General features: G+C 36.2%; 204 protein-coding genes, 2 tRNA genes and 4 pseudogenes (2 of these 210 cut by a window edge). 78 read left to right on the top strand and 132 right to left on the bottom strand.

The window, feature by feature from the left end; all coding sequences use genetic code 11:
• The 22 genes and pseudogenes from SIB89_RS11340 to SIB89_RS11235 all read right to left on the bottom strand — a co-directional run.
• Positions 1–1,635, bottom strand: partial view of a ParB/RepB/Spo0J family partition protein gene (locus SIB89_RS11340; RefSeq protein ID WP_412559859.1) — the 5' portion only. It extends 153 nt beyond the left edge of the window; 1,635 of the gene's 1,788 nt are visible here — the first part of the coding sequence; it begins with the start codon at positions 1,633–1,635; the stop codon falls past the left edge of the window.
• Between the two features lie 264 nt (positions 1,636–1,899).
• Positions 1,900–3,639: an efflux RND transporter periplasmic adaptor subunit gene (locus tag SIB89_RS11335; RefSeq protein WP_412559858.1), complete on the bottom strand. Its 1,740-nt coding sequence runs from the start codon at positions 3,637–3,639 to the stop codon at positions 1,900–1,902.
• A 101-nt stretch (positions 3,640–3,740) separates the two neighbouring features.
• Positions 3,741–4,238: a DUF305 domain-containing protein gene (locus SIB89_RS11330; protein WP_115122589.1), complete on the bottom strand. Its 498-nt coding sequence runs from the start codon at positions 4,236–4,238 to the stop codon at positions 3,741–3,743.
• Positions 4,239–4,262: 24 nt separating this feature from the next.
• Positions 4,263–4,970, bottom strand: a complete 708-nt coding sequence (locus SIB89_RS11325) for a PepSY domain-containing protein (RefSeq protein ID WP_412559857.1) — start codon at positions 4,968–4,970, stop codon at positions 4,263–4,265.
• Position 4,971: 1 nt separating this feature from the next.
• On the bottom strand, positions 4,972–5,556 hold the full coding sequence (locus SIB89_RS11320; protein WP_412559856.1) for a DUF2911 domain-containing protein: 585 nt from the start codon (positions 5,554–5,556) through the stop codon (positions 4,972–4,974).
• An 8-nt stretch (positions 5,557–5,564) separates the two neighbouring features.
• Positions 5,565–8,068 (bottom strand): annotated as a pseudogene (locus SIB89_RS11315) (heavy metal translocating P-type ATPase).
• 2 nt (positions 8,069–8,070) lie between these two features.
• The gene (locus tag SIB89_RS11310; protein ID WP_412559855.1) at positions 8,071–9,297 is read right to left on the bottom strand and encodes a permease; all 1,227 of its coding nucleotides are present in this window, start codon (positions 9,295–9,297) and stop codon (positions 8,071–8,073) included.
• Between the two features lie 10 nt (positions 9,298–9,307).
• The gene (locus SIB89_RS11305; protein ID WP_412559854.1) at positions 9,308–9,790 is read right to left on the bottom strand and encodes a DUF4440 domain-containing protein; all 483 of its coding nucleotides are present in this window, start codon (positions 9,788–9,790) and stop codon (positions 9,308–9,310) included.
• An 18-nt stretch (positions 9,791–9,808) separates the two neighbouring features.
• Complete coding sequence (locus tag SIB89_RS11300; RefSeq protein WP_412559853.1) at positions 9,809–10,357, bottom strand: ion channel; 549 nt, start codon at positions 10,355–10,357, stop codon at positions 9,809–9,811.
• The gene (locus SIB89_RS11295) at positions 10,354–11,859 is read right to left on the bottom strand and encodes an FMN-binding glutamate synthase family protein (RefSeq protein WP_412559852.1); all 1,506 of its coding nucleotides are present in this window, start codon (positions 11,857–11,859) and stop codon (positions 10,354–10,356) included. Before SIB89_RS11295 ends, SIB89_RS11300 begins: the two co-directional genes overlap by 4 nt.
• 9 nt (positions 11,860–11,868) lie before the next feature.
• Positions 11,869–12,516: a DUF2231 domain-containing protein gene (locus SIB89_RS11290; RefSeq protein ID WP_412559851.1), complete on the bottom strand. Its 648-nt coding sequence runs from the start codon at positions 12,514–12,516 to the stop codon at positions 11,869–11,871.
• 643 nt (positions 12,517–13,159) lie between these two features.
• Positions 13,160–13,711, bottom strand: a complete 552-nt coding sequence (locus SIB89_RS11285) for a DUF3347 domain-containing protein (protein ID WP_412559850.1) — start codon at positions 13,709–13,711, stop codon at positions 13,160–13,162.
• 19 nt (positions 13,712–13,730) lie between these two features.
• A complete protein-coding gene (locus tag SIB89_RS11280) occupies positions 13,731–14,183 on the bottom strand; it encodes a heme-binding domain-containing protein (protein WP_412559849.1) in 453 nt (150 codons plus the stop codon).
• Complete coding sequence (locus tag SIB89_RS11275) at positions 14,184–14,774, bottom strand: DUF3347 domain-containing protein (protein ID WP_412559848.1); 591 nt, start codon at positions 14,772–14,774, stop codon at positions 14,184–14,186.
• Positions 14,775–14,791: 17 nt separating this feature from the next.
• Positions 14,792–15,328: a DUF3347 domain-containing protein gene (locus SIB89_RS11270; RefSeq protein WP_412559847.1), complete on the bottom strand. Its 537-nt coding sequence runs from the start codon at positions 15,326–15,328 to the stop codon at positions 14,792–14,794.
• A 23-nt stretch (positions 15,329–15,351) separates the two neighbouring features.
• The gene (locus tag SIB89_RS11265) at positions 15,352–15,825 is read right to left on the bottom strand and encodes a DUF302 domain-containing protein (RefSeq protein WP_412559846.1); all 474 of its coding nucleotides are present in this window, start codon (positions 15,823–15,825) and stop codon (positions 15,352–15,354) included.
• A 252-nt stretch (positions 15,826–16,077) separates the two neighbouring features.
• A complete protein-coding gene (locus tag SIB89_RS11260; protein WP_412559845.1) occupies positions 16,078–17,403 on the bottom strand; it encodes an APC family permease in 1,326 nt (441 codons plus the stop codon).
• A gap of 3 nt (positions 17,404–17,406) precedes the next feature.
• Entirely contained in the window at positions 17,407–19,800 is a 2,394-nt protein-coding gene (locus SIB89_RS11255; RefSeq protein ID WP_412559844.1) for a multicopper oxidase domain-containing protein, read from the bottom strand.
• A gap of 70 nt (positions 19,801–19,870) precedes the next feature.
• Positions 19,871–20,437: a helix-turn-helix domain-containing protein gene (locus SIB89_RS11250; RefSeq protein ID WP_412559843.1), complete on the bottom strand. Its 567-nt coding sequence runs from the start codon at positions 20,435–20,437 to the stop codon at positions 19,871–19,873.
• A gap of 2 nt (positions 20,438–20,439) precedes the next feature.
• Positions 20,440–21,657, bottom strand: coding sequence for a TolC family protein (locus SIB89_RS11245; protein ID WP_412559842.1), 1,218 nt, complete (start codon positions 21,655–21,657; stop codon positions 20,440–20,442).
• Entirely contained in the window at positions 21,654–25,406 is a 3,753-nt protein-coding gene (locus SIB89_RS11240) for an efflux RND transporter permease subunit (protein WP_412559841.1), read from the bottom strand. Before SIB89_RS11240 ends, SIB89_RS11245 begins: the two co-directional genes overlap by 4 nt.
• Positions 25,407–25,514: 108 nt before the next feature.
• Entirely contained in the window at positions 25,515–25,934 is a 420-nt protein-coding gene (locus SIB89_RS11235; RefSeq protein WP_412559840.1) for an HYC_CC_PP family protein, read from the bottom strand.
• A 231-nt stretch (positions 25,935–26,165) separates the two neighbouring features.
• Here SIB89_RS11235 and SIB89_RS11230 point away from each other — a divergent pair, with 231 nt between their 5' ends.
• A complete protein-coding gene (locus SIB89_RS11230) occupies positions 26,166–28,394 on the top strand; it encodes a TonB-dependent receptor family protein (RefSeq protein ID WP_412559839.1) in 2,229 nt (742 codons plus the stop codon).
• A 44-nt stretch (positions 28,395–28,438) separates the two neighbouring features.
• Here SIB89_RS11230 and SIB89_RS11225 read toward each other — a convergent pair whose 3' ends face one another.
• The 6 genes from SIB89_RS11225 to SIB89_RS11200 form a co-directional block, all read right to left on the bottom strand.
• Positions 28,439–28,645: a GDCCVxC domain-containing (seleno)protein gene (locus SIB89_RS11225; protein WP_412561904.1), complete on the bottom strand. Its 207-nt coding sequence runs from the start codon at positions 28,643–28,645 to the stop codon at positions 28,439–28,441.
• Positions 28,645–29,028, bottom strand: coding sequence for a YHS domain-containing protein (locus SIB89_RS11220; protein WP_412559838.1), 384 nt, complete (start codon positions 29,026–29,028; stop codon positions 28,645–28,647). Before SIB89_RS11220 ends, SIB89_RS11225 begins: the two co-directional genes overlap by 1 nt.
• Positions 29,029–29,071: 43 nt before the next feature.
• Positions 29,072–30,418, bottom strand: a complete 1,347-nt coding sequence (locus tag SIB89_RS11215) for a dihydrolipoyl dehydrogenase family protein (protein WP_412559837.1) — start codon at positions 30,416–30,418, stop codon at positions 29,072–29,074.
• A complete protein-coding gene (gene merTP, locus SIB89_RS11210; RefSeq protein WP_412559836.1) occupies positions 30,419–31,042 on the bottom strand; it encodes a mercuric transport protein MerTP in 624 nt (207 codons plus the stop codon).
• Positions 31,043–31,054: 12 nt separating this feature from the next.
• Positions 31,055–31,426, bottom strand: coding sequence for an ArsR/SmtB family transcription factor (locus tag SIB89_RS11205; protein WP_412559835.1), 372 nt, complete (start codon positions 31,424–31,426; stop codon positions 31,055–31,057).
• A gap of 272 nt (positions 31,427–31,698) precedes the next feature.
• Positions 31,699–31,780 (bottom strand) — tRNA-Leu (locus tag SIB89_RS11200).
• Positions 31,781–31,975: 195 nt separating this feature from the next.
• On the opposite strand from SIB89_RS11200, the gene SIB89_RS11195 reads away from it, so the two are divergent.
• Positions 31,976–33,364 carry a dipeptidase gene (locus SIB89_RS11195; protein ID WP_412559834.1) on the top strand — a complete coding sequence of 463 codons (1,389 nt, stop codon included), beginning with the start codon at positions 31,976–31,978 and terminating at the stop codon, positions 33,362–33,364.
• A gap of 3 nt (positions 33,365–33,367) precedes the next feature.
• Here SIB89_RS11195 and SIB89_RS11190 read toward each other — a convergent pair whose 3' ends face one another.
• Positions 33,368–34,756 (bottom strand): M28 family peptidase, encoded by a 1,389-nt coding sequence (locus SIB89_RS11190; RefSeq protein ID WP_412559833.1) that lies wholly within the window; start codon positions 34,754–34,756, stop codon positions 33,368–33,370.
• 122 nt (positions 34,757–34,878) lie between these two features.
• On the opposite strand from SIB89_RS11190, the gene SIB89_RS11185 reads away from it, so the two are divergent.
• The 4 genes from SIB89_RS11185 (at position 34,879) to SIB89_RS11170 (ending at position 38,891) form a co-directional block, all read left to right on the top strand.
• Positions 34,879–35,244, top strand: coding sequence for a BlaI/MecI/CopY family transcriptional regulator (locus SIB89_RS11185; RefSeq protein WP_155088203.1), 366 nt, complete (start codon positions 34,879–34,881; stop codon positions 35,242–35,244).
• A gap of 2 nt (positions 35,245–35,246) precedes the next feature.
• A complete protein-coding gene (locus SIB89_RS11180) occupies positions 35,247–37,103 on the top strand; it encodes a M56 family metallopeptidase (RefSeq protein ID WP_412559832.1) in 1,857 nt (618 codons plus the stop codon).
• Between the two features lie 112 nt (positions 37,104–37,215).
• Complete coding sequence (locus SIB89_RS11175; protein ID WP_412559831.1) at positions 37,216–38,316, top strand: DUF4407 domain-containing protein; 1,101 nt, start codon at positions 37,216–37,218, stop codon at positions 38,314–38,316.
• Positions 38,317–38,447: 131 nt separating this feature from the next.
• Positions 38,448–38,891 (top strand): YybH family protein, encoded by a 444-nt coding sequence (locus SIB89_RS11170; RefSeq protein WP_412559830.1) that lies wholly within the window; start codon positions 38,448–38,450, stop codon positions 38,889–38,891.
• 94 nt (positions 38,892–38,985) lie between these two features.
• Here SIB89_RS11170 and SIB89_RS11165 read toward each other — a convergent pair whose 3' ends face one another.
• The 9 genes and pseudogenes from SIB89_RS11165 to SIB89_RS11125 form a co-directional block, all read right to left on the bottom strand.
• Positions 38,986–39,276 (bottom strand): STAS domain-containing protein, encoded by a 291-nt coding sequence (locus SIB89_RS11165; RefSeq protein WP_155088199.1) that lies wholly within the window; start codon positions 39,274–39,276, stop codon positions 38,986–38,988.
• 213 nt (positions 39,277–39,489) lie between these two features.
• Positions 39,490–39,753 carry a DUF1272 domain-containing protein gene (locus SIB89_RS11160; RefSeq protein ID WP_412559829.1) on the bottom strand — a complete coding sequence of 88 codons (264 nt, stop codon included), beginning with the start codon at positions 39,751–39,753 and terminating at the stop codon, positions 39,490–39,492.
• 181 nt (positions 39,754–39,934) lie between these two features.
• Positions 39,935–40,509: pseudogene (locus SIB89_RS11155) on the bottom strand (PhnA domain-containing protein).
• Between the two features lie 27 nt (positions 40,510–40,536).
• The gene (locus SIB89_RS11150; protein ID WP_412559828.1) at positions 40,537–40,899 is read right to left on the bottom strand and encodes an MmcQ/YjbR family DNA-binding protein; all 363 of its coding nucleotides are present in this window, start codon (positions 40,897–40,899) and stop codon (positions 40,537–40,539) included.
• 101 nt (positions 40,900–41,000) lie between these two features.
• A complete protein-coding gene (locus SIB89_RS11145; protein WP_412559827.1) occupies positions 41,001–41,612 on the bottom strand; it encodes a DUF4230 domain-containing protein in 612 nt (203 codons plus the stop codon).
• A gap of 108 nt (positions 41,613–41,720) precedes the next feature.
• On the bottom strand, positions 41,721–42,470 hold the full coding sequence (locus SIB89_RS11140) for a cyclase family protein (protein WP_155088194.1): 750 nt from the start codon (positions 42,468–42,470) through the stop codon (positions 41,721–41,723).
• A complete protein-coding gene (gene hemW / locus SIB89_RS11135; RefSeq protein ID WP_412559826.1) occupies positions 42,467–43,663 on the bottom strand; it encodes a radical SAM family heme chaperone HemW in 1,197 nt (398 codons plus the stop codon). The genes SIB89_RS11140 and hemW overlap by 4 nt, the downstream gene beginning before the upstream one ends.
• A 6-nt stretch (positions 43,664–43,669) precedes the next feature.
• Positions 43,670–44,248: a crossover junction endodeoxyribonuclease RuvC gene (ruvC, locus tag SIB89_RS11130; protein WP_412559825.1), complete on the bottom strand. Its 579-nt coding sequence runs from the start codon at positions 44,246–44,248 to the stop codon at positions 43,670–43,672.
• A 4-nt stretch (positions 44,249–44,252) separates the two neighbouring features.
• Complete coding sequence (locus tag SIB89_RS11125; RefSeq protein WP_412559824.1) at positions 44,253–44,891, bottom strand: cell envelope biogenesis protein OmpA; 639 nt, start codon at positions 44,889–44,891, stop codon at positions 44,253–44,255.
• 27 nt (positions 44,892–44,918) lie between these two features.
• Here SIB89_RS11125 and SIB89_RS11120 point away from each other — a divergent pair, with 27 nt between their 5' ends.
• From SIB89_RS11120 to SIB89_RS11105, 4 genes are read left to right on the top strand one after another with little or no spacing between them, the layout of a single operon-like run.
• On the top strand, positions 44,919–45,887 hold the full coding sequence (locus tag SIB89_RS11120; protein ID WP_412559823.1) for a lysylphosphatidylglycerol synthase domain-containing protein: 969 nt from the start codon (positions 44,919–44,921) through the stop codon (positions 45,885–45,887).
• Complete coding sequence (locus tag SIB89_RS11115; protein WP_412559822.1) at positions 45,884–47,023, top strand: glycosyltransferase family 2 protein; 1,140 nt, start codon at positions 45,884–45,886, stop codon at positions 47,021–47,023. Before SIB89_RS11120 ends, SIB89_RS11115 begins: the two co-directional genes overlap by 4 nt.
• Before the next feature lie 51 nt (positions 47,024–47,074).
• Positions 47,075–47,935, top strand: a complete 861-nt coding sequence (locus SIB89_RS11110; protein ID WP_412559821.1) for a hypothetical protein — start codon at positions 47,075–47,077, stop codon at positions 47,933–47,935.
• 2 nt (positions 47,936–47,937) lie between these two features.
• On the top strand, positions 47,938–48,675 hold the full coding sequence (locus SIB89_RS11105) for a Bax inhibitor-1/YccA family membrane protein (protein ID WP_412559820.1): 738 nt from the start codon (positions 47,938–47,940) through the stop codon (positions 48,673–48,675).
• A 62-nt stretch (positions 48,676–48,737) separates the two neighbouring features.
• Here SIB89_RS11105 and SIB89_RS11100 read toward each other — a convergent pair whose 3' ends face one another.
• Positions 48,738–49,268, bottom strand: a complete 531-nt coding sequence (locus SIB89_RS11100) for a hypothetical protein (protein ID WP_412559819.1) — start codon at positions 49,266–49,268, stop codon at positions 48,738–48,740.
• A gap of 59 nt (positions 49,269–49,327) precedes the next feature.
• Here SIB89_RS11100 and SIB89_RS11095 point away from each other — a divergent pair, with 59 nt between their 5' ends.
• Positions 49,328–49,825 (top strand): DUF456 domain-containing protein, encoded by a 498-nt coding sequence (locus SIB89_RS11095; protein ID WP_412559818.1) that lies wholly within the window; start codon positions 49,328–49,330, stop codon positions 49,823–49,825.
• 229 nt (positions 49,826–50,054) lie between these two features.
• Here the strand turns inward: SIB89_RS11095 and SIB89_RS11090 are convergent, their stop codons facing one another.
• The 17 genes from SIB89_RS11090 to SIB89_RS11010 form a co-directional block, all read right to left on the bottom strand.
• On the bottom strand, positions 50,055–50,723 hold the full coding sequence (locus SIB89_RS11090) for a response regulator (protein ID WP_155088183.1): 669 nt from the start codon (positions 50,721–50,723) through the stop codon (positions 50,055–50,057).
• Positions 50,720–52,702 carry a sensor histidine kinase gene (locus SIB89_RS11085; protein ID WP_412559817.1) on the bottom strand — a complete coding sequence of 661 codons (1,983 nt, stop codon included), beginning with the start codon at positions 52,700–52,702 and terminating at the stop codon, positions 50,720–50,722. Before SIB89_RS11085 ends, SIB89_RS11090 begins: the two co-directional genes overlap by 4 nt.
• Positions 52,703–52,875: 173 nt before the next feature.
• The gene (locus SIB89_RS11080; protein ID WP_412559816.1) at positions 52,876–53,049 is read right to left on the bottom strand and encodes a hypothetical protein; all 174 of its coding nucleotides are present in this window, start codon (positions 53,047–53,049) and stop codon (positions 52,876–52,878) included.
• Between the two features lie 405 nt (positions 53,050–53,454).
• Complete coding sequence (locus tag SIB89_RS11075; RefSeq protein WP_412559815.1) at positions 53,455–54,915, bottom strand: hypothetical protein; 1,461 nt, start codon at positions 54,913–54,915, stop codon at positions 53,455–53,457.
• A 2-nt stretch (positions 54,916–54,917) separates the two neighbouring features.
• Positions 54,918–56,870 (bottom strand): T9SS type A sorting domain-containing protein, encoded by a 1,953-nt coding sequence (locus SIB89_RS11070; protein ID WP_412559814.1) that lies wholly within the window; start codon positions 56,868–56,870, stop codon positions 54,918–54,920.
• Positions 56,871–56,892: 22 nt separating this feature from the next.
• Positions 56,893–57,342, bottom strand: a complete 450-nt coding sequence (locus SIB89_RS11065; RefSeq protein WP_412559813.1) for a response regulator — start codon at positions 57,340–57,342, stop codon at positions 56,893–56,895.
• Between the two features lies 1 nt (position 57,343).
• On the bottom strand, positions 57,344–59,203 hold the full coding sequence (locus SIB89_RS11060) for a PAS domain S-box protein (RefSeq protein ID WP_412559812.1): 1,860 nt from the start codon (positions 59,201–59,203) through the stop codon (positions 57,344–57,346).
• The gene (locus SIB89_RS11055; protein WP_412559811.1) at positions 59,170–59,607 is read right to left on the bottom strand and encodes a hypothetical protein; all 438 of its coding nucleotides are present in this window, start codon (positions 59,605–59,607) and stop codon (positions 59,170–59,172) included. Before SIB89_RS11055 ends, SIB89_RS11060 begins: the two co-directional genes overlap by 34 nt.
• Before the next feature lie 176 nt (positions 59,608–59,783).
• Entirely contained in the window at positions 59,784–62,159 is a 2,376-nt protein-coding gene (locus tag SIB89_RS11050; RefSeq protein ID WP_412559810.1) for a sigma 54-interacting transcriptional regulator, read from the bottom strand.
• 322 nt (positions 62,160–62,481) lie between these two features.
• A tRNA-Asp gene (locus SIB89_RS11045) sits at positions 62,482–62,555 on the bottom strand.
• 76 nt (positions 62,556–62,631) lie between these two features.
• Entirely contained in the window at positions 62,632–63,561 is a 930-nt protein-coding gene (locus SIB89_RS11040) for a DUF58 domain-containing protein (RefSeq protein ID WP_412559809.1), read from the bottom strand.
• Positions 63,562–63,755: 194 nt separating this feature from the next.
• On the bottom strand, positions 63,756–64,073 hold the full coding sequence (trxA, locus tag SIB89_RS11035) for a thioredoxin (protein WP_155088173.1): 318 nt from the start codon (positions 64,071–64,073) through the stop codon (positions 63,756–63,758).
• Between the two features lie 128 nt (positions 64,074–64,201).
• Positions 64,202–64,375, bottom strand: a complete 174-nt coding sequence (locus SIB89_RS11030) for a hypothetical protein (RefSeq protein WP_412559808.1) — start codon at positions 64,373–64,375, stop codon at positions 64,202–64,204.
• Between the two features lie 57 nt (positions 64,376–64,432).
• Entirely contained in the window at positions 64,433–68,818 is a 4,386-nt protein-coding gene (gene dnaE, locus SIB89_RS11025; RefSeq protein WP_412559807.1) for a DNA polymerase III subunit alpha, read from the bottom strand.
• Between the two features lie 233 nt (positions 68,819–69,051).
• Positions 69,052–69,501 carry a ferritin-like domain-containing protein gene (locus SIB89_RS11020; protein WP_273291560.1) on the bottom strand — a complete coding sequence of 150 codons (450 nt, stop codon included), beginning with the start codon at positions 69,499–69,501 and terminating at the stop codon, positions 69,052–69,054.
• Positions 69,502–69,620: 119 nt separating this feature from the next.
• Positions 69,621–70,070 carry a ferritin-like domain-containing protein gene (locus SIB89_RS11015; protein WP_412559806.1) on the bottom strand — a complete coding sequence of 150 codons (450 nt, stop codon included), beginning with the start codon at positions 70,068–70,070 and terminating at the stop codon, positions 69,621–69,623.
• Between the two features lie 196 nt (positions 70,071–70,266).
• Positions 70,267–71,556: a DUF6252 family protein gene (locus SIB89_RS11010; RefSeq protein WP_412559805.1), complete on the bottom strand. Its 1,290-nt coding sequence runs from the start codon at positions 71,554–71,556 to the stop codon at positions 70,267–70,269.
• Positions 71,557–71,770: 214 nt separating this feature from the next.
• On the opposite strand from SIB89_RS11010, the gene SIB89_RS11005 reads away from it, so the two are divergent.
• The 6 genes from SIB89_RS11005 (at position 71,771) to SIB89_RS10980 (ending at position 76,657) form a co-directional block, all read left to right on the top strand.
• Positions 71,771–72,292 (top strand): 30S ribosomal protein S16, encoded by a 522-nt coding sequence (locus tag SIB89_RS11005; protein ID WP_273291556.1) that lies wholly within the window; start codon positions 71,771–71,773, stop codon positions 72,290–72,292.
• Between the two features lie 140 nt (positions 72,293–72,432).
• Positions 72,433–72,966 carry a ribosome maturation factor RimM gene (rimM, locus tag SIB89_RS11000; RefSeq protein WP_412559804.1) on the top strand — a complete coding sequence of 178 codons (534 nt, stop codon included), beginning with the start codon at positions 72,433–72,435 and terminating at the stop codon, positions 72,964–72,966.
• Between the two features lie 31 nt (positions 72,967–72,997).
• Positions 72,998–73,711: a tRNA1(Val) (adenine(37)-N6)-methyltransferase gene (locus SIB89_RS10995; protein WP_412559803.1), complete on the top strand. Its 714-nt coding sequence runs from the start codon at positions 72,998–73,000 to the stop codon at positions 73,709–73,711.
• Positions 73,712–73,779: 68 nt separating this feature from the next.
• On the top strand, positions 73,780–74,958 hold the full coding sequence (locus tag SIB89_RS10990) for an acyl-CoA dehydrogenase family protein (protein WP_412559802.1): 1,179 nt from the start codon (positions 73,780–73,782) through the stop codon (positions 74,956–74,958).
• A 76-nt stretch (positions 74,959–75,034) separates the two neighbouring features.
• Positions 75,035–75,727 (top strand): SGNH/GDSL hydrolase family protein, encoded by a 693-nt coding sequence (locus SIB89_RS10985; protein ID WP_412559801.1) that lies wholly within the window; start codon positions 75,035–75,037, stop codon positions 75,725–75,727.
• A gap of 33 nt (positions 75,728–75,760) precedes the next feature.
• On the top strand, positions 75,761–76,657 hold the full coding sequence (locus tag SIB89_RS10980) for a metallophosphoesterase family protein (protein ID WP_273291540.1): 897 nt from the start codon (positions 75,761–75,763) through the stop codon (positions 76,655–76,657).
• A 73-nt stretch (positions 76,658–76,730) separates the two neighbouring features.
• Here SIB89_RS10980 and SIB89_RS10975 read toward each other — a convergent pair whose 3' ends face one another.
• The 7 genes and pseudogenes from SIB89_RS10975 to trmB all read right to left on the bottom strand — a co-directional run bounded on the left by SIB89_RS10975 (position 76,731) and on the right by trmB (position 81,369).
• Positions 76,731–77,066, bottom strand: coding sequence for a ferredoxin (locus SIB89_RS10975; RefSeq protein WP_412559800.1), 336 nt, complete (start codon positions 77,064–77,066; stop codon positions 76,731–76,733).
• Positions 77,067–78,128, bottom strand: coding sequence for an NAD(P)/FAD-dependent oxidoreductase (locus SIB89_RS10970; RefSeq protein WP_412559799.1), 1,062 nt, complete (start codon positions 78,126–78,128; stop codon positions 77,067–77,069).
• A gap of 66 nt (positions 78,129–78,194) precedes the next feature.
• Entirely contained in the window at positions 78,195–78,434 is a 240-nt protein-coding gene (locus tag SIB89_RS10965) for a NifU family protein (protein WP_155088154.1), read from the bottom strand.
• Between the two features lie 55 nt (positions 78,435–78,489).
• The gene (locus SIB89_RS10960; RefSeq protein WP_412559798.1) at positions 78,490–79,626 is read right to left on the bottom strand and encodes a P-loop NTPase; all 1,137 of its coding nucleotides are present in this window, start codon (positions 79,624–79,626) and stop codon (positions 78,490–78,492) included.
• A 102-nt stretch (positions 79,627–79,728) separates the two neighbouring features.
• Positions 79,729–80,061, bottom strand: a complete 333-nt coding sequence (locus tag SIB89_RS10955) for an MGMT family protein (protein WP_412559797.1) — start codon at positions 80,059–80,061, stop codon at positions 79,729–79,731.
• Positions 80,061–80,690 carry a LysE family transporter gene (locus SIB89_RS10950; protein ID WP_412559796.1) on the bottom strand — a complete coding sequence of 210 codons (630 nt, stop codon included), beginning with the start codon at positions 80,688–80,690 and terminating at the stop codon, positions 80,061–80,063. Before SIB89_RS10950 ends, SIB89_RS10955 begins: the two co-directional genes overlap by 1 nt.
• A 3-nt stretch (positions 80,691–80,693) precedes the next feature.
• Positions 80,694–81,369: pseudogene (gene trmB, locus SIB89_RS10945) on the bottom strand (tRNA (guanosine(46)-N7)-methyltransferase TrmB).
• A gap of 74 nt (positions 81,370–81,443) precedes the next feature.
• On the opposite strand from trmB, the gene SIB89_RS10940 reads away from it, so the two are divergent.
• On the top strand, positions 81,444–82,487 hold the full coding sequence (locus SIB89_RS10940) for a glycosyltransferase (RefSeq protein ID WP_412559795.1): 1,044 nt from the start codon (positions 81,444–81,446) through the stop codon (positions 82,485–82,487).
• Here SIB89_RS10940 and SIB89_RS10935 read toward each other — a convergent pair.
• Positions 82,470–83,513 (bottom strand): sensor histidine kinase, encoded by a 1,044-nt coding sequence (locus tag SIB89_RS10935; RefSeq protein ID WP_412559794.1) that lies wholly within the window; start codon positions 83,511–83,513, stop codon positions 82,470–82,472. The genes SIB89_RS10940 and SIB89_RS10935 overlap by 18 nt on opposite strands.
• Positions 83,513–84,196 carry a response regulator transcription factor gene (locus SIB89_RS10930; RefSeq protein ID WP_412559793.1) on the bottom strand — a complete coding sequence of 228 codons (684 nt, stop codon included), beginning with the start codon at positions 84,194–84,196 and terminating at the stop codon, positions 83,513–83,515. The genes SIB89_RS10935 and SIB89_RS10930 overlap by 1 nt, the downstream gene beginning before the upstream one ends.
• Positions 84,197–84,425: 229 nt before the next feature.
• On the opposite strand from SIB89_RS10930, the gene SIB89_RS10925 reads away from it, so the two are divergent.
• The 3 genes from SIB89_RS10925 to SIB89_RS10915 all read left to right on the top strand — a co-directional run bounded on the left by SIB89_RS10925 (position 84,426) and on the right by SIB89_RS10915 (position 89,891).
• Positions 84,426–86,951 (top strand): T9SS type A sorting domain-containing protein, encoded by a 2,526-nt coding sequence (locus SIB89_RS10925; protein ID WP_412559792.1) that lies wholly within the window; start codon positions 84,426–84,428, stop codon positions 86,949–86,951.
• Between the two features lie 141 nt (positions 86,952–87,092).
• Positions 87,093–88,769 (top strand): lamin tail domain-containing protein, encoded by a 1,677-nt coding sequence (locus tag SIB89_RS10920; protein WP_412559791.1) that lies wholly within the window; start codon positions 87,093–87,095, stop codon positions 88,767–88,769.
• Between the two features lie 141 nt (positions 88,770–88,910).
• Positions 88,911–89,891, top strand: a complete 981-nt coding sequence (locus SIB89_RS10915) for an acyl transferase (protein ID WP_412559790.1) — start codon at positions 88,911–88,913, stop codon at positions 89,889–89,891.
• Positions 89,892–89,995: 104 nt separating this feature from the next.
• Here SIB89_RS10915 and tyrS read toward each other — a convergent pair whose 3' ends face one another.
• On the bottom strand, positions 89,996–91,294 hold the full coding sequence (gene tyrS / locus SIB89_RS10910) for a tyrosine--tRNA ligase (RefSeq protein ID WP_412559789.1): 1,299 nt from the start codon (positions 91,292–91,294) through the stop codon (positions 89,996–89,998).
• A gap of 83 nt (positions 91,295–91,377) precedes the next feature.
• On the opposite strand from tyrS, the gene SIB89_RS10905 reads away from it, so the two are divergent.
• Positions 91,378–92,406: an NAD-dependent epimerase/dehydratase family protein gene (locus tag SIB89_RS10905; RefSeq protein ID WP_412559788.1), complete on the top strand. Its 1,029-nt coding sequence runs from the start codon at positions 91,378–91,380 to the stop codon at positions 92,404–92,406.
• Here SIB89_RS10905 and SIB89_RS10900 read toward each other — a convergent pair.
• Genes SIB89_RS10900 through SIB89_RS10890 form a run of 3 tightly spaced genes read right to left on the bottom strand, consistent with a single transcriptional unit; the run spans position 92,403 to position 94,921 of the window.
• Positions 92,403–92,849, bottom strand: a complete 447-nt coding sequence (locus tag SIB89_RS10900) for a DUF4296 domain-containing protein (RefSeq protein ID WP_155088142.1) — start codon at positions 92,847–92,849, stop codon at positions 92,403–92,405. The two genes, SIB89_RS10905 and SIB89_RS10900, sit on opposite strands and share 4 nt — an antisense overlap.
• A 1-nt stretch (position 92,850) precedes the next feature.
• Positions 92,851–94,194: a dihydroorotase gene (locus SIB89_RS10895; protein WP_412559787.1), complete on the bottom strand. Its 1,344-nt coding sequence runs from the start codon at positions 94,192–94,194 to the stop codon at positions 92,851–92,853.
• Between the two features lie 4 nt (positions 94,195–94,198).
• Positions 94,199–94,921, bottom strand: coding sequence for a polyprenol monophosphomannose synthase (locus tag SIB89_RS10890; RefSeq protein WP_155088140.1), 723 nt, complete (start codon positions 94,919–94,921; stop codon positions 94,199–94,201).
• 160 nt (positions 94,922–95,081) lie between these two features.
• On the opposite strand from SIB89_RS10890, the gene SIB89_RS10885 reads away from it, so the two are divergent.
• Positions 95,082–95,732, top strand: a complete 651-nt coding sequence (locus SIB89_RS10885; protein WP_155088139.1) for a DUF4271 domain-containing protein — start codon at positions 95,082–95,084, stop codon at positions 95,730–95,732.
• 17 nt (positions 95,733–95,749) lie between these two features.
• Entirely contained in the window at positions 95,750–96,499 is a 750-nt protein-coding gene (locus SIB89_RS10880; protein ID WP_273292009.1) for a uroporphyrinogen-III synthase, read from the top strand.
• A 51-nt stretch (positions 96,500–96,550) separates the two neighbouring features.
• Here SIB89_RS10880 and SIB89_RS10875 read toward each other — a convergent pair whose 3' ends face one another.
• From SIB89_RS10875 to SIB89_RS10865, 3 genes are all read right to left on the bottom strand, one after another.
• Positions 96,551–97,030 (bottom strand): hypothetical protein, encoded by a 480-nt coding sequence (locus SIB89_RS10875; RefSeq protein WP_412559786.1) that lies wholly within the window; start codon positions 97,028–97,030, stop codon positions 96,551–96,553.
• A 148-nt stretch (positions 97,031–97,178) separates the two neighbouring features.
• Positions 97,179–98,795, bottom strand: coding sequence for a phosphoenolpyruvate carboxykinase (ATP) (gene pckA, locus SIB89_RS10870; RefSeq protein ID WP_412559785.1), 1,617 nt, complete (start codon positions 98,793–98,795; stop codon positions 97,179–97,181).
• 64 nt (positions 98,796–98,859) lie between these two features.
• Positions 98,860–99,249: a DUF423 domain-containing protein gene (locus SIB89_RS10865; RefSeq protein WP_412559784.1), complete on the bottom strand. Its 390-nt coding sequence runs from the start codon at positions 99,247–99,249 to the stop codon at positions 98,860–98,862.
• An 82-nt stretch (positions 99,250–99,331) separates the two neighbouring features.
• On the opposite strand from SIB89_RS10865, the gene SIB89_RS10860 reads away from it, so the two are divergent.
• Positions 99,332–100,696 (top strand): saccharopine dehydrogenase family protein, encoded by a 1,365-nt coding sequence (locus SIB89_RS10860; protein WP_412559783.1) that lies wholly within the window; start codon positions 99,332–99,334, stop codon positions 100,694–100,696.
• A gap of 94 nt (positions 100,697–100,790) precedes the next feature.
• Complete coding sequence (locus SIB89_RS10855; protein WP_155088133.1) at positions 100,791–101,261, top strand: Lrp/AsnC ligand binding domain-containing protein; 471 nt, start codon at positions 100,791–100,793, stop codon at positions 101,259–101,261.
• A gap of 47 nt (positions 101,262–101,308) precedes the next feature.
• On the opposite strand, the gene SIB89_RS10850 is transcribed toward SIB89_RS10855, so the two are convergent.
• The 4 genes from SIB89_RS10850 to SIB89_RS10835 form a co-directional block, all read right to left on the bottom strand.
• On the bottom strand, positions 101,309–102,016 hold the full coding sequence (locus tag SIB89_RS10850; protein ID WP_155088132.1) for a zinc metallopeptidase: 708 nt from the start codon (positions 102,014–102,016) through the stop codon (positions 101,309–101,311).
• A gap of 91 nt (positions 102,017–102,107) precedes the next feature.
• Positions 102,108–103,208 carry an alanine dehydrogenase gene (ald, locus tag SIB89_RS10845; RefSeq protein WP_412559782.1) on the bottom strand — a complete coding sequence of 367 codons (1,101 nt, stop codon included), beginning with the start codon at positions 103,206–103,208 and terminating at the stop codon, positions 102,108–102,110.
• A 235-nt stretch (positions 103,209–103,443) separates the two neighbouring features.
• The gene (locus SIB89_RS10840; protein WP_412559781.1) at positions 103,444–106,485 is read right to left on the bottom strand and encodes a leucine--tRNA ligase; all 3,042 of its coding nucleotides are present in this window, start codon (positions 106,483–106,485) and stop codon (positions 103,444–103,446) included.
• 130 nt (positions 106,486–106,615) lie between these two features.
• On the bottom strand, positions 106,616–107,173 hold the full coding sequence (locus tag SIB89_RS10835) for a porin family protein (protein ID WP_412559780.1): 558 nt from the start codon (positions 107,171–107,173) through the stop codon (positions 106,616–106,618).
• A gap of 246 nt (positions 107,174–107,419) precedes the next feature.
• Between SIB89_RS10835 and SIB89_RS10830 the strand changes: the two genes are divergently transcribed.
• The 6 genes and pseudogenes from SIB89_RS10830 (at position 107,420) to SIB89_RS10805 (ending at position 111,364) form a co-directional block, all read left to right on the top strand.
• On the top strand, positions 107,420–108,298 hold the full coding sequence (locus SIB89_RS10830; RefSeq protein ID WP_412559779.1) for a cell division protein FtsX: 879 nt from the start codon (positions 107,420–107,422) through the stop codon (positions 108,296–108,298).
• A 52-nt stretch (positions 108,299–108,350) separates the two neighbouring features.
• Positions 108,351–108,710, top strand: a complete 360-nt coding sequence (locus tag SIB89_RS10825; RefSeq protein ID WP_412559778.1) for a hypothetical protein — start codon at positions 108,351–108,353, stop codon at positions 108,708–108,710.
• On the top strand, positions 108,710–108,973 hold the full coding sequence (locus SIB89_RS10820; RefSeq protein WP_273292040.1) for a DUF3098 domain-containing protein: 264 nt from the start codon (positions 108,710–108,712) through the stop codon (positions 108,971–108,973). The genes SIB89_RS10825 and SIB89_RS10820 overlap by 1 nt, the downstream gene beginning before the upstream one ends.
• Positions 108,974–109,029: 56 nt before the next feature.
• Entirely contained in the window at positions 109,030–109,839 is an 810-nt protein-coding gene (locus SIB89_RS10815; RefSeq protein WP_412559777.1) for an undecaprenyl-diphosphate phosphatase, read from the top strand.
• Positions 109,836–110,533, top strand: a pseudogene (truB, locus tag SIB89_RS10810) (tRNA pseudouridine(55) synthase TruB). The gene SIB89_RS10815 and the pseudogene truB overlap by 4 nt, the downstream one beginning before the upstream one ends.
• A gap of 81 nt (positions 110,534–110,614) precedes the next feature.
• Positions 110,615–111,364, top strand: a complete 750-nt coding sequence (locus tag SIB89_RS10805; protein WP_412559776.1) for an energy transducer TonB — start codon at positions 110,615–110,617, stop codon at positions 111,362–111,364.
• A gap of 45 nt (positions 111,365–111,409) precedes the next feature.
• On the opposite strand, the gene SIB89_RS10800 is transcribed toward SIB89_RS10805, so the two are convergent.
• On the bottom strand, positions 111,410–112,027 hold the full coding sequence (locus SIB89_RS10800) for a thioredoxin family protein (RefSeq protein WP_412559775.1): 618 nt from the start codon (positions 112,025–112,027) through the stop codon (positions 111,410–111,412).
• A 328-nt stretch (positions 112,028–112,355) separates the two neighbouring features.
• Between SIB89_RS10800 and SIB89_RS10795 the strand changes: the two genes are divergently transcribed.
• Complete coding sequence (locus tag SIB89_RS10795) at positions 112,356–112,919, top strand: DNA-3-methyladenine glycosylase I (protein ID WP_412561903.1); 564 nt, start codon at positions 112,356–112,358, stop codon at positions 112,917–112,919.
• Here the strand turns inward: SIB89_RS10795 and aat are convergent.
• The 3 genes from aat to SIB89_RS10780 form a co-directional block, all read right to left on the bottom strand.
• A complete protein-coding gene (aat, locus tag SIB89_RS10790) occupies positions 112,916–113,539 on the bottom strand; it encodes a leucyl/phenylalanyl-tRNA--protein transferase (protein ID WP_412559774.1) in 624 nt (207 codons plus the stop codon). The genes SIB89_RS10795 and aat overlap by 4 nt on opposite strands.
• A 261-nt stretch (positions 113,540–113,800) precedes the next feature.
• Positions 113,801–114,178 (bottom strand): DUF3127 domain-containing protein, encoded by a 378-nt coding sequence (locus tag SIB89_RS10785; protein WP_155088120.1) that lies wholly within the window; start codon positions 114,176–114,178, stop codon positions 113,801–113,803.
• Positions 114,179–114,221: 43 nt separating this feature from the next.
• Positions 114,222–115,091, bottom strand: coding sequence for a flavin reductase family protein (locus SIB89_RS10780; protein ID WP_412559773.1), 870 nt, complete (start codon positions 115,089–115,091; stop codon positions 114,222–114,224).
• 122 nt (positions 115,092–115,213) lie between these two features.
• On the opposite strand from SIB89_RS10780, the gene SIB89_RS10775 reads away from it, so the two are divergent.
• The gene (locus SIB89_RS10775; RefSeq protein ID WP_273292055.1) at positions 115,214–116,377 is read left to right on the top strand and encodes a sensor histidine kinase; all 1,164 of its coding nucleotides are present in this window, start codon (positions 115,214–115,216) and stop codon (positions 116,375–116,377) included.
• An 8-nt stretch (positions 116,378–116,385) separates the two neighbouring features.
• Positions 116,386–116,742, top strand: a complete 357-nt coding sequence (locus tag SIB89_RS10770; protein ID WP_412559772.1) for a hypothetical protein — start codon at positions 116,386–116,388, stop codon at positions 116,740–116,742.
• A gap of 1 nt (position 116,743) precedes the next feature.
• Here the strand turns inward: SIB89_RS10770 and SIB89_RS10765 are convergent, their stop codons facing one another.
• Together SIB89_RS10765 and greA are read right to left on the bottom strand one after the other, a co-directional pair.
• A complete protein-coding gene (locus SIB89_RS10765) occupies positions 116,744–117,133 on the bottom strand; it encodes an HIT family protein (protein WP_273292059.1) in 390 nt (129 codons plus the stop codon).
• Between the two features lie 82 nt (positions 117,134–117,215).
• Positions 117,216–117,689 carry a transcription elongation factor GreA gene (gene greA, locus SIB89_RS10760; RefSeq protein ID WP_155088115.1) on the bottom strand — a complete coding sequence of 158 codons (474 nt, stop codon included), beginning with the start codon at positions 117,687–117,689 and terminating at the stop codon, positions 117,216–117,218.
• Positions 117,690–117,856: 167 nt separating this feature from the next.
• Here greA and SIB89_RS10755 point away from each other — a divergent pair, with 167 nt between their 5' ends.
• On the top strand, positions 117,857–118,294 hold the full coding sequence (locus SIB89_RS10755; protein ID WP_155088114.1) for a hypothetical protein: 438 nt from the start codon (positions 117,857–117,859) through the stop codon (positions 118,292–118,294).
• Here the strand turns inward: SIB89_RS10755 and SIB89_RS10750 are convergent.
• The 8 genes from SIB89_RS10750 to SIB89_RS10715 all read right to left on the bottom strand — a co-directional run bounded on the left by SIB89_RS10750 (position 118,291) and on the right by SIB89_RS10715 (position 125,747).
• Complete coding sequence (locus SIB89_RS10750; protein ID WP_412559771.1) at positions 118,291–120,519, bottom strand: TonB-dependent receptor; 2,229 nt, start codon at positions 120,517–120,519, stop codon at positions 118,291–118,293. The genes SIB89_RS10755 and SIB89_RS10750 overlap by 4 nt on opposite strands.
• Before the next feature lie 431 nt (positions 120,520–120,950).
• Positions 120,951–121,355: an alternative ribosome rescue aminoacyl-tRNA hydrolase ArfB gene (gene arfB, locus SIB89_RS10745; protein ID WP_412559770.1), complete on the bottom strand. Its 405-nt coding sequence runs from the start codon at positions 121,353–121,355 to the stop codon at positions 120,951–120,953.
• Entirely contained in the window at positions 121,355–122,914 is a 1,560-nt protein-coding gene (locus tag SIB89_RS10740) for a DUF4301 family protein (RefSeq protein ID WP_412559769.1), read from the bottom strand. The genes arfB and SIB89_RS10740 overlap by 1 nt, the downstream gene beginning before the upstream one ends.
• Positions 122,911–123,480 (bottom strand): AAA family ATPase, encoded by a 570-nt coding sequence (locus SIB89_RS10735; protein WP_412559768.1) that lies wholly within the window; start codon positions 123,478–123,480, stop codon positions 122,911–122,913. The genes SIB89_RS10740 and SIB89_RS10735 overlap by 4 nt, the downstream gene beginning before the upstream one ends.
• On the bottom strand, positions 123,441–124,073 hold the full coding sequence (gene pnuC / locus SIB89_RS10730; RefSeq protein WP_412559767.1) for a nicotinamide riboside transporter PnuC: 633 nt from the start codon (positions 124,071–124,073) through the stop codon (positions 123,441–123,443). The genes SIB89_RS10735 and pnuC overlap by 40 nt, the downstream gene beginning before the upstream one ends.
• Positions 124,057–124,317, bottom strand: coding sequence for a hypothetical protein (locus SIB89_RS10725; protein ID WP_412559766.1), 261 nt, complete (start codon positions 124,315–124,317; stop codon positions 124,057–124,059). Before SIB89_RS10725 ends, pnuC begins: the two co-directional genes overlap by 17 nt.
• Before the next feature lie 78 nt (positions 124,318–124,395).
• Positions 124,396–125,121 carry a geranylgeranylglyceryl/heptaprenylglyceryl phosphate synthase gene (locus SIB89_RS10720; protein WP_412559765.1) on the bottom strand — a complete coding sequence of 242 codons (726 nt, stop codon included), beginning with the start codon at positions 125,119–125,121 and terminating at the stop codon, positions 124,396–124,398.
• A complete protein-coding gene (locus SIB89_RS10715; protein WP_412559764.1) occupies positions 125,121–125,747 on the bottom strand; it encodes a 4'-phosphopantetheinyl transferase family protein in 627 nt (208 codons plus the stop codon). Before SIB89_RS10715 ends, SIB89_RS10720 begins: the two co-directional genes overlap by 1 nt.
• A gap of 133 nt (positions 125,748–125,880) precedes the next feature.
• On the opposite strand from SIB89_RS10715, the gene ahcY reads away from it, so the two are divergent.
• The 3 genes from ahcY to dcm all read left to right on the top strand — a co-directional run bounded on the left by ahcY (position 125,881) and on the right by dcm (position 129,146).
• The gene (gene ahcY, locus SIB89_RS10710; protein ID WP_155088107.1) at positions 125,881–127,197 is read left to right on the top strand and encodes an adenosylhomocysteinase; all 1,317 of its coding nucleotides are present in this window, start codon (positions 125,881–125,883) and stop codon (positions 127,195–127,197) included.
• A 96-nt stretch (positions 127,198–127,293) separates the two neighbouring features.
• Entirely contained in the window at positions 127,294–127,764 is a 471-nt protein-coding gene (locus tag SIB89_RS10705; RefSeq protein WP_412559763.1) for a DUF1569 domain-containing protein, read from the top strand.
• A gap of 101 nt (positions 127,765–127,865) precedes the next feature.
• Entirely contained in the window at positions 127,866–129,146 is a 1,281-nt protein-coding gene (gene dcm / locus SIB89_RS10700; protein WP_412559762.1) for a DNA (cytosine-5-)-methyltransferase, read from the top strand.
• On the opposite strand, the gene SIB89_RS10695 is transcribed toward dcm, so the two are convergent.
• Entirely contained in the window at positions 129,135–129,911 is a 777-nt protein-coding gene (locus SIB89_RS10695) for an Eco47II family restriction endonuclease (RefSeq protein WP_412559761.1), read from the bottom strand. The genes dcm and SIB89_RS10695 overlap by 12 nt on opposite strands.
• Positions 129,912–129,937: 26 nt before the next feature.
• Here SIB89_RS10695 and SIB89_RS10690 point away from each other — a divergent pair, with 26 nt between their 5' ends.
• The 4 genes from SIB89_RS10690 to SIB89_RS10675 all read left to right on the top strand — a co-directional run bounded on the left by SIB89_RS10690 (position 129,938) and on the right by SIB89_RS10675 (position 132,932).
• A complete protein-coding gene (locus SIB89_RS10690) occupies positions 129,938–130,414 on the top strand; it encodes a very short patch repair endonuclease (protein ID WP_412559760.1) in 477 nt (158 codons plus the stop codon).
• 41 nt (positions 130,415–130,455) lie between these two features.
• Positions 130,456–131,598: a methionine aminotransferase gene (locus tag SIB89_RS10685; RefSeq protein ID WP_412559759.1), complete on the top strand. Its 1,143-nt coding sequence runs from the start codon at positions 130,456–130,458 to the stop codon at positions 131,596–131,598.
• Between the two features lie 63 nt (positions 131,599–131,661).
• Positions 131,662–132,150, top strand: a complete 489-nt coding sequence (locus SIB89_RS10680) for a hypothetical protein (RefSeq protein WP_412559758.1) — start codon at positions 131,662–131,664, stop codon at positions 132,148–132,150.
• 2 nt (positions 132,151–132,152) lie between these two features.
• Positions 132,153–132,932 carry an amidohydrolase gene (locus SIB89_RS10675; RefSeq protein WP_412559757.1) on the top strand — a complete coding sequence of 260 codons (780 nt, stop codon included), beginning with the start codon at positions 132,153–132,155 and terminating at the stop codon, positions 132,930–132,932.
• Here SIB89_RS10675 and SIB89_RS10670 read toward each other — a convergent pair.
• Positions 132,916–134,526 (bottom strand): Ig-like domain-containing protein, encoded by a 1,611-nt coding sequence (locus tag SIB89_RS10670; RefSeq protein WP_412559756.1) that lies wholly within the window; start codon positions 134,524–134,526, stop codon positions 132,916–132,918. The two genes, SIB89_RS10675 and SIB89_RS10670, sit on opposite strands and share 17 nt — an antisense overlap.
• Before the next feature lie 64 nt (positions 134,527–134,590).
• Positions 134,591–135,256, bottom strand: a complete 666-nt coding sequence (locus tag SIB89_RS10665; RefSeq protein WP_412559755.1) for a ComF family protein — start codon at positions 135,254–135,256, stop codon at positions 134,591–134,593.
• 78 nt (positions 135,257–135,334) lie between these two features.
• Here SIB89_RS10665 and SIB89_RS10660 point away from each other — a divergent pair, with 78 nt between their 5' ends.
• Complete coding sequence (locus tag SIB89_RS10660; protein WP_412559754.1) at positions 135,335–136,222, top strand: hypothetical protein; 888 nt, start codon at positions 135,335–135,337, stop codon at positions 136,220–136,222.
• 62 nt (positions 136,223–136,284) lie between these two features.
• Positions 136,285–137,826, top strand: coding sequence for a glycine--tRNA ligase (locus SIB89_RS10655; protein ID WP_155088097.1), 1,542 nt, complete (start codon positions 136,285–136,287; stop codon positions 137,824–137,826).
• A gap of 99 nt (positions 137,827–137,925) precedes the next feature.
• Here SIB89_RS10655 and SIB89_RS10650 read toward each other — a convergent pair whose 3' ends face one another.
• Entirely contained in the window at positions 137,926–138,459 is a 534-nt protein-coding gene (locus SIB89_RS10650) for a DUF3575 domain-containing protein (RefSeq protein WP_412559753.1), read from the bottom strand.
• Positions 138,460–138,559: 100 nt separating this feature from the next.
• Positions 138,560–141,991 (bottom strand): hypothetical protein, encoded by a 3,432-nt coding sequence (locus SIB89_RS10645; RefSeq protein ID WP_412559752.1) that lies wholly within the window; start codon positions 141,989–141,991, stop codon positions 138,560–138,562.
• Positions 141,992–142,181: 190 nt separating this feature from the next.
• On the opposite strand from SIB89_RS10645, the gene SIB89_RS10640 reads away from it, so the two are divergent.
• From SIB89_RS10640 to SIB89_RS10625, 4 genes are all read left to right on the top strand, one after another.
• Positions 142,182–142,943 (top strand): exodeoxyribonuclease III, encoded by a 762-nt coding sequence (locus SIB89_RS10640; protein ID WP_273291389.1) that lies wholly within the window; start codon positions 142,182–142,184, stop codon positions 142,941–142,943.
• A gap of 30 nt (positions 142,944–142,973) precedes the next feature.
• Entirely contained in the window at positions 142,974–143,933 is a 960-nt protein-coding gene (locus SIB89_RS10635) for an OmpA family protein (protein WP_273291391.1), read from the top strand.
• A 306-nt stretch (positions 143,934–144,239) separates the two neighbouring features.
• A complete protein-coding gene (locus tag SIB89_RS10630; protein WP_273291393.1) occupies positions 144,240–145,277 on the top strand; it encodes an aldo/keto reductase in 1,038 nt (345 codons plus the stop codon).
• Positions 145,278–145,283: 6 nt separating this feature from the next.
• Complete coding sequence (locus SIB89_RS10625; RefSeq protein ID WP_273291395.1) at positions 145,284–145,802, top strand: hypothetical protein; 519 nt, start codon at positions 145,284–145,286, stop codon at positions 145,800–145,802.
• Between the two features lie 32 nt (positions 145,803–145,834).
• Here the strand turns inward: SIB89_RS10625 and SIB89_RS10620 are convergent, their stop codons facing one another.
• A complete protein-coding gene (locus tag SIB89_RS10620) occupies positions 145,835–147,379 on the bottom strand; it encodes a ribonuclease E/G (protein ID WP_155088090.1) in 1,545 nt (514 codons plus the stop codon).
• 323 nt (positions 147,380–147,702) lie between these two features.
• Complete coding sequence (locus SIB89_RS10615; RefSeq protein WP_155088089.1) at positions 147,703–147,993, bottom strand: HU family DNA-binding protein; 291 nt, start codon at positions 147,991–147,993, stop codon at positions 147,703–147,705.
• A 133-nt stretch (positions 147,994–148,126) separates the two neighbouring features.
• On the opposite strand from SIB89_RS10615, the gene mutY reads away from it, so the two are divergent.
• The 4 genes from mutY (at position 148,127) to gldD (ending at position 151,614) form a co-directional block, all read left to right on the top strand.
• Positions 148,127–149,176, top strand: a complete 1,050-nt coding sequence (gene mutY, locus SIB89_RS10610) for an A/G-specific adenine glycosylase (protein ID WP_273291397.1) — start codon at positions 148,127–148,129, stop codon at positions 149,174–149,176.
• Positions 149,177–149,250: 74 nt separating this feature from the next.
• Complete coding sequence (locus SIB89_RS10605; protein ID WP_273291399.1) at positions 149,251–149,706, top strand: single-stranded DNA-binding protein; 456 nt, start codon at positions 149,251–149,253, stop codon at positions 149,704–149,706.
• 22 nt (positions 149,707–149,728) lie between these two features.
• A complete protein-coding gene (locus SIB89_RS10600) occupies positions 149,729–151,048 on the top strand; it encodes a gliding motility-associated protein GldE (RefSeq protein ID WP_155088086.1) in 1,320 nt (439 codons plus the stop codon).
• Positions 151,045–151,614 (top strand): gliding motility lipoprotein GldD, encoded by a 570-nt coding sequence (gldD, locus tag SIB89_RS10595; protein WP_273291401.1) that lies wholly within the window; start codon positions 151,045–151,047, stop codon positions 151,612–151,614. The genes SIB89_RS10600 and gldD overlap by 4 nt, the downstream gene beginning before the upstream one ends.
• A 69-nt stretch (positions 151,615–151,683) precedes the next feature.
• Here the strand turns inward: gldD and SIB89_RS10590 are convergent, their stop codons facing one another.
• The 11 genes from SIB89_RS10590 to uvrC form a co-directional block, all read right to left on the bottom strand.
• Positions 151,684–153,363, bottom strand: a complete 1,680-nt coding sequence (locus tag SIB89_RS10590) for a choice-of-anchor J domain-containing protein (RefSeq protein ID WP_273291403.1) — start codon at positions 153,361–153,363, stop codon at positions 151,684–151,686.
• 12 nt (positions 153,364–153,375) lie between these two features.
• Entirely contained in the window at positions 153,376–155,949 is a 2,574-nt protein-coding gene (locus SIB89_RS10585) for a TonB-dependent receptor (RefSeq protein WP_273291404.1), read from the bottom strand.
• Between the two features lie 162 nt (positions 155,950–156,111).
• Positions 156,112–157,758, bottom strand: coding sequence for a glucose-6-phosphate isomerase (pgi, locus tag SIB89_RS10580; protein ID WP_273291406.1), 1,647 nt, complete (start codon positions 157,756–157,758; stop codon positions 156,112–156,114).
• The gene (locus SIB89_RS10575; protein ID WP_273291408.1) at positions 157,758–159,077 is read right to left on the bottom strand and encodes a M23 family metallopeptidase; all 1,320 of its coding nucleotides are present in this window, start codon (positions 159,075–159,077) and stop codon (positions 157,758–157,760) included. Before SIB89_RS10575 ends, pgi begins: the two co-directional genes overlap by 1 nt.
• A gap of 12 nt (positions 159,078–159,089) precedes the next feature.
• The gene (locus SIB89_RS10570) at positions 159,090–160,022 is read right to left on the bottom strand and encodes a tryptophan 2,3-dioxygenase family protein (protein ID WP_412559751.1); all 933 of its coding nucleotides are present in this window, start codon (positions 160,020–160,022) and stop codon (positions 159,090–159,092) included.
• Positions 160,023–160,025: 3 nt separating this feature from the next.
• Positions 160,026–160,820, bottom strand: coding sequence for a DUF3108 domain-containing protein (locus tag SIB89_RS10565; protein ID WP_155088080.1), 795 nt, complete (start codon positions 160,818–160,820; stop codon positions 160,026–160,028).
• A 369-nt stretch (positions 160,821–161,189) separates the two neighbouring features.
• Positions 161,190–162,350: a 4-hydroxyphenylpyruvate dioxygenase gene (hppD, locus tag SIB89_RS10560; RefSeq protein WP_155088079.1), complete on the bottom strand. Its 1,161-nt coding sequence runs from the start codon at positions 162,348–162,350 to the stop codon at positions 161,190–161,192.
• Positions 162,351–162,396: 46 nt separating this feature from the next.
• Positions 162,397–162,747, bottom strand: a complete 351-nt coding sequence (locus SIB89_RS10555; protein ID WP_412559750.1) for a four helix bundle protein — start codon at positions 162,745–162,747, stop codon at positions 162,397–162,399.
• Between the two features lie 39 nt (positions 162,748–162,786).
• Positions 162,787–163,944 carry a homogentisate 1,2-dioxygenase gene (locus tag SIB89_RS10550; RefSeq protein WP_412559749.1) on the bottom strand — a complete coding sequence of 386 codons (1,158 nt, stop codon included), beginning with the start codon at positions 163,942–163,944 and terminating at the stop codon, positions 162,787–162,789.
• Positions 163,945–164,217: 273 nt separating this feature from the next.
• Positions 164,218–166,413 (bottom strand): patatin-like phospholipase family protein, encoded by a 2,196-nt coding sequence (locus SIB89_RS10545; protein WP_412559748.1) that lies wholly within the window; start codon positions 166,411–166,413, stop codon positions 164,218–164,220.
• Between the two features lie 76 nt (positions 166,414–166,489).
• Positions 166,490–168,283, bottom strand: a complete 1,794-nt coding sequence (gene uvrC / locus SIB89_RS10540; RefSeq protein WP_412559747.1) for an excinuclease ABC subunit UvrC — start codon at positions 168,281–168,283, stop codon at positions 166,490–166,492.
• A gap of 91 nt (positions 168,284–168,374) precedes the next feature.
• Between uvrC and SIB89_RS10535 the strand changes: the two genes are divergently transcribed.
• From SIB89_RS10535 to SIB89_RS10520, 4 genes are all read left to right on the top strand, one after another.
• A complete protein-coding gene (locus tag SIB89_RS10535; RefSeq protein WP_412559746.1) occupies positions 168,375–168,815 on the top strand; it encodes an ATP-dependent zinc protease in 441 nt (146 codons plus the stop codon).
• Entirely contained in the window at positions 168,790–169,665 is an 876-nt protein-coding gene (gene rimK, locus SIB89_RS10530) for a 30S ribosomal protein S6--L-glutamate ligase (protein ID WP_155088074.1), read from the top strand. Before SIB89_RS10535 ends, rimK begins: the two co-directional genes overlap by 26 nt.
• 84 nt (positions 169,666–169,749) lie before the next feature.
• Positions 169,750–170,718: a succinylglutamate desuccinylase/aspartoacylase family protein gene (locus SIB89_RS10525; RefSeq protein WP_412559745.1), complete on the top strand. Its 969-nt coding sequence runs from the start codon at positions 169,750–169,752 to the stop codon at positions 170,716–170,718.
• Positions 170,715–171,278, top strand: coding sequence for a 5-formyltetrahydrofolate cyclo-ligase (locus SIB89_RS10520; protein ID WP_412559744.1), 564 nt, complete (start codon positions 170,715–170,717; stop codon positions 171,276–171,278). The genes SIB89_RS10525 and SIB89_RS10520 overlap by 4 nt, the downstream gene beginning before the upstream one ends.
• Here the strand turns inward: SIB89_RS10520 and SIB89_RS10515 are convergent.
• The 13 genes from SIB89_RS10515 to panC form a co-directional block, all read right to left on the bottom strand.
• Positions 171,232–171,897: a lipoprotein signal peptidase gene (locus SIB89_RS10515; RefSeq protein ID WP_412559743.1), complete on the bottom strand. Its 666-nt coding sequence runs from the start codon at positions 171,895–171,897 to the stop codon at positions 171,232–171,234. The two genes, SIB89_RS10520 and SIB89_RS10515, sit on opposite strands and share 47 nt — an antisense overlap.
• 27 nt (positions 171,898–171,924) lie before the next feature.
• Positions 171,925–172,602: a hypothetical protein gene (locus tag SIB89_RS10510; RefSeq protein ID WP_412559742.1), complete on the bottom strand. Its 678-nt coding sequence runs from the start codon at positions 172,600–172,602 to the stop codon at positions 171,925–171,927.
• Positions 172,603–172,628: 26 nt separating this feature from the next.
• Positions 172,629–173,012, bottom strand: a complete 384-nt coding sequence (locus tag SIB89_RS10505; protein ID WP_155088070.1) for a TraR/DksA family transcriptional regulator — start codon at positions 173,010–173,012, stop codon at positions 172,629–172,631.
• A 4-nt stretch (positions 173,013–173,016) separates the two neighbouring features.
• A complete protein-coding gene (gene ileS, locus SIB89_RS10500) occupies positions 173,017–176,421 on the bottom strand; it encodes an isoleucine--tRNA ligase (RefSeq protein ID WP_412559741.1) in 3,405 nt (1,134 codons plus the stop codon).
• Between the two features lie 131 nt (positions 176,422–176,552).
• Complete coding sequence (locus tag SIB89_RS10495; RefSeq protein WP_412559740.1) at positions 176,553–181,124, bottom strand: LamG-like jellyroll fold domain-containing protein; 4,572 nt, start codon at positions 181,122–181,124, stop codon at positions 176,553–176,555.
• A gap of 338 nt (positions 181,125–181,462) precedes the next feature.
• Entirely contained in the window at positions 181,463–182,257 is a 795-nt protein-coding gene (locus tag SIB89_RS10490) for a T9SS type A sorting domain-containing protein (protein WP_412559739.1), read from the bottom strand.
• Between the two features lie 385 nt (positions 182,258–182,642).
• The gene (locus SIB89_RS10485; protein ID WP_412559738.1) at positions 182,643–186,878 is read right to left on the bottom strand and encodes a LamG-like jellyroll fold domain-containing protein; all 4,236 of its coding nucleotides are present in this window, start codon (positions 186,876–186,878) and stop codon (positions 182,643–182,645) included.
• A 274-nt stretch (positions 186,879–187,152) separates the two neighbouring features.
• Positions 187,153–188,511: a DNA repair protein RadA gene (gene radA / locus SIB89_RS10480; protein ID WP_273292576.1), complete on the bottom strand. Its 1,359-nt coding sequence runs from the start codon at positions 188,509–188,511 to the stop codon at positions 187,153–187,155.
• Between the two features lie 201 nt (positions 188,512–188,712).
• On the bottom strand, positions 188,713–189,900 hold the full coding sequence (locus SIB89_RS10475; protein ID WP_412559737.1) for an alpha/beta hydrolase: 1,188 nt from the start codon (positions 189,898–189,900) through the stop codon (positions 188,713–188,715).
• 78 nt (positions 189,901–189,978) lie between these two features.
• A complete protein-coding gene (locus SIB89_RS10470) occupies positions 189,979–191,127 on the bottom strand; it encodes an alpha/beta hydrolase (RefSeq protein ID WP_412559736.1) in 1,149 nt (382 codons plus the stop codon).
• Between the two features lie 42 nt (positions 191,128–191,169).
• The gene (locus SIB89_RS10465; RefSeq protein WP_412559735.1) at positions 191,170–192,129 is read right to left on the bottom strand and encodes a lysylphosphatidylglycerol synthase transmembrane domain-containing protein; all 960 of its coding nucleotides are present in this window, start codon (positions 192,127–192,129) and stop codon (positions 191,170–191,172) included.
• Positions 192,130–192,133: 4 nt separating this feature from the next.
• Positions 192,134–192,484, bottom strand: a complete 351-nt coding sequence (gene panD / locus SIB89_RS10460) for an aspartate 1-decarboxylase (protein WP_273292569.1) — start codon at positions 192,482–192,484, stop codon at positions 192,134–192,136.
• Positions 192,485–192,497: 13 nt separating this feature from the next.
• Positions 192,498–193,349 (bottom strand): pantoate--beta-alanine ligase, encoded by an 852-nt coding sequence (gene panC / locus SIB89_RS10455; protein ID WP_155088060.1) that lies wholly within the window; start codon positions 193,347–193,349, stop codon positions 192,498–192,500.
• 110 nt (positions 193,350–193,459) lie between these two features.
• Here panC and SIB89_RS10450 point away from each other — a divergent pair, with 110 nt between their 5' ends.
• The 7 genes from SIB89_RS10450 to SIB89_RS10420 all read left to right on the top strand — a co-directional run bounded on the left by SIB89_RS10450 (position 193,460) and on the right by SIB89_RS10420 (position 204,505).
• Complete coding sequence (locus tag SIB89_RS10450; RefSeq protein ID WP_155088059.1) at positions 193,460–194,272, top strand: glycogen/starch synthase; 813 nt, start codon at positions 193,460–193,462, stop codon at positions 194,270–194,272.
• A gap of 8 nt (positions 194,273–194,280) precedes the next feature.
• Positions 194,281–195,963 (top strand): DUF4270 domain-containing protein, encoded by a 1,683-nt coding sequence (locus tag SIB89_RS10445; RefSeq protein WP_155088058.1) that lies wholly within the window; start codon positions 194,281–194,283, stop codon positions 195,961–195,963.
• Positions 195,964–195,974: 11 nt separating this feature from the next.
• Positions 195,975–197,822 (top strand): glutamine--fructose-6-phosphate transaminase (isomerizing), encoded by a 1,848-nt coding sequence (gene glmS / locus SIB89_RS10440; protein ID WP_273292567.1) that lies wholly within the window; start codon positions 195,975–195,977, stop codon positions 197,820–197,822.
• Positions 197,823–197,987: 165 nt separating this feature from the next.
• Positions 197,988–200,789: a TonB-dependent receptor gene (locus tag SIB89_RS10435; protein WP_273292565.1), complete on the top strand. Its 2,802-nt coding sequence runs from the start codon at positions 197,988–197,990 to the stop codon at positions 200,787–200,789.
• Positions 200,790–200,813: 24 nt separating this feature from the next.
• Complete coding sequence (locus tag SIB89_RS10430) at positions 200,814–202,460, top strand: G-D-S-L family lipolytic protein (protein ID WP_273292563.1); 1,647 nt, start codon at positions 200,814–200,816, stop codon at positions 202,458–202,460.
• Positions 202,461–202,639: 179 nt separating this feature from the next.
• Positions 202,640–204,148 (top strand): F0F1 ATP synthase subunit beta, encoded by a 1,509-nt coding sequence (atpD, locus tag SIB89_RS10425; protein WP_273292561.1) that lies wholly within the window; start codon positions 202,640–202,642, stop codon positions 204,146–204,148.
• A 78-nt stretch (positions 204,149–204,226) separates the two neighbouring features.
• A complete protein-coding gene (locus SIB89_RS10420) occupies positions 204,227–204,505 on the top strand; it encodes a F0F1 ATP synthase subunit epsilon (RefSeq protein ID WP_412559734.1) in 279 nt (92 codons plus the stop codon).
• Between the two features lie 61 nt (positions 204,506–204,566).
• Here the strand turns inward: SIB89_RS10420 and SIB89_RS10415 are convergent, their stop codons facing one another.
• From SIB89_RS10415 to SIB89_RS10395, 5 genes are all read right to left on the bottom strand, one after another.
• Entirely contained in the window at positions 204,567–205,547 is a 981-nt protein-coding gene (locus SIB89_RS10415; protein WP_412559733.1) for a Gfo/Idh/MocA family oxidoreductase, read from the bottom strand.
• 25 nt (positions 205,548–205,572) lie between these two features.
• The gene (locus SIB89_RS10410; RefSeq protein WP_273292557.1) at positions 205,573–206,013 is read right to left on the bottom strand and encodes a LexA family protein; all 441 of its coding nucleotides are present in this window, start codon (positions 206,011–206,013) and stop codon (positions 205,573–205,575) included.
• A 99-nt stretch (positions 206,014–206,112) separates the two neighbouring features.
• Positions 206,113–207,369, bottom strand: coding sequence for a Y-family DNA polymerase (locus tag SIB89_RS10405; RefSeq protein WP_412559732.1), 1,257 nt, complete (start codon positions 207,367–207,369; stop codon positions 206,113–206,115).
• An 81-nt stretch (positions 207,370–207,450) separates the two neighbouring features.
• Positions 207,451–207,657 (bottom strand): helix-turn-helix domain-containing protein, encoded by a 207-nt coding sequence (locus SIB89_RS10400; protein ID WP_412559731.1) that lies wholly within the window; start codon positions 207,655–207,657, stop codon positions 207,451–207,453.
• 2 nt (positions 207,658–207,659) lie between these two features.
• Positions 207,660–208,181 carry a DUF2975 domain-containing protein gene (locus SIB89_RS10395; RefSeq protein ID WP_412559730.1) on the bottom strand — a complete coding sequence of 174 codons (522 nt, stop codon included), beginning with the start codon at positions 208,179–208,181 and terminating at the stop codon, positions 207,660–207,662.
• A 134-nt stretch (positions 208,182–208,315) separates the two neighbouring features.
• Between SIB89_RS10395 and SIB89_RS10390 the strand changes: the two genes are divergently transcribed.
• The 5 genes from SIB89_RS10390 to bioA are packed head-to-tail and all read left to right on the top strand — an operon-like array spanning position 208,316 to position 212,085.
• Entirely contained in the window at positions 208,316–209,455 is a 1,140-nt protein-coding gene (locus tag SIB89_RS10390) for an aminotransferase class I/II-fold pyridoxal phosphate-dependent enzyme (protein WP_412559729.1), read from the top strand.
• Positions 209,452–209,865, top strand: coding sequence for a DUF2007 domain-containing protein (locus SIB89_RS10385; protein WP_412559728.1), 414 nt, complete (start codon positions 209,452–209,454; stop codon positions 209,863–209,865). The genes SIB89_RS10390 and SIB89_RS10385 overlap by 4 nt, the downstream gene beginning before the upstream one ends.
• On the top strand, positions 209,862–210,479 hold the full coding sequence (gene bioD, locus SIB89_RS10380; RefSeq protein ID WP_412559727.1) for a dethiobiotin synthase: 618 nt from the start codon (positions 209,862–209,864) through the stop codon (positions 210,477–210,479). The genes SIB89_RS10385 and bioD overlap by 4 nt, the downstream gene beginning before the upstream one ends.
• Before the next feature lie 23 nt (positions 210,480–210,502).
• Complete coding sequence (locus tag SIB89_RS10375) at positions 210,503–210,781, top strand: GIY-YIG nuclease family protein (RefSeq protein WP_412559726.1); 279 nt, start codon at positions 210,503–210,505, stop codon at positions 210,779–210,781.
• A 38-nt stretch (positions 210,782–210,819) separates the two neighbouring features.
• Positions 210,820–212,085 carry an adenosylmethionine--8-amino-7-oxononanoate transaminase gene (bioA, locus tag SIB89_RS10370; protein ID WP_412561902.1) on the top strand — a complete coding sequence of 422 codons (1,266 nt, stop codon included), beginning with the start codon at positions 210,820–210,822 and terminating at the stop codon, positions 212,083–212,085.
• Here bioA and SIB89_RS10365 read toward each other — a convergent pair.
• Positions 212,071–212,499: a cytochrome c oxidase assembly factor Coa1 family protein gene (locus SIB89_RS10365; protein ID WP_412559725.1), complete on the bottom strand. Its 429-nt coding sequence runs from the start codon at positions 212,497–212,499 to the stop codon at positions 212,071–212,073. The two genes, bioA and SIB89_RS10365, sit on opposite strands and share 15 nt — an antisense overlap.
• A 131-nt stretch (positions 212,500–212,630) precedes the next feature.
• Here SIB89_RS10365 and SIB89_RS10360 point away from each other — a divergent pair, with 131 nt between their 5' ends.
• From SIB89_RS10360 to SIB89_RS10325, 8 genes are all read left to right on the top strand, one after another.
• Positions 212,631–213,779 carry a beta-ketoacyl synthase N-terminal-like domain-containing protein gene (locus SIB89_RS10360; RefSeq protein ID WP_412559724.1) on the top strand — a complete coding sequence of 383 codons (1,149 nt, stop codon included), beginning with the start codon at positions 212,631–212,633 and terminating at the stop codon, positions 213,777–213,779.
• A 48-nt stretch (positions 213,780–213,827) separates the two neighbouring features.
• Complete coding sequence (locus SIB89_RS10355) at positions 213,828–214,472, top strand: hypothetical protein (protein ID WP_412559723.1); 645 nt, start codon at positions 213,828–213,830, stop codon at positions 214,470–214,472.
• Between the two features lie 33 nt (positions 214,473–214,505).
• A complete protein-coding gene (locus tag SIB89_RS10350; RefSeq protein ID WP_412559722.1) occupies positions 214,506–215,936 on the top strand; it encodes a flotillin family protein in 1,431 nt (476 codons plus the stop codon).
• Positions 215,937–216,065: 129 nt separating this feature from the next.
• The gene (locus SIB89_RS10345) at positions 216,066–216,461 is read left to right on the top strand and encodes a hypothetical protein (protein ID WP_412559721.1); all 396 of its coding nucleotides are present in this window, start codon (positions 216,066–216,068) and stop codon (positions 216,459–216,461) included.
• Positions 216,451–216,924 (top strand): hypothetical protein, encoded by a 474-nt coding sequence (locus SIB89_RS10340; protein ID WP_412559720.1) that lies wholly within the window; start codon positions 216,451–216,453, stop codon positions 216,922–216,924. The genes SIB89_RS10345 and SIB89_RS10340 overlap by 11 nt, the downstream gene beginning before the upstream one ends.
• A 31-nt stretch (positions 216,925–216,955) precedes the next feature.
• Complete coding sequence (bioB, locus tag SIB89_RS10335; protein WP_412559719.1) at positions 216,956–218,050, top strand: biotin synthase BioB; 1,095 nt, start codon at positions 216,956–216,958, stop codon at positions 218,048–218,050.
• A 66-nt stretch (positions 218,051–218,116) separates the two neighbouring features.
• Complete coding sequence (locus tag SIB89_RS10330; RefSeq protein WP_412559718.1) at positions 218,117–218,977, top strand: cupin-like domain-containing protein; 861 nt, start codon at positions 218,117–218,119, stop codon at positions 218,975–218,977.
• A 75-nt stretch (positions 218,978–219,052) separates the two neighbouring features.
• Entirely contained in the window at positions 219,053–219,544 is a 492-nt protein-coding gene (locus SIB89_RS10325; RefSeq protein WP_412559717.1) for a DUF6646 family protein, read from the top strand.
• Positions 219,545–219,691: 147 nt separating this feature from the next.
• Here SIB89_RS10325 and SIB89_RS10320 read toward each other — a convergent pair whose 3' ends face one another.
• Entirely contained in the window at positions 219,692–220,198 is a 507-nt protein-coding gene (locus SIB89_RS10320) for a regulatory protein RecX (protein WP_412559716.1), read from the bottom strand.
• Positions 220,199–220,268: 70 nt separating this feature from the next.
• Between SIB89_RS10320 and SIB89_RS10315 the strand changes: the two genes are divergently transcribed.
• Positions 220,269–224,933: a carbohydrate binding domain-containing protein gene (locus SIB89_RS10315; RefSeq protein ID WP_412559715.1), complete on the top strand. Its 4,665-nt coding sequence runs from the start codon at positions 220,269–220,271 to the stop codon at positions 224,931–224,933.
• A 53-nt stretch (positions 224,934–224,986) separates the two neighbouring features.
• Here SIB89_RS10315 and SIB89_RS10310 read toward each other — a convergent pair whose 3' ends face one another.
• The 4 genes from SIB89_RS10310 to gdhA form a co-directional block, all read right to left on the bottom strand.
• Positions 224,987–227,422 (bottom strand): TonB-dependent receptor domain-containing protein, encoded by a 2,436-nt coding sequence (locus tag SIB89_RS10310; protein WP_412559714.1) that lies wholly within the window; start codon positions 227,420–227,422, stop codon positions 224,987–224,989.
• Positions 227,423–227,445: 23 nt separating this feature from the next.
• Positions 227,446–228,165 carry a DNA repair protein RecO gene (gene recO, locus SIB89_RS10305; protein ID WP_412559713.1) on the bottom strand — a complete coding sequence of 240 codons (720 nt, stop codon included), beginning with the start codon at positions 228,163–228,165 and terminating at the stop codon, positions 227,446–227,448.
• A 2-nt stretch (positions 228,166–228,167) separates the two neighbouring features.
• Complete coding sequence (locus SIB89_RS10300) at positions 228,168–230,528, bottom strand: ABC transporter substrate-binding protein (RefSeq protein WP_412559712.1); 2,361 nt, start codon at positions 230,526–230,528, stop codon at positions 228,168–228,170.
• Between the two features lie 147 nt (positions 230,529–230,675).
• On the bottom strand, positions 230,676–230,686 hold the 3' end of the coding sequence (gene gdhA, locus SIB89_RS10295) for an NADP-specific glutamate dehydrogenase (protein WP_273289704.1). It continues 1,333 nt past the right edge of the window; 11 of the gene's 1,344 nt are visible here — the last part of the coding sequence; its start codon lies beyond the right edge, outside the window; it ends in the stop codon at positions 230,676–230,678.

Raw genomic sequence — 230,686 nt, 5'->3', positions numbered from 1 at the left:
CGTCAAGTTGTTGACGTGATTGCTTTCGCCAAAATGCACTTGCCTCGTGAGCATATACCGTATCAATTTATGGAAGGTTTCCTTTTTGAACTTCTTCTTGAAATTCTCTACCATTTCAACTCTGGTCATCTTTGAAGTGTCGCCCAAGAACTTTGAGAAATACTTTTGTTGACTCATATAGTCCACATTATTTTCAAAAAGCGATATTGAAAATGCCACCATTTCGTCTTTTGAAAGTGTTTTCTTCGTATCGATGTATTTCGTTTCTCGAATCATCTGCACAACTTCTTCAAACTGCTTGTTGTTCTCTATTTGCTTCTTCCGGATTTCCCTTTCGTTGATTTTTACGATTTGTTCTTCAGGCGTACAATCTGCCATTTTTCTGTTGGCCAATGGTGCCGAATATTCCGTAGAATCGTTCTTGGATTTTTCAACAATTTTCAAAAAGATTTCCTTGTGTTGGAATGAATCTGGATGGAACACGATGCCGTTTTTAAATCCATCTTCTTTTGCTGAATTGAATTTTTCCAATGCTTCTTTATAAGTCTGCATTGCTTCATCCAATTCTGCCTTTAACTCATCTTCAGAATAATCGTAATGCTGATACTCTTTCTGAACAGCTACGATTGTTGGCTCAATTGGATTTTCTATGATTTCAACATCGTCCAGTAAATAGACTTTCAATCCGTTCTTTTCCAATTGTGATATAATGAGTTGATTGTTTTCGTCATCTGCCCAGTATTGTTGTATTTCAGGAATCAATAGGATGTTCTCTTTCTTGGACTTTTCAATCAGGTTCAAGAACGATTTGTTTTTCTTTGTTTCGAAACAGGCTGATTTTGTGCAGACCATTTGACCTTCGCCGAACAGATTGCCTTGATTGGCTGCATTGAAAGGACATTCTACACAAGACCCAGCTTTCGACACCAATTTTTTATCGGTAACATCGAACGATGCTTTTTCCAAATCATAGGTCTGGTCTTTAATCATCCTGTTAATCTGATGTGCATTAAAATCTTTGCCCATCGTTTCCAACATCATCTGTTGTTCTTCCGGCTCGAAGAGTGCTACACCAACACCCAATGAAATCGTCATTTCGCCATTTCGGACAAAGTGCTTGAAACCGTCAATCAATCCAGCCAGTTTTAGTCGCTGTCTGATGAAATTATCTGTTCTTCCCAATCGCTTCGCAATTTCGGTAGGCGCATATTTCTCATTTAGGTAAGCAATCGCCTCAGCTTCTTCGGTCGGTTCTACATTCTGTCTTTGCAGATTCTCTATAATCTGAACTTCCAAAACATCATTGCTCTCATAAGTTCTGACGATACAGGGTACAGTTTTCTTTCCTGCCAATTTACTTGCACGATATCGGCGTTCGCCCATTACAATGACGTAATGGCCATTTAGTTGTCTTACCGTGATTGGTTGCAACACACCGTGCTTTTCGATACTCTCAGAAAGCTGCTTTAACGCATCCTCGTTAAAGGTCTTTCTCGGCTGTTCAAGGTCAGGCCTGATTTTACCCAATGGTAAGTTCTGAATTTGAAGTGGGGCTGTTTTCTTCCCGTTTACTTCTTTCTTGGCAGTAGATTTCGCTCTACTGCGCTTCTTTCTGGTACTCGCTTTTGTTGTCATAATTCTCAAATTTTTGATTAAACAATATTTGAGCAGAAACCAAACGGAAGATAAAATCTTGGCTCAAAAGGAAACGGAATAAATGAGTAGGGGAAGAAGCGCTGGCTTTATGCCGTAGTCTTTTGATGGAAGTATTTTACGAGTTTACCTTGCGTGTATATTGTATGATAATACACTCTATATTTTATTAAAATAATTTACTGGAAAAGCACAAAAGTTATAAAGTTTGAATTAACATATTAAGTTTAGTTTATTAATGGTCTATTACTTATTGGAATCAATCACACTACCACAGGTTAACATTGCATCACCATAGTATGGATTTCTAATTTCTTCTTCAGCACTCAACCAAACTGCACCTTTATTGTTGTTTGCCATCGGGCATTTTTGGACATAGTAATTTGTTGAGTTTTCTATGTTCATAGCAATAGGTACTATATTCTTGTTTAGAATGACAAAGTGAGCACGCTGGTTTTCCAGATTGTCGTTTGTGGCGATAGCATCCAGCATCTCAATACTTTTGGTAAGATGTTGCTTTTCCATCTTGCCTAAATCTGATGTAGAAATTTCCTTTAATTTCTTTGATGTCGCTTTCGCGAAAGTAGAAACCTGACCAGCATCGCTTTCTACCAATGCATCTTTCATTTTGAGATACGACGGTAATGCTTCATTAAATGCAGAACTAAAACTGTTACTGAAACTCATTTCCATATCGCCCATCATAGCTGATTCGTCCTGCATCATTTGCTGATTCATCATTGATTTTTTACCCTGTAATTGTGCTGCTGCATCTACCGTGAACGTTCCATTGGTTACTATTTCATCGCCATTATTTAATCCGGAAGATACTTGGTAAGTTTCGCCAGAGCGATTGCCCAAGGTTACTTCGCGCATTTCAAATACAGGTTCATTAGGATTGGTTTTCACATATACCAATGAGCGCTCGCCCGTCCACAGCACAGCACTTGCAGGCACGGTAAGTGTATTTTCCAGAGTTTGTGTTGCCCCTTCAATCTTACCCGTCACAAACATTCCTGGCTTAAATAGGTTGTCTCTATTTTGAAGGGTTGCACGTACCGTTACCGTGCGTGTCGCATTATTTAGAATAGGGTCGATGAATGAAATAGTTCCTTCAAATTCCTTATTGGGATAGGCATTGGTCGTGATGTTGATTTTTTGCCTAACGTTGAATTGCGCTATCTGATTTTCATAAGCATCAAATTCTGCCCAAACCGAATTGAGGTTGCTCAACTTCACAATAGGCTGTCCTTGATTTACATAATCGCCCTGTGCTGCCATTACTTCTGAAACCGTTCCGGAAACCGTTGCATAAATCGGGAAGTTCTCGCGCACTGTTCCGCTTTCTTCTATAGCATTGATTTGTGCTTCTGAAAGTTTCCAATTTTTGAGTTTGTTGCGCACGGCTTTGTATAAAGCAGGTTGCGATTCTTTCAACGATGCCGCGGTAATCAATTCCTGTTGTGCCGCTACAAGGTCTGGTGCGTAAATGGTTGCGAGTAGCTGACCACGGTTTACTTGCTGTCCTTCATAGTTAACGTTGAGTTGTTCTATCCTTCCTTTAAAATAGCTGGATTGTACGGTATTGTTTTCTTCGTTAGCAGCTATTTTTCCCGAAAGGGATATCATCCCATCATCATCGCTTGTTTCTGCATTACCCACAATGGTAGTTTGAATATTTGCTAATGCCATAGCATTTTCGGTCATTTTTATCTCGTTTGCTGCGAGACCTTCTGCACCAGTTTCAGCAGGGATTAAGTCCATCCCACATATAGGACAATCGCCAGCTTCGGGTTGCATAATCTGTGGATGCATTGAGCAGGTCCACATTTGTTCAACGGTTTCCCCAGAATGATCGTGTTGATCAGACATATCCGATAAGTCTTTTACAGGACTCCTGTCATTCGTTGAGCCTCCAAATATAAGCCACCCTCCTAATAAGCCTACTATAAGAGCAAGACCTATGAATATTACATTCTTTTTCATATCACCTAATTTATTATATGTTCTTAAGACTAACTAAATAATTATTTAGTCTTAAGTATTGTTGCGAACAAGCTTTAATTATAAAAGAATAAGTACAATTACTATTCCTCTTTTTGGTTTTCTAATCTATATATTATCTTTTTCATTTGAGCAATCTCACGCAACTGTGCCTCTATAATTTCCTCAGCAAGTTTTTTGGCTTCCGGATCTTTTATATCGGCTCTTTTACTCGTTAAGATAGCGATAGAGTGGTGTGGAATCATTGCTTTCATCCAGAGAACGTCACCTACAGTTGATTTTTGTTCGCGTACCAGACCCAATGCACTCACAAAAAGTATTAAACTCCCCAAATAAATAGCTATGTTCTTTTTTTTGTTCTTATACATATTTAGCATTAATGACAACATAATTACTGCCATTGCAGCTATACCGAGGCAAACCATATAAAATCTTGTAAGGCTGAACCAAACGTGGTCCCATTCGTAGGTATTTAGGTACATTGTGATGTACATTGCTATAAATGAAAGCCCAAGCATAGCCATAAACTTTCCGTAAGTATTTTTCTTCATTCCGTCTTTTGTGTTTTCTTTTGAATCCATTGTTTTTGGTTTTTAAATTATTATTTATTTGAACTTCTTCTTTAATTTTCTGATCGATGGCGAACTGATATACCATAATACGAAACCGCTCAATACGGTTATCAATCCCAAAAGTGAAAATGCCCTTAACAACAACGTGTTGAAATTATCCCTTCCCTGGTAATCCATTGTATGTGTCATCCAAAGGAAATCGAACCAACGCCAATCCCTGTGTCTCACCGTTTGAAATGCACCATTTTCAACTGCCACATAGGCTTTTAAATTTTGTGGTGTCTCATACGAAATTTCATAGGCTGGAAGTGGGCGACCGCGATATTCGTGATGTGGGCTTACAGAATCGACTAATTGAATTTTTGCTATTTCTAAATCGTCCAACATATATCTACTTGCAACTTGTTGAGCCTCTTTTTTAGAAATCCCATTTTTCCTTTGTCCTGTTCTGGCATTATAAAGCTGTGCTTCATTAATCCAATAATAAGGTTCATTTGCTATTTCCAGTAGTTCCAAAGAATGTACAGGCTCATTTATAGCAAGTTGGGATGTGCTGAGCAAATCATTAAATGAGGTCTGCACAGGTGCTTCTTTCTTAAATTGGTCACCGTGTATATCGTCGATATCCGTCCAGCTGAAATACATCCCACTAATCGTCCACATCAAGAACTGAATACCTAAAAAGATACCCAAATAGCGGTGCGCTTTTCTAATCCATTTCGCTGTTTTTCTGTTCACCATATTACTTTATTTCCAAAGGAAACTCAATCGTTACTTTTTCCCAACTCATTGAGATTGTTCCTGAAGTCTCAGTTGTTTTGTTTATTTTGTACTCTAAATGTTCCTTGATTTCTTCGGAAATTTTAGGCGTTGCTTTAAATCGTAATACATCATCGCTCGCATCATAGTCATCCTTTCCGTGTTGGTTCCAATTCCTGTTGAAAATGACTGTCCATTCTTCTTGATTCGGAATTACAAAAAATCCATATTTCCCAGCTTTTAATTCCTTGCCATCAATTTCTAAATCCTTATTTGTTTCCAACCAAGTAGCCATATGGGCACCAGCCTGCCAGACTTGGTCGTAAGCCAACAGTCCACCAAAAATTATTCTATTCCTTACGCCTGGGGAAGAGTAATCGATATGAATATGAGCATCGCCAACCATTGCCCTTGTTTCGGTATGCGGACTTAATGGTTTTTTCTTGTCGGTTTTAGCGGTTTGAGAAACCGTTTCTATTTCTTTGGTCACAACTTCATTGGTCTCTTTACTTTCTTGTTTACAGGAAGAAAGTATTATTAGGGCTAATATGTAATACTGTATTTTCATAGGTTATATTATTTAATTGTTTTGGTTCTTAATCGCAGGGCATTTAAAATTACCGATACCGAACTGAAGCTCATCGCCAAGGCAGCAATCATAGGTGATAGCAGCAACCCGAAAACAGGATAGAGTACGCCTGCTGCAATAGGCACACCTAGGGTGTTGTATATAAATGCAAAAAACAGGTTTTGTTTGATATTGCGCATTACTTTATGGCTTAAGTTTCTCGCTTTAACAATTCCCTGTAAATCGCCTTTAACCAATGTTATCATCGCACTTTCAATCGCGACATCCGTTCCCGTTCCCATAGCAATTCCTACATCACTTTTGGCCAATGCAGGGGCATCGTTGATTCCATCACCTGCCATAGCGACTACTTTTCCGTTTTCTTGTAGTTTTTCTACTTCTTTGAGCTTGTCTTCTGGTAACATACTGGCTTTAAAATCTGCCAAGTTTAATTCTGATGCTACGGCTTGTGCTGTTTCGTGGTTATCGCCAGTTAGCATTATCACATCGATCCCTTTATCTTGAAGTGCTTTAATAGCATTGGTACTTGTTTCCTTTATCTTATCGCCAATGACTACGTAGCCAGCAACTATTTTATCTATTGCCAAATAAGAAACTGTCTTACCTTGTTTTTGATACGTCTGTGCTTCGGTAATCATTTCTTTTGAAAGCCTAGCATCTGCGTACTCCATCATTTTTGCATTTCCCAATGCTAGACTGCTTCCATTCACCTTACCTTCCACACCTTTTCCGGTAACTGCACTAAAGCCTTCAGTTTTTAAAAGTTCAGTTTTATTTTCCTTTCCATATTTTACGGTAGCTTCAGCCAAAGGATGCTCACTTGAACTGTTCAAGGAAGCGATAAGTTGAAGTATTTCGCTTTCGCGAAAGCGGTCCCAAAAGCATCCATTTTTTCAACGGTTGGTTTTCCCTCTGTAATCGTTCCTGTTTTATCTACAATAAGGGTATCTACCTTATCCATTTTCTCCAAAGCTTCAGCATTTTTGATAAGCACCCCATTTTGAGCACCCTTACCGACACCCACCATCACCGACATAGGTGTAGCCAAACCTAAAGCGCATGGACAAGCGATAATTAATACGGCAATAGCATTGACCAAAGCATATACATAAGTTGGTTCTGGACCCCATATTGCCCATACCACAAAAGTTATGAGTGAAATAATGACCACTATAGGCACAAAATAGCCAGAAACTGTATCGGCTAATTTTTGAATGGGTGCACGACTTCTACTCGCGTCGTTCACCATATGAATGATTTGCGATAGCAAAGTCTCACTACCTACCTTTTCAGCTTTCATTAAAAAGGATTGATTGCCATTAATAGTGCCGCTGCTTACTTTATCATCTATTGCTTTATTTACAGGAATAGGTTCGCCCGTAATCATCGATTCATCTACCGTAGTGCTACCTTCTGTAATCATACCATCCACAGGAATTTTATCCCCTGGCTTCACACGTAAAATGTCACCTTTTTCTATCTGGTCGATACTGACTTCTTCTTCATTGCCATCTACAACTTTTATGGCTTTATTAGGTGCTAATTTCAACAGCTCTTTTATTGCGCTGTTGGTTTTGCTATGGGCTCGAGCTTCTAGTACTTGACCCAGTAATACTAACGTTAAGATTACGGTGGTAGCTTCATAGTAAACAAATACGGTTCCGGAATTGGTTTTGAACTGGGACGGGAAAATATCAGGAAACAACATACCAAATACACTGAATAGCCAAGCTACCCCTGTACCAATTCCAATAAGGGTAAACATATTAAGATTCCACGTCTTGATGCTACGGTACGCTCGCTCATAAAACATCCAAGTGGCATAAAAAACAACTGGTAGAGATAAACCGAATTGAATCCAATTCCAATATTCTATCTCTAATAAATTTTCCAATGGGTTACTGGTCAACATTTCGGACATTGCAATGATAAAAATGGGCAATGTGAAAGCAACCGCTACCCAAAACTTTTTTAATAGTTTTTTATAGGTTTTTTCCTCTGCGGACAAATCGGGTTCCATAGGCACCAAATCCATTCCACAGATAGGGCAATCGCCCGGTTGATCACGAACGATTTCTGGATGCATTGGGCAAGTATATTGCGTTTCAGAAGTCGCCGTTAGGTTTACTTCTTCGACCAAGTCCATTCCGCAAACGGGACAGTCGCCTGGTTGGTCGTAAGTTTTATCACCTTCGCAATGCATTGGGCAATAGAATGTCCCCGTTCCTTTACCCTTAGGTTTCTCAACTTTCTGTTTATCGTGGGTATGCTGATGTTCGCCATTCTGATGGATGCTGTATTGACCACCCTTAGCTTTAAGCGCCTCTTGAAATTTTTCGATTGGAATATGGGATTCCATTTCAATGGTCGCTTCAGCTTTTTCTAAATTTACAGTTGCATTGGTAACACCTTCTACTTTAGAAAGCGTTTCTTCAACGTGTTTTCTACAACCATTGCAGGTCATACCGTGTATGTGATATTTGTGTTTCATAGTTATTGTATAAAGAATTTTACAATCAATCCACCTGCTAACCACACATAGCAAATGAAGGCCGCATATTTTAATATTGTTTCCAGTAATGGACTTTTTGGTGCCATTTCACTCATTGAATGCTCAACATCCTTTTTCTTGTAAAATCCTAAATAAATCAGGTATCCTGAAATCATAAGAAAAGCAATATTTAAGTAGAATGTATAATCAATCTTGAAATGGTCTTTATCCTGAATCTTGACTTGCGAAGGGTCTGGTAACATACTCAGCAAGTCGAATGAATAGTGCAGGGCCAAAGATGTTCCAATTAGAGCCGTAAAGAGTAGAAACAAAATGAAAAACGACATTTTCCAACCATAATATTTAGCGTTAATTCGTAATACTGGGAAAACAACCAAATCGCTAAAAATAAATGCCATAACACCTGCAAAACTTACGCCCTTACCAAATAGTAGGGCTGCTAAGGGTATGTTGCCCATAGAACCGATAAAGGTCAAAAATGCAGCAACTGGCCCCACGACAATATGCTCCAGAACTTCGAGAAAGGTAAAATCAGTTTTGCCTTGACCACTGTTGATAAACAGGGTTTGGAAAAATGAATCAGGGACAAAGGCCGCTACGATTCCGGCAATGGTAAAACCTACAGTTACATCCTTCCAGACCATCTGCCATTCCATTTTATACTTCTTGGCGACCCGTGACCAGCTATCTTCCTGTTGTATCTGCTTTTTCCAGTCTTTGGAATCATCTATTTCATCATCGTCCTGCCCTTCAAGGTTTTTTTTCGCTTTTTCAATGAGTTTTTTGGGATTGATAATGCGGATAAGAATCCAGCAGATGAGTATGAGCAGTATGCCACCTACATATTCCCCAACCACGAACTGCCATCCCAAAAAGATGGAAATGATAATTCCCAATTCGATAACCAAATTTGTCGATGCCAGTAGAAAGGCAATAGAGGATACAAAACTCGCCCCTTTTTTGAAGAGAGATTTTGCACTTGCCAATGCAGCAAAACTGCACGAGCTACTGATAAATCCAAAGAATGTACCCAACAGCACACTTTTGGATTCGTCTTTCCCCATCGTTTTCTGCATACGTTTTTCCGTCACAAAAATCTGTATCATACTACTGATTATGTAGCCCAAGATGAATGCCCACAAAGCCATCCAGAAAAATCCGGTTGTGGTATAGGCAGCTTCGCCCCATTGTTTTAAAAACTCGCTCACAGGTTAAATTTTATTTTGCATTCCTTGATGATGAATGGGTTTTAACTATCTGCCATTTATCATCTATCTTCTTAAGGATAGAAGTTGCCACCCCTTTTTTCTTTATCGTTCTACTCTTGCCTTCATCATCTGGGTTGAGAACGATAGTGTAGATATAGGTTTCGGTAGTAAAAGCGTAGGGCAAGTCTACTTCTGCATCAATCACATAATCTGAAAATTCAAACTTTTTGAAATGACCTAATTCTGGTCCTAAGTGATGTTCTATATAGTGTGCATAAGAACCCTCAACACCGCCAGATTCAAAAACTTCCGAGTCCTTTGTAAACAACTCAAAGGTACCTTCAGTCGTCAGGTTTTGTAGTGCATCTTTATAGGTTTTCATTACTTTGAGAACAGCTTCTTTCTCGGTGCCTAAATCTACATTTTGGCTAAACATTTGGCCTGTGGCAAACGTAAGTAGCATTAGGATTGTTGTTAATTTTAGAGTTTTCATAATTTTAGTTATTAAGGGTTATTTATTTACTCGAATTCTATTCACGTTTGCGATACCAAATACAAGGACAAAAAACCTGAGGGCCACCTCAAGTGCCACCAAGGCTTTAGCTGTAGCAGTTATTGGGACTATATCACCATAGCCTACAGATGAGAATGTAATTAGACTGAAATAGGACATATCGAAAAATGCCATCAGCCCGTTATTTCCCGAACTATTATTTATCTTGAAATGAGTAGAATCAAAAAAATGTAATGCTGTATAGTCTATAGTGAATGAAAGTACAATCAGGACAATTAAAAATCCGAATAACACTAAAACGTGGCTCAGCAAATGGCTCTGTCCGATAATTTTCATTAATTGATTAAAGGATAGGGCTATGATAAATCCTATCTTTGTTAGTGTTATGGCCAATAGTATAATCACTGCGTAAGTAGCATTAATATTAGGCAAGACATACAGCCCGATAGCTGAAGCAATAAGCACTACCAATAGTACGTACTTTGAACTATTAAAAAGTTGCCCATAAAAGGCAGCCGTGGTTTCTATGTCCTTTTCTTCACTCATTCTTTTGAGAGTTTTATAAAAATTTCTTGATATGTCTTTGTTTCGGTTTCGCTTATACGTCTAACAATGTATTTTCTATGTATGCCAATTCTATTTTGAAGTCCCATTGAACCCAGCAACTCTTTAAAGGCTTCCATTGTGTTTTTATGGTAATTGGCTACTTTGGCCTTCTTGTCTTCCACAACTAATGACGCTACCCTTGACGGTACCATTGTGGTTATGCCGGTAGGACAAGTATCTAAATTGCATTTTAAGGACTGCACACACCCCAAGGCAAACATCATTCCTCTGGCACTATAACAGGTATCTGCGCCGAGTGCCAACATTCTATAGATATCAAAAGCCGAAATGATTTTACCAGCTGCCATTAATTTTATCTCATCTCGCAAGTCATAATTTTTAAGAATCCGGTTTGCGAAATGAATAGCTTCAACTATCGGCAGCCCTGCCCAATGAAGTGATTCCATATGGGCAGCGCCCGTGCCCCCTTCGGCACCGTCAATGGCAATGAAGTCTGGATAATTTTGCGTTTCAGCGAAAGATTGAACCATTCTTTCAAATTCATCTTTTTGTCCAATACATAGTTTAATGCCAATTGGTTTGCCATTGGAAAGCTCTCTCAATTTTTCAATGAAAGAAATCATCTCTTCATCGTTTCCAAATGCCGAATGATGCGGTGGCGATAGTATTTCGGTACCCTTTTCAACATCCCTGAATTTTGCGATTTCTTCTGTGTTTTTCTTTGCAGGCAGTATAGCTCCAAATCCTGGTTTGGCTCCTTGCGAGATTTTAATTTCAATCATTTTGACCACCTCGTACAAGGCAATTTCCTGAAACTTTTCGGGGTCGAAATTACCTTCTTCAGTACGGCATCCGAAGTAACCGGTTCCGATTTGAAATATGATATCAGCCCCATACTCCTGATGATAGGGTGTAAAGCCACCTTCACCCGTATTCTGGGCAAAACCAGCTATTTTAGCACCGCCATTAAGGGCTAAGGTCGCATTTTTGCTTATTGAGCCATAGCTCATTCCCGCAAGATTCAGAATACTTGCAGAATAGGGCTTATCACATTTGGAACTTCCAAATGTTACTCTAAAATCATCGTTGACTTCTTTTGCCGGATAGGTGGAATGTGTAAACCATTCACGACCAACTTTATCATACGGTATTTGTGTGCCAAAAGGTTGACTTTTATTAGTATTCGCAGCACGTTTATAGACTATTTCTTTTTGTATCCAGTTAAAGGGCTTTCCTTCCGTCCTGTTAAGCAAAACGGTTTCTTGGACAACGTGTCGTTGTTTTTCCAGAAAATTGGTAATTCTACCAAATAATGGAAAGGTACGTCTAATGTTATCTGATTTATGAAAATAATCGATTAGTCCTAAAATCAAGAAAGGAAGTAATACCAATGCAAGCCACCACAACAAGGGGTACATAATGATTATGGTTGCTACCGCCAAAACCAATATGATGCTCGTTATGATAAATCCTTTTCTCATAATCTTTGTTTAATGGGAATGCCCATCACTTTCCTCGTGACCTTCTTCACTTTCGGTTTCAATATAATTTCCTTGTGGGCCCACTCCCTCTATATATACCAACTGTGAACCATAATGTCCTGCTTCGGAAACTGAATATGCCGAAAAGGCCATAACTACAAAAACTGCTATTTCAAAACCACGCTTTAGTTTGACCCAAAACAGGCTTACTATTTTCAGAATAGCTGCAATAGCACTCGACCAAAGTGTCCAGTCGGCATATTTGTCGTGTTGTTCCAGTACGCTTTTTGCCATTTCGGTAAGTCCTTCTGTGTGCGGGTGCACAAATGTTCCAGCGACATACGCCCCAATAAACCCAGAACCAACCATTAAAAGGATTACCCAGTCCATTGTCCGGTTCAAGGTAAACAACTGTATCAATTGTAAAACCACCGCTAACAGCAATAGTACAATGGGAAAATGTACGACCATAGGGTGTAGGTTGGGAAAAGCATCAAAATCTGCTTTCACGGAATCTGATTGTACAGCTGATGCTATGCTCACCGATAATTCAGTTGCATCAAGGCTATTTCGTTCTTCATTTAAGGCAAATGTTTTGGTCAAACTACTTAAGAAGGTAATGACCAAAATGATTGAAAAAAAATGTTTTGTATTCATCTTTTATGGTTTTTAATTAGTCCCTATCAGCTGTAGTGCCATAGCCCCAAGAACTACGACGGCTATAACAGTATATATTATATAATTGAACCACTTTTTTAACGGGTTCTTATTCTGCGTTTTGCTATTACCTGTATTGCAACAATCTTTCATTACCTATTTATTTTTCAGCTTTCTTTAATGAAGCTGAAACCCTAAATTTATACTTGAAAGTGAGAGGCGAAGTGGTATTGACCAATAAACCATTTCAAATGTTCACCTCCCAAAATCAAGTACTCTTCACTAAACTTCTCTTTTTCAAAAGTTTTAAATTGCCTGACATAGAAAGAGAGATGTTATTACTTTAGGGATTTAATCCCTCTCTCTTGTGCAGGCTGCTACTAACCAAATCAACTTTTCTTTTTCACATTATCTATTGTGCCTAATTAAGAGAAAGGGCTTCACTAACCAACCAAAAAGTATATGCCCTCTCTCTTATTAGGACTTAAATTTTTGCCTGACTTGGGAAGAAACTAACACTAACCATCATCTATTTTTCCTTCCCACGACAGGACTTAATGACTACTCAAGATATTCCGGACATTTTATGTATTCCGTTAACTAATAAAGCAGAACAACAAAAAATGCTTAGGGAAGGGATTACCTACTGAATAGTCTTTTGTACTTTGCCGCATTTAAGCATTCTACTGCCGTAATATGGGTTTCTTATCTCGTTGTTTGTACTTAACCAAGCACTACCCTTATCGTACATAGGGCAAAATTGTTGGTAAAGTGTGTTCTTTGTTCCTGTAATCGCCACCATATCCGTTATATCTTTGCTCAATGTTTTAAAATGCTCTCTTTGATGGTCAATAGCACTTTCAGCAATATGTTCTGCGTGTTCTGTAGCATCTTCTATAATATCGGCCAATTCTTCTTGCTGTTCTTTGGTATAGCTACTGGTATCAAAGGCTTTAAGAGAAGCCACCAATTTTGTCCCTTCTTGGGCTGCCTTTTTGGTATCGTCTGCCACCAAGGCATCCTTTAGACTGAAATAATCATTTAAAATTGCTTCTGCTTTTGCATCACTGTTCATATCCATCATTTTACCGTGGTCCATTTTATGGTCCATCTTCATTTTTTCCTTTTCCTGTGCATTGGTAAAAGAAACTGCCAACAATAACATAGTGGCTATACTCATTTTTAACTTTTTCATCTTTATACTTTTTAATTATTTATAAACTGTCTTTTAATTGTGTTACCCAGTTGATTATTTCTTCTGCCTCCGCTTCTGAAAACTTTGCATCTCTATGAATCAAGGTATAAGAATCTAAAGGCATTTCGCCATTTTCAATCTGTTTGATGATAGACCTTAACTTACTGGTCTTTCTTCGGCTTGATAGTGAATCCCATTCATTGAAATTTAGTTCGGCCTTGCCTTCTTTAATATGGTCTTCCAAAAACCAAGCAACAGGCTGAACTTTATTATACCAAGGGTATTGCGTATTATTACTGTGACAATCATAGCAGGATACCTGTAACTTGTTTTGAATGTTCTCTGGAACATTGTTGACCAACATAAAATCAGTTTCGGGTACCGTATCACTTTGGTTGCGTGTTGTGGGTATAAATTGAATCCCCACAAACGCTACCAATAACACTACCGCTATGATTTTTACAATCTTCATTTAGTTGATTTCTCGCTGCACTTTGCCGCATTTTAACATTGGGCTGCCATAGTATGGATTGCGTACTTCCTCTTTAGTACTAAGCCAAGCTGTACCGCCATCATACATAGGGCAAAACTGCTCGTAGAGTTTCATCTCTGTTCCTGTTATAGCAACCATATCTATAACATCTTTACTTAAAACTTTAAAGTGCTCTCGCTGATGTGCTATATCACTTTCTGAAATGTGTTCTGCGTGTTCAACTGCATCTTCCATAATATCCTTGAGATCCTGTTGCTCACTATCTGAATAGCTGGATGCATCAAAACTTCCTAAAGTATTGGCAAGTGTTGCGCCCATTTCTTTTGCCTTATCATTGTCATCGCCTACAAGAGCATCTTTCAAGTTGAAGTAATCTTTCAGGATTGCTTCTGCTTTTGCATCTTGATTGTCACTCATTGACATATCGTCTTTGTCATCCATAGGCTCTTGGTACATCTCGTTGCTCATTGGTGCTGCAGGTTCATTTTTACTTCCGTCTTTACAAGCAGTAACACTAACTAAAGCTATTGCAATTGTGGGTATAATTAATTTTTGTCTAATCGTTTTCATCTTTGTTTATTTAAGGGTTATTTATTAATAGTTTTCTTTACCGATCCACATTTCAACATTTTATCGCCGAAATAGGGATTGGTTATTTCTTTAACATCTGCATACCAATAGGCACCTTCATTGTTAAATGCCATTGGACAGAATTTTTTGTATATGGTTCCTTCAGATAGTGCTTCTTCAAACATTGGCCCTGCCTTTTCGGTAAATTGTGCGAACAATTCTCTCAGGGTTTCAATGTCCTCAGTATTGGCCATATCTTGCGCTAAGTTTTTCATCTCCATTCTTTCTTCGCCAAAAGAGGCAGCCATATCCTCACTTATGGATCTTGCCTTTTCTGCATCGTCTCTTACAAGTGCCATCTTGATTTCAAGATAATTATGCCATACTTTTCCCGTCATCCCGTCAATAAAACCTTGGTCTGCGATATCTGCGGTTTTTTTCTTGGCCGCCTTCACCTCTTCAGGGGTGTTAATTTCTACGGTTTGTTTTTCCTTGCAGCTTACAATTGCAATGAGTGCAAGGGTTAGAATTGAAGTTTTTAATAGTGTTTTCATTGTTTTTGAATTAAATTATTAATCTATAGTTTAAAATGTTTTGGACCTAAATGGTCTAAGATTTCTTTTAAATCTTGTCCTACGCTTTTTGCTATTTCTTCTATTTCGGATTTGTCAGAGATGGCCCAAGTTGTCTCAACGTCTTCAATAGAAACCTCGATTAAAGAAGCATCATCGAGTGCTTTGATGCTAATTTTACAAGGCACGAGTGAGGTCATTTGGATATCGTTGGACAGTAAGTCGGCAGCCGTTTCTTTATGACAAACCATAATAATTATTAGGTGAGACATATCGATGTCAAAGTCCTTCAGATAGTCCTTAACATCCATTTCTCCAATGATGTCAAATCCTTTGTCCTTTAAAACATCTCTTAACTGTGTTAGTGCCTCATCAAAAGTTATGGAACCGTAGCGTCTAACAATACTGTAAGATGTGTTTCGGCTCTCAGTATAATTCTGACTATGCAATCTTTGTTTTTTGTCCTCGCTATTTTCCATAACTCTTCTGTTTTATTAGCTGTATTTGTTTTTTTAATTCTTTATTCAATTTCTTTGAACTTTCAGTTGGTATATTTCACAATTCAAGTAAGATTTTTAAAAACTTTAACTACCAAAGTTTTACTTTTTTCTTCTTCCAGAAATAAGAAAAATCACCCATACAAGAATGGCTATACCAATTATCCAATACAATAGCATCATAATTTTATTCTTTTTTTGTTAAACATTTATTTTTTTATTCTTTGATATCAATCATAATTTCTCATTCATTTTCATTTGATTTTCTTCATTTTTATTTTTCAGAAACCATTTTTCGCCTAAAAAAATCAATACCATCAGTATTGCGGCTACAATTACGACTAATAGGTCACTAGAAGCCTTTATCCATAAGAATGCGGCCAAAACAATACAATCCAATAATATTGCAGTATATAGAATAGAGGCACGGGCGTTTATGTCTTTTCTCATATTTTTAAGTACGCCCCAGTGAATTCCTATATCCATAATTAGATAGAAAATAGCACCTAATGATGCAATTCTTGTAAGGTCAAAAAGAATGGTCATTGTGAGCGCCAATACCACAGTATAAATGAGCATATGTTTTTGCAACTTACCAGGTAACCCAAAATGTTTATGGGGAATTAGATTCATCTGAGTTAGCATTGTAGTCATCCTTGACACTGCAAAAATGCTTGCTACCACACCTGAAATAGTAGCTATGATTGCAATACCCACAGTGAACCATAATCCGTACTTTCCGAAAGCAGGCCTTGATGCCTCGGCCAATGAATAGTCCTTAGCTTTGATTATCTCTTCAATAGTAAGATTAGAAGAAACAGCGAATGCAACAAGTAGATATACCACGGTACAGATAACAAGTGAAATTATTATAGCACGTCCTACATTTTTATTGGGATTGGTGATTTCCTCACCGCTATTAGTGATTGTAGTAAAGCCCTTATAAGCTAAAATTGAAAGAGCCAAGGCTCCTAAATAATTGGTAATAGGGTATTCTGTCAAACTTTCTGAAGGGACAACTTCAGAAAATGAAAATCCTGCCGCCCATAATCCACCAATGGCAAAAATTGCAATACCTCCAATTTTTAAAATAGCCATTGCAAAGGAAGATTTGCCAATGATATTGTTTCCAGAAATATTGATTAAAAACGCAACGATTAACAGTACTACCCCAAGGATAGGCACCCAAACACTATTGTCATTTATATCGAATAATTGAAGCGTGTACGAACCAAAAGTACGTGCTACCAAACTTTCATTAATCACCATTGAAAATGCCATTAGCAAGGCTCCAGAAGCTGTTACCGCACCCTTACCATATATCTTTTTTAGATAGGTAGCAATACCGCCAGCAGATGGATACGCATTGGAAAGTTTCACATACGTATATGCACTAAATCCTGAAATGATAGCACCTACAAGAAAAGCATACGGAAACCATTGCCCTGATAACTCAGCTACCTGTCCTAACAAGGCAAATATTCCTGCACCTATCATAACACCTGTACCAAGCGACACCGCTCCGGTTAAACTCAAACTATTTTTCTTGTATTGTGCCATTTCTTAAAATCTAACTAACAGACCGCCACCCCAGCCATAACGATTATTGTAATTTCCTTGTATTGAAAAGTTTCTGGAAACGATGTATGCCAGCCCTACAAGCCATTGGGTTTCGCTTTCAAAAGATTTATTGTTTTCCAAATCATTGACCCAACCAAAATCCGCTCTGTACTCATACTCTCCTTCTAAAAATATTCTTGGAAAAATCAACAACTCTCTGTCCAGCCGTATCCTTGGGCGTAATTGATGGTCCATACTCACATCTACATTAAACCTGTAAGGCGTAAAGTATTTAACCCCGACCAGTCCAACGGTATTAAATGTATCGTAAGAATCTGGTGTAGAAGTTTCGGTATTTACCCCTGCATATACGCGTACCCAATCATTGAGGTATCGATTATAATTTACTTCTATCTCGGCATTTTGGTCATAATCAAACTCGGCGCGCAGTCCAAATTCGTTACGGATGTTGCTCGACATCAAAAACAGCTCGTTAAAGTTTGATCCTACGCGTGCAGCCCCCCAAGAATAATAGAGGTCAGTCTCGTGTATAAGCTTTTCAACCGGAAATTCCTCCATCCGTTCATCTCGTGGTGTATCATAACTAAATATACGGTTCATACCACTCATTAAATGATACAATATGTGACAGTGAAAGAACCAATCACCATACTCTTCGTTATAGAATTCAATGACCACTTTTTGCATCGGTGGCACATTGACCGTATGTTTTAAGGGCGAACGCTCCCCGTTTTCATTGATTACCCTAAAGAAATGCCCGTGCAAATGCATTGGGTGGTGCATCATTGTTATGTTATTTAGTGTGATTCTTGTTACTTCTCCTCCTTTTATTTTGATTTTATCGGTTTCAGAAAGTGGTACGCCATTCATACTCCATACATAGCGCTGCATATTTCCTGTTAGGTTGAGCAGAATATCATTTACCGGTATGTCTTCTTTATAAGTGGTTTCTTCCTTTGCCTTTAAGAAATCATAGTTAAAATAGGTTTTACGAGTACTGTAATCAAAAGTGGCACTGTCTTTTTGCATCTTGGACATATCGTGATTCATATGGTCTTTCATTTTGCTCGATGCTTCGGTATGGCTCATTGGCATAGAGTCCTTTTTCATCTCCATTGTATTGTCCATATACATTTTGTCATCTTTCATTTCCATTTGCTTCTTCATTGTACCTTCATCCATTGACATATTATTGTTCATTTTCATCTGCCCATCTTTCATATCCATCTTCATTCCATATTTCTGCATCAAAAACTCCGGTGTTTTTTTCTTTCTGTTTCCCACCAATGCAGGTGCACCCATTTTCATATCCATTTTTGCCATTTGCTTCATCATTGCTACTTTGTCTGGCCTATCTATTACCGTTGCCGGAAAAAATTTTCCATTTCCCAAACGGATTGAAGTATTGCCAGAACCATCCTGTGCCGTGGCGGTAATTTCTAAAGTCCCTTCTGGAATAGTAACAATAACATCATAGGTCTCTGCCACTGCAAAAAGAAATCGGCTTTTATGTACGGGCTCTACATCCACACCATCACCTGAAACTATCATTGGATTACCCCCTCCAAAATCTACCCAATAATAGGATGAAGCCGATGCATTTATAAAGCGAAGCCTGATTTTTTCTCCTGCTTTAAAATTTGGGTATTCTGCTACTCTTTTTCCATTGGATAAAAAAGCAGGGTAGTAAATATCTGTTATGTCTGCTCCCTCCATACGGTCTCGCCAGAATTTGAATTGGGCTCCCAATGCGCCCTCTTTGATGACTCTACTTAAGGGCACTGATGTACCCTTTTTTACCTGATACCATTCGTTAGCCCTTTTGAGGTTGCGTAGCACATTCATCGGTTTTTCATTGGTCCAATCAGAAAGTACCACAACCAAATCTTTATCATAATCCAATGTCTTTTCTTTTGGATGAATGATAATAGAGCCATAAACCCCCTTTTGTTCCTGTAATAAAGTATGTGAATGATACCAATAGGTGCCGGATTGATTAATAGGAATTCTATACTGAAAAGTTGTGCCAGGTTCAATTGGCGGCGTAGTTAAATAAGGCACACCGTCATAGAAATTTGGAAGGATTAAACCGTGCCAATGCACTGAAGTTTCTTCGTCCATTTTATTGGTCACATTGATTATGGCAAGGTCTCCTTCATTAAATTCTAATGTAGGGCCAGGAATGCTGCCATTTATAGTCATTCCATTGGCCGTTACGCCTCCAAGGGTCATTTCCTTTTGTTCCAAGGTAAGATTGTACTCTTTTACAGGTCGTCCTTCTTCTTTACGGTCATCACCGTTTGTTCCGACTTGGCCAAATGTAACCGAGGTAAGGAACAATAGAAGTGTTGTATTGATTATGTTTGTTATTTTCATAGTTCTTAATTTTATTTTAATAAAATTACTGCTGTAAATCAACAGCTTGTGTCATAATTATGGTTATTATCTATATAATTTTGTCCAATGAATTTCTATAGTTTTTCTGTTGTGATTTATATGCGCTTAGGCACATACCAGTTTCACTCTTGAACTGACCACTTAAATGATTTATGTGACTATAATCGAGTAAATGTGCTATTTCAGTAAAGTTGAGTTCGTTGCCCTGTATCAATTCTTTTACCTTCTCGATTTTGAGTTTGATGAAATACTTTTCTATCGTTATACCCTCAGTAAACGAGAAAACCTTACTAATTTTTGAATATTCGTGCCCTAATGCTTCTGCCAAATGCACGGATAATTTCTCATTTAGTTTCAAAGGCAATTTTTGTAATTCCTTTATGAGTTCTACCTTGACCTGCTCTGTAAGTTTCTCTTTTATATTATCAATAAGCTCAAAACCATTTTTATTAAGTATTTCTTTCAATTTTGTGATTTCATCATCGCTCTCGATGTCGAGGCGCAAACGGCCCAATTCGATTTGCAACAACTCGATATTTTGACCATCCAGTTCATCTTTTAAGACCTTGATACATCTATCGCAAACCATATTCTTTATGTAAAAATCCTTGACCATAATTAGTTGATTAAATAGTTAATAATGGCCGATTGTACATAGTACATTTGCACCGAATCGATTTGATTCATTTGAAACTTCAACTGCAACTCTTGAATATCCAACACATCGTTAAAATCGATAGTGCCAGTTTCATAGTTCTTAACCAGAATTTCTTCGGCATCTTGCGCTTGCTTCAGGTTGCGGTCTTGGGTGCTATAAGCGATGCGTGCTTGGTTGCGTTGTGATTGTGCTTTCGCGAAAGCGGATTCCAGCACATTCAATCGCTGTTCCCGTTGGGTTTCTATTTCTTGCTGTCGCAGTTCGTTTTGCTTTGAAATGGATTTGTAACGGTTGTTGAAAATGGGGATTGAAACCGAAACCATAGGCATCAACACATCTTTCCCATTATCGCTGAAGTTGACATCGCTACGTTCCGTTACGGGCAAGTAGTCCAAACCAAAACCAATCATAGGCAAACTCTCACGCTGGTTGAGCAGTTCGGATTGTGCTACCGATTCATAGAGTTTGTCATATTTGAGCAGTTCAGGATTGAGTGATAGCGCATCATTAGAATAAAATGGGTCTTCCTGCGGGATTTCCATTTCTGAAACGACGTCAACCGTCATCATTGATTCGCGGTTGAGCAAATTGTTGAAAGCCGTTTGTTCTGCTGTAAATTCTTCTTCCAGCACTTCCTTTTGTTGTTGTAATTCATTTTGTCTAATCTGAAGTCGCAATACATCTACGGCACTCGCTTTGCCCACTTCTACAGATGTGAGTGCAAGTTGCTTGTAGGTTTCCAGAAGCTGTATATTTTCATCCAGCACAGCTTGCTTGGCACGTATAGAATACAGGCTATAATAGGATTGTGCGACCGAAAGTGCGAGCTTGCGCTTTGCAATCGTGATGTCCACATATTCGGCATCTGCCATTGCGGTGGCATAATTTTCACGAGCTGTAATAGTACCAAACCACGGCAACATCTGTTTTACACCTATCCGTGCACGTTGTGCGCCCACTCTGGTTTCTGGCTCGCTCACAAAGTAGCCGGCACTTACTTCGGTATTGGGAATCCAGTTGGCTTCGTTTACCTTTTCTTCGGCGATATTATAGCGCAGTTCAAAAGCTTGAATTTCTGGATTGTTCGCTTCGGCTTCCTGAATGTAGGATTGTAATTGTTGCGCTTTCGCGAAAGCTGAAACAAACAAGAACACGAGTATATATTTCAATTTTTTCATCTGTTTGCTCTTTTAAGTTGGTATTCCTTTTTCCAGCTGTACAGGACTGGTAGCAGGAAATAGGACGTAACGTCGATTATCATTCCGCCAAAAATGGGAATCGCCATCGGTATCATTATATCGCTTCCCTTTCCTGTGGATGTAAGGACGGGAAGTAGTGCCAACACCGTCGTTACGGTAGTCATCAAACACGGACGAATGCGTTTACCTGCGGCTTCCAAAGTGGCGAGACGAATGCCCTTTTTATTGTCTGGTTCGTTGCTTTTGAAAGATTGGTCTAAATAAGTGGCCATTACCACACCATCATCCGTAGCAATACCGAAAAGGGCAATAAAACCTACCCAAACGGCCACACTTAAATTGATGGTTTTCATATTGAACAAGTCCCTTAAATTTTCGCCAAAAAAGCCAAAGTTGAAAAACCAATCTTGACCGTATAGCCATATCATTATAAAGCCACCTGCAAAGGCCACGGCGATTGCGGTAAAAACCATAAGAGACGTAGAAACCGACCTAAATTGGAAATACAGAATCAAGAAAATGACGAGCAAACAAAGCGGTACGACTACCGATAGCGTTTTTTCTGCTCGCAACTGATTTTCATACGTTCCCGTAAATCGATAGCTCACGCCCTGTGGTACGACCAGCGAACCGTTATCAATATTTTCTTGAATCAAGGCTTGGGCGTTTTCTACCACATCTACTTCGGCAAAGCCGTCGAGTTTATCAAACAGCACGTAACCAATAAGAAAAGTGTCTTCACTTTTAATGACCTGTGGTCCTTGCTCGTAGCGAATTTCAACCAATTCGCCCAGCGGTACAGGACTTCCTTTTTCAACGGGAACATAGATATTACGTAAGTCATCTGGATTTGCCCGTAATTCTCGTGGATAACGTACACGCACGGCGTAGCGTTCTCGACCTTCAACCGTTTGTGTGAGTGGCATACCGCCCACGGCCACTTGAAGGATTTCCTGAACATCCATAATGGATATGCCATATCGAGCCAATTGGTCTCGCTTAATGTCTATGAGCAGGTACGGTTTGCCCACGATACGGTCTGCAAAAACAGCTTGTTCCTTAACACCTTCGGCTTGTTTCAAGATGTCTTCCAGTTGCAGTCCAAAATTTTCTATGGACTTTAAATCGGGTCCTTTTACCTTGATGCCCATAGGTGCGCGCATTCCCGTTTGTAGCATTACGAGTCGTGTTTCAATGGGCTGCAACTTGGGTGCAGATGTCACGCCGGGTAATTTGGTCACTCGTACAATCTCGTTCCAAATATCATCTGGACTTTCGATGTCCGGTCGCCAGTTTCGGTAGTACTCGCCATCGTCATCTTCTATCAACTCTTCGCGTGTGGCAGTCGTTTTTAGCGATGCTTCCTCATAGTTGGCATCTTCATCAATCTCATTATTCGGGTTGATAATGAATTTGTCGTTCGTCAGTACAAACAATCCATCGTCATTGACCCTATAGCGTTGTCGCTCGCCAGAACTATTCCGCATATATTCAGATTTATACTGAATGACATTCTCATACATCGAGAGTGGTGCTGGGTCGAGTGCGCTTTCCGTTCTTCCAGCTTTTCCCACCACGGTTTCGATTTCAGGGATGCTTGCCACAGCCATATCCAGCTGTTGCAGCACACGCTTGTTTTCTTCAACACCTGCGTGTGGTAGGGATGTAGGCATCAATAGAAATGAACCTTCATTGAGTGCTGGCATAAATTCCTTGCCCGTATTGCGCATAATGATGATACCCAACGTGAGCACCGTAGCAGGAATGATTAAGAACAGATAGCGGTTTTGAAGTGCCCATTTCAAAATACGTTCGTAGTATATCCTGAAAATTGAGAATACACCGAGCAGTCCAAAACAGATGATGGAAACAAATATCAGGTTCATCACGATACTTCGGTCAAAGCCCAATGGTCGCCAGTATTCTGCTAATAAAACTACGATGGCAACCGATGAAATGATGATATCCAGTAGATTTTTCCGCTTTCGCGAAAGCGTACCGCGCATCTTTAAAAGTGATGTTATGGCAAAGGCAATTAGAATTAGCCCCAACCAAAAGCCGTAAACGATGGCGAGAATTCCAGATAGAGCAAGCAAACCATTGATAGCATACTGTGTACGTTCGCGCACACTCGTTTTGCGAAAAAGAAATGCCGCAATGGGCGGAATGAGAAATAATGCAATGATAAGCGATGCCGTTAGTGCCATTGTTTTGGTAAAGGCAAGCGGACGGAACAGTTTTCCTTCGGCACCTATCATTGTGAATACGGGTAGGAAGCTGATTATGGTCGTCAGGACAGCCGTCAGAATAGCACCAGAAACTTCGGCAGTTGCGTTGTAGATGATTTCGTTCGTGGTGTACTCGTTACCGTTTTCATTAAGGCGTAGCTTTTTATCTTCCAAGTGCCGAATCATATTTTCGGCGAGTATGACGCCCACATCCACCATCGTACCGATGGCAATGGCGATACCGGAAAGTGCGACGATGTTTGCATCTACATTAAAGAGCTTCATCGTGATAAAAACCATCAAAACGGCTACGGGTAACAATCCTGAAATAAGGATGGATGCACGTAGGTTGAACACCATTATGATGATGACCAAAATGGTAATCAAAATTTCTAAAGTAAGGGCTTCATTGAGCGTGCCCAGCGTTTCCTGAATGAGTTCTGTACGGTCGTAAAACGGCACGATGGTCACTTGCGAAGTGCGACCATCTGATAAAGTTTTTGTTGGAAGTCCCGAGCTTATTTCGGCAATTTGAGCCTTGACATTATTGATGACTTCCAGCGGATTTGCACCGTAGCGAGCGACTACGACACCGCCTACGACTTCGGCACCTTCCTTATCGAGAATACCTCGTCTTGCCGCTGGTCCCAAATGGACGTTTGCCACGTCTTTAATACGTATGGAAGTGAAATTTTCAGAATCTACTACCGCACTTTCAATGTCTGCGATTGACTTTACGTAACCCAATCCGCGCACGAGATATTCCGCTTGATTGATTTCGAGTGTTTGCGCACCTATATCTTGATTGCTCTGTTTGACGGCTTTAACCACATCGCCCATACTCACATTGTACTGGCGCATTTTTTCTGGTTCGATATCCACTTGATATTCCTGAACATAGCCACCTATGGAAGCTACTTCAGAAACACCACTTGCAGAGGATAATCCGTATTTCACATAGTAATCCTGTATGCTACGCAATTCCTGTAAATCCCATCCGCCAGTTACGTTGCCGTCTTTATCACGACCTTCCAGCGTGTACCAAAATATCTGTCCGAGACCCGTGGCATCTGGTCCTAATGATGGATTGACACCATCAGGTAATAGGTTTGCAGGAAGTGAGTTCAGTTTTTCAAGTATGCGACTGCGTGACCAGTAGAACTCGATGTCTTCTTCAAAAATGATATAGATGCTTGAAAATCCAAACATAGACGAACTACGAATGGTTTTCACACCTGGAATACCGAGAAGCGAAGTGGTAAGAGGATATGTGATTTGGTCTTCAATGTCCTGTGGCGAGCGACCTTGCCACTTGGTAAAAACAATTTGCTGGTTCTCGCCAATATCAGGTATGGCATCAACGGCAACTGGGTCTGTAGGTAAAAAGCCCGTTTCCCAATTAAAGGGTGCGTTGACCACGCCCCAACCCACAAATAGGGCGAGTAGTAGAACGGCAACAAGTTTGTTTTCTATGAGAAATTTAATGCTCTTATTCAGCATAGCATTTGATTATTAGATAATTGGAAATACGTGTAGCAGAAAATGGCAAACACGAGTTTTAGCCCATTACAGCGCAGCTGTTGGGCTTCATTCAAAAAATCTAACAAATCAAATTAAGAAAGTCTGGTGCAGCACTTGCACATCCCGTTTGACAAAGGGTCGCGGGTAATCTTCAAAAGGAACTTCTTCAGATTCGGTTCCTTCAAATAGGTTTATATAAGAATATGTAAAAGCAGCGATGAACGTTTGCTGCTCAAAAGAAAGCGTGTCAAAAGATATTTTAAGGTCGTCTTTGCCTTCCTTAACAATTTGCTGGTCAATACAACAATCTTTTTCGGAAAGCATCAGTTTTTCGCATCCCTTATTTGCCTGTGATTTTTCCATTCCGCAGGTATCAGCTTTTGAGAACAAACTGAAATCGACCAAAGAGTCCCCACAATAATGCATATCCACAGTAAATGACATTGTAGAGAACATCACTACAAAAGCCATCGAAATGGATAATATTTTATGGAAAACTTGTTTCATTGTTGCAAAATTACAAAATTTTAACAGTTTTTATTGTGATTAACAGAAATTTAATTAAGTAATCCATTATTAGACACTTTAATAAATTTAAAATTCTTATAAGATATAAACTACTGAATATAAAATACTTCAAAAATATTATTAAGAATAATTCTAAATAATATTGGTTTTTTGAAATCAGCACATTACATTTGCCTTCTATTTAAAATCATTCTAAATAATTTATTACCAATGAGAATTCTATTTTTTCTACTATTTATCCTACAGTTTACGTATATATGGGGGCAAACAAATCCTCAAAAAGAAGATACCATCCAACAAAAAACGGAACGTCTAAAAGAGGTTATTATATCTGCCAACACCATACTGGGCAGTAAATTTGAGATTAAAAACAAAACGGGATCTGCGAGTTATATTTCTGAAGAGGATTTAAAAAAATTCTCTTACACCAATATCAACAGGGTTTTACAAACAGTTCCAGGAATTAATATTTACGAAGAGGATGGGTTTGGACTACGCCCAAATATAAGTTTACGAGGCACATCACCTGAACGTAGTGCAAAAATAAATTTGATGGAAGATGGTGTTCTCATAGCCCCTGCACCCTACAGCGCACCTGCCGCCTATTATTTCCCAACCATTGGGCGTATGCAGGCCATCGAAATCTTAAAAGGAAGCAGTCAAATTCAATATGGACCCAACACCACTGGTGGTGCCATTAATATGATTTCTTCCCGAATTCCTGACGAATTTTCTGGACGAGCTTCCATTGCCGCAGGGAATTATGGTTCAAGAAACACGCAATTAGTTATTGGCGACAGCTATAAAAACTTTGGATTTGTAACGGATTATTTCAATTACAGCTCAGACGGTTTTAAGGATTTAGATGGTGGTGGCAATACAGGATTTGATAAATCTGATTATTTGGCAAAGTTTAGGGTCAACTCAAATTTAGATGCAGAAATGTATCAGTCACTAACATTTAAAATCCAATATTCTGAAGAAGAGGCAAACGAAACTTACTTGGGATTGACCGATGAAGACTTTGAAGCAAACCCCTTTAGAAGATACAGGGCGTCGTCCGAAGATGTAATGAACGCCGAACATCAACAATACCAACTTACCCATTTTATACAAGTATCCCCATCGTTAAATATAAGTACCACTGGTTACTTGAATAAATTTAAACGGAATTGGTATAAGTTAACCGATGTAAACCTTGGCGAAAGAGTGAGCATAAACAGCATCCTATCATCACCACAGGATTACCCCTTAGAATACCAAACCATTTTAGGAAACGAAGACACCCAAGACGATGTTATGGGCATAAAGGCAAACAACAGAACATACACCTCTAATGGTGTTCAATCCATTGCCAAATTACGATGGGGTTCGGATTGGCTGCAAACTCTGGAAGCTGGAATACGTTACCACGAAGATGACGAGGACAGATTTCAATGGGTAGACAGGTATGCTTTTGAAAACCAAGAATTGATAAGAACTACAGTAGGCGAAAAGGGTGCAGATGCCAATCGTATAAGTAGTGCAAAAGCATTGGCGGCACACCTCTTGTACACCCTTAAAATAGAGAACCTTACTTTAACACCTGGCTTACGCTATGAAAATATAACCCTTACCCGAACGGATTATGGCACCAGCGACCCAAACAGAACTGGTCAGGATTTAGCTATTCGTGAGAACAATGTAGATGTGTGGATTCCAGGCATAGGTGCAAATTACAGATTCAATAACCATATATCGGTCTTCGGTGGGGTACATAAAGGATTTTCGCCACCAAGTAATACACCGGGGCAAAATGCAGAAGAAAGTATTAATTATGAGTTGGGTTCCCGATTTGGCTTTAAAGGTTTTTCAGGGGAACTTGTTGGGTTCTACAATGATTATCAAAATCTACTGGGAAGTGATTTGGCCGCGACAGGTGGTACAGGAAGCCTTGACCAGTTTAATGCTGGTGAAGTGCGTGTAAGTGGCATTGAACTTTTGCTAAATTACAATTTACTATACAATACATCAGGGAAATTTAAACTTCCTATATCGATTTCCTACACCCTTACCGATACCGAATTCCTGACCAGTTTTGACAGTAACGAAGACATTTACGGTGTGGTGACCAAAGGGGATGAAATACCATACATCGCAAAAAACCAATTAAATGCTACTTTAGGGCTACAGCATAAGAAATTTGAAGTAAACCTAAATTCACGTTATACTGGTGCATTTAGAACCAAGGCTGGTTCTGGACCGATTCCAGAAAATTTTAAAGTAGATTCTAATTTTATAGTTGACTTATCTGCGCATTATTTTCTTAATGAAAATTTTACGCTATCAACAAACATAATAAACTTATTTGATTCAGAATATGCCGTATCACGTGTCCCAGCAGGTTTGCGTCCCGGACATCCTTTTGGATTGAATGCAGGGTTACAATTTAGTTTTTAAAGATATTTTGTGGAAACAATAATATCAACTATAATTAAAAGTTATTAGCAACATTTTGAACCTTCCTGAATCGGTGGACAGGCGACAGTACCGTAAGAACAGAACACACAGCAATCGCCTTGTTTTGGTTTGAGGACCTTTTTGCAATTATCACATTTGTAAAAGAATTGACAGGCATCTGTAGGCATTTGCTCTTTTTTTTTGTGACTGCAGTATGGGCACGAAATTTCTGATGTTAATATCATATTTATTATTTTTTTACTGAATCATTACAACAAGAAATCTCAAAAACACCTTTATAAGGTATCTTTTCGTTTAATCTATCGATAAAATATCCTGGATTTTTCTTGAACTCTAAAACACATTGCGGACATCTACAAAATAAGAAGTTCCGTTCGTTGTATAGAATACTTACTACTTGGTTTTCTGGTTTTTCAGCAAGACAGACTGGACAAATAATTAGATTTTTTATTTCTGCAATATATTTTTCCTCATTGTTTTGGAATTGCTCAATACATCCTTGACAACAAAAAAAGTAATCTTGATCTTTATATTTTATTGATAAGCGCGGTGTGCTTTTTATTCCCAATCGAACTAAAGAGCAACCACAAGTTGGGCAAATTTTTAATTTCATTTTTTTTTATTTAAATCAATAATCTGTTTCATTGTAATGAATACTAAAGCATATAGGTTTGGTCGGATGCCATTGTAGGGTATGAAAATATCATTGTCCGCAAATCGCTTATGGTCATCTTGGTCTTTATCGCCATTGCAAAAAGATTTACTGTTTCTTCACAATGAGGCCCGATCAGATGCGCGCCCAAAATGGTATTATTATTTTTATCGATGATTGTTTTAAAAGCATATTCATCCACGTTCAGGCGTCTCGCATTGAACCAATTATCAACTTTTTCAAAATTGATATTGATGTCGTATCCTTTTTCTTTGGCTTCATCTTCCAATAGGCCAACGGTTGCCATAGTGGGCAAAGTGAAAACTACGGAAGGCATTGGGGGATAACTGACTTTTTTCTGGTTCCCTTTGATGATATTAGAAGCCACGATATGCCCTTCCAAAACAGCTACGGGTGTTAGGGGCAGTCCTCTTGAGTCCGCTGCATCGCCAGCTGCATAAACATTCGCGTTCGATGTGCTCTGAAGGTATTCGTTGACCTCTATGCCCTTTTTTGAGAAGGATATACCTGCTTTTTCCAATTCTAAATCAAAAATGGCTGGGGGACGACCAGCGGAATTAAATACTGCTGCCGATTTGTGGTTAGTTTCCTTTCCGTTTGAAATTCCTGTGGTTATGTAGTAGCCATCTTTACTTTCAATTTTAGAAACTTCAGTTTCCAGAACAATCTTAATCCCTAAATTCCGTGTAGCATCGACCAAATGTTTTACAATATCTTGGTCAAAGTTTTCCAACGGACTTTTACGTCGATGTACTATTGTTACCTCGGCACCGGAACGTGCGGCAATATGAGCAAATTCAAAAGCAATATATCCACCACCTATGAAAAGCAGGGATTCTGGTAAATCCTTAAGGTTTAGAAAATCCGTACTCGTTTGCGCAAGTTGTCCGCCTTCAAAGTCTAAAACTTTTGGTTTTGAACCGGACGCAATTACAATTTTATCAGCTTGGATGGTCTCGTTACCTACGCTTAGTGTATTTTTATTTATAAACGTAGCGGAACTGTGAAAGGTATCGATGCCGTTCTTCTTATACCCCTTTTCTATTTTCTTTGGCATTTCATCGACAAAGCTCTGTTTGAACGCAATTAAATCCTTCCAGTTGATATCAGGGATGGTATCAATGCCTTTCCCTTTAAGTCTTTTAGCGAAGTCGCGTACTTCCGTGGCACCGATAATCACTTTTTTTGGGTCACAGCCTCGTAGGGCACAAGTGCCACCATAAGGCAGTTCATCAGTAATGCCCACCGAAAGACCTTTTGAAGCGCATTTATTGGCGATTGTCATACCGGCCATACCCGAACCTATTATAAATACATCATATTTTTTCATCTACTTATTTTCTTTAGGGGTTTTCTTGACAACTTTATAGCCAGTGCTTTCTATAGCTTCTCGAATTGCGGGCAAATCGGTTTTGGTCTTGTCAAATTCCACTATAGTATTCGCATTTTCGTAGCTGGCTTTAACCGAAATAATTCCATCCAAATTATTGACTTCGCTTTCTACGTGTGCCTCACAGCCTGCGCAGGTCATTCCTTCAACCTCAAAGGTTTGTGTTTCGATATTGGATTGAGAGACATAGACGATATCCTTTGTAGGCTGGGCATAAAATAGGTTGGAATAGTACGGGAAGGCCAGCATCAATCCAGCAAATAAGGTTACGATGAACAGAAATTGTTTGGATTGCCAAAACGTAGGTTTTGCATCATCCTCACAAGCGCAATCTAACTCTTCCTGAGTTTTCGGCCGTAGTTTCTGAAACCAGGCAAAGACCAAAACAATAATGGTCAAGGCGATAAGATAGGGCCTAAATGGCTCGACCCAAGAGAATGTTGATGCGATTCCACTTGTTCCGGCAATTAGTGCCAAGACAGGTGTAATACAACATATTGATGCTACAACTGCGGTAAAAATGCCAGTATAGGCCGCGGTGTTTGAGGTTTTGTTCGGTGTCATAATATAAACTTTCTAAGCTGTTTTCTTTTTTGTCGAAATTGAATTGAAAATTCCATTCAAAACATTGTCCTCTCTCTTTACCAGCGAATAATATAATGTTTGCCCTTCACGTCTCGATAAAATAATTCCTGCATCCTTCATTTTACGGATATGTTGAGATACGGCAGGAACACTCATTTCAAGAATGTCCGCAATATCGCAAGGACACAATTCATTCTCTATGTTCAATAGGAATAGAATTTTCAGTCGTACCTCGCTTCCCGCGAGAGACAAAACTTTGCTTATTGCTTCTAAGCTGCCCAAAGAATTCTCTATGGTTTCCTTGCATCTCGATATTTGCTTCTTGTCTGCTTCGTTCCGTGTACAGGTAATTTCCAAGCTCATCTTTTCTGATTTAAAGTGGTTGCAAATATATCATTATTATATTATTTAAGCAAACACTTAAATAATAGCAATGAATACTGAAATATTAATTATTTAATAACTAAAAAGATATAAATCTTAGAGTTTATTAATAAAACATTTTATTTGACATCAATTAAAATGACACACTTAAAATAACAAAATGTTGTACCTATGTTGTACCCAAGGTCAAAAATCGTGAAGAAAACACGTTTTTTTAAATGAAAAAGCCGAAGATTTCTCTTCGGCTTTTGTGCGGATGACAGGAATCGAACCTGCACACCTCGCGGCATCAGATCCTAAGTCTGACGTGTCTACCAGTTCCACCACATCCGCATTTCAAATATTTTAACACTTTTTCTTAGGTTAAATCCTAAGTCTAGCGTGTCTACCAATTCCACCACGCCTGCTTACAATCCCGAAAATAACGGGATGCAAATATAAACAATACTTTCAATATTCAAATAGCATTTAAACTAGAATATTTTCGGTTTTGTTTTTGTTATTTTTGTTTGAAACCAAACAATTATTATGCAAAATATAGATTCTTACATCAAAGAACATAAACAACGATTCATAGACGAACTTATAGAACTTCTAAAAATACCATCCATTAGTGCTGATTCAGCCTATAAGAAAGATGTTCTAAACACAGCCGATGCCATTAAAGAAAGTTTAGAAAATGCTGGTTGTGACCATGTGGAAATCTGTGAAACTGAAGGCTACCCAATTGTTTATGGTGAAAAAATTATTGACAAGAGCCTGCCCACTGTTTTGGTTTACGGTCATTATGATGTACAACCACCAGATCCATTAGATTTATGGAATTCTCCACCTTTTGATCCAATTATTCAAAAAACGGAATTACATCCTGAAGGTGCCATTTTTGCCAGAGGAGCTTGCGATGATAAAGGACAAATGTACATGCACGTCAAAGCATTGGAATACATGACCAAAAACAACGAACTGCCATGCAACGTTAAATTTATGATTGAGGGCGAAGAAGAAGTTGGCAGTGAAAATCTAGGTGTTTTTGTCGCTAACAACAGAGAAAATCTTAAAAATGATGTCATTTTAATTTCTGACACAGGTATGATAGCCAAAGACGTACCTTCCATTACAACTGGCTTAAGAGGACTTAGTTATGTTGAAGTTGAAGTAACGGGTCCGAATCGTGATTTACATTCGGGATTGTACGGTGGTGCAGTAGCAAATCCTATTAATGTCTTGGCTAAAATGATTGCATCTTTACATGATGAAAACAATCATATTACAATTCCTGGTTTTTATGATAAAGTCGAAAACCTTTCTGAAGCTGAACGTGCCGAAATGGCGAAAGCTCCTTTCTCATTAGAGGCTTATAAAAAAGCTTTGGATATTGATGCTGTTTATGGCGAAGAAGGTTACACAACCAATGAACGTAACTCTATTAGACCAACTTTAGACGTCAACGGCATTTGGGGAGGCTATACTGGTGAGGGAGCCAAAACTGTTATTGCCAGCAAAGCGTATGCAAAAATTTCCATGCGATTGGTACCACATCAAGATTGGGAAGAGATTACAGAATTGTTCAAAACACATTTTGAAAGCATAGCGCCAAAAGGCGTTAAAGTAAAAGTAACTCCGCATCATGGTGGACAAGGCTACGTGACTCCAATTGATAGTATTGGTTACCAAGCCGCATCAAAAGCTTATGAGCAGACTTTTGGCAAAACACCGATACCTCAACGTAGCGGTGGAAGTATTCCTATTGTATCGCTTTTTGAACAAGAATTGAAGAGTAAGACCATTTTAATGGGCTTTGGTTTAGATAGCGACGCTATTCATTCACCAAACGAACATTTCGGAATTTGGAATTACCTAAAAGGTATTGAGACCATTCCTTGGTTCTATAAGTATTTTACTGAGTTGAAAAAGTAAGGATTACTCCTTTACAATTTTATAAGTTGAAGATTTAGTATCTGAGTTTATACTAACAAAATAAACACCAGTTGCCATTGTATTGAGTTCAATCACTGTGAGCTCTTTTTGTGAGACTTGTGTTCTAACGACTTTACCTGAAATATCATTGATGGTTATCTTTAACTCTGAGCCTGTAAAGTTTTCAATATTCAGTTTTGAAGTTACCGGATTTGGGAATATCTTGATTTCATTGGGTGAAAATTCTTCTGTGGATAAAACCGAAAAACTAATGCACAAACTCATTTCCGAACAACTACCATTACTGACTTCAACAGCATAATTTCCAGTGGTTGTCGGTGTAAATGTTTGACTGGTTTCTCCTGATATTGCAGCATCAGTATCACAATTAAACCATTGATATGAGCCTGTAGATTGGTTGGCTGTCAATTCTGTTGCTGATTGTGTTACTGTATTATCAAGGTTAATCAATCCAGATTTTGTGGCCAAATAAGCAGTAACTAATTTGGTCAGTTCTGTCATATATTGAAAATCAATATCCTCTACTCTATCATTTGATGTATGATAATCTGGTGTTTCATCGTCGGTTTCCCAAGATTCACCAACCAAAACCGCAGAATACCCTTCATTCCAAAAACGTGAGTGATCGCTTGCCGTAGTTCCTGGGTTAACGACTATTTCATTCAAATCAAAAGTGTAGGTACTAAGAATGCTTATTAAATCGTCTTTAATGGCAATGGAATTCGCAATGTTACGCACATCAATATCAAAATCATTATCGCCTGCGGTTCCTGGAGCATCACCATCGTACCCAATCATATCCATATTTACAACAGCAAGTATGTTATCTCTTGTATTTCCGTTAGTGTCGTCAGCAGCTTGTTGTGCATAATAATTAGCTCCTCGTAAACCTATTTCTTCCTCGTCCCAAAGTGCATAAATAATGGTATTATCAGTACATTGTGTGGATAAAATTCTTGCGATTTCTATAACAGCAGAAACACCAGTAGCATTGTCATCTGCACAATAGGTCGTCACCGAATCATAATGTGCACAAACGATGTAAATATCATCAGGATTATTCTGTCCCAATTGTGTGGCAATAATATTTTTTCCGATAGTATTAAAGTTCTGATAGTTCACCGTGAGATTAGGTAAAGCCTCTAACTGTTCTTTTATGTATTCTGCAGCCAAATCGTTATTGCTGTGTACTCGGCTGGTAATGGTCTGCGTTGTTCCATCAATATTGGCAGATTGTTCACCAGACAGCACGGCTACTTTAGTTTCTAAGTTTATAGTGCTGACCTGATTCATTAAATCTTCTACAGATTGCCCTTTAGAAACACCTAAAACAGTAAAACTAAATATCATAGACAGAAGCACGTTCTTCATCACTTAATATTTTCTTTTTTAATTGTAACAAATATACGGATTTGAAGCATTTTATAAATTTTAGTTTTGATTATTGAATATTTTACTCTACATTTGTAGAGTTAATTCTAATATTGTAGAACATGCAACTCTCAAAAACCGAAGAACAGTTAATGCAATATCTCTGGAAGCTAGAAAAAGCTTTTATGAAAGATTTGTTGGATATCTATCCTGAACCCAAACCAGCAACCACGACCGTTGCCACTTTATTAAAACGTATGATCGGCAAGGGTTTTGTAGATTATAAAACCTACGGAAAGTCACGAGAGTATTTCCCTCTCGTTAAAAAAGAAGATTACTTTTCCAAACATGTCAATGGGCTCATAAAAACATTCTTTAATGATAGTGCTACTCAGTTTGCATCGTTCTTTACAAGAAAAACAGACTTAACTAAAGAAGAGTTAGAAGAATTAAAGTCTATTATAGACCAAGAAATTAAAAACAAGTAGTTATGGACACATACCTATTAAAATTTTCGGCTTGTTTGTTGGCTTTTTGGCTCATCTATATATTGATGTTAGAGCGTCAAAAAATGCATTATTTTAAACGCATTTATCTACTGGGTTCACTAGTATTGGCTCTAATGATACCACTGTTTACCATAACATATTATGTTGATCCTATAGTGCAGAATTTTGAATCATCAACAATTCACATACCAGTTGATTCTGCCATTACCGAAGCTCCAATTGAAGCATCCAGTATTTTCACCTTAGAAACTTTTCTTTTGCTTATCTATGGTATTGGTGCACTACTATTTACCTTTCGGTTTGTGGTTAATCTTACAAAATTGTATCGTCTAATCTCCAAGAATGAGCGCATACCTCAACGTTCATTTATATATGTGTTGTTGAAAAACTATCGCATTCCGCATTCATTTTTTAAGTACATCTTCTTGAATAAATCAAAGTTTGAAAACAACGACATTCCGAAAGAGGTTTTACTGCACGAAGAAACCCATGCCAAGCAATGGCACAGTTTAGATATTATACTTATTGAATTGCTTCAAATTGTGTTTTGGTTTCATCCATTAATTTATGTTCTTAAACACCATGTAAAGCTTAATCACGAATTTTTGGCTGACGATGCCGTTTTACAAGAAGGTTCGGATACCAAAACGTATCAAAACATATTACTACAATTTTCATCAAGCACTCAAGAGCATCAGCTGGCGAGTGCCATCAATTATTCATCCATTAAAAAACGATTTACGGTTATGAAAACAGACACTTCAAAAACCAGAATTTGGTTGAGCAGCTTATTATTGCTCCCTATTATTGCTATTCTTTTTTACAGTTTTGCTGAAAGAGAGTATGTTGAGAAAGCATCTAAACTACGCAGCGATACAGTAGATAAAATTGAGACTCAACAAGTAGTCACAAAAACAGAAATAGAAGAATACAATGCTTGGGCTAAGAAAATACATAGTGAAAGTAAAGTACTTTCAGAAGATGCTACATGGTATCCTCCTATTGACGAACAAGACTTAATTAAATTCTCAAAGATCTATAAAAGAATGTCAGCTCATCAGAAAAAACAAGCTCTTGAGTATCCTTTTCCAGGTCTTGATGTAAAATATAGCGAACAACAAAAAGCCACAAAAAAACAAATTGCAGCTTATAACGCTTGGGCTAAGAAAATTAATATAGCAATGGCTAAGGCAGAAAAAAATAAAGGAAGTGAAAAGTGGTCAGCATATCCAATAGTAAAAGTAAAAGAGGTCAATAAATACAAAGCTATTTACAATATTATGACAGAAGCTCAGAAAAAAGTAGCAGAGCCATGGCCAAGTTTTCCGCCTCCACCACCACCTGCACCACCTGCGCCAGAAAGAGCTACAGTTATTGAAATTGCAGAATACGATGTTTGGGCAAAAAAAATGAATGCAGCCATTAAAAAAGCAGAGTCTAGCAATAACAAAAGTTACTATCCAAGAATTAAGAAAGAAGATTACGATAAATACTATAACATATTCAGTAACTTAATGACTGAAGCGCAACGCGAGACTGCCGAACCATGGCCAAATATTCCGCCACCTCCTCCGCCTCCTCCGCCAGCGCCAGAACCAACAAAGGTTAAAAAAGGAGGTGAGGACATTCCACCACCTCCTCCTCCGCCAGCACCAGAATCACCTTTAGAGTTTGTAATAAGAATGGCAAAAGCTGATGCAATATTCTTTAGTGAGGGGAAACCCATTTCTTCAGATCAGGCAATTAAACTCATGAAGACAAAAAAAATGTTTAATATTAAAGCTACAGAAAAATCTAAAGATGGTCGGCCATTAGTTTATATTATGGAAAAGAAATAAAAATTACTAAATCTTAAAAAAGCCTCGATAATCGAGGCTTTTTTTGATATAGAGTGTAACAAATCATAGGTTTTAGCGTTCTAATAGTCAATCAATCAAAAAACAATCAATCATGTTAAAACAATTCTTCATTTTATGTTCGGGAGCCGATACGGATATTCTAGACGAATGTTCTATTGGCGAACAAAATAAATATGCTGGTATTGGCGCCACAGTTTTCTTTACGGCTCTAATGGCGACAATCGCATCGAGTTATGCACTTTACACCGTTTTTGACAACTTGCATACCTCCATTTTCTTCGGAATTATTTGGGGTTTGCTAATTTTTAATCTAGATCGTTATATCGTCTCTACAATAAAGAAACGCGAGAATGTTTTGGACGAAATCCTTCAAGCCACTCCACGGATTTTCTTGGCAGTAATTATTGCTATTGTCATTTCAAAACCATTAGAACTAAAGATTTTTGAAAAGGAAATCAATCAAGTGCTATTGGAGCAGAAAAATGATTTAACCTTAGCCAATCAAAACCAGATTGCTCAACAGTTTAATCCTAAAATTGCGGATTTAGAAAATCAGATCATAGGCTTACAATCGCAGATTGACACCAAAGAAACAGAAGTCAATGTGCTTTACGACACCTATATTACAGAAGCAGAAGGCACATCTGGAACTATGAAATTGGGCAAAGGTCCTGTCTATAAAGAAAAACGCGAAAAACATGATGCTGCTTTAGCAGAATTACAACAACTTAAGACAGATAACAACGCAAAGATAGATGCTATAGAAAATGAAATTATAGCCTTACAAGGAGATTATAAAGCCAATGTTGCAGAATCGCAACCTGTGATCGATAATTTTGATGGCTTAATGGCACGTGTTAATGCTTTGGGAGCACTGCCTTGGTTACCTTCATTTTTTATTTTTCTTTTGTTTTTGGCTATAGAGACCTCTCCTATAATTGTAAAACTATTATCTCCAAAAGGTGAATATGACTTTAAGTTAGAAGACCAAGAAACGGTAGTAAAATCTTGGGTAAATCAACAGGTTGCCGAACGCAAATTACTGGTAGCTACCGACAACGAAATCAATAACAGAGTTTACATAGAAATTGCTGACGAGGAAGAAGTAATGAACTACAAGCGTAAAAAAGCACGCGAATTGATGCAGCACCAAGCAGATGCGTTTTTAAAGAAACAGAAAGGTGTACTTTAGATAAAATAATTAATCTTAGTGCTCGTTTGAGCTCAGTCGAAAACCTTCAACAGTAATAATTTAATGCACTTCGACTACGCTCAGTGTGACATATTTATTATTACTTTTAGGAAATCTAAAACCTAATAGTAATGAAATCTTTTTATCTTTTTCTCCTAGTTATACTTTTAAGTTGTGGTTCACAACCCAAAACCAATCAAGACACATTTGAAGCTGATAAAGCTGCAATACTAAAAGTAATGAGCGACCAAGAAATCGCTTGGAACAACCATGATCTAGAGGGTTTTATGGAAGGCTATTGGAAAAGTGAAGAGTTAAAATTTTATGGATCTAATGGACTTACCTTAGGTTGGGAAAACACATTAGCTAGATATAAAAAAGCGTACCCAACAAAAGCAGAAAGTGGCACGTTAAAGTTCGTTATCAATGATATTTCTAAAATTGAAGGCGACAATTATTGGGTAATGGGCGAATATCATCTCAAACGCGACGTTGGCGATGCTAATGGAGTCTTTATCATTATCTTTAAAAAGATTGCAGGCGAATGGAAAATTGTTGCTGATATGTCTTGCTAAAAGTCTCTAAAAGAAAAGTGTTTCCAAGAGCATTAATCTGTCACGAAAAACACTAGTCGGAAACACTTTATTTTAAATCTTTATCTAAAACTGCTTATGCAGCTACAGTAGTTTCTTCTTGACTTTTAAAGTGGTCGTATAAGTCTTTGCAGCCCAAACCGACTATAGATAATCGTTTTGATTTTGTTATCGATTCATTGTGTAATCTTGCCAAAGCCATTACACCTGCCCTGTCAATACTTTCAACACTTTCAATATCTAATAAAACATCATCTAACTTATCAAAAATATTAGAGAAATGTGCGTGAAACGTTTTTAAGTTCAACTTGTTTAAAGTCCCCTTAATTTGAAAACGATTGTTGTAGTTGGTAATCTGTAAGTCCATAATAAATAATGTTAGTTCATTAATAATAATCTAGGGCTATTAATCTGTAAACTTGGTGCTATTAATTCAGAGGGATACCTCAATATCCGATATATAATCCTTAGTTAATTAGAAAATCGATAAATGGTAATATTGACTAGTTAATTTGAAATTGGTGGTTTATTTTTTCGATAAACAACACATTTGCAAACAGATAGAATGTAAGAAAATTAACTACTTAGAATTTAGTTTTTTGATATGTGCCTCAATATTTACAGGCTTGTACACTTGTGTAGTTGAAACTGGATATTTTTTTAATAAATGCTTAGATCTTATCGGTCGTTTTTCAAATCCACCACCACAGTTAGGGCAAACTTCTTTTAAAAGTGCTACACAGTCTGTACAATAGGTACATTCAAACGTGCAAATCATGGCTTCGTTAGAGTTATATGGTAATGCTTTATTACAGTTTTCGCAGGTTGGCCTAATCTCTAACACTTTTGATCTTTTAAAAATTGAATCCTTATAATTATTTTTGCAGCATGAAATACAGTTACAAACTTATCCTAATGGCCATATTAGCCGCAATAACCATTTACGGCTTGGTAACCGGTAAATATCTGTTTCTTGTTTTTATGATTCCCCTTAGTTTTAGTTTCTTCAACAAAAAAAACTCGGATTAAATCTTTTTAACGTATTCTGTAATAATCACAATCTGCTGGCTATCGACCTTACCTTCAATATACGTCTCATTGTCGTGGTCTAATCTTATATTTCTAACTGCGGTACCTTGCTTGGCTATCATGCTAGAGCCTTTTACTTTAAGGTCTTTGATCAGCACTACTGAATCACCAGTTTCCAAAATAACACCATTAACATCTCTATGGGTGATTTTATTTTCATCCTCTTCACCGTCTCCCGATGCCTTTGCCAATTCAAGGGTTTCATCTTCCAAATATATCAAAGCCAATAAATCGTGTGACCAATCGGCTTCAATTCTATTAAGCATTCTCCAAGCCATAATCTAACAGCATCATGCTCACTCCACATACTGTCGTTAAGACAACGCCAATGGTTAGCATCAATTTTTTCAGAATCGTCCATCTGTTCAATACAGGTTTTACAGGCGTAAAGCGAGGTGTTTAATCCATTTTCTTTAATGTCTGGCACTGTATAAGTTGAAAGGTTTTCTGAATTACCACAGAGTTCGCATTGACTGTTACTGCGCTGTTGAAGTTCTTTTTCCAAGGACATATCTTATTGTTTGAAGCAAATGTAGAGTTAATTCAAGGTTTCCCTTACTTTTTTTGGCAATCCTTTTACGATCATATCATAAGAATGGTCAATGAGCTCAAAAATAAATTTGGTTGTCAATTCTCCTGTATGAAAATAAACACTGTTCCATGATTTTTTGTGCATGTGGTAACCTGGTTTTATACTGTTGTATTCTGCACGTAATTCTTCAGCATAGTCAGGATCGCATTTAAGATTAATAAAACCTTCTCCTTTTTCCCATTTAGAAAGTGATGCCAACGCAAACATTTTATTCCACACCTTAAACACCAACACATCATCATCAAAAGGGAAGTGTTCTGTGACTTCTTTTTTGCTCATGCAATAATTTCTGTAGTCTTCTATGTTCATCTTACTTTCTGTTAAAGCGGGAACTATATTCAATTAATAGGAATGCTTTTAAAATGAGATTGCCACGTCCTTACGTCCTCGCAATGACAAAACCTCTATGTTTATTTCAATAACTTTTTATCCTCTTCTCCTTCAATTTTTAAAGCAGAATAATCTAAAGTCCAACCGATAGTTTCAACTAAATTCTCAATAAGCTGAATCGCCTCCAAGGCTTCTTGTTTTGCTATATTATATAAACCACTCTCAGGAACTTTATCCAATATATGTGCTTTAGCTTTAGTGTGCAAATCAGTTAAATCTGATGCTTCAAATCTATTGAACATGCCATCGCGCTTATCGTAATAATTAATATCACTTTCAATAGACAACACTTCTGGCTGTGGAAAATGTGATAGTACTACAGTCTTTGATCTTGGGTTGGAATCCATTTGTATTTTACTCAAATCGAACCCAACATGTGCCTTCGCGTTAATGACAACCAAGGCCTTCTTTCGACTAGAAATTAGTTTTAAGAATTTTTCCTTTACGTCTTCGTAATGATAAATCTCGGCAAAGTCGCCTTCGACCGTAATAAATTTACAAACACGTTTTATTTTGTCCAGTAACACAATGGATTGCTCGTTGGTCTTCTTTTTGGTTTTCCATTGCTTGTATATGGTAACCAAACCCAAGGTTACCAATATGCTTATAATGATTATAAAAAATGTTTCCATTTATGTTATTTCTTTATTCATAGGACACTTTTAATCTGTTCCGTCACATACTAAACGTCCACATGGGTTTAGATACTGAAACAAGTTCAGCACGACAAATCAAATGCGTTAATCTATAACCTTATACAAAATCGGTTTACTTGGTGTGGCATCATTTTCAAAAGGTGCAATTTGAAGATTGAGCATATACATACCGTCTTCAATTTTATTAGATACATAGATCAACTCAGTTATTGTGGCGTCTTTTCTAATTTTGCCTTTGGTGTTCCAAAATGTGTTATGCCCTTTTAGTTCACCACCATCTTCTTCCCTATCTACACTTGGCAAATCAATCAATAGGTGCTTAATGCCTTTTTTTACTAGCAGTTTTATAGCATCTTCTTGAAAGTACGTCCAATTGGTATTGGAATACTGTCTTGATTTTTTGTCTCTGGTATTTGGCATAGTGCGCACCACTAAGGCCTCTCTTTTTTTGTTACCTAAAGCAAATTGCAGTTGCTTTGCCGAAATTACATAATCATCACCTAGCTTTTCTGGTGCCACAGTAACCACTTCTGCCAAAAAGAAAAACTGTTTTAAGTACTTATTAACTGAATATTTTTCTTTTGTAATATGACCAACGGTTTCTGTATGGGTTCCGTGGGAATGTGGATTAAAGGTTATAGTGTTAAAATTAACAGATGCTCCTTTTTCTACACTGATAGTATCACCATCAAAAACTTCTGGTTCTATTTTTGGTTCACCAATATACCAAGCATTTACATTGGATTTGCTGCCTTTTATTGGTATAGAGATATCTAAGGGCTGTGATAAATCTATTTTTAGTTTTCTGGAATTGTATTGAATTGTAGTTATCAAGATAAATTAAGTTTAAATAATTCTGAAGCAATACCATCACTCAAAAATTGTCCTTTTTCAGTAACACGTAAATGCTCATCATCAATATACAATAAATGTTGATTTATAAAAACATTGGCTTGCTCAATTAGATAATCTTTATATACCATCCCAAAATCTTGTTCAACTTTGGTTAAAGACACTCCCCAAATGGTGCGCAAACCTGTCATTATATATTCATTGTATTGATCTGTTTTAGTGAGCGTCTCTATCTCAATTGGCAATTCATTGTGTTGAATGGCTTTTATATATTTCGAATTGTTTCTCACGTTCCATCCACGTTGTGTGCCATTAAACGAATGTGCTGAAGGACCAACACCTATGTACGGTTTTCCCTGCCAATAGGCCGAATTGTTTTTACTAAAATAACCTTCCTTACCAAAGTTGGACAACTCATAATGAATAAAACCTTCTTCTTCTAATCGATCTTTTAATATGTGGAATTGCTCATGGGCTTGCTCATCATCCACATCTTCAATAATACCTTTATTTATAAATGATGCTAGTGCCGTTTTCGGTTCAACCGTTAGGGCGTAGCTTGAGATATGAGGTACATTATAGCTTAAAGCAATTTCAATATTTCTTTGCCATTGCTCGTTTGACGCACCTGGAATACCATAAATTAAATCGAGGGAAATATTATCGAAGTAGCGAGTCGCCACAGACAGGCATTTTTTTGCTTCTTCTTCGTTGTGCGCACGATTCATAAGTTTTAAATCGGATTCGAAGAAGGATTGGATACCGATGCTCAATCTGTTGATTGGTGAATTTGCTAAATCTTCTATTCGCTGAGCTGAAAGATCATCTGGATTGGCTTCTAGGGTGATCTCTGGGTTTTCTGAAACCTGATAATTTTTATAAACCGAATCCATCAGAAGTTGTAATTCGTCATTTGTCAATAGACTTGGTGTGCCGCCGCCGAAGTAGATGGTTTCTACCGTTACATCTTTAAATTCGTCTTTACGAAGTTCTAGTTCTTTAGCTAGGGCTTCGATTAGTTCGTCCTTTTTCTTTAAAGATGTAGAAAAATGAAAATCGCAATAATGGCAAGCTTGTTTGCAGAATGGTATGTGGATGTAGATGCCAGCAGCCCCATCTAACTTCCCCAGAGGGGAAGAACTCTTACTTATTCCCTTTGATAATTTTTTTTTCATCAAGTTTCACTTTCCCCTCTGGGGATTAAGGGGCTTTTCTACACGTTTCTCATTCTGCTTCACAAAAGCAGCCCAACCTGTGTAACTCTTACCAACCTCTACTCTACCTTGGTTGTAAAAATGACAGACCGCTGCCGCTAACCCGTCGGTTGAATCGAGGTTTTTAGGAAGTGATTTTAGGTTTAATGTACTTTGTAGCATTTTGGCGACTTGCTCTTTGCTGGCATTACCATTGCCCGTAATCGCCATCTTAATTTTCTTTGGTGAATATTCGGTGATAGGAACCTCTCTAGATAAACCTGCTGCCATAGCCACACCTTGTGCTCTTCCCAATTTCAACATACTTTGTACGTTCTTACCGAAGAAGGGAGCTTCAATGGCTATTTCATCTGGATGATAGGTGTCAATGAGTTCTACAGTGCGTTCAAAAATGAGTTTGAGTTTCAGGTAATGGTCGTCATATTTTTTGAGCTGCAATTCATTGAGTTGCATAAACTGCATCTGTTTTCCAACCACTTTTATAAGTCCAAAACCCATAATGGTAGTACCTGGATCAATTCCTAATATTATTTTTTCTTTACTCATTTAATCAATCACAATATTGACAACCGCTTAACGAAACGGCCAAACCAACAGTTACATTAAACACACTGCCATTAAACGCGCCTAATCCACTTAGGGTTGGGTCATAATCATCTAAGGATGTTAAACCATATATATAAGCTGTATCTACATAAATAGAGACCTTTTCGTTAATAGCATAGTGTATTTCTAAACCACCTAAGAGATTAAGGTAAGACTGCTTGTTATCTCCTAAATTCCCTAAAGGTTTTGCAAAACTAAAACCTGGTCCTGCATGAAAAATAGTACGCAATCTCATTGGTAAAAAACCGATATATTCAGTAGGGTCAAATACAAACTGCGCATTAATACGTGAGTAGTTGATTTTAAACTCTGGAGAGCCATCATCATTCTTAAACCGGTTAAATCCATAGTCCAACTTTACTCCATAAGTGCGTTTAAACATATGCTGAATACCAAGGTTCACAGTCGGGAAATTCACAGATTGTGCATAAGTGCCATCAACAAACCCATCAGTTGTAGGATAGTTAAAACCTACTGCAAAAAGCGCTTTCCACTTAGACGTGTCCTTAAGTTGTGCATATCCATTCAAAGTCGCAAAGAAGACGATAAAAAAGAAAATGTAATGTTTTAAATATTGCCGCATCTATAAGTTTTTGGTTTAATTTGTAATATGCTTTATAACGTGCCTTACAAAACTAAGCAATTCTTCTTTGTACTTATTAAGTTAAGCATTGTAGTTGGCGCATTTTATTTTATTTACACGAAACTTGCTGAAAATGAAAATCTACAATTCAATGAATTTTTAGCTTTTTTGAAGGAAAATGACACATTTTCAGCCAAAAACATCAGTTTTTTACTCATTTTAAGCGTTTTTAACTGGTTTTTTGAAATTGTGAAATGGCAGTCTTTGGTTAGGACGGTGAAAAAAATTTCTTTTAGAGATGCTTTAGAGCAAAGTTTAGGAGGATTAACCGCTTCTTTGATTACACCAAATCGTATTGGTGATTATGGAGCGAAAGCAGTTTACTTTACCAAGCAATTTAGAAAGCGAATTGTTTTATTAAATCTTTTGGGCAATATGGCGCAAATGACCATTACAACCATTTTTGGTGTTGTTGGGTTAATTGTTTTTGTTAATCGTTATCAAATTGAAGTGGACTATTATAGAGTTGCCAGATTTGGTTTTATTTTACTGCTCATAAGTCTTTTCGCCGTTTTTGGGATTAAACATAAACGATTTAGCATTAAAGGTTATTCCATTGAGCGCATTTTAGAATACATTAAAAATATCGCCTTTAAAGTCCATGTTACTAATATATTTTTTGCACTGATTCGCTATTTAATTTTTTCATTTCAATTTTACTATTTGCTTACCATTTTTGGAGTTGAAGTCGATTATACCAAAGCTATGGTATTAATCACTAGCATGTACTTTTTAGCGTCCATTGTACCTTCAATTTCAATTTTTGATGTTGTTATAAAAGGAAGTGTTGCCGTATTCCTGTTTGGATATGTACAAGTCAACGAGCTCACTATATTGTCAATAATTACCCTAATGTGGCTATTGAACTTTGCCATTCCGGGTTTGTTTGGCAGTTATTTTGTATTGAACTTTAAGCTGCCTAAAATCGAAGAATGATCGCAACTATTATAATCGTTATTATAATTGCCTATTTGATTGTTATCGGAAGTCTGACCTATGGTTTTGATAAAGTTGAAGAGTTTCAACTTCAGGATTTAAAGCCTAAGACTAAATTTTCGATTGTTATTCCATTTCGGAATGAAGCCGAGAATCTAACTAAATTATTGAATTCGATTTCTAAATTAAATTATCCAAAAGATTTATTTGAAGTCATTTTTGTTGATGATGAGTCTGATGATGGATCGGCTGATATCATAAATAACCTTCTCAACACAAAAGATTTCACACGAACTGACAACATTAAAATTATTCAGAACAATCGTGTTTCCAATTCACCAAAAAAAGATGCGATTACCTCAGCTATAGAAATTGCAAATAATGAATGGATCATAACTACAGATGCCGATTGTATTTTGCCAAAATATTGGTTAGATACTTTTGATGAGTTGATTCAAACACAACAACCCAATTGCATTGTGGCACCTGTGTCCTATTATGGACAAACGTCTTTTTTTAATCGTTTTCAAACTTTAGATGTTTTAAGTCTTCAAGGTGCTACTATTGGCGGTTTCGGTTTGCAGAAACCTTTTCTATGTAATGGTGCCAACTTTGCATATCGAAAATCCATTTTTAGAGAGTTAAAAGGTTTTGAAGGTAATGCCAAAATTGCAAGTGGTGATGATATTTTTTTATTGGAAAAGCTTAAAAAGCATAATTCAAAAAAAATCAGTTATTTAAAAAACCCAAAAGCTATTGTTCATACGCAACCCGTTTCAAGCTTAAAACAATTAATTAATCAGCGATTACGCTGGGCCTCTAAAACCAGCCGTAACCCCAATTGGTTTTCTAAACTATTAGGACTTGTTGTTTTCTTGGCAAATTTAGTTTGTCTGTCATTGGTCCCTCTATTGGTTTTTAACCTTATCAGCGCAAGAATGACGGTTTCCTTATTAGTTATAAAATTTGGGATAGACTTTTTGTTGTTATTTAAAACGGCTCGGTTTTTTAAACAGGAAACCTTATTGTTATCGTTCCTGTTTTCAAGCTTTTTATATCCTTTTTTTAGTGTTTATATTGTAGTTCTATCTTTGTTTAAACCTTATCTATGGAAAGGTAGAACGTTCAAAAAATAATAACATCTCATATATTTTTGGTAGCTTTACTAAAACCAAGTCATACAACAAATGAAAAAATCACTATTAATCCTAATTCTTTGTCTTGCGTTTCAGCTAAACCATAGCCAAGAAACCTACACCATCAATGGCGAGACGCTTGAGCTCAAAGCTGAAATTGATGGTAAATTAGACCTTCTGTGGAATATTATCGATGGTGAATATCGCTATTTTGTCCGTACCGAAAATGGTACAATTACAGAATTAAAGAACACAAAGGACGAAAACAATGACTATAAAGAAGAGTACAAATCAACATTGAGTGAACTCACGGGAATGTCCACAGACAAACTTAAGTTAACGCTCTACAGTCTTAGAAACTATCTAGACACCTATAACGCCTCCGCAGATAGCACCTACACTTCTACCAAAACCAAGCGTAATGCTCAGTTAAGGCTGGGATTTTCTGGAGGTATAACTAATAATCCTTTTGTTGGTAATCCTGAAAATAAAAAAACGCCAATGATTGGTGCAGAACTAGAAGTCTTAGAAGGCCATGATATGCCAAGACATTCTGGCTTTTTACAAGCAAGACATACGTTTGACAGTGACGATTTTCCTTATAGCACCACCGAATTTTCATTAGGTTACCGCTTTAGATTTGTTAATACGGAAACGTTTTCAGTCTATGGACAAGTAAAATTTGCAACGCTGAACCTTTCTAATGCCACATTCATTAATGAAAGCGACATGGAAGTTGATGTCAATGAGACTTCATTTGACATCCCTTTTATTTTCGGAGTAGGTTCTGATATTAAGGTTGGTGAGAACAGCTATATCACAGTGATTTATGGAGAATTATTTGCCGCATTTTTAGATAACCAAGGTAATTTTTCCACAGATATTGCTATAGGCTATAAATTCAACTTGTAATAATGAGTCTAAGGAATTTTAAGACTTCAAACCCTGTATTTAATGGTTATTTTTGGGAGGATGGTCGGTCTTCGTCAAAAACCATGTCCGTTGCTGGCATTTTTTTTAAATCCATGCTTGGCATTATTGTTATTGCAGCCATTACAGGTTATTTGTGGAAACTCAATGAAGCTGGCACACCCATGCGATGGTTTACCCTAGGTGGTATGCTGGGAGCTATAGTTATGAGTATTTTAATTTCCGTGAGACAACATTGGGCTCACATTTTGGTACCACTCTATATAATAGCTAAGGGTTTCTTTTTGGGTGGTTTTTCGTCTTATGCCCATCGTAATTTTCCTGAGCTACCATATCAGGCAATTGGTGTTACCATTGTTACCTTTTTTGTAATGCTCATTTTGTATCAGCTTAGGATTATTGTAGTAACAAAAAAATTACGAAGCGTTATTATAACCGCCACAATTAGTATAATGGTTGTGTATTTAATTTCTTGGATACTAAGTTTTTTCGGGATAAAAACCTATATCTGGGGAACATCTTGGTTTGCTATTGTATTTAATGTTTTGGCAGCAATTGTGGCATCGTTTGCCTTGTTGTTGGACTTTGATTATATAGAGCGTTATAAAAATAGAGCGCCAAAACACAAAGAGTGGCTCGCAACTTGGGGACTTTTGGCAACGCTAATTTGGTTGTATATAGAAGTACTGAGATTGATGCAGAAATTAGCTATACGCTTTTAGTGTTTCTTGCAGAGGCGCGAAGTAGTTAGAAAAACAAAGTAACAGCTTACTGTTTACTAAACCTATTCAATCTTAACTATCACAGGCAACTCAAAAGCTGTGGTAACTTGTTGCCCACGTTTAATCGCTGGATAGATTTTAGGAATATTTGTTAAGCTTTGACGTAGTAGGCTATCTATTTCTGGAATTTGAAATTGTGTTTCTGGTTTTATTACCATACTATCAACTTCTAAAAGACCTTTATTATCTATAATAAGTTTTAAACGAATAGTATCGTTGACATCATCTGAAACTACAATGTTTTGATCTGCCAGATATTGATTAACATGAGATAATAGTGTGTTCTGAAAACAAACCTTACTCTCATCTTTGGCAGTAATGGAATCGCAACTACTAAACGTAGGATAGGTATCAACATCGTTCCAATTGAAGGTTTGCAATTCTTCCTCAAGCAAATCTTCTGAATTCACTTTTTGCTTTTCAAAATAATCGCAAGATGTAAAGAGAATAATTAAAAAGAGACAAGCAATTCGGTTCATTGGCACATTTTGATACCGAAATGTACGTTTTTTTTTGCGATTTTCAGTTGGCATTCGTTCACTGTAACTTTGGCTTGCTTCTTGCGTCTTATAATTGAATTTAAATTAATTATATGGAAATATTTTTAGTGCTTGTCGCACTACTTTTAATGATATTAGGAATATTAGGTAGTTTTTTACCTGTATTGCCTGGTCCGCTCACTAGTTGGGTTGGTCTTTTGGTTTTACATTTTACAGAAGGTGTACAAATGAGTCAGACGTTTTTAATAGTTACGCTTTTGGTCGCCATTTTTATATATGTATTGGATTATATAATTCCGGCGTTGGGAACCAAGCGCTTTGGTGGTAGTAGAGCTGGTATGATTGGTACAACTCTGGGCTTAATTATAGGGATACTGTCTCCAATTCCCTTTGGAATCATTATCGGTCCATTTGTTGGAGCTCTTATCGGAGAGATGATTCACAGAAACGATATGGAAAAAGCAATTAAAGCAGCTTTTGGATCGTTCTTAGGATTTATAGCGTCTACTTTTTTAAAGTTTATTGTGGCCATAATATTCTTAGGCTTCTTTATAGTAAAACTTTCTGAGCATAATGCCAGTTGGTTCTAAAAAGTAAAAAACCTAGTTACAACGTGTGTAACTAGGTTTAGTTTTCTTGCTATTAACTCAACAATTACTTAAGAGGGATTAATTAATTCTTGTTGACTTGGGATAAATATAAGTAAGCACTTTAAATTTTTGTTGTGGAAAAACCATAGACTTGATGCGGAAAAACCGTAGTTTTCAGTATTGGCGAGCCTTTGGGAAGTTTTATTTAGCAGTAGAAAACGCTGTTTTTTTACAAATATCCTTTTTCTCGTGCTTCTTGCAACAAACTTTCATCCTTACCATCTGTTACTGAAAATAATAGCTTAAGTTGCTTTTTTCGTTTTTCTATGGCACTTGTTGATAATGGGATATACTCACTAAGGCTTTTGGTTTTTATCCCTTGAGATAATAAATGTAGAATTTTTCTATTAACATCATCCACGTATATTTCGCTAGTAATGGTCTTTTTTACATAATTACTTACAGTACTACTGTAATATGGTGGATACTTTAAAATTTGCTGAAATGCATCTGCCAGTTCCATGGATGTTAAATCACTTTTTATAAGAAAACCGTCTGGGTTTATTTCTTTTATGATATTATGAATCCTAAACGATTCGTTGAACATGGTCAGAATAATAATTTTGGCCTCTGGTAAAACTTTTTTTGCCAATAGGGCAAGATCTTCGCCCGAAGCGTATTTGCCATCCTCTGATGGTGGTAAGCTAATATCAAAAAAACAAACATCGTAAGGTGTATCTTTTGATGCTCTATTGATCATTAATTGTGCTGTGTCACAGTTATTGGCAGTGTCAATAAGCAAGGTTTGGTCGTCTTCTTTTGTTGCCATTAACACATTTTGGTAGCCCTCGATAATTATAGGGTGATCATCTACCATAAGGATATTAATATGTTTCATGTCGATTGGTTTGAGTAGGGAATCTTAACATTAACAATTGTACCATCACCAGATTGAGAGGTAAAGGTGATTTTTCCATTAATGTCTTCTACACGAGAAGTCATATTTTTTAAGCCAATTCCTTTTTTGTTCTTTGATGTGTCAAATCCCTCTCCATCGTCAATGATGTCTAGGCAAATTACATTTTTTTCTAACGAAATGCTAATTTTAATGGCTTTAGCATTAGCATGTTTGTAGATATTCTGCATGGACTCTTGAATAATTCTGTAGATATTAATTTTGGTTTTATTGGATACAGAATCCCAGCTAATATCGTCCGTATAATCAAAATCATATGTTAAACCATAAGCTTGAGTCTGATTCTCAATAAGCTCTGAAACAATATCCATGAACCCAGTACCCGAAACAAAATCCGTATTTAACTCATGGGATATTTTTCGGATATCTTCTTCTATACTTTTAAGCTGACCAATGTAATTGGCTCTGGTCATCATCGCTTCTTTACCATCTTTGAAATTAATGCTGTCTAAACTAAGTCGCGTACCGAACAGACGCCCAAGCACACCATCATGTAATTCTTCTGAAATTCTTTTTTTCTCTTGAGTTCTGGCTTCGTCTACCTTATCCTGTTGCCCAAGCATAAGGTTATAAATATCTTCATTTGCCTTTTGTTGAACCTGTATGAGTTTTAATTTTCTGTTTTTAGCGCGTTGGGATATCACAATGAAAACGAGTACCGCTGTTAACAAAAGTCCAATTGACAAAAAGACTAGGTACAGGTTTTCTTTAGATATTTGCTCGTTTTCGGCTTCTAGTTGGTCGGTTTCAAACTCAATTCTGGCGTATTTATTTCTAACATTTCTTTCTTCCTTTAACAAGCTGTCCGTAAGCTTAATATGTTCTTCTAAATAATTCTTACTTTCTTCTCCCTTGGTTAAAGTTGCCAAAAGCAACATAGACTCTAAATAAAGATCGTTAATGGATATGTCTTTTGAAATCTTGTAACTCTGTTTAGAATAGATAAGCGAAGAATCCAAACGGTTATTGGCTTTATAAAATTTCGCCAAATCTATAGATACTGCTAATTTTGTATAAGGATCTCCTAAACTGTCTGCGATTTTTAGAGCGCTTTTAAAATCTTTTTCTAATGTAGAATAATTATAATTTCCTGATAAAAATTTTGTAAAAGCATAGTTATCCAAAATTAAAGCGTGAAATACTAGATCGTTTTTTTTTAGATTTTCATTATTTGCTAAATCCTCATAAATTTCTAAAGCCTTATCATAATCTCCTTTTGCACGATATGGTAGTGCCAAATCGTTTTGTGAATCCAACAACAAGTCATTACCTCCATCTATTTTTCTTGTAAGTTCAATGGCTTGGTTATGATAATCAATTGACTTATCGTAATTCTCTAACTTATAAGATAAACTACCCAGAAGACTAAGAACCAGATACCTGTCTAAAGCCTTATCTATGTTGTTTAATTTATTGAAAATTTTTAATGCTTCAACAGCATTCTGTTCACTCCCTAGATAATCCTTTTCTTGATTTTGAATTGCTGCAATTGCATATAAAACTTCAGCTTTTTTCTGTAAATTACCTAAATTGTCAAAATATCTTAGTGCTTCAACTAAATAAGCATAAGCGGTAGTGTTATCACCTCCTATTTGATAATAATACCAGCCTAAATTTTGAGCCGAAAATGCAATGGCTGAGGAATCAATTATTTTTCTAGCTAATTTTAGATTATTTGTGGTCTGATCTTTAAATTTTACGTAATCACCATTAATTAAATGCGCATAGCTCAAGTTTCTGTTAGAACGTAAAATAAGTGAATCAATATTAGATCGCTTTGAAAGTTCACTGGCCTTTTTTGCAAAATTAAGTCTTTCTTTTGCTGATAAAGAATTATCATTAAATGATTTATTGTATTCTCTTATCGAATCAAGTAGAGCAAAACTTTCCTGGGCTGCCAAAGGCAATGTTAAAAATAGAAAACAAAAAAAGAAAAGTTTAGATTTCAAGAATTTTATGGCGTTGGTATAGAATCAAATTTAGAGTTTTTTAATGAAGAAATAAAAAAATTACATACATATAAAAAGCCCATAACAAATTGCTATGGGCTTGTATCATTTTAAAACTTAAAATATTATCCTTGACTAGGCATTTTTAATTTTTTTACTTTACCATGAGCGATCAAGTTAATTTTAGTTTCTTGCTTTATGGTCTTAGTATCTACATAGTCATTTTGATCTGATTGTACACCAGACACAGTTAACATAGCAATTGCAACTAAGGCTAAAGTAATTTTTAGGGTTTTCATAAGTATCAATTTAGGGTTTATTAAATAGTCAATATTAAAATTGCGTAACGACTGTCGTTACATTGAGGGAGGGAATGGATAATTAACTATTCTTTAGGTTTAAGCCTAAAATTGTACTAAAATAAAAACGAGGGATGTTTTCTATACAGAAAGTCTATAAGTAAAATGGATTAAATTAAAGCTGAAACAACTTTAACGAGGGAGAACGAATATATAATTATTTGAAAGATTAACAACTAAATCATCGATAAAATGTATTTTTTCATCGATTAAATACTAAATTTATTACTTTTATTACTATAAAAACAAAGCCCCAACTCAATTGGGGCTTCATAACTAACACTAAAAAAACAAATTGTTATGCACAATTATTCTGTTAAGGGTTTTGATGAGTTATAATTCGTTCTAATTTATACTTAAGTTTAATGAAAAAACAGTAATTGAGGTTGTTCCAGAACCTGTTAATCTTTGTCCCCAGATTTCAATATAATCATTGGGCGCAAGTTCTACAGTACCAGAAATAGCGTTACTTGATATATCTGAAGTATTATTTACTCTCATTAAGGTATTTGTTTCAGTAAGTGTTGTTGTACCATTTTTTCTTATAAAAAAGGCATAATAGTCTCCTACACCCGAGTTGCCTCTAATGGACAGCGCAGCACTAAGCTGAAATGTCCTTGTTTTATCACCAGTGTAGGTAATTCTATTGTCTTGGGTAGACATGGTCCGCAATTCATTAACCAGTGTTGTACTATTACTATTTCCATTACCCCTAAGGTTAAATGGGTTGTTGTCAGTAGTCGATTGAACAAATCCAGTGGTTATAGTTCCGTCATAATAAATATTACCACTACTTACCTCATCAGATTCTACTGGTATGCCAGGACAATTAACCGTCCAAGAATTATCAAAATTATATCCAGAATATGACCCTACACTATAGCCATCTATGTACTGACTACTCGTACCAGAGAAACTGACACCGGTTAATACTGCATTGTTAACTGTTGGGTTACTGCTAACATCTATACCAACATCAGTACCATCAATTAACATGTAGCCACCTTGTTTTTGAATAAAAGCAAAAGTCCCAGAATAAGTTTCAAAAACGCCAGAATTAGTAGATTGCCACGCTGTATTACTTATTAAAAGATCATCGATATCCGTATAAGTAATACCTCCTGAATTACCAGCAAATTGCACAATGCTCATAAACACCAATTGAAAGCCAGATATAGTACCTACCGCATTAGAATTAGCAATAACAGCATCCCTTATTATAAGATTATCGGTAGTTGTGCCCGAGAGATTAAATACAGTACCACCAGCAGCAACTAGGGTTGTATTTTTAATAAGACCGCCTTTTGTACTAACAAACATTGTACCTCCGGTTTTTAACAAAACATCTTCGTAGGTATCCCTTCCAGATATAAAAGCGTTATTAATATCTATAGGATACGCCAAATTTATTGTACCATTGATTTCATAAAAAGTGTTTTCTGAGAGTAGGTATTTTGAGCCACCTCCTGCTGTTAGTTCCTCACTTAAGTCAGCAACCGATTTTATTAATTTGTAATTGTCTCGCGTTTTAGATTTGAGATTTACCCACTGGCTAGAACTATAATAGTAAAACGAATTTTCTGTTGTGTCGAACACCAGTAGCCCGTTGGCAGGGTTTGAAATAGCAATTCTTTGGGCACTAGTCATTCTTGGTGCCAACATTCCTTTTGAGGTAGAGCTCACATCTAGCATGGAAGATTCATCTGGAGTGAGCGTGCCTATACCCACTTGGGCAAAGCTATTAAAGCTAATGAATAAAGCGATAAGGCATTTAGTGAAGATTACTTTTTGGTTAAGATTTTTCATAATTAATATTTTAAGATTTTAGTAGATTTTTGGGTATTGTCACTTTTTACGTCCACTATATAGATTCCGTTTGGATGAGCAAATGGTATGGTAATAGTGCTATTGTTATTTAGATTATCTTGTTTTGTTATGATTAATTGACCTAAGGTGTTATAGATTTCAATACGGTCTATGTGAATGTTCTTGTTGTTTTTAACTATTATAGACTCTAAACCGTTATAAAAAACTTGTAACTCTTTTAGGCTATTATCCTCAACTTGTAGAACATCTAAAGCCTCAAAGGCTATAATAAACCTGTTGTTGTAAACACCTATTGGCAAACTAAATTCATAGTCAGACGCTGTTAAGTCAATTTCCGTATTGGTATAGGTATCTCGTAGATAAACCGAATGGTTGAAATTCTCCAGAGCATCTATAGTGATTTTATGATTACCCAGTTCTGAAATTTTTACCCCTAGCGGAAACTCCATTTGCGTAGCAAATTCTCCAACACCTTGTATTACATATTGTAGATCATCATTGTCTTCAATAATGAAATAAGCATCATTATCCCTTAGATCAAACATTTTGGCATCGTAGCCCATGTTATAATCGAGATTTGCTCCAGAGTTGGGTAAGAATCCTAGCAACAACTGCCTATGAAACCCTCCAGGATTTTCGTAACCTATTCTTATGTATTTATTTAAGTCATTAGCGTTGCTATTTAATCGATAGAAAGTAGTTTCCGTTGAAGACTCTGTTTTATACGCCCGTTGTGCATTATTGAATTGAATTGTACCATTGGAAGACGCCTGTACAAAAAATCCTTGACCTACAGAAACATATTGTGTTGGCGAGGTCACTGAGCCAGAAGTTCCTATTCCGTAAATTAATGGTGATGCTACTGAAGGCGGTGTTCCACCTGTTAGGTTCTTTACACCATAACCGCCCAGATAATCTGTTAAATAATGAGACGTAGAGCCTCCATCAACCCAAAAATATAGCGCATCAACAACGCTAGCGTTGTCGGTTAAAAATTGATCCGCATCCAAAGCGGAAGGATACGGATTGCCTAAAAGGGCATGCTCACCAGAATTTATGGTAAAAGTATAATCACCGTTATTGGGTTCACCATAAAACACATAATTTTGATACGAAGATGATGTACCTGTGCCTTTCATGGTGTATCCTTGCCCGGGATTTAACGTTGTGTTTTCATCTATATGCAACCAATCTGCATAAGAACCATTGCCAGCCATATAGGTATATAGCCAATATTTATTTATGGTAAGCGCATTAGTGACATTTCCGCTCACATCAGTTACAGAAGGGAGACCGTTATAAGGCGCACCGTTATTTAAATTAATAGCCTGTGGGCTAAAAGGGTTTAAGTCAGCGTCAGAACCATCAAACAAACAACTGGCTATTGAAAAAACAGCGCTTCGGTTTACTGGTGAAGACCAATAATTATATTTATAAACCGAGCTCTCACCTTGCTGATCCTTTAGCAATTTTCCAGCACCAAATGTATTTGTGTTTGAACCAGAATGCATTTGTATAAGTTGTGACTCGCCCATCAACCTCAAATCTCCGTTTTTTAAGTACAGTGAATTTTGCAGGTTAAGAACCCTGTTGTCCTCTACGCGGACACCTTTAGTATTTGCCGCTGTTACATCTAGCTCTAAATTGTAAAAATTAACCGTATCAGCAGTGCCTGAAATTTGAATTAAATTGTTGGTAGCACTTTTAAAAAATGTTGTTCCGGAATTTGCGACTGTACTACCATTATTAATAAAATTGTTGTTTAATTGCAAATTGCCATCAGAGTTATGGTTGCCATTGTTTACATACTCGTCTATAAACTTAACGTCGGTACCACTAACGATTTTTAAGTCGCCATGATTACTGATTTGGGCATTTAATGACGTTACACAAACCGTTAATATTGTGGTGATTAGATAGTAGTGTATTTTCATAGTACATTTGGGTTAGGTTATTTTAGATTAATTTCAGATAAGAAGAACCTCTAAGTCTCTTGCTATTTGAGGCCGTGTTGCAAATACTAGAAAAACCTTCAACAGTGAGCGGTTTATTTAAATATCCCGAACAATAAGGATTGTTATCTGAATTTAGGATGTCCTCAGGGTATAGTGACGATGAGAGCATGTAGATTTTAGGCAATTGAGCAAGATATAGTTCTTGTTTCTTTAACTCCTCTATAAACTGAAAGCCGTTCATTTGAGGCATATTAATATCGAGCAATATCAGATCTGGAGGCACCAAGGTTTTGGACTTGCTGCTTAAACGACATAGCTTTAAATAATTGAGCGCTGAAATTCCATTGGTAAAATTTCTGGTTTTAATCTCCGGATCATACTTCTCAATTATTTTTTTACATATAAACAAATCTATTTTGTTATCGTCTATAAGCATTACATTAGAAATCATACTACTTTTTTTTAGGTAAATTGGGGATTGTTATTTTAAAAGTTGTGCCATTGGCAACATTACTATCTAAACTTATGGTTCCGTTTAGATCTTCTATGATACATTTAACTATGTAAAGACCTAAGCCAGTACCTTGTACACCTTCGTTGCTAACTCTATAATAAAGGTCAAACACTTTATCTTGGTTCTCTTTTCGTATACCCAGCCCGTTATCTGAGATGACTATATCTATAGTGTTTGCGTGTTGTTCTACATTTATTTTAATAAGGGGTTTATAGTTCGTAGACAAAGTTTTTTTATAATTGATGGCATTCTGAATTAAATTTTGAAATACAGAGTTCAGCAGCTCTTTACTCGAATAAAAGCGTTTGGTTTGCTTTACATTTATTTTGAAACCAATTTCATCAAAACCATCAAGCCCGCTAAGCGATTCAATAGACTTTTCAATTTCTTTCTTAAAGTTGATGGCACTTACGTCTAATTTTTTCTGTGATATGGATGAGGCAAAAGCAAGATTATCAAAAAGTAATTTTCCTTTTTGAAGACTCATGCTCAATAAATCTACTAATTCTGCAGTGCTACTATCAATATTCTCCTCTTTTATTAATGCCAGCAAACCTTCTGCCGAGGTTAATGGTGCTTTGAGAGCGTGTGCAGATCTATACAAAAAAAGCTCAAGATCCCTGGTTTTTTGTCGTAGGCGATTTTCAAGGCTTTTTCGTTCGGTGACGTCTATCATAAATGCTGATAAGAAATGCTCCTTTCCGCAGAACCATCCGTTTACAGCAAATTCTACAGGAAACGCTCTCCCATCTTTTTTAAGCGCATTCATTTCTAAAGTATCGCCTTCTCTAACATTACCTACGTCATTTTTAATCTTAAGCAACTCTCTTACACCTGTCTCTATCTGCGGTATGGAAATGAGCATAGAAAAGCATCTTCCTAGAACTTCATCTTCTTTATAGCCAAATGCAACTTCAGCGCCTTTGTTCCATTCTTTTATAATACCATTACTATCTGTTACAACAACGATTCCTAAGTTATGTGACTTTAGTATATTTTTATACTTAGTTTGGATATCGTTTAGCTCTCTTAAAATATTTACATTCTTAGTTTTAAGCTCAGTAGTGATTTTAGCATAAGACACCTCATCGTATTTATCTAAAATAGGCTGTACTTCTGATAAATAAAGTTCTTTATTATAGCTGTCTTGGCATCTAGCAAATTGAAAATCACTAGATTTTTTCTCATTAAATACCTCAGCGATTTTAGATTTTATGGCATCGTGATAAGCTATATCAATAAAATCGTAGATATAAGAGCCAACCAGTTCGTCGTAGTCCTTATTTAAGGATGTGCTCTGTGCCCTAATTATCTTAGCTCTTTTATTAACAGAAAGGATAACTTTCTCTAAATTTTTGAACTCAACTTTTTCTCCTAGCGCAACAGTAGTATCTATGTTTTGATTTTGGTAATAATCGGTAATATCATTATAGACGGCAAGATATTTAGTAATACAATCTTTTTTATCTTTTATTGGATATACTGTGGTTTGCAACCAATAGTGCCTAGATTCTGATATTTTATGAAACAATACACCTTTCCACACGTCCCCTTTTTTTAAGGTTTTCCACAATTTTTTGTATACTTTATTGGTGTGTAAATGCGATTTTAAAATTTCATTTTCTTCTCCAAGAATAAGATTTCTAGATGTGCCAACAAGATCACAAAAGTTATCATTGACATAAATAACACGACCAAATCTATCGTTTACAGATATTACGAGGTGATCATCTAGAGTATTTAAAATACTAGCGTTTTGTCCTTTTAGGTTGAACTTTTCAAGTTTTGGGGCTTGCATACATTCTTTTTTTCTTCCGTACAATATTGTACAGCTTTTTCTACGTCATCAAATATTGTAAAAGGTTTTTTAGGCTCAAAGATTCTTTTATAAGCGAGAACCAAGAGTTTTCCTTTTATTGAGTTTGTAACAAAGGCTTCAAAAGTTATGCGTTGGCAAAAACTTTCATTTATTGCCAATAATTTAAAAGCCTCTACAGTAAAATTACAAACCACATTTCTCAGATCTACCACTAATGGCATACACTTTTCCTTAGTTAAATCTTCAATTGCTTTTAAAAAACGCTCCATATCTCTATCCGTTAACTTGTAATTGAGATTGGTATCTAAAAACTGACAGAAAAGTATATTGCTTTCTGTCCAAAATCTAACTATATTAAAGTTATGTGATAATGTAATTGGCATATAATTTTTTAAACTCGCTTTATATATTGCCAAAGACGTGCCAAATACAAAATTTAAGTACAATAAAGTTCTAAATCGTTGATTTGAAAAGATTTAAATATTTTCCTATAAATTAACCTACCCACGATATACCGTGGGACTACTTTACGGAAAACGCAATCCGCGGAACACCGTGACTACGGTTTTTTAATTCCAAGCTTTTTCATTCTATCTCTTAATGTGCTTGGTTTAATGTCTAAAATTTGAGCAGCGCCTTGGGATCCGTCGATTTTCCAGTTACACTGCTCTAAAGTCTGTACTATATGCATTCTTTGTACGTCGTCCAAGCTAAGTGTTGCAGAATGTATAGGAGTAGGTTTTTCTGAAGACTTGAATCCTGGTACAAACAGGGTTTCTGTATTAGTCAATATAACAGCGCGCTCCACCAAGTTTTCCAATTCTCTAACATTACCAGGCCAATCATAGTTGTATAAGGCATGTCTTGTATCTTGAGGAATGTACTTGATTTTCTTATTGTATTTTTTACAAAACTTGTCCACAAAATGCTCTATTAAAATAGGTATATCTTCTGGTCTTTGTCTAAGCGGTGGTATATTTATTGGGAATACATTGAGCCTAAAATAAAGGTCTTCCCTAAATTTTTTCTTTTTAACCTCCTTGTCTAAATTTCTATTGGTAGCTGCAACTATTCTTAAGTTTACTTTTTGTACTTTAGAACTACCTATCGGTTCTATTTCGTGCTCTTGTATTGCGCGTAGTAGTTTAGGCTGCATGTCTAAAGGCAATTCCCCAATTTCATCTAAGAACAATGTGCCACCGTCTGCTAGTTTAAATTTACCTTCTTTATCATTTAATGCACCCGTAAACGATCCTTTTTTATGACCAAACAACTCACTCTCAATCAACTCTTTGGGTATTGCAGCGCAATTAACTTTAATTAGTGGTTTTGAACTTCTCCCACTAATGTTATGGATTGCTCTGGCTATAAGTTCTTTCCCTGTACCAGACTCACCCAATAGCAGCACCGTAGCATCTGTTTCAGCCACTTTTTCTACATCGGTAAGCACCTGGCTAAAGGCCGCACTGCTATAAACCATTTCTTCATAATTAAATACCAGGTTTATTTGCTCTCTAAGGTAAACGTTCTGTTGCTCTAATTCTTTTCTCAGGTGGTTTAAATCAGTATTCGCTACAGACAGTTTTTTGTTTGTCTCAATTAGCTTTTTCTGAATTTTTGTTCTTTCGGCATTCTCAATGGCCAATGACACCAAACCCGCAACAGTTGTAGCAAATTGTTCTTCTTCTGGTGTCCACTCCCTTATGTCATCTAAATGCTCAAAACAGAGTACACCAAAAGGTTTCTTAAGGCCTTTAACAAAAACATCGAGCATGGAAGTGATACCAAACTTGTCTAAGTAACTATTTTTGTAATCATTATCAAATTCACTATTTGCACAATCATTGATTTTTACAATTTTTTTATCGTACAGTTTTTTAAAATAGTTAGGATAGTTCTTTGTTTCGAGCTCTTCACTATTTTTAAATTCATCTCCTTGCAAATGATAAGCACTTAGACAGTGTATTTGGGTCTCATCCTCATTAAATTTCCAAATACTAACTCGGTTTACTTCTAATGCTTGAGCGGCACTTGAGATTATGTTTTTTAAGACCTTATCAAAATCTTCACCTATTAGATTTACTAGTTTGAGAATGACATTTTTTCTATTTAAAGCTCTCTCTGATTTATCCTTTAACTCATTCTGAAATTTTAGCCGCTCTGATATATCTACAAAAGTTGACACATAACCAATGGTTTCTTCTTGGCTATTGGTAATTTTTGCATTTGCTACCGCTGCCTCAAAACGGTCACCATTTGCCTTCTTAAATGTGAGTTGACTTTTATTGAAAACACCTTGCAGACCTAAACTTACGTATTTTCTGAAGGTTTTATAGTGCTCAGGTGGCCAATGAGGAAAAGGCTGTTTTGTACCCACAATTTCAGACTCTTTATACCCAGTCATATCAAGATAAGCCTTATTTACGCGGATACAAGTGAGGTCTGCATTTAATACTATAAGCCCTTCATGCATACTATCTAATACAGACTCAGAAAAGTTTTTGGACACCTGAAGCTGGTTCTCGGTATGCTTTAGTGCACTAATATCTAAAATTGAGGACTGCACAAAATCATCCCCTCCCAAATTGACTAATTGAAAGGTTGCCAATCCATAGGTGGTGTCACCATTTTTTTTAATCACTTCTAGCTCGTATGATTTGAGGATTTCCTGATCCGCTAAAAACGCCCTAATAGAATTGGCCTCACTTAAACAAATAAGCTCTAAATCCTCAACAGTATGCCCTAAAACCTCTTCTTTTTTATAGCCTGTAAATTTTTCCCATGCTTCGTTAACGTCAACTAAGGTTCTATCGCTCTTTTTTGCGAGGGTATGAGGTGTTGGGTTGTTATGAAAAATTTTTGAGTATATACTATTTCGATTAAAAACAGTATTAGAAGGGTTAGGGTTTTTGCCTGGGGCTTTATCTTTTTTCATAGGACACAATACAAATATTCCGCCTTTAGGGTGGGCAGTTAAGAGATTTCTTTAAAGTTGAGTCACACAAGAATACACCTAATATACAAAAAAAAGATACCTGTATCGTTATTAAACTAAGATAGTACAATATATTTTTTTTAAAAATTGTATAAAAACAAAAAAGCATCCCGATTTTCTTATTCAGAAAAAAGGAAAGCCTTTCATTGGTAAATATCCAATAAATTGGATTTCTACTAATACTCAGATGTTACTCTGAGCGCAACACAACGTCTTTATATTGAAAAAGCTCCAATTTCTCAGAGCTTTTAAGCAATTTTTGCGGTCTGGACGGGACTCGAACCCGCGACCCCCTGCGTGACAGGCAGATATTCTAACCAGCTGAACTACCAGACCGTTGCATAATTGCGAGGGCAAATATACATTGCATTTTTAATTCCGCAAACAAAAAATTAAAAAAATAGAGATTTATTTACACAAATTTTTGCCGCTCTATCATATATGTGGTGAGTATCTGGTTAAAGCCCTTATTAATGTCCGCCTCAACATACTTTATTCTGTACTGTCCGCATTTCAATTTTAGGTTGTCAAAGTAATCTTTTACAGCCTTTTCATAATTTTCCTTGATGTTATCCGGATACAAATTGATAAAATCACCTGTTTCCACATCTATAAAACGTTTAGGCCTATTATCAAACTGAAAAGTCAATTCTTTAGCTTTATCATATATATGAAATAAAACCACTTCGTGCTTATTGTGTTTTAGATGTCTTAAAGCCTCAAACAACTTCTCATCGTCTTCAGAGGTCTGAAACATGTCCGTAAACAAAAATATCAAAGACCTGCGATGAATCTTCTCTGCTATCTGGTGCAAATAGGTATAGGTTTCAGTGGTTTTGGACTTTGGCTTAGCAATTACAGCTTCACCTAATTTGCTCAGCAACATTCTATGGTGCCGCTCGCTCCCTTTTTCAGGTGCGTAAAAATCATAAGTATCACTATAAATACTCAACCCAACCGCATCACGCTGTTTTTTTAGAATATGCATTAAGGATGCGCTTGCCAATGCCGAAAATGCAATTTTATTGAGATTATCAATTGTTGTACCTGCCGATTCTGGATAGTGCATCGAAGTACTATTATCCACGATCAAATGACAACGTAGATTGGTTTCCTCATCATAGCGCTTGGTGTACAAACGATCGGTTTTGGCATAGAGTTTCCAATCGATGTGTTTGGTACTTTCACCTTGATTGTAAATCTTATGTTCAGCAAATTCTGCCGAAAATCCATGAAACGGACTTTTATGCATGCCAGCAATAAAACCCTCTACTACTTGCTTGGCGAGTAATTCTAGGTTTTTAAAACCGCCTGCTTTATTTAATTCTAATTGTAAATCCATTCCTATCCTAGCCTTCCCAACGGGAAGGAATTTTTTTCGCTTCGTGCTTCGTGCTTCGTGCTTCGTGCTTCGTGCTTCGTGCTTCGTGCTTCGTGCTTCGTGCTTCGTGCTTCGTGCTATACGCCTAAACTAAAAAAGGTTCGCCGCAATGGCAAACCTTTTATCATTTCTTTTAGAACTTATTTGAATATCGACTATAAAAGTGCATCGATAGCTTCTGAATAAGCGTTCTTTGGTGCAACACCTACTTGTCGTCCTACGACTTCACCATCTTTAAAAACCAATACTGTTGGTATGTTTCTTACTCCGTATTTAGCAGCAAATTCTTGATTTGCATCAACATCTACCTTACCAACTACAGCTTTTCCTTCGTACTCTGTGCTAATTTCGTCAATGATTGGTCCAACCATACGGCAAGGTCCGCACCACGCTGCCCAAAAATCTACCATTACCGGTTTATCACTCTTTAATACTGTTTCTTCAAACGTTGCATCTGTTATTTCTAATGCCATAATATTTATTTTAATTGTATTCTACTTCGTTTACACAAAATTAGTCAAAAATTTTGCCAAACCTTACAATGGCAGTATTTCATTTGATTATTGCCATATTGACGGACTTAATACAAGCTGAAACAACTTCAACAACTTTGAGACTTGTGCTTCTTGAAATCAAAATAACCCAAGATTAAACTCGAACTACATATAAAACCGATAAGATATTCTGTAACGGAACTACCTGTTGCAAATCCATAAATTGAAGCCAATATACCAAGCGTACCTATAAACAATAAAATATTTCTTGTGGATTTCATAACATTTGAATTTTGATGTATTGTATTAGTAATTAAAACTTAGGAAATGTTACATCCTTAATTCAACTTATACCTAACATCCAACTCATGCAGCTCATTCAACAGCTCTTGTGAAATCTTTACCTTCTGTTTTCGGCTTGGCATGTTCAACTTTAATTTTTCAGATTGGTCATACACCACAAAATTGAGGTTATGATTGCCTATATGCATACCAAGTAAGTCTTGTAAGTTTGAAACCGTGTCTTTTTCCAAATCATCTATATTCAATTGTATGGACAACTTTTTGGCATAGGCATCCATAACATCGTGCAGCAACTGAAAATTATTAAACTGAATCCTTGGCTCTCCTTTTTGACCCGTTTCTCTGTTCATCCAACCTTCCTTTACATAGGCGCGTACATAAACAAAGGAATTCTGTACCAAGAAATGCCTGAACTTTAAATAGTCCTCACCAAAAATCCTAAAGTCGTGACTATCCGTATAATCTTCAATCGTAAAAATCGCCCAACCCTTGCCTTGCTTACTCACACGATGCTGTACTTCGGTAACCACACCACCAAAGGTAATTTCTCGATTTACAACCGCATTTAAATCGTTGAAAACTGAAATACTACCATTGCAAAAGGTTTTCATTTCAATTTTAAAATCATCCAACGGATGACCAGAAATATAAATACCAACTACTTCCTTTTCGCGCGATAGTTTTTCCATTGTTCCCCAATCTTCACAAGGCGGTACTTGTGGTTCTGCAATCTGTACATCACTAGCTTCCCCAAACAAACTCACTTGTGCCGAATTTTCATTTTCCTGATGTTTGGCACCATACTTCACCGCTTTTTCTAAAAAGGTAATGCCATCTCCATCATGGGCAAAATATTGTGCTCTATGTGTATCTTCAAAACAATCAAATCCGCCTGCATTTGCCAATCCTTCAAAGGCTTTTTTGTTGGCAGCTCGCAAATCGATACGCTTTGCCAAATCGAAAATAGATTTATAATTTCCGTCTTTTTTACGGTTTTCCACAATAGTTTTTACAGCTCCATGACCTACACCTTTTATGGCTCCCATACCGAACCGTACCGCATTGTCCTTATTTACCGAAAATTTATAGAAACTCTCGTTGACACTTGGCCCAAGAACTGGTAGTCGCATCCGCTTACATTCTTCCATAAAGAAGGTTACGGATTTAATATCGTTCATATTATTAGAAAGCACCGCAGCCATATATTCCGCTGGATAATGAGCTTTCAGATAAGCCGTTTGGTAGGCAATCCAAGCGTAACATGTACTATGCGATTTGTTGAAGGCATAACTTGCAAAGGCTTCCCAATCCTTCCAGATTTTTTCGAGCTTGTCCTTATCCATCCCCTTAGCAGCAGCTTGCTCGATGAATTTTGGTTTCATCTTATCAAGTACCGCTTTCTGCTTTTTACCCATCGCTTTTCTCAAAACATCGGCTTCACCTTTGGTAAAGTCCGCCAATTTTTGGGACAACAACATCACTTGCTCTTGATACACCGTAATACCGTAAGTTTCCTTTAGGTATTCTTCCATTTCAGGCAAATCGTAAATAATTTCCTCTTTACCGTGTTTACGATTAATAAAACTCGGAATATATTCCATCGGACCGGGACGATACAGCGCGTTCATGGCAATTAAATCATCAAAAACCGTAGGCTTTAAATGCTTCATGTGTTTTTGCATACCTGGCGATTCATACTGAAAAATCCCAACCGTTTCTCCACGTTGGAAAAGTTCGTATGTTTTTTCGTCATCCAACGGAAAGCTATCTGGATCAAGGTCTATATTATGCTTTGCTTTTACAATTTTAACCGTATCTTTTATTAAGGTCAGTGTTTTTAGACCCAAGAAATCCATCTTCAGCAACCCAGCACTTTCAACCACAGAGTTATCAAACTGCGTGACGTACAAATCGGAATCTTTGGCCACCGAAACAGGTACATAATTGGTAATATCACCAGGTGTAATGATGACTCCACAAGCGTGAATTCCCGTATTTCTAACCGAACCCTCTAAGATACGAGCTTGATTTACAGTTTCGGCCTGTAAATCTTCACCATCTGAAATGTTGAGCAACTGATTGACTTTCTCTAAATCTTCTGAACGGAATTTGCTAGCCAATTCCTTTTCACTTTTGCCGAAAATCTTACCGAGTTTGGACATATTCGGAATCAGTTTCGCTATATGGTCGGCTTCATTCAAAGGTAAATCCAGTACACGCGCTGTATCTCTAATGGACGACTTTGCAGCCATGGTACCATAGGTGATAATCTGTGCCACCTGATTGGCACCATATTTATCAATCACATATTGCATCACTCTACCACGACCTTCATCATCAAAATCGATATCGATATCTGGCATGCTTACACGATCTGGATTAAGGAAACGCTCAAAAAGTAAATCGTACTTTATTGGGTCAATATTGGTAATCCAAAGGCAATAAGCAACCACCGAACCTGCTGCCGAACCACGTCCTGGCCCAACGGAAACGTCCATTTTTCGAGCTTCGCGAATAAAGTCTTCAACAATCAAGAAGTAACCTGGATAGCCTGTGTTTTCGATAACGCTTAACTCAAAATCGAGTCGTTCTTTGATTTCTGGTGTAATCTCTCCGTAGCGTTTTTTTGCACCTTCATAAGTGAGGTGTTTTAGATAGGCATTTTCACCTCGTTTGCCACCATCGGCTTTATCTTCTTCAAACTTGAATTCATCCGGAATATCAAAAGCAGGCAATAACACATCGCGCGCCAATTCATAAGGCTCAATCTTATCCACCACCTCTTGGATATTAACAATCGCTTCAGGAACATCCCGAAATAAGGCCTTCATTTCTTCGGACGACTTAAAATAATATTCTTGATTTGGCAGTCCGTAACGATAACCACGACCACGACCGATTGGTGTCGCTTGTTTTTCGCCATCTTTTACGCACAATAGAATGTCGTGTGCATTGGCATTTTCTTGCTCAACATAATAGGTATTGTTGGTGGCTACCAATTTTACATCGTGCTTTTGTGCAAATTGAATCAAAACCGGATTCACACGATTTTCATCTTCTTGATTATGGCGCATCAATTCGATATACAAATCATCTTGAAACGTGTCTTTCCACCACAGCAAGGCTTCTTCAGCTTGGTTTTCGCCAATATTCAACACCTTACTAGGCACTTCACCATAAAGGTTTCCAGTAAGACAGATTAAATCTTCTTTGTATTGTTCAATAAGTTTCTTGTCGATTCGTGGCACATAGTAGAAGCCATCCGTAAATGCGGCTGACGATAATTTCGCCAAATTATGATATCCTTTTTTAGATTTGGCCAACAACACGATCTGGTAACCGTTGTCTTTTCGGGTTTTATCTAAATGATTCTCACATACAAAAAACTCACAGCCAATAATTGGTTTGATAATATTCCCTTTTTTCTCTTCTCCCGCCTCTTCAGCTTCAGCATGTTGTGCTTTTATTGCTCTATTATGATTGGAAACTGCACTCACAAAATGAAATGCGCCCATCATATTTCCGTGGTCGGTCAATGCCACGGCTGGCATACTTTCCTTTGCTGCAGCATCCACCAAATCCTTAATGCTTATGGTGGATTGCAATATTGAAAACTGTGAATGGTTATGCAGATGCACAAAATCCACATCTGCCAATTGTTTCGCAGCTTCTTTATTGGTTTGGATTGGGACAACTTCAGATTGCTCTTTTTGAAGCCTTGCGTTGATTTTAGCACTTTCTTTTTTAAGGTTGATGTGCTTTAAACCAATCAGCTGAATTTCATTTGGGTTTTCTTCAGAAAACTTTTCGAAATAATCTGGTTGAACGTCGAGCTGTTCTTTTGTGTATTGCTTCAATCGAATAAGTTCCAAAAAGCAACGTGTGGTTGCCTCAACATCGGCTGTGGCGTTGTGCGCTTCAGCAAATGGTTTGTTGAATAGGAATTCATGCAATTCCGTCAAGGTTGGTAATTTGAATTTCCCGTAACGACCACCAGGAATTTTACACAGCTCGGCTGTGTGCTCTGTACACGTGTCCAAAACCGGAAGCTCTTGTAACTGATTTGCCACATCTTCTCTGACAAACTCCGCACCCATAATATTCAAATCGAATCCAACATTTTGCCCGACCACAAATTTGGTTTTAGCTAAAGCGGTATTGAATTTTTCCAGAACCTCAGCCAATGGCACACCTTTTTCTGCTGCCAATTCAGTGGAAATACCGTGGATTTTTTCGGCATCATATGGAATATTGAAACCCTCAGGTTTTATCAAATAATCCTGATGCTCAATACAATTCCCCATCGCGTCATGTAACTGCCATGCAATCTGGATGGCTCTTGGCCAATTGTCCGTATCAGTGATTGGCGCGTCCCAGCGTTTTGGTAATCCTGTGGTTTCGGTATCGAATATTAAGTACATAAATAAGCCCCTTTTAATTTCCCCAGAGGGGAAAAACGAATATCATGCTGAGCGCAGTCGGAGCCATAGCAACCTAAAACTCAAAAGCGTATCGACTGTGCTCAACGTGACAGAAAGTTAGTCCATAAAATTACATAGAATTTGTACTTTTTTAAAGTGAAGTTATTATGAGTTTTGAACATTAAAAAACCACACCAAATGGTGTGGTTTTTTAATTCAGTTAATCTTTAATTTTAGGACAATACGACCTCAAAATTTTTCGCTTTAGCAACAGTTGCTTCAATAGCATTTCGCTGCTCTCTTAGAATATTAGTTATAGGCATTGGCATAGTTCCTTCATTTAGAATTTCATTATATTCTTCTAAACTAGATTTTTCACCTCTTATGGTTTCTTCTAAGATGGCATCTTCATTATTTGTTGAAAATGCTGTCTTTAAAGACATCCATGTTCTATGTAATTCGCCAGTAATGTTCCCTGAGTTCTCTGGAATCTCTCCATTGTCCCAAACTTCACTTCTTAATTCTTTTACAAATCTGGCACGTTCCTCTGCTCTATTCTTGAAAAAATTTTTCACTTCGCTATTTTCTACTTTATCGATAGCCATTTCATAACCATCTTTAGCGTTCATATTTTTTTCAATTAACTCGTTTAATTTATCTGTAATTTCTGTTTCGTACTTCATAATCTTTCTCATTTTAAAATTTTCGATACTTAATTTTTTTAGATGCGCATCGTTTAACATCTTATAATAAAAAAAGAGCTGTTAATTATAACAACCCTTTTGTTGTGGTTGATCTTTTATTAGGATACCATTTCTTCATGAACCTTCTCTGTATTGATAGCTGCTTGAATAGCATTTTTATGCTTAATCAATAAACTATCTATCGAAGGCGGTAGGTTACGTTCTTCTAACAAGTCGTTATACGACTTCAAACTTTCCTTTTCGCCTTTTATGGCTTCTTCTAGTATAGCTTCTTCGTTGTTAGAACTGAAGAGTGATTTTAGGCTCATCCAGTTTCTATGGACTGTACCTTTAAAACTACCTGAATCTTTAGGGTCTTCACCATATCTTAAGATTTCGGTTCTCAATTCTTTGGCAAATTCACTTCGCTCAGATGCTCTTCTTTTAAAGAACATTTTAAGCCTATCGCTATCAACATTATCGATAGCGTTGAGATAGCCTTTCTCGGCATCATAATTCTTTACTAATAATTCATTTAATTTATTTGAAATTTCTTCTGAAAATGTCATAATTGGTTTGTTGTTTTTAAGTTTCAATACCTTCTTTTAGGATGCGTATTGTTAACATCTCAACACTATATAGTATAAACAAAAAAGTAGGAAAAATCCAACAATTTAACATCTTTAACAAAGACTTAGCTTTATTTAACAAAAAAAGCATCACTCTCTCGAGTAATGCTTCCTGTTATTAGGTTTTTTTGGCTACCTAAGCTTGTAAATAATCTGGTGTGCCGTCCGCATCAGAATCTAAAGCATCCACAGGATTGCCGTCAGAATTAGGGTCAGCGTTCTCATTAATCGTTAATATGGTATCTCCATCATCATCATCGTCTAAATAATCCTCAACACCATTACCATCGGTATCGCCTGTTTCAAAATTGGTAAATATGCCATCTCCATCGTCATCATTGTCTAAATAATTCACATCACCATCACCATCAGTATCTATTGGATTACCATTTGCATCTACTGCTTCGTCTATGGTTAAAACTCCATCTCCATCATCGTCATTATCCAAGTAGTTTGGTGTACCGTCACCATCGATATCATCATTTTCTAAATCACCATCACCATTAAAGTCTTCGAAAGCATTTGGCACTCCATCTGAGTCATCATCAGCACAGTCTAGATTGTCGATTTCCGCCTGAATAGATCCATCTGCATCCCCACAAAATTGAATCTGCTCCTGAAGGTAAAATATATATTGAGCACACTTCTCATCAAAATTACCAATTGTTGCGGTATTGTATTGGTTTTCGGCTTCTATCCTATTATCAGTTGCCTGCGAACAACTAATTTGACAACTTCCTAAAGCATCGATCATTGCTTGTATAGACCCATCTGCATCTCCGCAAAAGTTGCGTTGAGTTGTTAAAGCCTCACTATAGGCATTACAAGCCGCTTCAAAATCTGCGCTGCTCACAAACTCTAAACTAGAATCGAATGTCGCCTGGTAAGCCAATAAAGCCGTATCAGCTGCCATTTCAGTATCTGTACACGTCATAGGGTTTGCAGGTATTGTGCCAGATATTAAAGGAACTTTATAAAAAATTCCATTGGTGTAACCTACAGAGTTTAAACCTGAAGCATCAAAAGCCAAAAATCTAAATGTCCCAGTAAATGTTGCGTTTGCGATATCTATTTCTTCTATTACAATTTCACCTAATTCCGGATATATAGAAACGCTAGGGTCTGGTCTATTGTTAGTAGAAAATATTGTGCCAAAACCATCAATATATTCAGCCTCTATAGCATTAACATTTCCAACGACATAGGTTCCTTCTGAAACAGAAGGCGTCCTGAGATTTACCGTTTCAATATTATTAGTGCCTGTAATCGTTAAGAAACCATTAGCATCAATACTAGCTGAGAATGCCTTAGCTCTCCAAAGCTCATTTGCACGATCACCTTGAAAAGCAGGTGTATTGAATTGTACTTCGTCACCACAGCTTAATACCGTTAAGAAAATAAGAGATAAGAGGATTAGTTTTTTCATTGTTTAAATACTAATTTATCTTTGTTTCAAATATAACGAAACAAGAGTTTCAAAAGTATAATATTTTTTTATTCTGAGCTCATCTTGGATTGGTCTTTAGGTCAAAGTAATAATCTTTCAGTTAAAGTGGTTAAAAGCCTTGTAAATTAAAAAAATACACTATCTTTGCGCCCTCATTAATAACAGAGGTCGAGAACCTCACTAATTAATTATTATGCCTGTAAAAATTAGATTACAAAGACACGGTAAGAAAGGAAAACCTTATTACTGGATCGTAGCTGCGGATTCTCGCGCTAAAAGAGATGGTAAATACCTAGAAAAATTAGGTGCTTACAACCCAAACACAAATCCTGCAACTATAGAATTAGATGTTGACGGAGCTGTAAAATGGTTACAGAATGGTGCACAACCAACTGACACTGCAAAAGCAATTTTGTCTTACAAAGGTGCGATGCTTAAAAAGCATTTAGCTGTTGGTGTTAGAAAAGGAGCACTTACCGAAGAGCAAGCTGAAGAAAAATTCAACGCTTGGTTGGAAGAAAAAACTGCTAAAATTGAAGCTAAAGCTGAAGGATTGTCTAAAGCAGAAGCTGATGCGAGAGCTAAAGCACTTGAAGCAGAAAAAGCTGTAAACGAAGCACGTATTGCAGCAGCTGAACCAGTTGTTGAAGAAGAAGTAGCTGAAGAAACTGAAGCTGCAACAGAAGAAGCAACGGCTTCTAACGAAGAAGAATAAAGAATTTATTTTTTATACTTTTAAACCCAGATCATTATGGTCTGGGTTTTTTGTGCAAAGAACTTTCTTATGCATAATCTAAAATTTTAATAAAAAAAAGACCCTGAAATAAATTCAGGGTGACAAATCAATACTTGGTCTTGAAAAAAGAAGATTGTTTTTATTTAGGTAAGATTGTAAAGAAGTACAGCTTTAAAGGGGAGCTATTGGCTAAACTAGATACGGATGAACCTGACCTTTACGATAATTTAGATGCCATTTTTATTGACTTAAGAGGAAACCTAGTGCCTTTTTTTATCGAATCTTCCCAATTACACAAGTCGGATTTGCTTCGACTTAAATTTGAGGAAGTAGACACTGAAGCTGATGCCGATGCCTTGCTTAAGTCTGAGCTTTACTTACCTTTGGATTTACTCCCTAAACTCGAAGGTGATAAATTTTACTTTCATGAGGTTATTGGTTTTACAATAAAGGAAAAAAACTTTGGTGAAGTGGGTATTATTAAAGCCATTAACGATTCTACGGCTCAAGCGCTTTTTGAAATTGATAGAGATGGTGTTGAAATCCTAATTCCGATGAATGATGAATTTATAGTTAAAGTTGACAGGAAAAATAAAACCATTGAAGTTGATACACCTGAGGGGTTGATTGAATTGTATATAAGCCCATCCTAAATCCTCCCCTGAGGGAAGGACTTTCACTCCTATGAATAAGCCATTTCAGTTCAAACAATTTACAGTCAATCAAGACCGTTGTGCCATGAAAATTGGTACCGATGGAGTATTACTTGGTGCTTGGACATCTGTTGACCATAATCCATTTAACGTATTGGATATTGGTGCTGGCACAGGAATCCTTAGCCTAATGATTGCTCAACGCAGTCATGCTGAACAAATTGAAGCGATTGAAATTGATGATGACGCATTTGAGCAATGCGCAGAGAATTTTGAAAACTCACCTTGGAACGACCGTCTGTTTTGTTTCCACGCTTCATTATTAGAATATATTGAAGCCGTAGATGAAAAATTTGACCTTATCATCTGTAATCCACCTTTCTACTCGGAAGATTACAAAACCGAAGACAAAGCAAGGAACTTAGCTCGATTTAGTGACGCTATGCCTATGGAACATATCATCTTTGCTGTAATAAATTTTTTATCGGAAAACGGTATATTTTCAATTGTTATTCCTCATAAAATGGAAAACACGTTTATTGAAGAAGCTAGCCTTATTGGCCTTTCACCTAATCGCATTTTAAGGGTAAAGGGCAATCCAAACTCAGAAATTAAACGAAGTTTGATTGAGTTTAGCTATACAGAAACTGAAACTCATACTTCAGAATTAATCATAGAAACTTCACGACATCAATATACGGATGACTATATAAATTTAACTAAAGATTTTTATCTGAAAATGTAGTTCTCTTATTGGGCAATGAAAACGATTTCGTTACATTTGACCTTCAATAGATTTTAAAAAATTACATAATGAAGCCAGATTTATTTGAAGCTCCAGATTATTATAACATAGACGAATTACTTTCAGACGAGCATAAATTAGTGCGAGATGCCGCAAGAGAATGGGTAAAACGTGAAGTTTCTCCTATAATAGAAGAAGCTGCCCAAAAGGCAGAATTTCCTAAATCAATAATTGGGGGATTAGCGGAAATTGGTGCTTTTGGACCTTACATTCCAGAAGAATATGGAGGCGCAGGATTGGATCAAATTTCTTATGGTTTAATAATGCAAGAGATTGAGCGTGGAGACTCAGGAGTTCGAAGTACGGCTTCTGTTCAGTCCTCATTAGTCATGTATCCTATCTGGAAATATGGAAACGAAGAACAGCGTCAAAAATACTTACCAAAACTAGCCTCTGGTGAATGGATGGGCTCTTTTGGTTTAACTGAACCAGACCATGGTAGTAATCCTGGTGGTATGACCACAAACTTTAAGGATATGGGAGACCATTACTTATTGAATGGTGCTAAAATGTGGATTTCTAATGCTCCATTTTGCCAAATTGCAGTCGTTTGGGCAAAAGATGAAAATGGACGAATTCACGGATTGATCGTAGAACGTGGCATGGAAGGTTTTTCAACTCCAGAGACACATAACAAATGGTCATTGAGAGCTTCAGCTACTGGAGAATTGATTTTTGACAACGTAAAAGTTCCTAAAGAAAACTTATTGCCAAACAAATCTGGATTGGGAGCACCTCTTGGATGCTTGGATTCTGCACGTTACGGTATTGCTTGGGGAGCGATTGGAGCAGCCATGGATTGTTATGATACAGCTCTAAGATATAGTAAAGAACGTATTCAGTTTGGTAAACCTATAGGTCAGTTTCAACTACAACAAAAGAAATTAGCTGAGATGATTACCGAAATCACCAAAGCCCAGTTATTGGCTTGGAGACTTGGTGTAATGCGCGAAAATGGTACGGCAACCTCAGCACAAATCTCAATGGCAAAGCGTAACAATGTAGATATGGCCATCAATATTGCACGAGAGGCCAGACAGATGTTAGGAGGTATGGGAATTACTGGCGAATACAGCATTATGCGTCATTCCATGAATCTTGAAAGTGTGATCACTTATGAAGGTACCCATGATATTCATTTATTGATTACAGGATTGGATGTTACAGGACTCAATGCTTTTAAATAGATTTAAACCTTAAATATAGATATTGAAAATGCTTCTCTTTATGGGAAGCATTTTTTTAAGTCGTATCTTTAAGTTTATGAAAAAGATATTTTTAGTATTACTACTAGGCACCATGAGTGTGGCTTGCCAATCAAATGATGATGAAAATTCCCAGCAAACTGCAACATATAAAATTTTATCTTTAGGAGACAGTTACACCATTGGAGAAAGTGTTTGCGATTCTTGTCGGTTTCCTGAACAATTAAAAGATAGTTTAATTCAAAACCTAACCGAAGAAGCTACCATAGAATTAGATGTGGTTGCACAAACAGGTTGGACAACTACCAATTTAAAATCGGCAATTGAAACGGTGGACTTAGCTTCAGAATATGATTTGGCAACCTTGCTTATTGGTGTTAACAATCAATATCAAGGCAAACCCTTTTCATTATATGAAGAAGAATTTCCTGAGCTGGTGAACAAGGCTTTGGAATTTGCCAACGACGATAAATCTAGGATTATTGTGGTATCCATTCCCGATTATGCCTTTACTCCTTTTGGGCAAAATTCCGGAAATCCTGAAACCACTTCAGAAGAAATTGATATGTATAATGCTTTTGCTGAAGATTACTGTAACAATAACAACATTACTTTTATAAACATCACAGACATTACCAGAGAAGGGCTTAATAATCCTGATTTAGTGGCTTCGGATGGCCTACATCCTTCAGAATTGGCTTATGCTCAATTTGTGCAGCGGCTTTTACCCGTGGCATTAGAGAAATTATAATAACTTTTCTTACTTTAGTTTCAAACCAAATAAATGTCATCAAGAACACGATTTAATAAAGCCTACAAAAATGCCAAACGCGTTTTGTTCAATGACAGTTCCAAATTCATCCTCTTTAGCGATTGCCATCGTGGTGATAATAGCTTTGCGGATGATTTTGCCAATAACCGTAATATTTACTTTCATGCATTGAAAACTTATTATGCTGAAGGGTTTAATTATTGTGAATTGGGTGATGGTGACGAGTTATGGGAAAATCTTTCTTTTGAATCCATTTTGAGTGCCCATAAAAACGTGTATATGTTGATGAAGCTATTCCACGACGAAGGACGACTGCATATGATTTGGGGCAACCACGATATGGTGTACAGAAACGAGGATTATGTTAGCAAGCACCTCAACACCTATTTTGATCCTAAAACAGGTAAAGACGAAGATCTTTTCTGTGATATTAAATACCATGAAGGCATTATTTTAGAACACTCCGAAACTGGGCAGGAAATTTTCTTATGTCATGGACATCAAGCGGATTGGTGGAATTATCTCTTTTGGAAATGGAGCCGTTTTATGGTTCGTATTCTTTGGAAACCTTTAAATGTTATGGGTATTGCGGACCCAACAAGTCCGGCAAAAAACTATAAGGAACTCATTAAAGTAGAGCGGAGAACCAAAAGATGGATTATAGAAAACAACAACCTTATCACTATAACTGGTCATACACATAGACCAAGATTTCCAGAACCTGGCGATATTGCCTATTTTAATGATGGTAGTTGTGTTCATCCGCGAAGTATTACTGGTCTTGAAATTGAAGCCGGTAAAATTTCCCTGATTAAATGGCAGATAGTGACGACGGAAGATGGTACTTTAAAAATTGATCGCTTCTTGCTGGAAGGCCCTACACCTTTGATTGATTATAAGACTGAGTAATCTTTTAAAACAGAACTAAAAAAATAAACAGATTGCTTCTCCCGAAGTTTCGGGATCGCAATGACGTTTCAATTTATGATTCTGGTGCTAATTCTACTTCCAAGCCTTCCATATCAGGTGTCATTTGAATTTGGCAACCCAATCTGGAATTATCTTTTACGTAAAAGGCTTCAGAAAGCATGGCTTCTTCATCGTCTTGCATTTCTGGTAATTCATGGTCTGAATTTACATAACATTGACATGAAGCACACATCGCCATACCACCACAAACACCAATGGTACCTTCTGGCGCCAATTCAAAAGAACGCACTACTTCCATAAGGTTCATAGCCATATCGGTTGGAGCTTCAATTTTATGGGTTACTCCTTCTCTATCTATAATTGTTATGCTAATATCTTTATTTTCCAATTAATGAATCTTTTTTACAACTGCCTTAGGCGCTTCTTTTCGTGTGCCATCAAAGCCGTCAACACCTGAAACCGTAGTATATTTCATAACATAACGTTTGCCTGGGTTTATAATTTTATAGGCTGCTTGACACATTAATGTCGCTTCATGAAACCCACAAAGTATCAACTTTAGTTTTCCTGGATAGGTGTTTACATCACCAATGGCAAAAATGCCTGTAATATTGGTTTGATAGTCCAATGCATTGTTCACTTTAATGGCATTTTTCTCTATTTCAAGTCCCCAATTTGCAATTGGACCAAGTTTTGGAGATAGGCCGAATAAGGGCACAAAATGATCGCACTCCAACTCAAATTCTCTCTCAATATGTTGCGCTTGTTTTACAACGACAGCGTTAACTTTTTCATCACCCACAATACCAAATACCTCCGCAGGTGTAATTAGGTTTATCTTTCCTTTATTTTTTAGTTCTTGCACCTTTTCTACAGAATCTAAATGCCCACGGAATTCATTTCTTCTATGAACTAAAGTGACTTCACTAGCGACATCACTTAAAAAGATACTCCAGTCTAATGCAGAATCACCACCACCTGCAATCACCACTTTTTTATCGCGATACATTTCTGGGTCTTTAATAATGTACTCTACACCTTTATCTTCAAAATCCTTAATGTTATGGATTAAAGGTTTTCGAGGTTCAAAACTTCCTAATCCACCAGCTATAGCAACAACTGGTGCTTGGTGCTTTGTACCCTTATTTGTAGTTACTATAAAAGAACCATCTTCTTGTTTTTCAATGGTGTCTGCACGTTCACCTAAGGTAAAACCAGGCTCAAACTGCTTGCATTGCTCTAATAACTTATCGGTTAAGTCACCTGCTAAAATTTCAGGGTAAGCAGGAATATCGTAAATAGGCTTTTTTGGATAAATCTCTGAGCATTGTCCACCAGGTTGCGGCAAAGCATCAATTAAATGGCACTTTAATTTTAGGAGACCAGCTTCAAAAACCGTGAACAATCCTGTTGGTCCAGCACCAATGATAAGTATATCTGTTTTAATCATGAATTGAAAATTGGATACAAAACTATCAATGTAATTTGAAGTAAAATGTGATAAATGTCACATTCATTATTCTACATTAATAACTTTTTCTATTTGAGGAGCGTATTTCTTAATCGTCATTTCTACACCCGATTTTAACGTCATCTGATTAACGTTACAAGAGGTGCAGGCACCAACAAGCTGTACTTTAACCAGCTTATTGTCATCTATGGACAATAGATTAATATCACCACCATCACTCTGCAAAAACGGACGGATTTCGTCTAATGCTTTTTCTACGTTTAATTTAAGTTCTTCTGAGCTCATTTACTTTTTATTTCCTATCCCTAGCCCTTTCCTGAGAAAAGGGGAAATTTGGTTATTATTTCTTTATTGCAGAGCAACCTGCCATTGTTGTAATTTTTATTGCTTCTGTAGCTGGTAAATTATCATTTCTATCCACAACTTGCTGAACGACATTTCGTGTCAACGCTTCAAAAGCTTCTTCTGTCGGAGTTGCTGTTTGCATTGCTGCAGGTCTACCAACATCACCTGCTTCTCTAATACTTTGTACCAATGGCACTTCACCTAAAAACGGAACTTCTAAATCTTCAGCTAAGTTTTTAGCTCCTTCTTTTCCGAATATATAATATTTATTTTCTGGTAATTCCGCTGGAGTAAAATACGCCATGTTTTCAATGATTCCTAAAACAGGAACATTAATGCTTTCTTGCTGAAACATTGCCACTCCCTTTTTAGCATCTGCCAAGGCAACATTTTGCGGAGTACTAACTACTACAGCACCTGTGATTGGTAGCGCTTGCATAATGCTTAAATGAATATCTCCTGTACCAGGAGGTAGGTCTAACAACAGAAAATCCAGTTCTCCCCAAGCGGCATCAAAAATCATTTGGTTTAGCGCTTTTGAAGCCATAGGCCCACGCCAAATTACGGCTTGGTCTGGTCTAGTAAAAAATCCTATGGATAATACCTTGACTCCATAATTTTCTATGGGTTTCATTTTTGATTTGCCATCAACATTAACGGATAGTGGTCGCTCGTTGGCCACATCGAACATAATTGGAATTGATGGTCCGTAAATATCGGCATCCAATATCCCAACTTTAAATCCCATTTTGGCCAAAGTCACAGCTAAATTCGCCGTTACAGTTGACTTCCCTACTCCACCTTTACCTGAAGCTACTGCAATAATATTTTGAATTCCAGGAATTGGTTTTCCTTTGATTTCGTTTTTTGATGGAGCTGCTGGAGCATCCACCTTTAAATTCACTTTTATCTTTGCCTTTTCATAAACCTCTTTATGAATCGTTTGAAGGATTTCGACTTCGGTCTTTTTCTTGGCCTGTAGACTTGGATTCTTTATAGTGATATCGACAATAACTTCATCTGCAAAAGTTACTACATTGGTCACTGCACCACTATCTACCATATTCTCACCTTCACCAGGCACTGTTATGGTTTTGAGGGCTTTAAGTATATCTTGTTTGTTAAGCTTCACTGTGTTTATTAAGATTAATTCTAAATGCAAAGATAGGCATTAATGAAAGAAGAATAAAGCCGTGAGTTAGAAGATATTTATTGGTAGATTGATGAAATCAATTTACTTAAGTTCTTTTGCAGGATCCCAAAACACCGCTTCAAGATTCTGTATTTGATTATCTATAACTTCAATGTCCTCATTTTCGAGCAATTGTTGCATTAAGTTAGTACCATCAAAATGATGTTTACCTGTCAATAAACCTTTTCTATTGACCACGCGATGTGCTGGTACATCTTTCCCTCCAGAACCATTCATAGCATAACCAACAATTCTTGCACTTTTTGCGGCTCCCAAATATTTGGCAATGGCTCCATAACTCGTTACTCTTCCGTAAGGGACTAGCCTGGCCACTTCATACACTTTTTCAAAAAAACCTAAGGTTTCAGGTTTCATCACAATTCCTTTAAAATATTGATAAAAGTAATTAATGCTACAAGACCTGTTATTGCTCCTATGCTATAATTCATATTCTTTTGGGAGGTGAATTTTTTATCTTTTATCTTATCAAAAAAGAAAATGTAGAAATACAGCATCACAAAAGTTCCCATTGCTGCACCAGTAACATAGGTAATTATACTTGTTCGTTCAAAATCCATCCAACCAAAAGACGCCATAGTGATAGTCATATAGGCTTGATAAGGAATTGGGAAAACATTAAGTGCAGATAAAAACATACCATGAAAAAAGCGACTTTTTTTACTTCTTACGTCCGTTTCTACCTTGGTCTCTTTTTGATTTCTGGCAATAATCAAAAAATAAATAGTAATCAGAACAAAGATGACAAAAGCTACACGTTGCAAAATCTCTACGATATCTGGCCTGTTGGATAAATACCTCGCAAAAATAGCAGCAACATAGGTTTGAATAAAGACGACCAAACAAACACCTGACGAAAAGGTAATGCCTCTACCAGGACCTTCTTTAAGACTAATTCTGGCAGCCGTCATATTAAGTAAACCTGGTGGAATTACACCTATAAGTGCCACAAAAAGCCCGAGGAAGAAGACAACTGTTATGCTCAAATTTTAGTTGATTTTGAATCTAATATACGTAATTGCTTTGTCTTTCTCTAAATACTGATTTTCGTAAAAGGTCTGTATCTCGGTGACTTCTTCAGGACTTCCTTCCAGTTTATATACATTATGGTTGGCATAAAGCACCTCGTAACCCTTACCATGCAGTAAGCCAAGCGTATAACCATGCATAAATTCGCTATCGGTTTTTAAGTGCATAAGTCCATTTGGTTTAAGCACTTTACGATAACGCTCTAAAAACTGAAGATTAGTTAAGCGGTGTTTTGTACGCTTATATTTTATTTGTGGATCTGGAAATGTTATCCAGATTTCATCCACTTCATTTTCTTCAAAAACGTATTCAAGGAGTTCTATTTGTGTCCTTATAAAAGCAGCATTGGGAATGTTATCCTCTAAAGCAGTTTTTTGCACCTCTCCAAAAACGTGCACCTTTAATATCAACACCTATAAAGTTTTTATTGGGATAACGTTTCGCTAAACCAACGGTGTATTCACCTTTTCCACAACCCAATTCTAAAACTACAGGATTGTCATTCTTAAAAAATTCTTTCCTCCAATTGCCTTTTAATGAATAGTTTCCCTCAGTTAACTCTTCTCGCGTTGGTTGAAACACATTTGCAAAGGTTTCATTTTCTTTAAATCGTTTGAGCTTATTTTTACTTCCCACGTTATTCTTTCGTTTTCGATTTCGTAATAATTCGGTAAAATTAAGGAAACATTTTAGCTTTATCTTTGTATTTGATGAAACGAATTTTAATTGCGCCTTTAAATTGGGGATTAGGACATGCCACAAGATGCATTCCTCTTGTAAACGCCCTGATTGCCAACAATTTTGAACCTGTTATTGCCAGTGATGGACAGGCTTTAGAATTGTTGAAAAAAGAATTCCCTAAGCTTCAAGCTTTTGAGCTACCGTCTTACAACATTACTTATGCAAAAAAAGCCAATAGCTTTAAACTAAAATTACTGAAAGATTCACCACACCTTTTAAAAACCATTAAAAGGGAAAAAAAAGTTGTTGAAAGTTTAATTGCATCTGGAGACATTTCGGGTATCATTTCAGATAATCGTTTTGGAGTACGGAGTAAGAAGATTCCATCTGTTTTTGTAACACATCAATTGCAAGTGCTAAGCGGCAGCACAACTTGGTTAAGTAGTAAGTTGCATCAGAAAATAATTTCCAAATTTGATGAATGCTGGGTACCTGATCATATAGGAACAAAAAACCTAAGTGGTGACCTAGGACATCCTGATGGTTACCAATCGGCATTAAAATATATTGGTCCCTTAAGTAGATTTAACAAGCAGGATTTACCCATAAAATACAATCTACTTGTGGTATTATCTGGCCCAGAACCTCAACGTACTTTACTAGAAGAGAAACTTTTGGAGGAATTAAAAGCCTACCGTGGAAACGTATGTTTAGTAAAAGGTATCATAGAACCTGAACAAACTAAAGTTACAAAAGGAAACCTCACCTTATATAATTTTATGACGAGTGTTGAGCTAGAAAAAGCCTTAAATGAAAGTGAATTGGTTTTAAGCCGATCTGGTTACACCTCGATTATGGATTATGCCAAGCTAGAGAAGCAAGCTTTTTTCATCCCTACTCCCGGCCAATTCGAACAAGAGTATTTAGCCCAAAAATTTAATGTTGAAGGTATAGCACCATGCTGCAAACAGAAAGATTTTAAAATAAAATTATTGTCTGAAGTTGAAAATTACTCAGGCTTAAAGTTCTTAAACTACGAGGTTAACTACAAAAAGTTATTCAGCCTTTTCTAACGTAAAGGAAAACTCACTTCCTACGCTCAGTTCACTTTCTACATACATTTTCTCTTCGTGAGCTTCAATAATATGTTTAACAATAGAAAGTCCTAAGCCCGATCCGCCCTCCTTACGAGAACCACTTTTGTCCACTCTGTAGAACCTTTCGAACAAACGTGGTAGATGCTCTTCTTTAATACCTTCACCATTGTCAGTTACTCTTACTATAACTTTACTTTTAATGAGGTTTTCTATACTGATTTCCGTTGTGCCTTTTCTTCTACCATATTTAATGGAGTTGACAATTAAATTAGTAAGAACCTGTTGGATACGTTCTATATCTGCATATACCAAAACCGGCTCAGTATAATCGATATCAAAAGTGAGTGTTATACTTTTCTTTGCGGCTTTCATCTCAAAGAGGTCAAAAACATTCTGAACTAGCTTTACAATATCAAAACGTTCCTTTTTTAAACTAAGGTCACCGACCTCTAATTTGGTGATCATATCTAAATCCTTAATGATATAGGTTAACCGCTCTACTCCTTTACTGGCTCTAGTTAAGTATTTTTTTCTAATCTTTTCGTCGTCAATGCCACCATCTAAAAGTGTATCAATATAACCCTGAACAGTAAATAAAGGAGTCTTTAATTCGTGGGACACATTACCAATAAATTCCTTACGGTATTCTTCCCTAACTTTTAACGTTTCAATCTCTATTTTCTTATCCTTGGCATACTTGTCTATTTCTTTGGTAAGTGTGCCCATATCAGTAGTAATGGGCTGTTGTCTTAAATCTACGGATTCCAATAAGGTAAGGTCATCATAAATTTTCTTTACACGTTTGTAAATGAAACGTTCAACCCTAAATTGTATGATAACAAAGGATAATGAAAAACAAATGAAAGGGAAAAATATAATCTCCCAGTTAAGTGCATTATTATAGTATAAAAAAACACTCACAAGGAGTGTTACAAATAAAGTAACATACAAAGATGTTTTTATGGCAAACTTGTACGTTTTTTTAAGGTTTTTTTTCTGCATTAGTCTACAAACTTGTAACCAACACCCTTAACCGTCTTAAAAGATTTATCCCCTATTTTTTCGCGAAGTTTTCTAATGTGTACATCAATGGTTCTGCCTCCAACAACGACTTCATTTCCCCAGACTTTGTCTAAAATCTCTTCGCGCTTAAATACTTTTCCGGGCTTGGTTGCTAACAAAGATAACAATTCAAACTCTTTTCTTGGCAGTATAATCTCTTCCCCTTTTTTGGTAATTTTATATTCCTCTCTATTAATGACTAAATCACCGATTTTTAGAGATTCGTTTGTGGTTTCACTTTCCTTAAACCTTCTTAGTAGCGCTTTAACTTTACTAATGAGCACTTTGGGCTTTATCGGCTTTGTAATGTAATCATCCGCACCAGCATCAAAACCCGCAACTTGAGAATAGTCCTCACCTCTGGCGGTTAAAAATGTAATTATAGTATTATTGAGCTTAGAATCTTGACGTATGCGCTCACAAGCTTCAATGCCATCCATCTCTGGCATCATAACGTCCAATATAATTAAATGAGGTTTATGTTTTTTGGCTTTTTCAATGGCTTCAAGTCCATTTTCACCAGTTATAACCTGATAACCTTCTGATGATAAATTATACCCTACTATTTCTAAAATGTCTGGTTCGTCATCAACCAATAATATCTTAATATCCTTTTTCTTCACTGTTAAGGTAATTTTAAGCTTCTGTAAAGATAAAATATATCTGTGTTATGATAGCAAAATTTTTAAATTGATAACAATTCGCTAACATTGAAAATCTAATTCACTGTAAATTAAAACACTCTGACCCTTATTATGTTAACATATTGTAAAAAACGGAAATGTTGGTAAAACCATTATAGAAACTCACTATTTGTTAGTATATTTATGAACTAATTTTTAAAAATCAATTATGAAAAAACTTTACATTTTATTATTTGCATTGATTGTTTCTTCAATTTCTTTTGCCCAAGTTTTGGCTGAAGATTTTGATTATGGCAATACAAGTGGAGATTTAACAGCTACCAGTGGTGGTTTATGGAGTAATCATTCTGGGACTACAGCTGTTGCATACGTAGGAGCTCCTACAAGTTTATCTATGACTGATTATCCTTCTTCAGGTGTTGGAGGCCATGTGTCTCTAACAGGTTCAAACTCTGAAGATGTAAACAGAGCATTCACAGATATAACAACAGGTACAGTATATGGAAGTGCATTAGTGAATCTATCGTCGGTTGGGACCGGCAATTATTTCATTCATTTTAATGCTAGTGGATTTAGAGCCAGGGTTGGTGCTCAAGATGATGGAAACGGAGATGTTTTATTTGGTATTGGAACCAGTAGTAGCACTTTAACGTATGGCACAACTGCATATAGCTTAAATACTACTTACTTATTAGTCTTTTCTTATGAAATAGCTACTGGTGTTACTAATTTACACGTGCTTACAGCTGTTACGCCAACTGAGCCAATGACACCCGAGGCAACAAACACAGGTACATCAGGTACAGCTATTAATGCAATTTCTTTTAGACAATCCTCGAATATCCCAGATGTTCTTGTAGATGGCATTCGTGTGGCAACATCTTGGAATGAAATTATGAACGACTCTGCTTGTGATGTCTCCTTGCAGCCTGCGACTTACTCTTGTAATACAAATACACTTGGTGATAATAACGATGGTGTAGTAATTAATATACCTTATACAAATTCTAATGCCGGTATAATGAATGTGACTACAACTTCTGGAGGTACAGTTGGTGGAGATGACCCATCTGGGACTCCTAATGGTACAATTACAATTTCTGGTTTATCTGAAGGTGATGCTTGGGACGTAACCTTAGAAGGTGGTGATTGTGATGGGGTATCGTTATCTGGAATGGTTCCTGCTGCTGAATGTGATCCTGCACCAAATACATGTTTTGATTTGAGTGGTGGAACTGAATTTTTTGAATCAGTTTCTGTAGCAACAAATTCTGACACCGATGAGTGGACTGAAACTTCAGGTACATACAGTATGAATGGTTTCTGTGGAGGTGGATGCATGGAAGAGTCTAACACGTGGCTAATTTTTGGACCACTAGATATGACAAGTGTATCAGATCTTTCTTTAATTTTTGAAGCTACTGAAGGATTTGACGGAACTGAATTAAATATTCAATATACGAATGATTATTCTAGTCTTTGCCCAGATGGTGCCACTTGGACATCTGTTCAAACTATTGCTGATAGTGGTAATTATTCTATTGATATTTCGGGAGCATCAGGTACAGACGCTTTTATTGGAATCCAATATTTAGATTCTGATGGATCTTTCTCTTCCTGGGATCTATCTAACGTAAGCATTGGTGCATTTGGTACATGTCCTACTTTAGGCTCTAGGCCTACTTCTGATTGTGCAGTATGTGATGTTTCATTACAAAGTGAAATATACGTTTGTGCTACTAACACTGCTGGTGATAATAATGATAATGTGACTATAAATATTCCTTACACAGGAGTTGACAATACCATAACATCAGTTACTACTACATCTGCAGGTATTGTTGGTGGTGACGATCCGTCTGGCACTCCAGATGGCACAATTACCATTACAGGATTAAGCGAAGGTGATTTATGGGATATTACTATAAATGGAGGAGACTGTGATGGCACAACCATGTCGGGAGCCGTACCAGCAGCACAATGTGACCCTGTTACTATGGACTTAGTAATTAATGAAATTTTAGCTGATCCTGCAGGAGATATTACTGGTGACGCCAATGGAGATGGAACAAGAGATGGCTCCGATGATGAGTTTGTAGAACTATATAACATTGGCTCAAGTAGTTTAGACATTTCTGGCTTCACTATTGAAGATGGGTTTGGATTAAGACATACCTTCCCTGCGAGTACAGTTGTTCCTGCAAATAGTTTTATCACCGTATTTGGTGGTGGGACACCAACTGGAATTTCTGGTATGGTACAAGTTGCCTCAGAAGGTCAATTAGGATTAAATAACGGTGGTGACGATGTTGTAGTGAAAAATGATTCTGGTGTTGTTGTAGTAACTTACACCTATACTGGTGCCACAGACCAATCTGTTGGTCGTAACCCAGATTTTACTGGTGCTTTTGTTGACCATTCTACAATTGCAGGAAATGGAGGTGCTTTATTCTCACCTGGCCAAGAAAATGATGACCCATCACTTTCTACAAGTGAATTTGACTCAACTTCATTCTCTGTTTACCCTAACCCAACAAACACAGGTTTTGTAACCATAACTTCATCAAATAGTGATGTAATGAGCGTACAAGTGTTTGATATTTTAGGAAAGCAGGTAAAAAGTGAAACTTTAACTGATAACACACTAAATGTATCTAATTTAAATACTGGTGTTTATATTTTGAAGATTACTCAAAACAATGCTTCTACAACTAAAAAATTAGTGATTAGATAAGCTTCTTATTTTCAAGATGATAAAAGCACAGTTATTCCATAACTGTGCTTTTTTTTATCTATTGTTTTATTTATACCCCTTTTAAACGAGCATTGTGATATAATTGTAGTATTTTATCAACCAAATAATCCCTATACTATCATGAAAAAATTCTACACTTTATTTTTATTTCTTTTAACATTTTTTATTTGTTTTGCTCAAAGTCCCGGTGATATCGTAATTACAGAAATTATGAAAGATCCTAGCGCAGTTATTGACGAAAATGGCGAGTGGTTCGAAATTTATAATTCAACAGCATCAGATATAAATATTGATGGCTGGACACTGAAAGACGATGGCACCAATAATTATGTCATAGATGCCACAATAGACCCTATGACTGGTACTGGAGGTCAAACCATTGTACCTGCTGGAGGTTATTTGGTACTTGGTAGAACCTTAGACCTAGTGGTCAATGGAGGTGCTCCAATTGATTATGCTTATCAAAGCAATTTTAATATGGGTAATGGTGCTGATGAGATTGTCCTTGTAACACCAGGTAATATTGAGATTTCTCGAGTTAATTATGATGGAGGTCCAAATTTCCCTGATATGGCTGGCGAAAGTATGCAGTTAAACCCATCATTTTTAAACGAAACAGACAATGATAATGGAGATAATTGGTGTCCATCACTTTCTCCTTACGGAGATGGTGACCTAGGAACACCTGGTGCTGCAAATGAAGTGTGTGCACCTGAGTGTACAATAGATTTTACATCGTTAGATGTAACTTGTGACTCCTTAAATCCAGGGTCAACAGACGACACTTACACTGTTAATTTATCTTATTCCGGAGGTAATGTATCTACAACGTTTATTGTGTCTTCGACAGCAGGAGACGTAAGTGGTGATGATCCTTCTACCGTAGAGTCTGGAACCATTATTGTCTCTAACGTTCCTGAAGGGACAAACATTGACATTACATTAGATGATACTGCTAGTGGAGGTATATGCTTTACTACCGTTAATGTTTCTAGCCCAAGTTGCATACCTGTAGGTAGCATTGATCTTGAGTTTGTAGGTATAATGGACTTTACAGTTCCATCTGGCGGTAGTGACGGTAAAGCAATACATGTCGTTGCAACAGCAGACATTGCAGATTTGAGTGTTTATGGCATTGGAACTGCAGCTAATGGTGGTGGTTCTGACGGCCAAGAATACACATTTGACGCCATAAGTGTTAACAATGGTGATCATATTTTAGTAGCACGAACACCTAGTTCAATGCAACAATATTTAACCCCTAGTGGTTACAGTTTATTTAATGTTGTGCTAATTGCATCAACAGATATAAACATGAATGGCAATGATGGTATTGAATTATTTAAGAATGGAACACTTATAGAAACTTTTGGAGATGTTAACGTGGATGGAACAGGCCAGAGCTGGGAGTATTTAAACTCTTGGGCCTATAAAGAAACTCTAGGATCTGTATGGCCTTCTGGTTGGATGTATGGAACAGTGAATTGTACCGATGGCAGTCAAACAACATTTAGTAGTACTTGTGTTTACCCTTTTGTAGCTTCACTATCAAATGATGAATTTTCCACTAATAAATTTTCAATTTATCCCAATCCTTCAACCACTGGATTTATTAATATTTCATCATACAACAACGATGTAATGAGTGTCCAAGTATTTGATATTTTAGGGAAGCAGGTAAAAAGTGAAACTTTAACGGATAACACACTAAATGTATCTGATTTAAATACTGGTGTTTATATTTTAAGGATTACTCAAAATAATGCCTCTACTACTAAAAAATTAGTGATTAGATAAGCATATTAAATTTTTCGAAAAAGCGTTGTTCACAATTTTGAACAGCGCTTTTTTTATTTTATCTACTTTTGTATTTCGACTACACTCAATAACCAAATCAAATTTTGTTTACAAACTGACTATTTAAGTTTGGTGAAAATTATGATAGATCCTAAAGCCATTTTCAGTATTAAATCAGATGCTCAATTTGAAGCTTTGGCATTGGAAGTTTTTAGATTTCAGTTTGAAAATAATTCTGTTTACCGCTCATTTTGCGACTTACTTTATAAACATCCTTCTGATGTAAAAACCATTGAAGGTATTCCTTTTTTACCCATTCAGTTTTTTAAAAGTCATGATATCTTAAGTTCTAATGATGCTATTGAAAAAACCTTTACAAGTTCTGGCACCACAGGAAGTGTAACAAGTAAGCATTTAGTCACTGACCTCAACCAGTATAAAGCAAGCTATACAAATGGCTTCCAAAGTTTTTACGGAAACGTTGAGGACTATGTAATTTTAGCTTTATTACCTTCTTATCTTGAACGTGATGGGTCCTCGCTAATTTATATGGTAAACGATTTAATACAGCAATCCAATCATCCTGAAAGCGGGTTTTATCTCAACAACCTTGACGAATTAGCACAAAAATTACATCAACTTGAAACTAAAAAACAAAAAACACTTTTAATTGGTGTTTCCTTTGCCTTATTGGATTTAGTGGAACGGTTTAAATTCCATTTAAAACATACAACTATCATGGAAACTGGTGGTATGAAAGGTAGGAGAAAGGAAATCATTAGACAAGAGCTTCATCATATTCTTAAAACTGGTTTTGGTGTTGACAAAATCCATAGCGAATATGGCATGACCGAGCTCTTGAGCCAAGCCTACTCTAAAGGCGATGGTATTTTTGAATGTCCTCCATGGATGAAAGTTTTAACACGAGATACGGAAGACGCACTTTCACTTCAGAAGCCAAACAAAACAGGTGGCATTAACGTTATTGACTTAGCAAATGTGAATTCATGTGCTTTTATTGCCACACAAGATTTAGGTAAAGTTTACGACAACGGTGAATTTGAAATTATTGGCAGATTCGATAATTCTGATATTCGCGGATGTAATTTAATGGCACTGTAAGGAATCCATAAAATTTACGACTAAATATATGCTATCGAAAAGAGAAATTTTCAATAGTTGATTGATTGGTTAGATGTGCCCAAAAGAGATTTTGGGCACTTTTTTTATACTATCTTAATAATATAGGTATTCTTCTTACCTTTATTAATGATAATGTATTTATCATTTATTAAATCTTCAGCAGATAACTGATAATCTTCTTTTACCTTTTCTTTATTAACGGCTATTGAATTTTCCTTTAATGCTCTACGCGCTTCACCATTAGAATTTAAAAAATTCGTTTTTGCTGCTAAAGCTCCAATCATGTCTAACCCTTCCTTAAAATCTGATTGTGACATCTCAGCTTGAGGAACGCCTTCAAACACATCTAAAAAGGTTTTTTCATCCAAAGTTTTAATGTCTTCTTTAAATGATTTACTGAATAAAATGTTTGAGGCTTTCTCGGCATTTTCAAAATCCGCTTTAGAATGTACCATTGTGGTAATTTCTTCTGCCAAACGCTTTTGTAGTACTCTAAAGTGTGGTGCCTTTGAATGTTCAGAAATCAACTCATTTACTTCTGCTTCCGTTAAAAATGTAAATATCTTAATGTATTTTTCAGCGTCTTCATCACTAGAGTTTAGCCAATACTGATAAAATTTATAAGGAGACGTTCTGTTGGCATCTAGCCAAACATTTCCACCTTCAGACTTTCCGAATTTAGAGCCATCGCTTTTTGTAATCAGCGGACATGTAATGGCAAAACCTTTTCCGTTACCGATACGTCTTATCAGTTCGGTACCTGTGGTAATATTTCCCCATTGGTCACTTCCACCCATTTGAATAGTGCAATCATTCGCTCTGTACAAATGCAGAAAATCGTAGCCTTGTACCAATTGGTAAGTAAACTCCGTAAAGCTCATACCATCGCTAGTTGATTCACCAGAAATTCTATTCTTCACAGAATCCTTAGCCATCATATAATTTACCGTGATATGCTTCCCTACGTCTCTAATGAATTCTAAAAATGAGAATTCCTTCATCCAATCGTAATTATTCACTAAAACAGCAGCATTGGCTTCATTGCTTTCAAAATCGAGGAAATGGGACAATTGCTTTTTTATAGCCTCTTGATTATGACGTAAGGTCTTTTCGTCCAAAAGATTACGCTCACTAGATTTACCAGACGGATCACCTATCATGCCTGTTGCACCACCAACCAAAGCTACAGGTTTGTGCCCACAACGTTGGTAATGCGCTAACAACATAATTGGCACCAAATTACCTATATGTAAAGAATCTGCGGTTGGGTCAAAACCAACATACGCACCTCTCATAGCTTCAGCTAAATGCTCTTCTACTCCAGGCATACTTTGGTGCAACATACCTCTCCACTGTAATTCTTCAACAAAATTCTTTCCCATTATAAGATGATTGTAATTCGGTTTTGGCAAAGATATGTTTCCGTACCAAAAGACAAAAGACAATTTTAACGTAATTTTACCTTATGATATTAGTTACAGGCGGAACAGGTTTAGTAGGCTCTCATTTACTTTTTAAGTTAGTGAGCAGTGGAGAAAGTGTGCGTGCCATTTACAGAAGAGAGAAAACCTTAAAACGTGTGAAGCATGTGTTCTCTTATTTTTCTGATGATTATGAATCACTTTTTAATACCATTGATTGGGTAGAAACCGACATTAATGATATTCCAAGATTACAAAAAGCATTTATAAACATTACCCACGTTTACCATTGTGCTGCATTTGTTTCTTTTGAACCTGATAAGTATCACAAATTGCGAAAAATAAACATTGAAGGCACTGCCAATATTGTCAACCTATCGATTAGTAATTCGGTTAAAAAACTGTGCTATGTGAGTTCTATAGCTGCTATTGGCCATCATGAAGATTCTGAAAAACTAATAAATGAAAAAACCGAGTGGAACCCTGAAGACGATAACAGCGTTTATGCGATAACTAAATACGGAGCTGAGCTAGAAGTTTGGAGAGGTACACAAGAAGGTTTGGATGCCGTTATTGTAAACCCTGGGATAATCTTAGGAGCAGGCTATTGGAAAGGTGGTAGTAGCGGCAACCTTTTTAGAAGAATATATAATGGCATGCGCTATTACACTGGTGGTATCGTTGGCTACGTGGATGTTTTTGATGTTGTTAATGCCATGATTAAATTGATGAAAAGTGATATAAAAAATGAGAACTTTATTTTAGTATCAGAGAACCTTAGCTTTAAAAGTTTTCAATATAACGTAGCAGAAACACTAAATGTGGATCCGCCTAAAAAAGAAGCTAAAGCCTTGTTGTTGAATTTAGCCTGGCGTTTGGATTGGTTAAAGCATATATTATTTGGCACAAGACGTAGTCTGTCTAAACAAGCAGCGAAATCAGCCATGAGCATCACAAAGTATGACAATTCTAAACTAAAAAATACTCTAGGTTTTGATTTTAAACCGATTGACAAATCGATTGAGGAAATATGTGAACTTTACCTAAAAGATTTAAAAGCAGAGGAAAATTAATTATTTGGGTTTTTTAACCCTTTTGTCTTTGGGTCTTTCTTTTTTCTGTTGGCTTTTGTTATTGAGTCTCTTCTTCGTTTGGCAGCCTGGCCTTCAATTCTTTCCTGTTCTTCAAACTCTAATTTTTCCTTTTCCAATCTTTCTTTAACTTTTTCAACTATGCCTCTATATTCATCTGCATTAAAGGCATAATATGCATTGCTATTGGCAAATTGTGCACTATCAATGTTGTGTTTGGTCAGCAAATAGGTTTCTGGCACCACTCCATTTTCCTCCAATATTTTTCTGTTAACACCTTTAGCAGCATTCATAATATACAAATCGTATAAAATGTGCTCCATTTTATCCATAGAAATAAGATTATCTGGTTTTTTGGGTTTTTCCTTGCTATTGCAAGCCAAGACCAAAAGACCTAAAATGAATAAAACACCTATCTTTTTCATATTATCGATTAAAAGTTAAACGACGCCCTGCTTTAACGTCTAAAACCTTAAAGTTGTTATATGCCAGTTCCCCATTTACAAAGGTATGGGTTATTCTACTTTTAAATGTATTGCCTTCAAAAGGAGACCAACCACATTTATAAAGTATGTTACTTTTATTTACTGTCCAAGGGCTTTTGAGGTCTACAATTACCAAATCTGCATAATACCCTTCCCTTATGTAACCTCTTTTTTCAACATCGAATAATATAGCAGGATTATGACATGCTTTTTCTACAATTTTTTCTATTGAAATTTTACCTTGATGATGCATTTCCAAAAGAGCTACCAAAGCATGCTGTACTAATGGCCCACCAGAAGGAGCACTTGTATAAGGATTATCTTTTTCTTCTAAAGTATGTGGTGCGTGATCTGTTGCAATAACATCTATTCTATCATCCAACAATGCTTTTAAAAGCTGTTCTCTATCTTTTGAAGTTTTTACTGCCGGATTCCATTTGATATGGCTTCCTTTTCTCGCATAGTCTTCATCAGAAAACCACAAATGATGTATACAAACCTCTGCTGTTATTTTTTTATCTTTTAGTGGTATTTTATTTGAAAACAAGCTCGTCTCCTTTCCTGTAGAAAGATGAAATACATGTAATCTTGCGCCAGTTTTCTTTGCGAGTTCAATAGCTTTTGATGATGAAATGTAACAAGCCTCTTCGCTCCTAATAATTGGATGCTTTTCCATAGGAATATCATCTCCATACTCAGCGATATGCGCTTCAAGATTCTTTTTTATCGTTGCTTCATCTTCACAGTGTACGGAAATCACCATATCTGTACTTGAGAATATCTTTTCGATGACTGCAGGATCATCAACCAACATATTCCCTGTGGAAGAACCTAAAAACAATTTTAAACCTGCGACGGTTTTAGAATCTACCTTTAAAATCTCATCCAAGTTATCATTGGTTCCGCCAAACATAAACGAATAATTGGCATGCGATGATTTAGATGCAATTTCAAACTTCTCCTCTAGCTTTTCTACAGTTGTGGTTTGTGGTTTGGTATTCGGCATTTCTATAAAAGATGTAATCCCACCTGCTAAAGCCGCCTTTGATTCCGTTTCTATATTTGCCTTGTGTGTAAGTCCTGGTTCTCTAAAATGAACCTGGTCGTCTATCATACCAGGTAAAACATAGTTGCCTTCTGCATCAATAACAGTTATTTCAGAGGACTTTACGCTTATTGAGGAAGCTATTTCCTTTATAATATCATTTTCAATAAGTATATCGCCTTCAATAGTTTGCCCTTCATTGACAATTTTAGCGTTCTTAATTATAGTGTGTTTCCTCATTGTACTATTTAGAAAATAAACTTTTTAACTTTAAACTAATAACTCCAAAGACAGCCTCCGAAATTATACTTCCGCTCATTTTAGACTTGCCCTTAACCCTATCTTTAAATATAACAGGAATTTCAGTGATTTTGAAACCTTTTTCGTGAGCTTTAAATTTCATTTCAATTTGAAACGCATATCCCACAAATCTCACTTTATTCAAATTTATAGCTTCTAGCACGGCTCTTTTATAACAAATAAAGCCTGCTGTAGAATCCTTAACTTTCATTCTTGTTATAAACCGTACATATCTCGATGCTCCATAGGACAAGAGAATTCTGGTCAACGGCCAATTAACAACCGTGATACCTTTAACGTATCTAGAGCCAACAGCAATATCTGCACCGTCAACATCACAAGCCTTATAGAGTTTTATTAAATCATTTGGATTATGTGAAAAATCAGCATCCATCTCAAAAATATACTCGTAATGCTGTTTTAAGGCCCATTCAAATCCGGCAATGTACGCACGTCCTAAACCATTTTTCTTATCGCGTTCTAGTAAAAAAAGTTGGTCTGGAAATTCGATTTGTAAAGTTTTGACTTGCTCAGCTGTTCCATCTGGGGAATTATCATCCACTACCAGGACATGAAAAACCTTCTCTTGTGAAAACACTGCACGGATAATGGCTTCGATGTTTTCAATCTCATTATATGTTGGAATGATGACAAGTGCGTCAGACATTTGCATACTTTTAAACACGTTTAGGTGCTAACTTTAGAGTTAGGACAAAAGTAAAGTTTTTAATGGATTATAAACTGTTATAACTTTCATAAGATTTTGTTGAACCAAGAAATACCTCAATTGCTTTTTTATGCCTAATAATTCTTTATAATTTAGCAACATGCGAAATTTTATTACCTACGAGTGGTTTACAATCTTTACAGTTTTAGGGCTGGTGTTTATTGTCGCAGCTAAATATGTCAATACCTTTAGGTTTAATGATTTCCTTTCGGTGATAGGTAATTCTAAATATTTAAAGATTTATAGCAAGGACCAGAAGTTTGTTGATTTATTTGATGGCCTTCTGTTTTTAAACTTCTCAATGTCTGTGGGCGTTTTTTTGTTTTTTTGCTATTCAACTTTTATTTCTCCATTAACTTTTGAATTGGTTTGGTTCTTAAAATTGCTTTTGGCAATTGCTACAATAGTTATTATTAAAACCTTGTTAGAGCGGCTTATTGGAAGTCTTTTTGAAATAGACGCGTTAGTTGATGATTACTTATTTCAAAAAACAACCTTTATCAACTATTCTGGGCTATTATTTTTGGTTGCAAATCTTTTTCTTCTATACACAAAAAATTATGCAGATGTTATTATAATAGCAACGTTTTCTTTGATTTGTTTTATAAACCTCATCGGATTTATAACTTCTTTAAAAAACAATCAAAAAATAATTAATCTCAATATTTTCTATTTTTTATTGTATCTTTGCGCTCTCGAAATTGCGCCTTATGTGCTTTTATATAAGGTAATTAGAGAGTATAACGTTTAAAACAAAGGGGTTTCCGTATGAAAGTGAAAACAATTTTAGTATCGCAACCAGAACCTAAAATAGAGAACTCTCCATATTTTGACTTGCAAGAAAAGCAAAAAGTTAAAGTTGACTTCAGACCTTTTATTCATGTAGAAGGTGTTTCTGCAAAAGAAATTAGACAGCAAAAAATAGACCTTACCAAGTTTACTGCCATTATATTAACCAGTAGAAATTCAGTAGATCATTTCTTTAGAGTAGCAGAAGAAATGCGCTTTAAAGTGCCTGATACATTAAAGTATTTCTGCCAATCTGAGGCTGTCGCTTATTATCTTCAGAAGTATGTTGTTTACAGAAAGCGTAAGATATATGTAGGTAAGCGTAATTTTGCGGATTTAATTCCTTTGATTAAAAAATACAAGGACGAAACATTTTTGTTGCCGACTACAGATAAAGTAAAGCCTGTAATTCCTGAAACCTTAAATGATTTAAAGGTAAACTGGACACAGGCAACTTTTTATAAAACTGTTATTAGTGATTTATCGGATTTGGCCAATGTATACTACGATATTTTAGTGTTCTTTAGTCCTTCTGGTATAGAATCTTTATTCCATAATTTCCCTGACTTTAAACAGAACGATACGCGTATCGCAGTGTTTGGAAATACAACAGTACAAGCGGTTAAAGAAAAAGGATTGCGTGTGGATATTGCAGCACCAACGCCCGAAACACCTTCTATGACAATGGCTTTACAGAAGTACATTGATGCTGTTAACAAAGGCAAATAAAAAATATGATTTTATTAAAAAGCCCAATTGAGAATTCAATTGGGCTTTTTTTTATAGCTTAACTTCATAAGCTCTATAAATAGTTTGGTCTTTATCCTTTAAATCTACCATATAGATTTTAGATGCACTATTTAAAATTTTGCTAAAGCTCTTAAATTCTGAATTTATAAAGTCTTCATAGTTAATAATGTTGCCGTCTGATAAATTATCCAACGATTCTTCTTCATGCATATAGGAAAAATGATAGAGAGTTATTTTTCCTTTTTTTGCCACTGGTATCTTCTCAAGATTCCTATTAATTTCTCCATCATCATCAACTAACAATTCATACTTAAAGTTCTCAGAAGCTAGGTCTTTAGATAGTTTGAACGTTTTTATTAGTACTGAGTCATTCACCTTTTTATCAATAACGTGCATTTCGTTATTTTCAGAATTGAACACTAAGTAAAGATTGTATTTAGTCTTGGATTGAGCATTACTTATTTGATTGAAAACCAAAAGAAGCAAAATAGCGAGGGAAAATCTTTTCATTTTATGAAAATTAAAAATCCAATATATAAAATGTTTGCCTCTTTCTATTGTATAGCTCTTAAATATTTTACTTTCAACTAGTTATAATAAATAAAAAAGCGACTCTGAATCAGAGTCGCTTTTTTTAATTGTCTATTTAAGATGAGCGTTAAAACGCATAGCGTTGTGGTCCTCCACGTCTTATTTCCTCAGAAGCATAAGACTCAAATTTCTTAAAGTTCTCTCTAAACGCGTTGGTTAATTTAAATGCCATGGTATAGTATGCTTTATCATCATTCCATGTTTTTCTAGGACTCAACACTTCAGTTGGCACTCCTGGACATGTTCTTGGTTGGGCAACTCCAAACACAGAGTGGATATGATAATCTTCGTATGTATAATCACCAAGGTCTCCATTAAGAGCCGCATTGATCATAGCACGCGTATATTTTAGTTTCATACGTGTACCTACTCCATAAGGACCACCTGTCCAACCCGTATTTACCAACCATACATTTACACCTGCATCTTTCATCTTTTTACTTAGCATATCTGCATATTCTGTTGGATGCAATGGCATAAAAGGTGCTCCAAAGCAAGCCGAGAAACTTGGTACAGGCTCTACAACACCAGCTTCTGTACCAGCAACTTTAGCTGTATAACCAGAAATAAAATGGTAAGCCGCTTGTGCAGGTGTCAGTTTAGAAATTGGAGGCAGTACGCCAAATGCATCAGCCGTTAAGAAAAATATATTCTTCGGGTTTTTCCCTATAGAAGGGGTTTTAATATTTTCAATATGGTAAATAGGATAGCTTACTCTGGTATTCTGAGTTATTGACGTATCAGCAAAATCTACATTGCCCTTATCATCCATAATAACATTTTCGAGAATAGCACCCTTTTTAATGGCTCCGTAAATTTCTGGTTCTTGTTCTTGCGATAGGTTAATTACTTTAGCATAGCAACCACCTTCAAAATTAAACACCGTATTCTCGTTGGTCCAACCGTGCTCGTCATCACCAATTAAACTACGATTGGCATCTGTTGATAAGGTTGTTTTTCCTGTACCTGATAAACCAAAGAAAATAGCCGTATCACCATCCTTACCAACATTTGCACTACAGTGCATTGGTAACGTATTCTTAAATACAGGCAATTCAAAATTTAAAGCAGAAAAGATTCCCTTTTTAATTTCACCTGTATATCCTGTACCTCCAATGATAGCAGTCTTTTTGGTAAAATTAAGAATGGCAAAATTGTGCTGACGCGTACCATCCTCCTCAGGTACGGCCATAAAACCTGGAGCGTTAATTACGGTCCATTCTGGAGAAAAATCCTGTAATTCTTCTTCCGTTGGGCGCAAAAACATATTATATGCAAACATATTGCTCCAAGGATACTCATTGATCACTCGGATATTTGTTTTATACATTGGGTCTGCACAGGCATAACTATCTCTAACATAAACCTCTTTACCAGACAAGTAATCAGTAATTTTATCGTAAAGTTTATCAAACTTCTCACTTTCAAAAGGGATATTGATATTTCCCCACCAAACTTTATCCTTGGTAATATCATCCTTTACTATAAAACGATCTTGAGGCGAACGTCCTGTAAATTCACCTGTATTTACAGCTAGTGCACCAGAAGAGGCTTCAACACCTTGGCCTTTCGCTATAGTTTCGGCATGAAGTTGATCTGGAGTTAATTGGTAGTTAATTTTGGCATTTTTGATACCGTAATTGTCTAACGAAATCGTTTTCGTTTTTTGTGTATGGTTTACCATAATTTTTGTGTTGTTTAGGGTGCAAAATTATAACTTTATTTTAAAACTACACCTTAGATTACCATTAATCGGCCTTATTTCTTATAATACCGATTAACATCACAATCCAAGCCAATATTAGCAATAACCCACCAATAGGAGTTATCATCGCAATTCTCTTAAAATCAAAGCTTGAGAGTTCGTTTGTAGCCAATCCGTAAATAGATCCTGAGAAGAAAATTACACCAATTATGACTAAATAAAATATCGTTTTTTTGCTTTTTAAACTCACAAAAGAAGTACCACCTAAAATCAGAAATAAAAATGCATGATACAATTGGTAACGCACACCTGTTTCAAAAGATTTAATGGCATCAGCATCAATCATTTTTTCTAAACCGTGGGCATCAAAGGCTCCTAGTATTATCCCTAAAATTCCTAAAATTGAACCCGCAATTAATATCTTTTTGTTCATAAGTAAAATATCTTTTTGGTTTCTTTTTGCCTTCTGTATTTGTTACTTTCGTGCTTTACAAAATTAGTCATATAAACCCACTATGCGAAAGATTTTAATTATTGGTGCCGGAAAATCCTCATCATATCTCATAAAATATTTGTTAGACAAATCAGAAACGGAAAATCTTCAGATTACAGTTGGTGATCTTAATGTAGACAATGCTAAAAAACTTGTTGGTGACCACCAGAATGCCAATGTCATTCATTTAGATGTGTTTAATTCTGAATCTAGAATTGATGCCGTTAAGAACTCAGATATTGTGGTCTCCATGCTACCTGCACGTTTTCATATTGAAGTCGCTAAAGAATGTGTCACCTATAAAAAACACATGGTTACTGCTTCTTACGTTAGCAAGGAAATGCAGGAATTAGATGATGCCGTAAAAGCGAATAATCTCATTTTTATCAACGAAATAGGTGTTGATCCTGGTATTGACCACATGAGTGCCATGCAGGTCATTGATAAAATTAGGGATAAAGGCGGAAAAATGATTCTGTTTGAATCCTTTACTGGCGGATTGGTCGCTCCAGAAAGTGATAACAATCTTTGGAACTATAAATTTACCTGGAATCCTAGAAACGTTGTTGTTGCAGGACAAGGTGGTGCAGCGAAATTTTTGCAAGAAGACCAGTTTAAGTACATCCCTTACCACAGATTGTTTAGGCGAACAGAATTTCTCGAAGTTGATGGTTATGGTCGTTTTGAAGCTTATGCCAATAGAGATTCTCTAAAATATCAGAAAGTATATGGCTTAGACCATATTAAAACGCTATATCGTGGCACTATGCGACGTGTTGGTTTTAGTAGGGCTTGGAACGTGTTTGTGCAATTAGGTATGACAGATGACAGCTATACGATTGATGATAGTGCCAATATGAGTTATCGTGATTTTGTAAACTCATTTTTACCTTACAGCCCAACGGATTCTGTGGAATTAAAATTTAGACATGCTCTAAAGATTGACCAGGATGATATTGTTTGGGATAAATTTTTGGAACTCGATATTTTCAACTCTAAAAAGATGGTGGAACTCGATAAAGCCACACCTGCCCAAATTCTTCAAAAGATTTTGATGGATAGTTGGTCGCTTGATGCTGATGATAAAGATATGATTGTGATGTACCATAAATTTGGTTATGAACTCAATGGAGAAAAGCATCAAATTGATTCTACTATGGTAGCTCTTGGTGAGGACCAAACCTATACAGCGATGTCTAAAACCGTAGGTTTACCAGTAGCTATGGCAACAATGGCTGTTTTAAATGGAAAGATAACCACGCCTGGTGTTCAAATTCCGATTTCTAAAGAAGTTTATTCTCCAATTCTTGAAGAATTAGAACCTTATGGTATAAAGTTTAATGAAAAAGAAGTGCCTTACTTAGGTTATAATCCTTTAAATGTTTGAACTGAAGTTTTAATCTGAAATCGTTTTCTTATTTTTAACTTTTAAATTATAAGAATAAGATTTCCGTTTTCTCGGAAATGAGAACAAGTTTTAAATGAAGATTAACGACAAAGGCATTTACATTGATGGTATTGACAAAAAGATACTTAGAGCATTAATGCAAGATGCCAGAACTCCAATTCTCGAAATTGCGCGCCAAGTTGGTATTTCGGGTGCTGCCATACATCAACGACTTAAAAAACTTGAGAAGTCTGGCCTTTTGGCTGGTTCTAAGTTTATAATCAACCCAAAAGTTCTGGGTTATACGACCATGGCTTTTGTAGGTGTATATCTAGATAAAGCCGTCAGTAATCCTGAAGCAGTAAAGCAATTACAAAAAATCCCTGAAGTTATTGAATGCCACTACACGACTGGGCATTGGAGTATTTTCTTAAAAATCCTATCAAAGGATAATGAACATTTAATGCATGTTTTAAATTCAGATATTCAGAGTATTAAAGGAGTTTCCAGAACTGAGACCTTTATCTCCTTGCAGCAACAGATAAACCGACAAATAAAAATATAAAAAAAGCCCTGATTTCTCAGAGCTTAAATTTTAAAGAGCTTTTAATCTTAATCTCTTCCACCAAACACTTGAAGTGCCCAGTACAATAGCGAAGCTAATGCACCTATAGCTGCAACCAGATAGGTTCTAGCTGCCCATTTTAAAGCGTCTTCTGAGCCTTTATACTCTTCTGGTGTTACCATGTTTTTTGCCTTTAACCAAGCTAATGCTCTATTACTCGCATCGTACTCCACTGGTAAGGTGATAAAGCTAAACAGCGTTGCGAAGGCCATAAAAACCAAGCCTGCAACAGCTACCCAATAGCCTAATCCAACACCAGCTGCGGCACCCAAAACAAGTCCACCAATAACTAACCACTGAGACATGCCAGAAGTAACACTCACAATTGGCACAAGCGCAGATCGCATACCTAATGCACTATAAGCTTGTGCATGCTGTACGGCATGCCCAACTTCATGTGCAGCAACTGCAGCAGCAGCCGCGTTACGTTGATTATAAACAGGTTCACTTAGGTTTACCGTTTTATTTTTTGGGTTGTAATGATCTGTTAATTGCCCTGCGGTAGAAATTACCTCAACATCATAAATACCATTATCTGCCAACATCTTTTCAGCAATTTCTCTTCCGCTCATGCCATTGCGTAATTGCACTTTAGAATATTTGGCAAACTTTCTTTTTAATTGATTACTAACAAGCCAACTTACAAGTGTAATGCCGCCAATTAGTATCCAATACCCTATTCCTATTCCTCCCATAGTTTTATATTTTTTTAAAATGTAAATTTAGTGAATGAATAGCAAATAGTGCGCCAAAATAAAGTTAAGAAATTATGTCAGTTTTATTGGTTTACATGGCATCAACTGTCCAGTTGAAGGCTTCAGCAATTTCTTCGTAAACAATCTTGCCTTTTACAATGTTTAGTCCTTTTCTAAGGGATGCATCCTTGGCACAAGCGACTTCCCAACCTTGATTTGCCAATCTTAATACGTATGGTAACGTAACATTGGTTAATGCCAATGTTGACGTGTAAGGCACTGCACCTGGCATATTGGCAACACAATAGTGTACAACATCGTCTATAATGTAAGTCGGGTTTTCATGTGTTGTTGGTTTGGATGTTTCAATACAACCACCTTGGTCCACAGCAACATCAACTAAAACGGTTCCAGGTCGCATCTCTTTTAACATGTCTTTTGAGATTAACTTTGGAGCTTTTGCGCCTTTTAGTAAAACACCTCCAATAATTAAATCGTGATCTTTAATACGCTTTCTAATATTATATTCGCTAGAAAATTCAGTAACGACATGACTTGGCATCACATCATTAACATAGCGCAATTGTTTCATATTAATATCCATAATGGTAACATGTGCACCTAAACCAGCTGCCATCTTCGCAGCTTGGATTCCAACCACACCTGCACCTAATACTAATACTTTTCCAGGTGGTACTCCTGGTACTCCGCCTAACAGAACTCCACGACCTTTAATAGGTTTTTCAAGATATTTTGCACCTTGTTGAATGGCCATACGACCAGCTACTTCAGACATTGGTGTTAATAATGGTAAGCTGTCATCTTCGTCTTCTACAGTTTCGTAAGCGATACATACCGCTTCACTTTTTAGCATGGCTTTTGTCAATGGCTCGCTTGATGCAAAATGGAAATAGGTAAATACCACGTGGTGTGACTTAATCAAAGGATATTCCTCTGCAATGGGCTCCTTCACTTTTACAATCATTTCCGCGGCGTCGTAAACATCTTCAATAGTATCTAAAACTATAGCTCCAACCTCTTTATAGTCCTCATCAAAAAAGCCGCTTCCGAAGCCAGCATCTTTTTGTACATAAACTGTGTGATTGTTTTTGATAAGTTCGTAAACTCCAGCTGGTGTCATACCAACACGGCTTTCATTGTTCTTGATTTCTTTTGGGACTCCAATTTTCATGATAATTGATTTTGAGGTTAATAGCGTTATGAAATACTATTAAAAATTTCAACTATCCAAATTTGAGTGGAATTCTGAACGTATTTTTATGGAATTATTATTTTGAAGTCCTTATTTTAAAGAATTAACAATAACTAACACGTTTTCAAATAAATACAGCAATAGACGAATGCATTAAAGTTTCGATGAAGTGAAAATCGGAAAGTCATTTGTATTTGGTTTCCAAAGTATAACGCTATCCCACAATATTTACAATCTTACCAGGCACAACAATCACCTTTTTAGGTGTACGACCATCTAATTGGGCTTTGGTTTTGTCATTTGCCATTACTGCAGCTTCAATTTCGTCCTTAGATAAATCCAACGGTAAATCCATAGTAAAACGCATTTTACCGTTAAATGATATCGGATATTCTTTACTACTCTCTACCAAGTACTTTTCCTCAAATTTTGGGAATGGTGCTGTAGAAATCGATTCTGAATGCCCTAATTTTTCCCATAATTCTTCTGCAATATGAGGAGCGTAAGGTGAAATTAAAACCAATAAAGGCTCTAGTATTTCCTTACTTGTACACTTCTGCGCGGTTAACTCATTAACAGCAATCATAAAGGTTGAAACTGATGTATTGAAAGAGAAATTCTCAATATCTTCCTCAACTTTTTTAATGGTTTTATGTAGTGTTTTTAAGTTGTCTTTTGTAGGCTCTGTGTCATTAACAATTAAGCCGTCTTGACCAACGTACAACTTCCATAATTTTTTAAGGAAACCATGTACTCCTGTAATACCAGCAGTATTCCATGGTTTATATTGTTCTAATGGCCCAAGGAACATTTCATAAAGTCTTAAACTGTCTGCTCCGTACTGCTCACAGATCTCATCTGGATTGACGACATTGTACTTGGATTTAGACATTTTTTCTGCTTCTCGCTTTACTTTAAAAGTTCCATCCTCTTCAAAAATAAATTCTGAATCATTAAAATGAGACTGCCAATTTGTAAATGCATCCGTATCCAACTCATTTGAAGCATTAACAAATGAAACATCAGCATGAATAGGCTGAACACCAAAATAAATATTTGATAAATCTATATCTACTTCATCATGGCTGTTCAGTTTTTCTTTTACGTAATTATAAATTTCCTTATGTGGGTATGCTTCAATTGAAATTAATTCCGTAAAATCCAATTTCAATGACTTTTCAATTTTACCTGCAGTAATAAATAAATTTGGCAATGGATCAATGAAGTTCAAATATTTGTCTTCACTGCCACAATCTTTATGATTTGAAGGGATTATTGCATTAAATATTATGGCATAAGTAAAAGCACTAGTCCCAAGTATCATCCCTTGGTTAATCAATTTTTTAGCAAACTCATCAACTGGGACTAAACCTTTATCGAACATAAATTTTTGCCAAAAACGAGAGTAGAGTAAGTGTCCTGTGGCATGTTCGCTTCCACCGATGTATAAATCTACTTGCTCCCAATAGTTAATGGCTTCTTGAGAAAAGATTTCCTCATCATTATGCGGATCCATATAACGGTTAAAATACTGTGAGCTCCCTGCCCAACCTGGCATGGTATTCAACTCTAATGGAAACACGGTTTTGTGGTCTATTCTGTCGTTATCTACAACGGTGTTAGATGCAGTATCCCAAGCCCATTTTGTAGCGTTACCTAAAGGTGGCTCGCCTGTTTCGGTTGGTAAGTATTTTTCAACTTCTGGAAGAGTTAATGGCAGATGTTCTGCGTCTATCATCTGTGGCATGCCATCCACATAATATACAGGGAATGGTTCTCCCCAATATCGCTGACGAGAAAACACTGCATCACGCAAACGGTAATTGGTTTTACCTTCTCCTTGGCCTATTTGTTCCAGTTCGTAAATGGCGCGTTTGGTCGCTTTTTTATAGGTCATTCCGTTAAGGAAATCGCTATTGGTAATGATGGTTTTTTCTTTATCTGCAAAAGCTTCTTCAGAAATATCCACACCTTCAAAAATATTTGGAATCGGAATACCAAAATGCTTAGCAAAATCATAATCACGTTGGTCTCCACAAGGTACTGACATTACAGCTCCTGTGCCGTAGCTTGCCAAAACATAATCACCAATCCAAATCGGAATCGGTTCTTTGGTAAAAGGATGCTCAGCATAAGCTCCTGTAAATACACCAGAAATAGTTTTTACATCTGCCATTCGGTCGCGCTCACTGCGTTTTGCAGTAGCTTCAACATAGGCTTCGACCTCAGCTTTTTGCTCTGGAGTTGTGATTTGTGATACGAGTTCGTGTTCTGGTGCAAGAGTCATAAAAGACACTCCGAAGATGGTGTCAGGACGTGTAGTGAAAACATCAATAACCGCATTTTCATAAGTGGCAGATTGCCGCGCTTCGCTCGCAATGACGTTAAACGAGACACTTGCTCCAACCGATTTCCCAATCCAGTTGCGTTGGATGTCCTTTAAGGCATCTGTCCAATCAATGGTTTCCAAGCCTTGTAGCAAACGTTCTGCATAGGCAGAAATTCGCATACTCCATTGGGTCATCTTTTTTCTAATGACAGGATGACCTCCACGTTCTGAAACACCGTTCACAATTTCATCATTTGCCAATACCGTTCCCAATGCTGGGCACCAGTTCACTTCGGTTTCGGCTAAATAGGTGAGCCTGTATTTTAAAAGGATGTCTTGTTTTTCAACATCTGAATAGGCTTTCCATGCTTCTGCAGAAAACGTTTCAACATCATCATCACAAGCTGCATTTACGTTTGTATTTCCTTCAGCATTAAACTTTTCTATTAAGGTATCAATAGATTCTGCTTTATTGGAATCATAGTTGTACCACGACTCAAACAACTGAATAAAAATCCACTGTGTCCACTTGTAATAATTGGGGTCTGAGGTACGTACTTCTCTACTCCAATCAAAAGAAAACCCAATTTGGTCTAATTGACGACGGTAGGTTTTTATGTTTTCTTCTGTTGTAATACGAGGATGCTGACCCGTTTGTATGGCGTATTGCTCAGCAGGCAACCCAAAAGAATCGTAACCTTGAGGATGCAACACATTGAATCCTTTATGGCGTTTATAGCGCGCATAAATATCACTGGCAATGTAACCTAGCGGATGCCCAACGTGCAAACCTGCTCCACTTGGGTAAGGGAACATATCTAAAACATAATATTTTGGCTTGTCTGAATGGTTTTCAGCCTTAAAGGTTTGGTTTTTTGCCCAGTAGTCTTGCCACTTTTTTTCAATGTCGTTGAAATTGTATCGCATCACAGTTTTTCCTTGAAATAAGGTGCAAATTTAAACTTTACTTGTCAAATAGCCTATAAGTTACAGAAGTTATTAAATTGAAAAAGCACCTAAAATAAAGGTGCTTTTCCGTATATATGAGATAATTGATTTAGAATTTGTATCCTAAAGACAATTGAAATACGCTGTTCTTAATATCTGGATTTTCTGCTACCGTAGAAATACCAAAATTATAACGTGCCTGCACAAAAATATCTGAGCTGATGTTATAGCCTAAGCCTACATTGGCACCGATATCAAAACTTTCGGCATCTGTATCTTCATCTGGCAAATCGCTGTCTATATACTCGCCTTTGTCATTCACCAAAAAAGAGAATTGTGGGCCAACTTCTATACTAAAGTCATCAGCCAAATAGTATTTTGCCATTATAGGAATAGCCAAATAATCTAATTTTATCTTAACAACATCTTGAGCTTCTGACCCTTGTCTAGAATATAAAAGTTCTGGCTGAAGTGAAAATCGTTCGCTTAAGGAAATTTCGGAAACGGCACCAACATGAAAGCCTATTAAGCTATTTCTGTCGGCATCTCCACCAGAGAAATTTGAAACGTTGAGTCCTGCTTTAGCTCCAAAAGTAACGTCTTGGGCATTGGTGTGTTGGGTAAATCCGATAGCGGTAAATGCTATGGCAAAAAGTAGTTTTTTCATAATTGATTTGATTTTAAATTTATAGGTCAGGATTTTTCAACAACTATGCCATTAATCAATTGAAAACGCTAAAATTTTTCAGAAAAACAAAATCAATATTATACTTATTTGACTACAAAATAGTTACAGAATAAATTTATTTTTTAGACCAATTTCCATTATTCTACAACACAATAAAAAACTAAACGTTGTAATAGTCTGCGTAAGCAAATTCTTTTTTATTTTTACGCAATTAATCCTTTTTATATGGCAACATCTTTTGACAAGTACCAAAAGCGAAAATTAATTTCATCCTACATCTCCGTAGTGATAAGTATTGCTTTGGTTTTGTTTCTTTTAGGTTGCTTGGGTTTATTGGTGATAAACTCCAAGAAAGTGGCCGATCATTTTAAGGAACAGGTAGTCATGACCATCTATCTCAACGATACTGCCAAGGAGGTTGAAGTCAACCAACTAAAGAAAAGTCTAGCCATGGCAGATTATACCAAGGAAGCAAAATATGTTTCTAAGGAAGAAGCTGCAGAACTGATGAAAGCTGAAACTGGTGAGGACTTTATGGATTTTGTGGGTTACAATCCCTTAAAAAATTCTATTGATGTTTACCTAAAAGCTGATTTTGTCACTACTGAACAATTGACAGAAATTACCGAAAGCCTTTCTAACAAAACCTTTATAGAAGAAATAAGATACGATAACGACTTGGTGGAACTGATGAACGATAACGTAAAGAAAATATCGTTTTGGGTTTTGGTCGTCAGTGGGCTATTTACGCTCATTGCCGTGTTGTTGATTAACAGCTCTATTAGATTAGCCGTTTACTCTAAGCGTTTTATCATTAAAACGATGCAAATGGTTGGAGCTACCAAGAGTTTTATCCGTAGGCCTTTTGTTTGGAAGAGTGTTCAACTTGGAATCATCGGAGCCATTGTAGCGTTGATAGGCATGGCAGTAGTATTGTATTATTTAGATCTTACTTTCCCAGAATTAGAGCTATTAAGAAACACCGTAATGATTGTTGCACTGTTTGTTGGTGTTTTCTTGTTGGGTGTCATTATTACCTGGATCAGTACTTTTATAGCTACACAACGCTTTTTGAATTTGAAGACGGATCAGTTGTATTATTAGGTGTTAGGAAATAAATTATTTTTAATCTCGTTAAGATTATAAACCATCCTTTATGAGCCGTCCAGTTAGAAACCTTCTTATTATTTTGGTTATAGTAGTATTCTTACCGCTATTATTTTTCAAGTCTTGTGTGATTTACAATCCAAAAGCCAAAAATTGTGAAATAGTGACTGTAAAAATCACTGCACTCAGAGCCGGACCAACCTATGACATTCAATTTAAAACCGATAAAGGCAAAACGTATTACATCAACCGAGGGATAGAATCTGGTCTAAATTTAGATTCCCTTAACGCAAAAGTTTTAAATAAAACCGTTACTTTGCACTTACCAAAAATGATTTATGGGCCTTCTAAGCACATAGCACAATTGGCTATTGAAGACCATATCCTTTATACAGAATTTGATAACTGATGGGAGAAAAAAAACGTAAAGAACAGTCTAAAACTGAATTCATCTTCGGGAAGAAAAACTACAAGTTTATGCTTATAGGATTGGCATGTATTGTTATCGGCTTTATCCTTATGGCTGGTGGTGGCAGTGATGACCCAAATGTTTTTGACCCATCAATCTTTAGCTGGAGACGTATTCGTCTGGCACCAACCCTTGTTTTAATCGGTTTTGGCATTCAGGTATATGCTATACTTTTAAACCCGAATAAAGGTTCAAAAAAATAACATTCTTTTTACTTACTTTTGACGCACATCAAAACACGATGTGATACTTTTACCTCATGGAGATTTTAGATGCGGTCATTTTAGGAATTATTCAAGGCCTTACAGAGTTTTTGCCAGTATCGTCCAGTGGACACTTAGAACTTGGTAAAGCTATTCTAGGCAGCAAATCCTTACCTCAAGAAAGTTTATTGTTTACCGTTATACTGCATTTTGCAACCGCACTAAGCACCATGGTTATCTTTAGAAAGGACGTTGTCGAAATATTGAGTGGCCTTTTTAAAGGTATCACTACATTAACTTGGACTGAAGAGACGAAATTTTCTGCTAAAATCATTATTTCAATGCTACCTGCTGTTATCATTGGTTACAGATACGAACGTGTTTTTGAAGAACTTTTTGGGAATAATATCCTTTTGGTAGGATGTATGCTAATTGTTACAGCTGTACTTTTATTCCTAGCGGATAGAGCCAAGCGAACACACAAAAAAGTTGGATTACTCGATGCTTTAATCATTGGTATTGCACAAGGTATAGCAATGTTGCCAGGGATTTCGCGCTCTGGTGCAACAATTTCTACTTCGGTTTTACTAGGAATTGATAAAACCAAAGCAGCACGGTTTTCATTCTTAATGGTTATTCCATTGATCTTTGGTAAAATTGCCAAGGATGTTTTAGAAGGCCAGATTGATTATACCAGTACTAATTTCACTTATTTAAGTGTTGGTTTTATTGCGGCATTTATATCTGGTTTATTTGCTTGTACTTGGATGATAAAGCTCGTTAAGCAAAGTAAATTGACCTACTTTGCTATTTACTGTGTTATTGTTGGTATTATTGCGATAATCTGGACGATATTCTTTAAATGAAAACATTAGACGATTTTAAAAACGGTCAAATCCTACTGATTGATAAGCCACTAACCTGGACGTCTTTTCAGGCTGTTAACAAGTTGCGTTGGGCCATAAAACAAGCTTTTTCCATTAAAAAATTAAAGTTGGGCATGCTGGGACATTAGACCCCTTGGCAACGGGATTATTGGTAATCTGTACAGGTAAAATGACCAAGCAAATCAATACTTTTCAAGGTCAGGAAAAAGAATATACTGGGACTTTTGTATTAGGGAGCACTACTCCATCCTATGATTTGGAAACTGAAATAGATGCAACCTTTCCTACGGAACATATTTCTGAAGACCTCATCCACGAGACCACCAAGCAGTTTATTGGTAAAATTGAGCAGTTTCCTCCAGTTTTTTCGGCCATTAAGAAAGATGGGAAACGTTTGTACGAATTTGCCAGAGCAGGAGAAGCGGTAGAAATTAAATCACGGCAAGTCGAAATCACTGAGTTTGAAATCACTGAAATTAAAGCTTCAGAACTAAATTTTAGAGTGGTTTGTAGCAAAGGCACCTACATTCGTTCTTTGGCGCACGACTTTGGAAAAGCATTAAATTCTGGCGCACATTTATCTGAATTACGACGTACGCGTATAGGTGAATTTAAGGTTGAAAATGCCTTGAGTCCAGAGGATTTTATTGCCTCACTTCCCAGGAAAATATGATTTAACAAGGGTTTATGATACCTATCTAAACTTTTTCATTGTTATATTCGTATATCTAAATACTAGAAATTTAAACCACATTTGAAGCTAATTGAACAATATAAAGCCGCTATAATCACGTTTCTTATTACAGGAACTGTGGTTCTCGCTATGTTCAGTATTCAACTAAAACAACAAGGAGATCTCATTACCGAAAGCTATTATGAGTTAGAACCAGAGCCAGAACTACCTGAGGAAAAGCTAACTGAACAAGAACTTGAAAATTTTGAAGATCCTAACGTACCTTCTACCAATAAAGCGTTTAACGAAGACCAGGAATACAAGGACATGATGCGTAACTTTAAAACCGTCAGTTCCAATGATTTTGAACGCACCACGAAAGCTTTGGAAGAAGCTAAAGCCAATGAAGTATTAGAAGAAAATAGTGTAAACAAGTCTTATGCTAACAGTAACGCTTATGCTCTAAACTCGGATGAAACCGAATCTTACAAAAAGCTACAGGAAGAGCTTAATAAACGTTTAGAAAACAAAAAAACAGCTGATGAACATGCCAAAAGCAAAAGTACACTAACCTACTCTTTAATTGGCAGAGTGATGCAAGCCTATGACATTCCACGCTACTTGTGCGAAAAAGGCGGTAGAATAGTGGTTAATATTGAGGTAAATGGAAAAGGTAAAGTAACAGATGCATCAATTAACGGATCTTCTAGCTCCAGAAATCAATGTTTAATAGAACGTGCTTTGGAGTATGCTAAGGATGTTAGATTTGACTCCTCCAGTAAAACGAAGCAAATTGGTACTATTACGTTTCGCTTTAGAGGGAAGCGTTGACTTCGACTACGCTCAGTCACCAAACTATTTTAAATAGCAAAGAAATTAAACTAACTGTTTCAACAAATCTTCAATTGTTGATTGTCCTTTGTCTTTATTGTACCAACGCTGTAAATCTTCTTTAAATTCTGGTGTTAACATGCCATGTTCTTCTATATAGGCTTTTACCATTGCAGTTGCCACTGACGGCCTTGCACCAAAGGTATCAAGCACTTCTTTAGATTCATTATCAATCATGATAAGTTTAGGAATTGCTCGCGCACCATTGGTTAAGAATAGATCCATCAATTCCGCATTATCATCACGCAATACAATTCTGTAATCAATATTGTTATTTAGCTCTGCTACTTTATGGATTACTGGCATAATATGCGCTGCATCACCACACCAGCTCTCAGTAATGACCAGCCACGTTACTTTCTTATCAAAGTTTTGAATTATGGTTTTTGCTGCATCAGAAATCTTAACTGTTTTATCCCAGCGTTTCATGCGCCTGTCGTTTAGCATGGTATAGTTGATTAGGGCTTCTGTTTTTTCGTTTCCAGTAGTAGAATGTTTCTGTACTAATTCAGCAACGAGTGCTCTATATTGAGGATAAGAAATACTTTTTTTAAGGCTTTTTGAAATAATTTCGTTGACCACTGATAATTCATTTACTTTCATATTGCAAATTTAAGGCTGACTTGCCATATTTTATGTGACAGTTGTTACCTTAGTAGAACAAAATCTAAAACCTTACAATTTATGAATTGGATATCAACTTTGAGTAGTTTAAGAATTGTCTTGCTTATAGTTTTTGTGTTAACCTCATTAGGCCAAAGACTAAATTGGTTTGAGAGTATTGAATTGATGACTGCCGAGACGTTGACAATGATTAGGTATCTATTAATTTTAATCTACGGTGTTATTTACATAATAGAACTAAAGATTTCTTTAAAACATAAGAATAATGAAATTAAAGAACTTAAGGTAAAATTAAATCGAAATGAAAATTAACAAAAATAGATGCGGTTGGTGCGTTGGTGATTCACTTTATGAAGCTTATCATGATGAAGAATGGGGAGTGCCAGTTTATGATGACGATACGCTATTTGAGTTTTTAACCTTAGAGACCTTTCAAGCAGGTTTAAGCTGGATTACCGTTTTAAGAAAGCGTGAAAATTTCAGGAAGGCTTTTGATAATTTTAATTACAAGAAAATAGCCAAGTACCAACAGCCTAAGGTTGATGCTTTGCTTCAAGATAAAGGTATTATAAGAAATAAACTGAAAGTAAACGCTACGGTTACCAATGCGCAGGCATTTATGAAAATTCAAGATGAATTTGGTTCATTTTCAAAATACATATGGGACTTTGTAGATGGTAAACCCATTAAAAATAGTTTTAAGGACTACAAAAAAGCTCCAGCCAATACACCTCTAAGTGATAAAATAAGTAAGGATTTAAAAAAGCGTGGCTTCAAGTTTGTGGGCACTACAGTTGTTTATGCGCACATGCAAGCTACAGGCATGGTGAATGACCATGAAGTATCTTGTTTTAGATATAATGAGGTCTAAAGGTATTTCAGAAATTCTTGCCTCGAAATATGCTTTCCTCCTAAACTTTCTAGATGTTTGGTGTGCAATTGGCAATCGATTAATTTATAGTCAGAATTCTGAACAAAGGTTATAAATCCGACCTTACTGGCATTACTCACTTTAGCGAACATGCTTTCTCCACAGAAGACATCATTTCCTAAGTCCACACCATACAAACCACCAACCAATTCATCGTTTTGCCACACTTCTACAGACTTTGCATAACCCAATTGGTGCAATTTTTCATAAGCCTCTATCATATCCTTGGTTATCCAAGTCCCTAACTGTCCTTTTCTTTTTGTATTGGAACATTGAGCGATTACAGCATTGAAATCTTTGTTCACTGTAACACTAAAAAGATTCTTTTTAAGTACTTGTCGCGTACTCTTTGACACTCTTAAATCTTTGGGAAAAAGCACGAATCTTGGGTCTGGTGACCACCAAAGCAGTGGTTCTTCAGCTTCAAACCAAGGGAAGATACCATGGGAATATGCATGTATCAATCGTTCTGTAGATAAATCACCACCAATGGCCAATAACCCATCTGCAGAGGCTTTTGAAACATCGGGAAATTCTATTTTTTGTGTCAAAAAGTGCATAAAATATGCTTTTAAGCGATTTTTTACTGTTAAATAAGGATTTGTGTTTTGATAGTATAAGAATTTTATAGATATTTGGCTCGACCTTTATGTAATAAATTTTTGTTCATCATTGCTTTTTTTTAAGTTTGTTTGTAAAGGTCAAAACCTAAAACCACAATACTAAGTCCCAACTAACCATTGGGACTTTTTCATTTTAAAACAAAAAAGACTCGTTTCAAGAGAAACAAGTCTTTTTTTATAATCATTGCGTTTTTTTAATTAAAACGGTAAATCATCATGATCGTCTTCATTTAAATCACTCACTGGCTCAAAAGCTTCAGTTGGTGGTACTGGTGGCATATCACCACTTGCCGCTTCTGGCTGTAAAGCTTCAATTCTCCACCCTTGTATAGAGTTAAAATATTTTGTTTCTCCTTGAGGATTTACCCACTCACGTCCTCTTAGGTTAATGTTAATTTTAACCTGTTGTCCTACTTGGAAATTGTTCAATAAGTCCGTCTTATCCTGGACAAATTCCACCATAATATGTTGTGGATATTGCTCTTCTGTTGTTACTACAACTTCTCTTTTTCTAAATCCGTTACTTCCAAAAGTTTGGGTCTCTCCAATCATCTTAATACGTCCTTGTACTTCCATTTTTGCTTAATCTATAATTATTTTATGTTTATTTTCTTTGAGTTTACGAAAGTAATAACTTCCATGCACTTTCTACGTCTCCATAACTCAAATAATTTTGAGCTAATTTATGTTTTCTTCTATGTGAGGCTGTTTTAATTTCGGGATAGCGCTCACTTATATTTGCAATAAATTTTGCTACTTCCTCTTTGTTTGGCAAAGTTTCTACATTAGCCAACATGCCTAGGTTATTCCCTGTTAAAATCATACTATTTCTAACATCTTCTGGTAATGCATCAACACCAATTCCCATAGTTCTCAATGGTTTTGGAATTTCGAAAAAGCCTCGTTTTGCCCTGCTATAATAACTGCCACCAGCTCTCGCTACTAAATCCAATGCTTCTTGATTTATGGTACTATCGGCATTCATAACTTCATCGGATATATGAAGCTTCACCACTTCGCATATTATCAAATTTCCTGCTCCACCTTCAGTACCTAAATTAACAATCTCATTGACCTTACATTCAAACTGTACCGGAGATTCTGCCACTCTAAAAGGTTTCACTTTATCGGAAGGCAACATAGTTAATCCTGCTTTATCAAACTCATTGATATCCTTAGGATACTCGGTACTGCTCAATGACATTTGATGTACAATATCATAGTTAACAACATTTATGACCACTTCTTTTACCGCTTCAACATTTTCCAAGGTATGTTTTGTGGTATTATCCCTAACACGTCGCGCAGGAGAAAATATCATTATTGGTGGATTGGCACTAAAGACATTAAAGAAACTAAATGGCGATAAATTTGGGTTACCATCAGCATCAATAGTACTTGCAAACGCAATAGGTCTTGGCGCTACAGCACTCAACAAATAACCGTGTAATCTGCCTGTAGAAAGGTCTTTGGGATCAAAAGATAGCATGCAGTCAACTGATTTTCAACAAATATAATTATATTGGTTCGCTGATGAAAGTGTTTGGCATGTATATCAGTACAATATTATCAACAGTTTTACATTATATTAAAAAGAAATTGCACTAGCCAATGAACCTAAGCTTAGAAAGAAATGTAGCTCGCTGGATTATTATATTGTCTTCGTTTATCATTATTTCCCTTATTCTCTGGAATACCTATTCCTTTTTTCAAAAATTTAAGGCCGAAGAGCGAATAAAAATAAAAACCTGGTCGGTTGCCCAAATTGACTTATTGAAAAATATTGATGACCTCACTGAAGATGTAAATGAAGTCACTTCCCACGTCCTCACCGAGACCACAACCAGCACACCAATGTTGGTCTTAGACGAAGAAGGTAAAGTAAGTACCTCTATTAATATTGATGAGGAAAAACTTCAAGATTCTCTTCAAATACAAAACTTGGTTAATAAATTCACAAGCGAGAATGAACCTATTAAAGTTATTGTTAATAACAAAGTGTTTCAAACCATATATTATGGCAATTCACCACTACTTAACAAATTGAAATACTATCCACTGGCTTTATTGCTCATTATACTTCTTTTTGCTGCTGTGGTCTATTTCTTTTATCGAAGTTCTAAAAACGCGGAGCAGAATAAATTGTGGACAGGAATGGCCAAGGAAACGGCACATCAAATAGGAACTCCATTGTCATCGCTTGTGGGTTGGACAGAAATTTTGAAAACAGAAAATGTAAAAGCAGAGTATATTTCGGAAATAGAAAAAGACATCGATCGCTTACAGACCATTACAGAGCGTTTTAGCAAGATCGGTTCCGCTCCTACTTTAGAAAGGTTGGATATTGTTAAGCTCACAGAATCTTCGTATGATTATTTAAAATCAAGATCTTCAAAACTCATTAACTTTTATATTGAGAGCCCAGATAATGAAATTATCGTGAACGTAAATCCACAACTCTACAGTTGGACTATAGAGAATTTGGTGAAAAATGCCATTGATGCTATGAAGGGCAAAGGGGATTTAAAGCTGAAAATTTCACAAACTGATAAAAACGTTTTAATTGATATTTCCGATACAGGAAAAGGTATTGCCAAACATCAGTTTACTAAAATTTTTGAGCCTGGTTATACTACAAAAAAACGTGGTTGGGGACTTGGGCTATCGTTAGCCAAAAGGATTGTTGAAGATTATCATAACGGAAAGATAAAAGTTCTTCATTCTGAAATTGGTAAAGGCACCACCATTCAGATTAGTTTAAAATTATTGTCTTAACTTTAGGTATGGCTACGACAAAATTCTTTACGCTAAAAGAGGCTAGACTCAATAACAATTGTCCAGAGTGTTATTCTAATGATGGCTTAGAAATTACTTTTAAGCAAAAGTTTAAAGAAAATGCGTTTTACAAAGCTATAACTGCTGAAACTTCACACGAAATGCACTGTAATAATTGCAATACGGCAATTTTTCCTGTGCGATGGACAGATGATATAGAACGTGTTGTTGAATATCAACAACGTGCAGTGCAGCCCAAATCAAAATCAATAAAACTAAAGCCTTTAGCTTGGGTTATTATCTTATTGGATATACTTATTTTAGCACTGATTGTATTGGTGATGACTGATGTAATTTCTTTTTAAATTACAAGAAGGAAGCTATTTTATTGGCTATAGTTTCAAACTCTTCCGAAGTTAATTTTTCCTTATGTGTAAAGCGTGCATTTTCCATGGTATGTAGTGGAATTAAGTGGACATGTACATGCGGAACCTCTAACCCAATAACCGACATACCTACACGTTGACATGGTATAGCTTTTTCAATAGCTATAGCCACTCGTCTCGAAAATTGCATTAAACCAGTGTAAGTCTCTTCATCTAAATCAAAAATTTTGTCGATCTCTTTTTTTGGAATACAAAGTGTATGACCTTTTGAATTTGGATTTATATCTAAAAAAGCATAGAAATCTTGTGTCTCTGCTACTTTGTAAGATGGAATTTCGCCATTTATGATTTTTGTGAAAAGTGTAGCCATAGGTTGAAGAATATCTTATAAAGATAAAAAGATTCCTTGAGAAAGGAATCTTTTTACTATAAGCATTTAAATTCTCTTTAGTTTATCTCGAAATTTCTAAAATATCAAATTTCATAATTCCGTTAGGCACTTGTATTTCTGCGGTGTCACCAACAGATTTACCCAATAAACCTTTACCAATTGGCGAATTTACCGAAATCTTACCTGCAGCTAAATCCGCTTCGCTTTCTGCAACTAAAGTATAAGTCATTTCCATACCATTGGTTTGGTTCTTTATCTTAACTTTTGAAAGCGCTAACACCTTAGAAGTGTCTAACTGAGATTCGTCAATAACACGAGCATTTGCCAGAGTTTCTTCCATCTTAGAAATTTTCATTTCTAACATCCCCTGTGCTTCTTTGGCAGCATCGTATTCTGCATTTTCACTCAAATCGCCTTTATCTCTTGCCTCGGCAATCGCCTGTGATGCTTTAGGACGTTCTACATCTTTAAGATGATTTAGTTCTTCTCTTAATTTTTTTAGTCCTTCAGCTGTGTAATAAGATACTTTACTCATAATTCATTCGTTTAACTATTGTAATCTCTTGCGCTATATCTAAAAAAGATCCCGAAACAAGTTCGGGACTAACGAAAAAATCCCGCGCCAACGAGATTACTATGCAAATATATAAAATATTTACGGTATAGCTGAAATAATCGTAAATTGAGCCACAAAATTTTGTAATGAAAAAACTACTTATTATCCTTTCTATACTCTTATTTACATGCAATAGCGATGACAGCGCAAGAAGCAATTGTAACTTCTTATTTGATGCTGGAGTTAACCTCACTGTTAATACTAATTTACCACAGTTTAATCAATTACAGTTTCCTGGTAATGGTGTTTACGTTTCCGGACAAGGCAACAATGGTATATGGCTTTGGCGCTTAAACTCATCTACACTTTATGCTTGGGAAGCAGCTGACCCAAGTCATGCTCCTGCCGCATGTTCAACACTTACAGATTCTGGGGTTGGTGATATTGTGGTTTGTGGTTGTGATGATGAGAATCAATATAGTTTAGCAACTGGTTTAGGTCTTGAGGGAAATACACAACCCTGTACGTTAGTGCCATACAGGGTTGATGATGTTGGTAATAATACCTATGTAGTTTCTAACTAAAAATTCAATGTTACTCCCATTAAAAAATTGGTTGTGGCCTGTGGGTAAAATCCAGAGAAAAAACCAGTTGAAATACCTGTCGGGCTACTAGGATCTTCAAAATCAAAAGAACCAAAGTAACCGTTTGACACATACTTTTCGTTAAAAATATTATTTACCAAACCGGTAAACACAATAGATTCAAAAATTGAATTTGTTTTAAGTGTGTAGTTGATGTTAAAGTCATTCACAAAGAAACTATCTAATTTTGAATCAGGATTTTCTGTATTTCCCATAAACTGCTCTCCCACATACTTACTCAATAATGACATTTGAAGGTTGTCTATAGGTCGAAATACTATAGCATTCGCTGCAACTATATCTGGCGAGAATGAAATATCTGTCTTTCCTAAATTCTGTAGTTCTCCATTTAAGGACACAATGGTTTCTTTAGTTTTATTAGAGCTAATCGTCATGTTTGGTTGTAACGTTAGCTTAGGTGTTACAGGAATAATTGCCTCTAACTCTAATCCCAGGCGATAGCTTTCACCACTATTGGTTCTAATTGGGTTACCAACATCATCTAACCGCCCTGAAAGTACCAACTGTTGGTTATACAGCATATAATAGGCGTTGGCATTAAACGTAAAGTTGCCTTTTTTGTGTCTCCAACCGAGCTCAAAGTCATTGAGTTGTTCAGGTTTTATATTGGGATTGCTTTCAAAATCCGTTCTGTTGGGTTCTCTATTTGCTCTGGCATAAGAAAAATAGAGGCTATTAGACGTATTTAAGTCGTAAGTAATACCAGCCTTTGGATTGAAAAACGTAAAATCTTTATCTACTTCAAAATCTACTAAATCAGATGTATTTCCGAAGGTTTTATACGTTACATTCCTAACCTGTAAATCTCCGTACAAACTCACATTTTCGTTAAACTGGTAATTGGCTTTTGTAAAAACCGACAAATCATTCTTTAGGCTATTACCATCGTAATAACGATCTCGTATTTCACTTTGGCTTGCAAACTCTGCCCAAATCACTTCGCCAAAATGGTCGCCATCGTAATGACTGAATGATCCACCGAAGATCATATCGAGTTTATCATTTTTATAGTTGGCACTTGCATTAATAACATAAAAGTCATTATCTAACCAACGACGACGAATTAAATCTGTAGTATTAACCGTCTCTCCATCAACAGTCAATTCTTCAAAACCATAAGTTGAAAAATCATCGTCCTCTCTAAACTGCTCAAAATAGCCACGACCATAGGTGTAATTTAAGCCCAAGGTTGTTGACCAATTGTTGTTGTATTTCTGATTCCAGTGTAATTGGTAATGGTCTTGGCTGTAATTATCTACCTCATTATCGTAGAACTGTGTGTTTCCATCATCATCTGTATAGATTCCGGCAAAATTGAAAGTTCGGTCATTAGCTAAAGTCTCTGCATCAATACCATACCAAGCTTGGTAGGTGACTTCATTACCACCAAAAGCAATAGCTTTAATTAAGGTATTAGTATCAATGTATGACGCTTGCAAGAAATATGATTTTAAATCTGCTGAAGCTCTATCGATATAACCGTCTGATGAAATATTAGATAATCGACCAGCTATCTCAATGTGGTCATTAAGTAATCCCGTACTAAACTTTACGGTATGCTTTCTGGTATTATAACTTCCGAAGGAATTAGAAATTTCACCTGAAGCTTCTTTAGAAACAGCGTCAGTCAATACATTGATACTCGCACCAAATGCTCCTGATCCGTTAGTTGATGTCCCAACACCACGTTGCAACTGTAAACTTTCAACCGAAGATGCAAAGTCACCCAGATTCACCCAAAACGTACCCAAAGATTCGGCATCGTTATACGGAATCCCATTTATGGTAACATTGGTTGATTGCGGGCTCACACCTCTCACTCTAATACCTGTATAACCAATACCTGCACCAGCATCTGTTGTTGTAACTACTGAAGGTAAAAAGTTTAACAAAACCGGAATATCTTGCCCTAGATTACGCTTTGCGATTTCCTTTTTGGTGACATTAGAATGTGTAATTGGTGCTTTTTCCGTTACACGAACGGCTTTTACAAGAACTTCGTCTAGTTTTTCAACTTTTGTGGTGTCTTGTTGTTTTTCTTGTCCGTAAGCTGAACAAAGGCTCATTAAAAATAATAAAATAAAAATGTGGAATGTGGATTCCTGCCTTCGCAGGAATAACAAATTTGTGAATAAATTTTTCATCACGACTATAAGTTTATAATCGAATAAAAAGAGGTCATTATTCTTGGTTAATATTGATTTTATTGAGCGTTTTACTAGTTTAATAAGGTATGTCAGTTTTATTTTGAACCTTATATGAATAATTCTAGGTCATATCTGATTCAGAAGTAAAACCAACATTGATGACCTAATCGCACTCGCTAAAAATGTCCAATGGACATTTTTTTAACACTCGCTTCCTAAACAGCATTACCTGTTCTAGGTTCAATGGGTATGATCTCAGCCAAATGGATTTACGATTTTAGATTTTAGATTTTAGATTTTAGAATCTTGTAATTCATCAATCGTCAATCTCAAATCGTCATTCGTCAATCAATCAAGCACCCCTTTTTTGAGAACGCTGCAAAGATAGTAACAAATGATAATTTGCAAATGATTATTGACTAATTATTTTAATCAATTTTTGGCGGTTTACGATTTGCTTTCTTTTCGGAATTCTTACGTTTGTTTTCTAAACGTTTTCGTTTTACAGCTTTTGGGATTTTGGTTGGTTTTCTTTCTTTATCTTCTTTTAGACCTTCCTCAACTAGTTCTAAAAAACGTTGGGTTACTAAAGCTTTATTTCTAAACTGGCTTCGACTCTCATCAGAGCTTAAGATGAGTACTCCCTTTTTATTTAATCGGTTACTGAAAAATGCTCTTAAAAGTTCTTTTTCTTCTTCGTTGAAGACCGAAGATGCTTCTAAGTCAAAATACAGTACAACTTTAGATGCTACTTTGTTGACGTTTTGCCCACCGCTTCCTGAGCTTCTGACGGCTTTATACGTTAATTCAGATTTTAAAGCTTCTGCATCCACTACGACTTTATTTGATGTGGTGCTTTTAGCAAATCATTTACGGTTTTCACTGGATTGAATGAAATGATAGGTACCTCAACAAAAATAGTGTTCCAGAATGCCATACTACCATTCCACAATCCAGGCAGCTCCAGTGCTTTTAGGTCCTTGCCAACTTTGGTTTTCATAGTTATAAAAGCCGCATTATGATCGACGAAGTTTTCGAGATTAAATTTTTCGCCTTTATAGTTCTTAACTCCACAAACCAAATCCACTGGATTAAAATGTGTGGCATTGGTTAAAATATCTTTCTGTGATTTATTCTTTAAATTAATCTGTGCCGACTCCACAATCTGTAAGGATAGGTTACCATACATATCTCTTACCCAAAATGGACCTCCACCTGGTTCTCCCTCATTTTTTACCATACCGCAAATTCGGATAGGTCTGTTGAGCTTTTCCCGTAAATACTCTATCTTATATTCATCCTGATATTTTTGGTATTCACTAGAGATTTTAATCATCATGTCTTGTGAAAGAAATTCCTCAATTTCGGCAAAATCACCACCCGAAATTGTTTGCTTATCTAACAATTGCAAATACTCAAATGTTTTGGATTGTAGTTTTAATAGAATTCCCGCAAGTACTTTTTTGTATTTTGCTACTTCATGTTTGTAATCCTTTACTACTACATTATCAATATTCTTAATAAAGATAATATCTGCTTCAATGGCATTAAGATTCCTTAATAAAGCCCCATGACCAGAGGGTCTAAATAACAGACTATCATCATCTTCTCTAAACGGTTCATTATCTAAAGTCACCGCAATGGTGTCCGTTGATTCGTGTTGATAAGAAAATGAAATATTGAAAGAAACTCCAGTGCTATTTTCCACGTATTCCTCGATACGCTTAAATTCCTTATCAAACTTATCCTTGTAACGTTCTGAAATGGTAAAGTGTAGCTCAGCTGTATTGTCTGTTGAAGCATAAAGTGCCGCTTCATACAAGTGTTCTTCAAATGCTGTAGAAATGTGACTACTACGATATTTGTGAAATGGCAATAATCCTTTTGGTTGATTTCCAAAATTTAACTGCTTCTCATCGAGCATGGCATGAACAAAATGCCAGGTTTTTTTACTATCTGATAGGTTTTCAAAATCCACTCCTTTTGATTCCAATCGCTCTATAACTTGAGCATAAAATGGGAACTTTTCTAACCCAACCATAAACAATGACATTTCTTTCAGCTTACTTTTGTTGATGTAAGAATTAATGGATTGTTCTTCCGGGTTGTATTCCTTTAAAAATTTATACAAAAATTTGAACATCCGTGTGGCTGCACCTGAAGCTGGCACAAATTTCACAAGATCTAAGCTATCCTTTTGTGCATCAAATCTTGCCACATTGTCCTCAATGCTATTCTCGGACAAGCCAATAATACCGTTATCTATGGTTGCGGCTTTAGCAATATTTGCAAAAGGAATTTCGGTTTTAAAAAGTTCAATCTGGGATTCAACTTGCTTCACTGTTAATCCTTTAGCTTCAATTTGTTTTATATCTTTTTCTGTAAAGCTCATTTTTTATTCTGTAGTAGGTTATCTATATGCTTAACAGCTAATTTAAGTCGTTCCTCTTTAGTTCCTTTTAACAAAACGTAAGGTCTATTATACGTTTTTAGAGCGGACTCAAAAGCTTTGAACATACGTTCTCTTTCATTGGGTCTGTCTCTTAAATCGTCTGCTTCCCAAGGTGTGTCAATATAAGTTAAAAAATAAAGGGCGTACGAATTTTTTAGAGCATATGTTTCTAAAATCGGGTCACATGTACCTGAGTAATAGGCTTCACTGTACACTTTGGTTTCGAGTAAATCGGTATCACAAACTAAAACCGAATCCGTTTTTTGAGCCAGTTCATTTTCGAGTTTCATTTGGCCTATTGCTATTGGAAGCAAATCTTTGGGCTCACAGGTTTTGCGTTCGTTATTCCATTTGTCTTGAAGATACTCTCGCGCATATTCTGGCACCCAAACCGAATTGTAATGTCTGGCCAACTGACGCGATAATGTCGTTTTTCCTGTGGATTCAGGTCCAAACAAAACGACTTTTATACAGTTACTAGGTTGTTGTTTAAGTGCTTCTTCCATGCTAAATAACCAAATATTGCAATTACAGTAAATCCTAAATATTGAAAACTTGTAAATGTAAATCCTTTATAAAAATACAAAGGTACAGATATGACATCTCCAATAATCCAGAATATCCAATTTTCTATTTTTCGTCTCGCCATAAGCCACATGCCAACAAAAAATGTTGCTGTTGTTATGGTATCGATATAGGCCACCCAACCATTCCATTTGTCAAATGTTTTATAGACGGCAAAAACAAATAACAGCGTTGCAATAAAAATGCCTAGACTTAGCTTTTTTTCTATTACAGTCGTCGTAGATATAGGTGTGACATGGGTTTCATCTACTTTTCGAGTCCATATATACCAACCGTAAACGCTCATAATAAAATAATAACCGTTGATCATCATATCGCCCAACAATTCCCATTTAAAAAGCAGATACACAAAAATTATGGTACTTAACATACCTGTTGGGAACACCCAAATCTTATTTTGCTTAGAAAACCAAACGGATAGGAATCCAAATACAACAGCTATAATTTCTAAAGCTATATCTGTGGTCTGGTATTCGGCATATTGAGCGAAAAAAAAATCAAAAATCTGGTTCATAATCGCTTCGGTCGGTTTTTACGATTTTCATGTTCAATACGGCAATTTCAATTTCTAAAAATGACTTCTTTATTTCTCGAGTTAAAAAAGGCATTAGCGTATCATAATCACCATAAATCTGTGTGCTCAATGGATTTTCTAAAACCTTGAATTCTGAAGCTCTCAGTGCTTTTATAAAGTCGATGATATGCGATTCGTAATCGTCCTTTAGTGGTGTTAGTGTTAGTTCTATTGATATTTTCATGGTACTTGCCGCAAAAGCGGTAATCTTTTTATTAATATTCTTATTTATGTGATGCTGAACTACATTCAGAATGACAATTTACTTTTGCAAATTGTCAAAAAATGCTTCATCTTCTTCAAAAGCAGTCCCTATTACTACTACATCTGCTCCTGCCTTGTAAGCCGATTCTAATTCTGTCTTAGACCTAATTCCACCACCAACAATCAATGGGATATTTAGTTCTCGCTTTACTTTTGAAATGATTTCTGGTTCAATAGCATGTGTTGCTCCACTGCCAGCTTCGAGGTAAATGAGTTTCATGCCTAATAATTCTCCTGCTTTGGCGGTATCCACTATATTTTGAATATCATTTCGTTGCAATGGTTTGGTCTGGCTTACGCGTTCTACTGACGTTTCTTTTCCGTTTTCAATTAAAATATAGCCACACGGAATTACCTCTAAACCTGTTTGCTTTAATCTTGAAACAGCTTCGACGTGTTTTCCTATTAAATACTCTGGATTTCTACCAGAAATTAATGACAGAAATAAAATGCCATCAGCTTTATCCGTAATTTGAATAACATCACCAGGAAATAAAATCACAGGTAGTTTTGTGTGCTTTTTGATTTCTTTAACCAATACCTCTGTCACACCTTCACCTACTTCACTTCCACCAACAAAAATGTGTGTTGCCATAGATGTGTTTACCTTATGGATGAAACCTTCAACATGCTCAATACTCATTTTATCTGGGTCAATGAGAACGGCTAAGTTTTTCTTTCCGTCATTTAAAGATGCAACGATATTTTTATAGAGACTTTGCATTAAGGAACCACATAAGCACAAGTAAACCCTTCAAACTCTAAAAAGGCTGTATTATACCTGTATTTTTTATCTTCATAATCAATCCATGCTACTGTTTCTCCATCTTTCAACATAAACGGAATGACTAAAAAATGGTCTTTAAAAACCATTCCTGGTGTAGCAAAGAGTTTATAAAGTGATTCTTTTACACACCAAATAACCGTTAATCTTCTAATGTAGTCTTCAGAATTCTTATTCAAATAATCGAATTCATAATCCACAAATTTATGGGCTATAATACTGATTTTATCACGTTGTTTTTCTATGTCAATTCCAACTTCTTTATCACTAATAATCACTCCAGAAAATGTAAATGAATGCGTAATGGAAATGTGCTTACCATCTTTAAGATGTGGCTTACCGTTTTCATCATAATACAAATCCTGGTCCGTATAACCGAATTCCCGCAGCAAATGCCTAACACTTAAAAAACCACGTTGGTGCAGTTCGCTTTTCATACCTAAAACACGTTCTAGGCTGTTTGGTTTTAGATCCAAGGGCTTCATTAAATCGTGGTAAGACTCTTCAATCTTCCAGATTTTAACAGTAGTTTGTGAGTTTACGCTAATGGATTTATACAGTGGCATTTAATATTCTGAAAGCTATTGATTATCTTTGCACTGCCTAAGGCAGATTTGGCATTTTTTGGTAAGCGAATTTAACCATTTCAATGTGAAACCCAAAGGCAGGAACAATTTTAAAAATTAGACAAAAAATAATATGAGTACAAAAACAGTTGCTTACGTGCCTAACAAGGTAAAAGACATGTCGCTCGCGGCTTGGGGAAGAAAAGAAATTGAATTAGCAGAAGCAGAAATGCCAGGTTTAATGAGTCTTCGAGAAGAATACAAAAACGAACAACCTTTAAAAGGTGCTCGTATTGCAGGGTGTTTGCACATGACCATACAAACTGCAGTTTTAATCGAAACCTTACAGGCTTTAGGTGCTGAAGTCACTTGGAGTTCTTGTAATATTTTTTCAACTCAAGATCAAGCTGCTGCTGCAGTAGCCGCTGCAGGAACTGCCGTTTACGCTTGGAAAGATATGACGGAAGAAGAGTTTGATTGGTGTATTGAACAAACTTTATTTTTTGGTGAAGACAGACAACCGTTGAACATGATATTGGACGATGGTGGTGATTTAACCAATATGGTTTTAGACAAGTATCCTGAATTGGCTTCTGGAATCAAAGGCCTTTCTGAGGAAACTACAACTGGAGTTCACAGATTGTATGAGCGTGTAAAGAATGGAACTTTACCTATGCCAGCAATTAACGTTAATGATTCAGTGACTAAGTCGAAATTTGATAATAAATATGGTTGTAAAGAATCTGCAGTAGATGCGATTCGTAGAGCAACTGACCTTATGTTAGCTGGTAAGCGTGTAACCGTTTGTGGTTATGGTGATGTTGGTAAAGGAACAGCCGCTTCTTTTAAAGGTGCTGGTAGTATTGTTACCATTACTGAAATTGACCCAATCTGTGCGTTACAAGCAGCCATGGACGGTTTTGAAGTAAAGAAACTGGAAACGGTTGTAGGTAACTCTGATATCGTAATCACAACAACAGGAAATAAAGACATTGTACGCGCTGAGCACTTTAAGGCGATGAAAGACAAAACCATAGTGTGTAACATTGGGCATTTTGATAATGAAATCCAGATGGCTTGGTTAAACGACAACTATGGTGATACCAAAAACACTATTAAGCCACAAGTTGATAAATACACCATTGATGGTAAGGATATCATTGTATTGGCTGAAGGTCGTTTGGTAAATCTTGGTTGCGCAACTGGCCACCCAAGTTTTGTAATGAGTAATTCATTTACCAACCAAACCTTGGCTCAAATTGAACTTTGGAATAATTCTGAAGCCTACAAGAACGACGTGTACATGTTACCTAAGCACTTAGATGAAAAAGTTGCAAAGTTACACTTAGAAAAAATTGGTGTTGAGCTTACGGAATTAAAAGAAGACCAAGCAAAATATATTGGTGTTAATGTTGAAGGCCCTTATAAGCCTGAGCATTACAGATATTAATGTCATTCCTGCGAAAGCAGGAATCTCATAATCGAAAAATCCCAAACTTTAGAGTTTGGGATTTTTTTATTTACCTTAACAAAAAACATTCCAACTATGCCATCAACCAAAACCCTAAGCAACTACATCTCTCAAATTGAAAGTCATATTCCAAAACACGAATACATTAATCCTAAAGTTTCAAAATCATCCATTGGCTGGCATTTGGATCATAGCTTAAAAGTGATAAACAGCGTTATTGACACTTTAGAAAAATCTAACCCAGCAGAGTATAAAAATAATTTTAGCTTTTTGGGGAAAGTGTTTTTTACCCTCGGGTTCTTTCCAAGAGGAAAAGCAAAAGCACCAAAATACGTTTTACCACCAGATCATATTACAAAAGAGGATTTGTTAGCTCAATTGGAAACAACAAAAACCAATATTGATGTCATTAAAAAATTAGACAACAATGCTTATTTTAAGCATCCCTTGTTTGGACATATTAATACTAAAAGAGTCAATCGTTTTTTGATGTTGCACACCAATCATCATTTAAAAATTATTAGGGATATTTTGAATGAACGTTAATAAAAAATGATTGTGAATAACTAAACTTTTATTTCATGACATTTTATTTTTTTATTCTGAACAATATATTATTTTCGTAACCATATATAAGGTTGTATAATATGGTTATAAAAGAATATTATTCTGTTTCTGAAGCAGCAGAAATTTTAGGAAGAAACCCTGAAACCCTCAGGCGGTGGGATAATGAGGACAAATTAAAAGCTGTAAGAGAGCCTATGAGCAACTATAGGGTTTATAAAAAGGAGCAACTTGAGATGTTCCCTGAATTTAAATCCTATTTTAACGAAGAAGACAAAGACAATGTTGTTGAACCCAAAAAGGATTATCATGTTTTAGAGCTTTTTGCAGGTGCTGGAGGTCTCGCCATAGGTTTAGAAAAAGCTGGGATAAAATGTAAAGCCTTAAATGAAATTGACAAATGGGCTTGTAAAACTTTAAGAACAAATAGACCGAATTGGAATGTCATTGAAGAGGATATCAAAAATATCGATTTCACAGGATTTAAGAATGAAGTTGATGTTGTCACTGGTGGTTTTCCGTGTCAGGCATTTAGTTATGCGGGTAAAAAATTAGGTCTTGAAGACGCTCGAGGAACGCTGTTTTATGAATTTGCCAGAGCAGTACAAGAAACGCAACCAAAAATTTGTATCGGAGAAAATGTTCGTGGGTTATTGAGTCACGACAATGGAAAAACACTTGAAGGCATGATGTCCATATTAGATGAAATAGGATACAATGTCGTTACTCCGGTTAAAGTTCTAAAAGCCATACACTACAACGTCCCTCAAAAAAGAGAGCGACTTATTCTAGTAGCAATTAGAAAGGATATTGAAGTAAATTATTCTTATCCAAAGCCATTTTCAGAAATATACACATTAAAAGACGCACTAAAAAAGGGAAAACTTTTTGATAAAAAAGTGCCAAAATCCGATGGTGCAAAATATCCAGAACATAAGAAAAAGGTTTTAGATTTAGTACCACCAAAAGGGTACTGGAGAGATTTGCCATTAAATATTCAAAAAGAATATATGCAGAAGAGTTTTTATTTAGGAGGAGGAAAAACAGGTATGGCGCGAAGAATAGGTTGGGACGAACCTTGCCTTACTTTAACATGCAGTCCTGCCCAAAAACAAACGGAGCGTTGTCACCCTGATGAAACCAGACCATTTACTGTTAGGGAATATGCTAGAATTCAAACTTTTCCAGACGAATGGAAATTTGAAGGTTCTGTTTCGCAGCAATACAAGCAGATAGGAAACGCCGTTCCTGTTAACTTGGCTAAGGAAATAGGCTATTCTATTATTTCTTTTTTGAATAAGGTTTACGAAGAAGAAGAAGAAGAAGAGGCAAACAAACAGACGGTCCAATCATTAGCTGTTTAAGCTATCAAAACCTTCGTAGTAATAGAAGTTTTCAAATGTAATTTCATCAAGAATATTTCTTTTTGCTTTTTTAGCACTTTCAGAAATATCGCTTAAAATAGTACCTTCTTTTGTTTTATTACTATCAATAGAGTTCAAAAAATCTTCGATTGCTGTTGGTAAAGATTTGTACAACTTAAAAAAAGCATTCGCATCTCCTGTTAACAATCCATAAAACTTGTCGCCAGAAATCATATAAACTCTACTATGGCTATACTCTTTACCATTAATAATTGATTCCCATTTTTTCACAAAGCTCTTTTTAGCTAAAATCTGTACTAAATAGCAAGTTGCTTGTTTATTGTCATCGGCAAATCTTGCCAGTTTTTGAAAAGCACTTTCAGCAGAACTACTGTTCATAGTGTTATGCTTATTTTTAACCTCAGCAAAAATTGAATCATCATCAGCTTTTATGTCATAACCGCTCAGTTTCCCACTCGAATAACCTTGAACACCTCCTAAAATTTCTTCATGAAAAGTGCCTATAGCGTTATTCACGGATTTATCAATCTGTCTAGCCATTTCCAATTTTATGAGATCCTCTTCAGAAATATCGTTGAATTTGGAATCGAAAGTCAACTTAAATGTGTCCACTTTATTATTATAAAATTTTCTTTTCGTAAATTCTTTTTTAGCTACTAAATAGGCATTGTATAAGTTGGAAATGCATTTTAATAAATGTTCGTCAGAAATGAAATCCAAATATGTGTGTTTTGATTGACTCATTATTTCTCTTAAATTGAAAGTAATTTATGTCTTACGAAGATAAAAAAATAAAAGTCCCAAGATTCAACGAAGAATCTGGTTTCTATACCACAAAGAAACGCTCTAAAATAATGAGCAAAATACGTGGTAAGAATACCAAACCAGAATTGTTGTTCCGTAAGGCACTTTGGCGAAAAGGTGTTCGTTATCGTGTGGACAGCAAACAACTACCAGGACGACCAGATGTAAGCATCAAAAAATACAAATTAGCCATTTTTATAGATGGTGAATTTTGGCATGGCTACAATTGGGATGAGCGAAAGGACCAACTAAAAAGCAACCGTGGGTTTTGGATTCCGAAGATAGAGCGCAATATGCAACGTGATCGAGAAGTGAACCAGCAATTAAGAGAACTAGGTTTTACTGTTTTTAGATTTTGGACCCATGAAATAAAAGACAATCTTAAAACATGCATTAATGATGTGATGATGTATTTACATACTGCTGGATTAAACAAACCTTAAATAAGTTTTAAAAGGTTTATGGTTTTAGTATCTTTCAAACTATGCAACATCAATCTAAATTACCCAATGTAGGCACTACCATTTTTACTGTAATGAGTGCTTTGGCAAAAGAGCATAATGCCATAAATCTATCGCAAGGCTTTCCTAATTATCCTAGTTCAAAAAAATTGAATAATTTGGTCAGCAATGCCATGAACAATGGTTACAACCAATATGCTCCGATGGCTGGTAATCTCGATTTACGATTGGCAATTTCAAACAAATACCAATTGCTCTATAAATCGACATACCATCCTGAAAAGGAAATCACAGTAACCGCAGGTGCCACGCAAGCGATTTATACTATTATTTCAGCATTTGTGAGACATGGTGACGAAGTCATCATTTTTAAACCTGCCTACGATTGTTACCAACCAGCAATAGAGGTCAATGGTGGTAAAACAATCTCTATTCAGCTTTCTGCACCAAACTATAAAGTCAATTGGGAGGAAGTTGCTTCAAAAATAACATCAAAAACTAAAATGATCGTCATTAATACTCCTCATAACCCGAGTGGTACGATTTGGGCTAAAGATGATATGCTTCAACTTCAAAAATTGACGAAAGACACCAACATCATCGTACTAAGTGATGAAGTTTACGAGCACATTATTTTTGACGGCGAACAACATCAAAGTGTATGTTTATTTGATAATTTAAAACAGCGCAGTTTTATCACTGCATCTTTTGGTAAGACCTTTCATAACACAGGTTGGAAGATTGGCTATTGCTGTGCGCCCGAAACATTAATGACAGAATTTAGAAAAGTGCATCAGTTTAACGTCTTTTCCGTTAATCATCCTGCGCAGAAAGGCATTGCTGACTATATGCAAGATACTGAAACATATTTAGGATTGAATGATTTCTTTCAACAGAAGCGTGATTTATTTTTAAATCTCATTTCAGAATCTCGATTTAAGTTTCAACCTTCGCAAGGCACTTATTTTCAGGTTTTAGATTATTCTGAAATTACTGATGAACACGATGTGGATTTTGCCAAACGCTTAACCAAGGCATTTAAAATTGCTTCCATTCCGCTTTCGGTTTTTAATGAAGAAGGTAAAGACGACAAGGTATTGCGTTTCTGCTTTGCAAAGACCGATGAGACTTTGGTGAAAGCCTCTGAAATTTTATGTAAAATTTAATAGTCCTCTAAGTTACTTTTTGTAAATTTCTGTGTCACATTAGTGAACATAAATATAAAGAACATGAAATATTACATTATACTATTATTGTTTACGATTTCTTTCTCGTCATTTGCCCAAAAGGTGGAAAAAGATGGAAAGACTTATGAAGTAAAAAAGGAAAAAATCTTTTTAAACGGTGAAGATGTTACAGAAACTTTAAATCTCGAAGACAGACAAGCTATTTTAAAAGAAGCTACTACAATTTCCGAAGAAATGAAAGTGAAGGAAAAAGCGGAAAAAGCAGCCAAAAAACTCGAAAAAGAGAACAAAAAGGCAGAAAAAGCTCAAAAAAAAGCAGAAAAAGCCCAAAAGAAGGCTGAAAAGGAATTGAAGAAAAGAGAGAAACTTCAGAAGAATTTTGAGAGAGCGCAAAACAACTTAGAAAAGGCACAAAAGAAATACGAAAAGTTAAAAAAGAGAGGCAAACTATCTCCTGTTGATGAAGGTAAGTGGCTAGAAAAAATAGAAAAACTTACCGAAAAAGCAGAGAAGGCCAAGAAAAAGCTATAACCATGAGCAATTCCCTAAACGTTGCACTTATCCAAACCAGTTTAGTCTGGGAAAATCCAGAAGCCAATAGAATTAACTTAGAAAAAAAGGTCAACACTATAGAAGGCGCTGACCTTATTATCTTACCAGAAATGTTTACTTCTGGCTTTACCATGAATGCTTCCTCAGTTGCAGAAACCATGGATGGTAACACTATCAATTGGTTAAAACAATTGGCCGATAAAAAACAAACTGCTATTGTAGGAAGTTTAGTTATCACTGAAAAAAACAACTATTATAATCGATTGGTTTTTGTAGAACCTTCAGGTACAATTACACACTACGATAAAAAGCACACCTTTACTTTGGCTGGCGAGCATAAAGTCTATACCGCTGGAACTGAAAAAGTGACATTAGATTATAAGGGCTGGAAAATTTGCCCGTTGGTGTGTTACGATTTACGTTTCCCTGTTTGGGCAAGAAATACCGAAGATTACGACCTTTTGCTTTATGTCGCTAATTGGCCCAAAATACGTACAAATGCTTGGGATGTACTTTTAATAGCTCGTGCTATAGAAAATATGGCTTATTGTATTGGAGTGAACCGTGTTGGCTTAGATGGTAATAATTATGAGTATTCTGGGCACTCTGCTGCTTATGATGTGTTAGGTCATCGCATGGATTCTATTCCTGAAAATAAAGAAGCTATTGAAATGGTTACTTTAGAAAAAGAGCACATTACAAAATGCCGCGAAAAGCTTGGTTTCTTAAAAGATAGAGATGTCTTTAATCTAAAAGCGTAAAGTCGATAATAAAATCGAAACTTGCCCTTACTTCTTCTATTGGCGGAGAATAACTCACACGTTCTGGCTGAATGCCCAAGAGATAATTTCCAGTATCATATTTACCATTGGCATTGGCATCGTAAATTACGCGCAGACTATATTGCCTAGGTGATATATTGGTAAAATCAACCACTGGCGACTCTGTGGTATAACGCTCATATAACACTACTCCATTCTGATTTACCAATTGTACGATCAACGGGAATTTGGCATTTCTAAGGTTGACTCTAATATTACCATATTCAGATTTCATCTTAGTTCTAAAGGTGTAATTCAGAGTATCTTTATTGGTGCCTTCATAAAAATCCGTAAAGCTACCAGGCAACATCTCAAAAAAGTATTTCTGCCCTTCTTCCTTTTCCACAGGAAATTTATAGCGGTTTAATATGGAATCATACTCTACCTGATAATCTATTTCAGTAGAATCGCGATTAATCAACTTAACTTTTGATGTATCAATCTTTGTCAATGGTATATTAGCTTCTACGGTGAATTCATTTTCAAAATTCAGCGTACCAGATGTTACCGTTTTTATTTCTAGCGAATCGGCTTCTAGTTTTCTAAATCGATGTTTAAAAGTGTCCACATATTTTTCGTTAGTTACCACAAATAAAGTGGTGTCAACTTCAAAATTTGGCTTATACCAATAGTAAAGCGTATCCTTTGTTGCGTCTTTAATGATACGTGTTTGGTAATCTTCAGGTTTATCTCCCAGAACTTTTATTCGCATGTCTTCGTAATTTCCTTCATACGGAAACACGATCATAGACTGACCTTCTTGCTTTGGTTTAACAGCTTTAAAATTCACCTCCTCTTTAAACAAGGTCAATTTGTATTCTGAAGCTGATGGTACGGAAATGAAATCCTCGTGAAATGCTATTTTATCATTCTTCTGATCAAACTTATAATTTCCGTTTTTATCCTTTAAGGCAATTAGTTTATACGTTCCGGCTTTTATATTATCAATGCTGAAGGTCGTTAAGCTATCTAGAGTATTGGTAATGTACCTTGGCTTTTTCTTGTAAACAATAGAGTCTGTATATGTAGAGTCCACTTCGTAGAGCATCACGGAAATAAAGGTGTCTGGCTCTTCGAGAATAGCATCTTCAACATAACCTCTAACCGAAAGTGAGTCGATGGTGTCACCCGTTGAAAAGACATAACGATAGTAAGGGTAAGGATTGCTTTCGTTATTATCCACAATACTTTCGCCAAAATTAAAGGCGTAAGTCGTGTTTTCTTGCAGAGTGTCTTTTATCTTTATTGAAATGTACCTACTCGCGCTTGACATTGGCACAATTTCAGGGTCAAGATCCATTGGTGGAGAAATAATGAGCTGAGTTCTAATGTCTTTAATTTTCACATACTCATCAAAATATATTCTGATTTCGTCACCCTTAAAATTAGTAGAGAAATTTGGAGGAATCTCCTCAATAATCACTGGAGGTTCTTCGTCTTTTTCACCACCAGTTGGCGAACCACGATTAGCGCAACTAACTAGAGTTATTGCAATTGAAATAATGCCTAAAATTCGGTTAAGATATGAACGCATTTAATCGGAATAATTTTGCACAAAGAAACAATTTAAAAAAGGATACTCAAAACAAACGCATAAATCAATCTGCAATTGCCATCGTGGCCAGACTTAACTTAATATTATCAATTTTCAACAACTCTGTAGCACAAGCTTCAACCGTGGCACCTGTAGTAATAATATCATCTACCAATAAGATATGCTTTCCTTCTAAAGATCTGTTTTCTGAAATGGCAAATACGGCTCCATCATCATTCCAACGCGATAATCTCCCTTCAAACACTTTGGTTTTAGTGGCTTTGGTTTTTATAAGTACTTTATCGTTATAATCTGCATTGAGTGATTTAGCAATTTCTTTCCCAAACTGCTCCACTTGGTTGTAGCCTCGCTTTCGTAATTTGGTTTTGTACAAAGGTACTGGTACAACCACATCTACTTGTTTGTAAGCGTCAATTGTACTTAGCTCTTTACCAAGCCATTTACCAAAAAAGCCACCTATACCTTTATGTCCTCTATACTTTAAATTGTGAAGCAATTGCTGCACTTTTCCTTTTTTGGAAAAATGTAAAAGTGCTGTTGCTTTTTCAAGTTTTACACGTCCGTAAACAATCTTTTTGACGACTTCAGAATCATCAAAATGAAAGTTAGTTACTGGTAGCTGATGTCTACAATTAATGCAGATAATCTGCTCATTATCTGCTAAAACATTACTACAAGCATTACAGACTAGAGGAAAGAACAAGTTCAACAAATTTTTTACCACTTAATCGAATAAAATAAAATTGCTCTCCAATATAATCTAAATTCGCGTCAACTAACAAAATTAATGATGATAGTTAACCCTCAACTATTTAACTACAGATTAATTATAAGTTCTTTATTGGTCGTTTTAACCGTTTTAGGAGTCTATAGTTTTACAAATTATAAATCCATTAAATCCTACGAAGAGTTTCTAAAACAAGAAAAGTTTTTGATAGAAAAAGAGCTGTCAGAAATGCTAGAAAGTTATGACGAACTGAGCCAAGATTATGATCTTATGGCCTCACAGCTCCAAGAGGCAAAACTAGAAACTAAATCAGCTTTAGATTCTTTAAGGTTATTAAAAAGTGACTTATCAATAATCACTAAATTCAAAGACCAACTTTCGGTTTTAAAAACCAAGAGCAAGGTACTTCTCGCTACGGTAGACTCTCTTAATTCGGCAAATATAAGGTTGCAGAAAGAAAAGCGCTATGCCCTAAACACTATAGAGAGGAAGAGTTTTGAAATCAATGAATTGGAGGAGAAAAATGATTCCCTTAATAAAACCATTGATGTAGCTTCTATTTTAAGAGCAAGCAGTGTTAATGCTGAAGCCTTTAAGATAAACAACAACAAGAAAAAATCAACTACCAGAGCTAGGCGTGCCAATGCTATTGATGTTTGTATAGGCTTAGTTGAAAATCCTCTTACAGAAAAAGGCAAGAAAGAGTTTTACATCCAAATTGTAAGCCCAGACAATAACGTTATATCAGATAAAGGTGAAGTTTATTTTGGCAGTAGTTCCCTAATATACAGCCAAAAATATGTTCTTAACTTTGACAATAAGAACCTTGATATTTGTACTACAGTAGCGACTTATAAAGAAGATAGGCCACTAAAAAAAGGCACTTATTTTATTAATGTTTTTCATAATAATACAAAGCTCGGAAGTACCAGCATAGAATTAAAATAAACTAACTACATAATTTTCCTAAAACCGCTCTGTTAATTTGAGCGGTTTTTTATTTTTGCAACATGGCAAACGACGACAAATTCAAAAAAGTAATCTCTCATGCAAAGGAGTATGGTTACGTATTTCAGAGTAGTGAAATCTACGACGGACTAAGTGCAGTATATGACTATGCACAAAACGGTGCTGAGTTAAAGAAAAATATTCGTGACTACTGGTGGAAAGCTATGGTACAAATGCACGATAATATTGTAGGTATAGATGCCGCAATTTTTATGCATCCAACCACTTGGAAAGCCTCTGGGCACGTTGATGCCTTTAACGATCCTTTAATTGATAATAAAGACTCTAAAAAGCGTTACAGAGCCGATGTTTTAGTGGAAGATTATTGTGCAAAGATTGAAGCAAAAATCAATAAGGAAATTAAAAAAGCCGAAAAACGTTTTGGAGATGCCTTTAACAAAGATGAATTTGTTACTACCAACGGACGCGTTTTAGGCTATCAAGAAAAGATAGATACCATTCTAAAACGTCTTGGACAATCTTTGGAAAAAGAAGATTTAGCAGACGTAAAAGCTTTGATTGAAGAGCTTGAAATTGCCGATCCGATGACCGGTAGCCGCAACTGGACAGACGTTAAGCAGTTTAACTTAATGTTTGGCACCAAATTAGGTGCTTCTGCCGATACTGCAATGGATTTATACCTAAGACCAGAAACAGCACAAGGTATTTTTGTCAACTTTTTGAACGTTCAGAAAACAGGACGTATGAAAATTCCATTTGGTATTGCCCAAACAGGTAAAGCCTTTAGAAATGAAATTGTTGCGAGACAATTCATTTTTAGAATGCGGGAATTTGAACAAATGGAAATGCAATTTTTCATTAAACCAGGTACACAAAGTGACTGGTTTGATTATTGGAAAGATACACGTTTAAAATGGCATAAATCATTAGGATTGGGTGAGGAGAACTACCGTTTCCACGATCATGAGAAACTGGCGCATTACGCAGATGCTGCTACTGACATTGAATTCAATTTTCCATTTGGATTTAAGGAATTGGAAGGTATCCACTCTCGTACAGATTTCGATTTAAAACAACATGAAGAATACTCAGGCAAAAAATTACAATATTTTGACCATGAGGAAAACGCAAGTTATACACCTTATGTCTTGGAAACCTCTATTGGTTTAGACCGTATGTTCTTAGCCGTATTCTCTAATAGTTTACAAGATGAAACTTTAGAAGATGGTAGCGAAAGAACCGTTTTAAAATTACCAGCAGTTTTGGCGCCAACAAAAGCAGCTGTCTTACCATTGGTTAGAAAAGATGAAGCCCTAACAAAAATGGCAAAAGATATCGTTGATGATCTTAAGTGGGATTTCAATGTGGATTACGACGAAAAGGATGCTGTCGGAAGACGCTATAGAAGACAAGATGCAGCAGGTACTCCGTTCTGTATTACGGTTGATGGAGAAAGTCTTGAAGATAACACTGTAACCATACGCCATAGAGACACCATGGAGCAAAAACGTGTTAAGATTGAAGAATTACGCGACATCATTAAAAAAGAAGTTGATGTAAAGGAGTGGTTGATGAAGATGTAATAAAGAATTGTTGCTCATAATTTTCACAGTACCTCAAAAAAAAACACCCAAACCTAAAAAGCTTGGGTGTTTTTTTTTATTTTTATATTATTTCTGAATTTAGAATCGGTAACCTAATGTAATGCCTAATTTACTCACGAAATCTATTGTTGTTTCTTCAGATTTAAATAAATTTCTACCAACTCCAAAATTCACCTCTCCAATAAAACCGCCTTTTGTTATCCACTTTCCACCTAAACCAATTCCTAAAGCAAAATCAGTTACATATTCTCTGTCTTCATCATTAACGAAGAAATCAAATTCCCGTTCTGCTGAATTTAACATTCCAAAGCCTTCGAGAAAAAATCCAGCGGCATACTTTTTACCAAAATAGAATCTATAATATGGTGAAATATAATATTGAAGATTTTCTTTAATTTCTTTATCGTAAGGAATAGCAACATTCAATCCAACGGCTGATTCTTCATTTAAAAGACGTTCGTAAGTAAAATCTAAAATTCCAACGACTAAGTATAACCCATTGGTTTTAATTTCATTTTTACTAATATTTGAATCGCTTGTATCGTCTTTATCTTGTGCATTCATAGCAAAAACAGAGATCAACAATAAAAGTGCTAAAATTGATTTTTTCATAAAGTTTAATTTAGTTAATTAAGATCGAATAATTACGACAGCAATTATACCACATAGATACAAAACTATTACAATGGTTGCGTAAGAAATCTCTTTATTTTTAAAAATAAGCCTTTAACTGAATCGTGCCTGTATGAATGGTCTTAGAAGTCTCTGTTTTTCTACCGAAGTAATTCAAATTCAAATCTAAAAATTTGGTCAGTTTCTTTTGCGCCAATAAGCTCCACGTGAAGTTTTTTCCTGGTTGTAAACCTTCTAGCATTTGATAGGCGACTGGTGTGTTAGCATTGCCTTCAAACTCATTTTGAAAAAAGTTAAACTCACCAGTTAAGGCAATTTTTTGGGCATTGTTATATGTGAACGACAGACCATAGTTGTTTTGGGATAAGGTCTCTAAACTTCCTATGGTATTACTCTTTGAGGTGTATTGATAAAAGATATCAAACTGTGCATTTTCACTGAATAAATAAGATAATTTAGGCTGAAAGCGTTCTTCTTCAATATTAAAATTACGATTGGCAAAATTTTCACTAATGCTTTCATCCGTACCAAAACTAGCTAAAGCATTTACTAGCCAATTGGTCTCGAATTTATGATTGAAGTTTAACTGGTGATTGGTCAATTTATTTTCTTGAAAACCTATGGATAACAAATTACGACTTGTGTTGGTCAAATACGTATAAGATGTTGTGTAACGTTGCTTCCCTCTATTGTAAAACAACACATTTCGTACACTATTGTTTAAGGCCAATTGATTGTCTTCATCATCTTTAAAAGGGTTGAGATTAAAATTATTGCCTTCGCGCCTTACCTTTCTATCCACTAAATATGAGGTCTGATTATAAAAATGAGAGAAGAACTTTCTCGTCTTATTTTTAGATTGGCTCCATTGTATAGGATTAATGGTCAAAGTTTGGCTTAATCGGTTTTGATGTGTTCTCACAAAAACTTGGTTAGGCAATAGTACTCTAATATAATTCCCCTGGTCGGCAAATTGTGCTATTTCAAATTCATTGAGTTCTTGTATGCCGTTTTCATTATAATCTATCCAAGTGTAAGCCCCTTGCCCAGCCTCAACCTCAACATAAGTAAAATCTTGTTGCGGCAATGTGCCCGAATTGGTTTCAAAACTCGAGTTCCAAACGATAAGGTTATTGAATAATTTCTGATTGTAATTTAAACGGCTGTTCAAGCTTTGTTCATCTTCAAAATCTGGATCTTCAGATTTTAAATCCCTATAATTGACAAACAACTGAAGGTTGGTACTTTTATTCTGAATCAAACGCGACTTTAAATAATACGTGTTTGAGTTGTTGACTCGCTCTAAAGAATTATTTCTCAAACTGTCATTGAAACGTTTTATATAACCCACTTCAGCATACACCTTAGTACTGTCACCAATACCAACAAAAGCTTCATAGGCTTTAAACCTTTGACTTAATGGTGTTAAGGAATCCGATGAAATAACGGTTTGCTCATTGTCTTCCGCAGCAAATTTTACTCCTGCCCATTTCTTGTTTTTTCCATAGATCACACGATTAAAAGATCTTAAAAATGCGGAACGGTTAATAGTACTTTCGCTTTTGAGGAAACTCGAATTTGAAAATATCCTAAAATTCCCCAAGCGCAAATTAGCGGTCACGTTATGTCGATTGCCATTAAAATTATTGGCATAATCTAAGTACTCAAAATTATAGACGGCTATGCCTTTCTTAGCATGTGAGAGTTTTAATCCTGAAGTTAACAAAAGCTGATTACCAAAGTTAAAATTACCTTGATCATCTCTATTATCGTTCTCTAAATTCCAATCACGATTAAATTCCGCTCTGTATAAACGTTGTATCGTTCTAAAATCCTTTTGGATAAAATCTGCATCTACCAAGGCGGATAAATTCCAAAGGCTATCCGATTTTATCAATTTTTGATTGACTTTCAGTTTTCCTGCAAAGCCATTATTGTCGTCATCATCTATGTTCGAAAACAAATTGGCATCATTTTTACTTCCTGCCAATTCAAAAAATACATCTGTTCTTTCTGTAGGTTGATAACGGCCGTTCAACACTGCAATCTGTAAACGCTCCGGAGCCACCAGTTGCGTAATAGGTTCATAATTTCCCTGTGGCACTCCTGCAATTGGTGCTACATATTCAAAAATATTGCTCACGGCATTATCGTTGCTCAGCACATAATTTCCTTGGTTAGTGCCCACCAACGTAAAGCGTACACTGAAGAGTTCATCCTCTGGATTTTGGGAAAACACAAATACTTCCTCACCTCCAACAATGTCTTTACGGTATAGAATTCTGTTTTCAGAAAACGATTCTGGTGTTGCTGACGGAGCTACCATTAAACTTCTGTCATCTCCTGCATCAGCTAAAATCTGAGTCTGCTCAGTGGAGAGGTTTTGTTGCAACGGTTGATTTTTAGCATCACTTTCAGAATACACAGAAACGTTTAAGTTTAACTTTTCGGTGTTATAAGAACTGCCACCAAAAACCGTAAATCTTGAATAATTGCGTTCACTGAATTGGTAATCGACTGTAATTCGCATTTCGGAAGTTATCGGAAATGTAGAATTGAAAATGATTTCACCTGCATTATAATCGATAATATAATCGTTGTTTTCCCCACGTTCTAAAGGCACGCCATTGACGTAAACCGTTTCGCTACCAGAAACAATGAGCACAAAGAGTTCATTATTGGGACCACGTAATTTATAAGGCCCTTGATTGCCTTCTTGAGCTGTAAATTGCGTAGTCGTAAATTGCCCTCGCACCAAAGCACCCGAAGCAAAAACAGACGTTTTTTCACTTATGTTGGCATTGACCAACAAACCTTGTACACGCTTAGAAAAATTGGCAAAATAACTGTTGGTATTCACCAAATCGATATCTCCTGCTCGTATATTCCAGTTATCGCTAAAAAGTTCTATAAATACCTGATCAAATTCATCCAAACGTTGGGAATATCCACTTTCTTGCAAAGGGATATTAGCATCCTGTATGGATGCTCTTAAAGATACCTTATCACTTAATTTACCCGAAATCTGAAGGTCTAATTCGCTATTCAATACCGAATTCTGATTATTTCCAATAGTTACTCCTCTAGAAATGCTTCCGGAAGTCGTTAACCCATCAAAAGGCGTGAATGCATTCCGTTTATTGGTGTTTTCGAGTTTGTACAAGGCCTCTGTGCCAGGACCTGAGCGATCGACAATGACATCGTCATCCAACTGCCGATAAACCTTGGTTAAAAATTCAGGGTAACGTAAATATTCAACTTGAATCGTATCTACGTCAATAGATTGTTTAAACCTCAAAATTGATTTTGAATAATCCACGACATAAAGTGTAGAATCCAAAATCTTTCCGTCTTTCGTTTTTACAATAAATTTAGAAGGGTTAATACTTAACGAATCAATTTTAATTGTATCCTTTACGGCCAAACGCTTTTTCTTGTAATTACCAGCATTCTCTTGGGCAACACCCAAAAAAGAACTCAGTAGCAATAGAAAAAGTAGCGTATGCTTCATTGTAGAATAATAACTATTAAAACCCTCGATTATTTTATTGTTAAAATAGCCTCAAAATAATAGTGTAAAAGTAGGGTATTATTTAATTTAGACCGATAATAAGACATTAGTCTGTCAGACTGAGCGCAGTCGAAGTCCTTATGGAATCTAAGTTTAATTAAAAAGATTCCCGTTTTCACGGGAAATGTGTATGAAAATAGCATCCTACAACGTCAATGGTATTAGAGCAGCAATTAACAAAGGGTTCATAGATTGGCTTAAAGCCACAAACCCAGATGTCATATGTCTTCAAGAAATTAAAGCCATGGAAGAGCAGTTGGATTTAGACTTATTTACCGATGCTGGTTATGAGTACAACTACTGGTTCAGCGCTCAAAAAAAAGGGTATAGTGGTGTCGCTATTTTATGCAAAACAAAACCCAATCACATTGAATTTGGAACAGGCATTGAATCCATGGATTTTGAAGGTCGTAACCTAAGGGTAGATTATGATAACGTTTCTGTGATGAGCATGTATTTACCTTCTGGGACCAATGACGCCAGATTAGCTCATAAGTTTGAATATATGAATATGATCCATGAATATCTCAATGAACTTCAAAAAGAAAAACCAAATCTTGTCGTTTGCGGAGATTACAATATTTGTCATGAAGAAATTGACATCCATAACCCAAAAATGAAAGGAGTGTCTGGTTTTTTACCAGAAGAACGCGAATGGTTGGGCAATTTTATTGATAGCGGATTTATTGATAGTTACCGCCATTTACACCCAGAAAAACAAGAATTTTCGTGGTGGAGCTACAGAGCTAATTCCAGAGCCAATAACAAAGGTTGGCGATTAGATTATGCCATGGTTAGTGAACCTTTACAAGAAAAGATAAAACGAAGCGTTATACTCACTGAAGCTGTACATAGCGACCATTGTCCTATATTATTAGAATTAGATATTTAAAATCAAATCAACAACTTAACAACTTATAGCATGATAAAAAGAATTTCATTAATAGCACTGGCACTTACCCTTTTCTCATCGTGTGTATCAAAAAAAATATACACAGATCTTGAAACTAAGTATGCCAATCTCAAAAAGGAAAATAGAAATTTAACTGATGAAGTTGAAACCCTTAATGCTGATAAAAACAAACTATCCAATGACTTAGACGCGCTGCAACAAGCCTACGACAAAGCTGTTGCCGAACGTGATAAATTGCAAAGCGATTATGCGGCAACAAAATCTAATCTCGATAATCTAAAAGCATCCTACGACGCTTTAGAACAAAACAGTTCTGCCGAAATTGCAAAAAACTCAAAAAAGAACAGAGAACTGTTAGCGCAACTTGAAGCCAAAGAGCAAGCACTAGCTGCTGAAAATGAGCGATTGGAAAAGTTGAAAAAAGAACTCGAAAATAGATCCAAACGTGTTGCTGAACTAGAAAATGTTATAGCGGCCAAAGATGCCAGTATGAGTGCTCTTAAAAATGCAATTTCTAAAGCGCTAACCAATTTTGAAGGTAAAGGCTTAACGGTTGAACAGCGGGATGGCAAGGTCTATATTTCTATGGAAAATAAACTCCTGTTTCAATCTGGTAGTTGGTCCGTAGGCACTGAAGGTCGTAAAGCCGTACAGCAATTGGGAAGTGTATTGGCCGAAAATCCAGATATCGCTATTTTAATTGAAGGCCATACTGATAACGTACCTTACAAAGGCAACGCCCAGTTGAGTGGTAACTGGGATTTATCCACCAAACGCGCTACAGCCATCGTTAATATTCTTAGGGAAAATTCATCTATCAATCCTGAAAACTTAACTGCTGCTGGTCGTGGAGAGTATGCACCAATAGCTACTAATGATACAGCTGAAGGCAGAGCAAAGAACAGACGTATTGAGGTGATTTTAACGCCAAAATTAGATGAAATTTCTAAGTTGTTGAATGAGATATAAACAAGTTGTCATTGCGAGGAACGAAGCAATCTCATAATTAGTATATTATCAACCATTCATAAGATTGCTTCGTTCCTCGCAATGACTTATTAACACAGATTTAGACCTCACAGGTTTTAGAAACCTGTGAGGTCTTGTTATATTTGTTTGTATAATCATAAATTAAATCAACGGTATCACACTGAGCTTGTCGAAGTGCAACTGTAGATATGTAGATGAGATCCTGAATACTCCCGAAATTTCGGGACAGGATGACAAAATAAAAGTTTAACTAAAAAGAGATTCCCACTTTCGTGGGAAGTGAACATGAAATACACAACACTACCCAACACCAATATAAAAGTTAGTAAAATTTGCCTTGGCACCATGACCTGGGGCAACCAAAACACCCAAGACGAAGGCTTTGCCCAAATGGACATGGCCTTGGACAAAGGCGTTAATTTCTTTGATGTGGCTGAACTTTATCCTGTACCAGCAAACGCAGAAACTTATGCTGAAACCGAGCGCATCATAGGCAATTGGTTTACAAAAACCGGTAATAGAGATAAGGTGGTGTTAGCAACCAAGATTGCAGGGCCAGGCGATTACACCGCACATATCAGAACAACTGGATTTAGTAAAGACGCTCTAAATGAAGCTGTAGATAACAGTTTAAAACGACTGCAAACCGATTATATAGATTTATACCAACTGCATTGGCCAGAGCGTAACACCAACACCTTTGGGCAACGTGATTATAAGCATAACCCAAATGAGAAATGGGAAGATAACTTTAATGAAGTCCTTCATAATCTCGATGAGCTGATTAAATCCGGGAAAATAAGACAGGTTGGGCTCTCAAATGAAACCGGTTGGGGAACGATGCGCTATTTGGAAGAGTCTAAGTATAACAATTTACCAAGAATGATTACGATACAAAATGCGTACTCCTTAGTGTGCAGGTCTTTTGAAAATGATTTGGCAGAAATTTCACATCGCGAAAATATTGGGCTTTTAGCCTACTCGCCAATGGCATGTGGTGTGTTATCGGGTAAATATATTAAAGGCACGGACCAGGCAAACTCGAGGTTAAATTTGTTTCCACGTTTTTCACGTTATAGTAGTGAGCAATCTACTGAAGCCACAAAACGTTATCTAAAAATCGCAGAAGACAATAATATGACCTTAGCACAAATGTCCTTAGCCTTTGTTAATGAGCGTCCGTTTTTAACAAGTAATATTATTGGTGCGACTTCTCTAGAGCAATTAAAAGAAAATATAGATAGCATTAATATGTCATTATCAGAAGACTTGATGAAAGCAATCAATAAAGTGCATGAGGAGATTCCTAATCCTGCTACATGATTGCGAATGGATAAAACTGAGTTTGAATATAGACTAATAGAATCAACGCGGGAATTGATTGAATTCACACAGACGATGGTCACCAATTCAATCTCTAAAAACGTTGAATATTTAATTGAACCCAGTTCTAGATTAGCAAGTAATCATTTAAATGAAAGAGAACTATTCAAGTTAGAACAAATTAATTTATCAAAAGGAAAGCCTCAGTCTATTCAACAAACTATTGATTTATTGTATGATTTTGGATTGACACCTCTTTGGATAAATGCTGAAATTTCTCATTCTTTTAAAAAAAGAACTTTGATAAATTTAACTTGCTCGAGGAGATTTCGAAAGGAAGAGCAGTTAAATAAAAAGGTTGATAAATTTCCACCTTTCCATATCGGAGTTTCTTTACCTCCATGGCATAAAAAAGGAGAGAAATTCAATATTAATTGGAAACGACATAGATTAAAATTGAAGTTGTATTCATTAATATGGAAGTATAAATATAGAAAACGACTTAAAAACAAAAAGCCCAATTGATAATTCAATTGGGCTTTTCTTTCTAATAGATATTATGTGATTTTGTTACCATCCTTGTCAAAGAAATGGTATTCAAGATAAGTGTAAGCATCTCTAGGTAAAACTTTTACCCATTTTTTGTGTTCAAAGAACCACTTTGTACGTACTGATGGATACCCTTTGGTTAAAAAGGCTGCTATAAATGGATGCGCATTTAGCGTTATCTTTTTATAGTCTTTTTTAAGAATCCTTTCGAGGTCTTGCTTAATACGTTCCACCACTTTAATTGGTGCTTCGATTTCGTCTCCACCTACAAGATTAGGATTTTGTTCTTTTGTTTTAATATTGCGCTCTGGCCTAACGCGCTGTCTGGTGATTTGCACTAACCCAAACTTACTCGGCGGCAATATTTTGTGCTTTGCTTTGTCGTCTTTCATCTCATCTCTGAGAAAGTTGTAAAGCTTTTTTCGATTCTCTGCACGTCCCATATCGATAAAGTCGATAACGATGATGCCTCCCATATCGCGTAAACGCAATTGGCGGGCAATTTCTGCGGCAGAGATTAAGTTGACTTCTAAAGCTGTGGCTTCTTGGCTTTTTTCTTTATTAGAACGGTTACCACTGTTTACATCTATAACATGCATAGCTTCGGTATGTTCTATAACCAAGTACGCTCCTTTTGCCATAGAAACGGTTTTTCCAAACGATGTTTTTATTTGGCGTTCTACACCAAATTTTTCATAAATCGGAATTCCGTTTTTGTAATACTTCACAATAGACTCTTTTTTCGGTGCAATCTGTTGCACGTAATCTTTTATTTGTATGTACAATTCCTCGTCATCCACAACGATACCAGAAAATGAATCATTAAAAATATCCCTTAAAATAGAGGATGCTTTGTTCATTTCACCAAGTACTTTTGTTGGGTGATGTGCCTTGTACAATTTTTTACACATTGCTGTCCATCTTGTCAGCAAATTCTGTAAATCACTGTCTAGCTCGGCAACTTTTTTGCCTTCAGCTACAGTACGAATAATAACACCAAATCCTTTAGGCGTGATACTTTTTACAAGTCTTTTTAAACGGTCTTTTTCTTCTTGCGATTCAATTTTTTGTGAAATTGAAATACGGTTAGAAAACGGCACCAAGACTATGTATCTACCTGCAATAGACAATTCTGAACTAATGCGAGGCCCTTTAGTGGAAATAGGCTCCTTTACTACTTGTACTAAAATTGATTGATTGGATTTTAAAGCATTGGCAATAGCGCCATGCTTATCTAAATCTTTTTCAAACGGAAAGTTTTTGAGCGTATAATCTCTTAATTTTCCTGTGCTTACACGTTTAATGAATTTTAAAAGTGAAGGAAGTTTAGGTCCTAGATCGTGATAGTGTAAAAAACCATCTTTCTCATAGCCAACGTTGACAAACGCGGCATTTAAACCTGGCATAACCTTACGTATTTTGGCAATAAAAATATCGCCAACCGCGAAGTTATTATCCTCTTCGTCTTTATGTAATTCAATAAGTTTTCCATCTTTTAATAAGGCAAAATCAACAATATCTGAACTCGATCTTACGATTAATTCCTTGTTCATAATGTTAATTTATATCCATCCTTTAATTAGGACAGATGGATTTTACTTAATTAATTGACACAGGATTCCTGATTGTTTATCAGGATTATCCAGCAAACTTAAGTACACTCTATTAAATGTGCTTAAATTCTATATCAAAGAACGTTTCTTAAAACTGAAAAAAGTAGTTTTTAAAACTACTTTTCCTCAGCTTATTTCTTTTTGTGACGATTAGCGCGTCTACGTTTCTTACGCTTATGCGTCGCTACCTTGTGTCTTTTTCTTTTTTTACCACTTGGCATAATAAATAATGCTTTTTTAAATTAATATTTTTTTTAATGTCTTTAGTTGACTTCAACATTAGTTTTTACACCTTCTAAAAATACTTTAGCTGGTTTAAAAGCTGGTATGTTGTGAGCTGGGATTTTAATCGTAGTGTTTTTTGAAATGTTACGACCAGTTTTTTCAGCTCTTGTTTTAATAATAAAACTTCCGAAACCTCTTAAATACACGTTGTCACCACCTTCTAAAGATGATTTTACTTCTTCCATAAAAGTTTCTACCGTAGCTTGTACGTCACCTTTCTCGATACCTAATTTATCAGATATTTTAGCTACTAAATCGGCTTTTGTCATTGTTATTAGTTTTAGGGTTACTATAAATTCTAAGGGATGCAAATATATGTAATTTAATTTCAATATTTCAAGCGTAATTAATTAAAATTTAACGTGATAAAGATTTAATTTTGCTCCATCAATTAAAAACCTAATGGATTTTAACAAAAAACTAACTAACTGGTATTCAAACAATAAACGAGATTTACCTTGGAGAAATACCAAAAATCCATATTACATTTGGCTTTCAGAAATTATTTTACAGCAAACCCAAGTTAAGCAAGGGTTGCCATATTATGAAACTTTTGTTAAAACCTATCCCACAATTTTTGACCTTGCAAACGCCAGTGAGCAAGAGGTTTTAAAACTATGGCAAGGCTTGGGTTATTATTCTAGAGCTCGCAATTTACATACCACAGCAAAGCACATTGCTTTTAATTTAGACGGTGAGTTTCCAAACAATTATAAAGACCTATTAAAATTAAAAGGTGTTGGTGATTATACAGCTAGTGCCATTGCCTCAATAGCCTTTAATGAAGTTGCCGCAGTAGTAGATGGTAACGTATATAGAGTTTTATCGCGTTACTTCGGAATTGATACTCCTATAAATTCTACTTCAGGTACTAAAGAATTTAAAAAATTGGCGTCCTCTTTAATAGATAGAGAACAGCCGGCGACCTTTAACCAAGCCATTATGGAATTTGGTGCAAGGCAGTGCAAGCCCAAAAATCCTGATTGCTCCATTTGTCCTTTACAAGACAGTTGTGTTGCCTTGCAGAAAAGTTTAGTAGAAACGCTTCCCGTTAAACTGAAGAAAACCAAAGTCACTAACAAATACTTCAATTTTTTAGTTTGTGTTGACCAAAACAAAAACACATTGTTAGAAAAACGAACTGGCAAGGGCATTTGGCAGAATCTATATCAATTTCCTTTAGTTGAGTCTAAAAGAAGCCTAAAAACTAATGAGTTTCATCTTTTAAATGTAGAAGAGGAATTATTTAAAGGTTTAAAGTTTGATTATTGGCTATATAACGAGTCGGACATCATCCACAAATTATCTCACCAGCATCTTTATACTAAATTCTGGATTGTTGAAATTAATGAACTACCCAAAGGGTCTATACCTGTTAAAAACCTTGATTTATATCCTACACCTGTGCTAATTAGTGATTTCATTAACACCTTCAATTTTAATAATATATAGAAATCACATTTTTTTCTTAATTTTAAAGGAGTGATATCAAATTGAGTAACTTTGCAAGCTAAAACAAACATATTATGTCAGGAACGTTAAATAAGGTAATGCTAATTGGGCATTTAGGAGATGAAGTAAAAATGCATTATTTCGACGACAAAAATTGTGTCGGTCGTTTTCCATTGGCAACCAACGAAACTTACACCAACAAGCAAACCAACGAGCGTGTCTCTAATACAGAGTGGCACAATATCGTGGTGAGAAACAAAGCCGCTGAGATTTGTGAAAAATACCTGAGTAAAGGAGATAAAGTCTATATTGAAGGTCGCATAAAAACTAGAAAATGGACAGATGATAAAGGTATGGAGCGCTATTCTACGGAAATTCAATGTACAGACTTTACGTTCTTAAGTAATAAGAACGAACAGCAGCAAGGTGGGCAACCGCAACAGCAGGCTCAAGCCCAACCAACATCTCAACCTCAACAGCAACCTCAGAACAGTGTTGCCCCAGAAGAGGATGATGATTTACCATTCTAAATTCATATAATATAATTTTATCTTGGATCCAGAACCCACGGTTTTAATTTCAAATTTATTACTCACTAACACTTCGTTTATTACGAGTGTTATATTACTTATTGTACTTCTTGGATGCTCAGCACTGATATCTGGAGCCGAAGTGGCATTATTTTCCTTAACGAAATCTAATGTAGATGAAGGCATGGAAAATAATTCTGCCGCAATGCAGATCATTGCTAAGCTGTTGGAGCGCCCTAAAAAACTATTAGCAACTATTTTAGTTGCAAACAACTTTATAAATATTGCTATTGTTCTTTTATTTGCCTTTATAGGTGAAACACTTTTTAGAAGCATTACACATGCACTTTTGAGGTTTTTGGTAGAAGTCGTCTCAGCTACATTCTTAATCCTTTTGTTTGGTGAGATTATCCCAAAAATATACGCCAGTAGAAATAGCGTAAAGTTTTCTTCATTTATGGCAAGACCACTAAAAGTGTTGGATGTTATTTTTTCTCCAATCAGTCTCCCAATGCGTTTTGTAACGCTTAATATTCAGAAGAAATTTGGCAAACAATCGTCTAATCTTAGCGTGGATCAGTTATCACAGGCTTTAGAGCTCACAAACCACGAGAATACGACGCAAGAAGAGCAAAAATTATTACAAGGAATTGTTTCATTTGGTAACACTGACACTAAACAAGTGATGCGTCCGCGCATGGATTTATTTGCGCTAAATATCGATACTCCTTTTGAGACTATTATTAGAGACATAGTGGATAATGGTTATTCTAGAATTCCTGTTTACGAAGAAAATATAGATAAGATAAAAGGTGTACTCTACGTAAAAGATCTATTACCTCACTTAAATAAGAAAACATTCGATTGGACCAGCATTCTACGTGATCCGTTTTTTGTGCCAGAAAACAAGAAACTAGATGATTTAATGGTCGAATTTCAACACAAAAAAGTACATCTTGCCGTTGTAGTAGATGAATATGGTGGGACGTCTGGTCTGGTATCCTTAGAAGATATTATTGAAGAAATTGTAGGTGATATTAGCGATGAGTATGATGACGAAGATTTAATCTACACCAAATTAGACGACAACAATTATAGTTTTGAAGGTAAAACCCCTTTAAAGGATGTCTATAAAATTATTGGCATTGAAGACGAAACTGAGGATTTTGAAAGCAGAAAGGGTGAGGCGGAAACCTTAGCTGGTTTTGTTCTCGAAATTTCTGGTGGTTTCCCAAGAATAGGTAGTAAAATAAATTTTAAAAATTTCGTTTTTACTATTGAAGCTTTAGAACGAAAACGCATAAAACAAATAAAATTAACCTTGCTTAAGTCAAATATATGAAGCGTATAATGGTACCAATATTGAGTCTTTTTATGTTAGGTTGTGGTGACGATCCGCTACCCAAGCCAAAAGGCTATCTAAGGTTGGAATATCCTGAAGCTACATATGAAAAGGCAATTTTACCGCTCCCATTTACTTTTGATAAAAACAAATTGTCTGAACCAATCAGTAAAGTAAAATCGTCTGGCAACGCCAAAGGTGTGGATGTAAAATATCCTGCTTTAAAAGCAACCATATACCTTACTTATAAAACTGTAAGCAACGATAATTTGGATAGTTTGCTAAGAGATGCGCAAAATCTCACCCAAAAGCACACTATTAAGGCAGATGAGATTTTAACTGTTCCTTTTGAAAACAATAAAGACAAGGTCTATGGTATGCTGTATGAAGTCGGTGGAGATGCCGCTTCTCAATCTCAATTTTATGTTACAGACAGCGTTAATCACTTTTTAAGTGGGTCTTTATACTTTTATGCAAAACCTAATTACGATTCTATTTATCCGGCTTCAGAATATCTAAAAAAAGATATAAAGCGCATAATGGAATCTGTAAATTGGAAAGAATAAAAACTTAATCTTAAGTCATAAAAAAAGCAGCCGAAGGGCTGCTTTTTTTATTTCAATTTCAAAGAATCTTTACTCTGGTACTTGGCTAACCCATTCACCACCTTCTTTGATAACAGCAAAATCTTCCGTTGAATTCCCAGGAGCCCATGTTGCTACTGTTACAATATACTTTTGTCCTTCTTCAGCACTAGGGTTCAAGTTGTCCAAAACAAAATTAAGAGCCGTTAGAATCATTTCGTCTGACCAATTAGTACTTCCACCTGCTCTGTTAAAATTACCAAAACTATCGAGGTTATCAACAGCTGCTTCAAAACCCTCTATACCTGTTAATTGACTTACTATTAATCCATAATCACCAGCATTAAGTGTATATCTTATAGTATTATCTGGAACCCAGATGCCATCCTCAAGTCCAAATTGTAATGAAGAAATACTTGGTGTCCATTCCCCATTTATGAATCTATATAAATTTCCTTTAGTTACAGTTCCCACATCACCTCCTTGGAAAAATCTATAAATAACAAATATTTCATCTTCTTCTTGAGCAAATGGATATTGCATACTTAAAAACTGAGGTAAATAATTCTGAGGCATCACTGAACCACTAAAGTTATTAAACTGACCAGGTTGACCTGAAGATTCGCCCATTGAATCATAATCTGCTGCACTTAGATAATAAACTCCATCTACATCATCCCAAGAGCCATCTGTGTATTGGTAGTATGCAGATAAAGATTCTGTAGGTCCTGAGAAACCAGTAGTTCTTATGGCGAAATCTTGAACTCTCCATCTTGGTGAATCTGAATCAGTAGAACTGTATTTAAGACCAACATGAATGTTTGCACCATCATAAGCTGAAAAATCAAAATCCTCCGATGTCGTTAAACTTCCATAAATTGTTTTATCAAAGGCTAAAGCTGTCCATGTAGCTGTCATAGGATCTGTACCAGTTGTATAATCTGTAGATATCAAAATATCAATCAGATCAGGATCACCTAAGAAATCAATCTCCTGGGTAATTTGAAATGTTAAGCCAGTCTGTCCTGACAAATCAATTTCTGGCGATATCAACCATTCTTCAACAGCATTAGCACCTCCATCAAAACCAGAACCTTGAACATTTGCAGAACCAACAGTCCAACCTAGAGCATCTGGACCAGAAATTGAAACCAATTCAAAATCATCGTAATCAGCAGGGAATGCAGCTTCATAAACGCTAGCTAAACCAACTTCAGGTGCCTCAGTAAACTTATTATATCCAAATCTTACTACTTGACCCTCTGTAGGCATAGGAAACTCATTCGATAATATATCTTCTAATGTCATTTCTACATTTTCTCCCATCAAAAATGCGTTGCTGTTACTCGTAGGATAATCATTGGATTCCAAATTATAGATATCTGCACCTGTAAATACACTTACATCTTCTGGATCACCATCGAATAAATTAAAATTCACAGTTACCGACGATCCATCTCCCCAAAACGGGTATTTATCAGATAACAATGATGGCACGAGTTCTCTAGCTTCTTCAACTGTATTGAATGCTTCAAACATTTCGTAAAAATCTGGTTCACCATCTCCTTGGTCAACAAGATCAGCATAATCGTCTGATGTAAGGGTGAACTCATCTGTACCAATAATAGGGTCTGCTTGTTCAGCAAGATCACTATTAATATCTTCAACAGGGTTACAACCTGTAAAAACTAAACCCAAAAGGGCGAATGATAAATAAACTATTCTTTTCATTTTTCTATTTTTTTAAAATTTTAAGGTTGCACCTACGCTGAATGTTCTACCAAAACCATAATAAACTAAAGCTGTTTCAGCATTTGAGCCCGAACCGTCTAAAGCATCTGCAATGTAATGTGTATTAAATACATTATTCATTCTTGCTATTAAAGAGGCTCTAAAGTTACCAAAATCAAAACCATGCGTCATAGCAACATCGAAAACACCGTAAGCTGGAACTTCCCATGGATCTGGTGCATTCTCATCACCTCTGTCACTTGGATCAAAATCCGCATACAAGCGATCAAAGTAGTTATAATCTACCGTTAATCTCGTATCAACACCAAATCTATAATCAGCACCTAAGGCAAAAGTGGTCTGAGCAGCATCACCAACAGGGACATCCTTTATGAATAAATTTACGACGTCAACTACATTTTGCTCTTCATCTAAAATATTAACATCAGTTACATTTTCTTCCCATCTCCAATCTCCTAAAGATACCATTCCCGTAAGGTTTAACTGGCCTGTAGCTCTGTACACAAAATCGACCTCAACACCTTGATGTATTGCATTTACCCCTAAAATATTAGCAAAACCTGTTTCATCAGCACTTAATTGAAAAGCAAGTGTTTCTGTTCTGTCTCGCCATGATGTTCTGTATAGGTTTACATTGGCTGATAAACGCTCGCCTCTATAGCCATATCCCAACTCAAAACTTGTGATCTTTTGATTTTCTGCTTCTGAGTTAATCTCTTCATTGTTAAAGTTAGGGAAAACCGCATCAAAATCTGGTGCTCTTTGAAAATATCCGATGTTAGCAAATACATTGTGCTCATTGGTTAATCTATAATTTGCACCACCTTTTGCACCAAAAGCGAAGAAGTTGTAACGATCTGTTTCCCTTAAATCGCTATCTGGAGTGTATTGAAAGTAGTCTATTCTTTTATAAGATGTATTGGCCGCATTAAGCGCAACAAACGTATTGAAATTCTCATTAATATCATACTCTAACTGTCCGAAAGCACCTAACCATCCAACGATTCCATCATTGTTATAAGCTACTTTGTCGCCAACTCTAGCGACACCATCTGGATTGTTAACATCATCTTCATTTATAATGAATTGACCTCCTAACAAGTCTGTTACCTCTCTAAAGTGTTTTCCTGTGTAACTTCTCCAGTCTAAACCTGCCAATAGTACTAAATCATCCGATAAATCAGATTTCAATGTTGACAATATACCATACCAATTATGATCATTACGAGACGCTCTTAAAGCTGCACTAGAACCATTTGCTCCATTAGCGATATTTTCATCAACTATACGATCAAAATCCAAAGGGCCTAGGACACCAATACGATACTCTGGGCTTTGAAACTTAAATCTACCATCTGCATCATCACCTAGAGTTTCAGCATCACTTCCTAGAGTTCCGCCTCCACCACCTGATCCGAACGAAACATAAGCAGCTGTAGAAACACTTGTTTTATCGTTAATATCCCAATAATGGTTCAAGGAAATTTGTGGTTTATGATAGAAGTTATCTTCAATAAAAGTTACTTGACCATTTTTGTAACCCCAATCTGAGTTATACTTAATCCCGTCTTCACTTCTTCTATAAGTATCAATTAAATGTCTGTTTTGTCTCTGGCCATGGCGTTGTTTAGCACCAAAAGCAGTAAAAGACAATTTGTGTTGATCATTAATCTCTTTAGAGACATTAACAAAGTAAGATACTGCGTTGAATTGAGTTCCTCTTACGTAACCATCACCATCTGTTTTAGCTGCAGATACTGTAGCAGCAAAACCATTATCCATCAATCCCGTCGAATAAGTAACACCAAATTTTTGATAGCCATCGTTACCTAAGGTCATCATTAAGTTTCCTCCAGATTCTACATCTGTTGTCTTGGTTAAGATATTTATAGTACCACCTATTGAAGGTACAGCTACTCTCGCAGCACCCAGACCTCTTTGTACTTGCATTGTACTTGTAACATCACCAAGGCCTGCCCAGTTACTCCAAAAAACACGACCATTTTCCATGTCGTTTACTGGAACTCCATTGATCATTACCGCAACATTTTCTGAGCTGAAACCACGTAAGTTAATTCGTCCATCACCAAATCCACCACCAGACTTTGTAGCATAAACACCTGGTGTAGATTTTAAAACTTCAGGAAATTCTTGGGTTCCTAATTTTAATTGAATGTCTGCTCCCTTTACTGTAGATACTGCAACAGGAGTTTTTCTATCAACAGCAATAGAAGCTACAATCATAATTTCATCCAATCCAACATCACTAGACTGAAGTACAATTGTACCTAAATCTTTGTTACCGTCAAATGTGATGGTTTGACTTACATAACCTACATAAGTGATTACTATTTCACCTGAGGCAGAATTAGCCGTTAAGGAAAAATCACCATCAAAATTGGTAGTTGTTCCATTAGTTGTTCCTTTTTCTACAATATTAGCACCAGGAAGCGGTGAATTTAGCTCGGCATCCATTACTTTTCCCGTAATTACACTCTGAGCTAGAGCAACTGTTGAGGACAGGGCCAAAACAGCAATAATTAAAATTTGATTAAATTTTTTCATATAAAATTTAAGTTAATTGGTTTCATTTAGTGGTGCAAAATTACAACTATACTATATTGTAATATTACTTAAATGTTAAGAATTTTAACAGCGCAATTTAATTATACTTTTCGCAATTTTTATGCGTGCATAATTAAATTTTCAGAAAGTTTTTAACAGTTTTTAACGATTTTCTTTATAAAAAGCCACTAAGTTATGAGTTGATGAGTCGTGTTTTGAAGAATTTAGCTCATCATTTAGCTCGTTAAGTAAAGATTTTGCCAGTTGTTTGCCTAACTCAACTCCAAATTGATCGTAACTGTAAATATTCCATACAATTCCTTGGACAAATATTTTGTGTTCGTAGAATGCAATGAGTTTTCCTAAACTTTCTGGCGTTAATTTTTGAGCCAGTATTGACGTTGTCGGTTTATTGCCTTCAAAAACTTTAAAAGCAAGTAGCTTATTGATTTGTTCGCTGGTAAGTGATTGCCCTTGCAACTCTGATAAAACCTCATCTTTTGTTTTACCATTCATTAAGGCTTCTGTCTGTGCAAAATAGTTAGACATTAACTTATCGTGATGGTCTTTATTTCCGTGAAGCGATTCTACAAAACCGATAAAATCTGCAGGAATTAATTTAGTGCCTTGGTGAATCAATTGAAAAAAGGCATGTTGAGAGTTTGTACCTGGTTCTCCCCAAATTATTGTTCCAGTCTGATAATCAATAGGATTGCCGTCCCTATCTACACTTTTGCCATTGCTTTCCATTATACCTTGCTGAAGGTAGGTAGCAAACTGATTTAAATATTGTGTATAAGGAATAATGGCTTCACTTTCTGCATTAAAAAAGTTATTGTACCAAACAGTTAATAAAGCCGAAATAACAGGAATATTGCTTTTAAAATCTGAAGTCCTAAAATGCTCATCCATTTTTTGGGCACCTTTTAACAGACTTTCAAAATTTTTGTAACCTAAGGCTAAGCTTATTGATAGTCCAACAGCACTCCACAGAGAAAAACGTCCTCCCACCCAATCTTTCATTGGAAAAATATTCGCTTCATCAATACCAAATGCTTTTACGCTTTCTATATTGGTTGATACAGCTACAAAATGTTTGGAAACCGCTTCTTCTGGCTGACTTTCTAAAAACCAAGATCGAATGGAATTGGCATTGGATAAGGTTTCTTGAGTAGTAAAGGTTTTTGAAACAATTACAAAAAGTGTTGTTTCAGGATTTAGATGTTTAATTTGCTCTTTATGGTGATCGCCATCAACATTACTAACAAAATGAGTGTTGAGATGATTTTTATAAAACTGAAGTGAATCTACAACCATAGCAGGTCCAAGATCAGAACCACCAATACCTATATTAACAACGTCTGTTATTTCCTTACCTGTATAACCCTTATGCGTTCCGTTGACCACTGAATTTGTGAAAGTTTTTATTTTCTGTTTTACCTCAAAAACTTCTGGGATAACATTAGCGCCATCAACAAATACCTCAGTATCTTCTGTTGCTCTTAATGCCGTATGCAAAACCGCCCTACCTTCTGTGGCGTTGATAATATCCCCTTCAAAATATTTTGAAATAGCGTCTTTTAAATCAACATCATTAGCCAATTGCAACAATAAATCTAAAGTCTCGCTTGTAATTCTATTTTTTGAAAAATCGACATAAAAATCATCCCACTTTACAGTTAAATTATTTGCTCTGTTTGGGTCTACCGCAAAAAGTTCTCTTAGGTGTTTGGACTTAATCGTTTCAAAATGTTCTTCTAGTTTTTTCCAGGATTCTGTTTGAGTCGGATTTGTGGATTTCAATGCCATTATTGAATGTCTGTAATTTGATCTTCGGTGATTGTGTTTTCCATATCTTTGGGTTCGCCTTCCAAGAAAAAGATATTGTCTAATTGCTGTTTTATTGGCTTTATGTAGTCTAGGTATTTCACTTTTAAACTATCTGAAATTGGTTTTGCTTCTGGCAATTTTTGTTTAAACGGATCAACTTGTTTCCCATTTTTCCAAAAGCGATAACATACGTGAGGACCACCTGTATTACCGGTCATACCAACATATCCAATTATATCTCCTTGTTTTACAAATTGTCCTTTTTTTACCGCTTGTTTACTCATGTGTAAATATTGGGTAGTGTACGTGTCGTTATGCCTAATCTTCACATACTTACCGTTACCTCCTCGTCTTGTAGATTCTATGACCGTTCCATTTGCAGTGGCCATAATTGGTGTGCCTACCGATGCCGCAAAGTCAGTACCTTTATGTGGCCTAACTTTGTAACCATAATAGGCTATTCTTCTATTTAAATTATATCGAGAAGATAATCTACCAAACTTAACAGGCATTTTTAAAAATGCTCTACGTAAATTTTTGGCATCTTCGTTAAAGTAGTCAACAATACCTTTTATAGAATCTGTTTGAAACCGAAAAGCGTAGAGGGAATCTCCATTATGCTCAAAATATGCCGCTTTCACATCATGAACACCTGCATATATACTATCGTTTATATACTTATCCGTATAAATTACCTTAAATCGGTCACCTGGTTGTAGGCGTCTAAAATCTATGGTCCATGCGTAGATATCATCAGCCATTTTAAATGCCAGCATTTGACTCAACCCTTTTTCTTCTAAAGTTTGGGAAATGTTATTTTCTATGACGCCTGTTGCTGTTTTTTCGACATAGGTTATGGGCTTTGTGCTTGTATAGGCCTGAATGGAATCTTTAAAATCTATAACCACATAATCCTCTAGATTCTGTTGATAGATAAATGTTGTTGGTTTTTGAATACTATCATTGGCATTCTCTTTAGAAAACAATAAGGTATAAGGTTTACCAACTTGAAGCTTAGTGGCAATATCAAAAGTGTCTTTTGCTTTTTCGGCTATTTGGTAAATTTCAGGGTAACCCACATTATTTCGCTCTAAAATAATACCAAAAGTATCTCCTTTTTTTACGGTATCTCTTTTAAACTCGAACTGTTTTAGATCAAAACCAAATTCAAGAATTTTTTCCTCTTCGGCTATTTCGGCTATCTCTTTATTGTAAGTTTCTTCCGCTGAATTGTCTTCTTTACAAGCAAAAGCAAATACCAAAATTGCGACTATTGCTATTAATTGTTTTAACTGCATTTAGTATGCTAATTATATGTTATTTCCCCAATTTTCTAATTCTTCTTCTGTCCATAGGTCTGGAAAAAAAATACGTTTTTGATATTTTGGATGCATGTATTTTTTCCAGTCACTACCACCAGTGGCTTCTCCGTCACCCAAACCACTATCTATGTAGTGCTTGGCTGTGTTATAATGTGCCATTACCCAAGTAACGTTAACCGTATAGTCAAAATGGCGCATTGCCTTTACCAAGTCCTTATCTTTTTGGTCTTCAACTGGCAACTCTTTAAAACGTGTCCAAAGATTTTTAGTGTTATACGTTTCCATAAATCTTAAGAACTCGTCTTTGTAACGCTTTTCAAAATTAATTAAAAGCGTTGATTTTTTTCCTGTTTTATGGTCTTTTCCTGCAGCTTGCCAATATAGATGTTCAAATGCGTGTGTAAATGGTGTATTTCTATCAATATCTTTTCTAAATCTGTAATCAATAAGGTTGATTAATTCGGTGGATGCAAACTCTATTAACCTGTACTGCGCACTCTGAAATCCGCTTGCTGGAGTCAAGGTATATCTAAACTTCATGTACTGCTCTACTTCCATGCCTTCTCCCATGATATTAAAGGAAGTTGTGAGCATATCAAAATAACGACTAATGCGCATGATTTTATTTTCAAAAAAGACCACATCTAGATTTTCCTTTTCGGCCACTTGGGAAATTTCCCAAAGTATCATTTTAAAAATAAGCTCGTTGATTTGATGATAGGCAATAAATACCATCTCATCTGGTAATGTTGTACGTTGAATCTGAAGGTTTAACAGTGCATCGGTTTGTATATAATCCCAATATGTAATCGGCTTGCTATAAAGCAAGCCGTATAAATGGTCATCTGTATCTTGGTCTATTTTGGTGTACTTCTCTTGAAGCGCTTTAATAATCTCGTTGTAGTTAGGTTGGTCTGGCATAAATTAATTATCTAATACTATTGGGAAAGTATGTTTTAACCCTTTAAACTGTACTAAATCGGCACGTAGTGATCCTACGGCCAAGTCTGCTTTGATCTTTAATGGAATTTTATTCTTATCAGCACTCACCCACAAGGTCAAACTCTCTTCTTCCTTAAATACTCTACCTGCCATTACGTAAGGTCTAAATTTTAAGGTTTTAACTCTAACTTTAGAACCATTAACATCAACCTTTATTGTTTCCTTACCCAAATATTTAAGCTTAAAACCGTAATTCTCTTCATCAAAAAACATATTGGTTTTTATTTCATCTCCAATACTTAATGAAGAAATATCAATGCTGTTTCTAAGATAATAGTACATGGACACCATATCCTGCACATCTTTTTCTGTTGAAATAGTCTTTATCTTTTTATGCTTCTTGTTATTGACAATAGCTTTTTGCTCTTCGTGAATAAAATCAATCTCTATGTCTTTTGTGTGGCCACCTTCATCAATTTTCCTAATAAATTTATATGGTGCACCTGTTTCCTTATCAAAGTAGCTTTCGTATCTATCTCTTACTTTAAAAAAAGCGTTGGCAAGACCTGTGGTCTTTCCTTTACCCACAACATGAAAAACGGACTTTCCGTTTAATTTTTTCTCATCAACTTTTAATGTCGCCTCACCAGCTTTAAACCAGCCACTGTAGCTCATTCTAAATTTAAACCACTCACCAGATTGAAAAGCAGATTCACTCTGTACGCTTGGTGCCTTAAGTCCGATAAGAAAAACTAGTATGGTAAATATATATTTCATGTGTTTTTGTCTAGTGAAATTTGACGGTCACATACAGTTCGCAATTTATACTTCCATAAACCGATAAACTTTTAACATGCTCGTGTCATCATCTTCAGTTTGTAAATTTAAATAATGTAACGCAATTTTTATGTTACAATTATCTTAATTACAATTACTGTTCCAAATCTATTAAAACCCTGAAACACAAGCAAAAACTATAGTCTATTTAAAAATATCTTCGATTAATGCTCACATTTTTGAAGTTTTTCGATGCTAGAGTAGAGCAAACCAAAGTACATCTATTTTAAACTCGATGTACAATTAGAATTAAGAGTTGGTTTTTATAAGCGCGTTTATCAGTAGGGAGTTAAACGCGCTTTGCTTTTTTTATAAAGTACCTCTCTTAGCCTGTTCTCTTTCAATAGACTCAAACAAAGCCTTAAAATTACCTGCACCAAAGCCACGAGCTCCCATACGTTGAATAATCTCAAAGAACAAGGTTGGCCTATCCTCTACTGGTTTTGTGAAAATCTGAAGTAAATAACCTTCTTCGTCAGCATCTATCATAATGCCAAGGCCTTTTAAGGTTTCGATATCCTCTCTGAGTTCATGGCTGAATTCTTCTAATCGTCCTGGTACGGCTCTATAATACTCTTCTGGTGGAATGGATAAAAATTCAACTCCTCTGGCACGCAATTGAGAAACGGTTGTTATGATATCGTCAGTGGCCACTGCAATATGTTGCACACCTGGTCCTTCGTAAAAATCTAAATATTCTTCAATCTGAGAACGTTTTTTCCCTTCTGCAGGTTCGTTAATTGGGAATTTTATTCTTCCGTTACCATTACTCATTACTTTACTCATCAGTGCAGAGTATTCGGTATGGATTTGCTTATCATCAAACGATAGGAAGTTTACGAATCCCATGACATCTTCGTACCATTTTACCCAAGTGTTCATTTCGCCCCAACCTACATTACCTACCATATGGTCTATGTACTTTAAACCTACTGGTTCTGGGTTGTAGTCGGACTCCCATTTCATAAATCCAGGCATAAATACGCCATTGTAATTTTTGCGCTCTACAAACATGTGTACGGTTTCTCCATACGTATAAATTCCCGCTCTCACCACTTCACCAAACTCGTCTGTTTCAACCTTTGGTTCCATGTAGGATTTGGCACCACGTTTTGTGGTTTCCTCGTAAGACTTACGTGCATCATCTACCCAAAGTGCTACTACTTTAACTCCATCACCATGCTTCACTATATGGTCGTTTATTGGATTCTCAGAGCTTAATGGCGTCGTAAGCACCAGTCTGATTTTATCTTGTTTTAAAACATAAGACACGGTGTCTTTGCTTCCTGTTTCCAATCCTTTATAGGCATACGACTGAAAACCAAAGGCAGTTTTATAAAAATGGGCTGCTTGCTTTGCATTACCTACATAGAATTCTACATAATCTGTTCCTAAAAGCGGAAGAAAATCTTGCGCTCCTTCGAATATTTTTTCTAGACCGTAATCAACGGATTTTATTTCTTTACTCATCGTATTGTTTTATAGAAAAGAGAGAAGAGAAACAAGAGAAATGACTTTAGAGTTTGTTTTGAAAACTCATTGTCATTTTTTGAAACTCTGCTATTTTATCTTCAATCTTAATTAATTGTTCTTTTGTTATATACTTTCTTTTATTCGCTATAATTAGTTGTGTTTCGAGTTCGAATGAAGAGCCAAGTGAAATATCAATAAAATGAGAAAACGACTTATCTGTTCTGGCAGAACCTTCAGCTATATTACTTGGCATTGACACGGTACATCTATTTATTTGTGACACCAAACCAAATCTTTCTTCGTTTGGGAAATTGTCAGTCAATTTAAAAACATCATCTACAATTTCAATACCTAAATTCCAAATCTTTAAATTCTTGTAATTGTGTCTTTTCATATTCTCTTCTCTATTCTCTATTTTCTCTTCTCCGAATATTTACTCCAACCAAGATTTATAATAATCTCCGTCGGCAATTTTCAATGCTTCTTCTGTTACTTTTAATGGCTTAAATGTATCTACCATTACTGCCAGCTCATCTGTTTTCACCTTACCAATACTGCGTTCCATTGCTCCTGGATGTGGTCCATGCGGAATACCTGCAGGATGCAATGAAATATGGCCTTTGTCAATATCATTCCTGCTCATAAAATCGCCATCTACATAATATAACACCTCATCACTATCTATATTACTATGGTTGTATGGTGCTGGTACAGCTAAAGGATGATAATCATATAAACGTGGCACAAAGCTACACACTACAAAAGCATCGGTTTCAAAAGTTTGATGCACTGGTGGTGGTTGATGTACTCGCCCTGTAATCGGTTCGAAATCGTGAATTGAAAACGCATAGGGATAATTGTACCCATCGTAACCCACTACATCAAAAGGATGCGAAGCATAGACCATATCAAATATGTCATCTTGCTTTTTTATCTTGATTAAAAACTCACCAGATTCATTATAGGTCTCCAGTTCTTGCGGCTGGCGTAAATCGCGCTCACAAAATGGTGAATGCTCCAATAATTGCCCAAACCAATTGCGATATCGCTTAGGTGTATAGATTGGTCGTCTAGACTCTACAATAAATAAGCGATTGTCTTCTGTATCAAAATCTATTTTATAAATAATGCCTCTTGGCACCAACAGGTAATCTCCATATTTAAAGTCTAAATTACCGAGATGCGTTCTTAGTTTACCTGTGCCTTTATGGATAAAAATAAGCTCGTCTGCATCCGTGTTTTTATAAAAATAATCTTCCGTGGATTTTTTTGGAGCTGCAAGTATAATGCTACAATTGCTGTTGGTTAAAACAATCTTTCTACTATCTAAATAATCGTTTTCAGGCTTTATCTTAAATCCATGAAAACGATAGGATTGCATGTTATTGGCTTTCGCCACTTTTGGTGCGACACTATATTGTTTCTTTATTTCTTTTACTTGAGTTGGTCGTTGCTCGTGGTAACTATTGGTTGACATTCCGTCGAAACCTATAGTACCAAACAATTGCTCATAGTAAAAACTACCATCTGGTTTTTTAAACTGTGTATGGCGTTTTGGTGGAATTTTTCCTAATTTATGATAAAATGGCATTTGTAATCTTGTTTAATTGTTGAGTTGTTTATTCGTTGATTTGGTATAAACCAGCAACGTTTAAAGGTACAAAAAATGAAAACTAAATTAAAGATATCCTGAAATAAGACTTCGACACTTCGACTCTGCTCACTCAGTGCAGAAAAGTTTAGCATAACCGTTCAGGATGAGACAAATGCTATTCTGGGTTCCTTTTGATAAGGAAGTGTAAGTGTAGTTTTATGTTTGCCCAGAATGGTTTCATATGAGTTACAAAGTTGATAATTTTTTAACTTAAAACCAAAACCCAAGATTAAAGAACCAATAACCATCGCCTGTTTCTGGTGAGTATGTATATTTCCCTTCTAAAGGCCCGAGAAACGTTTCTAAAGAATAACCCAGAGCATAACCACTATAATCTGGCGCTGTAATCCATTCGCCTGTTTCAAAAATCCCGTCTTCTATATTGGCGTAATTAGCAGCTAAGAGGATATGATGCTTTTTAAAAATTTCGTAATCCAAAGTAAAGGTTGCTTTTACAAAACTATCGCCCGATAAGGCTAAATAATCGTAGCCATAAAAGGATTGAAAATTATTAATGAAATTTTTACCATAGCCACCTAAACCAAAACCTAAAGTCGTTGTGGAGTTATCTCCAATTTTAAAGCCACCACTCGTTTCAGTTTTTAGGGCGAGTTGATCTGTAAAGCTAAATGCATATCCTATATTGGCTTTGGCTATTGAAAACTGCTGAAAATCGGTGTTAAAATCTGACGCATTGAGATATAAATGAAAATCCCCATTAAAATAAAATCCGCTTTTAGGAAAATTAAAATTGTCATAATCGTCAAAAATTAAATTACCATAGACACTAAAATAATCTGTGTTTTCAAAAGTAAATTCATCTTCTTGATTATTATCTATAATCGTTTCCGAAGTTATCTTAAGGCGTTTATACTCTGCACCTGCTCTTAACGCAAAGTCTTTTCTAAAAATGGTCTGTAAGTAAATTTGATTGGTGAAATCCGTGAGTTCTACGTCAATTTTGTTCAGTCCGGTTAACAAAGGAGAATCCTCTTCTAATACAAGTAATGGATTTATATTTTTATTAAAACTATTGTAACGCGACTTAACACCTATACTGATATAAAACCCTTTGTCGATGAAATAATCGAAGTTATATCTAGAATTATCGCCAAGAATAATATCTAAGGACGCTATATCATTATTAAACAGTAATCTTTTTTTTGTAATATTGGCCAAAGCTGCACTTTTATACAAGCCATCGTAATGAACGCCTAATCTTAAAAAGGTAGATACTTCTGACTCTCTAATTTCTCCCATTAAGTTATACCCTTTGTTATTTGAAGAGGGTTCTAAATAGTACCGGAGCGTGTTAAAGTTGTTGGTTGCTATGAGGTTATTTACACCTTCCTTAAAATCATTATAACTTATCTTTTCATTATCCTTAAACTTGAGTTTCCCCAAAAGATAAGCTCTTGTATATCTTTCATTTCCAGTAAAATTTATAGAGTTGATTTTAATGCTATCTAAAAGTTGAAGCTTAGATTTTTCTGAATAAGTGCTTTGCTGTTTTTTTACCTTTAGCAATTCGGCAATATTAGCTCTAGCTGCTGCCTCACCATTGGCAATAATATCTTCCCCTTCACTAAACGAAACAACAGAAAATTCAGCTATATCTGGTTTTATGTAGATATCTGTCAGACTAGCTTTTTTTTTCATAGCGTTAATAGTGCGAAAGTTATTGATCTGAAGTAAAATCTCAGGCGCCGATTTTAACGATTTTCTGTCCTTAAGTGCATCTTGAACATCTACACCGATAATAATATCCATACCTTTAGCCCTTAACTCTTCAACAGGAAAATTATTGGTAACTCCTCCATCTATCAATATTTTATCATCAATTATGACAGGTTGAAACAGAGACGGAAGCGCACCACTTGCAGTTACGGCTTCAGCTAAATTCCCTTTATCCATAATTATGGATTCTCCTGTCTCTATATTTGTAGCAATGCAAAAAAAAGGAATTGGTAAATTCTCAAAGTCTCTTACGTTGTTTACAGGAAGCATCATTTGATATAGTAAATTATAGACACTCTGCCCACGAGACAACGCAGAAGGTAAGCTTATATTAAACCTATCAAACGGGAGACTAACAGCATATTTTTCTGAATTATCGCGCTCGTAAAAAGGTTTTGATGCTCTAGGGAATTTATCATTTATCAATTCATCAAAATCGATAGTATTAAACAAATTCTCTAGCTGTTTACCAGAATAACCTGTAGCGTACAAAGAACCTATAATGGCTCCCATGCTTGTACCTGAAATATAATCAATCTTTATACCCAAACTGTCAATAACCTTTAATGCTCCAATGTGCGCAAACCCTTTAGCCCCACCACCACTTAAAACCAGACCTACTTTTGGCTGTTCATCCTCTTGGGCATGTATACTGTTTAAGTTATACACTAGAAAAAATAAGAAAAAAACAAGATTTAACTTATTAATCCTTTGTCTATATGTGGGTGATAATTTCAAAATGAATTTATTCTTTATGGTAATAATTATACACTTTATTTGCTCTTGCTACTCCAATTACCGCTTCAAGTTCATCCAATTTCGCATTGGCAATTCGTTTTACGGTTTTAAAACGCTTCATTAAATCTATAATGGTCTGCTCGCCTACTCCAGGAATATTTTCTAGCTCAGTGGTCAATGCACTTTTACTTCTTCTATTTCTATGGTGTTCTATACCAAAACGGTGTGCTTCATTACGTAATTGTTGTATGATTTTTAAAGTTTCGCTTTTCTTGTCTAAATATAATGGAATTGGATCATCTGGATAGAATAATTCTTCTAAACGTTTAGCAATTCCGATGATTGCTATTTTACCTCGCAATCCAAGCGCATCTAAACTTTTTAATGCCGAGGACAATTGCCCTTTGCCACCATCAATGATAATGAGCTGTGGTAATGGTTGATCTTCTTCAAGTAATCTTTTGTAGCGTCTATATACGACTTCTTCCATAGAAGCAAAATCATCTGGACCTTCAACTGTTTTTATATTAAAATGACGATAATCCTTTTTGCTCGGCTTTCCATTTTTAAACACTACACAAGCAGCCACAGGATTTGTTCCTTGTATGTTAGAGTTATCAAAACATTCGATATGTCTTGGCTCTTCCGACAACCGTAAATCAGCTTTCATTTGTGCCATAATTCTATTGGCATGACGATCTGGATCTACAATTTTTATTTGCTTCAATTTATCCATTCTGTAATACATCGCATTACGTTTAGATAAATCCACAATGCTCTTTTTGTCCCCAAGCTTTGGAACTGTTACTTTCACCTCTTCACCTAAGTCAATCTTAAACGGCACGTAAATTTCCTTAGAATTTGAATTGAACCGTTGTCTTATCTCAGTAATTGCTAACTCTAAAAGTTCTTTGTCTGATTCCTGAAGCTTTTTCTTCAGCTCAAGTGTATGTGACCTTATGATAGAACCATAACTTAATTGTAAGAAGTTAACAAAAGCATAGGTTTCATCACTTACAATAGAAAACACATCTACATTACTAATCTTAGGATTTACAATTGTTGATTTAGCCTGGTAGTTCTCTAAAATTTCTAGCTTTTCTTTAATTTTTTGGGCATCTTCAAATTGCATGGCTTCCGCGTGTCGCTTCATCTGTTTTCTAAACTGTTGTAGCGAGTCTTTAAAGTTCCCTTTTAAGATTTCTCTAATAGCTGTGATATTAGAATGATATTCTTCCTCCGTTTCTAAGCCTTCACATGGGCCTTTGCAGTTTCCGAGGTGATACTCTAAGCAAACTTTGTATTTTCCTGCTTCAATTTTAGCTTCGGATAAATCATAGTTACAAGTCCGTAATTGGTATAAGCCTTTGATTAGGTCTAAAAGCGTTCTTACGGTTTTCATGCTGGTGTATGGCCCAAAATATTCAGAGCCATCTTTTATTACTCTACGCGTTGGGAATATCCTAGGGAAGCGTTCGTTTTTGATACAAATCCAAGGGTAGGATTTATCATCCTTAAGCATCACATTATACTTTGGCTGATGCTTTTTTATAAGATTATTCTCTAACAGCAAGGCATCATTTTCAGTTTCTACAACAATATGTTTTATCGACGCTATATTTTTAACCAATACACGTGTTTTACCATAATCGTGATGCTTCGTAAAATAACTGCTCACCCGCTTTTTTATATCCTTAGCTTTACCAACATAAATTAATTTATCATCGGCATCAAAATATTGGTACACACCTGGTTGGTGCGGAAGGGTTTTTATCTGAATATCTAAGGCAGTTTTTGGCATTGAATCAAAGGTAAGAATTCGTAAAAATAATTGTGCAAATTCAATAGACTTTATCACTATCTTGCGCCACTTTTTAAAAATTTTATTTCATATGAAAAAAACTTTGGGGCGTGTCGATAAGATAGACTTTCCCGAATTACTGCTTAAAAGTATCGATGTAAAAATTGATACTGGCGCTTACACCTCTGCCATACATTGCTCACAAATTAGTGAGGCTAATGGCAAACTATATTGCACTTTTAAAAGTAAAGGTCATCCCAATTTTAATAGTAAGGAAGTGGTATTTGAAAATTACACTTACACAGATGTAAAGAGCAGTAATGGCCACAAGGAAAACCGCTATAAAATTAAAACAACTGCTATATTCTTTGGAAAAAGCTATAAGATTAACTTAACTTTAAGCACCAGAGACGATATGAAATTTCCGGTATTAATTGGCCGTCAATTTCTAAAACAAAAATTTTTGGTCGATGTTGACCTAGACAACCAATCCTATAAGTACACTAATGAACATTGTAATTCTTTCGCGTAATGCACATTTATATTCTACCAGGCGACTCGTAGAAGAAGGCGAAAATAGAGGGCATGAAATTGAAATTATCGACCCTCTAAAGTGCGATATCATTATAGAAAAAGAAAAACCGACCATTTATTATAAGGACAGATATTTAGATTATGTCGATGCCATTATCCCTAGAATTGGCGCGTCGGTCACTTTTTTTGGCTGCGCTGTTGTACGTCAGTTTGAAATGATGAACGTTTTTACAACCGTTTCCTCTGATGCCATCATACGTTCTCGTGACAAATTGAGAAGTTTTCAGCGTTTATCTAAAGCTGGTATTGGTATGCCAAAAACAGTTTTTACAAATTACTCTCGTGATGTTGAAGAAGTTTTGGCACATGTTGGCGGACCACCTGTAATTATTAAATTATTGGAAGGCACACAAGGTCTGGGAGTGGTACTGGCAGAAACGAAAAATGCTGCCGAATCGGTTCTAGAAGCTTTTAATGGACTTCAAGCAAGAGCTTTAGTACAGGAATATATAGCCGAAGCCAAAGGAGCCGATCTAAGAGCATTGATTGTAGATGGACAAGTTGTTGGGGCTATGAAACGTCAAGGTAAGGATGGTGAATTCCGTTCTAATTTACATAGAGGAGGAAGTGCTGATTTAATTAGACTTTCTGAAGATGAATTAAAATTGGCGATAAAAGCCGCACGTGCTCTAAAGTTGCCAGTTTGCGGAGTAGACATGTTACAATCCTCAAGAGGGCCTTTGATTATGGAAGTCAACTCTACGCCAGGCTTGGAAGGTATTGAAAGGGCAACACAAAAAAATATAGCGAGAGCTATTATTACTTTTATTGAAAGAAACACAAAATAGACTCTTTTGCCCAAGCGTGAGAGTCCCTTTCGAAGCCTGTGCTTAGCGCAGTTGAAGCAGGAAGGTAAGGATGGGCTAATTTTTATGAGCAAAAAAGAAGTATTACATATTCTTGGAGAAAAAGTAGGACTAGGAGAAAGTGCCAAGGTTAGCTTTAATGTTGCAAAACTGCATACCCAAAACACAATTGATGTTCCGGTGATTATTGAACGCTCCAAAAGGCCTGGACCTACAGTGTTAATTACAGCTGGTATTCATGGAGATGAAGTAAATGGTGTGGAAATTGTACGTCAGATTATTGCCAAGGGTATCAATAAGCCTAAAAAAGGGACGGTTATATGTATTCCTGTCATTAATGTTTTTGGATTTATCCACATGGATCGAGAATTCCCTGATGGCCGAGATTTAAACCGTGTATTTCCTGGCATAAAAGGTGGTTCATTAGCAAGTAGAGTAGCTTTTAAATTGGTGACCGAAATTTTACCGCATGCAGATTTGGTGTTGGATTTTCATACAGGAGGTGCTGGTCGTTTCAATTCTGCCCAAATTCGTGTTATAAAAGAGGAAAAAAGTCTAAATGAATTAGCACAAATATTTGGTGCTCCATTCGTATTATATACTAAAAACATCAAGAAATCATTCAGAAGCACCTGTCACAAATTGGGCATCCCTATTTTGTTGTATGAAGGCGGTAAATCCTTTCATATAGACCATCACATCACCAATACAGGTGTTAATGGAGCTAAACGCGTGCTACATCATTTAGGGATGTTAGGTTCAAAATTTAAGGTGTCTGAGCCAAAAAAATCTTGTGTAAATATATTACAGAGTAAATGGATTAGAGCTAGTTATTCTGGCATGTTTAAATCTTCAGTTTCAATTAATTCTGAAGTAAAAAAAGGAGATGTTCTTGGACATATTACAGATCCTTACGGTAGTTTTAACCATTTTGTAAAAGCACCAAATAATGGCTATATTTTTAATGTTAATGAATCACCAATAATTTATCAAGGTGATGCTATTTTTCACATTACCACTAAAACCGAATCGTGACAAAATCCGAACTCCGAAAAAAATATAAATCACTTCGTAAGCCATTATCCCTTGATGACATTGAAGATTATAGTCTTTCTATAGCCAATCAGTTGCTAAAATTAGATATTTGGGATAAATCCTTCTATCACATCTTCTTGACCATAGAAGAACAAAAGGAAATCAACACAGAATACATATTAAATATCCTAGCAGGAAAAGATAAAAATATCGTCATTTCAAAAAGTAATTTTGAAGATTTTTCGATGACACATTATCTCCTCACAGATAGTACAACAATTAAAAAAAACAACTATAACATTCCCGAACCAATTGACGGAATTCCTATCGCTTCAGAACAATTAGAAGTAGTTTTTGTACCGCTTTTAGCGTTTGACAAAACAGGAAATAGAGTGGGTTACGGAAAAGGATTTTATGACAGGTTTTTGAAACAATGTAAACCAGAAACCATTAAAATAGGTTTATCGTTTTTTGAAGCTGAAACGGAGAATTTTGAAGCCGTAGATAATGATGTTAAGTTAGATTATTGTGTGACTCCGAATCATATATTTCAGTTTTAGGCTTGTCATTAAAAGCTTTTTTATTGAATACAATTAAAATCCCGATACCTGTACTGATAGCTATATCAGCGACATTGAAAACAGGGTCAAAAAAAGAAAAGTATTTTCCACCAAAAAATGGTAACCATTCTGGTAGCACTCCACTCCAAATGGGAAAATGCAGCATATCTACCACCTTACCATGAAATACTTCAGCATAACCGCCTCCTTCTGGTAAAAATGTAGCGATCTGCATGTCACTATCGCTAAATAATACGCCGTAAAACACAGAATCAATAATATTCCCTAAAGCACCTGCAAAGATTATGGAAATTGCAAAAATCAATGTTTTAGACTTTTTTTTCTTAGTGACATCTACCAACCAAAACCCAATACAAGTTACAGCTACAATTCTAAATAAGGTTAAGATAAGTTTGGCTGATCTATCTGAAATAAAGGTGAAAAAATCACTCAGCTTAGTTCCCCATGCCATGCCATCGTTTTCCACAAAAGCGATTTTAAACCATGAAAAGACAGTGATGTCATCATTTAACGCAAAATGTGTTTTGATATAAATTTTGCTGATCTGGTCTATCAGTAAAATGAGGATGATGATAAATAAAGCTTTCTTTAGGGACATTAAGCGATTTTAGACAAATGTAAATTATTATTCTTTTTTGGCAACAGTTATATCTCCATTAATGGATTTCAAATTCCACAGAGACTGCGATGGATTAAAGCTGTCCTTAACTACCTCACCATTTTTAGATGATGCAATAATTTTCCCATCTTTGGTAACAACGCTAATATTACCGTCAATAGTATTGATAATGCCGTTCTTAGCCAACCCATTAACATTACAGTACCCTTGCAAAAGCTCTATGGAAAGCATATTGAAATTTCCAATAACATCTGTAGAGCCAATATCGCTATGAATACTTAAATTAAGGTTTTCCGGGATTTTAAGATGTAGAGTTGCTGCAATGACTTTATGAGCATTTCTCTTGTTGTCTGGTACATCTTCAAAAGACATAAACTCTAATCGAAGTGTAAGTTTGTTGTTTTTTTCTTCAGTTATTATCTGATATTTACTTTGGTATTCACCATCTAATGTTGATGTTATATCAATGAGATTCGTTTTAGACGTTACAACCGAAATATTGAAAATTTGATTGCCTTGTATTGAAATAGTTTCAATGGCAGTTGCATCTATGGACTTTGTCAGTATGTTTTGAGAATTACCACAGTAAGAAAATACAAGACAAAACACTAAAACAAAAGACCTCACAGGTTTTAGAAACCTGTGAGGTCTGTATTTGTAATTGCAAATCTGTTTTTTTGTCATAGAATTCCTACAGTTGCAGGAACTTGTTACTTCTGCATGTTTTTTGCTTCGATGCTCAAAGTTGCATGAGGCACTAGCTTTAGGCGATCCTTGTTAATAAGCTTTCCGGTAACACGACATACACCATAGGTTTTGTTTTCAATTCTAATCAATGCGTTTTTTAGATCACGAATAAACTTTTCTTGTCGTATGGCCAAAGCAGAGTTTGCTTCTTTGCTCATAGTCTCACTTCCTTCTTCAAACGCCTTAAATGTTGGTGACGTATCATCCGTACCATTGTTATGATCATTCATATAAGCACTTTTTATCAGTTCTAAATCGTGCTCAGCTTTATCAATCTTTTCTTGAATTAAAACTCTGAATTCTTCTAAATCTTTATCTGAATATCTATTAGTAGTATCTGTTGCCATAATATTAATGTTTTTGTATAAACAGTTTGGTATTTACCTCGTCAAAAGCAATTTCTATACCATTGTTTACTTTGTCCATAATTTGTAATTCTTCGGTTAAAGTTTCTGATTTAATATACTCCTCATTTGAAGCTATTGCAGCTTTTACTGATTCGTCATTCTGAAGTTGCACATCAATTCGATCTGTGACTTCAAACCCAGAATCCTTACGTAAATTTTGAATACGGTTTACGAGCTCACGTGCAATACCTTCTTTACGTAAATCTTCGGTTATTGTAACATCTAAAGCTACTGTTAATGCACCTTCATTAGCCACAAGCCAACCTTCTATATCCTGGGATGTAATCTCAACATCACCTAATTCTAAAGTAACACTTTTTCCGTTAATTTCAACGTCTAAAGTACCATTTTGCTCGATATTTTTAATGTCTTCAGCCGAAAAATTACTTATAAGGTTGGAAATCAACTTCATATCCTTTCCAAATCGAGGACCTAACACTTTAAAGTTTGGTTTAATTTTTTTAACCAAAATGTCTGAAGCATCCTCTAAAAGCTCAATCTCTTTTATGTTTACTTCGTGTTTTATTAAATCAGAAACTGCTTTAATCTCCTCCTTTTGCTGTTGATTATCAATAGGAATCATAATTTTCTGCAATGGCTGACGCACTTTAATCTTCTCCTTAGCTCTCAACGATAATACTAATGAAGATATTGTTTGTGCATTTTCCATTTTTCGTTCTAACACTTTATCTATAGCACTTTTATCAGCTTTTGGGAACTCTGCCAAATGCACGCTTTCAAAATTCTCTTTTTGCGCTACAGCATTAAGGTCTAAATACAACCTGTCCATAAAGAACGGTGCAATTGGAGCTCCGAGTTTTGCAATAGTAATCATGCATGTATAGAGCGTTTGATATGCTGAAATTTTATCTGTTTGGTAATCACCTTTCCAGAAACGTCTTCTACTTAAACGCACATACCAATTACTCAGGTAATCTTGAGTAAAGCTTGAAATGGCCCTTGCCGCCTTAGTAGGCTCGTAATCTGCATAAAATGCATCAACCTTTTCAATCAATGTATTTAATTCTGAAAGAATCCAACGATCGAGCTCAGGTCTTTCATTCATTGGGATATCGTCCTCTGAATAATTAAATCCGTCTAGGTTGGTATAAAGTGAAAAAAATGAATAGGTGTTATACAACGTTCCAAAAAACTTACGTTTTACCTCTTCTACACCTTCAATATCAAATTTTAGGTTATCCCATGGGTTGGCATTGCTTATCATATACCAACGCGTAGCATCTGCGCCATGGTTAGCAAGTGTTTCAAACGGATCTACAGCATTACCTAAACGCTTAGACATCTTTTGTCCGTTTTTGTCTAAAACCAAACCGTTAGATACCACATTTTTGTATGCCACAGAATCGAAAACCATTGTGCCAATAGCGTGCAATGTATAGAACCATCCACGTGTTTGGTCAACACCTTCTGCGATGAAATCTGCAGGAAACGCTTCTTTCTTATCTATGAAATCTTTGTTTTCAAATGGGTAATGCCATTGTGCATAAGGCATAGAACCAGAATCGAACCAAACATCTATTAAATCACTTTCGCGCTTCATTGGTTGCCCTGAAGGTGAAACCAATACTATTTTATCGACTACATTTTTATGTAAATCGACAGTTTCATAGTTTTCTTCAGACATATTACCGACTTCAAAATCAGCGAATATATCTTCAGACATTACGCCTGATTCAACAGCTTTAGCTATTTCTGCTTTTAGTTCTTCTACTGAACCAACACATAATTGTTCCTTACCATCTTCAGTTCTCCAAATTGGTAATGGAATTCCCCAAAAACGTGAACGTGATAAATTCCAATCGTTTGCATTAGCTAACCAGTTACCGAAACGTCCGGTTCCTGTCGATTTTGGTTTCCAGTTGATGGTATCATTGAGTGAGACCATTTTTTCCTTTACATCAGTTACTTTTATGAACCAAGAGTCTAAAGGATAATAAAGGATTGGTTTATCTGTTCTCCAACAGTTAGGGTAACTGTGCTTATATTTTTCAACCTTAAAGGCTTTGTTTTCTATTTTTAATTTAATGGCAAGTTCTACATCTACTGACTTCTCTGGTGCTTCGCCTTCACTGTAATATTCGTTTTTAACATATTTACCTGCAAACTCTCCCATTTCTGGTCTAAATCGGCCTTGTAAATCTACCAGTGGTACTAAATTACCATTGTTATCTTTTACTAACATTGGTGGCACTTCTGGCGTAGCTTGCTTTGCAACCAAAGCATCATCTGCACCAAAGGTTGGCGCAGTATGTACGATGCCTGTTCCGTCTTCGGTAGTTACAAAATCTCCTGAAATGATTCTGAACGCATTTTCTGGGTTATCGTTTGGTAATGCGTAGGATAATAGTTGTTCGTAGGTAATCCCAACTAAATCTTTTCCTTTGAACTCTTTTACAACATAAAAAGGGATTTTCTTATCTCCTTCTTTAAATTCTATTAGTTCTGGCTTGGTTTCAACTTGTTTGTATTTACCATCGAATTGTTTTCCAACTAAACTTTTAGCTAAAACCACATTCATTGGTTTGAATGTATATTGATTGTAGGTTTCAACTAAAACATAATCAATCTTTGGCCCAACTGTCAATGCTGTGTTACTTGGTAGTGTCCAAGGTGTAGTCGTCCAAGCTAGAAAATATATATCACCTTCATTTTGTAAAAAGTTTGGTAATGAATCTGTATTAGCTTTAAACTGAGCTACAACTGTGGTATCTGTTACATCTTGGTAAGTTCCAGGTTGATTTAACTCATGCGAACTTAAACCAGTACCAGCTTTTGGCGAATATGGCTGAATCGTATAGCCTTTGTATATTAAATCTTTTTCGTAAATCTGCTTAAGTAACCACCAAACAGATTCCATATACTTGGATTTATAAGTGATATATGGATCGTCCATATCTACCCAGTAACCCATTTTTTGCGTGAGGTCGTTCCAGATGTCTGTATAACGCATCACGGCTTTTTTACACGCTTCGTTGTACGCTTCAACTGTTATTTTTGTACCGATATCTTCTTTAGTAATACCCAATTCTTTTTCGACACCAAGCTCAACTGGTAAACCATGAGTATCCCAACCAGCTTTACGCTTTACTTGAAAGCCCTTCATGGTTTTATAACGTGGAAAGATATCCTTAATAGCGCGTGCTAAAACGTGGTGTACACCTGGTAAACCATTAGCAGAAGGTGGACCTTCAAAAAACACATAGGGTTCTTTGCCTTCTCTTGTGGTTACACTTTTTTCGAAGATATTATTGGCTTCCCAATAGTCGCTAATGTCTTTTGCAACTTTTGGCAAGTTAAGTCCTTTATATTCAGGGAACTTTGTAGTCATTATTCGCATTTCTTTTCGAGGTGCGAAATTAAGGATTTTTTGCTAAAAATGTCTAGATGTTCTTGAAAAACAAAGGCCATTCGATATGCTTACCGAACGGCCTTTGCCACTAACTAACTAAAAACACTGTTTTACTTTACGATAAATTTCCTCGTCATGCTTGCGCCCGTTGCGGTGGTAAGGTTTACGATGTACGTGCCCGCGCTCAGTTGCGGCAAGCCATACTCGTTGTACGAGCCTTCGAAGGTACCGATCCTTGCAACGGACTGTCCCAGCATGTTTATTATTTCCATGCTCTTCAGATCTTCATTGGTCGGGTTCAGCACCACGATCTTCTTTCTTCCCATGGCATAATAAAGGTTAATATCTTCAATGTTTTCTTCTATCTGCGACAGCGTTTCGCTTTGCTGTTGCTGGAAAACGATCTCGAGCCTATCGTTAAATTCACCTTCTTCGGATGAGAACTCAAAAGGTTGCTCTTCATTTCTTAAATCGAAATATTCACCAGTTAAATTATCCTTTATATACAGCTCTTGGGCCTCAGGGATATTTTCCATTTCGGAAACCTTTATGGTATAGTTATAGCTTCCCGAAGTTTTTAGTACCAGCGGTACCGCCTTATCCTCAGTAATTGGACCATAGGCCTGCATGGTCATCAGTTCATCTTCTAGAGCAAGGTTGAGGTCATCGCTGTATTCCTCTACATTTTTAGAATCGTATCCGTAATCATAATCGTCCGATGTATCTTCGCTAAAGCCCAGTAATAATTCTCTCCTGGTGGCAGGGCCATCAACTGAATTGAACTCTAAACGTATTTTTTGCATTGGATCCTCTTCTGGATCTGAATTTTGCTGTTCAGTTACATTTTGCGAATTAGAAGTGCCCCTAAAGAACACCGACCCATTATTATAAGACCCGTTGGCGTCTGATTCTTTAATAAACACTCGTTGGCTGTTTTTAAAAACTATATTGCCACTGTTCTCAATCTCTGTCATAAACCCTTGCCCTACCGGCAAGTACCTTGATGGTGTCTTGGTGCCGTCTTGGCTGCCATTGGTCTCACCTTCGATGCCCACAAACTGATATGCCCTTACCGAGCCCAGTTTATTGACCTGTGCGTAGCCTCCGTTATATTCATCGAGATAATGAGAGCTTCCGCTCCATTGCTGCCAAAGCTGTATCGTACCGTCTATGACACCCATATTGTCATCGATGAACTCATGGATGTCCAAAGCAGATGGATATGGGTTGCCCAACAGGTAGTCCGTTTTAGAAACCGCGGGAACGGAACCGCTTCCCCCAGTATCCGTGACCGGTACGACTATGGTACCGTTATTTGGTTTTCCCTCAAACAGATATTGCTGTTCCGACCCTGATATACCGGTGCCCTTTTGGGTGTAACCGACGCCTGGCTGCAGTGCCGTGTTCTCATCAAAGCCTTCATAGTCATAATAGGTGACGCCGTTTTGGTACTTGTACAGCCAGAACCTGCTTATCTTGCCCGTCTCGTCATAGGCATCGGTAAACTGAAAGCTACTGGCGTCGGCCTTTTTGAGCATGTTCAGGCTATGGCCCGAATTATTGGGGTTGTTGTTCGTCGTATTGTTGTCCGTTAAGCTTGTCGCACCTTGACCCCCAACCGGTGAGGCCCAATAGTTGTACCAATATTTGTTGTTGGTCCCTTCTTGTCGACGCTTAACTCTACCGCTGGATGAGGTCACCAGGTCGCTGGTAACGGTCTGAACCAACTGTGAATCGTCCATTAGATCCAAGGTGCCGTTCAGTTCTAGGTACCAATTGTTCTCTACCTTGTTGTCACCGTTGATGGTCAAGGTCCTATCGGAGTCTATCAGCAGTGCCAGGTTGGTGTGCGACGCTGAGGATGTAACATTATGCTTAATGTGGACAATGCCCCAGTCCTTGTTGCTCGGTACATCTTCAATGTCCCAGACATCGCCGTGCAACCATGTCCCTTCATTTGTCCAGTCACCATTGCCGCCCGTCTCATAGGGTATTGGCGCGGTCTGTTCCTGTACCGTCCTGATGTTCATAAGCTTTAGGGTCCTGCCATTTCCCGAGTGGTCCGTCGTGGTACTGCTCTTTATATCGGTCATTGGCCAGTAACCCATGAGGCTCGACCATGGCACAGTCTGAAGAGTCTTGGTGTCCTTTATCTGTTTCGGTGTGACCTTCCCCTTTACAAGTCCATTGTCCGCTTCTATCTCCTGATAGACCATTTGTCGTATCTGTTCTTCTGTAAGTGCTGAATCGAATATTCTTACCTCGTCGATGTCTCCCGCAAAATACTGCTTGTTGGTATAGTCCATCGATCGGCGGCCAATTTCAAAACTGCCGTTCCAAAGACCCGATGAGCTCAGCGTCCTGCCAACGAGGCCAGAATTGGTCTGCTGGCCCTGCTCCTCCCCGTCAACATAAAACACCAGTTTACCTGTAGAATTTGAGAACGTGGCGGCCAAATGGTGCCACTCTTCATAATTTATATTCGTACCGCTTATGCCCTGCTGGCTTCCCGCAGTGGTGCGCATTGAAAAACGAAGACCGTTGCCTCCCTGGACGAAGATCTTAAACGCATCCCCCTCACCAACTATCGTGGCATAGGTGTTCCCCGAATTTGAGGGGTCTATCTTTACCCACGCCATTATCGTCAGCTCCCCAAGGCCCTCAATAAGACTGTCGCCGCTCAGATAATCGTCGTAACCATCAAAATCTATCGTGGCATTTTCATGGTAAACATCCAAGTCATCCCTGTAGTCTAAATCACCTCCTATATATAAATCCCCATCGGTGTCTGGTAGAATGGATAAATCTGTTGGATCTTCTATGTCTTCATTAACATCTAATAAAGCATCATTAATGTTTGTTGTTTCAAAAATATTATCTAAACCATCGACATCGGAATCTGATCCTGAAATTGCATTTGCCAGACCATTTTCTTGAATATCTGGTAAGCCATCACTATCAGAGTCTAAATCTCTAAAATCTGGGATTCCATCTTGATCTGTATCAACCAGTATAGTAAATCCTAATCCAAAATTATCATCTATACCATTTTGATCTATATCTGTAATTCCAGAGCCAGTACCGCTAGGCCCGACATACCCTAATGATGGCTGAGCCTCGACATTGTCAGGTATTCCATCATCATCACTGTCTATGTCAAAATAATCAGGTAACCCATCATTATCAGTGTCTTCACAATTGGGAAGTATATACAATTCTACTTTATCTACAAAATTACCCGAAGTGGTTGCTGATCCGCCTGCAGCTACTTGTAAAGCAGTAAAAGTTAATCTTGTTGTAGTTTGTCCATTTGGAACTACGTATGTTCCAGAATGTACTGTCCATGATGAATCTCCTGCGGAACTAAAATCTCCTTGACCAGTTAAGGTTCCTGAGGGATCACCAATCAATAATCTAACCACATCTTCTTGAGCACTACCTGCATATCCTGTTCTTTTCCTATGCGCAAAAGACCATTGTAACACATCTCCTGAAGACGTTTGTATATCTTGATATAATCCATCATTAGTAGTAGCGTTAACCTCAGCCCATTGCGAACCTGAGTAAGCCATACCACCTACATCATTACCTGCTGTTTGGGTATTATGCCATATTTCTAAATGATTGTTTGTAGCATCTGAACTCAACCAATTGGGAACATTACTTGCATCTCCTTTCCAAATTCCAGAATTTGGTACAACATCTGTAGGACCACCATCTAATCCATTAGTGATATCTAAATCTTCAAAATCAGAATTAAGCAATGGTTCTTTACCTAAATCAGAACATTCATCAACATCTAGAATACCATCATTATCATCATCTAAATCATCAACATCGCTAAACCCATCTTTATCCTGATCAGGTAATGTTAATATAAATAACTTACCATCTGCATGATCGTTGCTAGAAGCTGTTAATTGTGCGCTGGTAATAATTGAACCATTCGGAGCAATGTCATCCAAATAAAATAAAGCTATGCCGATTGTACCATTATTTTCTATAACCCGGTCGCTTAACCAATAATCTGATCCTGAAGGCGGTGGATTCATTGCTCCTGCAGTCCCTATGTTACCGCTAGATCCAGTACCTCCATAACCCCATTTTGTCGAAGTTTCGTTAACAAAAGTTTCCCCTAATGACTGAACAGCTCCTCCTCCCACTGGAATACCGAAAAGTTCAACATGATAACAATTATTTGCGTTACGTTCAGTAATTGCTATAATTCCACTTGAACTTGCAAAAATACCTGTTCCGTAAGTTAAGGTTTGTCTTTGAGCAGTTGTTGACTGCTCTGCAGCATAATTATCGCATATATTTTGACCATTACCGTTAGCCTCAAAATAATGATTTAAATTTAAATCCTGAAATGATGCTAATGCTGAATTATTCCACGTAGAACTTGCACTAGTTGTTTCAACATACGTTCCGTTTCTTCTAATTTTATTGACGTTATGGCCATTAGAACCTAACTGGGTTAATGTATATCCTGCTGGTATACCATAGTTCTCATATACAATATTATTAACTGTAACGCTTTTTATCGTCGCTGCTTGATTAGCAGAAGTTTGAGAATCTGCCCATTGAAAACTAACTCCTGTCTGAATACTTGGGGCATTCGTTTGAGCACATAATGACTGTGTTATTAAAAATAATATAAAAATGGGTAGTCTTTTATACATAAGCTTTAATAGTTTTTGAACTTATTAGCATCTATGTACTATAAACTAAACTTCTAATTCAATGGATTGTAATTTTGAGGGAGTGTATTATCTATACGATAAATTATAAGGTTTGGTTTTATCTTATATACTACAATAGTAGTGATTTGAACAAAAAACACCAAAAAAAAGGAACATTTTCTTCGATTAAGTGTTTAAAAAAACCGATAATATGTTTGTGCTATTAATACTTGTAAATAAAAAATAAGATTCATTATTCAGTCATTTTAAGTAAACCAATAAAGTCATCCCTAATTACGCTATTAGGAATGACCTCTCAGATATTTATTCAAAAATCACTAGTTAACAATAATCTTTTTAGTAAATAAACCGTTTTTTTCTGTTACCAACTTTACAATATAAATTCCTGAATTTATTTTTCCTAGTTCATATTTAATTAAATTTTCATCGTTTACAGTATTATCACTGAAAACCTTTTGACCAGAAATATTATATATTTCCACGTCTTTTACATCTGAACTATTAGTGTTTGAAACTAATATTGTATTACTAGAACTGAGATACCTTACGTCTACACCCTCAATTTCAAATTCCGTTTGAGATAATGTTTCTTCAGATTTGAAGAATACTTCAAACCTATCTTCGAAATAGCCTTGCTGTGATGAAAACTGGTAAGTTCCACTATTTTTTAAATTAAAAATCTCACCTGTATAATTATCCCTTAAACGAATACTTTGGTTATCCATATTTTCCATCGTGGTAAGCTCGATAGTATAATTATAATTACCAGAGGCCTGAAATACAAGGTTTGCAATTTTATCTTCAGTTATAGGGCTGTATGCCTGGGATATATAATACTCACCGTTTTGCAACAAGTTTAGGTCATCTTGCATTAAGAGTAAATTCTTTGTGTCATAGCCTTCATCAAAATTATCTGAAGTATTGTCACTAAAACTGAGCTGTAGCGATCGAGTTACCGAAGGTCCATCTACGTTATTAAATTCTAATCTAAAGCTTTGCACAGATGCCGCAATGTCATTAGAGTTATTCTGTGCTTTAATTAATGGGGAAGCACAAAAGATTAAGATAATAAAAGACAAAATCTGTTCTCTTTTAAGTAGTAATATTTTCATAGTTTATGGTTTTATAGGTTAATACTATTTAACTATGTACTACGATAAAATCTTCGGTCTAATGGATTATATTTTAAGGGAAATATCATGTATTAAACTGTCTGATAGTCAGAATAATACATTACAATACTAATAGATGAAAAATGAAATAAAAAATAATTAAAGTTCTTTTCGATATAACTTAGGAAAGCAACGTTTATGAGCATTTATATAAAGATAAGCAGTTAAAAAAAGCGATTAAAAGCACTTCATATTCAGCTATTTACAATAATTTAAACTTATTAATTTTAAATTAAACATAATTTCAAATAATATCATAATCAACAAAGGCCATTCGATATGCTTACCGAACGGCCTTTGCCACTAACTAACTAAAAACACTGTTTTACTTTACGATAAATTTCTTCGTCATGCTTGCGCCCGTTGCGGTGGTAAGGTTTACGATGTACGTGCCCGCGCTCAGTTGCGGCAAGCCATACTCGTTGTACGAGCCTTCGAAGGTACCGATCCTTGCAACGGACTGTCCCAGCATGTTTATTATTTCCATGCTCTTCAGATCTTCATTGGTCGGGTTCAGCACCACGATCTTCTTTCTTCCCATGGCATAATAAAGGTTAATATCTTCAATGTTTTCTTCTATCTGCGACAGCGTTTCGCTTTGCTGTTGCTGGAAAACGATCTCGAGCCTATCGTTAAATTCACCTTCTTCGGATGAGAACTCAAAAGGTTGCTCTTCATTTCTTAAATCGAAATATTCACCAGTTAAATTATCCTTTATATACAGCTCTTGGGCCTCAGGGATATTTTCCATTTCGGAAACCTTTATGGTATAGTTATAGCTTCCCGAAGTTTTTAGTACCAGCGGTACCGCCTTATCCTCAGTAATTGGACCATAGGCCTGCATGGTCATCAGTTCATCTTCTAGAGCAAGGTTGAGGTCATCGCTGTATTCCTCTACATTTTTAGAATCGTATCCGTAATCATAATCGTCCGATGTATCTTCGCTAAAGCCCAGTAATAATTCTCTCCTGGTGGCAGGGCCATCAACTGAATTGAACTCTAAACGTATTTTTTGCATTGGATCCTCTTCTGGATCTGAATTTTGCTGTTCAGTTACATTTTGCGAATTAGAAGTGCCCCTAAAGAACACCGACCCATTATTATAAGACCCGTTGGCGTCTGATTCTTTAATAAACACTCGTTGGCTGTTTTTAAAAACTATATTGCCACTGTTCTCAATCTCTGTCATAAACCCTTGCCCTACCGGCAAGTACCTTGATGGTGTCTTGGTGCCGTCTTGGCTGCCATTGGTCTCACCTTCGATGCCCACAAACTGATATGCCCTTACCGAGCCCAGTTTATTGACCTGTGCGTAGCCTCCGTTATATTCATCGAGATAATGAGAGCTTCCGCTCCATTGCTGCCAAAGCTGTATCGTACCGTCTATGACACCGATATTGTCATCGATGAACTCATGGATGTCCAAAGCAGATGGATATGGGTTGCCCAACAGGTAGTCCGTTTTAGAAACCGCGGGAACGGAACCGCTTCCGCCAGTATCCGTGACCGGTACGACTATGGTACCGTTATTTGGTTTTCCCTCAAACAGATATTGCTGTTCCGACCCTGATATACCGGTGCCCTTTTGGGTGTAACCGACGCCTGGCTGCAGTGCCGTGTTCTCATCAAAGCCTTCATAGTCATAATAGGTGACGCCGTTTTGGTACTTGTACAGCCAGAACCTGCTTATCTTGCCCGTCTCGTCATAGGCATCGGTAAACTGAAAGCTACTGGCGTCGGCCTTTTTGAGCATGTTCAGGCTATGGCCCGAATTATTGGGGTTGTTGTTCGTCGTATTGTTGTCCGTTAAGCTTGTCGCACCTTGACCCCCAACCGGTGAGGCCCAATAGTTGTACCAATATTTGTTGTTGGCCCCTTCTTGTCGACGCTTAACTCTACCGCTGGCAGAGGTCACCAAATCACTGGTAACGGTCTGAACCAACTGTGAATCGTCCATTAGATCCAAGGTGCCGTTCAGTTCTAGGTACCAATTGTTCTCCACCTTGTTGTCACCGTTGATGGTCAAGGTCTTATCGGAGTCTATCAGCAGTGCCAGGTTGGTGTGCGACGCTGAGGATGTAACATTATGCTTAATGTGGACAATGCCCCAGTCCTTGTTGCTCGGTACATCTTCAATGTCCCAGACATCGCCGTGCAACCATGTCCCTTCATTTGTCCAGTCGCCATTGCCGCCCGTCTCATAGGGCATTGGCGCGGTCTGTTCCTGTACCGTCCTGATATTCATCAGCTTTAGGGTCCTGCCATTTCCCGAGAGGTCCGTCGTGGTACTGCTCTTTATATCGGTCATTGGCCAGTAACCCATAAGGCTCGACCATGGCACCGTCTGAAGGGTCTTGGTGTCCTTTATCTGTTTCGGTGTGACCTTCCCCTTTACAAGTCCATTGTCCGCTTCTATCTCCTGATAGACCATTTGTCGTATCTGTTCTTCTGTAAGTGCTGAATCGAATATTCTTACCTCGTCGATGTCTCCCGCAAAATACTGCTTGTTGGTATAGTCCATCGATCGGCGGCCAATTTCAAAACTGCCGTTCCAAAGACCCGATGAGCTCAGCGTCCTGCCAACGAGGCCAGAATTGGTCTGCTGGCCCTGCTCCTCCCCGTCAACATAAAACACCAGTTTACCTGTAGAATTTGAGAACGTGGCGGCCAAATGGTGCCACTCTTCATAATTTATATTCGTACCGCTTATGCCCTGCTGGCTTCCCGCAGTGGTGCGCATTGAAAAACGAAGACCGTTGCCTCCCTGGACGAAGATCTTAAACGCATCCCCCTCACCAACTATCGTGGCATAGGTGTTCCCCGAATTTGAGGGGTCTATCTTTACCCACGCCATTATCGTCAGCTCCCTAAGGCCCTCAATAAGACTGTCGCCGCTCAGATAATCGTCGTAACCATCAAAATCTATCGTGGCATTTTCATGGTAAACATCCAAGTCATCCCTGTAGTCTAAATCACCTCCTATATATAAATCCCCATCGGTGTCTGGTAATATCGACGCTTCAGGTGAATTAATATCATCATTAGGATCCGTTGGATCATAAGTTACAGAACCTTCAAAAAGTATATCTAGTCCATCGTCATCGGAATCTGAAAATGTGGTAATACTATTTGCCATTCCATTTTCTTCTATGTCAGGAAAGCCATCACCATCTGTATCTAAATCTAAAACATCAGGAGTATTATCTCCATCTGTATCAATTGAACTTAGGCCTTCACCGTAATTATAATCTATTCCTGTTTTTTGATTAACATTATTACTAGGAGCAATATACCCCAATGTTGTCTGTGCTTCGACGTTATCTGGGATACCATCATTGTCACAGTCTAAATCTAAATGGTTGTATTTACCATCCCCATCAAAATCTTCACCTGTAATAATAATCAAAGAATTAGCATTAAAATCTAAAAACTCACACTGTGTGAATGACATTCCGAACTGGCGCAGATTAGATCCAGTAGTTGTTTTATTGACAAGTTGCATTCTCATTTCGAAAGAATTGCCTATGAACTGATAATATGCTCTTAATATCTTTAAAGTTGAGAAACCTGGTCCTTCTTGTTCACCATTAGCACTAATTTGAATATTATTACTACCCAAATCGGTGACCTCTAAAGCAGTTGGATTCTCAGTTCCATAGGCCGCAACATCATAATATACATGCGATTCTTGATAATTTGATCCTCCATCGACATCCCAAGAAATTCCATTTATTCTATACACTTCTACAGAAGGAGTGGTTGTTCTTGAATCTACGATGGTAAATTTAAACCTCGCTCCAGGTGTACCGGTCCCAGTCATTGTCAGTTGGGTTTGGAGATACGAAGGGTTATCAATTGTGTCAACATCAATATCGCTAATCGTTGTATTGTCTAATTCTAAGACCTCCAATAAAACATCTTTTCCTTCAATAGCATTCCCAAAACGGTAAACTGCACCTACAGTACCTTCAGAACCACTACTGGCCGCAGCGTCATACGCTCCATTTTCAAAAACGAGTGGTGGAAGTGTACACTCGAATCTATCTTCACCAATATTTTCAGCACCATCAGTTAGCCCGTCACCATCATCATCATAATCTAAATAGTCTGCTATTCCGTCCTGATCCATATCTGGTTCAGCATTACATTCAGCAGCACCACCAGATACATTAAAGTATAAATTCTGACCCGCTGTAGTCGCACCAGTACCATCATTATTAATTACTGTAACTCCAGCAACTTTAACATTTACACTACTGCTAGACCAACCGTCATTATCATAATCATAAAGCTTTACATAGTAGTTATTTCCGTCATCAACACATCCAAGGTTATATTTGACCACATATTTGTCCGTACCACCTGTTTGAGTACCAGAATAACATTGGGTATCATCGCAAATAGAAATCACTAAATCATTAGCAGCATTATAGAGTTCTAATTTGTGGTTATAGGATTCGCTTTTCCATTTTACCTTAACTATCACCTTAGAAGTTTGGGCATAGAAAGTACTAATTAGCATTAAACTAGTAAGAAAGCACAAAAGTAATTTTATCTTCATAACATAATGGTATTAATAGTTTGGGACTATTATTATGTACTGTGATAAAATCTTTAATTCAATGGAAATGAATAGTAGGAGGGATATAACTAATTGTATGACAAACCTTTATTATAAGTTTCACCATACCGTACAATAGTAGTCATTTATAAAAAAGCGCACAAGACATTTTGTTAAAAAAAACGATGAAGTGTATCAAAAATTCGATAAAGTGTTTATTTCGAAAAATGAAAACCACAAAAACACCGATTAAAAACACTTGTTTTTCAGTGAATTAGACTATAAAACCTATCAAGTCTTCAATTTTTGAGACTAACTGAATCTTAATTTGTGTGTTCTTTATGGAAATCTTATTATACTTAGAAACAAAAATACTGGAGAAGCCTAATTTCTCCGCTTCTAATATGCGCTGTTCAACGCGTTGAACCGGTCTTATTTCACCAGATAAACCTACCTCAGCAGCAAAGCAGTAATCGCTAGGTAAAGCTACGTCTTCATTAGAAGATAAGATTGCAGCAACAACGGCTAAATCTATTGCCGGATCATCAACCGTGATTCCCCCAGTTATGTTTAAAAACACGTCTTTTGCGCCTAAACGAAAGCCTGCTCTTTTCTCTAAAACTGCCAACAGCATGTTTAAACGCTTAGCATTAAAACCCGTCGCGGAACGTTGAGGAGTTCCATAAACTGCGGTGCTTACTAATGCTTGTACCTCAATCATTAAAGGTCGTAAACCTTCAAGGGTGGCGGCAACTGCGTTGCCAGAAAGTTCTCCATCTTTTTCAGAAATTAAAATCTCTGATGGGTTAGAAACTTCTCGCAAACCAGAACCTTGCATTTCATAAATGCCCAATTCGTTCGTTGAGCCAAAGCGATTCTTATGTGCTCTTAGAATTCTGAAAACATGATTGCGATCGCCTTCAAATTGTAAAACGGTATCTACCATATGCTCAAGAATCTTAGGTCCGGCAATATGACCGTCTTTTGTAATGTGCCCAATCAACAAGACTGGTGTTGCGGTTTCTTTAGCAAATTTGATCAGTTCGGTAGTGCATTCTTTAATTTGAGATATACTTCCGGCTGAAGACTCAATATAATCACTATGCAACGTCTGTATAGAGTCTATAATTACCAAATCTGGTTCTAAGGCTTCTATTTGTTTAAAGATGTTTTGGGTTTTAGTCTCTGTGAGGATATAGCAACTATTGTCATTGGGATTGATACGTTCTGCACGCATCTTAATTTGTTTCTGACTTTCCTCCCCAGATACGTAAAGTGTTTTGTAGTTTAATTTTAAGGCAATTTGAAGTAGTAAGGTACTTTTTCCTATGCCTGGTTCACCTCCTAAAAGTGTTAACGAACCTTGAACCATTCCACCTCCAAGAACACGATTAAATTCTGCGTCATGCATGTTTAGGCGTGCTTCTTGCGAAGTATCTATCTCATTAATTTTTAGTGGTTTTGAGACGCGTTTGGTAGATGAGCCTTGAGGCTTCCAATTACTTTTTTCAGGTTTTTGGATAACCTCCTCAGCAATGGTATTCCATTGCTTACAAGATGTGCATTGTCCTTGCCATTTGGCATATTGACTACCACAGTTTTGACAAAAAAAGGTTGTTTTTACTTTAGCCATTTTCAGTTTCCAATTAAATCGGAAATCTTTTAAAATTTTAGAACAGCTAAATTAATATAATTTTAGTTGATGTCTTTAAACCAACTGATTATTGCGAAAACTTTTATCGTAGCTAATTTTGAAGGTATATTAGTAAATAGAAAGTTTTTTGTTCTGTTGAACAATGCCTCAAAGAAATAGTCGGTCGATAATGAATTTTTCTTAGTTTTCTTCATTGTCTTCCTCCTCTCCTTCTTCTTCTTTATCTGCATCCACAATGGTAAGTTCGTCAATTTTAGAGAAGATAAAATCTCTATTAATATGGCTCACATCATTAAGTGTTAAAGCAGATTCGTATAACTTTTTAGCTTTTTTGGTCTTACCAACTTTTTCTGAATATTGAGCGAGGTAGTATGTTCCCAATAATGATTCTGGATTTAATTTTTTTGCCAGTTTTCCTATTTTCTCTAAAGACTCCAAATCATTTCGTTGCTCGGCAACTTTAACTACTTTTTCAAATTCTTCTTCTGTGATTGGTTTTTTTATTCCGAATAACTCTTCAATCCTATCGTATCTATCTACCAAATACTTGTCTAAAGTACCTTCATAAGTCAATACTTTTTCTTCTAGTTCTTTCTCACGGAGTGGTTTGTACAATTCAAAAATCTTGTCAAACGATTTAGCAATTGCACTGTTAACAAGTGTGTAATGCGTATCATTCTTAAAATCATCAAAATAATAAGTTAAATATTGGTTTTTAACTTCTGAAATCTGAGAATTGGCGTTTAAAACAGCTTCTCTTATATAGGGCAGATCTTTATCTGAAGTCGCCATATAATAAAAGATATCATCCTTAAAAAACTCTAATCTTTTACCTAAATAGTCTCTTACAGTACCAGATAAATCTGGACTAATGCATACGTAAGCATTAAATAATGGATCTTCTTTAAATAAATAAGAATTTATGAAATTGCCCATTAAATCATGGCCGACTGCAACCCTAAACTTACTTGTATTGAACTTTTCATCTAGATAAGGTATTAACTCTTCTGCCACAAAATCGTGAAAACGTAAGCCAGATTCTTTAGGTAAGCCAGTGACCTCATCACAATAGCCATCATAACGTCTTTCGCTACCTTGTACAACACCAACTATTATAGAGCTTGGCATATCATCAAAATAGGTTTGAAAATCTACTTGGCCAGCTATGGGCTCAAATAAATAATCACCATCAAAAACAATAATTAAAGGATATTTAATTTCTGAGGATGGATCGTAATCCTTTGGTAGTTTAATTTTTAGTTGACGAACCGAATTTAGTTTTGATGAATTTATTTCATCATAACTAATCTGAGCGCATAATGGCATGCAAAAAATAAATGCCAGAACTATTAAAATAGTCTTTCTCATTTTTAAGTAGGTTTAGCTTTGGGGTACCAAACATACTAAAATATCGTTAAGTTGTGAATTTTTTTCGATGAACTGCAATTAATCTTTCATCGCATCTTGTATATCGTACATTTTTTCGAGCATCATTTCCTTATCAATATACTGAGAAGGCTCTAGCAATAATCCGGCTTTGTAGCGTAACAGTGCTTTTCTTAGGTTGCCTTCCTTTTCGTGGAACATTCCCATATAATAAGCACTGAGCATAGATTTAGGAAATTCTTTCTTAACCAACCTTGCCAACTTCTCTAAAGATTCTAAATCATCGCGCTTTTTGCAAGCAGCTGCAATAGCTCTAATGTCATTTTCTATCAATTTCTTTTCAAAACCGTAAAAGTATTCTATGTCTTCGTACTTTTTCATTAGGTAGTCGTACGGTGAGCCTTCATAAGTCAATACTTCTTCATTGTATTCTTTTCCATTAATGGGTTTATATAAAGCAAATATTTCATTTAATGCTTTTGGAATTCCTCTCCCTACCAAAGAATAATGGTTGGCATCTTCAAAATTGTCAAACTTATAGTGTAGTTTGCCATTTTCAATAGATTTTAATTTGGCGTCACATTCTATTATTGAATTTCTTAAAACCTTCAAATCTGCATCTGCCGTTGCCATGTAATAAAATGTTTCTTGCTCTAAAATTGATAAGCGTTGCTGCAATCTTTCTACCATTTGTGGTGCTAAATCTGGGCTCAGGCTTATGTATGCCCTAAACATTGGCTCATCTTTAAACAAGTAGTAGTTGATGTAATTAGCACTCATATCGTGCCCTACAATTACTCTAAACGGAGAGGCTTTGTAATTTTCTTCAATGAAGGGAATCAATTCTGCTCCCATAAATTCGTAGAAATCCGCTCCTTCGTTTATGGGCAAATTTGTCTCTTCGGCATAGAAAAAATCATCTGTTCTAGATGTCGCTTGTTTTACACCCACCACAATGCAATCTGGTATATCTTCCCAATAGGCTTGGTAATCTATATTACCAGCAACTGGCTCAAATAAATAATCCCCATCTAAAACGATAACCAAAGGATAAGTGCGATCCGCTTCTGGATCATAATTTCTTGGTAATTGAATTTTTAATTCACGTTTATCATCAAGCTTATATGAATCTATAGTTTCATAAATTGCTTGTGCTTGGGTATTACATGTGATTAGAAATAATATAACAAGTCTATAAAAATTCTTCATGTTGTAGATTGACTTAAAGTTGAAGCAAGGTAAAAAATATTTTTATACGCTGGTTTTCTTTCTGTTATAGATTGGTAAGTATATCAAAGACAGGCCGCCAAGAACTATAATGACCAAAGTCTGAGAAGACCACATAATCCAACCGAAGGCTCTACTTGGATCTTCTGGTATATTAAACAGCGTAAATGCAATCACTATAGCTTCCGGAAAAGAGCCTATACCTCCATTTGTTGCTGCAATACTGAAACTTGCTAAAATAAAGCCTATCAATACACCGGCTAGTGATATGTTGCCCAATTCTGGCAGTGCTAATGTGGTGACATAAAACATAGATAAATACAGTACCCAAATAAATACAGTATAAAAAATAAATGCCCATTTCTTTTTCATTTTAAATATGCTCAATGCACCTTCAATAAGTCCTTTAACAAAGCTTTTTACTTTTAAAGCAAATTTTGAACTGCTTCGCCTTATAAAAAAGTACAATCCTAAAACTAGCAACAACAATATTGTTCCGCCTATAAGCAAAGTTGTGGGATTAAACTTTTCCATAAAGAAACTATAAATGAACTCAAACTCTAAAACGAGGGCTATTCCTATTATTAAGAGTAGCATTAAGGTGTCAGCAACACGTTCTGCTACAATGGTACCAAATCCTTTGTCAAAAGGCACGTCTTCATATGTAGCTAATATTGAAGCTCTGGCTACTTCACCTGCTCTTGGTATTGTTAGATTAATAAGGTAAGCTGAATACACAGCCATAAAACTATTGGCAAATTTAGGCCTGTAACCTAATGGTTCTGCCATAAACAACCAACGATAAGCTCTACACACATGACTTAATATACCTAAACTCACTCCTAAGATTATCCAAAAATAGTCTGCATCCTTAAAATATTGAATAAGTTTTGATACGGAGATTTGAGACAATGAATACCATACCAAAACTACTCCTAAGAGCAAGGGTAAAACAACTTTTAGGATGGATTTTGGTGTGCTCAAGAGTTTATTTTAGAAGATTGTTAGCTTCGTTTGGGAACACCAAAGACGGCTTAAAGGTTTTTGCCTCTTCCATATCCATAAAGGCATACGTAATTAAAATTAAAATATCACCTACAGCCACTTTTCTTGCCGCAGCTCCATTTAGGGTTATTTCTCCACTATTACGAGGGCCAGGAATACAATAGGTTTCTAATCGCTCCCCATTGTTGTTATTTACAATCTGAACTTTCTCTCCTTGTATAATATTGGCAGCATTCATTAAATCCTCATCAATAGTTATACTACCAATGTAATTAAGGTCAGCACCTGTACATTTAACGCGATGTATCTTAGATTTTACAACTTGAATTTGCATGGGACTAAGGTAATTAATTTAAGGCGATATTGTCTATAAGTCTTATATCACCTGCATATACAGCTATAAAAGCTCTATAGGTCTTTTTTGTTGATTTTCGTTTTACTGGTTTTAGGGTTTCTGTGTCTGCAATTATAAAATACTCTAGCTCTAAAAGCGGTTGTTGCTTAAATTGCTCTTCTACCCATTCCGTAACTTTTTGAGCACTTTTTGTGCCAAACTTGTTCTTGGCAGATTTTAAGGTTTTATAGATAAATGGAGCTACATTTCTATGGTCTTTTGTCAGTCTTGAATTTCTAGAGCTCATTGCCAAGCCATCTTTTGCTCTATGGATTGGACAACCTATTACTTTTACAGGTATATTATGTAATTCTACTAGTTTTTTAATGATCTGCAATTGCTGAAAATCTTTTTCACCAAAGTAAGCTCTATCAGGTTTAACAATTTCAAACAAACGCTTTACAATAGTACCTACACCATCAAAATGACCTTCTCTAAAAGCGCCTTCCATTTCGTGCTCTAAGCCATCAAAAGTAAAGGATTGGGATTGTACATTATTGTTGTAAATATCCTCAACGGTTGGTGCATAAACCACAATATTTGTATCACTTACAGTTCTTAAAAGTGATACATCAGCATTTAATGTTCTTGGGTATTTAACAAGATCTTCTTTATTATCAAATTGAGTAGGATTGACAAAAATACTTACTACTACAAAAGCATTGTCATGTAATCCTTTTTCAACCAAAGACAAGTGCCCATTATGAAGCGCACCCATTGTTGGCACAAACCCTATGGAGCTTCCATCTGCCTTAAGGCCATCTACATGACTAGATAATTCGGTTTGATTGTGAAAAATTTTCAACTCTATAACAAAAAATTAACGCGTGCAAACATAATATTTTACTAGCAATCTGCACAAATTTTTGTAATTTTGCATGTTTTTTACTCTTAATTTTCAAAAGCAGTAGATTTATGAAAGATAAACGAATATTGTATGTGTCGTCGGAAGTTGTTCCATATTTACCAGAAACGGAGATTTCTTCAATGTCCTTTGAAGCTCCAAGAATGGTAAACAAACAAGGAGGACAGATACGAATATTTATGCCTCGTTTTGGTAATATTAACGAAAGAAGGCACCAACTTCATGAAGTTATAAGGTTATCTGGTATAAATTTAGTCATCAACGATTTGGATATGCCTTTGATTATTAAGGTAGCTTCTATTCCTAAGGAACGCATTCAGGTTTATTTTATTGATAACGAAGATTATTTTAAGCGCAAAGCTACTTTGACTGACGAGGATGGTAATCTTTTTCCAGATAATGATGAACGTGCTATTTTCTTCGCAAAAGGGGTTATTGAAACAGTAAAAAAGTTAAACTGGGCTCCGGATATTATTCATGTAAATGGATGGCTAGCCTCATTATTACCGCTATATCTTAAAGAATTCTATAAAACTGAACCGTTATTTACTGAAAGTAAAATTGTGACTTCCGTGTACAATCAAACCTTTGACGGAACGTTAGATAAAGGTATGATAGATAAGGTGAAATTCGATAATTTGGACGAAGAAGCTATAAAACCTCTTGAAAAGCCAAATTATATTAATCTAATGAAGATTGCAATTGACAACTCTGATGCTATTATTAGAGGCTCAGAATCATTGCCAAAAGAATTAGACACTTACATTAAAAATTTAACAAAACCTGTTTTAGATTTCCATTCTATTGAAGAATTTGCAGATCCTTACACGGAGTTTTATAAAGAAACTGTGCTTAACAGTTAAATAAACCTATGAAAAAGAACAAATTTGCCCTTCAAATAGCAGTATTTGCACTGATTATAACAAGTTTTATTGCCTGCGATAAGGACTTTTCAACATTAGAATCAGACATTTTAAATGATGATGTTGCAACTAATTTCGATATTCTTTCAGATCAATACGATATCATCACATATACAGATGCATTAGAGCCAGTACAAACAAATGGTCTTGGCCTTAACACTTTAGGTGTTTATGACGATAATACATATGGCAGAACAACATCTAGTTTTGTAACTCAATTAAGTACTACTTTTGGTGCAGATTTTGGAGATGTGGTTAAAATTGACTCTGTTGTATTATACATACCCTATTTTGGTTCAATTGAAGAAGTAGATGAGGACGATAATGTAACTTATGAAATAGATTCAGTTCTTGGTAGAGAACCAATAAGGTTAAGTTTATTTGAGAGCAACTATTTTATTAGAGATTTTGATCCAAATGCTGAATTTGATGAAACGCAGGCCTATTTTTCAAACAAATCTGCATCAGCAACTGAACCGATTTCTGATGCTGTCTTAGAAGGTACACTATTGCCATTTGTTGATTACAATGAGACAACTGAAGAATTTGATCCAATTGATAATATCATCGAAATTTCTGAAGAAGGATTTGTTTTAACAGGTTTAGATGATGAAGGAGAAACACAAGTAACTCAAAGACAATTTCCTGGTATAAGAGTGCAATTAGACACTACATTTTGGCATAACAAAATTATTGATAAAGAAGGTGACCCAGTTTTAGACAGCCAAAACAACTTTTCAGAATATTTTAGAGGTCTTTATTTTAAAGCTGAGCCCGTAAATGATGACGGCAGTTTTCTTATTCTTAATACTGGTGCACAAACTTCTAATATTACTATTTATTATACCAGATTAACAGCTTCTACTTCGGACGATGAAGATACAACTGAACAGGCGTCTATAGTTTTAAGTTTTGGTCCCAATAGAATCAATTTTATGGATAATGAATTTACCTCTCCAATTAACGATGGAGATGAGACCAATGGTGATGACAGATTGTTTTTAAAAGGTGGTGAAGGATCCATTGCAAGGATTAAGTTATTTAATGGAGAGGACTTGGATGAAGATGATAACACCATGAATACTTTTGAAACTTGGAAAAGTGAATTTGTAGAAACTGATGAAGACGGTAAGTTTGTTAGAACTAAACGATTGGTTAATGAAGCTAACTTAGTTTTTTATGTGGATCAGAATATGGTAGATGGAAAAGAGCCAGATCGTCTTTTTCTGTATGATATAGATAATAAATCACCGTTGACAGATTTTTTTATTGACCTTACCAATAATAGTTTACCTTCGTTTTCAAAGTTTAACCATCTTGGCCCTTTGCAACGCGTTGATGATGAACCAACTGGAGACGGTATCAAATATAAGTTTAGGATTACAGAGCACATTAATAATATCTTATTAAGAGATTCTACTAATGTTGAATTAGGTTTAGCTGTTTCATTAAATGTTAATTTAGAAGACATATTAGCACAAAGACGAGTACAGACAACTGATGATTCTGAATTTACAACACCAACGAGTTCAATAATAACACCAAGAGGTACAGTATTGCATGGAAACAATACTGAAGATGAAAGTAAAAAAGTGTATTTAGAGATATATTACACAGAACCAAATAACTAAAACATTAACCTATGTGTGGAATTGTTGGATACATTGGCCATAGAGAGGCATATCCTATAGTAATTAAAGGACTTCAAAGACTAGAATATCGTGGTTACGATAGTGCTGGTATCGCTCTTTATGATGGCACCAATATTAAACTTTCAAAAACCAAAGGAAAAGTTTCTGACTTAAAGGAACGTATAGAAAGTGAAATTTCAACCAATGGCACACTTGGTATTGGCCATACACGTTGGGCAACTCATGGTGTTCCAAATGACGTAAATTCTCATCCACACTATTCCAATTCTGGTGATTTAGTTATAATTCACAATGGGATTATTGAAAATTATGACTCTTTAAAGAAAGAGCTCATTAAGAGAGGTTATACTTTTAAATCAGATACAGACACTGAAGTTTTAGTCAACTTAATAGAAGACGTTAAAAAGAGCGAAAACCTTAAGCTTGGTAAAGCGGTTCAAATTGCATTAAACCAGGTTGTTGGAGCCTATGCTATTGCTGTTTTTGACAAAAACAAACCTAACGAAATTGTAGTTGCCAGACTAGGTAGCCCATTGGCGATAGGTATTGGTGAAGACGAATTCTTTATAGCCAGTGATGCTTCTCCATTTATAGAATATACAAAAAACGCCATTTACCTAGAAGATGAAGAGATGGCGATTGTTAGAAGAGGTAAAGAAGTAAAAGTTAGAAAGATTAAGGATGATGCACTCGTAGATCCTTACGTACAAGAACTTCAGCTTAATCTTGAGCAAATAGAAAAAGGTGGCTATGACCATTTTATGCTTAAGGAAATACACGAGCAACCAGATGCCATCTCCGATACATTTAGAGGTCGTTTGTTAAGTAATGAAGCCATGGTAAAACTTGCTGGTGTGGAGGATAACATGAAAAAGTTTCTTGCTGCTGATCGTATTATCATTGTAGCTTGTGGAACATCTTGGCATGCAGGTTTGGTAGCTGAGTATATTTTTGAAGATTTAGCAAGAATACCTGTTGAAGTAGAATACGCTTCAGAATTTAGATACAGAAATCCTGTTATTACAGAAAAAGATATAGTTATTGCAATATCACAATCTGGTGAAACAGCAGATACTTTAGCAGCAATTAAATTAGCGAAGTCTAAAGGAGCTTTTGTGTTTGGAGTTTGTAATGTAGTAGGTTCTTCTATTGCAAGAGAAACAGATGCCGGAGCTTATACGCATGCAGGTCCTGAGATTGGTGTTGCTTCAACAAAAGCATTTACAACCCAAATTACAGTTTTAACTTTAATGGCCTTACGATTAGCAAGGGCCAAAGGAACTATTTCGAGTTCAGAGTTTAGACATCATTTAATTGAATTGGAAACTATTCCAAGTAAAGTTGAAGAAGCTTTAAAATCTGATGGCTATATTCAAACTATAGCAGATATATATAAAAATGCTACTAATTTCTTGTATTTAGGTCGTGGCTTTAATTTTCCGGTGGCTTTAGAAGGAGCTCTTAAATTAAAAGAGATTTCTTATATACACGCTGAAGGTTATCCTGCCGCAGAGATGAAGCATGGTCCTATTGCTTTAATAGATGAGCAAATGCCTGTGGTTGTCATTGCGACTAAAAAAGGACATTACGATAAAGTAGTAAGTAACATACAAGAAATAAAATCTAGAAAAGGTAAAATTATTGGTATTGTTACTAAAGGAGATACTAACGTTAAGGAATTAGCAGACCATGTTATCGAAGTACCGGAAACGTTAGAGTGTCTTTCACCATTATTAACCACTATACCTTTACAGTTACTTTCGTATCATATTGCAGTAATGTTAGATAAAAATGTAGATCAACCAAGAAACTTGGCAAAATCTGTGACCGTAGAGTAACAATTAAAAAATTCATAAATAAGAGCCAAATAATTGATGATTATTCAATTATTTGGCTCTTATTTTTTCAAAATATACTATGCGTGCATAATTTTATGAAAATTTGTTACCTACTTTTCATATATTTCTTTAAATTGCTCAACTAAAATTAACTAATTCTCTAAAATGAAGACAATCTTAAAACTTTTTACGATGCTTTTTTGTGTGGTGTCATTTGCACAAACCACAGTTAAAGGTAAAATTACTGACAATACTGGGTTACCCTTGCCTGGTGCAAATATTGTAGTAGTTGGCACCAGTTCTGGTACAGTATCGGATTTTGATGGTAACTACACTCTAACCGTAGATCAAGACCCTCCATTCTCTATTCGTGTAAGTTACACAGGTTTTGAAGCCCAAACAGTTGAAATAACAACTAACGATCAAACAGTAAATGTTACACTACAAGAAGGAAATACTTTAGATGAAGTTGTAATTTCTGCATCTCGTACACCTGAACGTATTTTCGAATCACCAGTTACAGTAGAACGTTTTGGATTAAAAGAAATTAAGAATACGGCATCTGTAGATTTCTATGATGGATTAGAAAATCTAAAAGGTGTGGATATCAATACCAATAGTTTAACCTTTAAATCCATTAATACCAGAGGTTTTGCCACATTTGCCAATACGCGTTTTATGCAATTAGTCGATGGAATGGACAACTCAGCACCAGCGCTAAATTTCCCGCTTGGTAATTTATTGGGAATGACCGAAACTGATGTTCTTAGTGTAGAATTATTACCAGGTGCATCATCAGCTTTATATGGTGCAAATGCATTTAACGGTATTTTATTTATGCGTAGTAAAAATCCTTTTGATCATTCAGGGATTAGTGGTTATGTGAAAAGAGGTATAACATCACAAGAAGCTGCTGGAGACAATCCTTATACTGATCTAGGGATTAGAATGGCCTATAAATTCAGTGAAAAATTTGCAGCAAAAGTTAACTTCGGTTATTTAAAAGGAACAGATTGGTTTGCTGTTAATGAAGACGATAAACTTAATCGTGGATTGACAAGAGATGATCCAGATTATGACGGAATAAATGTATATGGTGACGAAGTAAGTACGGACATTAACGGTGTAGCACTACTTTTAGAAGATTTAGGTTTGGCACCTCCAGGTTCTTCGGCACTTGTACCTTCACAAAATGTGAGTAGAACTGGTTACAATGAAAGAGATTTAACAAATTATAATGCTGAAAGTATCAAAGCTGATTGGGGATTATTTTTTCGTCCTTGGGAAAATGACTTCGAAATTCAATATGTTGGTAAAGTAGGTTCTGGTAATACTATTTATCAAGGTGCTAACCGTTACAACATTAAGAATTTCTTCTTGCAGCAACATAAACTAGAGATAAGAAACGATAACTTTTTTGTTAGAGGTTATGTTACAGAAGATAAAGCAGGCGACTCTTATGACATGGTATTTACAGGTATTAATATTAACAGAGCATGGAAAGATGACCAAACTTGGTTTGGTGAATATGTTGCGGCATACATTGGTGCAACTTTAGGTGGAGCAACCAATGACCAAGCTCACTCCACAGCAAGGGCTGCAGCCGATACGGGTCGTTATCTTCCAGGCACCCCAGAATATGAGGCTGCATTTAATAGAAGTGTTAATGACCCAGATTTAAATACTGGATCTAAGTTTCAAGATAATTCTAAAATTTATCATGCTGACGCCAACTATAATTTTGGTGACATGATAGATTTTGCAGAAATCCAAGTTGGTGGATCTTACAGAAGATATAGGTTAAATTCATTTGGAACTATTTATACAGATACGGATGGACCTATTAACTATTCTGAAGTTGGTGTTTACACGCAATTACAAAGATCATTAGAACTATCTGATAATGTAGAATTAAAATTAACAGGATCTGTAAGATATGATAAATCAGAATTATTTGATGGATTCTTCTCTCCTAGATTGTCTGCTGGTTTTACTATTAACGATAACCATAATATTAGAGCATCTTTTCAAACTGGATTTAGAAACCCAACCACTCAAGATTTATACATTGGGTTAGATGTTGGTAGAGCTATTCTTGTTGGTGGTGCACCAGACAACCCAGCAAGAGATGTCAGAAATTATGATTTAAGTGCAAATGGTACTGCAATAGTAGGCCAATCGAATATTGATTTCGATGGTACAGGTGCTTACAACAACTCTTTCTTTGCAAATTCTGTAGGTGCATTTTCAGCATCAGGGAACCCAGCTGCATTAGAAATTGCAAACTCTAACTTAGCACAACCTGAGCAAGTGAGTTCTTTTGAATTAGGGTATCGTGGTAAATTAGATGGTATTATAGTTGATGCTTCCGCTTATTATAATAAGTACCAGGATTTCTTAGCCAATGAAACCGTAATCGCTCCATTCTATGGAGACGTGCAATTGTCACAAACATTACCAGGTGGAACTCCTTTAGCTGTTGCTGCAATTGCGAATGGTGATTTCCAAGCATACCAGACTTATACTAATTCAGATGAAGAGGTTAATTCTTATGGTGCTGCGATACAAGTTTCTACTAAAGTTTTAGGAGACTTTGACCTAAGTGCTAATTACACGTATGCCAAACTAGATTTTGATGTGCAACAAAACCCTGATTTTAGAACTAACTTCAATACTCCTGAACATAAAGTAAAAGCGTCTTTTGGTAATACAGAGTTATTCAAAAATTTCGGTTTTAATGTATCTTGGAGATGGAGTGATAATTACTTCTGGGAAGCCTCTTTCGGTGACGGTGAAGTACCTGCTTACCATGTATTGGATGCACAAATCAATTTAAGAGTACCTAGTTTAAAGTCTACATTTAAAGCTGGTGCAACCAACTTACTGCAAGACGAGTATTTTACTGCATTTGGTACAGGATTGATTGGCTCTCAATACTATGTGTCTTGGACAATCAACAATCTATAATAACGGAAAAGAAAAATATATAAAATGAAAAAACTAAAATATATAGTGCTATCACTACTTACTCTAAGTATGGTAGCCTGCGAGAATGAACTCGTACAGGATTTAAGAGACCGAAACAATACTAATGATGAGCCACTACCAGAATTAACGGCAGGGTCGGCTGACTTTTCAAATTATGTTGCCGTTGGTGCATCTTTTACTGCTGGCTTTACAGATAACGCACTTTTTATTGCAGCTCAAGAAAATTCGTTTCCAAATATCATGTCAAATAAATTTGCATTAGCTGGCGGAGGTGCATTTAGCCAACCAATGATGAGTGATAATTTTGGTGGTTTAGCTGTTGGCGGAATGCGAATTACTGATCCAAGATTAGTTTTTGGTGGTGCTGGTCCTGTATCATTAGAGTCTTTAATTGGCCCAGTAACCGTTTCAACGGATATTGCATTAAACAACCCTACAGGTCCATTTAACAATTTAGGTGTACCAGGAGCAAAAAGTTTTCATTTAGTTGCGCCAGGTTATGGTAATTTAGCTAATTTCCCAGCAGCGGCAAATCCTTATGCAGTAAGAATGACTGGGAATACGCCTAACGCATCAATCTTAGAATTGGCGATGGCACAGAGTCCAACATTCGTTTCAATATCAGAAGTTGGAGGTAACGATGTATTGGGTTATGCTACTACTGGTGGAGATGGTTCCAACCCTATTACACCAACTGCTACTTTCGACGCATCCTTAAATGCGTTAGTTGCTGGCTTAACAGCTAATGGAGCTAAAGGAGTTATCGGAAACTTACCTAACATTACTAGTTTATCACATTTCACAACGGTTCCTCACAATCCATTAGAACCTTCTAATCCAGATTTCGGACCATTAATTCCAACATTAAATAACTTATTTGGTGCACTAAATGGTGTTTATGCGTTCTTAGAGTCTCAAGGAGCTATTGATGATGCTGCCGAAAGAACTGTAATCTTTTCAGAAACTGATGCAAGTGCCGTAGTTATAGTAGACGAGAATTTGGCTAATATATCTACATTAATAACTCAAACTTTATTGGCTAATCCTGCATTCCCTGCATTTTTAGCACAATTCGGATTACCACCTGAAGCTGCACCACAGGTTGCTGGACTCTTAGGCTTAGTTTATGGCCAGGCAAGACAAGCAACTGCTGATGACTTGTTTGTATTACCGAGCTCTTCAGTAATAGGTTCTGTAAATGCAGATTTTTTAGCATTCTTACAGAGTCAAGGTTTACCTCCTGCTGTTGCAGGTCAATTTGCAGTTGAGGGAGTAACGTTACCATTAGAAGATAAATGGGCATTATTACCAGAAGAACAAACAGAAATCGCAACAGCAACTGCAGCTTATAACGCAAGTATATCATCTGTAGCAAGTTCAAATGGATTGGCACTGGTTGATCTTAACAGCATATTGGTTGAAGCTTCTACTACAGGTATTATGTTTGACGATTATAACATGAACACAGATTTAGTGTTTGGTGGATTGGTAAGTTTAGACGGGATACATTTAACAGCTAGAGGCTACGCCTTAATGGCTAATAGTTTTTTACAAGCTATAGATGCGACATACGGCTCAAATTTTGAAGCCTCTGGAAACCTTGCTAAAGCAGGAGATTATCCAACGAATTACTCACCTACTCTACAATAGAGTAGCAATATAAATATATCTAAAAACACGCTTTTAAAAAGCGTGTTTTTTTTATTTAAAAAAGGCTCATTTTTTTAAATAAAACTATATCTTTGCAGCGCGAAAAACGCACGTAATCGACTTGATTTCGTAAGCTGTTTTTCATATTTAAATTATTGCAAAACAAAAACATATAAGTAATGTCAAAAGTTACAGGTAAAGTTGCACAAATCGTAGGTCCAGTTATCGATGTAGAATTCGCTGCTGGTTCAGAACTTCCAAAGATTTATGATTCGTTAGAAATTAAAAGACCAGATGGTTCCCTTTTAGTATTAGAAGTACAATCTCACATTGGTGAAGATACTGTACGTACAATTGCTATGGACTCTTCAGATGGTTTAAGTAGAGGGACAGAAGTTACTGCTACTGGTGCTCCAATCCAAATGCCAATTGGTGAAGATGTTTACGGACGTCTTTTTAATGTAATTGGTGATGCTATTGATGGATTAGGTGATTTGCCTAAAGCTGGTGATGCAGGTTTGCCTATTCACAGACAGGCGCCTAAATTCGAAGATTTATCAACGTCTACCGAAGTTTTATTTACTGGTATTAAAGTAATCGACTTAATTGAGCCTTATGCAAAAGGTGGTAAGATTGGATTATTTGGTGGTGCTGGTGTAGGTAAAACAGTATTGATTCAGGAGTTGATTAACAATATTGCAAAAGGTCACGGTGGTCTTTCTGTATTTGCAGGTGTTGGTGAAAGAACACGTGAAGGAAACGATTTACTTCGTGAGATGTTAGAGTCTGGAATTATCAAGTATGGTGATGACTTTATGCACTCAATGGAAGAAGGTGGATGGGATCTTCAAAAGGTAGATAAGAAAGCCATGTTAGATTCTAAAGCAACGTTTGTATTCGGACAAATGAATGAGCCTCCTGGAGCTCGTGCTCGTGTGGCATTATCTGGTTTAACTATTGCTGAGTATTTCCGTGATGGTGCTGGTGATGGACAAGGGAAAGATGTATTATTCTTCGTAGATAATATATTCCGTTTTACACAAGCTGGTTCTGAGGTATCTGCATTACTTGGTCGTATGCCATCTGCGGTAGGTTACCAACCAACATTAGCAACAGAGATGGGTGCAATGCAAGAGCGTATTACGTCAACAAAGAAAGGATCGATTACATCTGTACAAGCAGTTTATGTACCTGCGGATGATTTAACGGATCCTGCACCTGCTACAACGTTTGCCCACTTAGATGCAACAACCGTATTATCTCGTAAAATTGCTGAGCTTGGTATTTACCCAGCGGTAGACCCTTTAGATTCTACATCTAGAATTTTAGCAGCAGATATTTTAGGTGATGAGCATTACGACTGTGCTACTCGTGTAAAAGAGTTATTACAACGTTATAAAGAATTACAAGATATTATTGCCATCCTTGGTATGGAAGAATTATCTGAAGAAGATAAAATGGCTGTAAATAGAGCAAGACGTGTACAACGTTTCTTATCTCAACCATTCCACGTAGCTGAGCAGTTTACTGGTATACCTGGTGTATTGGTAGATATTAAAGAAACGATTAAAGGTTTTAATATGATTATGGACGGTGAATTAGATCACTTACCAGAAGCCGCATTTAACCTTAAAGGTTCTATTGAAGAAGCTATCGAAGCAGGAGAAAAGATGTTAGCGGAAGCTTAAAAACAGTAAGCAGTATGTAGTATGCAGTATGCAGTCGCTACTAATTACTAAATACTGATTACTAAATACTAAAAAACTATGTATTTAGAAATTGTATCACCTGAAGCAACATTATTTAGTGGAGAAGTAGATTCTGTTACTGTTCCTGGTGTTAATGGTGAGTTTGAAATGTTAAAAGATCACGCTCCTATCGTATCTATTCTTAAAGAAGGACACGTTAAAGTGGCTGGTAATAATATTCAATTAGAAGAAGAGGTTGAAGACAAATTCACCAAGTCAGATAGAGGTGTTTGGTTAGCCATCAATTCTGGTACTATTGAAATGAAAGATAATAAGCTAATTATTTTAGCAGATTAATAAATATTTCAACACTATATAAAAAAACGCGAAGCAGATGCTTCGCGTTTTTTTTGCTTTATTATAGCTTACCTAATATCTTGTCCATGACCCAAGCCGTGTGTGTTGCAGATTTTCCTGTTGAAGGATGTTTTTTAGTGCCTTCAATATGTTTTTTCATATTTTCAACATGATACTGCTGAATATGCTTTGGGTTATCAATTACAAATTCTTTAATTCCACCATTTTTGATTAATGTAAGAGGCTCTTCAAGAAATATCGGAAAGCTTATTTCTCCATCACTTCCTATAATTTTGACTTTATCTTCGCGCTCATAAGCACCAAAGTTCCAAATACCAGAACCCATGACTCCAGAATGGTGTACCCAAGAACCCGAAACAGCATCTTTTGCTGTGTATAATTGCTGTTGGTTACTGCTTATTCCTGAAGCTTCCTTTATATCTCCCAACAAATAAGTAAACAAATCTAGACCGTGGCTTGCCAAATCATCAAAATAACCAGCAGGTGCAATCTTTGCATCGGTTCGCCAATTATAATCTTTTGATTGGTCTTTCTCACTTGGTGTTCTGGTGAGCGTCCAATGAATGTATCGCACATCTCCAATAGCTTGTTCTTCCAATAGAGATTTCACTTTATTGAATCTCGGTAAGGATCTACGGTAATAGGCCACAAACAATGGTAAATCTCGCTTTTCAAAAGCATCACAAATCTGAATACATTCCGTATAATTTGGTGCCATTGGTTTTTCAATACAGCAGATTTTGCCGGCTTCGGCTACTTTCATGGCATAGTAATAATGACTGTCTGGTGGTGTGGCAATATAAACGGCATCAACTTCCGAATCATTAATCAGCTCGTCTGCATCATTGTAAAAACGCGGTATATTATGTCGTGCAGCATAATTTTGAGCTAAGGCTAAGTTTCTTCGCATCACGGCGACAAGCTCAAAACCTTCGGTCATTTTGTAGGCTGGTCCGCTTTTAACTTCGGTAACGTTGCCGCAACCAATAATTCCCCATTTTATAGTGCTTTTCTTTTTCAATGTTTTAATAGCAGTAACTTAGAGATCACACTTTTTTAATTACGTTGGTCACAATGCCCCAAATCACAAAATCATTATCCTCAGTAATTTTTATAATGGGATAATCTGGGTTTTCTGGCTGAAGCCATACTTCGCCATTAGAGACTCTTAGACGTTTTACAGTAAACTCACCATCTAAGAAACAAATTGCAATTTTATTATTTGCTGGCTCTAGGCTTCTATCTATAACCAACAAGTCATTATCATCTAAGCCTGCTCCAATCATGGACTGTCCACTAACTCTTGCATAAAACGTGGCTTCTTTATTTTTAACCAACTCGTCATCTAAAGACAAACGCTGTTCTTTAAAATCGTCTGCTGGCGAAGGGAAACCAGCCGAAATGCCTGTATCAAAAAAATTGGTGCCAGAGCCTTCGATGACTTCTGGTATAAAAAAGGTAAGGTTTTCTGATTTATGTGCTATCATATCTATTAATTAGTTTTTCTGTCACACTGAGCGCAGTCGAAGTGTATTTATCGTAAAATTTATTTTTATTAGGCTTCGACTGCGCTCAGCCTGGCAATTTTATTTCACCACAATTATATCGTTAATATTCGTGGTATATCTTGGAGACAAGCGTTCCTGACGCATTTTCCAAGTACGCTCCAAGTCCTGGTTTCCTATTTTAATTTTATCACTTTTATATTTTTTGTTTATGCTATCAATAGCAGACATTAAGGGTTTATGTTTAGGATCTTCTGTGCTAAACATATCTAACTGATAGTTATCCGTTGGCACTAAACCTGTTACAATAACTCCTGCTCTTTTGTACTTAATCCCTTTTTTATAAATAGACTTTACCGCATTAACAGCTGCTTTACTAATCAGTAATGATGAATCCGTTGGGTATGGAAAACTCACTATTTTACTTGCACGATGTTGTTCTAAATCCTTTTTATGCCTATTACTACTTAAAGTTACAATAATCATGTGGCAACTAGAGCCTTGTTTGCGTAATTTCTCCGCACAGCTAGATGCAAAAGTAGAAACGCGTTCTTTAATATAATTAATATCATCGTAGGTATAGTCAAAACTTCGGGTTGTGGCAATGGCACGTTTTCGGGTAGGTTCATCCATTTCTATTTTAGAAATACCCTCTAAATCTTTTTTGAGCTTCCACTCTGTAATCGAAAAGGTTTTTCTAACCCATTCATCATCAAGTTGCGTAAAATCATAAGCTGTTTTACAGCCTTTGGCTTTTAATCGTTTTTGAAGACCACGACCTATTCCCCAAACATCATCAAGTTTTATCCATTTTAAAGCTTTTATTCTAGATGCTTCAGAATCTATAACGTATGATCCTTTTGTTTCTTCTGGAAATTTTCGTGCTATCTTATTCGCAACTTTACTTAGTGCTTTAGTAGGTGCAATACCAACACACGTTGGTATTCCTGTCCATTTTAATATCCGCTGTCTAATTTGTAAACCATAATCTTCAAAATCGTAATCTTTAAATCCTTTGAACTGAAGAAAAGCCTCATCAATACTATACACCTCTACATCTGGAGTAAATTGCTTTAAAATAGACATAACCCGACTACTCATATCTCCATATAGCGGATAATTAGATGACAAAACCTTAATATTATTAGCCTTACAAAAGCCTTCCCATTTAAAAATTGGCGCTCCAAAAGGCAATTTTATTGCCTTCGCTTCGTCACTCATAGAGATAACGCAACCATCATTATTGCTCAAAATAGCAACAGGTTGCCCTTCTAAATTAGGGTTAAAAACGCGCTCGCAAGACGCATAAAAATTATTACAATCGACTAAGGCATACATAGAATGTAAAGATACAAAAAGACCCTTCAGATTATTAAAAACCTAAAAGGTCTAATAAGCATTTTAACACCTTAATTTTATTTAATCCTCAACATACTCTAAAATATCACTAGGCTGGCAATCTAATGCTTTACAAATAGCTTCTAAGGTAGAAAACCGAATGGCTTTTGCCTTACCGGTTTTTAAAATGGAAAGGTTTGCCGTGGTGATGCCAATGATTTCTGCCAGTTCATTGCTCTTCATGCCTCGTTTGGCCAGCATTATATCTAAGTTGACTACTATTGGCATGGTTATATGGTTAGGTCGTTTTCTGATTGAATCTCAACAGCACGTTTAAATAATAATGCAACAATAAAAACTACTCCTGCCATAAACAACAAGCTTTGTGCGCCCCAATTATATGGATAAAAGAATGTTTGTTGATGTAGCCAAGCACTATATCCACTTGCCAATAATGCTATCAATGCAGTATATAAAACTACCTTATTGATTTTTGAAAGCAACTGTGCGACGGGCTCTGTAAACGGACTATTAAAATCAACTTTTCTAAACACATTTATAAGTAAATAAAAAAGATTGGCTTTCAAACTAGCAATTAAGATTATTAAGCTAACTGTAATTATATAATGTAATTTACTAAAGTTGTAAAGACGAGAAAAATCAAGGCCTAAATAAATATTTTGCACAGCATAATCATTCACAAAAAGACTTGTAAAAAAGGATATAATAAAAGCTCCTACTTTAATGCACAGTCCGATAAATAGTATCCAAGCTACTATGTGCATTATACTTAAGATTTGTTTTGTTTTCATTTTTTATTATCGTTTAACAATAACAAATATATAAATATTATTGATAAACAATAATATTTTATTGAAAAAAGATAATTATAAAACTAGACCTAACAGGTTTTTGAAACCTGTGAGGTCTTAACTATCTTTACCCAATGCTACCCAAAAAACTAAATAAAAAACTCGAAGACCGTAAAGCCAATAACGCATTTCGTGAGTTGGGCTCAAAATCTAAATTGGTAGATTTTTCATCCAATGACTATTTGGGATTTTCAAAATCTGAAACCATTTTTGATGCAGCACATCAATACCTCGTTGACAATAATCTAAAGCAAAATGGTGCAACAGGCTCTCGCTTGCTTTCAGGTAATCATAAATTATATTATGAGACTGAATCCGAAATTGCAAAAATCCATAATTGTGAAGCCGCTTTGATTTTTAATTCGGGTTACGATGCTAATATTGGGTTATTGTCATCCGTTTCTCAACGTGGTGATATCATTTTATATGACGAACTGTGCCATGCTTCCATAAGAGATAGCATTAACATGAGTAATGCCAAATCCTATAAGTTTAAGCATAATGATTTAGAGGATTTGGAGCAAAAGTGTCAGGCTGAGCGCAGTCGAAGTCCAAAAGAATCTGAAATCTATATCGTAACCGAATCCATTTTCTCAATGGATGGTGACACACCAGATTTGGAAAAACTTATTAAGCTCACCAAAACACAAAATGCACATCTCATCATTGACGAAGCCCATGCACTAGGTGTTTTTGAAAAAGGTTTAGTGCAAAAACTTGGTTTAGAAAATGACGTGTTTGCAAGAGTCATCACGTTTGGAAAAGCCTTAGGTTGTCATGGTGCAGTTGTTTTAGGTTCTCAGGAGTTAAAAGATTATCTCGTTAATTTTTCACGCTCTTTTATTTACACCACTGCTTTGCCTCCTCACGCTTTGGCTACCATAAAAATGGCTTACAGTGAATTGACCAAAACCAATGAAATACATCAACTAAAAGAGAATATTTCATTTTTTAAAAAAGAGGTTAAGCGAATTAATTTCCAAAATAAATTTATCCAAAGTGATTCCGCCATACAATGCTGTATCTTACCTGGAAACGAAAAGGTGAAGTCCGTTGCCAGCATTCTTCAAGATCATGGTTATGATGTTAAGCCCATTTTATCTCCAACGGTTCCTAAAGGAAAAGAACGTTTGCGTTTTTGTATTCACAGTTATAATTCCAAAGAAAAAATCTCGGAAGTCTTGACCTTGTTGGTTACCTTTGCTAACCAATGAGCGAAGCATTTGTAACCATAGCAAGATTTCAATATTCATCCGAAGCGCAGATTGTAAAAGGTCGTTTGGAAGCTGATGGTATTCAAACTTTTTTAAAGGATAATATCACTATAGATACAGATCCTTTGGTAAGCAATGCCATTGGAGGTATTAAACTGAAGGTACGTGCTGAAGATGAGAAGGAAGCCAAGGAAATTTTAAAATCAATAAAAGCATACGCTTTGGATGATAATGGCGACCCTATTTTATGTCCCAATTGCGGGAAGAACGAAGTAGAACTTTATTCCACTATTGACAGCTTTAAAGCATTTTTATCATTTTTCATAGGTTTATTGACCTTTACTCTTCCATTTCACGCGCGTTACAAATACATTTGCGAAAATTGTAAAACCGAATTCCCACTAAAATGAACACCTACTTCGTCACCGGAATCTCAACAGACGTTGGCAAAACCATAGCCTCAGCCATTTTGGTTGAAGCTTTACAAGCAGATTATTATAAACCTGTACAAGCTGGCGAATTGGATAATTGCGATACCAAAAAAGTACAACGTTTGGTTACTAATTCCAAATCCGTTTTTCATCCAAATAGCTACGCACTACAAACACCAATGAGTCCTCATGGAGCTGCTGAAATTGATGGATTAACTATTGACATTAAAAACATAAAAAGGCCACAAACCAAAAACGATTTGGTCATTGAAGGAGCAGGCGGACTCATGGTGCCATTAAATAATTCTGAAACTATTTTAGATTTGATTCAGCCAAAAGATAAAGTTATTGTTGTTTCACGTCATTATTTAGGAAGCATCAACCATACGCTGTTAACCGTTAACACATTAAAAGAAAAAGGGTTTAATGTTTCTATTATATATAGTGGAGACGAACACAAATCCACAGAATCCATCATCGAAAAAATGACTGGTGTAAATGTGATTGGAAGAATAAATGATGAGCCTTATTTTGATAAAAACGTGATTAAGGAATATGCGCAGAAGTTCAAGGAATCACTTACGTCACCCTGAACTCGTTTCAGGGTCACACATAAATGAAAAATAGTTACGTTTACATATTAACCAACAAATACAGAACTACCTTTTATATTGGAGTGACCGCTAATTTGAGTAAAAGACTTGAAGAACATTATAATGAAACAGCTTCAAAATTTACTAAGAAATACAATATCAAAGATTTAATTTACTTTGAAACATTTAATGATATAAATCAGGCGATTGATAGGGAAAACCAATTAAAGAATTGGCATAAAGACTGGAAGTTGAATCTAATTAGAGAGAGAAATCCAAATTTGAAAACCTTAGAATATTAATAATGAGATGCTGAAACAAGTTCAGCATGACGAAACAGATGACTTTAAAAGAAAGAGACAAAAAACACCTCTGGCACCCACTAACCCAACACCAATTGCATCCAGAAAATATTGCAATTGTAAAGGCTAATGGCTGCACACTTTACGATGAAGACGGCAATACTTATATCGATGCCATTGCCTCATGGTACACCTGTATGTATGGGCATTGCAATCCATACATTACCAAAAAAGTTGCAGAGCAGATGCAAACGCTAGATCAAATTGTGTTTAGTAGTTTAACTCATGAACCAGCTGTCAAATTATCCGAAGCTTTAATCGACATTCTACCCGACAATCAAGAAAAGATTTTCTTTAGCGATAATGGTTCTACTTCGGTTGAAGTCGGCATAAAAATGGCTTTGCAGTATCATTTTAATCGCAACGAAAAACGAAATGTTTTAATTGCTTTTGAAGATGGATTTCATGGAGATACGTTTGGAGCCATGAGTGTTTCAGGATTATCCGTTTACAATGGCCCTTTTGAAGATTTCTTTATTGAAGTGAAGCGGATTCCGACACCAAACGGCACTAGTAATGATGAAATTTTAAATCAACTCAAAACCATTTCAGAAAATAACAAAGTAGCAGCCTTCGTTTACGAGCCTTTAGTACAAGGAGCTGCAGCCATGAAAATGCACGATGCAGAAGGGTTGGATGCTATTCTAGAATTCTGTAAAACTCAAAATATCATAACCGTTGCCGACGAAGTGATGACAGGCTTCGGCAAAACAGGTAAGCACTTTGCCTCGCTTCACCTCAATAATCAACCTGATATTATCTGTTTGGGTAAAGCCTTAACAGCCGGATTACTTCCCATGGCAATCACCAGTTGCGCTCAAGAAATTTATAATGCTTTTTTAAGCAATGACATTACCAAAGGTTTTTTCCATGGACATACCTACTCTGCCAATCCATTGGCATGTACTACAGCTTTAGCAGGAATTGAACTACTACAATCCGAAGACATTCAACAAAACATAAAACGGATTATAGCATCACATCAAGATTTTGGCGAACGGATTAAAAATCATCCAAAAGTTGCTAAAATCCGACAAACAGGAATAATTTTCGCTCTGGATTTAGATGTTCAAATGGAGCGTTATGGTAATTTACGTGACCAACTCTTTAAGTTCTTTATGAACAACGGTGTATTTTTAAGACCGCTTGGTAATACCATTTATATTTTGGCACCTTATGTCATTACTGACGGAGAATTAGAGAAAATATATAAAGTTATAGAAGCTGCATTAGTTACCCTCTAAGCCCTTATCCAAAAGGTTAATCTCTTCTTTTGTTTCTTTTATTTGCACGTATAGTTTCTCATACGTCCACTCGCCATAATTTTTATAGGCGACGACCACAATTCTGGCATTACCATTTGGGCCTTTTATTGGTATTCTAAAATCTGCTTCACCATCATCTCCATTTAGGCTTATATTGCCTTGCATTATACCATCAGACTCTATTGGCTCACCAAGGATTGCAACCACGTCATCATTTGTAAATGCCTGTTCCATAGCATATTTATAAGGAGTTGAAGAGGTAAACATTTTTGATACACCAAAAATGATACTGCCAAAAAATAAAACGACGATTATGATTAAAGTTAAGCAGCCACCACCAAGGACCCATCCCCAATTTCTACTAAACCAACTTTTTTGTCTTTGTTCTTCCATGTCTTTTTTTGATTGATTTTCTATTTGTAAGTCAAGAGAAATGATATTATGTTACAATTTAGCAATAATTTATCAAGGTTAACTTTTAGACTTAGGTATAAATCTTACTTTTGTTTTAAAGAAAAATTACATTGAACCTACCTATTTCAATTACTGCCATATCATCTATTTCTCCATTAGGGTTTTCGCCTGAAACCATATGGGAAAACTACATGTCGAAAGCTCACTTGTTCTCTATAAAAGACAACAATCTCGTTGCTCAATTACCAAATGATGCCAAAGAAGAAATCGAAAAACTCAGAAACTCAAATAACAAGTATAAACAACTTGACGATTCTGTTTTATTCGGAATTTTCTCTGCGAGACAAGCAGTTAAACAAGCAGGTTGGAATGCTTCGGACAACTTCGGAATAAACATGGGTTCATCTCGAGGTGCAACAGGTTTGTTTGAAACTTACTTTGAAAGTTTTTTAGAAAAGCATAAAGCTGAAACCTTAAGCTCACCAACAACAACGCTTGGTAATATATCCTCTTGGATTGCTCACGATCTGCAAACCAAAGGGCCAGAAATTTCACACTCTATAACCTGTTCAACGGCATTACATGCTTTGCTCAATGGTGTCGCCTGGCTAAACTCTGGGATGTGCGATAAATTTTTGGTTGGTGGTAGTGAAGCTCCACTCACACCTTTTACGATTGCTCAGATGAAAGCTTTGAAAATTTATTGTCATTCAGAGCACAGCGAAGAATCTCACCCCTGCCAAGCCTTAAACTTCAACAAAACTGAAAACACCATGATTCTCGGTGAAGCTGCTGCAGTGGCTTGCCTAGAAAAAGGAAAAACGAATAATGCACTCGCTGTTATAGAAGGTATTGGCTATGGAACAGAATTGTTAGAGCATAATGCTTCACTTTCAACCGATGCCAAATGTTTTCAACGTTCTATGGCAATGGCTTTGGGTGATTCCAATCCAGAGGACATTGATATCATCGTTACACATACACCAGGCACCATTAAAGGTGATTTGGCAGAATACAACGCGATAAAAAAGATTTTTTGTAACAAAATTCCTGCATTGACTACTAATAAAATACAAGTAGGTCACAGTCTAGGAGCTTCCGGAATGCTCAGTATAGAAATGGCTATACTTATGCTTAACCATCAAAAATTTATTGACATTCCATACTTGGAGCAATCGCATCCAACAAAGATTTCAAAAATTATGATTAATGCCGTCGGCTTTGGTGGTAATGCTGTGTCTGTTATACTTTCAAAATAAAATTTTATGAATGTATAAAAATTGTTCAACCTTTAATTCTTATTGATTATGCTAGAATGGTTTTCAAATTTAGAGTTTCTTCCTAAGCTATACTGGTCCATAGCACTAGTTGGTTCGCTGATTTTCATTGTTGTAATGATAATGGCTTTCGTTGGTGGTGATGCCGATGATATTGGTGATATGGATGCTGATATCGACAGTGATGCTGGAGCAGGCTTTCAGTTTATCACTTTCAAGAATTTGGTAGGCTTTTTTACCATTTTTGGCTGGAGTGGCATTGCTTGTATTGATGCTGGACTCTCAACACCTTTAACAATTATCATTTCCGTGATTTGCGGATTATTGATGATGGTGATTATGGCATCATTATTCTATTTCATTAGTAAACTCACTGATAGTGGTACATTGAATTATGACAACGCATTAGACGCTGTAGGTGAAGTTTATCTTACTATTGGCGGAGATCGCTCTAGTATGGGAAAAGTAAGTGTGAATGTACAAGGTACGGTTCGTGAACTCGATGCCCTTACAGATTCCTTAACAGATTTAAAATCAGGAACCATAATAAAGGTCGTGGATGTGACTTCTAACGGAATTCTCATTGTTGACCGAACACGGAAACCTATTGAGGCTTCAACACCAAAACGTGATGAGCTACAATCAGGTGAAACCCATTTGCTGAACGATAAATAAAATTAAATACTAACCTTTAAAAACATAAGTCCTATGATCAACTTACTCATTCAAGAAAACGTGAATTTAGACGGCTTTGGTGGGCCAATGCTACTGATTTTTGTAGCCTTATTCATCGTACTGACATTAATTATTTTAATAAAGCGCTACAAACGCTGTCCTTCAGACCGAATTTTAGTGGTCTATGGTAAAGTTGGTGGCGGACAATCGGCCAAATGTATTCATGGTGGTGCTGCGTTTATTATGCCAGTAATCCAAGATTATGAATTTTTGGATCTTACACCTATTTCAATTGAGGTGAACCTGGTCAATGCCCTATCAAAACAGAACATTCGTGTTAATGTGCCATCGCGTTTTACCATTGGTGTATCAACAGAACCAGGTGTGATGCAAAATGCTGCAGAGCGTTTATTAGGTCTAGGTTTACAGGATATTCAAGAATTGGCAAAAGAAATTATTTTCGGTCAATTACGTTTGGTAGTAGCTTCGATGGATATTGAAGAAATCAATAATGATAGAGATAAGTTCTTAACCAATATTTCACAATCTGTTGAAACGGAATTAAAGAAAGTTGGCCTGAAGCTTATCAACGTAAACATTACAGATATCGTTGATGAATCCGGTTATATCGAAGCTCTTGGTAAAGAAGCTGCTGCACATGCAATTAACGCAGCACGTAAGTCTGTTGCAGAAAAAACAAGGGATGGTTCTATTGGTGAAGCTAACGCAAAACAAGACGAACGTTCTCAAGTCGCTGCAGCAAACGCACAAGCTGTTGAAGGTGAAAATACAGCGAAGATTTCTGTAGCAAATTCCGATTCCTTACGTCGTCAGCGAGAAGCTGAAGCTGAGCGTGTGGCCATTGCATCTGAGAAAGTACAAGCTGCAAAAGCATTGGAAGAGTCTTATGCTGCTGAGCAACTCGCTGAAACTGCAAGAGCTGAACGTGAGCGTTCATCGCAGTTAGCAGATGTTATCGTTCCTGCGGAAATCGATAAAAGAAAGGCTGAAATTGACGCAGAAGCAGAAGCTGAGCGTATAAGAAGACGCGCAAAAGGTGAAGCTGATGCGATATTGTTCAAAGCACAAGCGGAAGCGAAAGGTTTATACGAAGTCTTAACAAAGCAAGCTGCTGGTTTGGATGAAATCGTAAAAGCTGCTGGCAACAATTCCAAGGATGCTGTATTATTATTGATTGCTGATAAGTTACCTGAATTGGTAAAAACGCAAGCTGAAGCTATTAAGAACATTAAGATAGATAAAGTCACTGTTTGGGAAAATGGTGGTGGTAAAGACGGAAAGTCTTCGACCTCTAACTTTATCTCAGGCATGTACAAATCAGTACCACCATTACAGGAAATGTTTAATATGGCTGGTATGGATTTACCAGAGTATTTAAAAGGTAAAGACAAAAAAGAGATTGACGCTGATGATGCTGAGATTGACAAGTCTGAAGAGAAATAGGCTGTTCTTATATAAAAACACCCCTAAAGTCCCCTCAAGGGGACAGTTCTCAAAAGTGAAATTAAAACTATTGTCCCCTTGAGGGGACTTTAGGGGTGTATATAGTATGAAATCCCCAAACAATAATTAATGAAACCAATAAAATTCTTGATATCGCTGATATTGTCAATCATGTTATTTGCATGTAAAAGTGATGAAAAAAAGGATTTGCTTGGAATATGGGAGTCTTTCGAGACTCATCACGATAAAATTGTAATAACTTTTTATCAAGATTCTTTAGTTTTAGATGCTTTTAATGGCGATTTTCATACTATCTCGGAATGGACTTTGGATGAAAATAAAATTCATTTGTTCAATGTTAACTTATCAGACTCAATTATTAAGCAGGAAATAAGTTACAAATACAATCTCAATAAAACCAAAGACACTTTGTGTATAAAAGTTGTTGATGGTGATAATGACGATTATAGCACAATGAAAAAAGTAGACTCAAACCCGTTTACTCCTAATAAAAATGAAAAATAAAATAACTTACAAAAGACCAGTACCAATTATGAAGTTCATTTTTGGTGCTGCTTTCTTCATTCTTGGGATATCATGGCTCCCTCATATTTTTGGTTTTGTTATATGTGGTTTGTCATTTTTCTTTGTCCATACTACTGGCATAGAGATTGACTTGGAGAATAGAAAATACAGAAAAACTGTTTCGTTTTTCAGTCTAGCTTTTGGTAAGTGGCAAGAACTCCCTAATATAGATTATGTCTCTGTTTTTAAAACATCAGAAACCACTACTGTTAGAGCATTGAGTGCTGAAGCTAACGTTAATAACGAAGTCATAAAACTCAATTTATTCTACAACACCAATCAAAAAATAGAAGCCTACAATACGCAAAGTGAAAAAGACGCCTTTGAAAAAGCAAAGCAAATTGCAACCATTCTAAAAATCGATATTTTAGACGCAACAGAACGAGAATCTAAATGGTTATAACTATTTTTGTTTCACTAAGACATTAACCCATATGAGCGAAGTAAGACACAACTGGACCAAAGAAGAAATCCTAGATATATACAACAAACCCTTAATGGAACTGCTTTACGAAGCAGCAACGATACATAGAAAACACCACGATCCAAACACGGTACAGGTTTCCACATTGTTATCTATAAAAACTGGTGGTTGCCCAGAAGATTGTGGTTACTGTCCACAAGCAGCACGCTACCATACTAATATTGAAGGTAATGATTTAATGACCGTTCAGCAAGTAAAAGCACAAGCTTTGCGTGCTAAAACTTCGGGAAGCTCGCGCGTATGTATGGGAGCCGCTTGGAGAAATGTAAAGGATGGTCCAGAATTCGATCAGGTATTGGAAATGGTACGTACCATTAACAAACTTGAGATGGAAGTTTGCTGTACCTTGGGTATGGTTACCGAAAATCAAGCACGACGTTTAGCGGAAGCTGGCTTATATGCATATAATCATAATCTCGATTCTTCAGAAGAGTATTATAAGGAAGTGATTTCAACTCGTGGTTTTGAAGACCGTTTAGAAACCATCGACAATGTGCGTAAAACTAATGTTACCGTTTGTTCTGGAGGTATTATTGGGATGGGAGAAAAAGAGGAAGATAGAGCCGGAATGTTAGTGGCACTCACCACTTTAAATCCTCAACCAGAATCTGTTCCAATCAATGCGTTGGTAGCGGTTGACGGTACACCTTTAGAAGAACAAGAACCTATTTCCATTTGGGATATGGTGCGTATGGTAGCTACAACACGTATAGTATTACCAGAAACCCAAGTGCGTTTATCTGCAGGACGAACACAAATGACTCGCGAAGGTCAGGCCATGTGTTTCTTTGCGGGCGCAAATTCCATTTTTGCTGGTGACAAATTATTGACCACTCCAAATCCTGATGTTAACGAGGATATGGAAATGTTTAAGCTCTTAGGTTTAAATCCTCAGAAGCCATTTATCAAAAAAATGCAGCCTGAGACTGTTGAAGCATCAGATTCACAATATCAAGCTTTGGGTGAAAAGCCAAAATGGTCGCGACCAGACCATAAAATTGAACGTAATGAAGAAGCCAAGCAAAAAGCCAGAGCTTTAAAGTAATTCGGCTTAACAATATCCAAACTTTGATAACGTTTTATTAACTTTGGCGCTCTAAAGTTTTAACTGTTGCAACTAAATCTTCAAGACATACCTCGTGTTGAAACCATCACGAAAGCAGATTTCTTAAAGCATTACTTTAAACCACAAAGACCTGTGGTTATAGAGCGCTTTATTGAAGATTGGCCAGCCTATACCAAATGGAGTCTAGACTACATGAAAGAAGTGGCAGGTGACAAAACAGTTCCGCTTTACGACGATAGACCTGTAGATTATAAAGACGGATTTAACGAACCACATGCCACCATGAAAATGGGAGAATATGTGGATTTGTTGAAACGAGAACCTACCAAATTCAGGATTTTTCTTTGGAATATTTTAAAGGAAGTACCTCAGCTTCAAAAAGATTTTAGTTATCCAGATTTTGGACTTCGACTCATGAAGGGGTTACCAATGCTCTTTTTTGGCGGAAAGGATTCTTACACTTTTATGCACTACGATATTGACTTGGCCAATATTTTCCATTTTCATTTTGAAGGCAAAAAACAATGCATCCTTTTTGACCAAAAGCAGAATAAGTACCTATACAAGGTACCGCATTCATTAATCACGAGAGAGGATATAGACTTTAATAATCCAGATTTTGAAAAATGGCCTGCACTTAAACATGCCAAGGGTTGGGTTTGCGATTTAAATCATGGAGAAGTGCTATATATGCCAGAAGGTTACTGGCATTACATGCGTTATATAACACCAGGTTTTTCAATGAGCTTGCGAGCTATTGCCAGAAATCCTAAAAATCTCGGGAAAGCACTTTATAATGTTCTTTTGATGCGCAACTATGACAATGTAATGCGTCGCCTGCGAGGTCAAAAATGGATTGATTGGAAAAACGAAAAAGCAATTACCAATACAGAGCCTTTCGTTTAGTTTGTCTTTTTCTTATTGCTATATAATCAGCCATCTAAATTTGTATATTTGTCCTCATTTTATAAAATTTTGAAAATGAAAAATATTATTTTATTAGCAGCTTTAATGGCTTTTGGTTTTGGTAATTCGCAAGCGTTTGAAGGTAAGGGTGACCAAAAATTTCAGGTTGGTGCCAACTTTCAGGATGAAGCCACTGGTATCAACATTACTTTTGATTATGGTTTGGGTGATAATATCTCTGTAGGTATTTCTTCTTCTTATGCTTTGGGCATAGATGACAGATTGGATGCCGATTTTGGTGATCGTTTTGACCTTAAAGGTCGTTTTAATGCCAACTTGGGTAATGTCTTAAATATTGACGAAAACTTTGATTTCTATCCTGGTTTGAGCTTAAGTTTAAAGAATTTTGGTGGCCATGTAGGTGCACGTTATTTCTTTTCTGAAGGCTTTGGTATTTATACAGAAGCTTCATTCCCATTAGCAAAATACAGTGATGATAAAACTGATGTAGGCTATTATCTCTATAATCAGTTTACTATAAATATTGGTGCAAGTTTTAATTTGTAACATTCTTTGTCACACTGATCTGGTCGAAGTGTCGTTTTAGCACCTCATAAACTCTTTTGTCTATATAGATCCTAAAATAAGTTTAGGATGACAGAATGGAGACTATAAATTTAACGGAAGCCTTTTCAAATTGTTGAAAAGGCTTTTTTATAAATACTCATTAAGTTTCTCATAAACCAAATGACTCTCCCAGCCTCTGTATAACAAGTAATCTGCCACTTTACGTTTTTTCTTATAGCTGTTTTTTTCCTTTACTTGGTCGATTCGTTTTTTGGTCAACTCATCAAGGGTTTTATGGTAGGCATCAGCATCAATTTCCTTCAGCGCTACATCAATACTATATTTAGAAATATCCCTGAACTTTAACTCCCTAACCAATCGATTTTTTCCCCATTTTTTTATTCTGAACTTCCCTCTTACAAAGGCTTTGGCAAAGCGTTCCTCGTTGAGATAGTTGTTTTGTATAAGGTGAACCATAATATTATCAACAGCCTCAGGAATCATACGCATTTCCTTTAATTTATTCCTCACTTCCTTGTGGCAACGCTCTTGGTAGGCGCAATAATGCTCTATCTTTTTTTGCGCTTCATCGACGGTATAGGTTTTTTGTAGATTCACAGTTACGAAAATATAACTTTTTGTTAATAATTTCATATCTTACAAAGTCCTGAGCTACAATGATATATTATATCTTTATGGCTGGTTAATAGTTAATTTAATCCCTATGAAAAAGAAATACTCCCTTATCTTCTTAGCTTTTCTATGTTTTGTTGTGTCTGGTTATGGTCAAGTTGCCAATGGCGACTTCGAATCTTGGACTGGTTCTACTCCAGATAGCTGGACTACAATTGACGGAGGTATTACCACTGCCGAAGAAACTACAATTGTTCATGGAGGTAGCTCATCTGCAAACATAAATGTTACTACTGGTACCCAAGCAAGTACAGATTTTAGACAAACCGTAGCACTTGTTAACGGAGACAATTACACTGCAAGTGTATGGGTAAGACATACTGAAGGTGGTATGCGTGCTAGACTTTACATTGATGGCTATCAAGGCTACTCTACTCCAGCAAACACAACTACGTGGCAAGAATTAACATATACTTTTACGGCAACCTCAACTAGTATTGAAATTGGATTGAGGTTTTATGATGTAGCAGGTTTTGATGGTGCAGAAATCGTCTATGTTGATGATTTTACTTTAACAAATAATTCTGGTACTCCTAGCTGTAGTATAACAGATATTTCACTAAGCAACTCAAGTTCTTGTAATGATAACGGTACTGCTTCTGACGCTTCTGATGATTATTACACATCTGATGTTACTGTTACTTACAGTAATGCACCAGCGTCTGGCACTATAGATTTAACTGGTGCAGGTGTTGTTGGTGGTACAACTTCAGTTGCAGTAGGTACTTCACCACAAACCATAACTGGTGTTCAATTAGCCGCAAATGGTGCTGATGTTGAAATTATTGCAACCTTTAGTGCAGAGACTACTTGTAATTATACTGAAACTGTTGCAGGCTCTGGTGTTGCTTCTTGCTCTGGTACTCCGAGTGGTGATTGTGCGAGTGAAACATTTGACAATATCCCAACAGCATCATCTACAAGTTATCAAACAAGAAATTGGACTGGTGATGATGGTATTGATTGGACAGCTACAGATTCTAGAGCAGACCAAAACATTAATGGAAACGCCATTCTAATTAGAGATGGAACACTATTATCAAATACATTCCCTGGAGGTATAGGAAATTTAACTGTTACTACTCAAAGAATTTTTTCTGGTGGCACAGGTAACATGAACCTACTGGTCAATGGAGTTGTGGTCGGTACTATTCCTTATGATGGGACTGTTCAAACTACTACTATAGCAAATATTAACGTAGATGGAGATATAACCGTTGAGATAGACGCAACCAATAGCTCCTCTGATAGAGTTGGGATAGACGACTTATCCTGGACCTGCTACTCAGCATGTACACCTCCCACTGACCCAACAGGAACAATCTCTGGTGCAACACCAGTTTGTGCAGCGAGCACATCGCTTAGTTTTTCTGGTAGTGCGCCTACAGATGTCGTTTATTACTGGCAAAATTCTAGTTTAGGCGAAGACCAAACCAATGATGCTGCAAGTAACTTAACAGTAACAACTTCTGGAGACTACTATGTAAGAGCGTACAATACCGTAGAAAGTTGTTGGTCTGATGGTGAGGTTGGTCCATATAGCGTTTCTGTTACAACCTCTGCACCTATTATAAATTCGCAACCTAGTGATCTTACGGCAGCGGTTGGTGGTTCTGTATCCTACACAGTTGTAAGCCCAAATACAGCAAGTTATCAATGGCAAGTTTCCACAAATGGAGGAAGTACTTGGTCTAATGTTGGTACAGATAGTAGCTCTCTAACCATTACAAATGTTCAACTTACTGATGACGGCAACTTATATCAGGTAATATTAACAAACGCTTGTGGCTCTACAACGTCTAATACAGCTACGCTAACAGTAACCACATCAACATTATTTAATCCTGGGGAATTAATATTTGTTGGTTTTGATGGACAAATCAATGGTTCTGGATCTAATGATGAGTTTTTAATTGCAACGCTTGTAGATATAACCAATGGCACAGAATTTTCAATTGTAAATTCTCGTTACGAAGCAGGTGCAGCCGCAAATGTAAGAACAGAAAAATGGGGAGGTGGTAGTGACGACCCTAGTGAAGCGCCTTTTGAAACTAAAATAACCTATACAGGTAGTTCAGTAATACCTGCAGGTTCTGTTCTTCGTTTTGAAATTACAACCTCTAATACTTTTGTGGTTTTTGCAACTGTGACAGAAGGCACAACAACAACTACGAGTACTAGTGATTTTACTGTTAATGTGGTTAATGCCGGATCTTATGCTAATATTTCCACTTCAGGCGATGATCAATTGTATCTTATGCAAGGAGATTTTGTTTCTGATGGAAATATTGATGCTAATGAAGCTAACTACTTATTTACAGGTACTTTATTACACGGTATAACAATAGGAACATCTTGGGTGCCTCTTACCAGTGCTTGTAGCGGCAATACTTCTACCAGAGAATCTAGATTACCACCAGAATTACGTTGCTTTAACGTAGAAAGTATTTCTTCTATTAGAGGTTATTATGAAAATGATAAAGAACATGGTCTTGCAACAATAAGGGTCATAGTGAATAACGTTTCTGATAATTCTAGTAATTGGGATTTAACATCTTACAATTTTGACCCTACTGACGATACAGCATCTAGTGGTGGTAAAACATTTTTAATTAATCCTAGTAATCCTGCAGGTCAATGGGTTGGTGATGTAGATACAAACTGGTTTAATTGTGCTAATTGGGAAGGCTTGGCTGTTCCAAAGTCTACTACCAATGTAGAAATAGATAATACAGCGATGAATATTGCACAAATAGATTATACCGCTAGTTTTTCAGACGACTTTAGTGATATTGCAACGTGTAACAACTTAATCATTTCGGGTAGTAGTGTAGATCTTTCTGGTAACAATGCTAACATTTTAGAGGTTAATGGTAACCTTATTATAGATGGTATGGGTACCGGTTCTTTAAATATGGATGATGGTAATAATGCAACAGCCGATGGATTACTATACTTAAGTGGAAACTGGACAAATGAGCTTACAGACGCTGCCTTTCTTGAGGGCAATGGAACCGTAATATTTAGAGGTGCCAATCCACAAACTATAACTTACGGTGGGCCTCCAATACCTCCTGGCCCTTTTGAGTCTGAAATATTTTATAATGTAGTTTTAGATAACGACTTCGATATCGCTACTACTGATCGTACTTTTATAATGAGCGGTAATTTAACAGTTAACCCAGGTCGAACTTTAAACGTACAATCAGGTCAATTGATTGAAGTTGGTAATATGGTTACAAATTTAGGTAGTTTTACTTTACAGGATAGTGCTTCTTTAATTCAAGTAAATGATGTAACTAATGTTGGTAATTTAACCATGAACCGAGACTATATCGTGGATAGTAGTTATGATTATGTATATTGGTCTTCACCGATTACTGATTTTAACACAGATGATTTACCTATAAATAACGGCCATATTTACAAGTGGAATCCTACAGCAACAAATACAGGTTCTGGGCAAGGAAATTGGGAATCTGCTGCGTCTGAGATTATGCAAGAGGGTATTGGCTATATTGCCAGAGTACCTTCAACTGTACCTGCAACTTTGGTATTTCAAAATGGCGTACCAAATAATGGTGATGTAAATCTAAACTTATCTAGGGGTCTAAATCCAGCAAGTGAAGACGACGATTGGAACCTGGTTGGTAATCCATACCCATCTTCTATTTCTGCATTAGCCTTCTTGAATGCTAATACAAATTTAGAAGGTTTTGTTAATCTTTGGACACATGGCGCAGATCCAAGCTTATTAGAGCCTGATCCTTTTTACGAGGACTATGTTTACAACTATAATGAAGATGATTACATTACCTATAACGGAACAGCTACTACTAATGGTCCAAGTGGCTTCTCTGGCTATATCGCTGCCGGACAAAGTTTTATGGTCAATACTGTTAATGGTCTCCCTTCTACAACAATAGCAATGTCTTTTGAAAACTCTATGAGACAAAGAGATTATGACAATTCAAATTTCTACAGATTAAACCCTCAATTGACAAGTAAGCACAGAATTTGGTTAGATTTTGGTATGAGCGATGAACCTGTTGGAAAGAGAATAGTAATTGGATATGTGCCCAATGCTACCATGGAAGAAGATCGTTTATATGATGCTAAATGGATAGGTGATGAAACCGAACAACGATTCTATTCAATATTAAATGAAAGTGATTATTTAATACAAGGTAGAGCGCTTCCATTTTCTGATGAAGATGTCGTTCCTGTCGGGTTTAATGCTATTATAGCAGGTAATTACACCATAGCAATCAGTGCTGTTGATGGTGTTTTTGACGAAGGAAATCAAGACATTTTTATAAAAGATAACTTACTTGGCTTGGTTCATAATTTATCATCTAATCCTTATTCTTTTAATTCTGAAGTTGGCGAATTCAATGACCGTTTTGAGATTGTATTTAGAGCCGATGCACTATCCATTGACGACAATCAATTAGATGATAACGACCTATCCATTGTTGAGCAATCTAATGGTGATGTAAGATTTAGTATAGGTAAAAACCTAACCATAACCACAGTTGAAATATTAGATGTTTTAGGAAGACAGGTCTATAATCTAAAAGGAAACAGTTCTGTTGAAGTTTATGATTTATCTAGACTCAGCAATGCAGCTTATATAGCAAAAGTGACTTTATCCAATGGACAAGTTATTAGCAAAAAAGCCATAAAACGCAAATAGATTAAATAAACATATAATTCAAAAGCCTCTTAGTTGAGGCTTTTTTTTTAGAATTAGAAACTATATTTTAAAGCCAATATCAAATTTCTACCAGCCGCAGCTATACCAGAAGAATAAGTTCTATAGCGTTGGTCTGTGATATTCTCTAAACTTGCTGTAAGGCTTAATTTTTCACTATAAGTGTACTGTGCTCTAAAGTTTAAAGTGTGCCAAGACGGTGCATATGGATTTCCATCTGAATCTTTAGCATATAAATAATCTTTAGATATTTCTGAAGGCGCTAATTGATTAAATGATAGCTCGTTATTATAAACCAAAAAGACATCAAAAAGTAGCTTATCGTTTTTCCAAATAAAATGGGTTCTGCCAAAATTGGGAGCTACGTGTCTTACTGGCACTTCCACTCCATCATTATCTTCTGTTCCTCCTATAACATTATACTGAGATCGCATCTTTAAGCGATCAGAAAAGTTAACCTCTATTCCTGCTTCAAACCCATAAATCCATGCCTTAGATGCATTCTGTATAGCTTGTACAGTACTGAGCTCACCATCATACATAATTTCTGTTTCTCCATTGAGCTCAAAATCCCTTCGGATTAAAGCATTATCCAAAAACGTGTAATATGTGGCTAAGTCTATAATGACCTTTTTATCGAAATTCAGTTTCAATCCCAATTCTCCTCCATAGGCATACTCTGCTTTTAGGTCTCTATTAGGCACTACAACTGAACCGGGTTCAGAATCAAAAACTTTTCCTATATCGTCTATGTTTGGCGCTCTAAAGGCGGTTGAGGCATTTAGCTTCCATTGAATCATATCACTAGGCAACCATGTAATACCAGCGGTACCTGTCAGAGCACCTGTATTGACCTCAGCATCATCAAACGGAAGGTTTAAAAAAGCGTTGTTTTCAGTAAAATCGGCACTTGCCAATACCTGATTATACCTTAACCCAGATTGAAAGACAAATTTAGAGTTAGGTTTATATTTTAAACTCGCATAACCTGCAAGAGATTGCCAAGTAGCACCATCTGGATAACGGGTTACATTGGGAGAACTCATATTGGTATCAATATTCTCCTCTTGCGCACTAGAGCCAATTCGATTGTGTAAATACTCGAGCCCATAAAAAATGGTGGTCTTAGGACTTACCTTTTTTTCTAAATCTAAATTAAAGGAAAGTGCATCCACATTTTCCTCTCTTACTTGTCTTATAGAGGATTGAAAGTCCCTATCCTTTCTACTCTCCTTAAAATTTTGATATGCGGCTGTAGCCTGTATCTTATCATACAAGTTGGAACTACTACTGGTTTTGGTCACCTGAAAATTACCCATAAACCATCGCTGTGGCCCGTATTCCCATTCGGCAGAACGCAACGATTCCCCTCGTGGTCGTATCAACCGGTCGTATCTTGGATAATCTGATGTGGTGGTGTAATACAATCCTAAATCGAACTTAAGATTATCGGATGGTTCGTAGCGTGCCCTTTGCATTAAGTTAATCTGACTATACGCTGTAGGTTTTTGAACCTTAGGATTATCATTAGCAACGATAACGTCTTCACCATTTTGCGTAATGACATATTCTGGTCTTAAATAATCTGTCGGGCCATTGCTTCCCATTCTTAAATCATCATAATCCGTGTAACTTACATTGGTTAAAAATGCCCATTTTTTATACCCGAGATTTAAATCGAAATGTCCTGTTTTTTCAAAATTGGCACTAGCATATCTCGCTAAAGCATTTCCGCTTACCAACAATTCATCTTTGTATGACAACTGAGGCTTTTTTGTGTAAAAACTCATGACGCCTCCTATAGCGTCACTACCATAAACCACGGAACCAGCTCCCAATGTTACTTCGGTATTCTGAATGGATAATGGGTCTATGGAAATTACATTCTGAAGATTACCACCTCTAAATATGGCGTTATTCATTCTAACACCATCTACTGTAATAAGTAATCTATTAGTAGAAAAACCTCGTATCATAGGGCTCCCACCACCCATTTGACTCTTTTGAACATAAACATTTCCAGTGTTTTCTAGCAAGTCTGCACTGGTCTGTGGGTTTGCTAAGGCTATTTCCTTTGCACTTATGCTTACTATGGATTGTGGAATGTCTCGTTTACTTTGTTCAAACTTTGAGACCGAAATCACAATCTGGTTTAAGCTTTCAATTTTGGGAGTTAAATAAATGATGTTGTTATTGTCTGAAATCTCAATCTTTCTTAACTGAAGTTTCTCGTATAGTAGATTTTGAAAATAAATGATTTCTCGCGCGTTGAAACTATCTAATTTGGCCTTACCGTCAATGTCTGTAACCACATATTTTGTTTTCTTTAAATTGTATAAGGCAACTCCAGGAATAGGCTCGTTACTACCTTCTTCTAAAACAGTAATTGTTTGGGAAAACGATACTTGTAAAAAAAGAAATAAAATAACACTAAGTATGGTATTGCATTTTACTTTTATGCGCATCTTCATTAAAATCTTTTCGTAAAAATTGCTTAATGAAATACCTCATTAAGCACCTGTAATGATTTAGGTTTTTTAAAACCGTCCAAATGTAATTCAAAATAATGCAATAACATATTTAAAAACTCTTGTCTTTGTTTTGCACTAATTTTGATAGTATGTAACGCATCAAAATTTATGCCCAACAACTGTTTCAGCAGTGTTAAATTTTTCCCAGAAATGGAGTAAATTCCATCATCGAAAGTTTCAAATATTCCAGACTGCAGATTAAAATAAGCGTGATTTTTATTTAGGTTTTCGGGCTGAAATCCTAAATAGCGTGTTAGCTTTAATAAAAATAAAAGATGGAAATTGGCATACTGCTCTTCATTATCTAGATATTGCAACGCAGTTTCTAAATAGTCATAGAGTGCCTCATTCCTTTCTTCTTCCCTTAATACATTAGAAAGAATTTCGGATAAAAATAAAACTATAGCGCTTTTATAAATGTTAGTGTGAAGGCTTTTATAAATATAGCCCAACTTCACTTCTTTAATGGCGTGGAGCGATTGATTTGGCTTAAAGTTTTCTTCTATCTGCAACTGAGATAATGCTTGAAAATAAACGGTCTTTGCTTGGCCTTTTTTAGATTTTAAAATCCCTCTTAATATATAACTTACTATTCCGCGTTGTTGGGTATAGCATTTAACGATAAGGTCGTAGTCTTTGTATTTTAATTTTGAAAGTACAATGCTGTTGTTTTTGGTAAGCATGGTTATCTAACTATGAGAACTTTGAGAACTTTGGTTTCAAAGGAGTCTAAATCTGAAATCATTACCAAATAAACACCACTTCTTACTACAGCATTAGCGAGGTTTTTACCGTTCCATATCGCAGTACCACCATCTATAGCAAAGTTATAATTGGCACTAGAAGATCTTAAGTTGATATTGGACTGTGCCTCGGCAACTAAATTACCTTCTATATCTGTGATTTTAATATTTACACTTTCGGTAAGTCCGCTGACCTTTATACCCTTGTTAACATCGTTCAGATCATTAAATCCCAATATATTGTATTCTGGTCTTACCGGATTTGGATAAACAAATGCATTTTCCAAAGTCTCTTCTGGTTTTGAGCCACCTGCTCTAAAGGACAGCATGCCCTTGGTAGTTGCTATATAGACTATTCCATTATTTGGGTCTATGGAGATATCATTAATACGGTCTGAAGGCAATGGAGAATTATCTTTTGTAAAATGGTAAATGGTATTTTGCCCATCAGGTGAAAAATAAAAAACACCTGAATCTACAGTGCCAACCCATTTATTGTTAGAGCCATCAGCTTCAATATCAGTTATGGACTGTCCTTCTAGTAATTCTTTTGGGATACCATCTTCTAAAATTATTATAGAGCTTAAGGTTGGATTTGGATCATCATAAAATCCTGAAGTATTAAACAGAACCCTTAAGCCAGCAAATGTACCTACCCAAAGTTGGTTTCTATTGTCTATTTCTAATGACGTCACCCTAGGAAAAGGGAGGTTCTGTTCTTCGGATACAATATTTCTTAATGGGTCTGTACCTATATTTTCATTATAAGCATATAAACCATTAGAGTATCCGCCTATCCATTTTGTGCCATTATTATCTATGGCTATATCAAAAAAGCCAAATTCATCTAACAAAGCATTTTCTATAATTGCAGAAAAATCATAGCCTTGCCAGCTCCCTGTATTAGGGTCATAGGATTTTAAGGGGTTTGGAGCACGAGCTGTGAGTGACCATAAAACTCCATTTCTATCAAAAATGGATGCCGACACTCTAATGCTCTTAAAATCAGGGGCGTTAGGAAGTACCAGAGACTCTAGTCCACTGTTATCTTCATTATATAAAATTGTAGGCGTAAAATCATTAACCTCTAAAATACCGTCTTGAAAAGAACTTATAAAGCCCTGATTTGGATTAAAGGGATTTATTGCTATCTCAGTAAGATTCTTCGCTCCAAAAACACTATCAAAAGGGACATCTTCCCATATTTCATCCCGGTAATAATTAAACCCTCTTCTCCTGACCGGAGAAGGATCTAACGATTCGGTATAGTCCCCAAAAGTTGCCCAAACTGTTTCAGTTTCTGCATTTACCCTGAACACTTCATTAAATAAAGGACCGTTCGGCTTTATTTCCGTATAAAATGTATTATCTGAAATTGAGCTTCTCAACACACCAAAATCTTGCGAACCGATATAAATGAAATCATCTATTTGTGTTGCAGACGTAAAACTTGTATCAAACTCTTCGTTTGGCTGAAAACTATTTACCAACTGAATATTTGTATCGTAAACATATACTGTATTCATTGTTGATATAATTAAATTAGAGTTACTTACCTCAGTATCATTAGGCAGTATATCTAATGTAAACAATTGAGTGAAACCTGATTGGTCAATTTCAAATAATGCTCTATTATCCCTGACTGCATAGGCCTTATCTACAAGTGTGTTAATTGTAACAAAATTACCTCCTATTAAAATTTGCCATTGAGAAAAATCTATAAGATTAGGATTGTTTAGATCTGCTTTTTTAAGGCCGTTATTGTTAGAACAGGCTGCAAAAATTTCGTCATTTAAAACAGAAACCTGATTTACCCTAATTTGTGAGCCTCCATTTCCTAAGAAATAAGTGTCCCCAAACTCTAATCGTTCTAAATCATATACTGAAATTCCATAATCCGTAGAAATATAAATCAAACCTTGGTGCTCGTAGAAATGATTTACAGTTTTGTTAATAGGTGTTATATTTTCTTTTTCTAAAATATCAACTACAGACAATACCGATTCCTCAGTTTCTGAATAGACTTCTATTAAGCCTGTTTCATATCCTATGAGTAAATATTGGTAAGTTTCACTATAATGTATTGTAGTAATTTGTTCCCCAGACAAACCATCAACCGTTGTAATTGTTTTCAGGTCTTCAGAGAATATATCATATTCAAAAACAGCATTTTGGGCTGCAGCATAAATCTTACTATCTCCACTGACGACATCAACTATGTCATTATAAGAATAATGTGCTTGCCATAGGGTTGAAAATTCCTGACCATACATACTAGTAGATAAACCCAGTATTAAAATCAAGGTTTTAAAAACACTTTTATACATTATAAATTGTTTGCTCAAATATATTTAATAGTAACGATAATATGATGTTAATCATATACAATGTCATAAAAAAAGCCTCCATAAAACATGGAGGCTTGTATTAATAGTGTTATTTAAAAATAATTAAATTACGC

It is taken from the genome of Winogradskyella sp. MIT101101, assembly GCF_047126865.1.
Taxonomy (GTDB): domain Bacteria; phylum Bacteroidota; class Bacteroidia; order Flavobacteriales; family Flavobacteriaceae; genus Winogradskyella; species Winogradskyella ouciana.
Note: the sequence above shows the minus strand (reverse complement) of the source record. Positions and strands in the feature narration are given on the sequence as shown.

Coding starts and splice junctions, on each gene's coding strand:
- SIB89_RS11335 (WP_412559858.1), bottom strand. CDS start 3,639: ATGAAAAAGAATGTAATATTCATAGGTCTTGCTCTTATAGTAGGCTTA.
- SIB89_RS11330 (WP_115122589.1), bottom strand. CDS start 4,238: ATGGATTCAAAAGAAAACACAAAAGACGGAATGAAGAAAAATACTTAC.
- SIB89_RS11325 (WP_412559857.1), bottom strand. CDS start 4,970: ATGGTGAACAGAAAAACAGCGAAATGGATTAGAAAAGCGCACCGCTAT.
- SIB89_RS11320 (WP_412559856.1), bottom strand. CDS start 5,556: ATGAAAATACAGTATTACATATTAGCCCTAATAATACTTTCTTCCTGT.
- SIB89_RS11305 (WP_412559854.1), bottom strand. CDS start 9,790: ATGAAAACTCTAAAATTAACAACAATCCTAATGCTACTTACGTTTGCC.
- SIB89_RS11300 (WP_412559853.1), bottom strand. CDS start 10,357: ATGAGTGAAGAAAAGGACATAGAAACCACGGCTGCCTTTTATGGGCAA.
- SIB89_RS11295 (WP_412559852.1), bottom strand. CDS start 11,859: ATGAGAAAAGGATTTATCATAACGAGCATCATATTGGTTTTGGCGGTA.
- SIB89_RS11290 (WP_412559851.1), bottom strand. CDS start 12,516: ATGAATACAAAACATTTTTTTTCAATCATTTTGGTCATTACCTTCTTA.
- SIB89_RS11285 (WP_412559850.1), bottom strand. CDS start 13,711: ATGAAAAAGTTAAAAATGAGTATAGCCACTATGTTATTGTTGGCAGTT.
- SIB89_RS11280 (WP_412559849.1), bottom strand. CDS start 14,183: ATGAAGATTGTAAAAATCATAGCGGTAGTGTTATTGGTAGCGTTTGTG.
- SIB89_RS11275 (WP_412559848.1), bottom strand. CDS start 14,774: ATGAAAACGATTAGACAAAAATTAATTATACCCACAATTGCAATAGCT.
- SIB89_RS11270 (WP_412559847.1), bottom strand. CDS start 15,328: ATGAAAACACTATTAAAAACTTCAATTCTAACCCTTGCACTCATTGCA.
- SIB89_RS11265 (WP_412559846.1), bottom strand. CDS start 15,825: ATGGAAAATAGCGAGGACAAAAAACAAAGATTGCATAGTCAGAATTAT.
- SIB89_RS11260 (WP_412559845.1), bottom strand. CDS start 17,403: ATGGCACAATACAAGAAAAATAGTTTGAGTTTAACCGGAGCGGTGTCG.
- SIB89_RS11255 (WP_412559844.1), bottom strand. CDS start 19,800: ATGAAAATAACAAACATAATCAATACAACACTTCTATTGTTCCTTACC.
- SIB89_RS11250 (WP_412559843.1), bottom strand. CDS start 20,437: ATGGTCAAGGATTTTTACATAAAGAATATGGTTTGCGATAGATGTATC.
- SIB89_RS11245 (WP_412559842.1), bottom strand. CDS start 21,657: ATGAAAAAATTGAAATATATACTCGTGTTCTTGTTTGTTTCAGCTTTC.
- SIB89_RS11240 (WP_412559841.1), bottom strand. CDS start 25,406: ATGCTGAATAAGAGCATTAAATTTCTCATAGAAAACAAACTTGTTGCC.
- SIB89_RS11235 (WP_412559840.1), bottom strand. CDS start 25,934: ATGAAACAAGTTTTCCATAAAATATTATCCATTTCGATGGCTTTTGTA.
- SIB89_RS11230 (WP_412559839.1), top strand. CDS start 26,166: ATGAGAATTCTATTTTTTCTACTATTTATCCTACAGTTTACGTATATA.
- SIB89_RS11220 (WP_412559838.1), bottom strand. CDS start 29,028: ATGAAATTAAAAATTTGCCCAACTTGTGGTTGCTCTTTAGTTCGATTG.
- SIB89_RS11215 (WP_412559837.1), bottom strand. CDS start 30,418: ATGAAAAAATATGATGTATTTATAATAGGTTCGGGTATGGCCGGTATG.
- merTP (WP_412559836.1), bottom strand. CDS start 31,042: ATGACACCGAACAAAACCTCAAACACCGCGGCCTATACTGGCATTTTT.
- SIB89_RS11205 (WP_412559835.1), bottom strand. CDS start 31,426: ATGAGCTTGGAAATTACCTGTACACGGAACGAAGCAGACAAGAAGCAA.
- SIB89_RS11195 (WP_412559834.1), top strand. CDS start 31,976: ATGCAAAATATAGATTCTTACATCAAAGAACATAAACAACGATTCATA.
- SIB89_RS11190 (WP_412559833.1), bottom strand. CDS start 34,756: ATGAAGAACGTGCTTCTGTCTATGATATTTAGTTTTACTGTTTTAGGT.
- SIB89_RS11185 (WP_155088203.1), top strand. CDS start 34,879: ATGCAACTCTCAAAAACCGAAGAACAGTTAATGCAATATCTCTGGAAG.
- SIB89_RS11180 (WP_412559832.1), top strand. CDS start 35,247: ATGGACACATACCTATTAAAATTTTCGGCTTGTTTGTTGGCTTTTTGG.
- SIB89_RS11175 (WP_412559831.1), top strand. CDS start 37,216: ATGTTAAAACAATTCTTCATTTTATGTTCGGGAGCCGATACGGATATT.
- SIB89_RS11170 (WP_412559830.1), top strand. CDS start 38,448: ATGAAATCTTTTTATCTTTTTCTCCTAGTTATACTTTTAAGTTGTGGT.
- SIB89_RS11165 (WP_155088199.1), bottom strand. CDS start 39,276: ATGGACTTACAGATTACCAACTACAACAATCGTTTTCAAATTAAGGGG.
- SIB89_RS11150 (WP_412559828.1), bottom strand. CDS start 40,899: ATGAACATAGAAGACTACAGAAATTATTGCATGAGCAAAAAAGAAGTC.
- SIB89_RS11145 (WP_412559827.1), bottom strand. CDS start 41,612: ATGGAAACATTTTTTATAATCATTATAAGCATATTGGTAACCTTGGGT.
- hemW (WP_412559826.1), bottom strand. CDS start 43,663: ATGAAAAAAAAATTATCAAAGGGAATAAGTAAGAGTTCTTCCCCTCTG.
- ruvC (WP_412559825.1), bottom strand. CDS start 44,248: ATGAGTAAAGAAAAAATAATATTAGGAATTGATCCAGGTACTACCATT.
- SIB89_RS11125 (WP_412559824.1), bottom strand. CDS start 44,891: ATGCGGCAATATTTAAAACATTACATTTTCTTTTTTATCGTCTTCTTT.
- SIB89_RS11120 (WP_412559823.1), top strand. CDS start 44,919: ATGCTTTATAACGTGCCTTACAAAACTAAGCAATTCTTCTTTGTACTT.
- SIB89_RS11115 (WP_412559822.1), top strand. CDS start 45,884: ATGATCGCAACTATTATAATCGTTATTATAATTGCCTATTTGATTGTT.
- SIB89_RS11110 (WP_412559821.1), top strand. CDS start 47,075: ATGAAAAAATCACTATTAATCCTAATTCTTTGTCTTGCGTTTCAGCTA.
- SIB89_RS11105 (WP_412559820.1), top strand. CDS start 47,938: ATGAGTCTAAGGAATTTTAAGACTTCAAACCCTGTATTTAATGGTTAT.
- SIB89_RS11100 (WP_412559819.1), bottom strand. CDS start 49,268: ATGCCAACTGAAAATCGCAAAAAAAAACGTACATTTCGGTATCAAAAT.
- SIB89_RS11095 (WP_412559818.1), top strand. CDS start 49,328: ATGGAAATATTTTTAGTGCTTGTCGCACTACTTTTAATGATATTAGGA.
- SIB89_RS11090 (WP_155088183.1), bottom strand. CDS start 50,723: ATGAAACATATTAATATCCTTATGGTAGATGATCACCCTATAATTATC.
- SIB89_RS11080 (WP_412559816.1), bottom strand. CDS start 53,049: ATGAAAACCCTAAAAATTACTTTAGCCTTAGTTGCAATTGCTATGTTA.
- SIB89_RS11075 (WP_412559815.1), bottom strand. CDS start 54,915: ATGAAAAATCTTAACCAAAAAGTAATCTTCACTAAATGCCTTATCGCT.
- SIB89_RS11070 (WP_412559814.1), bottom strand. CDS start 56,870: ATGAAAATACACTACTATCTAATCACCACAATATTAACGGTTTGTGTA.
- SIB89_RS11065 (WP_412559813.1), bottom strand. CDS start 57,342: ATGATTTCTAATGTAATGCTTATAGACGATAACAAAATAGATTTGTTT.
- SIB89_RS11060 (WP_412559812.1), bottom strand. CDS start 59,203: ATGCAAGCCCCAAAACTTGAAAAGTTCAACCTAAAAGGACAAAACGCT.
- SIB89_RS11055 (WP_412559811.1), bottom strand. CDS start 59,607: ATGCCAATTACATTATCACATAACTTTAATATAGTTAGATTTTGGACA.
- SIB89_RS11050 (WP_412559810.1), bottom strand. CDS start 62,159: ATGAAAAAAGATAAAGCCCCAGGCAAAAACCCTAACCCTTCTAATACT.
- SIB89_RS11040 (WP_412559809.1), bottom strand. CDS start 63,561: ATGGATTTACAATTAGAATTAAATAAAGCAGGCGGTTTTAAAAACCTA.
- trxA (WP_155088173.1), bottom strand. CDS start 64,073: ATGGCATTAGAAATAACAGATGCAACGTTTGAAGAAACAGTATTAAAG.
- SIB89_RS11030 (WP_412559808.1), bottom strand. CDS start 64,375: ATGAAATCCACAAGAAATATTTTATTGTTTATAGGTACGCTTGGTATA.
- dnaE (WP_412559807.1), bottom strand. CDS start 68,818: ATGTACTTAATATTCGATACCGAAACCACAGGATTACCAAAACGCTGG.
- SIB89_RS11020 (WP_273291560.1), bottom strand. CDS start 69,501: ATGAAGTACGAAACAGAAATTACAGATAAATTAAACGAGTTAATTGAA.
- SIB89_RS11015 (WP_412559806.1), bottom strand. CDS start 70,070: ATGACATTTTCAGAAGAAATTTCAAATAAATTAAATGAATTATTAGTA.
- SIB89_RS11010 (WP_412559805.1), bottom strand. CDS start 71,556: ATGAAAAAACTAATCCTCTTATCTCTTATTTTCTTAACGGTATTAAGC.
- SIB89_RS11005 (WP_273291556.1), top strand. CDS start 71,771: ATGCCTGTAAAAATTAGATTACAAAGACACGGTAAGAAAGGAAAACCT.
- SIB89_RS10995 (WP_412559803.1), top strand. CDS start 72,998: ATGAATAAGCCATTTCAGTTCAAACAATTTACAGTCAATCAAGACCGT.
- SIB89_RS10990 (WP_412559802.1), top strand. CDS start 73,780: ATGAAGCCAGATTTATTTGAAGCTCCAGATTATTATAACATAGACGAA.
- SIB89_RS10985 (WP_412559801.1), top strand. CDS start 75,035: ATGAAAAAGATATTTTTAGTATTACTACTAGGCACCATGAGTGTGGCT.
- SIB89_RS10980 (WP_273291540.1), top strand. CDS start 75,761: ATGTCATCAAGAACACGATTTAATAAAGCCTACAAAAATGCCAAACGC.
- SIB89_RS10970 (WP_412559799.1), bottom strand. CDS start 78,128: ATGATTAAAACAGATATACTTATCATTGGTGCTGGACCAACAGGATTG.
- SIB89_RS10965 (WP_155088154.1), bottom strand. CDS start 78,434: ATGAGCTCAGAAGAACTTAAATTAAACGTAGAAAAAGCATTAGACGAA.
- SIB89_RS10955 (WP_412559797.1), bottom strand. CDS start 80,061: ATGAAACCTGAAACCTTAGGTTTTTTTGAAAAAGTGTATGAAGTGGCC.
- SIB89_RS10940 (WP_412559795.1), top strand. CDS start 81,444: ATGAAACGAATTTTAATTGCGCCTTTAAATTGGGGATTAGGACATGCC.
- SIB89_RS10935 (WP_412559794.1), bottom strand. CDS start 83,513: ATGCAGAAAAAAAACCTTAAAAAAACGTACAAGTTTGCCATAAAAACA.
- SIB89_RS10925 (WP_412559792.1), top strand. CDS start 84,426: ATGAAAAAACTTTACATTTTATTATTTGCATTGATTGTTTCTTCAATT.
- SIB89_RS10920 (WP_412559791.1), top strand. CDS start 87,093: ATGAAAAAATTCTACACTTTATTTTTATTTCTTTTAACATTTTTTATT.
- SIB89_RS10915 (WP_412559790.1), top strand. CDS start 88,911: ATGATAGATCCTAAAGCCATTTTCAGTATTAAATCAGATGCTCAATTT.
- tyrS (WP_412559789.1), bottom strand. CDS start 91,294: ATGGGAAAGAATTTTGTTGAAGAATTACAGTGGAGAGGTATGTTGCAC.
- SIB89_RS10905 (WP_412559788.1), top strand. CDS start 91,378: ATGATATTAGTTACAGGCGGAACAGGTTTAGTAGGCTCTCATTTACTT.
- SIB89_RS10900 (WP_155088142.1), bottom strand. CDS start 92,849: ATGAAAAAGATAGGTGTTTTATTCATTTTAGGTCTTTTGGTCTTGGCT.
- SIB89_RS10895 (WP_412559787.1), bottom strand. CDS start 94,194: ATGAGGAAACACACTATAATTAAGAACGCTAAAATTGTCAATGAAGGG.
- SIB89_RS10890 (WP_155088140.1), bottom strand. CDS start 94,921: ATGTCTGACGCACTTGTCATCATTCCAACATATAATGAGATTGAAAAC.
- SIB89_RS10885 (WP_155088139.1), top strand. CDS start 95,082: ATGCGAAATTTTATTACCTACGAGTGGTTTACAATCTTTACAGTTTTA.
- SIB89_RS10880 (WP_273292009.1), top strand. CDS start 95,750: ATGAAAGTGAAAACAATTTTAGTATCGCAACCAGAACCTAAAATAGAG.
- SIB89_RS10875 (WP_412559786.1), bottom strand. CDS start 97,030: ATGAAAAGATTTTCCCTCGCTATTTTGCTTCTTTTGGTTTTCAATCAA.
- pckA (WP_412559785.1), bottom strand. CDS start 98,795: ATGGTAAACCATACACAAAAAACGAAAACGATTTCGTTAGACAATTAC.
- SIB89_RS10865 (WP_412559784.1), bottom strand. CDS start 99,249: ATGAACAAAAAGATATTAATTGCGGGTTCAATTTTAGGAATTTTAGGG.
- SIB89_RS10860 (WP_412559783.1), top strand. CDS start 99,332: ATGCGAAAGATTTTAATTATTGGTGCCGGAAAATCCTCATCATATCTC.
- SIB89_RS10855 (WP_155088133.1), top strand. CDS start 100,791: ATGAAGATTAACGACAAAGGCATTTACATTGATGGTATTGACAAAAAG.
- SIB89_RS10850 (WP_155088132.1), bottom strand. CDS start 102,016: ATGGGAGGAATAGGAATAGGGTATTGGATACTAATTGGCGGCATTACA.
- ald (WP_412559782.1), bottom strand. CDS start 103,208: ATGAAAATTGGAGTCCCAAAAGAAATCAAGAACAATGAAAGCCGTGTT.
- SIB89_RS10840 (WP_412559781.1), bottom strand. CDS start 106,485: ATGCGATACAATTTCAACGACATTGAAAAAAAGTGGCAAGACTACTGG.
- SIB89_RS10835 (WP_412559780.1), bottom strand. CDS start 107,173: ATGAAAAAACTACTTTTTGCCATAGCATTTACCGCTATCGGATTTACC.
- SIB89_RS10830 (WP_412559779.1), top strand. CDS start 107,420: ATGGCAACATCTTTTGACAAGTACCAAAAGCGAAAATTAATTTCATCC.
- SIB89_RS10825 (WP_412559778.1), top strand. CDS start 108,351: ATGAGCCGTCCAGTTAGAAACCTTCTTATTATTTTGGTTATAGTAGTA.
- SIB89_RS10820 (WP_273292040.1), top strand. CDS start 108,710: ATGGGAGAAAAAAAACGTAAAGAACAGTCTAAAACTGAATTCATCTTC.
- SIB89_RS10815 (WP_412559777.1), top strand. CDS start 109,030: ATGGAGATTTTAGATGCGGTCATTTTAGGAATTATTCAAGGCCTTACA.
- SIB89_RS10800 (WP_412559775.1), bottom strand. CDS start 112,027: ATGAAAGTAAATGAATTATCAGTGGTCAACGAAATTATTTCAAAAAGC.
- aat (WP_412559774.1), bottom strand. CDS start 113,539: ATGCACTTTTTGACACAAAAAATAGAATTTCCCGATGTTTCAAAAGCC.
- SIB89_RS10785 (WP_155088120.1), bottom strand. CDS start 114,178: ATGGAAGTACAAGGACGTATTAAGATGATTGGAGAGACCCAAACTTTT.
- SIB89_RS10780 (WP_412559773.1), bottom strand. CDS start 115,091: ATGCTATCTTTTGATCCCAAAGACCTTTCTACAGGCAGATTACACGGT.
- SIB89_RS10775 (WP_273292055.1), top strand. CDS start 115,214: ATGAACCTAAGCTTAGAAAGAAATGTAGCTCGCTGGATTATTATATTG.
- SIB89_RS10770 (WP_412559772.1), top strand. CDS start 116,386: ATGGCTACGACAAAATTCTTTACGCTAAAAGAGGCTAGACTCAATAAC.
- SIB89_RS10765 (WP_273292059.1), bottom strand. CDS start 117,133: ATGGCTACACTTTTCACAAAAATCATAAATGGCGAAATTCCATCTTAC.
- greA (WP_155088115.1), bottom strand. CDS start 117,689: ATGAGTAAAGTATCTTATTACACAGCTGAAGGACTAAAAAAATTAAGA.
- SIB89_RS10755 (WP_155088114.1), top strand. CDS start 117,857: ATGAAAAAACTACTTATTATCCTTTCTATACTCTTATTTACATGCAAT.
- SIB89_RS10750 (WP_412559771.1), bottom strand. CDS start 120,519: ATGAAAAATTTATTCACAAATTTGTTATTCCTGCGAAGGCAGGAATCC.
- SIB89_RS10740 (WP_412559769.1), bottom strand. CDS start 122,914: ATGAGCTTTACAGAAAAAGATATAAAACAAATTGAAGCTAAAGGATTA.
- SIB89_RS10735 (WP_412559768.1), bottom strand. CDS start 123,480: ATGGAAGAAGCACTTAAACAACAACCTAGTAACTGTATAAAAGTCGTT.
- pnuC (WP_412559767.1), bottom strand. CDS start 124,073: ATGAACCAGATTTTTGATTTTTTTTTCGCTCAATATGCCGAATACCAG.
- SIB89_RS10725 (WP_412559766.1), bottom strand. CDS start 124,317: ATGAAAATATCAATAGAACTAACACTAACACCACTAAAGGACGATTAC.
- SIB89_RS10720 (WP_412559765.1), bottom strand. CDS start 125,121: ATGCAAAGTCTCTATAAAAATATCGTTGCATCTTTAAATGACGGAAAG.
- SIB89_RS10715 (WP_412559764.1), bottom strand. CDS start 125,747: ATGCCACTGTATAAATCCATTAGCGTAAACTCACAAACTACTGTTAAA.
- ahcY (WP_155088107.1), top strand. CDS start 125,881: ATGAGTACAAAAACAGTTGCTTACGTGCCTAACAAGGTAAAAGACATG.
- SIB89_RS10705 (WP_412559763.1), top strand. CDS start 127,294: ATGCCATCAACCAAAACCCTAAGCAACTACATCTCTCAAATTGAAAGT.
- dcm (WP_412559762.1), top strand. CDS start 127,866: ATGGTTATAAAAGAATATTATTCTGTTTCTGAAGCAGCAGAAATTTTA.
- SIB89_RS10695 (WP_412559761.1), bottom strand. CDS start 129,911: ATGAGTCAATCAAAACACACATATTTGGATTTCATTTCTGACGAACAT.
- SIB89_RS10690 (WP_412559760.1), top strand. CDS start 129,938: ATGTCTTACGAAGATAAAAAAATAAAAGTCCCAAGATTCAACGAAGAA.
- SIB89_RS10685 (WP_412559759.1), top strand. CDS start 130,456: ATGCAACATCAATCTAAATTACCCAATGTAGGCACTACCATTTTTACT.
- SIB89_RS10680 (WP_412559758.1), top strand. CDS start 131,662: ATGAAATATTACATTATACTATTATTGTTTACGATTTCTTTCTCGTCA.
- SIB89_RS10675 (WP_412559757.1), top strand. CDS start 132,153: ATGAGCAATTCCCTAAACGTTGCACTTATCCAAACCAGTTTAGTCTGG.
- SIB89_RS10670 (WP_412559756.1), bottom strand. CDS start 134,526: ATGCGTTCATATCTTAACCGAATTTTAGGCATTATTTCAATTGCAATA.
- SIB89_RS10660 (WP_412559754.1), top strand. CDS start 135,335: ATGATGATAGTTAACCCTCAACTATTTAACTACAGATTAATTATAAGT.
- SIB89_RS10655 (WP_155088097.1), top strand. CDS start 136,285: ATGGCAAACGACGACAAATTCAAAAAAGTAATCTCTCATGCAAAGGAG.
- SIB89_RS10650 (WP_412559753.1), bottom strand. CDS start 138,459: ATGAAAAAATCAATTTTAGCACTTTTATTGTTGATCTCTGTTTTTGCT.
- SIB89_RS10645 (WP_412559752.1), bottom strand. CDS start 141,991: ATGAAGCATACGCTACTTTTTCTATTGCTACTGAGTTCTTTTTTGGGT.
- SIB89_RS10640 (WP_273291389.1), top strand. CDS start 142,182: ATGAAAATAGCATCCTACAACGTCAATGGTATTAGAGCAGCAATTAAC.
- SIB89_RS10635 (WP_273291391.1), top strand. CDS start 142,974: ATGATAAAAAGAATTTCATTAATAGCACTGGCACTTACCCTTTTCTCA.
- SIB89_RS10630 (WP_273291393.1), top strand. CDS start 144,240: ATGAAATACACAACACTACCCAACACCAATATAAAAGTTAGTAAAATT.
- SIB89_RS10625 (WP_273291395.1), top strand. CDS start 145,284: ATGGATAAAACTGAGTTTGAATATAGACTAATAGAATCAACGCGGGAA.
- SIB89_RS10620 (WP_155088090.1), bottom strand. CDS start 147,379: ATGAACAAGGAATTAATCGTAAGATCGAGTTCAGATATTGTTGATTTT.
- SIB89_RS10615 (WP_155088089.1), bottom strand. CDS start 147,993: ATGACAAAAGCCGATTTAGTAGCTAAAATATCTGATAAATTAGGTATC.
- mutY (WP_273291397.1), top strand. CDS start 148,127: ATGGATTTTAACAAAAAACTAACTAACTGGTATTCAAACAATAAACGA.
- SIB89_RS10605 (WP_273291399.1), top strand. CDS start 149,251: ATGTCAGGAACGTTAAATAAGGTAATGCTAATTGGGCATTTAGGAGAT.
- gldD (WP_273291401.1), top strand. CDS start 151,045: ATGAAGCGTATAATGGTACCAATATTGAGTCTTTTTATGTTAGGTTGT.
- SIB89_RS10590 (WP_273291403.1), bottom strand. CDS start 153,363: ATGAAAAGAATAGTTTATTTATCATTCGCCCTTTTGGGTTTAGTTTTT.
- SIB89_RS10585 (WP_273291404.1), bottom strand. CDS start 155,949: ATGAAAAAATTTAATCAAATTTTAATTATTGCTGTTTTGGCCCTGTCC.
- pgi (WP_273291406.1), bottom strand. CDS start 157,758: ATGGCATTGAAATCCACAAATCCGACTCAAACAGAATCCTGGAAAAAA.
- SIB89_RS10575 (WP_273291408.1), bottom strand. CDS start 159,077: ATGCAGTTAAAACAATTAATAGCAATAGTCGCAATTTTGGTATTTGCT.
- SIB89_RS10570 (WP_412559751.1), bottom strand. CDS start 160,022: ATGCCAGACCAACCTAACTACAACGAGATTATTAAAGCGCTTCAAGAG.
- SIB89_RS10565 (WP_155088080.1), bottom strand. CDS start 160,820: ATGAAATATATATTTACCATACTAGTTTTTCTTATCGGACTTAAGGCA.
- hppD (WP_155088079.1), bottom strand. CDS start 162,350: ATGAGTAAAGAAATAAAATCCGTTGATTACGGTCTAGAAAAAATATTC.
- SIB89_RS10555 (WP_412559750.1), bottom strand. CDS start 162,747: ATGAAAAGACACAATTACAAGAATTTAAAGATTTGGAATTTAGGTATT.
- SIB89_RS10550 (WP_412559749.1), bottom strand. CDS start 163,944: ATGCCATTTTATCATAAATTAGGAAAAATTCCACCAAAACGCCATACA.
- uvrC (WP_412559747.1), bottom strand. CDS start 168,283: ATGCCAAAAACTGCCTTAGATATTCAGATAAAAACCCTTCCGCACCAA.
- SIB89_RS10535 (WP_412559746.1), top strand. CDS start 168,375: ATGAAAAAAACTTTGGGGCGTGTCGATAAGATAGACTTTCCCGAATTA.
- rimK (WP_155088074.1), top strand. CDS start 168,790: ATGAACATTGTAATTCTTTCGCGTAATGCACATTTATATTCTACCAGG.
- SIB89_RS10525 (WP_412559745.1), top strand. CDS start 169,750: ATGAGCAAAAAAGAAGTATTACATATTCTTGGAGAAAAAGTAGGACTA.
- SIB89_RS10515 (WP_412559743.1), bottom strand. CDS start 171,897: ATGTCCCTAAAGAAAGCTTTATTTATCATCATCCTCATTTTACTGATA.
- SIB89_RS10510 (WP_412559742.1), bottom strand. CDS start 172,602: ATGACAAAAAAACAGATTTGCAATTACAAATACAGACCTCACAGGTTT.
- SIB89_RS10505 (WP_155088070.1), bottom strand. CDS start 173,012: ATGGCAACAGATACTACTAATAGATATTCAGATAAAGATTTAGAAGAA.
- ileS (WP_412559741.1), bottom strand. CDS start 176,421: ATGACTACAAAGTTCCCTGAATATAAAGGACTTAACTTGCCAAAAGTT.
- SIB89_RS10495 (WP_412559740.1), bottom strand. CDS start 181,124: ATGTATAAAAGACTACCCATTTTTATATTATTTTTAATAACACAGTCA.
- SIB89_RS10490 (WP_412559739.1), bottom strand. CDS start 182,257: ATGAAAATATTACTACTTAAAAGAGAACAGATTTTGTCTTTTATTATC.
- SIB89_RS10485 (WP_412559738.1), bottom strand. CDS start 186,878: ATGAAGATAAAATTACTTTTGTGCTTTCTTACTAGTTTAATGCTAATT.
- radA (WP_273292576.1), bottom strand. CDS start 188,511: ATGGCTAAAGTAAAAACAACCTTTTTTTGTCAAAACTGTGGTAGTCAA.
- SIB89_RS10475 (WP_412559737.1), bottom strand. CDS start 189,900: ATGAGAAAGACTATTTTAATAGTTCTGGCATTTATTTTTTGCATGCCA.
- SIB89_RS10470 (WP_412559736.1), bottom strand. CDS start 191,127: ATGAAGAATTTTTATAGACTTGTTATATTATTTCTAATCACATGTAAT.
- panD (WP_273292569.1), bottom strand. CDS start 192,484: ATGCAAATTCAAGTTGTAAAATCTAAGATACATCGCGTTAAATGTACA.
- SIB89_RS10450 (WP_155088059.1), top strand. CDS start 193,460: ATGAAAGATAAACGAATATTGTATGTGTCGTCGGAAGTTGTTCCATAT.
- SIB89_RS10445 (WP_155088058.1), top strand. CDS start 194,281: ATGAAAAAGAACAAATTTGCCCTTCAAATAGCAGTATTTGCACTGATT.
- glmS (WP_273292567.1), top strand. CDS start 195,975: ATGTGTGGAATTGTTGGATACATTGGCCATAGAGAGGCATATCCTATA.
- SIB89_RS10435 (WP_273292565.1), top strand. CDS start 197,988: ATGAAGACAATCTTAAAACTTTTTACGATGCTTTTTTGTGTGGTGTCA.
- SIB89_RS10430 (WP_273292563.1), top strand. CDS start 200,814: ATGAAAAAACTAAAATATATAGTGCTATCACTACTTACTCTAAGTATG.
- atpD (WP_273292561.1), top strand. CDS start 202,640: ATGTCAAAAGTTACAGGTAAAGTTGCACAAATCGTAGGTCCAGTTATC.
- SIB89_RS10420 (WP_412559734.1), top strand. CDS start 204,227: ATGTATTTAGAAATTGTATCACCTGAAGCAACATTATTTAGTGGAGAA.
- SIB89_RS10410 (WP_273292557.1), bottom strand. CDS start 206,013: ATGATAGCACATAAATCAGAAAACCTTACCTTTTTTATACCAGAAGTC.
- SIB89_RS10405 (WP_412559732.1), bottom strand. CDS start 207,369: ATGTATGCCTTAGTCGATTGTAATAATTTTTATGCGTCTTGCGAGCGC.
- SIB89_RS10400 (WP_412559731.1), bottom strand. CDS start 207,657: ATGCCAATAGTAGTCAACTTAGATATAATGCTGGCCAAACGAGGCATG.
- SIB89_RS10395 (WP_412559730.1), bottom strand. CDS start 208,181: ATGAAAACAAAACAAATCTTAAGTATAATGCACATAGTAGCTTGGATA.
- SIB89_RS10390 (WP_412559729.1), top strand. CDS start 208,316: ATGCTACCCAAAAAACTAAATAAAAAACTCGAAGACCGTAAAGCCAAT.
- SIB89_RS10385 (WP_412559728.1), top strand. CDS start 209,452: ATGAGCGAAGCATTTGTAACCATAGCAAGATTTCAATATTCATCCGAA.
- bioD (WP_412559727.1), top strand. CDS start 209,862: ATGAACACCTACTTCGTCACCGGAATCTCAACAGACGTTGGCAAAACC.
- SIB89_RS10375 (WP_412559726.1), top strand. CDS start 210,503: ATGAAAAATAGTTACGTTTACATATTAACCAACAAATACAGAACTACC.
- bioA (WP_412561902.1), top strand. CDS start 210,820: ATGACTTTAAAAGAAAGAGACAAAAAACACCTCTGGCACCCACTAACC.
- SIB89_RS10365 (WP_412559725.1), bottom strand. CDS start 212,499: ATGGAAGAACAAAGACAAAAAAGTTGGTTTAGTAGAAATTGGGGATGG.
- SIB89_RS10355 (WP_412559723.1), top strand. CDS start 213,828: ATGCTAGAATGGTTTTCAAATTTAGAGTTTCTTCCTAAGCTATACTGG.
- SIB89_RS10350 (WP_412559722.1), top strand. CDS start 214,506: ATGATCAACTTACTCATTCAAGAAAACGTGAATTTAGACGGCTTTGGT.
- SIB89_RS10345 (WP_412559721.1), top strand. CDS start 216,066: ATGAAACCAATAAAATTCTTGATATCGCTGATATTGTCAATCATGTTA.
- SIB89_RS10340 (WP_412559720.1), top strand. CDS start 216,451: ATGAAAAATAAAATAACTTACAAAAGACCAGTACCAATTATGAAGTTC.
- bioB (WP_412559719.1), top strand. CDS start 216,956: ATGAGCGAAGTAAGACACAACTGGACCAAAGAAGAAATCCTAGATATA.
- SIB89_RS10325 (WP_412559717.1), top strand. CDS start 219,053: ATGAAAAATATTATTTTATTAGCAGCTTTAATGGCTTTTGGTTTTGGT.
- SIB89_RS10320 (WP_412559716.1), bottom strand. CDS start 220,198: ATGAAATTATTAACAAAAAGTTATATTTTCGTAACTGTGAATCTACAA.
- SIB89_RS10315 (WP_412559715.1), top strand. CDS start 220,269: ATGAAAAAGAAATACTCCCTTATCTTCTTAGCTTTTCTATGTTTTGTT.
- SIB89_RS10310 (WP_412559714.1), bottom strand. CDS start 227,422: ATGAAGATGCGCATAAAAGTAAAATGCAATACCATACTTAGTGTTATT.
- recO (WP_412559713.1), bottom strand. CDS start 228,165: ATGCTTACCAAAAACAACAGCATTGTACTTTCAAAATTAAAATACAAA.